The organism is Paenochrobactrum sp. BZR 201-1, from assembly GCF_044987585.2.
In the GTDB taxonomy this organism is placed as follows: domain Bacteria; phylum Pseudomonadota; class Alphaproteobacteria; order Rhizobiales; family Rhizobiaceae; genus Paenochrobactrum; species Paenochrobactrum pullorum.
The window spans coordinates 1-196979 of record NZ_JBJDRZ020000006.1 but is presented as its reverse complement, the minus strand read 5'-3'; the positions used below and the strand labels follow the sequence as shown (position 1 = coordinate 196979).

Sequence of the window (196979 nt, the reverse complement as noted above, 5' to 3'; positions counted from 1 at the left end):
ATCTGCACCTCGTCAGCGCTCAGATCATCAAAGGGTTTTATGGATGCGCGGCTCATATGCCAAAGACCGTCATCACCTTTTTTAACCGCCACATAAACATCGCCGCTATAATCATCCGTTGCATCCTTAACAGCGCTTTGAGCAAATTCTGAAAAATCGTAGCCTAAGATAACATAATCACCACGCATCAAATCGCGCGGATCAACCCGGCTCGTCTGCACGACAATATCCTGCCCGTAGCGCAAGATCTGTGCACGCTTTTCAATGCCCGCAAACAAAACACCGGTTTGCAACAGGGCTGTCACAACGGCTGCACCATAAAGATATTTAGCGCTCATTTTCATGGTCGCACCTCTGTTTCCATCTCGCTATGACCTGAAAGACGGCGCTCCATACGGCGTACAAATACAGCCAATAACAGCACCAAAACACCTGAACTCAAGAAGAAACCGGATGTACCGATCATTGTGCCGATTGTTTCAAAGGCCAGATAGAGAACTTGCCCTGAAAATGCGAGATAAACCAGCCAGCGCAAGCCGCCATTGTTACGACCACACATGACAAGCGCACCAATGCAAAGAGCAAAAATAATGATACTATAAAAGAGGATATGCGGCTGCTCGTAATTATTAAGGGCCATACTGTGCGCCTGAAATGCCAAAATGGCACCAAGTACGCCCAAAAAACCATAACCAGCCAAAGGACGGGAAAATCGTGTCAGACGCTCCAAAGTCACATGTGAAAAACCATCGGCAAACATTAAAGCCGCACCGATTGCCAGCAATATCCACAATACAAGCTGATGTTCGTTTTCGGCATAGAGAAGCCCAAACCACACCAATGTGAAGATACCGACCAGATGACCGGTAATGCGCGAATGGGTAAAATATGCAGCCAATGCACCTGTTAAAGCTAAAGCCGGAACGATATAAAAGCCCGATTGATTAAGCAGGGCATCATAATCATACTGGGCAGAGGCAAAGACATAAAAGGCGGCAATAAACATCGCTAACGCACTCAATACCGACTCACGCAGCAAAAATGCCGAAACAAAAACACCGCATGTCCATAACAGTGTGGCAGAGGCTTCGTCCCCGGACATATGATACATCTGTCCGACCATAGCGATGCCCGCACCAAATGTTGCGGCACCAATAATAAAAAGCGCTTTGGAAAAGACTACATCATCTTTAAGGCGCCGCCAAACGCCGCCGATATAGCAAACCCAAATGATCGCAAAGACAGAAATAACCCGCACGATACGCGGAATTTCCTGCCAGTTGGCTGCAATTAAAAGGATAACGGCTGCACCAAGCAAAAGACCGCCGATGGTTGCCAGTACCGTTCCCAAACCAATACCTGAACGGCGCGCATGTAAATCGCTGAGTAATTTTCCAGCCGTGTCATTATCGATTAGCCCCTGCTCTTTCCAACTGGAAATGAGCTTTTCAACCGACATAGAAAAAGACAAAGGCAGACCCTTTCGCTGATGTATTTATTACTTAGCTATAATTAGCGACCACAGCGGAGTCGATGTTAAAGTGAGAAAACCTTATAAAAAGCAGTTATTCAAAATATGGCCGAAACTTCTATCTAACTTATCCTTGTGACCAAATGATGTTTTCTGAAATGCATGGCTTGCAGGGCTGCTATGCAAACCTGTCTCTCCCAATTTTAAATATATGGCCTATATATAACTCATCGATCAAACACTGATCTACAGTAATTCAATCGGAGACAGAAGAAATGAACATTATGCGCTCATTCAATAACTGGCGCCGTTACCGTTCGACAGTTGCAGAACTCAGCATCTTGAGCAACCGCGAACTCAATGACCTTGGAATTTCTCGTTCAGATATTCCATATGTAGCCCGCCAGGCTAACAAACGCTAATAATACTCAAGTAAATACTTGTCTATTTACAATAATTCACTGCTATATATCCTCCTCCCTATTATAGCAGTTTCGGGTTAGCGACCCTCCTCCCACGCTAGCCTGACAGAAATAATGCCCGCCATACACAGTATGGCGGGCATTATTCGTTTGGTGCTTCTTTAAGCCTTATAACAAGTGATTAGTCTTCGAAAACTTCGTTTCAAAAAACTGCCTGCACATTGCGCAAAGCAGATTTGTGGTGATTGCTGTATATAACGAAAGGGAGTAAGAACACTCCCATGTCAAACACAGTTTCTCACTCCCCAATTCATATTATCGGCGGCGGACTTGCGGGTTCCGAAGCGGCATGGCAACTGGCTGAAGCCGGCGTTGCGGTTATCATTCATGAAATGCGCCCGCTGCGAGGCACAGATGCCCATAAAACCGATCATCTGGCCGAGTTGGTTTGTTCCAACTCTTTCCGTTCGGATGATGCAGAAACCAATGCTGTCGGCGTCCTGCACGCCGAAATGCGCATGGCTAATTCTCTTATCATGGCTTGCGCTGATGCCAATCAGGTGCCGGCAGGCGGTGCGCTTGCGGTTGACCGCGATGGTTTTTCACTAGCGGTGACTCAAAAGCTTGAAAAGCATCCGCTCATTACCATTGAGCGTGGCGAAGTTTCCGGCTTGCCACCGCAAGAATGGGGCACAACCATTATCGCTACCGGCCCGCTGACAGCCGCATCGTTGGCGGATGCCATTGCAGCTGAAACGGACACCAATGCACTGGCATTTTTTGATGCCATTGCTCCCATCATTCATTTTGACAGCATCAATATGGATGTCTGCTGGTTCCAGTCCCGCTATGACAAAGTAGGTCCGGGCGGAACAGGCAAAGACTATATCAACTGCCCAATGGATAAAGAGCAGTATGAAGCCTTTATCGCAGCTCTTATTGGCGGTGAAAAGACCGACTTTAAAGAGTGGGAAGGCACACCTTATTTTGACGGTTGCCTGCCGATTGAAGTGATGGCCGAGCGTGGGCCGGAAACGTTGCGCCACGGCCCGATGAAGCCGATGGGGCTGACCAATGCCCATAACCCGACGGTTAAGCCTTATGCTGTTGTGCAATTGCGTCAAGACAATGCACTGGGCACACTTTATAATATGGTCGGCTTCCAAACCAAGCTGCGCTACGGTGATCAGACCGCTATCCTGCGGATGATACCCGGCTTGGAAAATGCCGAATTTGCACGCCTTGGTGGTCTGCACCGCAATACATATTTGAACTCACCAGTGCTTCTTGATGGTAAATTGCGGATGAAATCCCGCCCCAACTTACGCTTTGCCGGTCAGATCACCGGTTGTGAAGGCTATGTCGAATCCTCTGCAATCGGCTTGCTGGCCGGGCGCTTTACTGCCGCAGAAGTATTGGGCAAGGCGTTGGATGTTCCGCCATTGACAACCGGTTTCGGCGCCCTTCTCGGCCATATTACCGGTGGACATATTATCAGCGACGAAGAACCGGGCAAACGCTCATTCCAGCCGATGAATGTCAATTTCGGCCTTTTCCCACCGGTTGAGGTGGTTAAAACCGAAGGCAAACGCTTGCGCGGTAAAGAAAAAACCATAGCCAAAAAACGTGCCATGAGTGCGCGCGCATTGGAAGATTGGAAAAACTGGTTGGAGAAATCAGCACTTTAAGCTGGTTGATCTTCAGTAAAATTAAAAGAGGCATGATTGTTACCGATCACGCCTCTTTTTTATAAGTACTGATAAAATTACCCTAATAAAGCAGCCTTCATCATCGTCCATTGGCGGCGCAAAGGCGAAATATCGCTGATTTGCGTCGGTACACTTGCAGCATTGCGCGAAAGTGCCCGTAAATAGACCGGTACCAGACAGACCGGCAGAAAAGCGGGTTTCAAAGTTGCGGGCATTGAACGGGAAGCTTTTTTATAAGCAACATAATGCTCATCCGCCAAAGCAATTATTGCACTCACCAAATTGGTGAGTTCTTGCTGCTGTTCTGATCCAAGATAAGTCTCTGCATTCAATCCGACTGCCTGCAAAATATCAGCAGGCATATAAATCTGGCTTCGTGCACGGTGAAGCGGCATCAAGCGCAACAAACCGGTAATGCTTTGCGCCACACCTGCATGCCCCGCAGCCTCGCTAAATTGTGGTGCTCTGTCCGCATCAAGAATGAGGGCGGCCATTTGAATGAGTACAGATGCTGTCTCGCCGCAATAGCCCTCCAAATCATGACGCGCAGGCATCGGATCGTTATAAAGATCGAAAATACGCGCTTCACAATAAGCGTCAAAGACATGGATCGGCAATGAATAGCGCTTGATCGCTGCCATTAAAGCCGCAGCTACAGGATGGCTTTCTGTTTCGCCATGCCCCGCCCCATTGATCAGATCACGCCACCATTGCAGCCGCACTTCGCCAGGTAGCGCGTCCTTTGCCACATCACGGATACGGGCAATTTCTACATTGAAAGCATAAAGTGCCGCTAATGCGCCCCTTTTTTCTTCCGGTGCGTAAAGCAGTGACAAATAACGGTCTTTATCGGCCTGCCGCACCAGATCCAGACAATAAAGTTCATTATCCTGCATATCAGTCAACAGCAATCAGGGCGGCTGCCACAGCACGGTCTTCGGCCAACAGCACATTATAGGTGCGCACAGCCGCACCGGTGCTCATCGGATCAGATGAAATACCGCTGGCGCGCAAAAGATCACGCACATCCGCCGGGATACGGCGCAAGTCCATGCCTGTGCCGACCAGCAAAATTTCGATATCAGTTGCCTGTTCAAGAATGAGCTTCAAATCATCTTTTGTCAGCAAAGGCGGCGCGTTAGGTTCCCAGCAATGCACACCGCTTGGCAAACACATGATTGAACCGCGATGTGACATCTCGGCAAAGCGGAAGCCGCCATTGCCATAAGCGTCAATGGGCGCACGTCCGGGGAAATGCGCCTCTCGCATCTGAATGCCGGAAGACATATCAGCTCTCCAAGTTTAATGACTGCGCCAGCTCGTCACTCATATCATCATCACCATCCTGACGTTCGCTGCGCGGCTTCAAACCAAACTGCACCAGCAACGGACCGGCAATGAAAATGGAAGAATAGCTGGCCACAATAATACCAACACTGAGCGCCAGCGCAAAGTTGCGGATATCTTCACCGCCGAAGACATATAGCGGCACATGCGCAAGGAATGTCACGAAGGACGTTAAAATAGTGCGTGACAATGTCTGATTGATCGATGCATCGATAATTGCCGGCAATGGCGCACTTTGATAACGGCGCAAATTTTCACGGATACGGTCATAAATTACAATCGTATCATTGAGTGAGTAGCCGATAATGGTCAAAATAGCCGCGACACTCCAGAGATTGAACTCCATGCCGAAGATGATGAACATACCGGCCAAAATGATCACATCATGCACTGTTGCAATCACCGCACCAAATGCAAGCTGCCAGCGGAAGCGCAACCAAACATAGATAAAGATGCCAAGCAGTGAAAGAATAACTGCCAAAATGCCGGCATTGCTCAACTGTTCAGAAACCGTTGGCCCCACCACTTCGACACGCTGGAATGTGTATTCTTTGGCAAATTCATCACGCAGCTTCACTGCAATCGTCTGATCAGCCTCATCGCCAACTTCCTGACTGCCGATCAGCACAAGAGCAGAATTGGCATCTTCGGTCGGTATCACCCGGGCACTTTCAATGTTGAGATCGGCCAGACGTTCGCTAATGTCAACGAGATCGGCGTCACCTTGGCGTGCCTGCAATTCAACCATGGCACCACCACGGAAATCGACACCGTAATTGAAACCGACATTGACAAAAAGTGCCAGCACGATTGCACAAGCCAAGACCGATACACCAAGCGTCAGAAACTGCAAACGCATGAAAGGAATGCGGGTAACGGTCGGCACCAGTTTGAGGCGACGTTTTGGCACCTCTTTCGGCTTCATGATGCGTACCCATTGCGAAATCAGCAAGCGGGTAAAAGTCAAAGTCGTGAAAAGTGTGGTTGCAATACCAATGGTAACCGTCAAAGCAAAACCATAAACAGCACCACTGCCTAAAATAAACAGTACAACAGCTGCAATCAGCGTCGTGAGATTTGCATCAATGATCGTTGAAAGCGCACGGTAAAAGCCTGATTCCATGGCTTGTACCACGGAATAACCATGACGGCGGTCTTCACGCACACGCTCGTAAATCAACACATTGGCATCAACAGCCATACCAATAGTCAGCACCAGACCGGCAACACTCGCCATACTGACCGAAGCACCGATAATCGACAAAATCGCAGTCAGCAAAATAATGTTGACCGCCAAAGCGATCATCGCCAAAACGCCCAATGTGCCATAAGAAAGCACCATGAAAAGCCCGACCAGAATGGCTGCCATCACTGCTGCAACGATAGCAGCACTGGCATAATCCGCGCCAAGTGCCGATGTAATGGTACGCTCCTCAAGCACGCTCACGCTTGCCGGTAATGAACCTGACCGCAATACGACCGCAAGGTTTCCCGCGACCTGATAATCAAATGAGCCGGTCAGCTGCAATTCATCTGCATCAATTTTTGCCTGAATAACCGGCGCAGATATAACCTGATGATCAACAACGACAGCAAATGCACGACCAATGCTTTTTTCAGTCAGTGTTGCCATCGCCGCACGGCCTTCAGGGCTGAGCTTGATATTAATCACTGCCGTTTTGCCGTCAGTGGCATAATCAGCCTGTGCATCCAGAATATCGGCATCCGTCAATGCCGGTTTCTTTACCAACAAATAGCCAACCGGCGGATCGTCAAAAGAATAGACAACGATATCACCTTCCGGAGGTGTGCCGCGGATTGCATCATTGGGTGACATATTCGCATCCACCTCGTGGAAGGTGACTGCCCCATCAACGCTCAAGATATCTTTAAGTAGCTGAATGTCGTAAATGCCACGCACTTCAACCAGAATCTGGCCTTTGCGCTCTTTTTCCACCAAAGCATCTTCATAGCCCATTTCTTTTAAACGGCTGGTCAAAACTTCAACCGTTTGGTCAACGACACGGTCTGATGTTTTCGAAGATTGAATGATGAGACGCGAGCCACCCGACAAATCAAGATCGAGCGACACCTGCTTTTTCGGCAGGAAATTCGGCAGCCCGTCTAAGGTATCACGCGAGAAAAGATTGGGTAAGGCAAGAATAACGCCGATAAAGACGACCAACCAGATCAGAGCGACTTTCCAGCGCGAAAAATAGAGCATGAAACTGCGAATCCATATTTGTCAGATGCACATGATGCAGGGCGAAACAGCACTATGCAATCCCGCCCCGCAGCACAAAAACCAGTTCAATAACCTTCAGTGGTTAGTCGATATCTTCAACCACCACGTCACTGCCGCTGATGCGATGGGCGAGTGCTGCTTCCATGAAAGGTGTAACAGCGCCGTCCAGCACCTCCTGCGGATTGGTGCTTTCAACACCGGTACGCAGATCTTTAACCAGCTGATAAGGCTGCAATACATAAGAGCGGATCTGGTGTCCCCAGCCGATATCGGTTTTGGAAGCCGTCATCGCATTGGTGGCTTCCTCACGTTTTTTCAGCTCTTCTTCATAAAGACGAGCACGCAACATCGACCATGCAGTTGCACGGTTTTTATGCTGTGATCGTTCCGACTGACACTGAACCACAATACCGGTTTTGATATGGGTAATACGAACAGCCGAGTCGGTTGTGTTGACGTGCTGACCACCGGCACCTGATGCACGATATGTATCAATACGGACGTCGGCTTCGGTCACATCCACTTCGATATTGTCGTCGATAGCCGGATAAACCCAGATACTGGCAAATGACGTGTGGCGACGCGCATTGGAATCGTAAGGCGAAATACGCACCAGACGATGAACACCGGATTCGGTTTTCATCATACCGTAAGAATTGTGCCCTTTAACCAGCAGTGTCGCTGATTTGATCCCTGCTTCTTCACCATCGTGAATTTCAAGCAGCTCAACCTTACGACCGCTTTTTTCAGACCAGCGCGTATACATACGCAGCAGCATCGACGCCCAGTCCTGACTTTCCGTACCGCCGGCACCGGCATGAACTTCCACATAAGTGTCGTTCGCATCGGCTTCACCAGACAGCAGCATGTCAATCTGACGCTTCGCAATGTCGGTTTTCAACGCACGGATTGCATCTTCGGCATCGGTGATAATCGACTTATCACCCTCTTCTTCACCCATCTCGATCAGCTCAATGCTGTCATTCAAAGTCTGGCTCAGATATTTGATACCATTGATGCTGTCTTCAAGCTGCTGGCGCTCACGCATCAGCTTTTGCGCTTCCTGAGCATCATTCCAAAGGGTTGGATCTTCTGCGCGCTGGTTTAAATAACCCAGCCGTTTAATAGACTGATCCCAGTCAAAGATGCCTCCTCAGCAGGCTTATGGCCTGCTTGATTTCGTCGACTAAGCTTTCAATTTCAGCGCGCATTCGCTTTATAATCCTTATCTATTCTCAAAACCCGGAGCGAAATTTCGCTCCCATACTTAACTCACCAAACAAATGATGAGGCAACATAGTCGCCCCATCAAAGCCTGTAAAGAATTTGCAACTTTAATACAATCCACCGGAACCGGAAGACAGCGCCCGTGTCGCCTGCGGTGAAGACGGAGCAATTGGTGAACCTTCCTGGAAATCATCCATGCCGATTACGGAATAAGAATCAGCTGGGCCTGTTCCCGGTTTGAAGGCTTCCATAAATGCATCACCGGAACCGGCAGCAATACGCATACCTGTGCGACGGTTGATCGGAATCATCATCATGCCTTCCGGCACTCGGAATTCCGATTTTGGCTTACCGACGAGCGCTTGCTCCATAAAGTTTTTGAAAACCGGAACCGCCAGCACACCACCAGTACTGCCACGACCAAGCGGGGTCGGATTGTCATAACCGATATAAACGCCAACAACGAGATCAGGTGTAAAGCCCACAAACCAGGCATCTTTTTCATCGTTAGTGGTACCGGTTTTACCAGCAACCGGACGCTTCAAGTCCTGCAAGACACGTGCGGTACCACGTTGCACAACACCTTCCATCATGGAAGTGATCTGATAGGCGGTCATCGGATCAAGCACCTGATCACGATCATCAATCAATTCCGGCTCATCCTGATTTGACCATGTCTCGGCATTACAGTTTTCACATTTCCTGCTGTCATGCTTGAAAATTGTTTTACCATAACGATCCTGAATACGGTCAATCATCGAAGGTGTAATGCTGCGTCCGCCATTGGCCATCACCGAATAACCGGTAACCATACGCAAAACAGTTGTTTCACCTGCACCAAGCGACATCGACAAAACCGGCATCATCTTGTCATAAATGCCAAAACGCTCGGCATATTCGGCAACGACATTCATGCCCATATCTTGCGCGAGGCGTACAGTCATCACGTTACGAGATTGTTCGATACCATAACGCAATGTCGACGGGCCCGAAAATTTACCTGAATAGTTTTTAGGAGCCCAAACACCCAATGAGCCGCCTTGATTAACTTCCAACGGCCCATCAAGCACAACTGAAGCAGGCGTATAGCCATAATCAAGTGCTGCCGCATAAACGAAGGGTTTGAAGGAGGAACCTGGCTGACGGTAAGCCTGTGTCGCGCGGTTGAATTCAGATTCGGAGAAAGAGAATCCGCCACTCATTGCCAGTACACGTCCGGTATGCGGATCCATCGCGACGAGAGCGCCTTCGACTTTCGGCGGCTGTTGCAGACGGAAAGCTGTGTCGCTGTCTTTTTTGCGCGAAACATAGACGACATCGCCCGCTTTAAGCACACCTTCAGGTGACTTGGCGCTGGTGCGTTTGCCGCCGATATTTATAACGCGCATAGCCCATTTCATATCATCAGCGGCAATAAAGCCTTGCTTGCGTTCTTTTGAACGTGCACCTGAAGCCTCACGCGCCGGCTGCAACCCAATATCTGCGCCAGCCGCTGAAACATTAAGCACAACCGATAACTGCCACTCCGGCACATCGGAGAATGCCGATATCTCGCCAAGCGGAACACCCCAATCTGAACCAAGCTCAATTTGCTTATATGGTCCGCGATATCCGCGCGCTTCATCATAACGCAAAAGTGCTGCCTGCAACGAATTGCGCGCCATCACCTGCAATTTCGGATCAAGGGTCGTTCGAACCGACAAGCCACTTTCATAAAGGGCTTTGTCACCGTATTTGGCGATGATCTGGCGGCGTACTTCCTCGGTAAAATATTCTGACGAAGCAAGATATTTCGAGGTCTGACGAATATTGACGTGCAGCGGCTCAGCCTTAGCCGCTTCTGCCTCTTCCATGGTGATATATTCGTTTTCAGCCATGCGATCGATCACATAATTGCGTCGCTCAATAGCACGTTCAGGTCGGCGGAAGGGATGATAATTGGCCGGGCCTTTCGGCAGTGCTGCCAGATAGGCCATCTCAGATATAGATAATTCACCAACCGCTTTATCATAATAAGTAAGTGCTGCGCCCGCGATACCATAAGCGCCCATACCAAAGAAAATTTCGTTCAAATAAAGTTCAAGAATGCGATCTTTGGAATAGGCCTGCTCAATACGCATGGCCAAAATTGCTTCCTTGATTTTGCGATCATAGGTCTGTTCGGTGCTCAGGAGGAAGTTTTTTGCCACCTGCTGCGTAATTGTCGAGGCGCCTTCAGGGCGGCGACCACTGCCAAGACCTTTGACATTATTGACCATTGCGCGGGCAACGCCGCCAACATCCACACCATTATGCTGGTAGAAGTTCTTATCTTCAGCAGAAATGAAAGCAGCTTTCACACGATCCGGTACAGCCTGAATCGGCAGGTACAAGCGACGTTCTCTGGAAAATTCGGCCATCAAACTACCGTCAGACGCATGAACACGCGTCATTACAGGAGGCTCATAATTCTCCAGAACTTCGTAATCGGGCAGTTCCTTGTTTATTTTACTGATAAAAACCGCAACGGCACCAGCAACCATAAGCATGAAAACGGCACCAATGCCGAAGAAATAACCGATAAGTCGTACCATAAACCCGGAATCCTACCTTCCGTATCACCAAACAGCCAGTCAGTTTCATTTCCGTCACATGCATTTTTATCATGTGTTATCGTTTACATCCAAAAACACAATTGCGGCATGTTCACGACACTAAAAGTTGGTAGTGAAGGGCAATTACGTCAAAGGCAAGATCATTTATAAAGATTTAACCTAAAATTACGAACTTCAAATCACTTTATCTGCCGGATATGCAAAATTGCAGCATTTTACAAAATCGCCTGCGATAAATTATCATACATGAACAATAGTTTATTTCAGGTGAAGCTTAAATCACACATAAAAAAAGAAATCAAAACGGCACCTGTTTTTCTGACCAATATTACAATGGCCTGTCAGCTTTCAGGGAATCGGTGACAGGTTCTTTTTCATGATAGAAAAATGCTTGATAGCAACAACCAAACGTTCGGCAAAAAGTTTGCGCCATTCCGGATCGGTAATCAGCTTTTCATCTTCTTTGTTCGACAAATAACCGATTTCCATCAATACAGACGGTACATCGGGCGCACGTAACACCTGAAAACCGGCAAAACGATGCGGATTATTGATAAGGCTGACCTCCCCCTCCAATGACTGCAAAACTTTATCGGCAAACTTCAGTGAGAAGCCGTGCGTTTCACGGCGCGTCAAATCCAGCAAAATATCAGTGACCTCAGGTAAATCGTCAGGCACAATACCGGCAAATTCATCCGATCTGTTTTCACGCTCCGCCATTGCACGCGCGACTGAGTCAGATGCTTTATCAGAGATTGTATAGACAGTTGCGCCACGAATGTAATGTTGCGGCACGCTATCGGCATGGATGGAGATGAAAAGATCAGCCTCATGTTGACGAGCCAGACGAACACGCTCACCAAGACGTAAAAAAACGTCTTCATCGCGTGTCATAAACACCTGAAAATCTTTTTCTTTTTCTAAACGATCACGCAAATCCCTTGCAAACGCCAGTGTAACATCTTTTTCTTTCAAACCGCTGATACCCTCGGCACCACTATCAATACCGCCATGTCCGGCATCCAGCATGATGGTGAATTTTTTAGCAGCCTGTTGCTTTTCACGGCTCATTTTGTCTTGCGCAGCCTGTGCGGGCGTTAATGCACTTTGACGGTTCTGTTCAGCCAGATCATCCGCAAACTCCCGATCTGATGTTGCAATAATATCGACAACCATACGATAGCCGGGCGCGTTTTCATTTTTGATCACATCAATATTTTCAAGCTTGAATGGACCAATAAGCGATAAAATCAAACGCGAACGCCCCTCACCTGCCAAACCATAACGCACTGATGAGACAAGCCCACGAGGGGTTAAGGATTTTTCATCAAAACCGAAGCGCGTTTCATTCAGTTCCAATACCAAACGATGCGGCTTGGCAAACAAGATCGGCATGACATCCGGTTTTTCATCAAACATCACGACAATGCGTGTGCGTAGCTCATCTCCGGCCATACGAAATGTTAAAGCAGAAACAGGTGCAGCCAATACTGATTGAACGCCCAGAACAAAAATGATTCCAAGGCTAAAGAACAATCCTAAAAAAGAACGCATTATCATACCATAATCGATAGAGGCTCAGCCAACCGCCGCCCAATATTTGAAAATAAGCAATTGCCCATTTTTAACTCTGTTAAAGAAAGCTTATGTCCAGATTTCGGCAAAAATCACACGCCAAATGAATTATTAAAGACTAAACGCAATGTAGTTAATCTTTTATGTAATTAAGTTTTTTAAAGGTAATCTGCAGCTCTCAACCTGTCACTTGAAGGGTTATGTAAAATATTCCTTCTTGTCATGAGTGAAAACAGGTCATAAAAGCATAGTTAGGTTTCGGTTTTGCCCGCAGAATCAAAGTCCTGAAATAACTGGTGAAAGCAGTTATAACTCGGACTTTCCGCGCAATGGGCGATCATCATCGCCAGCCGTACCCGTACAGGATTTTGCGGTTCACACCGCTTTTTAATTGGACGACAGCGTCATTATTCAACGTGGTCGCCAGCTCTTAACAGGGCAAACAAGGTCGGCCTGGCATTTCCAGGTCATTTTTTAGGTCGTTTCGTTCGGAACAGATATGGGTCAAAAAAGACCGATCAATAACAGGCAGGAAACCGCGATCGCCGCAAGGCAGTTACGCGTAGAAGCCTTATTGACTGTTTCGAAGAACCTCGAACCATCCGACAGACGCACTCTTGAGCGAGCAACCAAAGATTTGGTTCTCTTGCGCCCCTTTGATGTGCGCCGCGTTGTCGGCAGGAAAAACAAACATGTTAAACAAGATGCTTATCGATGCCTCTCACCCGGAGGAAACGCGCGTTATCGTTACGCGGGGTAATAAAATTGAAGAATTTGATTTTGAATCCGAGCATAAAAAACAACTTAAAGGCAATATTTATCTCGCCCGCGTAACACGCGTCGAGCCATCCTTACAGGCAGCATTCGTTGAATATGGCGGCAATCGCCACGGCTTTTTGGCATTTTCAGAAATTCATCCTGATTATTACCAAATCCCTGCTGCTGACCGTCAGGCTTTGATGGAAGCAGAAGCTGCGGCAGCAGCCGCCAATGCCGACAATGATGATGACGATCATGATGAGCAGCCGCAAAGTAATGCGCAAGGTTCACGCTCAGATCGTCATGATCGCCGCCGTGGCAATCGCCGTCGCAACCGCCGCCATGACAATGGCGCGGCGAAAAATGCTGTTCCGGCAGCAGAACCAGTCGGCCCTGCTTTTGTTGACTATGTGCCCGGCACACCGGCTGTTCCGCATGCGATCCATTTGGAAAGCGTGTCAGAACCTGCTGATGATTTCATTTCAGACAATCATGATGATGACGATCATGACAGTGACGATGAAAATGACACCGTCGAATCTGTAGGTTCTGAAGATGCGATGGAAGAACTGCCAACGCATAACCGTGTGCATCGCCGTCAATACAATATTCAGGAAGTGATCAAACGCCGCCAGATTTTGCTGGTTCAGGTAGTTAAAGAAGAGCGCGGCAACAAAGGCGCGGCTCTTACCACTTATCTGTCACTTGCCGGACGTTATTCCGTTTTGATGCCTAACACGGCACGTGGTGGCGGTATTTCGCGCAAAATCACCAATATTCAGGATCGCAAGCGCTTAAAAGATATCGTCAAAGAGCTGGAAGTGCCGCAGGGCATGGGCGTCATCTTGCGTACTGCCGGTGCCAACCGCACCAAAGCAGAAGTGCGCCGTGACTATGAATATCTGATGCGTATGTGGGAAAATGTACGCAATCTGACATTGCAATCAGTGGCACCTGCTCTCGTTTATGAAGAAGGTAGCCTGATTAAACGTTCGATTCGTGATCTTTATAATAAAGATATCAGCGAAATTCTTGTTGCCGGCGAAGAAGGTTATCGTGAGGCAAAAGAATTCATGCGGATGTTGATGCCAAGCCATGCCCGTGTGGTGCAGCCTTATCGTGAACAATTGCCAATCTTTGCCCGTAACGGCATTGAAGCGCAATTGGATCGTATGTTGCTGCCGCAAGTGACGCTGAAATCAGGCGGTTATATTATTATCAACCAAACCGAAGCGCTGGTGGCGATTGACGTAAATTCAGGCCGCTCGACGCGCGAAAATTCCATTGAAGAAACAGCGCTCCAGACCAATCTGGAAGCAGCAGAAGAAGTTGCGCGTCAATTACGTCTGCGCGATCTCGCCGGCCTTATTGTCGTTGACTTCATCGATATGGAAGAAAAACGCAATAACCGCGCTGTTGAAAAGAAAATGAAAGACTGCCTGAAAGATGATCGGGCACGTATTCAGGTCGGACGTATTTCGCATTTCGGTTTGCTGGAAATGTCGCGTCAGCGCATTCGTGCATCTGTTCTTGAAAGCACGATGCAGATTTGCCCGCATTGCGGTGGCACAGGTCATATCCGCTCCGATTCTTCGATGGCGCTGCATGTTATCCGTGCCGTTGAAGATTATCTGATGCGTAATAGCGGCTATGATATTTCCGTTCGCACACCTGCGGCGACCGCCCTTTATGTCTTGAATCACAAGCGCCAGCTTTTATCCGATCTGGAAGCCCGTTTCGGCCTCAACATCCATATCAATGCCGATGAATCTGTTGGTGTGCAAAATCTGGTTATTGATAAAGGTACACCTTCAACCCGTCCAATCACTATGCCTGCCCTGCAACCGGCAGACTATTATGATGATGGCATTGAAGATCCTGAATTGCCGGCTGAAGCTGACGAGATCGAAGCTGAAACAGAATTGGCTTCCTCCGACAAGGAAGAAACCATTGGCAATGACAATGATCGCCGCCGCCGCCGTCGTCGCCGTCGCCGTGGCGAGCGTGATAATCACGCCGACAGCCATGATACAGACGCACAATCCGATGATGAAAATGAGCGTGATGGCCACGCAGATCATGCCGCTTCCAGTGGTCATTCAGACGATGATCAGCGTAAAAAACGCCGCCGTGGCCGTCGTGGCGGACGTAAAAACCGTCGTGATGACGGACATTACAACAACCTTCCGGCAGCGGAACTGATCGGTGACTGGACAGAATTGTTGGCCGCCGCTGAAGCTAAACGCCAAGCTGCAAAAGAAGCTGCGGAAAAGGCAAGAAATGTTCCGCCAGCGGAACCTGTTCCGGGCCCTGCACCTGTAGCCGCAGTGACTGTTGAAGCGAGTGTCAGTGCAAAGGTTGAGGCAGGCAAGCCAGAAGCAACCAAGACTGTTGAAGCTGCTCCCATTGCTGAAAAGAGCGAAGAAAAGACGAAAAAGCCTGCTCGTCGCCGCACTACAAAAGTTAAAACCGCTGTGACTTTAGAAACAGCCCCTGTTGCGGATGAGAAAGCTGAAGCTGTTGAGGTTGTAAAAACCGCTGAAGTTTCGACAGAATCCGTTGCAGAAGACGTCGTTGCAGAAGAAAAGCCTGTTCGTAAACCGCGTGCACGCAAAACGGCGGCCAAAGATAAAGCTGCTGAAAAAGCTCCGGTTGAAGCAGCTGAAAAATCAACCCGTAAACCACGCACACGCAAGACTAAAGCTGAGGATGCAATTGAAGCTCCTGAGAATGTTCCAGTTGTTGGTGCTGATGAACCTCAACAACAGCCAATTGTAGAAACAGTTGAGCCGATTACTGTGCCGGTAAATCAGCCGCAGGAAACGTCGCAGCCGGTGATTACATCCAGCGACAATGAAGCAGCACCGGCAGCCAAGCGGTCGGGATGGTGGCAGAAGAAGAGCTTCTTCTAAGAGATGTTCTCTTCTATCTAATAAATTAAAAAGCCCCCTGTGTTTCACACGGGGGCTTTTTTTACACCCATCCCAACACTAATAAAAAAAAGCGCCTTTTGAAATGGCGCTTTTTCTAATTTGATATGACAGACAATTAATGCAAAATCTGGCTCAAGAACAATTTGGTGCGTTCATGCTGAGGATTATCAAAGAATTCTGCCGGTGCATTTTCTTCAACAATCTGCCCCTGATCCATGAATATAACCCGATTTGCAACCTGACGGGCAAAGCCCATTTCATGGGTCACGCAAATCATGGTCATGCCTTCTTCAGCCAGGCCAACCATTGTATCCAGCACTTCCTTGATCATTTCCGGATCAAGTGCAGAGGTTGGTTCATCAAACAACATCACACGCGGGTTCATACATAAAGCGCGGGCAATCGCCACACGTTGCTGCTGCCCACCGGATAATTGCCCCGGATATTTATGGGCCTGCTCCGGAATTTTGACGCGTTCCAGATAGTGCATTGCCACTTCTTCGGCCTGTTTTTTCGGCATTTTACGCACCCAGATCGGTGCCAGTGTGCAATTTTCCAAAATTGTCAGATGCGGAAACAGATTGAAGTGCTGGAAAACCATGCCGACCTCACGGCGCACCTCATCAATTTTCTTCAAATCATTAGTAAGCTCTGTGCCGTCTACAATAATCCTGCCTTTTTGATGCTCTTCCAAGCGATTGATACAGCGGATCATGGTGGACTTACCCGAGCCGGAGGGGCCAGCCACCACAATACGTTCTCCCCGCATCACTTTTAAATTGATGTCGCGCAGCACATGAAACTCACCATACCATTTATGCATATGCTCAATTTCAATTGCCACTTCGGTTTTAGAGACCTGCATCTTGGGTGTCTCACCGATAGCCATTTCAGCCACTTTATTATTTGGTTGTGCATTCATAACCGTTATTCCCTCAATTATCGTTTGTGGCCGGTATCAAGGCGGCGTTCCATAAAAATAGAATAGCGCGACATACCAAAACAGAAAATCCAAAAGACAAAAGCGGCGAAGACCAACCCCGTCAACGGTGTTTGCGGTGTCGCCCAATTCGCATCCGAGAAATTCTGTCTCACGATCCCAAGCAAGTCGAACATACCAATAATGTAAACAAGACTTGTATCTTTGAATAGTCCGATGAAGGTATTCACAATGCCCGGAATGACCATTTTCAAAGCTTGCGGCAATATAATCAGGCCGGTTTTATGCCAATAACTCAAGCCCAGTGCCTCAGCGCCTTCATATTGGCCTTTTGGTATAGCCTGCAAACCACCGCGCACAACTTCAGCCATATAAGCAGATGCAAATAAAGCCACACCGATAAGCGCACGCATCAACTTGTCGAAACTTACCCCTGGCGGCAAAAATAATGGCAGCATAACACTTGCCATGAAGAGCACTGTCACCAGTGGCACACCACGTACGGTTTCGATAAAAATAATAGAAATCGCTTTGATGACCGGCAGATTGGAGCGTCGCGCCAAAGCCAGCAAAATTCCAAGTGGCAGCGAAACCGCAATTCCGACAAAGGAAAGCACAAGTGTTACCAGCAGCCCTCCCCATAATGGTGTTTCCACATAGGAAAGACCAAAAGCACCGCCAACCAGCAAAATGAATGCCACAACCGGAAAGATTATGAAAAACAAAATGGCATTGGCAACTTTGTGTTTGATTGCCGGAATCATCAAAGGCGCCAACAACACGACAAAGAGTGCCGCTGTCAGATTAACACGCCAACGCTGATCAATTGGATAACGACCATAAAGAAACTGCTGATATTTGGCCTGGACAAAGGCCCAACACGCACCGCTCCAGCCCTCTGCCAGTTCACCGCCTTGTGCAGTGGTAAGACAGGCAAAGCGATCAGACCCCGTCCACACAGCATCGATAAACAGCCAGCGGATTAATGGTGGCCCCGACCACCATAATACCAATATGGCAAGAATTGTCAGCACAGTATTCACCGGCGTGGATAAGAGATTGACACGCGCCCAAGCCCATAGACCTGCATTATTTTCTGGCGGATATTCCTGCGGTGCCAGATTTTCACGCACATAAAGTAAGTTTTCTCTGGTCATATTCAGCGCTCCACCAAGGCCATTTTGGCGTTAAACCAGTTCATAAAGCCGGAAGTCAGCAAACTGATACCGAGATAGATCACCATCCAAATCGCCACAACCTCAATCGACTGACCAGTCTGGTTAAGGATTGTTCCTCCCACGGCGACAAGATCCGGATATCCGATTGCGATCGCCAATGACGAGTTTTTCGTCAGGTTCAGATATTGGCTGGAAAGCGGCGGAATAATAATGCGCATGGCTTGCGGTATAATGATCAGCCGCATTGTTTGGCGTGGGCGCAGGCCTAAAGCTTCGGCTGCTTCCGATTGTCCGCGGCTGACACCTAAGACACCGGCACGCACGGTTTCTGCGATGAATGACGCCGTATAGAAAGACAAAGCCAGAAAAAGCGACATGAATTCCGGCTTGATTTGTGCGCCGCCACTTAAACTAAAAGTGCCAAGTTTGGGATAATCAAAGCTTAAGGGCATGCCAAGAGCCAGAAATGCCAATAAAGGCAGACCAATCACGAAAGCGAGATTGAACCATAATGTGGGGAATGATTGACCGGTTTGAATACGACGCTTACGCGCCCAGCGGCTTAATAAAAATGCTGCGACTATGCCGATAAGACATAAACTGCCGACAATACCAGCACCTTCACCCCATACCAATGACGGAAAGAAGAAACCGCGATTGTTCAGATAAGTATTGAACGGCAGCTCCAGGCTTTCACGTGCCTGAGGCAGCACCGACAAAACGCCGAAATACCAGAAAAAAATCACCAATAAGGGCGGTATATTACGAAAAACCTCCACATAGACGGTGCAGAGTTTTCTAATCAGCCAATTGGGTGACAAGCGTCCCACACCGACCAAAAAACCAACGACTGAAGCAACGATAATGCCTAAAAAAGCGACATAAAGAGTATTTAGAAGACCGACCAACAGCGCCCGGCCATAGGTAGAATCATTATTATACGCAATCAGCGACTGGCTAATATCAAAGCCTGCCCGCCCTCTCAAAAAAGCAAAGCCGGATGCAATATTGGCTTTCTGCAAATTGGCAACCGTATTGCCAACAATCCAGTAAATAAAGCTGACAACCGCAATAAAGACCAAAGCCTGATAAAAAATACCACGTATGCGTGGATCATAAAGCAATGATCCACGCCCGGGCTGTATCGTATTTTGCACTATTGAACCTGAGGTCATTTATTTCCCCACAGATGTTGTGCGGAGGAGCCAGATGATAGGCAGCAGAACCTGCCCCGGTCAAAGCTCTGACCAAGTCAAACCAGCAATCCCCGCCAGCTGTCGACTTAAAAAAATAAGTACACAGCTTGAAATATGATAATGATCTGCAATTACCAGAAGAAGACGGCCTGTTTTATTTCAAGCCTCTAGCCTCATATCGAGTTTGTATTTGTTATGCTTATGCATGATCAATAGCATCTGCATATTACAAAGATGAGGCATTACTCGACCTCGCCGGCAAAACCCGTGTTTCAATACAAATTTCACTCTATCAATAAGCCACAATAAAAAACGCGGGCGTTCAGATCATTCCTTTAGCGCGGACTATGACCGTATCACTCACATTAAAGCGATACGGTCAGCCCTTCGCATGCACTCAAATCCGCGACTTAACGGATAGGCATACCATATTGCAAACCACCTTTGGTCCATTGCGCATTGACGCCACGGGCAATCTTCAACGGGCTTCCTGAACCGATGTTACGGTCGAATACCTCACCATAATTGCCAACGCTCTTGATGATTTTCACAACCCAATCATTTTCGAGCCCCAGATCGGTACCAATTTTAGTATCAGCTTCAGTGCCGAGCATACGCTTGATTTCCGGGTTGTCCGAGTTTTTCATCTCGTCAACATTCCCCTGATTAATGCCCATTTCTTCAGTATCGAGCATGGCATAGTGCACCCAACGAACTACATCCGCCCATTGAGAGTCACCTTGGCGAACTGTCGGCCCCAAAGGTTCTTTGGAAATGATTTCCGGCAGAACAATATGATCGTCCGGATTGGAAAGTCGCAAACGAATGGAATATAAGCCGGATTGGTCTGTGGTGTAAGCATCACAGCGGCCTGCATCATAGGCCGAATTCACCTCATCCACTTTTTCAAATACAACCGGATTATATTCCATTTTGTTGGCACGGAAATAATCAGCCAGATTGAGTTCTGTCGTGGTTCCGGCCTGAACACAAACAGATGCGCCTGAAAGCTGGAGAGCCGAGTTGATGCCTGCCAATTTCTTGGCATTGATCATAAAGCCCTGACCGTCATAATAATTAACGCCGGTAAAATCGAGACCCAAAGATGTATCACGCCCAATAGTCCAGGTCGTGTTACGGATAAGTACATCCACCTCACCCGATTGCAAAGCAGTAAAGCGTTCTTTTGCATTAAGCGGTGTAAATTTAACCTTTGTCGGATCACCAAAAATAGCAGCCGCTACGGCACGGCAATAATCCACGTCAAAGCCTGTCCACTCCCCTTTGTCATCCGGAGAAGCAAAACCAGTAAGACCTGTATTTACGCCACATTGCAGAAAGCCTTTTGCTTTAACATCATCCAATGTGCCAGCAAATGCAGTACCACCGATCAGTACCGCTGAAAAAGCGGCACCCGCTACAATTTTTCCCAATACGCTCTGATGAATATTTTTTTTCATTTGGTATTTAACCTTTTTATTATTTTCCCCACGAACAACCCTTTGAGCGTACCGTTTTTAAAAATTACCGGTAATTGCCCTTAACCGTTACGGGTCGATCCTTTCACCATCTCATGGAAGGCGATAAATCGCCAGTGGTCAAGAGATTTCGTGTTAAACTTTCTTATAATAAATCAAACAAAACCCTACCAATTCAAGGGGAATAAGTATTTTTTCAATTTCAATCCGCCCAATTTCATAAAATTGTTGCTTTAAATTATGACCGTCAAAATCATCACAAATTCATATAGATACATAACATAAACAGATTGAAACATGCATTTCCATCCCTAAAAATTGGAGGGAAACGCATGTTATTTTTTATTTATTTCTGGTGGCGCAATAATATTTCTCAATTTCAAAAAATTATACAACCACAGGCTGACAACGACTCCAATTGTAAATCCGGCCAGAATATCGGTCGGATAATGGGCGGCAACAATCACACGGCTAAATGTCAGCAGAAAACAAAGCGGTACAGTTACCCAACTCAGCAGCGGAAGAAATTTAAGTGAAAACACAATTAAAATACCGGCCATCATCGCATGACCGGAGGGGAAACTGAGATAAAGATAGCTTCCAGTCAGTGGTGCAAAATATTCCGGCCCCACTTGTTCAATCAAATGCGGACGCGCCCGACCAACAAGATATTTGATCAAAGTCACCGGCATGCTTGAACAAATAATTGCAAAGAAAAGATAAATTCCAGCCTCACGTCCTCGCACAATGAATGTCGAGGCAACTTGTCCAGATTTTTTGTTCAGATAAAAAGTGCTGCCCCCCCACATAAGCACACCCAGAAGCAACCAGTAAACCGACTTTATCATATTGGTTGATGCGGCCATCACATGTTGAAATTTTGTCGTATGTTCCGACCATGCTATGCTGATTTGCGCGTCGAACGGGTGCACAAGCAGTAAAGCCACGGGCAAAATACACAAAGTCCAGGTCATGGGTGCCGTCCAGCCAGAAGGGCGAGGCTTTTTCAAAATAGCAAAAAAATTCTTGTATACCTGATTTATTGAAAATTGAGATACCTTAACATTCATAAATAATGCCTTATAAAAAATTATATTTCACTTCGCAGCGGCGCGTATCAACCGTTCCACATCGTCATAATGATGGCGGTTATAAAAAATAAAGCAAATCGCTGTCCTTTTTTACTTAGCTATGCACAATCGCTATCAGATTCATGCAAACTTCAATAGCCGAGGCATAACTTCCATGACCAGCAAAGACAAATCACAACATCTTGGTATTCACACCCGCCTTGCACATGATGGCTATAATCCGCGTGATTATCATGGGTTTGTGAATCCTCCGGTTGTGCGCGCTTCTACCGTTTTGTTTCCCAATGCTGAGAGCATGATTGATGGCAGCCAGGAATACACTTACGGCACCAGAGGCACACCGACCACAAAAGCCCTTTGCGAAGCCATCAATGCCCTTGAAGGTTCAGAAGGCACTATTTGTGTGCCATCCGGCCTTGCCGCTGTCACCGTCCCTCTGCTTGCCTTTTTAAGTCCGGGCGATCATGTGCTGTTTGTTGATTCCATCTATAATCCTACCCGTCATTTTGCTGATACAATCCTTAAAAGGCTCGGTATCGAAGTGGAATATTATTCGCCTGATCTGGGAGCAGATATCGAGAAACATTTCAAAGACAACACCAAGGTTGTTTTCACGGAATCACCTGCCTCCAATACATTTGAAATCCAGGACATTCCGGCCATCGTGGAAGCCGCGCACGCTCGTGATATTATTGTGATGATGGATAATACCTGGGCAACACCGGTCTATTTCCGTGCGCTTGATTTTGGCGTGGATATTTCCATTCATGCCGCGACCAAATATCCGTCCGGCCATTCAGATTTATTATTCGGTACAGTCTCTGCCAATAAACGCTGCTGGCCGCAATTATTAGAAACACACGGAACGATGGGGCTGTGCGTTTCCGGCGATGATGCATATCAAGTTCTGCGCGGTTTACGCACGATGGGAATCAGACTTGAGCATCATCATAAGAGTGCGCTCACTGTCGCCAATTGGCTGGACAAGCATCCGCTTACCGGCGAGATTTTGCACCCTGCTTTGGAAAACCATCCGGATTATGCGTTGTGGAAACGTGATTTTAAAGGCGCATCGGGTGTTTTCTCTATGGTTCTTGCCAATAAAACAGACGAAGACGCCCGTAGATTCGTCAATGCCCTGCAAATCTTCGGTCTAGGCTATTCATGGGGTGGCTATGAAAGCCTTGCCGTGGTCGTCAATATTCAAGATCGTAAAGTTGCGCGCAACAATTACGGAGGTGCAATCATCCGTCTGCAAATCGGATTGGAAAATCCGGAAGATTTAATTGCCGATCTGGAGCGTGGATTTGCGGCACTCGAATCATAAAAGCCTTTATAATCTGATATTTGTCATGAATTTCTCTTCCGCTGAGGTTATTTCCATAGCGGAAGAGACACAAAAAGAGACGCCAAAGCAATCGCTGTGAAAAAATTGGCATTTTTTCTTTTAAAATCCTGCTTTAGGGCTTGCCAACAGAGAAACGAGCGCTTATTAAGCCGTCATTCGCAAGATAGCGGAGCGTAGCGCAGTCTGGTAGCGCACCTGATTTGGGATCAGGGGGTCGCAGGTTCGAATCCTGCCGCTCCGACCATCATTTAAAAATTAAGCGAAAACCTCCCCAACTTCTTTTAAATTTGATGTTCATCTAAGCGGCATGATAAAATATATTGATGCAATATTCTTTTGTTAATTCAGCAGCTTAAAAAGATAACTTTTCTTTTAAAAGATAGATTTAGGGCTTGCAAAGTGTAACGCTTACCCTTATTAACACAGTCATTCGCAAGATAGCGGAGCGTAGCGCAGTCTGGTAGCGCACCTGATTTGGGATCAGGGGGTCGCAGGTTCGAATCCTGCCGCTCCGACCATTACAAAGAAAAGCGGATAGCAAGGTTCTCCACATGGTCGCACGTATTTATCGCCCTGCAAAAACAGCCATGCAATCTGGCAAAGCCAAATCGGAAACATGGTTTCTGGAATATGAACCGCAGGCCCCACGCATTGTTGAACCGTTGATGGGCTACACGTCCGGCCGAGATATGCTGAGCCAAGTACGCCTTAAATTCGAAACAAAAGAAGAAGCAATAGCCTATGCGACTCGTAATGGCATTGCCTATCGCCTTTTCGAACCCAATGAAGCGAAACGACGTGCAGTTTCTTATTCGGATAATTTCCGTTCGGACCGCCTGCAACCTTGGACCCATTAATTTTAACAGGATCATAAAATCCTTTTGAAATCGTAGGATGCCCGCAAGACTTATCTTGCAATTGTGTTTGTTTGCGCACATAAGTTCCGGACAGACCAGCCAATTTTGGTCCCGTAGCTCAGCTGGATAGAGCACCGGCCTTCTAAGCCGACGGTCACAGGTTCGAATCCTGTCGGGATCGCCATAAATTTCAATGACTTACACAAGATAGCCCAAACGGCAGTTTACAGCTTTTTTCTAACGGTTTACATTTTTTGTTCAATAGGTGTTCTTTTCATAGAGCATCAAACGGCAATAGCGTCCGATTAAACATCGCTAAGACAATTCCAGTTTAAACATCTACGATTGATATAAATATCATCGCACCGCTTCGCATCAGACGGCCTACCGCAATGTTTTTGATACATAGATGACAATGAAAGCATTGGTTTATTTCGTGTTTCCCACACCTACTCGTAAGGAACATATGCCTACATATTGACAAATATTCCTATTCCGTTCACTTTAGAACAAAAGGGGTATGGGTCATAGGCAGCAATGCCCAAACGGCTGAAAAATACATTGTAATCCCTTATCGAAAGAACCGCCGCACCGTACTATTTCTACATATATAGGTTGTGATTTTATATCAATTATCAGTCTGTACATAAAAAAACAGGAGCAGTTTGTTTTAACTGCCCCTGCCCATTTTATAATCTGCGAATGATGTTTTTATGCAAATGAACGATAGGTAAAACTTTCCGGCACTGGTGCAGACGAGTTTTCCTCTGCCATTGCTGTCACCAGATTACGCAGTGGTGAACGCACACAGACAGGGTCGGTTGCACTGGCATCACCGGCAATTGCCATTGCCTGACAACGACAACCGCCAAAATCAATTTCTTTGCGCTCACATGTACGGCACAAATCCGGCATCCAATCATCACCGCGATAAGCGTTAAACGCATCGCCATGATACCAGATATCAGCAAGCGCCTTATCTTTGATATTGTCAAAGCGCAATGAAGGGATCGTCTCAGCCGCGTGACATGGCAGTACCCGACCATCCGGCGTGACATTCAGGCCGATACGTCCCCAGCCGCCCATACAGGCCTTTGGATAAGACGAGTAATAGTCGGCAGGTACATAATCAATCACCAGACGGCCTTCTAAACGCTTGCGCGCTTCTGCTACCGTTTTATTGGCGAATGTGACCTGCTCGCGCGTGGGCAGCAAGGCAGCCTTGTTCTTTTCAGCCCAGCCATGAAACTGCACCGTCGCAATTTCAATGCGGCGTGCACCAAGCTCAATGGCGAGTTCCAGCATATCATTGAGCTGATCCATGTTTTGCTTGTGGCAAACAGCATTAACAGTGAGCGGAACGCCAGCCTCCCCCACCCATTTGGCAACAGCCATTTTGCGATCAAAACCGCCCTTATACCCGCCAACACGATCAGCAGAAACGGCGTCCGTGCCCTGCAATGACAGCTGTACATGATCCAACCCTGCATCAGCCAAAGCGTTGACGCGCTGTTCATTCAAACCAATGCCTGAGGTAATCAAGTTGGTGTAAAGGCCAATATCAACCGCCGCTTTGGTCAGCTCCAGCAAATCGCGGCGTGCGGCCGGTTCCCCACCAGATAGATGCAAATGCAAAACGCCCATTTGAGCCGCTTGACGAAAGGTTTCAATCCACTCTTCAGTGGTGAGTTCTTTCTTCACGCCAATCAGTTCCAATGGATTGGAGCAATAAGGGCATGCAAGCGGACAACGGTGGGTCAATTCGGCAAGTAGTGCCATTGGCGGCGGCGCATAGTTTTTTAAAGTTTCAGCCGCTGCCAAACCGGTGGCAGTCATTCCACAACCTCAATCATACGGCGATTGGCCAATTCCTGTACAAATTTCAGTACATCACCACCAATCAGGTCGCGTGGTGCGTTGAAATCTTTAGCAAACTGATCACAAATAACATCGATGGAGCGCTCACCATCCAGAGCATTGACGATGGTGACGGCAATTTCGTCAACAGCCATCGCGCGTTCAGGCGCCAGCAGGACGGTTTGACCGCGCACGTCATCGACACGCAAACGCACACCGCGGGCAAGTTTGATGATATTGGCAGGCAAAATAGTTACTGTTTCGCTCATGCTAAAACTTTCTTTGCAGCCAGTGCCTTGTCCCATTCAGCATTAACGCCTTCTTTGCCATCCCATGCACCGGGTGGAATCATACCGGGTGCGACATAGGCCAGATAAAGGGCATCGAGTTGCGACCACAATACATCGGTTTTAAAGGTGAGAGCAGCGGCAACTGCATCCTGTTTTTCCAATGTATCCGCGTGCTCCATGACATAAGCAAGGCCGTATTCGACATCGACCGGTGCTTCATTCAAACGCTGACGGAAATAAGACAATGCATTGTCATCAGCAAAAGCATAATGCTTTAAAAGACCAGCAATACGGTCTTTGTGAATTTTCGGCGCAAATAACTCGGTCAAAGATGATGCGACCGCATCCAGCAATGGCTTATCACGTACATAATGCACATAAGCACCTACAGCAAAACGAGTGCCTGCCAGAATACCTTTACCCGATGCCACATAATCCGGATCAAGGCCCACAGCTTCGGCGAGCTTCAACCAACGGCGGATACCGCCACCTTCATGCATACCGCCATCATGATCTTCGATACGCGAGCGCCATGCGCGGCGCATATTCACATCTTCACAACGCGACAGAAAAGCCGCATCTTTCATCGGAATGCTGCTTTGATAGCAGTAACGGTTGATCACCCAAGCACGCACTTCGGTAATAGTGCTTTCACCGCCATGCAAACGCACATGAAACGGATGCTTGTCGTGATAGCGTTCCTGTCCGATTGCCAACAATCTTGCGTGAAACTCTTCTTTGCTTGCAGCCGGTTTCATAAACTGATCTCCTTGCCATCAAAGGCAATTTCAAACCCGCTGTCTTCGACAAGTTTGCGCTCAGCGCCATCGCGCCAGACAGGGTTGGTATTATTAATATGGACGTAAATCTTGCGGGAGACCGCACATTTTTCCAGCGCTTTCAGGCTGCCGTCATCACCAGACATGGAAATATGCCCCATCCGCTTTCCGGTCTTGATACCGGTGCCGGATTTCAGCATTTCATCATCGCTGAACAACGTGCCATCGAAATATAAAATATCGGCACCATCAATGCGCTGTAAAAGATCATTACGCACGACCGCGCAACCGGGAACATAATAAATCCGGTGATCGTCCGTTACCATTTCCACGCCGACTGTTTGCTCGCCTTCCAGTTCCGTATCGACATGATCCCCCTCCATAAAGAGCGGCACCTTACCCGGAACTGCAAAAAGCTTGGCTTTAATGCCAGGAACAAGCGTGAAAGTTTCATTAAGCGCGATGATTTCTTGGCTGACAAACGCCGGATCAAGCGCGCGAAAAATTGGATTCTCGGCGAGGACATCACGGATGGCTGCCGTCATCACCAAACGGAAAGCCTGTTTCTCACGCAAGGTCAAAAGACCCGCAATGTGATCCAGATCACCATTGGTGAGAAGCACTGTGTTAACCGGATTATCACGCAAACTTCGAGGATGGAGTGCCGGCGTATCAATCAATTGCTGCCTGATATCAGGGGAAGCATTGAGAAGTGCCCAGTTTTCACCGTCAGAAGTTACCGCGAGTGAAGATTGTGTCTGTGGAGGAATTCCCTGCGGAGAGGGTAAGCGTGCTAACTGGCAGTTTTGACAACCACAATTCCATTGAGGGAGGCCGCCGCCAGCAGCGGCCCCAATCACGATCGAACGAAATGTCGTCATGATCAAATTTCAATGCTTAACATTGAGAATTCCGTTCCTGTTACTTAGAACAGAACCGGTTCATCACCGTCACCGGCTGCATAACGACAGATTTCCATAGCGCAGCTGACTTCAATGAACAAAGGTGCATGCCAAGACATGTTTTTCATCCCATCTAAATTAACAAATGTGGTTAGTACGCCTTTATATTAAAGGACTTAACGTTTTTTAGATAGTGCTGATCTTTATCTTTTTTAACGATCCACACACATAAGCGTGAAACTTATCATTGTTCATGAAGCTTTTGCATGGCAGTATGCGTTTTATCACTACCCGACCCAGCGCGGCTATGAAGAGTGACAATTTTAAAACAAAGCCTTATCAATCAATTTAATTGATTAAAATATTTAAACTATAAATTAATTAAGAAATAAAACCGCAACTCCCAAGCGAGGTAAAAAATGAACATCAAAGATATGACTGGTTTTGACAAATTTTTAACGCCGACACTGATTGCTGTCGTTTATTGGATCGGTAATGTTGGCATTGCATTTGCAGCCATCAGAACCATTCTGTCAGCTTATAGCTACATGGGAGGTGGTTTTTTTAAAATTATCGGCAGTTTAATTTTCTTTATTATCGGTCTGATTTTCTGGCGCGTTATATGCGAAGGCATCATACTTTCCTTCCGCATCTATGACCGTTTAACAGAAATCAGAGATCGTTTGCCGCGCAATTAATTTTTACCGATCAATGGTGGCAATCATTACTTTGTGATCATTGCCATCATTTATAATCTTTTTAATAATCTCTATTTCTTATTACATTCCTTTTTCTTGAAGCTACTCAGCCCCATTTAAGTCAAAACATGCTTGAATATGCGCCGGACAGACGCAATAAGCATTCAACGCAATGATTGTTGCGCTCATGCGCAAAAGAGACAAAGAATGAAAAGAACGGGCTGATATGAAAGTTAAAGACGTCGATATTCTCATCATTCCCGGTTATACCAATTCCGGCCCTGACCACTGGCAGTCACGCTGGGAGCAAAGACTTTCCACCGCGCGCCGTGTTGAGCAAAAAGAATGGTCAAAGCCGGTTCGTAAAGACTGGGTTGAGGAAATTGTCAAAGCGGTAGAAACCGCCGAGAAACCCGTTGTGCTGGTTGCACATTCGCTTGGTGTTGCTGCGGCCATCCATGCTATTCCACAGATTAAAGACAAGGTCGTCGGTGCATTTTTTGTAGCACCTCCGGATGTGGCCAATGAAAAGATACGCCCGCGCCATCTGATGACATTCGGCCCTTATCCACGCGAACGTCTGCCCTTCCCGACATTGGTGGTTGTCAGCCGCAATGATCCGTTTTCAGATTTTGAAACGGCAGAGGCCATTGTCAATGATTGGGGCGCAATGCTCTTGGACGCCGGTGAAGCAGGACACCTGAACAGTGAGAGCGGCCACGGCCCATGGCCGGAGGGCTCAATGGTTTTTGCCCAGTTCCTGAACCAGATTTAAAGCAAACCCAGCTCTGCCAATTCTCGTCTGAGTTCCGCTGGCAGGGCTGCTCGGCCGTTCTTACCTGCGGCCTCATCAAGAGGCGCATCTTCTGCGCTCAAATAACGCCAGCCCTGAAATGCACGACGCGGTTGCCATTCAGTCGGAATGATTTTCGGCTCCAGCACCAGATGGCAGCGATTAATACCTTCATCATCGGTAAAGGTGCGGATTTCCAGCAAACGCTGACGGCACTGGATATTGCCTTTAATCACCCAGTAAAGCGAACCACCATCGAGCAATTCTTCCACGCGCTTAGGCACCATGCGCGTGGTGTGAAACTGCTCCGGCAGCAGGCCAGCCGCGCGCTTTTCCTCCAGCCGGAAATCAATCCAGGCTGCAAGCGTTTCAATACTGTCGCAGCCGACACATAATTTAACCAGATTTAATGCCATGGCTCAGATGTAACTACTCATTTCAATAATCACAAATGTGATGCTTAACATTCCACCACATTAACGGCCAAACCGCCGAGACTGGTTTCCTTATAGCGTTCATTCATATCATTACCGGTCTGACGCATGGTTTCGATACAAGCATCCAGCGGCACAAAATGCTTGCCGTCGCCCTTCATCGCCAAGGAAGCAGCCGTTACTGCCTTGACCGCACCGAGCGCGTTACGCTCGATACATGGCACCTGCACGAGACCAGCAACCGGATCGCAAGTCATGCCTAAATGATGCTCAAGCGCGATTTCAGCGGCATTTTCGATCTGCGCAGGTGTACCGCCCATCACCGCCGCCATACCGGCAGCCGCCATTGCAGAAGCCGACCCCACCTCACCTTGACAGCCAACTTCTGCACCGGAAATCGACGCATTATGCTTGATAATGCCGCCAATTGCTGCGGAGGTAAGCAAAAAGTCTCGAATGTCTTTTTCCGTTGCATCCTCGTGGAAATGCAGGAAATAGCGCAGTACAGCCGGCACTACACCGGCCGCGCCATTGGTTGGTGCGGTAACGACACGACTGCCAGAGGCATTTTCTTCATTCACCGCCATCGCGTAAACCGAAAGCCAATCATTGGCCAAAAGTGGATTGTGGCGATTATTGCGCCATTCGTCCTGTAACTTATCGTTGAGATGACGGGCACGGCGCGGCACATTCAGTCCGCCCGGCATAATGCCGTCATTGCTAAGCCCGCGATCAATACAAGAGCGCATCGCTCCCCAGATTTTATCAAGGCCCGCATCAAGCTCCTCAGCCGACATACGGGTTTCTTCGTTCTTGCGCTTCATCTCGGCAATCGACAAGCCGCTCTTATCGGCCATTTTGAGCATTTCAGCCGCATTATTGAACGGATAAGGCACATTGCCTGAAGCAGCTTTTTTGCCTTTAGTGCTTTTCATTTGCTCAAGCTCTTCAGCTGTCACAACAAAACCACCACCCACTGAATAGTAAATCCGGCGCAGCAAAACACGGTCGTTTTTATCCAGCGCTTCAAAAGCCATACCATTGGCATGTCCCGGCAGCGGAATTTTACGCTCAAGCACCAAATCAACCGCCGGATCGAACGCATAGACCGGATGGCCCGGAGCATTTAGTTTTTTCTCTTGTTTGACGCGCTGAAGCTGCGCTTCCATCTCGTCGGGATCAATCTGATCGGGCACATTGCCGCAAAGCCCCAAAACCACGGCACGGTCAGTTGCGTGCCCTACCCCTGTGAAAGCGAGCGATCCATGCATATAGGCTTTCAAGCGATGCACTTTGGTTTGAGTCGGGCGTGGCCATTGTCCGTCACGGACTTCAAGCAGAAACATATTGGCAGCCGTCATCGGCCCCATCGTGTGGGAGCTGGATGGACCAATGCCGATTTTATAAAGATCAAAGACGGATAAAAACATTAAAATGCCCAAAAAATTCGTGCGTAAGCTACAGATGAGAAGCATCAGGTCGCACTTCAAGCGCGACACTTACATTATCATGACCATAAAGTCTCTTTAATGGCATGCCAGCTTTCTTTATCCGGTGCGGCAATCAGGCCACCATCGACATGCTCGGGCAAATAGCGGCTACCATCAAAACGTGCACTATAACCGCCAGCTTCTGTATGAATGAGCGAACCGGCCAGATGATCCCACGGCATCAATTTGTTGTAGACAGCAAAATGGGCATGTCCATCAGCAAGCAGACGATATTCATGGGCTGCGCAGCGATAGCCGATCTGCGACATGAATTTGGCCTGATTGCCAGCAATTTTCGAGCGCAACGGCTCCTGCATATATTGCCATGAAACAGACCCCAACATTTGCGAAACGTCTTTAGGCGCGGCTACTTTAAGCGCGCGATGATGGGCAGCTTGTACATGATAAGCACCGCCGCCGCGAACCGCCATGATATAATCCTGCCCCATCGGGTCATAGATAATACCGGCAACAGTTTCCCCTTTAGCAATTACCGACATCATAACACCAAAAAGCGGAACGCCAGAGGCGAAATTATAAGTGCCATCAACCGGATCAATCACAAAAGCCAGATCCGCATCGTGCAAGTTATCTAGGCTTGCAGTACCTGCCGACACTGCCTCTTCACCCAGCATAATAGCGTCAGGATATTTTTGGCTCAAAATGCGGGTGATATATTTTTCCGCATTGATATCGGCTTCGGTCACAAGGTCATAGGCTGTGGTCTTTTGTTTGATATCACCGGCATCAAGTTTACGGAAACGCGGCATAATTTCAGCCTTTGCGGCATCCGCCAAAACACCGGCCAACCAATCAATTTCATTCTCGTTAAATGTCACAGCCCTCACCCTTTTTATTTATCCGAAGATATCATTAATCCTGCAAAATCGAACAATTTACGATCCAGCATATGGCTTGGGCGAATATTGCCCAATGCCTTGATCATCGTCTCTTTACGTCCCGGCATCCGCTTTTCAATGTCCGTCAACATAGCCTTCATCGCATTGCGCTGTAAGCCATCCTGCGAGCCGCACAAATCACACGGAATGATTGGAAATTGCATCAGATCGGCAAATTTGACCAGATCTTCTTCTGCGACATATGAGAACGGACGCAATACCTTCAAATCACCTTCATCATTGACAAGTTTCGGTGGCATAGAAGCCAATCGACCGCCGTGAAAAAAATTCATGAAGAAAGTTTCAAGAATATCTTCGCGGTGATGTCCCAGCACCAATGCGCTGCACCCCTCTTCACGTGCCACGCGGTAAAGATTACCGCGGCGCAAGCGCGAGCAAAGCGCACAATAGGTCTGATTTTCAGGCACTTTGTCGGTGACGATCGAATAAGTGTCCTGATATTCAATCCGGTGCGCGATGCCGTATTTATTCAAGAAATCAGGCAGGATATGTTTCGGAAAATTTGGCTGCCCCTGATCAAGGTTGCAAGCCAGAATATCGACCGGCAATAACCCGCGCCATTTCAGCTCCAGCAACACCGTCAAAAGACCGTATGAATCCTTGCCACCCGAAAGACCGACCAGCCAGCGTTCACCCGGTTTGACCATAGAAAAATCATCCAGCGCCTGCCGTGTCAAACGTAACAATCTTTTACGCAACTTGTTGAATTCAACAGTTGAAGGAATATCACGAAACAGCGGATGGCATCCCTCTGTCGAGCTTTCCTCATCACGCAAATCTGTGTCACTTGATATCGTTTCTACGGCGCTCATTTCCGGCCTCTTGTCTTTCGTCACTCTCATATAAAAAAGCCGCCCGATGGTAAACCTTCGGGCGGCTTTTTTAAGTTCTTAAATTCTAATTCAGATTAACGTGAATAGAATTCGACAACCAGATTTGGTTCCATCTGAACTGCGTACGGTACGTCAGCAAGAGTTGGAACGCGTGAGAAAGTTGCAACCATTTTGTTGTGGTCAACTTCTACGTAATCAGGAACATCACGTTCAGCCAATTGAACAGCTTCGAGAACAATCACGAGCTGCTTTGACTTTTCACGAACTTCAATCACATCACCGGCTTTAGCGCGGTATGACTGAATGTTTACACGACGACCGTTTACGTTAACGTGACCGTGGTTGATGAACTGACGTGCAGCAAAAATTGTCGGAACAAATTTTGCACGATAAACGATTGCATCCAGACGGGATTCCAGCAAGCCAATGAGGTTTTCACCGGTATCGCCTTTACGACGAGCGGCTTCTTCATAGGTTTTGCGGAACTGCTTTTCGGAGATATCACCGTAGAAGCCTTTGAGCTTCTGCTTGGCGCGCAGCTGTACGCCGTAGTCAGACAGCTTGCCCTTACGGCGCTGACCGTGCTGACCTGGGCCGTATTCACGACGGTTTACAGGGGATTTAGGACGACCCCAGATGTTTTCGCCGAGACGACGGTCAATTTTATACTTGGAAGCTTCGCGCTTACTCATCGCATTTCCTTCAAAATAAACAAAGTGGCATCCGCTTTGACACGAGATACCAATTCAGGAAACGCGCCCTCCTCTGTTTTTGAAATTCAAAAACTGACAGAACAAAGCGCGCAAGCAATGCGTCTTTATCCACGGGACACGTTGTGAAACACAAGAATCTGAGATACTCATGTTGAGCGGGCTTTTAATCTTGATAGGTCTGGTTTGTCAAGGTGAAGCTTCAATAACTTCAATCCGAATGCACGACAAAATTGATAAACGATTTTGCCTCACTTGGCACCGACTTAAAAAAATCACAATTCAAGCACTCACTATATTGGTTTATTAATAGATATTAGCTTGACGATAAAGGATATAAGCCATGAATAAAAGAAAGATTATTCTAGCATGTGGTTTTTCTGTTTTTATTTGCAGCGCTGCACTTGCAGCCTCTCCTCCCAAAAAATCCGCCGACTTCAACGGCAATTATAAAACACTCACACAAGATCAAAAAGTCGACCCGCAACTCGCCACCTGTATTGCAACCGGCTATGATCTTGTGAAAAAGGATAAGAAATTCGACCGCCTTGGTTTTACACAAGACGGGATTGGTAAAACAAAAGTCAAGCAAGCCAAAACATCACAATCAGAACTGACAATCCGCGGTCAGGCGCGCGACCGCAAATCCAGCCAGTGGCAGGATATTGCCCTGCATTGCAGCATGAAAAACGGTGCTGTCAAAAACATCACAATCGGCAAATAATGATACATAATGAAAAGGCCGGAGATATCGTTCCGGCCTTATTTTTGATCCCTCAGGCGTTCACATCATTGCGACTGACGCTTGTTTTATTGAAAGCTTTTTCCAAGCCTTCATCGCGACCATAAATATCATCATAATAACGGATTTGACCGCTGGCTTCATCCAACCATGCGGTAAAGTAAGCCACGTAAACCGGCATTGGCTCCGGCACTTTGATGCCCCGCTCGTTTTTACCAAAATACGGTTTCAAATCCTCGACATTTTTGCCCAGTACCGCTGCCGCCATATCACGTGGACGTTCAAGACGGATACACCCATGACTGAGCGCGCGCATGTCACGTTTAAAGTAAGATTTAGCAGGTGTGTCATGCATATAAATGTCATGATTATTCGGGAACAAAATTTTCAATTCACCCAGCGAATTATCAAGGCTTGGCTTTTGACGGATGCCAACATGGCTTTTACCCGCAGCAACACTCGCCCAATTAACACTTGAGGCCGGGATAACTTTACCATCAGCATAAACCTCATAGCCATTGCGCGAAAGATAGCTGCTATCACGCATAATTTTCGGCAACATCTCGTTGAGGATGATAGAACGCGGCACCCCCCATGAAGGATTAAACACCACAGTCTGAATTTTATTATAGAAAAAATAGGTCTGATTGGTGCGCGAACCTATAACGATATTCATCGCCTGCGTTTCTTCGCCTTTATCGTAGAAATATGCGCGATAAGCCGGCTGATTGATGAATGCATAACGACCACCAAATTCATGCGGCAACCAACGCAAACGCTCCATCGAATAAATCAAACGATCACGCTTGACGGAAGTCAACTCGCCTTGCAGGGCTGCCACAGTGCTGCGGCCAATCACACCATCCGGCGTATTACCGGTGAGGCTTTGATAATCTTTGATTGCTGCAACCAATTCAGGTTCATATTTATCGCTATTAGCATTTTGCTGCAAAACAGTTTGATAGCTATTGAGAAAGCCTGCCGGTGCTTTTTTCAGCAAAACAGCAATGACATTACGCATTTCGCTGTTTTCTTGTCCCGGCTTGATAAGCACATCGCTGGAGATGCGAATTTCATGACTTTCCGGCTTGAGCTTCGCAAGCTCTGTTTTGAGTGACTGATACCATTTGTTTTGCGGCTGGAAACTGTAAAGAAAATCAGCCGCATCTTGCTGATCGGCCAAAGCTTTCAACACTTGAGCAGGCTGCACACGGCCACGCGGCAAATCATGATAACCATCCAAGCGATTGGCGATAACACGCCCTTCACCGGCATCAATTGCATAACGCAATGCACGTGCAGACATGGTCACTTCAAAATTTGCCAATTTCTGCAAACGTCCCGCATCACTGTCATCAGCAGTAAGCCCAATTTCTTCGACCGCATAATCTTTGGGATTCAGGCCATCTTCAGCGGCATTATCGAAAAATGCCAATAGTTTTTCAGCGCGCGCTGTCGCACCATTCTCATCAATCCAGAGCAGTTGCTGCTGATTGATATAAAAATCTGCAAGCGCCTCAACGACAGGTTTTTCGGCCATAATTTGGCTTGCAACCAAATGCGGTTTCAGGCTTTCAAAAAGATGAGTAGCAGACAGCGGTGTTTCGTCAGAAACTGCTGATGGGGAAGTTTCTGACGAAGCCACATCAATTGCCGCAGTTGTCACCTCATCGTTGAATTTTGAAAAATCAACGCGCACCAGTTTTTCTGGTTTATAAACATAAATTTTAGGTCCGGAAACTTTAACGCTCGCAACCGGAGGCTTTGGCACCGCAGATGTCTTCACAGAATTATTCTTCAAAACTGGCAGCATTGGAGCGGGTTGCACCTTATCGGCAACGGGTGCTTGCTTTTTTTGAAAAAGCTCAAGCAATGTATTGGCGGCATAGGCTGGTGATACAGGCGCATGCAGCATGATGACAAAACCTGCCAGCAAAGCGGCGCGCGCCACAGAATGCTTTAAACAAAGTTTCTGTCTGGCATGATTGCTCATCATAAAATACCTGCCTGCTTCATACGTCTAAACCTGCATAAACCATATGCGTTGATAGCGTATTTTAACTTTAATCCAGTGTAGAAACGCTTAACGAGCAATCGGGCTTAAAAAATAAATCCCCACATTGATGCCAGTCATTTTCCATCAGGAACAATCTGCCGCAGTGGATTATTCGTCTTCACCGGATAAAAGCGGAGCAAATTTATAAAGCGCAGGGACATAATCCTTAGTGCGCGACTGGTGAGGTATAAAATGGCTGATTTAAGCGCCGCCGATCTTTTTCCGCTCGGCAAAGATAAAACTGAATATCGCAAACTGACATCCGATTATGTTTCAGTGGAAACATTTAAAGGACAAGAAATTCTGACCGTTGCGGAAGAAGGCTTGCGTCTTTTGTCAGAGGCTGCTTTTTCAGACATCAACCATCTGTTGCGCCCAAGCCATCTCAAACAACTCGCCAATATTTTACAAGATCCGGAAGCAACCGATAATGACCGTTTCGTCGCTTACGATCTTTTGAAAAACGCCAATATTGCAGCGGGCGGTATTTTGCCGATGTGTCAGGATACCGGCACGGCTATCATCATGGGTAAAAAAGGCTGTCGCGTCTGGACAGAAGGCGGTGACGCCGATGCGCTTGGTGCTGGTGTCCTGGATGCTTACAACAAGAAAAATCTGCGTTACTCACAGCTCGCGCCGCTTTCAATGTTTGAAGAAAAAAACACCAAGAACAATCTGCCGGCGCAGATCGACATTTATCAGGAAGGTGAAGACGCTTATAAATTCCTGTTTGTCGCCAAAGGTGGCGGTTCGGCCAATAAAACATTCCTGTTTCAAGGTACACCTTCACTTCTCACCCACGATCGCATGATCGAGTTTTTGAAAGAAAAAATCCTCACCCTCGGAACCGCTGCCTGCCCGCCTTACCATCTGGCGATTGTGATCGGCGGCACCTCTGCTGAAATGAACCTCAAAACCGTAAAGCTTGCTTCCACCCGCTATTTGGACGAGCTACCGACTGAAGGCTCAGAAACCGGCCACGCTTTCCGTGATCTGGAAATGGAAAAAGAAATCCATAAACTGACCCAGTCGCTTGGTGTCGGCGCCCAGTTTGGCGGCAAATATTTCTGCCATGATGTGCGTGTTATCCGCTTGCCGCGTCATGGCGCTTCATTGCCAATCGGCCTTGGCGTTTCCTGTTCGGCTGACCGTCAAGCCAAGGCAAAAATCACTAAAGAGGGCATCTTCCTTGAGCAGTTGGAAACCAATCCGGCGCAGTATATGCCTGAAATTGACGAGGAAAAGCTTTCATCCCATGTGGTGAAGATTGATCTTAACCAACCGATGGATCAGATTTTAAAAGAATTATCACAACATCCTGTAAAGACACAGCTTTCTCTCTCCGGCTCTATCATTGTAGCGCGCGATCTGGCGCATGCGAAAATTCGTGAACGGTTGGAAAATGGCGAATCCATGCCGGACTATTTCAAAAACCACCCGATCTATTATGCAGGGCCTGCCAAAACACCAACCGGCTATGCGTCCGGTTCTTTTGGCCCAACTACGGCAGGACGTATGGATTCTTACGTGGACCAGTTCCAGTCTTATGGCGGCTCGATGGTGATGCTTGCCAAGGGCAATCGTTCACGTCAGGTGCGTGATGCTTGCGGTAAGCATGGTGGTTTTTATCTCGGCTCCATTGGCGGCCCTGCCGCACGTCTGGCACAAGACTGCATCAAAAAGGTCGAAGTGGTTGAATATCCGGAACTCGGCATGGAAGCCATCTGGCGCATTGAAGTTGTTGACTTCCCTGCCTTCATCGTCATCGACGACAAGGGCAACGACTTTTTTAAAGAGTTGAACCTCAGCTAATTGCTTGCCAAGTGACAATAAAAAGCCGGAAATTTCTTTCCGGTTTTTTATTTTTAAAATCGTGAAGCCCGCGACAAACCTTTTTCGGCCAATTCGTCCAGATAAGCTTGCCAGAGTGTATCGTGTTCAGCACCAAGCTTGTGCAGATATTTCCATGTGAACAAGCCGCTGTCATGCCTGTCATCAAAAACAATACGCACCGCATAATTGCCGATAGGCTCAATCCGGCTGATTGTCACATTGCGTTTGCCGCCAATGGTTTTTCGCTGTTCCGGCGAATGTCCCTGCACTTCCGCGGACGGTGATAAAACCCGCAGCATTTCAGCTCTCAATGCATAAGAATTGCCATTATCAAAACTGATATTGAGCACATGGCGGTCTTGTGAGACCCGCAATTCCACCGGCCAGATATCACTCACAAAACTGCTCCTATCAATATTTTGTTTGCGCGTAAGATTTACGCGCAATTGCCCTCAATCACAAGGCATGATCCAACAGCTATGATAAGTGGTGCTCAAATGATTTTGATTGCTGGACAGATGATGCTCCAAGCCTTATCTCTTAATATGAGGGCAATGCATAATAATAACGAGCTTTTTCGATGCCAATATGGAAAAAAACACCTGAACCGGAGACTTACGCTCCAATGATTGATCCGTTTGATCGGGTTATCAATTATTTGCGCGTTTCAGTAACCGACAGATGTGACTTCCGCTGCACATATTGCATGGCCGAACATATGACTTTCCTGCCGCGCAAAGATTTGCTTAGTCTTGAAGAACTTGACCGCCTTTGCAGTACATTCATTGCCAAGGGTGTCAAAAAATTAAGGCTTACCGGCGGCGAACCTTTGATGCGCAAAAACATCATGCATCTCATCGGTGAGCTTTCGCGCCACTTGAAGAGCGGCGCATTGGAAGAGCTGACACTTACCACCAATGGCTCACAATTATCGCGCTTTGCCGGTGAGTTGAAGGAATGCGGCGTAAAACGCATCAATGTTTCCATCGATACTTTAGATAGTGAGAAGTTTCGGGCAATCACGCGCTGGGGCAATCTGGATCAGGTATTGGCCGGAATTGATGCCGCTTTGGAAGCTGGATTGCATGTCAAACTCAACACGGTAGCGCTCAAAAATTTCAACGAATATGAAATTCCCTCCATGCTGCGCTGGGCACATTCACGCGGCATGGATATGACCCTCATCGAGACCATGCCTTTGGGCGAAATTGATATTGACCGCACCGATCAATATCTGCCGCTTTCCAAAGTCAGGCAAAATCTGCAACAAGAATTTACATTAGAGACAATTGATTACCGCACCGGTGGCCCTGCCCGCTATTACAAGATTGCCGAGACAGGCGGAAAGCTTGGCTTTATCACGCCGCTCACCCATAATTTTTGCGAGAGCTGCAACCGTGTGCGGATAACTTGTACCGGCACGCTTTTCATGTGTTTGGGGCAAGAAGATGCAGCAGATTTGCGCGAAACACTGCGTATGTCGGAGGGCAATGAACTTCTCAGCCGTGCAATTGATGAAGCCATTTCGCGCAAACCCAAAGGCCATGATTTTATCATTGATCGCCGTGACCAACGCCCTGCACTGTCACGCCATATGAGCATGACCGGCGGATAGCCCGCGCCTTTTCTTGATACTGTTTTTGAATTCCGGATACCAATAACAACGATAAAAATGAAAGCCTTGCCGTGGTAAACTCTGCCAATCTGCGCGCCGGTATCTACATGATGATTGCGATGGGTTTGTTTACCATCGGTGACAGTATCACCAAACTTTTGGCACAAGAGATGAATGGCGGACAATATATGCTCGTGCGCGGGCTCTTTGCCACCGCTATCATCACCGCGTTGGCTTGGTATCAAGGCAATCTGCGCAAAATTGATTATCATCCAATGGTTATCTTGCGCGTAGCTGCCGAAGTGGTTGCTGCAATTACTTATATTTATGTATTGAAGTTTGTTTCGCAGGCTTTTGCCTCATCCATCTTTCAAGCCGTTCCGCTTTTCGTCACTATTGGTGCCGCCGTTTTCTTGCGGGAAACCGTTGGTTGGCGGCGCTGGACATGCATTCTTGTCGGCCTTGTTGGTGTTTTGATCATCATTCGCCCCGGCGGTAATGAAGTTGCCGGTGTGGCAAGTATTGCTTTATTACTTCTAAGCGTATTGGCCGCCGCCGTACGTGATCTTGCGACACGCCGCGTACCAGATACAGTTCCAACGCTTTATCTCTCGACACTCACCACCGTTGCCACAACCATGGTCGGTGCAGCCATCATCGTTCCAATGGGCGGCTGGGCACCTTTAACTGTCAACAGTGTATTTCTTTGTATCGTGGCTGCTGTCTTACTGCTGATCGGCTATAGTTTTATTATTATGGCAATGCGACAGGGCGAAATATCATTTGTTTCCCCTTTCCGCTACACCAGTCTGTTATGGGCCATCATTCTCAGCACGATTGTTTTTCATGAACCACCAGATTTATGGACAATTGCCGGTGCGCTCATTGTTGTCAGCAGCGGTGTTTATATGATCTATCGTGAAAGCGTCCTCAATAAACGCGAAAAACAACGCAGCACCCTCGCCTCCATTCCAACGGGGATCGATCCGTCATGAGCAAAATTCAAGCGCATCAAATTCCGGTTGTCATACTGGCAGGCGGACGCTCCAGCCGCATGCAGGCGGAAGGTTTAAGCGGCGATAAATACATGCATTTACTGGATGGTAAACCGGTGATTGCTCATCTGATCGATCGATTGCAACCACAAACTGACGATATTGCACTTAATGTCAATTCTGATCAAAACGATCTGTCGCAATTCAACCTGCCGGTCATTGCCGATCAGTTTGCCTATAATTCAGGGCCTTTAGCCGGAATTCTGACCGCCATGAATTACGCAAAAAAACATCCGCTGGTTTTAACAGCTGCTGCAGATACGCCATTTATTCCTGCAAATCTTATCGAAAAAATGTGGGCAGCACAAAATACACAACAAGCAGATGTGGTTTTTGCATCCTCCCATCATAAGACCCACCCGACTTTTGGCTTATGGCGCACAGAAAATGCTGCTAAATTACAGCAGTGGCTGCAACAAGGACACAAACCAAGCATTATGCATTTTGCATCATATTTGCAAAGCACCACGTTTGATTTTCCTTTTGAACCCTTAAAAAATGGCGGGTTATTAGACCCTTTTTTCAATATCAATGAGCCCGCAGACCTTGCTAAAGCGCGAGAATTACAAAAGCAATTAGAACTATGACTAAACAATCCTTTGCAACACCTGTCTTTGGTATCACCGGCTGGAAAAATGCTGGTAAAACCACAATGACGGAACGCTTGGTGATCGAATTGACACGAAGGGGATGGCGTGTATCGACCATCAAGCATGCCCACCATGATTTTGACATTGATATAGAAGGCACAGATTCATGGCGGCACAGAAAAGCTGGCGCAGGCGAAGTGGCTGTTGTTTCTGCAAAGCGATTTGCGATTATTCATGAAAATAATAATGGGCCAGAGCCTTCATTAGATGATATTTTGGCCAGATTATCACCAACTGATCTGGTATTGGTGGAGGGCTACAAACAAGGCTCTCACCCCAAACTTGAAGTGATCCGGCATGAAAGCCAAAACCGCATGCCGATCTATCACGACAATAAAACGGTTATTGCTTTGGCCTCGGATATCGACGCATCCAAATTTGAAAACAAAGCAACACGCTCATTTTTTTCAATCGATGATATCACAGCCATTGCCGATTTCATTGAAGCTTTTTGTGGCTTGAAAAGCCACTGATTCCAATCAACGCTATTTTCTCGGCTATTAAAAATTAGCGTCTAAGTCTTTGGTATTAGAGGCTCATCATTATGTCTTTTTACTCGTCAAAAAAGCAGCTTACAGTCCATAATTTACGGCATTTTGCTCAAGTTATTACGATATCCTATTTTTAAATTTTATTTAAAGCAAGAAAACTGAATACGGCTTGCCTTTTGCCTGAAAATAATGGGAATATCTGAGTATAAAGAAGCATCTGCTTTCAGACATGTCTTTTCATGAAAACGGGAACCATTCATGAAAAGAAGTGTTTAAAAACAATGATAAACGACGGCCTTCATACGCATCATCGTAGACAAAGGCCGCATACGAAAAGAGGGAAAAATGCGTCTATCAAAAGGTATGACTTGTGCCGTTTCGGCTTTTGCTTTCGCACTCAGCCTCAGTGCTGCTGGTGTTACCACTGCGTCTGCTGAAGAACCTTTGAAGCTAAAAATCGCGTCTGAGGGCGCTTATCCGCCATTCAACTTCATCAAACCTGATGGTACATTATCCGGCTTTGATGTCGATATCGCCCATGCTCTTTGTGAAGAGATGAAGGCAGAGTGTGAATTTATCACACAAGAATGGGACGGTGCTATTCCGGGTCTGCAAGCCGGCAAATTTGACGCTTATTTCGCATCAATGTCGATTACAGATGAACGTAAAAAACAGGTCGATTTCAGCGGAAAATATTATAATACCCCTCCGGGTATTGCAGTTCCAAAAGACAGCACCATTACCGGTATGACCAAAGAGGATCTGGCGGGTAAAACCATTGGTGTGCAGGTTTCAACCACGCATGCCAATTATTCTGAAAAAACCTTCACCGATAGCGACATTAAAGCTTATCCGACAGCCGAAGAATATCGTCTCGATATGGCGAATGGTCGTCTGGATGCTGTCAATGATGATAGCGTTACCTTGATGGAGTGGCTCGACACACCGGATGGCGCTTGCTGTAAATTATTAGGCACTTTCCCGCCTGTTGTGGAAATTCATGGCCCTGGCGTTGGTGCAGCCATCAAAAAAGGCCGCCCTGATTTGCAAGAGAAGCTTTCTGCGGCGATCAAAGCCATTCGCGCCAACGGAAAATATAAAGAAATCAACGACAAATATTTTTCGTTTGATGCCTATGGCACAGAAGACTGATCAATGAATAAACGGCCTTTCTTTCATACAGGAAAGGCCGTTTTTGCTTAAGATACCAAATAAGCAGGCCATAGAACCAGCGCGCGGGTTCGCTTTATTAAATTTAAGCCCCCGCGAAATATGAGAAAGAAAAGGCGCATGAGCGCATGGATTATTATTTAAGTTTAATTAGTTTTGGGCCGGACGGCTGGGCCAGCAATATTTTATCCGGTCTCGTGATTACTGTTTCACTGGCAGTTGCCACTTTGCCCATTGGCCTCGCACTCGGTTTTATCGTGGCCTTGGGCAAACAATCACCCGAACCGTCTCTGCGTCTTGCTTCCAATATTTATACAACCATTTTTCGTGGACTGCCTGAACTTCTCACACTGTTTCTGGTTTATTTTGGCGCGTCTTTGCTCGTGCAAAAATTGGTTGATGCGTTAAGTCTTAATATTCAAATCGAAATCAATTCCTTCATGGCAGGCATGATGGCTTTGGGCTTTGTTTTCTCGTCTTACTCAAGTGAAGTGTTTCTGTCAGCTTTCAGAGCTATTCCCGCCGGTCAATATGAGGCAGGTTACGCCATCGGCTTGTCCAAATGGCAGACCATGCACAAGATCATATTTCCGCAATTGATCCGTATCGCCCTGCCCGGCCTTGCCAATCTTTGGCTGGTTTTGCTCAAAGACACATCGCTTGTCTCTGTCATTTCACTTGCGGATATTATTCGCCAAACATCCATAGCGGCGCGCGTAACCAAAGAACCGTTTCTATTTTATGGCCTTGCCTGTCTGCTCTATCTCATATTAGCGATTATTTCCTCTTATTTCATCAACAAGATTGGTGATTGGGCAAGCAATAATAAAAAGGAAGGCAAAGCATGAGCAAGCACATGTCTTCCACCGCTATGAAACGCACCGATGCGGAATGTCTGGCACCACCTGCAATAAAACGTGGCTGGTCAAAGGCGCGTATTAGCGGTTATGTGCTCATGGGCATTTGGCTGATCATGTTTATCGGACTTGCCATTTATCTATTTAATTCTTGGCAGATAGATCTGGTTCAAACCTATGCTCCGCGCTATTGGTCAGGCCTGCTCACCACATTAAAACTTGTTTTCATATCCATTTTTCTCGGCGCTATCGTTTCACTGCCGGTCGCCGCAGCGCGCATGTCCAATTCGAAGATTTTGCAATGCATTTCTTATGCTTATGTCTATTTCTTCCGCGGCACGCCGCTACTCGCACAAACATTTCTGATCTATTACGGCTTCGGCACTTTCCGACCTTTTCTGGAAAGTGTCGGCTTGTGGGTATTTTTCCGCGATGCCTGGAACTGTGCCATTCTGGCTTTCACACTCAACACATCTGCTTATCAAGCGGAAATTTTGCGCGGCGCCATTCAAAGTGTCGCAGTCGGACAGTGGGAAGGTGCTGCTGCCCTTGGCCTCAATAAGCGAATTACATTCTGGAAGATTATTCTGCCGCAGGCCCTCATTGTGGCTCTGCGCCCTTATGGCAATGAAATCATCCTGATGATCAAAGGTTCAGCAATTGTCGCCATTATCACAGTTTATGATTTAATGGGGGAAACCAGACGTGCCTATTCACGCACTTTTGACTTCCAGACATATCTGTGGGCAGCCGTTTTATATCTTACCATCGTCGAAATATTGCGTCATATTTGGGAATGGATTGAACGCAGGATTACCAGACATCTAAAGCGCTAATATGCGTATTTAGTGACCTGATATGACAAAACGCAAAGGGAAAAACATGAAAATCTGGGGACGCGATAATTCAGGCAATGTCAAAAAGACGCTTTGGACAGCCGCTGAACTCGGACAGGATGTGGAATATATCCATGCCGGTGGCAAATATGGTGGCCTGGAAAATCCTGAATTTCTAAAGCGCAATCCCAACGGCAAGGTGCCGCTTTTGGAAGACGGTATGTTTTACCTTTGGGAATCCAATGTCATTGTGCGCTATCTGGCGGCAAAATATGGCAAAGACAGCCTTTGGATAGAAGACCCTGCCGAACGTGCAGCCGCTGAAAAATGGATGGACTGGTCATCAAATTCCGTTGCACCGCATATCCGCAATATCATCCAGCATGCAGTGCGTCTGCCACAAGATGAACGCGACCCGAAAATACTGGAACAATCCGTGGCCGACCTTGCCAAAGTGCTTGAGATTGCCAATACGCATCTGGCTGATAATGAATGGATGTCCGGCAAAACTTTCGGCATCGGCGACATTCCTTTGGGGGCCAATCTCTATTTATGGTTTGCTTTGCCACTCGACCGTCCATCATTCCCTCATATTGAGCGCTGGTATCAGCAATTGGTGGTACGTCCTCATTATCGTGACCGCGTTATGACCACTATTGAATAATCGGTCAGCAGCAGAGCGGCTCCAATAAAACGAAATCGTTGAACCGCTCTTATTTTTTGTTTTACGTATTATCCGGTGAAAAACTGCTCCGAACGTCTGCCGGAAATGCTCAAAAAGGAATTTATACTATGGCAAAAGTTGCTTATCTCGGTCTTGGGGTTATGGGGTATCCAATGGCCGGTCACCTTAAAAACAAGGGTGGCCATGAAGTAACCGTTTACAACCGGACCACTGCGAAGGCTGAAAAATGGGCCAAAGAATTTGGCGGAAGCTTCGCCCCCACGCCTGCGGAAGCCGCCAAAGATGCCGATTTTGTTTTTGCCTGCGTTGGCAATGATGATGATTTGCGCTCTGTTACTTTAGGTGAAAATGGTGTTTTTTCATCCATGAAAAAGAGCGCTTTTTTCATTGATAACACCACCGCTTCCGCAGCCATTGCCAGAGAACTTGGTGAAGCGGCACAAAAAGCCGGTTTCAAATTCATGGATGCCCCTGTTTCTGGTGGTCAGGCAGGAGCCGAAAACGGCGCACTCACCGTTATGGTCGGTGCAGATGAAAATGATTTCAACACGGCAAAACCGGTGATTGAGGCCTTTGCCCGTTCAGTCGGTTTGATGGGGCCAGTCGGCGCCGGACAATTGGCCAAAATGGTCAACCAGATTTGCATTGCCGGCGTTGTACAAGGTCTGGCAGAAGGTATTCATTTTGGCAAAAAAGCCGGACTTGATATCAGCAAACTGATCGAAGTGCTCTCAAAGGGGGCAGCTGGCTCATGGCAGATGGAAAACCGTCACAAGACCATGGATCAAGGCGAATATAATCACGGTTTTGCTGTGGACTGGATGCGCAAGGATTTAAGCATCTGCCTTGATGAAGCCAACCGCAATGGTGCAATGCTGCCTGTGACAGCGTTGGTCGATCAGTTTTATAAAGAAGTACAAAAACTGGGTGGTGGCCGTTGGGACACGTCTTCTTTGCTTGCCCGACTGGAACAATAATTTTCATCCGGCTCTTTACGTTGCATTGTCGATGATTATCTTTTAATAACTTTCAAAAGAGCCGTTTCGCGGCTCTTTTATTCTTTCCCAACCGACAGCAAATGCTTAATAAGCATCCCTGAATGGCAAACTATTTTGCCCGTAAGCATGCCCGCCGGTTTGTTTTTTTGTATTGGCGAAATAATGTTTGCGAGCTCTAAAAAAACTCCCGTAAATCTGGCTATGATTGCGCTCTTTTTGGGTGGGGTGGCTATCGGAACCTCTCCTATTTTTGTTCGCCTTTCCGAAACCGGTCCACTGGCAACAGCTTTCTGGCGTCTGGCATTAGCATTGCTGCCTTTATTGGCTATCGATAAAATATTTATCACACCGGTGCAAAGAGCGGAAACAACCACTTGGAGTGACTATTTTGAACTTGGTATTCCGGGTTTATTTTTAGCAGGTGATCTGGCGCTCTGGCATGCAGCTCTCAACATCACCACTGTTGCCAATGCGACATTGCTTGCCAATATGGCGCCTATTTTCGTGGCAGCCGGTGCGTGGATATTCTTGGGCATCCGCCCGACCCGCCCTTTTGTCATCGGCCTCATACTTGCTTGTATTGGTTTGGTGGTTTTAAAGGGCGGCGTGGCAGGACTGACTGATGGTCAGGTCAAAGGTGACGGCCTCGCTCTGATAGCGGCAATGTTTTATGCCGGTTATATTTTATTTCTTGGCAAGCTGCGGGCAAAGTTTACCGCCATGCAAATCATGATTGCCAGTACAATCTCCGCCAGCCTTGCCATGCTGATCGTATCTGTGGCGTTTGAAACCAATCTGTTTCCACTGACCCTTTATGGCTGGGGAATTCTCATCGGGCTTGCTCTCATTGCCCATGCAGGCGGTCAGGGGCTAATCACCTATGCTCTGGCCTATCTGCCTGCCTCATTCTCATCGCTGACTTTGCTGATCCAACCGGTTGTGGCTGCCATTCTGGCATGGCTCATCCTTAATGAGCCAATCGGTATGATGCAGATTATCGGCGGTATCATCATTATTTGCGGCATTTTATTTGCTCGCCGCAGCTAATTAAAAAAGCGGCGGCTTCATATTAGAAACCGCCGCTTTGAGTTTACTTATTTGTCTTCAACCCATTCCTTGATGCGGTCAGGGTTTTCTTCAATATATTTATCGACCGCTTTTTCATAAGAAGTTTCCTGCGCATTGAACATCGCAGCTTCCAGCTCATCAATCGGCAGTTTCATCCGTTTCAAGAAACCGGCAGCTTCAGGATTTTCTTCTGAAAAGCCCTGACGCGCCAATACATCGACATGTTCGGCATCGCCTAAAGCTTTTTCCGGATCGTCAATATAACGCAGCTTATATTTACCGAACATCCAATGCGGGCTCCAAGCGGTAGCGACAAACCAACCGTCTTTACGCATTTCACGATCAACAGTTGTGAGCATCGCTGCTTCACTGGAAATCTGTAATTTGTAATTCAAACCATAAGATTTAACCGCTTCTTCCGACAAGCGGGTGAGACCGGCACCCGGATCAATGCCCTGAATCTGGCCTTTCAGTTTTTCCTGAACTTCAGCCTTTTTCAGATCTTCAATCGAGTTAATCTCGCTTTCCGGAATATATGCCGGCACTACCCAGCCAAGCTTTGCGCCCTCATAGACGGGCCCTAAGTTTTCAACCTTGCTTTCCACACGCTTATAATAATCTTCGTGCGTTGCAGGCAGCCATGCCATCATCATCGCGTCCAGATCACCACGGCTTACGCCCTGATAAAGCGGTGCTACATCGGTCTGAACCAGCTCGACCTTCTGGCCATATTTATCTTCGAGAAGCTTGGCTGCGAGCTTGGTAACAAACTCCGCATCAGACCACGGTGCCCAACCCAGTTTTACGGTCTTAGCATCCTGTGCCAATGCTGAAGTTGCCATAGTTCCCGCCAGCAATGCCGCCAGGCTTAGACGTGTCAGTTTCCCAAACATATCTTCTCCTTTTCGGTTTTTATTTTTTAAATGCATCGCTTCATGTGTTCAATTTTTGAAAGAACAATTCAAAAAGTGATGCATAAATTCACTATCAAACAGCTTTTATGCTTCCTGTTTATTCAGCACAGGCTGTTTTTCGTCGCTTCCATTTTTCTTGAAAAAAGCAAGGCGCTTGAGGAAGCCCGAACGCTCCTTGCCAAAACTCTGGGTAATCCGGTCAAGCACGACCGCCAGAATAACCACGGCCAGACCACCTTCAAAACCAGTGCCCACATCAAGGCGCTGAATGCCGGTGAGAACCGTATTACCAAGACCACCCGCACCAATCATGGATGCGATCACTACCATCGACAGCGACAGCATGATGGTCTGATTTACACCCGCCATAATGGACGGCATGGCATTGGGTAATTGTACCTTGAACAGAAGCTGTTTGCCGGTACAACCAAAGGCAAGACCAGCTTCAATAAATTCGCCATCAACCTGACGAATACCAAGATTGGTAAGACGCACCACTGGCGGCATCGAGAAAATAACCGTTGCAATGGTGCCTGGCACAGCGCCAAGACCAAAGAACATCGCAGCCGGAATGAGATAAACAAAGGCCGGCATGGTTTGCATCAGATCGAGCACTGGGCGCGTGATGGTCGCCACTGTTTCACTGCGCGCCATCCAAATGCCGAGCGGTATACCAATCAGCATGGCAATAATTGTTGCCGCCAGCACGAGTGACAGGCTTTGCATCATGCCTGACCAAAGCCCCATATGCAGCACTAGTGCCATCGCGATCAGTGTAAAAATAGCAAATTTTCCACCAACGCGCCACAGGCTGAGCGCTGCCAAAATAATGATGCCAGCCAATGGTGGCAATGACAGCAAAACCTGTTGGATGCTGCCGGTTACCAGCCCGATGGCCGCAGAAATTGCGTCCAGCAGCGGAGTGAAGTGATCTAGAATATAATTGACGAGAATATCGGCACCTTTACCGATACTAAATTCGAAATTCATTTTATCCGTCCGTTCCGGATGCTTTTATGCATCCTTATCTTTGTTTCCACGCACACAATTCCAATGCTTCACAAGAAGCAGAATGGTTGCGCTCAACCGGCACGGTCGAGAGTTTCAAGCAGTGCAGTCTTGCTGATCGCACCAATATAGCGGTTATTTTCATCCACCACCGGTACAGGCCAGCGGCTTTCAGCCACACGCCCCAGCACATCAGACAAGGATTCTTCCGCCTGTATCGGCTCTAAATCCGGAATGAAAGCTTCACGGTAAGGCTGCTCAACTTTAGATTTCAAGCGCTCAATCAGCGCATCCTTACTGATCATACCATGATAACCACGATCACGACCAACAATGATTGCCACTTCACGACCGGCACTTTCCATTTGTTTTAGTGCTGCCGCAGCAGAAACACCATGACGCTCAATAATGGTCAATTGTGTGCTGCGGGCAATGTCGCCTGCCTTGAAGACCTGTGAAACATCCACATTTCGGAAGAAGGAACGCACATAGTCATTGGCTGGTTGCGAGACGATTTCATCCGGTGTTCCCACCTGCACAACCTTGCCATGCTGCATAATGCAAATACGGTCACCAATACGCATTGCTTCATCCAGATCGTGACTGACGAAAATAATGGTGCGGCTGTTTTCTGATTGCAAGCGGATGAGTTCATCCTGCATTTCAGTACGGATAAGTGGGTCAAGAGCCGAGAAAGCTTCATCCATCAGCAAAATAGTCGGCTCGCTTGCCAGAGCACGCGCCAAACCAACGCGCTGCTTCATACCACCTGATAATTCATCAGGCTTGCTATGCGCATAGGCCTCAAGGCCAACAGCTGCAAGCGTTTTCATCGCTTTTTCATGACGTTCGGCTTCACCAACACCGGCAATTTCCAAACCAAAAGCTGCATTATTCAACACAGTTCGGTTCGGCAACAACGCAAACGACTGGAAAACCATACTCATATCACGGCGGCGCAGATCAATCAGTTCGGCTTTCGACATTTTGGTTATGTCGCGGCCATCAACTTCAATGACACCGGAAGTTGGTTCAATGAGGCGGTTCAGCAATCGTAACAGTGTTGATTTTCCGGAGCCTGAAAGCCCCATAATAACGAAAATCTCACCTTCCATAATATCAAATCCGGCATCATCCACACCAATGGTACAGCCAGTTTCTCGATGAATATCAGTCTTGGATTTTCCGGACTTTAATTCTTTTAGAGCGCGCTCCGGCCGGTCGCCAAAAACTTTGAAAACATTTTTCAAAGAGATTTTTATTTTTTCGGAAGTTTCTTTACTATCGTTATCCGTAATAAATACCATACATTAAAATTAACCCTGCCTTGTCGGGCAGACCTAACCTCCTTAAACAAGTAAACATGAATTATTATACTAAAACCATAAGTATAAACTTAAAAATTTTAGTATAAAAAAATCACCAAATTCAGATTTCACGATTATTATATAGATATTTCATTTCGTGTCCACCCGAACACGAGATTCTATTCATATGAGACACTTCTAAATCTTGCTCGATCCCGTATTCCACAAGGGACAGAGCAGCATGAAATTAATTAACTCAAACAGGTTTTATCCCCTCCCAAATGCTCCAAACAAGAGAATAAGGGTTTGATAAAAGTTTGCCGAAACCATCAAAAATACGGATCAATGAATCAGTTTTTTACTTCAAAGCCACCTGAAAGCGCTTCAAATCCAGCTGCAAAATGCCAAAATCGCTACTTATATTATCTGATTTTTCAATAAAAGCGGAACCATTTTCCGCGTCAGCAGTTTGCTTTTTTATAGAAGCTTTTTTCACCAATGAGCTTTGTAAACAAACCAATAAAGAATTTGAAAAAGGAGACACTCATGTTACGTGCAGGAATTTTATGGATGATGGGCGTGCCGTTTTTTGCAGTGTTGGTTATCTGGTATTTCTTCTTTTAACCTAAAATGTAACACCTGTGAGAAAGGTATAATTTTGCCAGCACAAAACAAAGTTTCCCCTTACAATAAAGTCAAGTCCTGAATATGTTTTGTGAATGAAAAGTGCATTTTTAAAAGGATAAATCATGCCTGCCAAACCAATAACCATCGATGTTATATCGGATGTGGTATGCCCGTGGTGCTTTGTAGGCCGCAAACGCTTACAGCAGGCTTTAGAACTGCTGCCAGATGTGGAAGCCACAGTTCGCTGGCGTCCTTATCAACTTGACCCGACCATTCCGTCTGGTGGCAAAGACCGCCAAGCCTATATAAAAGAAAAACTGGGTTCTGCGTCGCGGATTAATGAAATTCACGATCAGCTGATTAAACTTGGCGAAGATAATGATATCGAATTTGATTTCGATGCAATTGAAATAGCACCCAACACATTGGATGCGCATCGCGTCATTCACTGGGCAGCACAGGCCGGTATACCGGATGCACAAGACAAACTGGTTGGCGAATTGTTCTCACGCTATTTCGAGCAAGGCCAAAATATCGGTGACCATAAAGTGCTGGTGGAAGCAGCGGATAAAGCTGGCCTTGAAGCACCGGTGATTGAAAAACTACTTGAAACAGAAGCTGACAAACAAAATATTGTCCAAGAGATCGAAACAGCCACCCGCATTGGTGTGCGCGGCGTACCTTGCTTCATTATCGATCAGAAATATGCCGTTATGGGCGCACAAAGTGCAGAAGTCTTGGCTGATGCAATCAGCCAAGCCGCCAGCGGATTTGAACCCGGCATCATTGAAGACCGTTAATTAAGGACTTCATTTCAACTGAAATTTAAGCAGCTGCGTGAGAGATCACGCAGCTGCAATTTTTGCGAGCTGCGTCATCACAACAGCCGCGCCTGTGAGGCGTTTTTCCGGTGTCGGCCAATCGCGGATCAGCACAATGCTTTGATCCGGACGAATTTTAGCCAGCGAACCCTGCTCACCAATCATTTTCACCAGACCGACCGGATTAGGGAATATCTTGTCACGGAACTGGATAACAATGCCCTTTGGCCCTGCATCCAGTTTCTCGACATTAGCCTTGCGGCATAGCGCCTTGATGAAGACGATTTTGAGCAAATGCTGCACTTCTTCGGGCAGCGGACCAAAACGGTCAATCAGCTCGGCGGCAAAGGCATCTATATCCTGCGTTTCTTCCAGATCGGCGAGACGACGATAAAGACCAAGGCGCAATTGCAGATCCGGTACATAAGTTTCCGGTATCATCACAGCCGTGCCGATAGAAATCTGCGGCGACCACTGACTATTTTCCACCACTTCCGTGCCCTGCAATTCGGCAACCGCCTCTTCCAGCATTTGCTGATAAAGCTCGAAACCAACCTCTTTAATATGGCCTGATTGTTCTTCACCCAGCAAATTGCCCGCCCCGCGAATATCCATATCATGGCTGGCAAGCTGGAAGCCGGCACCAAGCGTATCCAAGGATTGCAGCACTTTTAGGCGTCGTTCTGCCGTTGCAGTTAATGTGCGCCCGACCGGCAATGTAAAGAGCGCGAATGCACGCTGCTTGGAACGCCCCACCCGCCCGCGGATCTGATAAAGCTGCGCCAGACCAAACATATCAGAACGGTGAACGATCAGCGTGTTAGCGGTCGGCACATCAAGACCGGACTCGACGATTGTGGTTGAAAGCAGCACATCATATTGGCCTTCATAGAATGCATTCATGATGTCATCAAGCATACCCGGTGCCATCTGACCGTGCGCTACAGCCACTTTCAGTTCCGGCACATGTTCATCCAAAAATTCTTTGATCTCAGCCAGATCAGACACACGCGGACAAACATAGAAACTATGACCGCCGCGATAGTGCTCGCGCATCAATGTTTCACGGATCACCAAAGGATCAAACGGTGAAATGAATGTACGCACCGCCATACGGTCAACCGGTGGCGTGGTAATCAGTGACAATTCACGCACACCTGTCAGCGCCAATTGTAATGTGCGCGGAATTGGTGTGGCAGAAAGGGTCAACACATGAACGTCTGATTTCAAATCTTTCAGACGCTCTTTGTGCTTCACGCCGAAATGCTGCTCTTCATCGATGATGAGAAGGCCTAGATTTTTAAACTTGATGCCGTTGCCAAGCAGTGCATGGGTACCGACGACAATATCGACCTTGCCGTCTGCCACATCTTTTTTGACCTGCGACAACTCCTTGGCACCAACCAAACGTGAGGCTTGCGCCACATTGATCGGCAGCCCGTGGAAACGCGCTGAAAATGTCTTGAAATGCTGGCGCGACAGCAGCGTTGTCGGCACAACTACAGCTACCTGAAAACCATTGAGCGCAGCAATAAAGGCCGCGCGCAATGCCACTTCGGTTTTACCAAAGCCCACATCGCCGCAAATCAGGCGATCCATCGGACGACCAAGCGACAGATCATCAGTGATTGCCTCAATGGCGCTCAACTGGTCTTCGGTCTCATCATATGGGAAGCGCGCTGCAAATTCAGCATAAAGCCCTTCTGGCGGCGGCATTACCGGCGCACCGCGCATCTGACGCTCGGCTGCGATCTGAATGAGATGTCCGGCAATTTCCAGCAATCGCTTTTTAAGCTTGGCTTTACGTGCCTGCCATGCGCCGCCACCAAGCTTATCCAAAAGTGCCGTCGAACCCTCACCGCCAAAGCGTGACAAAAGCTCGATATTTTCCACCGGCAAGAACAGACGGTCATCGCCGGCATAGTGAATTTCCAAGCAATCATGTGGCGCACCGGCAGCCGTGATGGTTTTCAGCCCAATAAATTTACCAATACCGTGATCGACATGGACGACAATATCGCCAGCCGTCAGCGCTCCTGCATCCGATATGAAATCCTGATCACGCTTGCGCTTCTTGGTGCGGCGCACCAAACGGTCGCCTAAAATATCCTGCTCGGCCACCACCACAAGATCGCTGGCAGTGAAACCACTTTCAATCGCCAACACGGCCGCGGTTATTTTATCACGCGACAAGGCTTTAACGGTGCGCAGCTCATCAACCGTTTCGATCTTTTCAAGACCATGCTCGCCGAGCACTTGCATTAACCGGTCAAGCGAGCCGTCGCTCCATGCGGCAAGCATAACTTTTTTACCTGACGCTCTAAGATCAGCGAGGTATTTAACCACCACTTCAAAGAGGTTCACATCAGTGGCGGCACGTTCTTCAGCAAAGTTTCTGGCTGCCTGCACATTGGCATGAATGACGATGCGGCCTGCCACTTCCGGCGCGCCAAACGGCGTTAAATCAATGCGCATACCGGCAGCTTGCGCGTGCTCCTGCACTTGTTTTGGCGACATATAAAGTGCGGACGGACGCACTGGTTTATAAGGCACACTATCGCCCGGCTCTTTGCCCGTGGCCTGACGTTCACGCGCTTCATAATGATCAAGCACCAATGTGTGACGCTCAGCCAAAGCCTCAACAACAAGATGATCGAACACCACCGGCATAGAACCGGCGTGATCAAACACAGTTTCCAGCTCGTCATAAAAGAGCGGCAACCAATGTTCCATACCGGCAAAACGGCGCCCCTCGCTGATAGCCTGATAAAGCGCATCATCACGGGATGGCGCTCCAAACATCTGCACATATTGCGTGCGAAAACGGCTGATCATTTCCGGCGAGAGCGTAATTTCGCTCATCGGCTGAAGAACAAACTCTTTTTGATTGCCACTGGTGCGCTGGCTGCCCGGATCAAAAGTGCGAATTGATTCTAACGTATCGCCAAAGAAATCAAGCCGCACAGGTTCTCCTGTTCCAGGTACAAAGAGATCTAGAATCCCACCACGCACAGCAAATTCGCCCACATCGCGCACGGTGGGCACACGTTCAAAGCCATTGCGCTCCAGTTTTCCAGCCAGTTCGTTCATGTTAAGACGATTGCCCGGACGCGCCGAAATCACCTGATCGGAGAGTGCTGCGCGCGGCGGCAGTTTTTGCAATACTGCATTGGCGGTGGTTAAAATAACCGCCGGATGACGTTGCTGTTGCAAATTGGATAAATGTGCCAATGCTGCCAATCTGCGCGCACTGGTATCGGCACCCGGTGAGACGCGATCATAAGGCAAACAGTCCCATGCAGGCAGGTGCAGCACCGGAAGATCAGGACGCACAAAGTTTAAAACCTGCTCCAGATCCGCCACACGCTGGCCGTCACGCATTACAAATAATAAAGGGCCGCCCTCGCCGACTTCTTCAACTAATCTGGCAAGGCAAAAGCCTTCAAAACCATCCGCCACACCATCAATAGTGACATGCGCGTTTTTTGAAGGCTTCAAACCAAATTTGGAAAATACGGACATCAGACAAAACTCTATGATTTACATTGCAGCAGGTGATTTCAAGACGGATATTACTAAAATGCAATACGTTTGCGGAAATCTATAATATCGCGGAACAATGGCGTATCAAATTCTGCGGGGATGGCACTTTCACCGGTTACCCATTTAAACAAGTCACGATCCAGCACTTCCAGCAAATGCTCATATTCATCAAGTTGAGCATCGGTGAAACCGGCAATATATTCATCTGCATATTGGCCGAAGATGATATCCATCTCTTTCATGCCGCGATGCCATGAACGAAACAACAATTTTCTGCGTCTGACATCAAGATCAGCTCTTGCCGCTGCTCTATCAACCGCTGCAGTTGTGGCTTCAGTACTGTCAGTCATAAAAATGCACTCCGCTTCAACTCTATTCACTTCGCTATACAGTATTTATTTGCAATGTGGGAACCTGTTTTGCTCTTTTAAGCAATCCAGAACAAAAAGTGCACAAATTTTTACCACAGTGACTTGCATGCAACGAAAATCCGTTTAAAGCTTGGGGTCATGCGCCCTTCACTGCTTGATCCGTTTTTTGCCTCCGCCAGAACACTTCCCGGTATCGGGCCAAAAGTGTCGCTTTTGCTTGCAAAATTACTCGGCACAGAACCAGGGCATGAGCCACGTGTCGGACAACTGATTTATTATCCGCCAAGCTCGGTGATTGACCGACGCTTCCGCCCGACTGTCAATTTGGCCGAACATGGCGCTATTGTCACTTTGGAAGTGGTGGTGGATTTTCACCAACCGGCTTTTTCTGCGTCCGGCAAAACCCGCTCAAATGCGCCGCATCGTGTTATTGCCCATGACGACACAAGCGAAATTACGCTTGTATTTTTCCATGCACAGATACCGTGGCTGCATAAAGTGCTGCCTGAAGGCGAAACGGTTGTTATTTCCGGTAAAGTGGAGTGGTTTAATGGACGCGCCCAGATGGTGCACCCGGATTATATTGCCAGTATTCATGACACCGACGCCCTGCCATTATTAGAAACGGTCTATCCGACCACGGCTGGCCTGTCGCCCAAGACGCTCAACCGCGCCATTGATGAAGCCTTAACCCGCATTCCGCAATTGCCGGAATGGATTGATGAAACCCTGATCAAACGGGAAGCTTTTCCCGATCATAACCAAGCTTTACGTCATATGCATCAGCCGGAAGAGCCACAGGATATTGAGCTGGAAAGCCCATACCGCCGGCGCTTGGCTTATGATGAATTACTGGCTGGACAATTGGCTTTGGCATTGGTGCGCGCAAAAACACGCAAACTCTCTGGGCGCCCATTACAGGGAACCGGCAAAATTATTCAGAAGGTTTTGCAAAAACTGCCTTATCAATTAACCGGCAGCCAACAGACAGCCATTCAAGAGATTATTGCTGACTTGAAAGAGCCGCAGCGGATGCTGCGCTTACTGCAAGGCGATGTCGGTTCCGGCAAAACCATTGTCGGTTTGCTTGCCATGGCACATGCGGTGGAAGCTGGCGGTCAATCAGCCCTAATGGCACCAACAGAGGTGCTTGCACGCCAGCATTATGCAACGATCGCACCTTTGGCGGAAGCTGTCGGCTTGAAAACCGCGCTTTTGACAGGTCGTGAAAAAGGGCGCGAACGTCAACGTATCTTGGACGAGTTACGCATAGGCGAAATCCACATTATCATCGGAACCCATGCGCTGTTTCAAGAAAAGGTCGAGTATCATGATCTGGTGCTCGCCATCATTGATGAGCAGCATCGTTTTGGTGTGCATCAGCGCCTGATGCTGACGGCCAAGGGCACAGCACCTGACATGCTGGTGATGACTGCGACCCCTATTCCACGCACGCTCGTGCTCACCGCCTTTGGCGATATGGATGTATCCAAGCTTACCGAAAAACCTGCAGGACGACGCCCGATCACCACAGTGACATTACCGCTGGAACGTCTGGACGAGTTGATTGAGCGCATGCAAAGCGCCGTACAAAACGGGCAGAAGATTTACTGGATCTGCCCGTTGGTGGAAGAATCGGAACATGTCGAACTTACTTCCGCAGAAGAGCGCTTCCACACCCTGCAAACAGTGTTCGGCGATCAGGTCGGCCTTATTCATGGCCGTATGACCGGCGCCGAAAAAGACGAAGCCATGCGTGCCTTCAAACAAGGTGAAACAAGACTGCTGATTGCCACCACCGTTATTGAAGTGGGCGTCGATGTCCCGGATGCGACCATCATTGTCATTGAACATGCCGAGCGCTTCGGCCTTGCGCAATTGCATCAGTTGCGCGGTCGTGTCGGGCGCGGTGAGAAAGCCTCATCGTGCCTACTACTTTACAAAGGCCCGCTTGGTGAAATATCCAAAGCGCGTCTTAAAGTGATGCGCGAAACCGAAGATGGCTTCCGTATCGCTGAGGAAGATTTAAAACTGCGTGGCGAAGGTGAATTGCTTGGCACCAAGCAATCCGGCACCCCCGGCTTTAAACTGGCTTCGCTTGAAGTGCATTCTGATTTGTTAGAAATTGCACGTAAAGATGCACGGCTGGTACTGGAGAAAGATCCAGAGCTAACTACACCACGCGGCGAAGCACTACGCACCTTGCTCTATTTGTTCAGCCGTGACGAAGCGATCCGGCTTTTACGCGCAGGATGATTCATTTTTAGCAGAATCAAAGGATGTTTCCGATTGTTGGAAGCATATAAATTTCACTCTAGCTGTCTGATAAATCGGCACTTTTTAGCTTTTCCGCTTAAAAAGAACGCCCAAATACACCGACTTTCAAAGTTTTTTGCATTCTTATCAACATTCAGCATATTTCTTCAGTTTGTTCGCTTGACAGTCGCAAGCGAACACCTTAAACGAGCCACACACCAGACGGAAACGTCGGTTACCAAGTCCGGTTCAACCGGAATGAGATGCGCGGGTGTAGCTCAGTTGGTTAGAGTGCCGGCCTGTCACGCCGGAGGTCGCGGGTTCGAGCCCCGTCACTCGCGCCACTTTCTTCAAATCATATGATTATCGTTGAAAGTGGCGCAACCCCGCTAATTTCTATTATTTTCCAATCAATACAATCTTCATAAATACTGCCTGTTTTTCTACTGGATTCTTTTGACTACCTATAAATTCATGACAATAAAAAAGCGCGCTCATCTGAATGAGACACGCCCTCAACTGTTCTAGAGCGTGTCGCGCTTAATCGTATCCACTGCGCTCGCTCTAGCGTTTTGTTTTTACGCATGTCTTTATCCCAAAACCGGTGCCCACTTTTGGGAGACATGCTCTAATGTTTGCGACGGTTTATAAGACGCCGCCATATCCACATTATTTCAAAACGATACGTACAGCCTGACGACCGCAACTGACAATAGTTTTCATGTGAATTGTTGCTTTCGGCATCGCTGCCCGCTGTCTGCGCGCTGCATGGCACTTCAATAAGGCTACCAGATCACGCGCCTGAAAAGAATGCGATACACGACGTAATTCAACCAGGCTCAAGGCTGCTTCGCGCAACAATTGAACCGAGAAAAGCGACGGCTTTGGCGCAACTTCTGCTTCATAGTGATTCCAATCAGATGGCTCTCTTAATGAACCAACAGACTGCACATGGTACATCTTCGACATTGTGAAACCCCTTCACTCAAAACATTGCGGGTTTTTTCAACGGTCGTCACAAAGACTGTGGCAACAAAACACGAGGTTGTTTCTTTAGTTAGCGATCGCGTAGCAACCGTATTTCTGCTTTTTCAAAGCGGCACATGCATTCCACGCTGCCTGCTTACTGCTAAATCCTACAAACCGCGCACGATAAAATTTAGTGCCATTCATCTGGAATGTTTCAGTATATGGCGAGGCAGATTTCAGACCGCCAACCGATGCATTGGCCTTCGCGAGCATCGAACGTGCCTGATCTTCACTTGGCAAAGAACCTATCTGCACTGCCCAGCCACCTGTTGGCGCAGCTGATGATGCAGTAGTGACAGGGTCAACATTGTTATTGACGGCATTATTGGCAACATTCGGTACTTCTGCACGCGGTGTTGGCACAATCACATTCTCGATGGCTTTAGCGGCTGGGCGAGCCATTGGGGCAGCAAGCGCCAAGACCTGAGGCTGTTCCTGCTCACGATCACCTTCGCCAAACTCACCGTTGATAACCTGCTCAATACCGCCATCCTGACGCATAACCGGCAGCGGTGCCTCTTTAGCCGTTGGCAAGGAGACAGAGGCAACATTGATCGTTCCATCAGCACGCGCGGCGATCAATGCATTATTACCCCGTCCACGGCTAGCCTGCGGAAGATATTTGGCAATCAGTTCCTGCATGTGTTTATCACGGCTGGCAGCGGAGCGACCACCCATCACAACAGCAACCATTTGCTTGCCGCCAACATTGACCGATGAAACCAGATTGAAGCCGGAAGCGTTGGTGTAACCGGTTTTAATGCCATCAACACCTTCTACACGTCCAAGCAAACGGTTATGACCATTGATGGTCTGACCGCGATAGGTAAAGCTGCGCTTGGAGAAATAAGCATATTCGTTAGGAAAATGCTGGCGCAAAGCCATGCCCAAAATTGCCATGTCACGCGCAGTCGAATGCTGCTGCATATTCGGCAAACCCGACGCATTGCGGAAAACAGTGCTGCGCATACCAAGACGCTTAGCTTTTGCGGTCATCATCTGCGCAAAACGCTCTTCCGAACCACCAAGATATTCACCAACAGCAGCAGCAACGTCATTAGCAGATTTGGTAATCAATGCCAGAATTGCAGCTTCAGCCGGAATGGACTGACCAGGTTTGAAACCAATTTTTGTCGGCGGGCGTGATGCAGCATAAGCAGAAACAGGAATCGGCGTATTGCGATTGACACGTCCAGATTTCATCGCTTCAAACAGCATATAGAGCGTCATCATTTTGGTCAGCGATGCCGGATAACGCTTTGCATCGGCACTGGAACCGAACAGCGTTTTGCCCGTATTGGCATCAACAACAATGGCTGCATATTTATCATTAGCAGGCGCAGCCGCTGCGGGCACGACCTGAGATGTTGCACAACCTGTCATGACAGCCATTAACAAGGCAGCATGAGCTGTTTTTTTGATGGCAGAAGCAGCTTGAAAAAACGCAATACGCACTACGATACCCACCTGAACACTGGTATTTTTTTCACTGCGGCGCAAGCGACACACCACAACCTAATTCGTTCATCCTAATGGAAGCAGGGTTACTAATCCGTTTATAGATCGCGAATTCTTCTAAAACGCAGGCAATTTGTTGCTGAGAACATAAAACCCAATTAGCCAAATCTAATAGAGAGAAAATTTAATGTCTCAAAATCAATGACTTATTTTCATCAATTCAACTGAAATTATAAAATAAAAAATTTAAAACTTATCCACAGGCTTGCAGGATAAGGCTTATCATCCAAGGAATTCACCTTGTCCTGCACTGTTTTTGATCTGTAATTATTTAAGATCGGGATAGAAATGCGGGATGTCATCAAGACTAAAACCGCTCATCTGAGTGATATAATAATAAAGGCCGAAAAGTATGGTCGCCACAATGGTTGTGCGGAAAAAGGCAAGCCAAATCCGTGGGCGCGCCGGAGCACTGGAAACCGTACCCAGAATCACTTCATTTTCATCATCCTGCGTTCTTAAACCAACCGGCAAAAGTGCGAACAAAGCTGTCCACCAGATGATAAAATAAACAGCAACTCCAGACATCAGCGACATGATTAAACCTCTTCCAACTCAATCAATGTACCGTTAAAATCTTTGGGATGCAAAAATAAAACCGGTTTGCCATGCGCACCGATTTTAGGTTCGCCGTCTCCCAAAATACGCGCACCTTCTGCCTTCAGCTGGTCACGCGCCTGCAAAATATCAGCCACTTCATAGCAAACATGATGCATGCCGCCGGATGGATTGCGATCAATAAAGCTTTGAATGGAAGATTTTTCGCCCAGCGGCTCCAGCAATTCAATTTTTGTGTTGCCGACATCAATGAAAGCGACAGTCACGCCATGCTCAGGCAATGCCTGAGGAGCAGTAACCGTGGCACCAAGCGTATCTTGGTAAAGTTTGATTGCTGTCCCCAGATCCGGCACAGCAATCGCCACATGATTTAATCGTCCCAGCATGTTCCCCTCCCGCTGATTCAATTATGATTTAACGGGTGCGGTTTACAAAAACCGTCACGACCGGCTTTTTACCCCAAACCTCGTTAGCGCTAGCGCGCACTGCACGGCGCACTGATTCCTGCACCAGACCCAAATCCTTACGGCGTGCTCTTGGAATGCTTTCAACCGCACTCGTCGCGGCATCATAAAGAATGTCTTCAATCAGATCACCCTGCCCGTCCTCTTCCGGCAAGCCAAAGGCTACCACATCCGGTTCACCTTCAATCTTCAGGTTGCTATCGAGCAGAACAGAAACGGCAACATGACCGACATAAGCCAGCTTGCGACGTTCGGTGATACCGACTTCATCTTCGTCGCCAATCAGCTTTCCGTCTTTAAACAAACGGCCAATCGGTGCTTCGTCAATGACTTTTGCTTCACCTGGTGCCAATTTCAAAATACCGCCGTCGCGCACTTGTGCAATCTGGCCGATACCTTCCATCGCTCCAAGTGACGCCTGACCAACAAGATGAGCCGCCTCACCATGCACCGGCACCAAAATTTGCGGACGTACCCACTTATACATCTGACGCAATTCATTACGACGCGGGTGGCCGGAAACATGCACCAAACCATCTTCATCGGTGATGATTTTGATGCCCTGCTCGATCAAGCGATTCTTGGTCTCGATAATAGCTTTTTCATTGCCCGGAATGGCACGCGACGAATAAATCACCGTGTCTCCGGCGGTCAGCGCAAGGCTACGCATTTCATCGCGGGATAATTTGGCTAATGCCGCGCGCGATTCCCCCTGACTACCGGTCAAAATCATCACCACATTTTCACGCGGAATATAGCCATAATCTTCTTCGCTCAAAAATTCCGGCAAGCCTTCCATATAGCCAAGTTCGGTCGCAACCGAAATGGCACGTTTCATCGAGCGGCCAACGATCAGCACCTGACGGCCGGCATCACGTGCAGCCTCGGCGATAGAGCGAATACGGCCGACATTGGATGAGAAAGTGGTGATCGCAACACGGCCACGCGCTTTTTCAATCAATTCCCGCAGACTGTTCGACACTTCACGTTCGGACGGTGATTCACCTTCACGCAATGCATTGGTACTGTCACAGATCAGCGCGAGCACACCGGCATCACCAAGTGCGCGGAAGCGTGCTTCATCAATCAACGGTCCCAAAGTTGGTTCCGGATCGATTTTCCAGTCACCCGTATGAATAACGGTGCCAAGTTCAGTGGTAATTGCCAATGATACTGGTTCAGGGATCGAATGCGTGACCGCCAAAGCTTCGATCTTGAAAGGCCCTGCTTCGAAAGTTTCACCGGCTTTATAGATGGTTACCGGAATTTCAGGGGCATTATATTCGCCCTGACGTTTAGCTTCCAGCAAACCAGCCGTAAAAGGCGTGGCATAAACCGGCGCTTTAATGCGCGGCCACAAATCCAGCAAGGCGCCATAATGATCTTCATGCGCGTGCGTGATGATAATGGCGCGCACATTGTGCTTTTCAGCTTCCAGAAAACGGATATCCGGCAGGATCAAATCAGCGCCCGGATGTTCGGGTCCGGCGAAGCTCACCCCCATATCAACCACAATCCACTCACGGTTCTCCTCGGGTCCATAGCCATACATGGCTAAGTTCATACCGATTTCACCGACACCGCCTAGCGGCAAAAAGACGAGTTGAGTATTGTGTGTGCGGGGCATAGAGCCTCCTTAATTCATAATCACTATTGTTGATGAACAGGTGGACTGAATAACTAAGCATTGCAAGCCCGCAGCTGATCACAACTTAATAATTAACTGTTTAAGTGTTGTTACGCACCGATGCCACTGTACCAAAATAGACATCACCAGCCGTAATTGTTGTGCGTATTCCATCATCCGCGCGAATAACCAGTCGGCAAGAACTATCGATTGTTTCAAAAACACCTTCGACAAGTTTATCATCTACCATCACAGAAACAGGATTGCCCAGTTGGTGCGCGTGTTCAAGCCATTTCAGGCGAATAGCATCCAAGCCTAAGCCATTGTTCCAGATCTGATAATTCACCGCCCATGCATCGGAGAGCGCCATAAAAAGCGTTTCCGCATCACAATCACTGCCAAGCTTTTGCAAACATGTGGCTTCATAGGGCAAATCAGTCGGATGGCTAACAATATTGGTGCCGATACCAATCGCTAGGCCAAAGCGATTTTGAGAAAGCAATGTTGTTTCCAGCAAAATGCCGGATAATTTAGCGCCATTGACGAAAACATCATTCGGCCATTTGAGCGTGACCTTAGGGGTATTTTTGGTAGCACTGTTTGAAAAAACAGCTTCAAGCGCTTCCGCAAGGCTCAAACCTGCAACGAACCCTAATGTAGCAGCAATTTTGATATCAAAATGCTCAACAAGCAGCAAAGTGGAAGCTAGATTACCTTCCGGTGTCGACCATGCTCGGCCTCGACGGCCACGGCCACTTTCCTGTCGCTTGGAGACAAACCAGATTTTACCCTGATCGCCGCTGGCAGCCCGTTCAAGAGCTACCGCGTTGGTCGAACCTATCGTCTCGAATGTTTCGAGACGATAGGATTGACTTTGTGCAATTGGAGAAAGCGAGAAGTGCATCGCTCACTCCTTATTTTGTAATTCAGACATCAAAAGAATGTCATTATTTATATCCGACATCAAAAGAATGTCTGGGAAGCAGTCGCAGCCCATTCCACCACATAACCTGCATAGAGGCCATAGAGCAGAGTAAGCAATGCTGATACACCCAGTACCAAACGAAGTTCACCGGCCATCGGCAGGAACTTCTCTGGTGCAGGTTCATCAAACCACATGATCTTGATCATGCGTAAGTAATAGAAAGCACCAACAACAGAAGCCACGATACCGATGATCGCCAGCGGATAGAGACCCGCCTGAACAGCTGCCACAAATGTGTACCACTTACCAAAGAAACCAGCCAAAGGCGGGATACCGGCAAGCGAGAACAATAAAATGGTCATCGCAGTTGCCATCATTGGATTTGAACGCGACAAACCGGCCAGATCATAAATGCCTTCAACACTGCCCTGTTTGGTGCGCATTGCCAGAATGAAAGCAAAGGTGCCAAGGGTCATGATGAGGTAAATCAGCATGTAGATCAGCACGCCGCGCACACCGATTTCGGTGCCAGCTGCCAGACCGACAAGCGCATAACCCATATGGCTGATGGATGAATAAGCCATCAGGCGTTTGATGTTGCGCTGACCGATTGCTGCAAAGGCCCCCAAGATCATGGAAGCAAGTGCTACGAAAATGATCACCTGCTGCCAGTCATGCGTAATCGGTGCGAAAGCTTCACCAACCACACGCATGATCAGCGCCATTGCAGCCATTTTAGGAGCAGCCGCAAAGAAAGCTGTTACTGGTGTCGGCGAGCCTTCATACACATCCGGTGTCCACATATGGAACGGAACAGCCGAAATTTTGAAGCAAAGACCGGCCAGAATGAAGACCAGACCAAAGACCAGTCCGAGTTCACGTTCGCCGCCCGATACTGCCTGTGCAATTTCTGCAAAGCCGATATGGCCGGTATAGCCGTAAACCAGTGAGATACCATAAAGCATCATACCGGAAGACAGAGCACCGAGAACGAAATATTTCAAACCAGCTTCTGTCGAGCGAACGCTGTCGCGGTTAAAAGCAGCCAGCACATAAAGTGCCAGCGACTGCAATTCGAGGCCCATATAAAGTGTCAGCATATTGGATGCCGAAACCATCAGGAGCATACCCAGTGTGGCAAGTACCACCAGAACCGGGAATTCAAACTTGTCGAACTTTTCTTCACGCGCATAGCCGACCGACATGATCAGCGTCACGATGGAGCCGATCAAGGTCAGGATTTTCATGTAGCGTCCGAAACCGTCGGCGATATAAGCATCGCCGAAAGCTTTTCCGTCATGCGGGAACAGAATGACCAGAGCCAATGCTGCAATCAGCACGGCAACGGTCAATCCGTTGACGATTGTTGAGGCTCGCGAGCCGGAAAAAACCCCAATCATGAGCAACGCAAGCGCGCTCAGGGCAAGGAGAACCTCCGGAGCTGCGAGTGTGAGATTAGCTATCAGGTCGGTCTGCATCGGCCTTCGCCTTATTCCTTACTGCGCCAGCGCTGCGCTTGCGGCATTTGCCAGCGCTGCGTCGTATTGATTAATCAAGGCATGTACTGCACCGGCAGTCACGTCGAAGACCGGCATAGGATACACACCAAAGAAGATCGTGAGAGCCACGAGCGGATAGAGGATCAGCTTTTCACGCGGGCTGAGATCCAGAATGCCTTTGAGACTTTCCTTGGTCAGCGCACCGAAGATGACCTGACGGTAGAGCCAAAGGGCATAGACCGCCGAGAAGATCACGCCTGAGGTTGCAAGAACCGCAATCCAGGTATTCACACGGAAAACACCGAACAATGTCAGGAATTCGCCGATGAAACCAGAAGTACCCGGCAAGCCCACATTCGCCATGGTGAGGATCAGGAATGCAACAGCATATTTCGGCATGTTGTTGACCAGACCACCAAAGGCGGCAATCTCTCTTGTATGCATGCGGTCATAAATAACACCGACACCAAGGAAAAGTGCGCCCGACACGATACCGTGTGAAAGCATCTGGAAAATCGCGCCCTGAAGTCCCTGCTCGTTGGCCGCAAAAATACCCATCGTCACATACCCCATATGCGCGACAGACGAATAAGCAATGAGCTTTTTAATGTCTGTCTGCACAAAGGCGACAAGTGATGTGTAGATAATTGCGATAACCGAGAGCGTGAACACCAATGGTGCGAAATCGGCAGATGCGAGCGGGAACATCGGCAACGAGAAACGGATGAAACCGTAACCACCGAGCTTCAGCAAAATACCCGCCAGAATAACCGAACCGGCAGTCGGTGCTTCTACGTGGGCATCCGGCAACCATGTATGCACCGGCCACATCGGCATCTTGACGGCAAAGGATGCGAAGAATGCCAGCCACAGCCATGTTTGCATTGAGGCCGGGAAATTGAACTTATGCAGTTCAACAATATCCATCGTGCCTGCCTGCCAGTACATTGCCATGATAGCAATCAGCATCAGAACCGAACCAAGCAGCGTGTAGAGGAAGAATTTGAACGATGCATAAACGCGGCGTTCACCACCCCAGACACCGATGATGATGAACATCGGGATCAAACTTGCTTCAAAGTAAACGTAGAAGAGGAACAGATCGAGTGCACAGAACACACCGATCATCAGCGTTTCAAGAATAAGAAACGCGATCATATATTCCTTCAAGCGTTTTTGTACTGACAGCCAACTGGCAAGAATACAGAAAGGCATCAGGAAAGCCGAGAGCACAACGAACAGTACCGAAATACCGTCGACGCCCATGTGGTAGCTGATGCCACCACCCAGCCATTCAATCTTTTCCACCATCTGGAAACCGGCATTCTCATTATCGAAGCCGGCCCAAACGACCAGTGAAAGGATGAATACAAAAACTGTTGTCAGTAATGCGACATTACGAATGTTGCGGCGCGCGGCCTCTCCCTCATCTTTAATCAAAAAGATGAGCAGAGCACCGATGAGCGGCAGAAACGTAACCGTTGATAAAATGGGCCAGTCAGTCATCAGAAAGTGCTCCCGAGCATCATCCAAGTGACGAGCGCGGCGACGCCGATCAGCATCGCGAATGCGTAGTGATAAAGGAAACCGGTCTGCATTTTAACAACACGGTTGGTGATATTGAGCACACGAGCGGAAATTCCGTTCGGGCCAAAGCCGTCGATCAGCCAGCCGTCACCGACTTTCCAGAAGAAACGGCCGAGACCACGTGCAGTACGGACAAAAAGGAAGTCATAGAGCTCGTCAAAATACCACTTGTTGAGCAGGAACCGGTAAAGACCCGGATGACGTCCGGCCAGTTCCGAAGGGATTTTTGGCGACCGGATGTAGAAAATCCATGCCAGCACAAAGCCGATTGCCATGACAATGAAAGGTGACCACTTGACCAAAGTTGGTACGTGATGGGCTTCTTCCATAATGTGATTGTCAGCTGCGGTGAAAAGCGCACCCTTCCAGAAAGCGTCATAATGATCGCCGAAGAAATAGCTGACAAAGAACACACCGGCAAATAATGCACCGAAGGCCAGAATGAACAATGGAACGAGCATTACAGGCGGTGAATCATGCACATGATGCATCACTTCTGCAGAAGCGCGTGGCTTGCCGTGGAAGGTCATGAAAATCAGACGCCATGAATAGAAGCTGGTGAAAAGTGCAGCCACAACCAAAAGAGTGAAGGCATAACCTGCAGCCGGGCTTGTCGACGCAAAGGCCGATTCAATGATCGCATCTTTGGAGAAGAATCCGGCAGTACCGATGATGGTGCCCGGAATACCAAGACCTGTCAGCGCGACTGTCCCGATAATCATCATCCAATAGGTGGTCGGGATGAGTTTGCGCAAACCGCCCATGCGACGCATATCCTGCTCGTCGGAAACCGCATGGATCACAGAACCTGCGCCCAAGAACAGAAGTGCTTTAAAGAAAGCATGCGTGAACAGGTGGAACACCGCCGCACCATAAGCGCCAACACCAAGCGCCACGAACATGTAACCGAGCTGCGAACAGGTGGAGTAAGCAATGACGCGCTTGATATCGTTTTGCACCAGACCAACGGTTGCGGCAAAAAAAGCAGTTGTGGCACCAATGATGGTCACGACAATGAGTGCATCCGGTGACAATTCAAAGATTGGCGACATACGCGCAACCATGAAGACACCGGCGGTTACCATGGTGGCCGCGTGAATGAGAGCCGACACAGGTGTCGGGCCTTCCATCGCATCCGGCAACCAAGTGTGCAGCAGGAACTGCGCCGATTTACCCATCGCACCCATGAACAACAGCAGGCAAACCACTGTTAAAGCCGAGCCTTTGGTCAAGGAAAGCCCCAAGAAGTTCAGAACAACTTCGTCTGCACCTTCGCCAGCACTCATATAAGTGCCGGCCGCTTTAAAGATGGTGTCGTAATCCACTGCGGTAAACAGAGCAAACACACCGAAGATACCAAGCAGGAAGCCGAAGTCACCAACGCGGTTGACCACGAAAGCCTTCATCGCCGCAGCATTGGCAGATGGTTTTTTGAACCAGAAGCCAATCAGCAAATAGGATGCAAGACCAACACCTTCCCAACCAAAGAACATCTGGATCAGGTTATCCGATGTCACCAATGTGAGCATGGCGAAAGTAAACAGCGACAGGTAAGCAAAGAAACGCGGACGATGCGGATCATGATGCATATAGCCGATCGAGTAAATATGTACCAAAGCGGACACGCTGTTGACCACCACCAGCATCACTGCTGTCAGCGTATCAATGCGCAAAGCCCAATCGAATGACAATTCACCCGATGTTACCCAATGCAAGACGGAGATGCGAATTGGTTCGCTGTCGCCCATAGCAACAGTGAAAAATGCAACCCAAGACAATGCGGCAACAACGACCATAAAGCCGGAAGTGATAAATTCACACGCCTTGGCACCCAACTGATTGCCGAAAAGACCGGCAATCAGAAAGCCCAGGAGTGGAAGGAAGACGATCGCGTAATAGAGCATCTGCCCGTCAACCTTTCATAACATTGACGTCTTCCACCGCAATGGAGCCGCGGTTACGGAAGAAAACAACGAGAATTGCAAGACCGATAGCTGCTTCAGCAGCCGCAACAGTCAAAACGAAGAGTGCGAAGACCTGCCCGACCAGATCGCCGAGCGTTGCAGAAAACGCCACAAAATTAAGATTAACCGAGAGCAAAATAAGCTCGACCGACATCAAAATAACGATGACGTTTTTACGGTTTAAGAAAATACCGAAGACACCCAGCGTAAACAGGATTGCCGAAACGGTAAGATAATGTTCGATACCCACTACCATATCAGATGCCCTTACCTGTTTCGACTTTAACGATTTCGATGGCGGTTTCCGGTGTACGTGCAACTTGATCCGGGATCGACTGGCGTTTGACATTCGGTTTATGACGCAATGTCAGCACAATGGCACCGATCATCGCAACCAAAAGAACGAGGCCGGCGATCTGGAAGAAGAAAACATAATTGGTATAAAGCACATCACCCAAAGCTTGCGTATTGGTGCGTGTTGCCGGATCCGGAATTGGCAGCACGCCTGCTTCACCGAGCTTCGGCGCAAACTTGGTGCTGACAAAAACAACAACCAGTTCAGCCAGCAGGATCAGACCCACCAAAGCACCAATAGGCGCATATTGCAAAGCGCCCTGCTTCAGTTCAGCAAAATCCACATCCAGCATCATCACAACAAAGAGGAACAATACCGCAACCGCACCCACATAAACGAGAAGCAGGATCATGGCCAAAAATTCAGCGCCCGTTAACAAAAACAGCGCCGCAGCATTAAAGAATGCAAGGATCAGGAACAGCACCGAATGTACTGGATTGCGCGCTGAGATGACCATGACCGCACTCGCAATCATGATAAAGGCGAACAGATAGAAAAACGCTGCCGCTAGACCTGTCAGCATGGGTTTACCCCAACACCTTTCCGGGGCGAAGCCCTATTGCTCCGCCTGCTCTTTTCATCACGCCAAGCGTGAAGTTAAACTCCGGTGACAAGATTTTCACCCGCCACCCATTCGATTATCGCTTAGCGCGATAAGTATTCATTTACCGCTGATTAGCGATAAGGCGCATCAAGTGCGATATTGCGCGCCAGTTCCCGTTCCCAACGGTCACCATTAGCGAGCAGTTTTTCTTTGTCATAGTAAAGTTCTTCGCGTGTTTCAGTGGCGAATTCGAAATTCGGCCCTTCAACAATCGCATCCACCGGACAGGCTTCCTGACAGAAACCGCAATAAATGCACTTTACCATATCAATATCATAGCGGACGGTACGGCGTGTACCATCATTACGGCGCGGACCTGCTTCAATGGTAATCGCCTGTGCCGGGCAAATGGCTTCACACAATTTACAGGCAATACAGCGCTCTTCGCCATTCGGGTAGCGACGCAGCGCATGCTCACCACGAAAACGTGGGCTTACAGGGCCTTTTTCATGCGGATAGTTCAAAGTTGCCTTAGGGCCGACAAAGTGGCGCATCGACAAAAAGAACGCTCCGACAAATTCCTTCAGCAAAAGCGATTTGGCAGCTTGAGCAAATGAAGACATGTTTTTCTCCTTAACCCACGAGGCCGGTAACTTTGAGGAAGGTCGCGGTTGCAACAACCATGAACAGTGAGATCGGCAGGAATACTTTCCAACCCAGACGCATCAGTTGATCATAGCGGTAACGCGGTACAAATGCTTTCACCATCGCGAAGAGGAAGAAGCAGAAGCACAGTTTCAACATGAACCAGATAATACCTGGTACCCAGTTGAGGAACCACACATCAACAATCGGCAACCAACCACCAAGGAACAAAATGGTCATCAACGCACACATCAGTGTGATGGCCACATATTCACCAAGGAAGAACAGCAGGAACGGTGTCGAGGAATATTCGATCATGTGACCGGCGACGAGTTCGGATTCTGCTTCCACCAAGTCAAATGGCGGACGGTTGGTTTCTGCCAAGGCCGAGATGAAGAAAATCACGAACATCGGGAACAGAGCCAGCCAATGCCAGTCAAGGAATGAAGCAGGCAGCCCCATCATGGTTCCAAGACCGGTATTTTGCGCCAGTACAATGTCGGTGAGGTTCAACGAACCTACGCACAACAACACGGTGACAATCACAAAACCGATGGAGACTTCATAAGAAACCATCTGCGCTGCCGAACGCAAAGCACCCAAGAACGGATATTTCGAGTTGGAAGCCCAGCCACCCATAATCACGCCGTAAACTTCAAGTGAAGAAATCGACAGAATATAGAGAATACCGACATTAATATTGGCAATTGCCCAGCCTTCGCTGACCGGAATGACCGCCCATGTCGCCAATGCCAACACTGCCGAAATGAATGGTGCCAACAAAAACACGCCCTTATTTGCACCTGAAGGAATGATTGGTTCCTTGAAGACAAATTTCAGCAAGTCGGCAAAGGCCTGCAATGTTCCCCACGGGCCAACAACGTTTGGACCACGGCGCATTTGCACCGCTGCCCAGATTTTACGGTCAGCGTAAAGCAGATAAGCCACTACAATCAACAATACGACGAGCAGAACGACCGACTTCAGCGCTATAATCAGCGCGGGCAAGACGTAAGCTGCAAAAATTTCGTCCATTTTTCCGTCTCTCTCGCTTTACTCTGCCGCCTGCACAAACTGACCTTGAGCCAGTGCGGAACATTCAGCCATCACGGCTGATGCACGAGCAATCGGGTTTGTCAGATAGAAATCTTTAATTGTCGAAGCGAAGCTTTGCGAACCAAGCTTGGCAGATTGTTTGCCAAGTGTAGCAACATCGGCAATTTTACCTGCTTCAATTGCATCAATTGCTGCCATATGCGGATAATCTGCATAAAGCTTGGCGCGCAATTGTGCCAATGAATCAAATGGCAAACGCTGACCCAATGTGTCGGACAGAGCACGCAAGATTGCCCAATCTTCCTTGGCTTCACCTGGTGCAAAACCTGCACGCATCGACATTTGTACGCGGCCTTCTGTATTCACATAAGTACCGGATTTTTCGGTGTAAGCAGCACCCGGCAGAATAACATCTGCAGAATGTGCGCCCGCATCACCATGCGTGCCCATATAGACAACAAATGTGTTGCCCTTGGCTGACATGTCGAGTTCATCAGCACCGCTCAAGAAAACAACATCCAATTTGCCCAGCATATCGGTTGCTTTCACGCCGCCCTCACCCGGCACAAAGCCGAGATCCAAGGCGCCAACGCGTGATGCAGCGGTGTGGAGAACCGAAAAACCATTCCAGTCTTCGCTCAATGCACCAACCTGCTCGGCCAATTTGGCGCTGGCAGCCAGAACATCGGCACCGTTTTCACCGGTCAATGCACCCTGACCAATAATGATCAAAGGCTTGGATGCATTTTTCAGAACCTGTGCAAACTCGTTCTTGCCGTTAAGAACATCATTGAGTGTTTCTGCACCGGCACCCAGATAATTATAAGCATAACGCAGTTCTGCACGTTCACCGATCACACCAACAGCCAGCTTACCCTGTCGGTATCTTTTGAGGATACGCGCATTAAGTACAGCGGCTTCAATGCGAGGATTGGCACCAATGATCAGCAGGGCATCTGCCTGTTCGATACCTTCAATCGTGCTGTTGAAGAGATATGATGCACGGCCAAATGCAGGATTAAGCGCCACACCATCCTGACGGCTATCTGTATTCACAGAACCGAGAGAATTCATCAGGCTCTTTAATGCGTAGATTTCTTCAACGCTTGCCAGATCACCGGCAACGGCACCGATACGCTCACCCGAAGTTGCATTGACAGCTTGAGCAATCGCAGCAAAGGCTTCCGGCCAGCTAACCGCTACCAAGCGGCCATCTTTACGCACATATGGGCGATCAAGACGCTGTGTGCGCAGACCATCCCAAATGAAACGTGTCTTGTCGGAAATCCACTCTTCGTTCACCTGCTCGTTCAAACGCGGCATAATACGCATCACTTCACGGCCGCGGGTATCAACACGAATTGACGAGCCGACAGCATCCATCACGTCAATGGATTCAGTTTTATTCAGCTCCCAAGGACGCGCCTGAAACTCATATGGCTTGGATGTCAGCGCACCAACCGGACACAAATCAATCACGTTGCCCTGCAATTCAGAAGTCATCGCGCTTTCGAGATAGGTGGTGATTTCTGCATCTTCACCGCGGCCAATAAGACCGAGTTCAGAAATACCGGCAACTTCAGTGGTAAAACGAACGCAACGTGTGCAGTGAATGCAACGTGTCATCACAGTTTTGACCAACGGGCCAATATATTTGTCTTCAACCGCACGCTTATTTTCGCGGTAGCGGGAACCATCAGTACCAAAGGCCATCGCCTGATCCTGAAGGTCGCACTCACCTGCCTGATCACAAATCGGGCAATCAAGCGGATGGTTGATGAGCAAGAACTCCATCACACCTTCGCGTGCCTTTTTGACCATAGGCGTATTGGTGAAAATCTCCGGTGTTTCGCCATTTGGTCCAGGGCGCAAATCGCGCACGCCCATCGCGCAGGATGCAGCAGGCTTTGGTGGCCCACCTTTTACCTCAACCAAACACATACGGCAGTTTCCGGCGATGGAAAGCCGCTCATGGAAGCAAAAACGCGGCACTTCAGCGCCTGCCTCTTCGGCTGCCTGAAGGAGCGTATAGTGATCGGGAACCTCGATCTCTGTGCCGTCAACCTTGATCTTTGCCATCACTTGTCCAAACCTGCGGCTTAGGCCGCATATCCTTAAATCCAGACTGCAGACCGGATAAATCCGGCCCATGCCATTTTACTCAGCTGCTTCCAAAGCGATGTTACGACTTTGAACAGCATTGCGTGTATAATCATCAATGCGCTTTTCAATTTCAGGGCGGAAATTACGGATCAGCCCTTGAACCGGCCATGCAGCGGCATCGCCCAACGCACAGATGGTGTGACCTTCAATTTGCTTGGTCACATCGAACAACATGTCGATTTCGCGCTTCTGCGCATTACCGGTCACCATGCGTTCCATCACACGCCACATCCAGCCTGTACCTTCACGGCACGGCGTGCACTGGCCGCAGCTTTCATGCTTGAAGAAAGCCGAAAGACGCGCAATCGCTTTGATAACGTCGGTTGATTTGTCCATAACAATCAAACCACCGGTACCGAATGAGGATTTAACGTCACGCATGCCGTCGAAATCCATCACTGCATCCATCATGTCTTCTGCTTTCACAAGCGGACAGGATGCGCCACCCGGGATCACTGCAAGCAGATTATCCCAACCGCCGCGGATACCGCCGGCGTGTTTTTCAATCAGTTCACGGAACGGAACACCCATGACTTCTTCAACAGTGCAAGGTGTGTTGACGTGACCGGAAATCTGGAAAAGCTTGGTGCCGACATTGTTCGGGCGACCAAGCGACGAGAACCATGCACCGCCGCGACGCAAAATGGTCGGCGCAACAGAAATGGATTCAACATTGTTCACAGTGGTCGGGCAGCCATAAAGACCGACATTGGCCGGAAACGGTGGCTTCAAGCGTGGCTGGCCTTTTTTGCCTTCCAGACTTTCCAGCAAAGCTGTTTCTTCACCGCAAATATAAGCGCCTGCCCCGTGGGAGACGTAAACGTCCATATCCCAGCCGCATTTGTTATTTTTGCCAAGCAAACCAGCTTCGTAGCACTCGTCAATCGCAGCTTGCAGTGCTTCACGCTCACGCATGAATTCACCACGGATATAGATGTAAGCAGTATGGGCGCCCATGGCACAACCGGCAATCACGCAGCCTTCGATCAGCGTATGCGGATCATGGCGCATGATGTCACGGTCTTTGCAGGTACCAGGCTCCGACTCATCCGCATTGACCACGAGATAATGCGGACGGCCATCGCTTTCTTTCGGCATGAAAGACCATTTCATACCAGTCGGGAATCCCGCACCACCACGACCGCGAAGACCGGACGCCTTCATTTCGTTGATGATCCAATCCCGACCCTGATCAATCAGACCTTTGGTATTATCCCAATGGCCGCGTGCCATCGCACCTTTAAGCGACTTGTCTTTCAGGCCATAAATATTGGTAAAGATACGATCTTTATCAGCCAGCATCAAATCAGCCCTCCGCTTTCGGATTGCTTGTCGTCAAAGATGTCAGGCCACTGGCAGGCGCAGAAAAATCTCGCTCAATCTGTGGACCCGGTTTAATCGTGTCACCTTTGCCAGCCGCGAAAGCATCAATGATTTCTTCCAGGCGCTCCGGTGTCAGGTCTTCATAAGCGTCTTTGAAGATCATGACCATCGGCGCATTGACGCAAGCACCCTGACATTCGACTTCTTCCCAAGATAATGTGCCGTCAGCATTGAGTGTCTGCGGGTCATGATGAATTTTGTGCTTGCACACTTTCATCAAATCTTCCGCACCGCGCAGCATGCAAGGTGTTGTACCGCAAACCTGAATATGGGCGCGTGTACCAACAGGCTTCAGCTGGAACTGGGTATAGAAAGTGGCAACTTCAAGCACACGGATCAAAGGCATACCGAGCATAGCTGCGATATGTTCGATTGAGGCTTTGGTGACCCAGCCCTCCTGTTCCTGTGCACGCATCAGCAGCGGGATAACTGCGGATGCCTGACGGCCTTCAGGGAATTTCTTGATAGTCTGTTCAGCCCAAGCCTGATTTTCCGCATTAAAAGCAAATGCGGCTGGCTGGACGGAATCTTCTGCGAGACGACGGACGGACATCAGCGGTCTACCTCACCAAACACGATATCGAGTGAACCAAGGATCGCCGAAACGTCAGCCAGCATATGGCCGCGACATAGGAAATCCATAGCCTGAAGATGAGCAAAACCCGGTGCACGCAATTTGCAGCGATAAGGCTTATTGGTGCCGTCTGACACCAAATAAACACCGAATTCACCCTTAGGGGCTTCTACAGCTGCATAGACCTCGCCTGCCGGCACATGATAGCCTTCAGTGTAAAGCTTGAAATGATGAATGAGCGCTTCCATCGAGCGTTTCATCTCACCGCGTTTCGGCGGTACGATCTTGTTGTCTGTATGCGATACAGGGCCAACACGCTCTTTGCCGAGCAGCAATTCACAGCACTGACGCATAATCTTGGCAGACTGGCGCATTTCTTCCATACGGATCAGATAACGGTCATAACAGTCACCGTTTTTGCCGATCGGAATGTCGAATTCCATTTCCGAATAGCACTCATATGGCTGGCTCTTGCGCAAGTCCCACGCAGCACCCGAGCCACGCACCATCACACCAGAGAAACCCCAAGACCAAGCATCTTCCAATGTCACAACGCCGATATCGACGTTACGCTGCTTGAAAATACGGTTGCCTGTAATCAGATTGTCGAGGTTGGTCAGTGTCGTTTTAAGAAACGGATCAATCCAGTCAGCGATATCCTGCACCAATTGCTCAGGCAAATCCTGATGCACACCACCCGGACGGAAATAAGCTGCGTGCATACGGGCGCCACAGGCGCGTTCATAAAACACCATCAGCTTTTCGCGCTCCTCAAAGCCCCAGAGCGGCGGTGTCAAAGCACCAACGTCCATAGCCTGCGTGGTAACGTTCAACAGGTGATTGAGAATACGGCCGATTTCGGAATAAAGCACACGGATCAGCTGGCCGCGACGTGGCACAGTGATGCCGAGCAGACGCTCGACAGCCAGCGCATAAGCGTGTTCCTGATTCATCGGTGCAACATAATCGAGGCGATCCAGATATGGCAAAGCCTGCAAATATGTTTTGGTTTCCATCAGCTTTTCAGTACCGCGATGCAGCAAGCCAATATGCGGATCAACGCGCTCAACCACTTCGCCGTCCAACTCCAGCACCAGACGCAACACGCCGTGCGCCGCCGGATGCTGCGGGCCGAAGTTGATGTTAAAATTTCTTACTTGTGTCTCAGCCATTGTCGGCATCCTGTGTAGAGGCATAAGCTGCCAGAAACTCTGCTTCCGTCATTTTGCGCGTATCATTGGCAAAAGCGTAATTATCAGGTTTCTTGTCGATGTAGATTTCCGTCGTAAACCTGAATTGCGAAGGATCATCAAATGCCTGAATGGAAACGACACTATGGGAGCCATCCTGCATGCGCCACATCAAGCTAGAGCCGCAAGCCTTGCAAAATCCGCGCTCCCCCCATTCGGACGAGCGATAAAATGCAAGATCATCACCATTGGTGATTTCAAGGCTGTCGCCGCATTCCACACTCAAAAACACACCACCAGTCCAGCGGCGGCACATTGAGCAATGGCATGCACCCATTTCGTCATTGATAGGCTTCGCCGAAAAGCGCACAGAGCCACACAGGCAACGACCTTCCAACTTAGCACTTACAGACATTTTTCAATCCTCACACTTGGGCATCAAAGCCAATTAATTGACTTTGGCTTTTTCATCGCCAGGCAACACGTAATCAGTTCCTTCCCACGGGGAAAGGAAGTCAAAATTACGGAATTCCTGACGCAGGACAACCGGCTCATAAACAACGCGCTTGTGCTCGTCGCTGTAGCGGACTTCAACAAAACCGGTAGTCGGGAAATCTTTACGCAGCGGATGACCTTCAAAACCGTAATCGGTAAGAATGCGGCGCAGATCCGGATGACCGGAGAACAAAACGCCGTACATGTCGTAAATTTCGCGCTCAAACCAATCAGCGCCGAGAAAGACAGCCGTTGCAGACGGCACCAGCACATCTTCATCTGCCGTCACTTTAACGCGCATACGCAGGTTCTGGCGTGGTGACATCAGCTGATAAACCACATCGAAACGCTCAGGGCGTTCAGGATAATCAACACCGCTGATATCGGTCAGATTAACAAACTGGCACTGTACGTCATCACGCAGAAAGGTCAGAACATTGATCAGGCTACCTTTGGAGACACTGACCGTCAATTCGCCATAAGCAAATTTGATATCTTCAATTGCATCAGCAAAACGTTCTTTCAGATAGGCCGAAAGATCACGGAGGGCTTCCTCACTCATCACTTTCACTCCTTCTTAACGCTCAATCGTGCCGGTGCGGCGGATTTTCTTTTGCAACATCAAAATGCCGTAAAGAAGCGCCTCAGCGGTTGGCGGGCAGCCCGGAACATAGATATCAACCGGAACCACACGGTCACAACCACGCACGACCGAATAAGAATAATGATAATAACCACCGCCATTGGCACATGATCCCATTGAGATCACATAACGCGGCTCCGGCATCTGATCATAAACCTTGCGCAGTGCCGGTGCCATTTTGTTGGTCAATGTACCGGCCACAATCATCACGTCGGACTGACGCGGTGACGCACGCGGCGCAATACCAAAACGTTCGGCATCGTAGCGCGGCATGGAGATGTGCATCATCTCAACAGCGCAGCAAGCAAGACCGAAGGTCATCCACATCAGTGAGCCGGTACGCGCCCAAGTAATCAGCGCGTCGGCAGAGGTGACGATAAAACCCTTATCGGACAACTCATTATTCAGCTCACTGAAAAATGCATCATCTGCGCCGATCGGCTTGCCGGTATTAGGATCAATAATGCCTTTCGGCTGCGGCGCGATAAGCGTGGCGTTGCTGTTGGTCAATCCCATTCCAGCGCCCCCTTCTTCCATTCATAAATGAAACCGATAGTCAGCACGAACAAAAACGCCATCATGGAGCCGTAGCCCAGCCAACCGATGGAGCCGAACGAAACAGCCCACGGGAACAGGAACACAACTTCCAGATCGAAAATAATAAAAAGAATCGATACGAGATAGAACCGCACATCGAATTTCATGCGCGCATCATCGAAAGCGTTGAATCCGCACTCATAAGCTGACAGCTTTTCCGGATCCGGCTGCCGGTAAGCAACAAGAAACGGTGCAATCAGAAGTGCAATGCCAATAATCATGGCGATGCCAATGAAAATGACGATCGGTAGATAGGAACTTAAAAGCTCGTTCATGATCCCTTTTCCGGCTTAACACGAGGCGTTACGCCCAGTCATAAGCCCTCCATGGTTACGACTCTGCGACACATTGCATCTACGGCAACCCCTCGCCCGTGCAGCTTCAAAAGGCATGCCGTGCGAACTACAGCTAATTCGATGCGACGGTTACCCCAGAGTGCTTCCAAGTGCAACCCCTGAGACTGTGACACATTGGAACAGTCAGGCATTTACTCGACGAAATAGCTCGCTCTGCCAAATATCTCGTTTTTTTAAAGCTTTACCCGCCTGATACCCAAGGCTTCCGGCCTTCAGCCTGTGTATAATATTAAGAAGAATCTTAATTTAACACCAGCTAATGTTGCAAAATTCACGTAAAAAGAGAATCAATCCAAAGATCACAGATTTGTGAAACCACATGCGGAAAATTTAACATTCAACTTGAGGCTGTATACAACCTCATGCGTATACATGCACAAAATAACAGCTTCCGATCGCCCGCATCACCTTAATACTTATCTTTTTTCCATAAAAGAAAAATAGTGATTGGTACGATTGCAAAAATGATAACTTCAATAATCCATAAATACTTAAGGATCATAGCACCGCTTCCATATCTGCCACCAAGTTTCACGTCGTTTAGAATGAATCTTAACAGCTCATATCAGCAAAAGACATAATACCATCGTTGCTACGACCTTCGTCTATAGCACGGCTTGCGATGTTTTTTGTGTAGCGCTTAAAGCTTCATCATTCACCGTAATCAGGCGACGGGTTGGCTGGGCAAATTGCAAACCATGCGCTTCAACCCATTTGGCTGCGGCCACAAGCACTGCTTGTTGTGCATTCATGAAATCCGCATATTCAGCACTCAGCACATAATAGACCACTTCGAAACGCACGCCCAGTTCGTTAAATTCGGCCAGATGCGAGCGGTCAAACCGCGTATTAGGCAAAGTCTCGATGGTCGTTTGCAGGTAAGCCGGAAATGTCTGTAATAAGTCAATCGAGCCGCCATATTGCACATGCAAGCTGAAAAGCATGCGCCGCTCAGACATACGCTGGAAGTTCGACAGGCGTGTATTCAATAACGCGTCATTGGAAACGCTGATCTGCTCACCGGTAAGCGAACGGAAGCGTGTCGTGCGCAAACCAATCCGTTCCACCACACCGCGATTTTCATTAAAGAAAACAAAATCACCGACGACAAACGGTTTGTCGAGCAAAATGGAAAGCGAGGCAAACAGGTCTTTCAGGATGGATTGGAGTGCAAACGCAATTGCGATACCACCAACCCCAAGTCCTGCAACGAGCGCAGTAATATCGATACCGAAATTCGACAGGACCAGCAGCAGTACTGCCGTCCAGATAAGCGCAAGACCGGTAAAGCGGATAATTTGCGCTGCACTGGTTCGTTCCGGATCAGGATTGTTTTTATCCAGCAAGCCATGGTCGATCCAAAGACCGACCATAATACTGCTCCACATTCCGATTTGTGCCATGGTGGCAACCAGCACAATACCGGTAATCATACGCGAGATTTGCACCGGAAGCACCAAAACCAGCGAAGCAAAATAAAGCGCCAAAGCCGCAAAGAAAAAACGGTAAGTATTATTTGCCAGCGATTGTGCGCCCGTCATGATGACATCAAACCGGCTGACAGCAAAACGGGACAATAATTGCACAAGCTGGCCCCGCACTCGCGGCAACAAAATCAGACAGGCAACAAAAATGAAAAGTGCCGTTATCCAGAGCGCCAGATGGTTGCCAAGCACGATCCAGTTACGGGTGAAATCTTCTATTTCCTGCACATTCATTCCAATATTTCAGTTCGTTTGCCACTATCAAGCATGAATTTGCTCGAGCATCCTCCGGTAACAACATAGGGCTGCACCTTAACAGGTCAATAATCTCATTTGATTTATTTTTGTTTTTTTGGTGGCAGCAGAGTTAAAAAACACTTTAAAAAAAGTGATATTAAACAGATGATTTAAAAATAAGATTCAGTTAAACTCACTTTAAAGTTATAAATAATAATACGGGAATAAGAAACTGATAAAACACGCTAAATTTCAAATCGGTCAAGTTGTGAAACATAAGTTATTTCCATTTCGCGGAATCATTTATGATGTTGATCCGGAATTTTCGAATAGTGAAGAATGGTATCAGTCCATTCCGGAAGACCGACGGCCACGGCGCGACCAGCCGTTTTATCATCTGTTCGCTGAAAACAGTGAAACAGAATATTCGGCCTATGTTTCAGAACAAAACTTAATGGTCGATGATAGTGGAGAACCCCTGCGCCACCCGCAAATCAACAATCTATTCAGCCGGCAAAATGACGGGCAATATCAGATCAAACACAATCTGATGCATTAAAAAAAACGGAAGATCCCCTCTTCCGTTTTTTATCAATCATATATGGACGCGACCAAACCAGTCAGCCATACGGCGCACGGCTTCCCGCATCTCTTCTTCACTGCCAGCATATGAAAAACGCATAGTGCGATGCCCGTCAACCGGATCGAAATCACGGCCCGGCGTTGCAGCAATATTGATTTCACTCAGCATCTTATAGGCTAATGCCATACTGTCATTGGTAAAGTTCGATACGTCACAATAAGCGTAAAATGCGCCGTCCATTGGGGCAGCAAATTTCAAACCAATATTGGGCAATTGTACATTCAGCAAAGTACGATTGCGCCGGTAGCGATCTTTCACCAGTTCAAGCTCTGAAGTGCCGTCAAAAGCTGCAATCGCTGCATGTTGTGACAATTCCGGAGCCGAAATATAAAGGCTTTGCGCAATGCGCTCGACAGCGCGAATATCGCTTTCAGGCAAGACCATCCAGCCGATGCGCCAACCGGTCATGCAATAATATTTGGAAAATGAGTTGATAATTGTCACATCATCAGCCAGCTGCAATGCAGTCATATCATCGCTATCATATGACAGACGATGATAGATTTCGTCCGACAGCACACGGATATTGCGCTCTTTTGCAGTCTCGATAATAGCGCGCAGTTCTTTGGTCGACAAAACCGCACCGGTCGGATTGGCAGGACTGGCAAAAAGCACGCCTTTCAGCGGTTTTTCTGCATGGGCAGCAGCTAAAGCTTCGGCAGTTAAATTGCTATCTTTGCCATCACCGGCACCAATTTCCACCACTTCAATTCCCAGCGTTTTGAGAATATTGCGATAGGCCGGATAACCAGGACGCGTAATTGCTACTCTGTCACCGGGGTTAAAATAAACCAGAAAAGCCAGATTGAAAGCAGCAGACGAACCCGTTGTTACCGCAATGCGTGACGGATCAACATTCACGCCATAATAATCTGTATAATGCCTGGCAATTGCTTCACGTAAGCTTCGCAAACCCAACGCATCCGTATAGCCGATACGACCATCTTTCAGAGCTTTTTCAGCTGCTTGCAATACCACTTTGGGTGCCGGATCAGCCGGCTGCCCCACTGCCATTGAAATAACCGGAGCCCCTAATGAACGCTGATGATTGGCTTTCGCCAGCAAGTCCATTGCATAAAAAGGTTCAATTTCGCTACGGGCTGAAAAAATGCTCACGGCCATCTCCGGTATAAATTAAACAATAAAAAGCGCCAGATTTGCTGTCTGATGCCCACCATGCCGTATATTTGCCCGATTAATAAAGCAATCGATTCACGCATATGTAGCAAAGCTGATTATAATCAATTGCAACAAATTATTTTTATATCAATAGATTATCGGCTATGGATATGTAGTGTTAAATGGAAGGCTGACATGATGACCCCCGCCAAGCAACAAACGGTATCGTTGTTCAACACCTCCTGCCGCATGCTTACGAAAGGCACGACTGCCAGATTTCTTGCCAGCACACTGACATTGGCGATCGCAGTAACAAGCACCCTGCCCGCATTGGCACAATCACGCAGCGTATCAATCATTCGTGATGCTGAAATCGAAGCATTGATTACGGATTACACCAATCCGATTTTAAACGCCGCCGGTTTAAAAAAGCGCAATGTTCAAACGATTCTCGTCAATTCGAGCAGTTTTAACGCTTTTGTCGACGGTCGACGTATTTTTATCAATACCGGTGCATTGGCACAATCCGAAACCCCGAATGAGCTGATTGGCGTCATCGCGCATGAAGCAGGCCATCTGGCTGGCGGCCATCAGGATCGTTTGCGTGAACAATTAAGCCGCGCCAAAACCATGGCTGTCATTGGTGCACTTATCGGAGCGGGCGCCGGTGTTGCAGGGGCTGCAGCTGGCAATAGTTCGGCTGTTGGAGCAGCAGGCGGCATTGCACTTGGCAGCGGCGAAGCGGCCATGCGCAGTCTTTTATCTTATCAACGTACAGAAGAAATCACCGCAGACCGCTTGGCTATCAATTATCTCAATGCAACCGGTCAATCCGCCAAAGGAATGCTGACCACTTTCTCGCGCTTTGCCAATGCTTTGTCTTTGAACGGCACCCAGATTGATCAATATCGGGTGAGCCACCCATTACCGCGTGAACGCATTGCCAATCTGGAAAATTTGGCAAAAGCCAGTCCGCATTTTAACAAGACAGACAGCGCGGCTCTTCAATTGCGCCATGATATGGCGCGTGCAAAGATTGCGGCCTATTCCGGCATGGGCTCGGTGCAACGTATTTTCCGCAATAATCCACGCGGCCTTGCTGCCCGATACGGCGATGCAATCACCACCTATTTAAATGGTTCTGCCCGCAATGCCTTGCCCAAAATTGATGCGCTCATCAAAGAGCAACCGAAGAATCCTTATTTTCACGAGATTCGCGGTGAAATCTTAATGAAAGCCAATGACCCTGTGGGGGCCGCAAAAGCGATGCAGCAGGCCACCGCACTTGATCCGAAGAAATCCAGTTTGTTGCGCATGAGCTATGGCCGCGCACTGATGCTGACCGGCACAAAAGCCAATATGCCTGCCGCGATCCGCGAATTAAAAGCAGGCATTGCCCGCGATCCGGAATTCCCGAGCGGCTACGGTTATTTGGCTCAAGCCTATGGTCAATCAGGTGAAATTGCTTTGGCAGATCTTGCGACTGCCGATATGCATTATTATTCCGGCAATCGCCAGCAAGCGAAAATATTCGCAACCCGTGCACAGCAAAAAATGAAAAAAGGTTCGCCTGACTGGTTGCGCGCGCAAGATATTATCAACACCAAAAAATAACAGCACTTGACCACATTGCCTCATCAAGGCGATAGGATATGGTATAAAATTAAAGAGATTGGAATTCGTATGACCCGTGCATTCACGACTCTGTTTGCCAGCGCCCTTATCGGCAGCACAGCTCTATTCGGCGGTGGCTTTGCACAATTGCAAGCGCAGGCACAATCAGCTTCAGCTCCGCTTGACCAGACAGCTGTTGAGAAAATCGTACGGGACTATCTGATCAAAAACCCTGAAATTCTGACAGAGATGCAAACGGCACTGGAAACAAAACAAGCCGCAGAACAAGAAATTCGTATCAAGCAGGTCATTGCCAGCAATCAGGAAGAATTGCTCAATTCCAGCCATGATGCTGTTCTCGGTAATCCTGATGGGGATGTGACTGTCGTTGAATTTTTTGATTACAATTGCGGCTATTGCAAACGCGCCATGCCGGATATGGAAGCCATTATCAAAAGCGATCCGAATGTCCGCTTTGTGATGAAAGAGTTTCCGATTTTGGGCCCTGATTCAATCAAAGCGCATATGGCGGCACAGGCATTCAAGCTGATGATGCCGGAAAAATATCGTGATCTTCATATGGCTTTGATGACAACGCCTGATCGCTCCACCGATGAAACTGTCATTGCTGAAGCCGTCAAGCTTGGCGCTGATGAAGCAGCTTTGCGTGAAAAAATTAATTCACCGGAAGTGACATCTTCATTTCAAAATGCTTATAAACTTGCAAACGAACTCGATATCAACGGAACGCCTTCCTATGTTATTGGCAATGAACTGGTGCCGGGGGCGATCGGCGCTGACGGTTTGAAGGAACGAATTGCGCAAGCACGCGCTCAGAAAAAATAAAATGTCATATTTTGGTGGAGAAATCCACCAAACTTATATATTACGACTATTTTAATGGGTTTTAACTTGCCGCGCGCAAGTCTATATGAAATGGAATTTCGGCTCGGGATTATTTGAGGCGATATACGCCGATAAGACAGGCTGGTAAGACAGGTCAGAAAAACAGGCCAGAAAAACAGGTATGACCAAAAAAGTTTTTGTGCTCAACGGCCCTAATTTAAATTTACTCGGCACGCGTGAGCCGGGTATTTATGGTGTGACAACACTTGAAGGGATTTCAGAAGCCTGTAAACAGGAAGCTGAAAAGCTTGGGCTTGAGATTGACTTTCGTCAATCCAATTATGAAGGTGATCTTGTCAGCTGGATTCAGGAGGCAGGCGCTGAAAATGCGTTTGTGCTGATTAATCCGGCGGCTTACACGCATACATCTGTTGCATTGCAAGATGCGATCAGAGCTGCACAAGTAACAGTGATTGAGGTTCATCTTTCCAATATCCACGCGCGTGAACCGTTCCGCCAGCATTCTTATGTTTCTCCGGTCGCCAAAGGCGTCATCTTCGGATTAGGAGCACAAGGATATCTGCTAGGATTACGCGCTCTCGCGGCATTTGCCACAGAACAATAAAACACGGGCACAAGCGTTAAAGGGGCCTTATAATGTCATCTAAAAGCTCTGGTATCGATAAAGAGATCATTCGCGATCTCGCCAATATCCTCAACGACACAGATCTGACAGATATTGAAGTCGAACATGGTGAATTGCGCATCCGCGTTTCACGTAAAATAACAGTACAGCAGGCTCCTGCCTATCAAGTTCCTGCAATGGCTCCGGCCGCTGCCGCAGCACCAGCTACGACGCCTGCCGAAGCTACTCCGGCTGATGTTTCTAAAAATGCTGTCCCTTCACCAATGGTTGGTACCGCATATATGGCTCCGGCACCTGGTGCACGCAACTTCATCGAGGTTGGCACTCAGGTTAAAGAAGGCCAGACGCTGCTGATCATTGAAGCAATGAAGACCATGAACCAGATTCCGTCACCACGTGCAGGAACGGTTAAAGCTATTCTCGTTGCTGACGCTCAACCGGTCGAATTTGGTGAGCCTCTGGTCGTAATCGAATAATTTTCGGCGAGGATCATCATGTTTCAAAAAATTCTCATAGCCAATCGTGGCGAGATTGCTCTTCGAATACTCAGGGCCTGTAAGGAACTGGGCATTAAAACCGTTGCTGTTCATTCGACAGCAGATGCGGATGCTATGCATGTCCGTCTGGCTGATGAGAGTGTTTGCATCGGCCCTCCTCCTTCCCGCGACAGCTACCTGAACATCCATCAGATTGTAGCTGCCTGCGAAATTACCGGCGCGGATGCTATTCATCCAGGTTACGGCTTCTTGTCTGAAAACGCCAAGTTTGCAGAAATTCTGGAAGCACATTCCATCACCTTTATTGGCCCGACCGCTGCACATATCCGCATCATGGGCGATAAGATTGAAGCAAAACGCACTGCAAAACGTCTTGGTATTCCGGTTGTTCCGGGTTCAGAAGGCGGCGTAACCGATGATGCGGAAGCGGCCCGAATTTCTGCGGAAATCGGCTATCCGGTCATCATCAAAGCCACTGCCGGCGGTGGTGGTCGCGGCATGAAAGTGGCGCATTCGGAAGAAGAGCTTTCAATTGCTCTTTCGACTGCGCGAACCGAAGCTGGTGCAGCTTTTGGCAATGATGCTGTGTATATTGAAAAATACTTAAGCAAACCACGCCATATTGAAGTGCAAATCGTTGGCGACGGTGCCGGCAATGCCATCCATTTGGGCGAACGCGACTGCTCCTTGCAGCGTCGTCACCAGAAGGTCTGGGAAGAAGCCAACTCACCTGCCCTCAACGAAGAAGCCCGTCACAAGATCGGTATGATCTGCGCCAATGCGGTGGCAGAACTTGGCTATCGTGGTGCCGGTACGATTGAATTCCTTTATGAAGATGGCGAGTTTTATTTCATTGAAATGAACACCCGCCTTCAGGTGGAACACACAATCACCGAAGCCATTACCGGTATTGATCTGGTGCATGAGCAAATCCGTGTTGCAGCAGGGCTTGGTCTTTCTGTCAAACAGCAGGATGTGCGCTTCTCCGGTCACGCAATCGAATGCCGTATTAACGCCGAACATCCGGAAACATTTGTGCCATCACCTGGCCAGATTACCCATTACCACACACCAGGTGGTCTTGGTATCCGCATCGATTCCGGTGTTTATTCCGGCTATCGCATTCCGCCATATTACGACAGCATGATCGGTAAGCTGATTGTGCATGGCCGTAACCGCGTGGAATGCATGATGCGTCTGCGCCGTGCATTGGATGAGTTTGTTGTTGATGGTGTCAACACAACCATTCCGCTGTTTCAGGATCTGGTTTCCAATCAGGACATTGCTAATGGCGACTATGACATCCATTGGTTGGAAAAATATCTCGCCAACAAAGCGGCAGCTGCCAAGCGCTAAGCGGTTTTAACAGCATATTCCGCTTTACAAGCGAAAGCTAAAATCAAACCGGCAACAACATCATTGTTATTGCCGGTTTATTTTTGTGTCTATTTTTTGAAAACCATAGCCAGCCATTGCAAATATTAAAGATTCATGGCGAACTCTCATTATGACCCAAAATATCGACGCTCTCGACAAAGACGAATTATATATTGACCCGGATCTGCTTCTACGCGCCTATGCGTCGGGTGTTTTCCCAATGGCCGAAGAAGAGGACGATCCGGAAATTTATTGGGTACGTCCCGAAAAGCGCGGCATTATTCCGCTTGAAGATTTTCACGTCTCCCGCAGCCTTGCCAAAACCATCCGTAAGCAAAAATATCAAATTAAAATGAACACGGATTTTGCAGGTGTTTTGCGCGGTTGTGCCAATGGCGAAGGTGAGCGTGAACGCACATGGATCAATGATCCCATCAAAGCATCCTGCATGCGTCTCCATGCTTTGGGACATGCCCATAGTGTAGAGGCATGGGATGGAGACGAACTTGTCGGTGGCCTTTACGGCATTAGTGTGAGGCGTGCTTTCTTTGGTGAAAGCATGTTCAGCCGTAAGCGCGACACTTCAAAAATCTGCCTCGCCTTTTTGGTTGAACATCTCAAAAGTCGTGGCTTTATTCTGCTGGACACACAATTCATAACCGAACATTTAAAAAGTCTCGGAGCGATTGAAATTACCCGCAAACAATATGAACGTCGTCTTGAAGAAGCTCTCACAGGCGACGCCATGTTTTAACATGGTGCGCTTAGGCACAATATAAATAGTTAGGATCTGTGCTGATCAATTGCCTTTGGCAGGTGCCGGCACATCAGACTTCTGTTTGCAGTCTTTCAGCCAGACATCGTAAACGGCGTGCTCGACCGCGTTGAGACCAGGACTATCGGCAAACATCCAGCCATTAAAAATACGGCGAATTTTGCGGTCAAGGGTAATTTCATCCACTTCGACGAAACTATCCGTGCGCGGCGCCTCATTATCCGTGCGGGAATAGCAAACTTTTGGCGTTACCTGTAAAGCACCAAACTGCACCGTTTCGTTGATATAAACATCGAATGTGGTGATGCGACCGGTGATCTTGTCGAGGCCGGAAAATTCAGCCACAGGATTTTCAATGCGATCTGCATGTGCGACGCCACCTGCCATCAACAAGCAGGTTGCAAAAACACAGCTTAATTTTCCGGCGCTATGGCAGCGACTGACCAGAGTGGTTGCTGTTCCTGATAGTAACCGGCAAATGATCATGACCAAGTAAATATCCGTCCAAATGTTTCCGATGAATAACTTAAATATAAATTGTGGCGATTCGGAGCAACCGAACAACCTGAAATAAAAAAGCGCCGCGATATTTATCCGGCGCTTTTGTTCTCACAAACCTGAATTATGAACCGGGTGTCCAAGCATCATATTCACCGGTTACACGAGGACGTTCTCCCTGCGTAGTTCCCGGCAACGCAATCGCACCTTTAGGGCGATAGGCAAGCGGTGAACCGGTGAGATTGGCAAGGTGTGGCTTTTCCCATTCACGCGGTTTGTAATCTTCCTGTGAAGGCGGTGTATCAACGCGATGATGCATCCAGCCGTGCCAACCAGCCGGAATGGCACTTGCTTCAGAATAGCCGTTATAGATCACCCAGCGGCGGGTGCGACCTTCAGAATCCTTGCCGCCCTGATAGTAAATATTGCCGAATTCATCCTCGCCCACACGTTCACCTTTACGCCATGTGTGCAGGCGGGTTCCGAGCGTCTGCCCATTCCACCAAGTGAAGAACTGTGTCAAAAATTTCATCATGGCTTTATTCCGGATCCAAAATATTTAAGCGGTTCTGTCGGCGTTAAACGTCACGTAAATCGTTCATTGGCTTATGGACTTTTCAACGCAAGATGGCAAGTTCCGATAGCGGGTCATCTTGACGCTGAAATAAAAAAAGACGGAAGTTTGAAGGCCGCCATCTTCACATCACCCAAGCATTCAGGCTCTTTTGCAAAATCAGTACAGGTTCTTTAAAATTCAAAGAACCCCACTCTGCATTGCGGCCAATTTGGATGTAGCCCTTTTGCTCATAAAATCGACGGGCACGGACATTCACTTCCAACACTTCAAGCTTCATTGCAGTAACACCCGGAAAAGCCGTTTCGATCTCATCCAGCAGTGTCGTACCAACGCCTTTGATCTGCTCTTCAGGCAACACATAAAGTTGATTGAGGCTTGCTGTTTCACGGGTCTCTTGATGGGTATAGGCCATACCGATAATACGCCCGTTGCCATCATCTGCGACCAAAAACTCCGAATAAGGGCGCTTCAAATTGGCTTTCAAAGCCGACAATGAATGCCACTCATTGGTGATTGTTTTGACGATCTCCTTACCCAGAACATCGTCAAAACTTGCGCTCCACGTGGTCAACAGCAGCTCGTGAACGGCTTTTAAATCCGCTTCAGCGGCTGTACGAACCCACATATTATTCCTCGATACCAAGTTTGGCTTTGACCAGATCATTGACAGCCTGCGGGTTTGCTTTACCGCCGGTTGCTTTCATCACCTGACCAACAAACCAACCAGCCAAAGATGGTTTGGCTTTTGCCTGTTCCACTTTGTCGGGATTGGCAGCAATCACCTCATCAACGGCTTTTTCAATCGCACCGGTATCGGTTACCTGCTTCATGCCGCGGGTTTCAACGATAGCTTTCGGGTCGCCACCTTCATTCCAGACAATTTCAAACAAATCTTTGGCGATCTTGCCCGAAATGGTGCCTTCTTTGATCAGATCAATGATCGCACCCAGTTGATCGGCTGAAACCGGTGTTTCTTCGATATCTTTACCAGCCTTGTTCAAAGCACCGAGCAGATCATTGATAACCCAGTTGGCAGCAATCTTGCCATCACGACCCTTAACGATCGCTTCATAATAATCAGCAATCGCTTTTTCAGTAACCAGAATAGATGCATCATAAACCGAAATGCCCTGCTCTTCGATCAGGCGATGCTTCTTGTCATCCGGCAATTCGGTCAAGTCTGCGGCAAGCGCATCAACGAAAGCTTGATCAAATTCAAGCGGCAGCAGATCAGGATCAGGGAAATAACGATAATCATGCGCTTCTTCTTTAGAGCGCATGGAACGGGTTTCGCCCTTAGCCGGATCAAACAGGCGGGTTTCCTGATCAATCTTGCCGCCATCTTCCAAAATTGCAATCTGGCGACGCGCTTCATATTCAATCGCCTGACCGACAAAACGGATCGAATTAACGTTTTTGATTTCGCAACGTGTGCCAAATTCGCCGCCCGGACGACGCACAGAAACGTTAACGTCGGCGCGCATCGAGCCTTCGTCCATGTTGCCATCGCAGGTGCCCAAATAACGCACAATGGTGCGCAGCTTGGTCAGATAAGCTTTGGCTTCATCGGACGAGCGCAAATCTGGCTTGGAGACGATTTCCATCAACGGCATGCCGGAGCGGTTCAAATCCACATAAGACATGGTTGGATGCTGGTCATGCATGGATTTACCGGCATCCTGCTCGAGATGGATGCGCTCAATGCCGATTTCCACATCTTCAAACTGGCCTTTGGAATCAGGGCCAACCGAAATCATGATCTTGCCTTCACCGACAATCGGCTGCTGGAACTGTGAAATCTGGTAGCCCTGCGGCAGATCAGGATAGAAATAATTTTTGCGGTCAAAAACCGATTTCAAATTGATCTGTGCCTTCAAGCCAAGGCCGGTACGAACGGCCTGACGGACACATTCCATATTAATGACCGGCAACATGCCCGGCATCGCTGCATCAATCAGCGACACATTGGCATTCGGCTCGGCACCGAAAGATGTGGAAGCGCCGGAAAACAGCTTTGATTCTGAAGTGACCTGCGCATGGACTTCCATGCCAATCACAACTTCCCAATCGCCGGTGGCGCCGGAGATAAAACGTTTTGGTTCAGGCGTACGTGTATCAATAAGGGACATACTGGCTCGTCACTGCTAAGTTTTAAGTTTTCTATTGGCTAGAACAAAGCCAGCGCTGAGGCAAGCTTTTCAGCTACTTTCATTCAACTGTTACCGATTTTGCAAGATTTCGTGGCTGATCCACATCGGTTCCCATGAAAACCGCAGTGTAATAGGCCAGCATTTGCACAGGCAAGGCATAAAGCAGCGGAGTGATAAATTCAGCCATTTCGGGCAGAATAATTGTCGCCATTGTATCAACACTGGCGTTGTTGGCGCCCTCTGCATCGGTAATCAAAATAATGCGTCCGCCGCGTGCTGCCACTTCCTGCATATTGGAAACGGTCTTTTCATAAAGACGATCAGACGGTGCAATCACTATCACCGGAATTGAATCATCAATCAAGGCAATCGGCCCATGCTTCAATTCACCGGCTGCATAGCCTTCGGCGTGAATGTAAGAGATTTCCTTCAATTTCAGAGCGCCTTCCATCGCCAGCGGGAAAGAGGTACCGCGGCCTAAATAGAGCACATGTTTAACTTGCGCCAATTCACGGCAAATTTTCTCAATCTCGCCTTCAAGTTTGAGTACCTGATTGGCAATGCGCGGCACTTCCGACAATTGCTTGACCAGTACACGCTCTTGTGCGTCATCAATCACACCACGCTGTTTGGCCGCCATAATCGCCAATGATGCCATCACGGTGAGCTGACTGGTAAAAGCCTTGGTCGAAGCCACGCCGATTTCCGGTCCTGCAAGAATCGGGAAAACAGCAGCAGATTCGCGCGCAATAGTGGAGGTCGTCACATTGACGATTGAAGCAATTTTCAAGCCTTGCGCTTTGCAATAGCGCAGTGAAGCCAGCGTGTCGGCTGTTTCACCCGACTGCGACACAAACAGTGCCAAAGTGTCTTTGGAAAGCGGCATTTCGCGGTAACGGAACTCAGACGCAATATCAATATCCACCGGCAAACGCGCAATCTGCTCGAACCAATATTTGCCGATTGCAGCCGCATAATAAGCAGTACCGCAGGCAGACATCGACAAACGGTCGATCTTGCTGAAATCCAGTTCCGCCACATCCTGACGCACAGTGCCGGTGGAGAGATCGAGATAATGCGCCAATGTATGGCCGATCACTTCCGGCTGCTCATGGATTTCTTTTTCCATGAAATGGCGGTGATTGCCTTTGGAAACCAGAAACTCCTGTGACTGTACTTTTTGGACAGCGCGTTTCACTTCCATGTTTTGTGCATCATAAATAGTGGCACCGTCTTTGCGCACCACAACCCAATCACCATCTTCCAGATAGCAGATCATATCGGTGAGCGGCGCCAGAGCAATCGCATCTGAACCCAGATACATTTCATTGTCACCATAGCCGATTGCCAGTGGCGGCCCTTGACGCGCACCAATCAGCAGGCCTTCAACACCTTCAAAAATAATCGCCAGCGCAAAAGCACCCTGCAATTGCGGCAAGGCAGCTTTGACCGCTTCAATCGGCGGCAGGCCGCGATCCATCTCGCGGGTAACCAAATGAGCTACGGCTTCGGTGTCTGTCTCAGTTTCAAACACATAGCCATCAGCCTGAAGGCTGGCACGCAGTTCTGCAAAATTTTCAATAATACCATTATGGACGACAGCCAATCGCTTGGTCATATGCGGGTGCGCATTGCGCTCAACCGGTTTGCCATGCGTTGCCCAACGGGTGTGCCCGATGCCAATGACACCCGGCAAAGGCTGGTCTTTCAAATGGTTTTCAAGATTGACCAGCTTGCCCTCGGCACGACGACGCGCCAAAGCACCTCCATCAAGGGTTGCGATACCAGCAGAATCATAACCGCGATATTCAAGCCGCTTCAAACTGTCGACCAAAAGAGACGCCACATCTCTGCCGGCAACGATACCAATAATTCCGCACATAATTAAAATTCCCGAGTTTAGTCGAATAGATATTTACTGATAATAAATCTGTCAGGGCTTTTTAAAAATGAGCTGCCCTGACAGAGCATTCTGCATAAAGATAAACTGTGTTCAGATATAATCACTCATGCTTTTCAGCCTTTTTTTAAAACTGAAAAGCATGAGTGTCAGCCTTCTCTTCTGGCTTTAATCTGCGCTTTGAGAGCAGCATATTTTTCACGCAAAATCGACGCGCGGCCTTCTTTGACCGCCTGACGGGCACGCCCTAAAGCCAGCGCATTATCCGGCACATTTTCAACAATCACACTGCCGGAAGCCACATAAGCATTATCGCCAATGCGCACTGGTGCAACCAGTGATGAATTGGAGCCGATAAAGCTGTTTTCGCCGATCTCGGTTTTAAACTTGTTATAGCCATCATAGTTGCAGGTAATGGTACCGGCACCAATATTGGCGCTCGCACCCACCGTTGCGTCACCAATATAAGAAAGGTGATTAACCTTGGCGCCCTCGCCGATTTTCGCGTTTTTCACTTCGCAGAAATTGCCGACTTTGGCTTTTGCCGACAAATCAGCACCCGGACGAAGACGCGCATAAGGGCCAACCTGTGCATCATTGCCGATAACAGCGCCTTCCAGATGGGAAAAAGCATGAATGATAGCACCGGTTTTAATGCTGACTTTCTCGCCGAAAAATACATTCGGCTCGATAATGACGTCCGGCTCAATTACAGTATCATGCGCGAAATAGACGGTTTCCGGTGCCAGCAATGTCACCCCGTCAATCATCATCGCCTGACGTTTACGGTTTTGCCAGATGCCTTCGGCTTGCGCCAATTCCAACCGATTGTTGATGCCAATCACATTATCGACAGGCACTTCAACGCCAACAACATGCAAGCCTTTGTCATGCGCAAGTTTCACAATATCGGTTAGATAATATTCGCCCTTGGCATTGTTATTATCCACCGCATCCAGCAGTGCCAGCAAATGCTGGCCACGCACCGCCATCAAACCGCCATTGCAAAAGCCAATGGCTTTTTGGGCGTCATTAGCTTCTTTTTCTTCGACAATAGCTACAAGCTTGCCGTTTTCTTCAATCAAGCGGCCATAGCCATGCGGATTTTCCGGACGGAAGCCCATCACAACCACATCGGCACCGTCGCCCAGACGCGTACGCGCCTGCTCCAAGGCCTGCGCTTCAATCAGCGGGGTATCGCCAAAAACGATCAGCACATCGTCGTAGCCGTGTGCAATGGCATCACGTGCTGCAAGAACGGCATGAGCCGTGCCTAAACGCTCGACCTGTTCATATGATGAAACATTTGCAGTTATTTTCTCAACCGCACCGCGCACCGCATCTGCACCACGACCAACCACCAGCGCCACATCGCTTTCACCCGTTGCTTGCACCGCTTTGACCACATGGCAAACCAATGGCAGACCGGCAATTTTATGTAAAACTTTCGGCAAGGCTGATTTCATACGTGTGCCTTCACCCGCGGCAAGCACAACAGAAAGACAGGAACGGCTGGTCATCATGTTTTATCCGTTATTGAAGAGCAATTTTGTGGATTATATTCACGAAGAATATCACCATTATTTCGTTAATATTTTAACCCAAACGACCTAAAATCGGGAAGGTTTCCAAAAGCCAAAACGCAAATGCCTGCATACCGCCCGTCAGGAATAGAACACCGGCAATAATCAGCAATATACCCATGACCTTTTCGACCTTACCCAAATGCACTTTAAATTTGGCCAAAAAGCGCATGAAGGCACCGGAAAAACTAGCTGCCAAAACAAATGGTATACCCAAACCCAGTGAATAAACGGCAAGAAGAGCCGCACCTTCACCAACGGTGCTGCTGCCGCCAGCCAAAGTCAGGATCGGCCCTAAAACCGGCCCGATGCAAGGTGTCCAGCCAAAAGCAAAGGCAAGCCCCATAATATAAGCGCCAAGCGGTGTGGCCGGGGCTCGATTGGCCTGAAAACGTGCCTCGCGCGACAATAGCGACAAGCGGAACACGCCTAAGAAATTAAGCCCCATAATGATGATGACCACACCTGCGGCCATTGCAATTTCCTGCTGCCACTGGCGCAAGAAATGTCCGATTGACGATGCACCGGCACCAAGAGCGACAAAAACGGTAGTAAAGCCCAGCACGAAAGAAAGTGAGGCAATCAGCAAAGCACGGCGTTTGCTGATTGCGACAGCTTTATCGGCCTTCACACTCACATCATTTTGGCGGAAATCATCAACACTGACACCAGCCATATAGCACAGATAAGGCGGCACCAACGGCAACACACATGGGGATAAAAATGATAATGCCCCGGCGCCCGCAGCGGTCAGGTAAGAAATATCCAGTGCCAATGAAATGTCTCCGGTGATCAATCACAGATATAAATCCGCTGATATATATTCAAGGTAAAGCCTGAGCTTGCAGACCTTATAAAGCATTTTTTCTTATATGAGCAACATCTGCACCATGCAGTGCCGCCGTGTTTTTTATTTCGTGATAAAAAGTCTTGATTTTAAAACTATCAAACTGCGCCGCTTTCACGATAATAGTCAAACCAGTTGATAAAAAAGGACCCCTTTCGTGAAAACAGCCCATAATGAGCAAGCTGAAGCACTCGCCATTGAAGCCCTGATCTGGCTGACACAAGAGCCGGAACTCATGTCACGCTTCCTCACCCTTACCGGAATAGATGCATCCGCTATCCGCAATGCGGCGCGTGAGCCAGGTTTTTTGAGCGGCGTTTTGCAATTTCTGCTGGCGCATGAGCCAACTTTGATGCGTTTTTGTGAGGCGACCGAAACAGAGCCTAACTCTGTCGTCACTGCCGCCAGACAATTGCCGGGTGGGCAAATGAGCGAATTTTAATCAAACATATTTAAATACAAAAAAGAGCGCCACTACAGCGCTCTTTTTTATGAACTTCTTAAGGCCAACTTGCCTTCAAGCTCCGCTTGAACATTATATATCAGGTCAAGCTGTGCTCGGGCTTAAAGCACGAGGTCATGCTACGCTTGGACGCTATGCGTTAAGTCAAGCTGCGCTTGGATATTATGCGTTAGGTCAAGCTGCGCTTGGACCGGGACCATCATCATCTGAAGAAGCATCTGCCGCCTGTTTGCGTGCAGCAAAATCAACAACTTCCACATTACCGTCAGCCGCAACAGGCGGTAAAGTCTCACCCGGTTTGCTGACCTGCACGACACTCAATTCCTGCATTTTGCCATCGCGCGCCGCAAAAGCAATGCTCTGACCCGATGCAAGACCAATCAAAGCCGCACCAATTGGCGTCAAAATAGAAATTTTGCCTTCCGCAATATCTGCTTCACCCGGATAAACCAGCGTTACACGGCGCTGTTGTCCATCCTGCGTTTTAAACTCAATCGCAGATCCCATCTGAATAACATGAGCCGGAACCTTGCCGACGGCCACGATTTTTGCACGTTCCAATTCGGCAATCAGCTCATCAGCCACCGCAGCAACGCGCTCCGGCGCATCTTCCGCAAGCCCCATCAGCCGATCATGATCCAACTGGCTGATAACAATATTCGGCTTTTTACGATTCTTTCCGCTCATGGCGATCCCACTATCGTTTGAATGATATCCGCCCTCAGGGTTTTGACGACCTGAGACCAGTTATTTTAATTTTTAATTGAAAGCGCTTTGGTTAATTTGCAAACATAAATACCATGTCTCCCCCTGAGTGCCAGCTGCGCTAAGCCGGTCTCCGAGGGCTAATATCCTGCGATCGGGTTAACCCGATGGAAAATGGATGTGACATGTTTCTTCATAACAACAGGGTTGGCGATAATAGCAATTTTGTCAAGCCCGACTCGCCGTCCCTGTTACTAATGTCGTATAGGTGCACATAAAAATATGTCGAAACATGTTCACAATATGTTCACCTTACGCTATAATCAACCCATGAAAGAGATGTCTGCTTTAAACGCCCCGGAAACAGGTTTTTGCCGTGATTGCCTTCGTATGCAACGAAGCGCAGAATCACATCGCTGTCATGCTTGTGGCAGTCCGCGTTTATTGCGCCATAAAGAGCTTTATAAGCTCTCGCTTGCCCATATTGATTGCGATGCTTTTTATGCAGCAGTTGAAAAACGCGACAATCCTGAATTGCTCGACAAGCCGCTGATTATCGGTGGGGGTACACGCGGCGTTGTTTCCACCGCCTGTTACCTCGCGCGCATCCATGGCGTTCGCTCTGCCATGCCGATGTTCAAGGCATTGGAAGCCTGCCCGCATGCAGTGGTTATTCCGCCCAATATGGAAAAATACAGCAAAGTTGGCCGTGAGGTGCGTCAATTGATGCGCGAGCTCACACCGGCTGTCGAACCGCTTTCCATTGATGAAGCTTTTCTGGACTTAAGCGGCACAGAGAACTTGCACAAAGCGCCTGCCTCTTTTGTACTGGCCAAATTTGTTCATCGTATTGAAAAAGAAATCGGCATCACAATTTCAGTAGGGCTTTCCTACTGTAAATTTTTGGCAAAAATCGCCTCCGACCTCGACAAACCGCGCGGCTTTGCAGTGATTGGTGAAGAGGAAGCGCTTTCCTTTTTACGCAATAAGCCGGTGTCGATCATTTGGGGTGTGGGCAAAGCCTTAACTGCCAAGCTCAACAGCGATGGTATCCGTACCATTGAGCAATTGCAGCACATCGAAGAAAGTGTACTGATGAAAGCCTACGGCGTGATGGGGCAGCGTCTTTATCGCCTCTCACGCGGGCAAGACACCAGACGTGTCGAGCCGGAACATGAAATGAAAAGTGTTTCAGCCGAAACAACTTTTAATCATGATCTGTTTGCGGCAAGCGATCTGATACCGGTATTGCGCGCATTATCGGAAAAAGTATCGCATCGTTTGAAAAATGGTGGCATAGCAGGCCATACGATTGTGCTGAAATTAAAAACCCAAGATTTCAAAAGCCGTACCCGTAATCGTCAATTGAGCAGCCCGACACAATTGGCCGACCGTATTTTTCATACCGGCCTGACCTTGCTTGAAAAAGAGCTGGACGGTACAAAATTTCGTCTGCTTGGCATCGGTGTCAGTGATCTGAGTGGCAATGAACGCGCCGACCCGCCCGATCTGGTTGACATCGAAGCAACACGGCGCGCAAAAGCTGAATCCGCAATGGATATCTTGCGCAATAAGTTTGGCCACAAAGCCGTTGAAACCGGCTATACATTTGGCAAATCCGGCCTTGGCCGCCCGCAAACCCCATCCGAACACATCAAACGGGAAGAGAAGGATTAACCTCTCTCGTCCTTGTCCATATGATCAAAATGCAGGCCGAAGCCCTGCAACAAGCGGCGAATAGCGAAATCCGGTTTGCCGGAAGTAAACTCTGCCACATCATGTGGGTGGTCGCTATTTACCGGTGACTTGGTGCCTTCCCCTAGCCCCTCATTCTCCTGCAACAGCGAAATCGTGCGCCGTGCAATCGCCTCTGCCGGATCAAGCCAATCAACCGGCCACGGAGCAAGTTTGCGGAAAACATTGGCTAAAAACGGATAATGCGTGCAAGCCAGCACAACAATGTCGGTTCTGCGTCCGTCTTCTTGGACAAAACATGGAGCGATCTGCTCGCTCACTTGCGCTTCATCAATTTTCTCACCACGAATATGAGCCTCTGCAAGGGTTGCCAATAAATTGGCGCCCACCAGCTTCACATGACATTTTGAAGCAAAAGACTGAATGAGATCATGGGTATAGGCACGACGCACAGTGCCAGGTGTTGCGAGCACCGAAACAAGGCCGGAACGGGTGCGTTCTGCCGCCGGTTTGATCGCCGGAACGGTACCGACAAATTTCATAAACGGAAAAGCGCGGCGCAAATCATCGAGTACCAATGTAGAGGCGGTATTACACGCAATCACCACGATTGCTGGCTTATGTTCAGCCAGCAATCGGTCAAAGAGTTTAATAATGCGATCACAAAGCGCTTCTTCTTCCCAATCGCCATAAGGAAAACCGGCATCATCCGCCACATAGACAAAGCGGCGATCCGGCAACCAGACCCGCAGTTCGCGTAAAACCGTCAAGCCGCCAATGCCACTATCAAAGACAAGTACCGGCGCTTTATCCGGCAGATTTTCATGATCCGGCTTTTCTTTCATCATAACTCGTCTGATCCTTCCGCTTTAACACGGGCACGCCCTTCCGGCGCACCGGAACCACGTGGCTGTTTTGGCGAAAATACATCCAGTGACGTCACAACGCCACGTAATAATTTAAGTTCGGCAGAAGCAAAACCGGCACGAGTCAGCACCGCACGCAAACCATCAACCATAACTGCCTTACGGGCTTCAGGGCGGAAATATCCGCGCGTATCAAGTGCATTCTCCAACTGGTCAAACAAGCCTTGCAATTCTTGTTTAGGTGCCGGTTCCATTTCGGGGCCACGGAAAACCGTGTCGGTTTCATTTTCCATGCCGGTTTTCATCCATTCATAGGACATCAGCAGCACGGCCTGTGCGATGTTGAGCGATGCGAAAGCAGGATTGACCGGAAAGGTCACCAATTCATCGGCAAGACCGACTTCATCATTTTTTAGGCCGACGCGCTCGCGCCCAAACAAAATGCCAACTTTTTCTTGTTGCTTAAAACGCTGACGTAGTATGCGGCTTGCCTCAACAGGGCTGCGCACAGCCTTAAAGCCATCCCGCTCACGCGCCGTGGTGGCATAAACAAAGTTCAAATCTGCAATGGCTGAGGGCAGATCATCATAGACAACAGCATTATCAATGACATGATCAGCCTTGGATGCAGCCGCTCGTGCTTTGGCGCTCGGGAACTCTTCACGCGGATTGACCAGTCTTAATTCCGCAAGACCAAAATTTGCCATTGCGCGCGCCACCATACCGATATTTTCCGGTAATTGCGGCTCGACCAAAATAATTGCGGGCCCCTCAGTAATCAGCGCGCGATGTTTATCCGTTCCGGCCATTTCTTCTTCCAGACTATAATTCAATTATACGTTTACTTGATTTGTCACTGACACAAATGACGGGAAATCGCAAAGATTTCTAAATGCCAAGATATCTGATCCTCATTTTCATATATGCTCATATACTAAAATAAATCAGGTAATCCAAAACAGGCTTTATTTTGTCTTTAAGACTAAAGAAACGCGGTTGTGACCAATAAAACCACGGTTAAAGCTTTGCCTTAGGCTTAAGCAATGCTATACGAGCGCACGTATTCAAAGCGTATTCAACAAGAGGCATCATCCATGGCAAAAATTAAGGTTGCTAATCCGGTTGTCGAACTCGATGGCGACGAGATGACCCGCATTATCTGGCAGTTCATCAAAGAGAAACTGATCCATCCTTATCTGGATATTGATCTTAAATATTACGATCTTTCTGTCGAACACCGCGATGCGACCGATGATCAGGTCACCATTGATGCAGCAAATGCCATCAAGGAACACGGTGTTGGCGTTAAATGCGCAACCATCACTCCTGATGAAGCCCGCGTTGAAGAATTTAGCCTCAAGAAAATGTGGAAGTCGCCTAACGGCACCATTCGCAATATTCTCGGCGGCGTTATTTTCCGCGAACCAATCATCTGCGAAAACGTGCCACGTCTGGTTCCGGGCTGGACTCAGCCAATCATCGTTGGCCGTCATGCTTTTGGTGACCAGTACCGCGCGACTGATTTCAAATTCCCTGGCAAGGGTAAACTGTCGATCAAATTCGTTGGCGAAGACGGCGAAGTGATTGAACATGAAGTTTATGACGCACCATCATCCGGTGTTGCCATGGCAATGTACAATATCGATGAGTCGATCCGTGAATTTGCCCGTGCATCGCTGAACTACGGCTTGCTGCGCAACTATCCGGTTTACCTCTCCACTAAAAACACCATTCTCAAAGCCTATGACGGCCGCTTTAAAGATATCTTTGAAGAAGTTTATCAGGCTGAATTTGCCGAGAAATTCAAAGAAGCTAATATCTGGTACGAACACCGCCTGATCGACGACATGGTTGCCTCCGCTCTCAAGTGGTCCGGCGGTTATGTCTGGGCATGTAAGAACTACGACGGTGACGTTCAATCCGATATCGTGGCACAGGGCTTTGGCTCACTCGGCCTGATGACCTCTGTTCTGATGACACCGGATGGCAAGACCGTGGAAGCAGAAGCTGCACACGGTACTGTTACCCGTCACTATCGTCAGCATCAGAAGGGTGAGGAAACCTCAACCAACTCGATCGCTTCGATCTTCGCATGGACCCGTGGTCTGGCGCACCGTGCCAAGCTTGATGACAATGCTGAATTAAAGCGCTTTGCTGAAACTTTGGAAAAGGTTTGCATCGACACGGTTGAAAGCGGCTACATGACCAAGGATCTGGCACTGCTGATCGGTCCGGATCAGCCTTGGCTGTCGACAACAGGCTTCCTCGACAAGATCGACGAAAACCTGAAAAAAGCAATGGCTGCTTGAATAAAGCTAAAAGCTTTTATGCTTTTAAAAAAACCCCGCTTTATGTGGGGTTTTTTTTATGAGCGCATCGGTATAGTCATGTCGCCTGCCCCGATGTGGAACAGAATTTAAAAGCAGAAAAGCCCGGCTTGAAGCCGGGCTTTATCAACAGCAGTAAACCACTGTCTGCAAATCAAAAAGATTAGCTATTAACAGCTTCTTTCAGGCCTTTACCGGCAGAAAATTTTGGTACGTTGCGCGCTGCAATCGCAACTTCTGCACCAGTTGACGGATTGCGCCCAGTGGTCGCTGCACGGTGTGAAACAGAAAATACACCGAAGCCTGGCAGACGTACTTCATCGCCAGCCTGAAGAGCGCTGGTTACGGCTGCGAGAACTGCATCAACAGCGGTAGCTGCGTCTGCCTTGGTGAGACCGCCCTTTTCAGCAACTGAGGCAACCAGTTCGTTCTTATTCATGGACACTTCCTTTCTTTCTTTTTCCGGGGCTTTGTGACTCAACCGGATCGACATGAGTTTATTCTAAACAATCAACAAACCAAGTCACAAATAACGAAAAAAGCCCAGAATTATGGGGTTAAACACAGAAATGCCGGGCTTTTTACCCGGCATTTCATGATCAAGGTCAAATTTTCGACTCAGTGAGCAATAGAAATGCCCGCTTCATCATCAATAGACAGCGCTGCGACTGGCGGTGTTGCAGGCTCTGTCCACTCGATTGCAACAGGCTGGCGTACTAAAGCGTGCTTAAGCACTTCACCTGCGCGCGAGACCGGAATGATCTCCATACCGTTCTTCACATTGTCCGGAATTTCCGCCAAGTCTTTGACGTTTTCTTCCGGAATAAGCACAGTCTTGATACCACCGCGCAGTGCTGCCAACAGCTTTTCTTTCAAGCCACCGATTGGCAATACACGGCCACGCAATGTAATCTCACCGGTCATGGCAATGTCTTTACGAACCGGAATGCCGGTCAGTACAGAAACAATCGCTGTCATCATGCCAATACCGGCAGAAGGGCCATCTTTTGGTGTTGCACCTTCCGGCACGTGAACGTGGATGTCGCGCTTGTCAAACAATGGTGGTTCGATGCCAAAATCAACCGCACGCGAACGAACATAAGATGCCGCCGCAGAGATCGATTCTTTCATTACGTCACGCAAGTTACCGGTAACGGTCATGCGACCTTTACCCGGCATCATGACACCTTCAATGGTCAGCAATTCACCGCCCACTTCTGTCCAGGCCAGACCGGTAACAACACCAACCTGATCTTCACCTTCGATCTGACCGAAACGGTACTTCTCGACGCCCAAGAATTCAGACAGGTTTTCTTCCGTAATATGTACGGCTTTGACCTTGTCTTTCATGATGCGGGTGACAGCCTTACGCGCAAGCTTCATCATCTCACGTTCAAGACTACGCACACCAGCTTCACGGGTGTAAAGACGCACAACCGAGCGCAATGCTTCCTCGGAAACCGAGAATTCCTTGGGCTGCAAAGCATGGTCACGGATGGCTTTCGGCAGGAGGTGACGCTTGGCGATCTCCAGCTTTTCATCTTCTGTGTATCCGGCGATACGGATGATTTCCATACGGTCGAGCAGCGGGCCCGGAATATTGAGCGAGTTGGCAGTGGTGACGAACATCACATTCGACAGATCATATTCCACTTCCAGATAATGATCCATAAATGTTGCGTTCTGTTCCGGATCCAACACTTCCAGCATTGCAGATGACGGATCGCCACGGAAATCCTGACCCATTTTGTCAATCTCATCGAGAAGGAACAACGGGTTGGACTTCTTCGCCTTCTTCATCGACTGGATAACCTTACCAGGCATCGAACCGATATAGGTGCGACGGTGACCACGGATTTCCGCTTCATCACGCACACCACCCAAGGACATGCGGACATATTCACGTCCGGTTGCCTTGGCGATAGAGCGCGCCAGCGATGTCTTACCAACGCCTGGAGGGCCAACGAGGCAGATGATCGGACCTTTGATCTTGGCAGAGCGTGACTGCACGGCCAGATATTCAACGATCCGTTCTTTTACCTTTTCAAGGCCAAAATGTTCGGCATCCAACACTTCATCAGCGAAGTTCAGATCCTGCTTAACCTTGGACTTCTTGCCCCAAGGAATAGAAAGCAGCCAATCCAGATAGTTCCGTACAACTGTGGCTTCTGCCGACATCGGGCTCATGGTACGAAGCTTTTTCAGCTCGGCCTGCGCCTTTTCAGCAGCTTCCTTGGAAAGCTTGGTTTTGTTGATGCGCTCTTCCAGTTCGGCCATCTCGTCACGACCGTCTTCACTGTCGCCGAGTTCCTTCTGGATCGCCTTCATCTGCTCATTGAGATAATATTCGCGCTGGGTCTTTTCCATCTGGCGCTTGACGCGGCTGCGGATACGCTTTTCCACCTGAAGCACCGAAATTTCGGACTCCATATAGCCAAGCGCTTTTTCCAAGCGTTCGCGCACGGAAAGCACGGAGAGCATTTCCTGCTTTTCAGTGATTTTGATCGCCAGATGTGAGGCAACTGTGTCGGCCAGTTTCGAGTAATCCTCGATCTGGCTGGCGGCACCTACAACTTCAGGAGAAATCTTCTTGTTGAGCTTTACGTAATTTTCAAAGTCAGCCACGACAGAACGTGCCAAAGCTTCCACTTCGACAGGGTCTTCTTCAGGTTCCTCGAGCTTAAAGGCATAAGCTTCGTGATAATCTTCACGGTCTGTAAAATTAGTGATTTCGGCGCGTGCTGCACCTTCCACCAGTACTTTCACAGTACCGTCAGGCAGTTTGAGCAATTGCAGAACATTAGCAATTGTCCCGACCTTGTTAATGCCATCAGCAGACGGATCATCGTCAGCCGCATTGATCTGTGTTGCAAGCATGATCTGCTTGTCATTACCCATCACATCTTCAAGTGCGCGGATCGACTTTTCACGTCCCACAAACAGCGGAACAATCATATGTGGGAAAACAACAATGTCGCGCAACGGCAAGACCGCATAAAGCCCGTCATTACCACCCGCAGTCGTCTTCTGTTCAATACCCGTCATCGTACAGTCCTTTCTTCAGGCAATTTGCCTGATAGCCACGTCCGCGCTCCCTTTCGCTTCATCGGCAAGTCACACACGTGCATTCGTACCTTAATTGGAGATGCGAGGGCTCCAATTCAAGCAGCACCATAGAATCGTTTCACATACTGCGCATTTCGTTGTTCCGGTACAATCCGAAACTAACCCTTTGCACTCAATAATACCGTTATTTGGCTGAATTTCACATATAGGTAAAGCGTCAGCTCTGACAGTCAGCAAATAATTTTATAGCTAACAAGCGCAATCACTATGTTTTTTATAAAAACCAAGCTCTTTTGCCCGAAAAACAGCAAATTTAGTTTAAAACACTTATAAAATACAAATTTTTGCAAAAAAGAATAAAGAAACTCATCATAAAAAAAGGGCTGCCAAGCAGCCCTTTTAATCTTTGAAACAAGAAGCACACGTCAAGCTGTGGCGTTGCCCTTTTCATCCTGACGTTCGGCATAAATGTAAAGTGGACGTGCGGTGCCATCAACGACTTCACCGGAAATGACCACTTCCTGTACGCCTTCCAAAGTCGGCAGTTCAAACATGGTATCCAGCAGGATTTTTTCCATGATCGAACGCAAACCACGTGCACCAGTTTTACGTTCAACGGCCTTATTGGCAATGGCACGCAGCGCATCGTCGTGGAAGGTCAGTTCGACATTTTCCATATCGAACAGACGCTGATACTGTTTGACCAATGCGTTTTTCGGTTCAGACAAAATCTGCACCAGCGCATCAACATCCAAATCTTCCAACGTTGCGATAACCGGCAAACGGCCAACAAATTCAGGAATCAAACCGAATTTCAGCAGATCTTCCGGTTCTAAATCCTTGAAGATCGCGCCCAAACGACGATCATCTTCAGTTTTAACGGTTGCGCCAAAACCGATCGAGGTTTTTTCACCGCGTGCCGAAATGATCTTGTCGAGACCGGCAAAAGCACCACCGCAGATAAAGAGGATGTTTGTTGTATCCACTTGCAGAAATTCCTGCTGCGGATGCTTGCGACCACCTTGCGGCGGCACGGAAGCAACAGTGCCTTCCATGATCTTCAACAGTGCCTGCTGCACGCCCTCACCCGATACATCACGGGTGATGGACGGGTTGTCGGATTTGCGGCTGATTTTGTCGACTTCGTCGATATAGACGATACCGCGCTGGGCACGTTCGACATTGTAATCGGCGGCCTGCAGCAATTTCAGAATGATGTTTTCAACATCTTCACCCACATAACCGGCTTCGGTCAGTGTGGTGGCATCTGCCATTGTGAACGGAACATCAATGATACGTGCAAGGGTCTGCGCCAGATAGGTTTTACCGCAACCGGTCGGCCCTACCAGCATGATGTTCGACTTTGCCAGTTCGATATCATTATTTTTCGATTGATGCGCCAGACGCTTATAATGATTATGAACGGCGACAGCCAGAACGCGTTTTGCATCCCGCTGACCGATCACATAATCATCCAGCACGCCCATAATTTCTAACGGGGTCGGCACACCTTCACGTGATTTTACCATCGAGGATTTATTTTCCTCGCGGATAATGTCCATGCAAAGCTCGACACACTCGTCACAAATAAAAACGGTCGGGCCTGCAATCAGCTTGCGCACTTCATGCTGGCTTTTACCGCAGAACGAGCAATAAAGCGTATTCTTAGAATCGCCACCGCTGTTGCTGACTTTGCTCATCGCAGTTTCCTTTCAATAGCGGCTGTCGCGTGCATATCGTTACAGCCGTTAACTCTAAATACCAGACACACATCCCGACCGAAATATGGCTGAAAAATTGGCCTCTAACGAATCTCACAACAGGTAAATCCATGCTAACCCGTTGAGGATTCTATGATTGGGGCATTAATTTAGCCTGTTGAAACCAAACAATAGCTTAACGTAGCAATTGTTTTGCCACGTACAAGTAGGAATTAGACAGTTTTGTGGCATGAAAATGGTTTTTAGCAACCAAAATGCCACAGCGCCTAGCCAATTTCCGCTTCCAATCATGATTGTCACAAGCGCCCTCAGCTTACCATTTGGCCAAGGGCGCATGATTTTTAAGATGAAGGTGTTACTGATGACACTTCATCATGTGATTCAATCACACGGTCAATCAAACCAAATTCAAGCGCTTCCTGTGCGGTCATGAAATGATCGCGGTCAAGAGTACGTTCAATGGTTTCATAGTCGCGGCCGGTATGCTTGACGTAGATTTCATTCAGGCGGCGCTTCATCTTGATGATATCTTGCGCATGGCGCTCGATATCGGATGCTTGGCCCTGAAAACCACCCGATGGCTGATGCACCATCACACGGGCATTTGGCAAAGCGTAACGCTTGCCGGTTGCGCCTGCGGTCAAAAGCAGCGAGCCCATCGAGCAAGCCTGCCCCATGCAAAGGGTGGAAACAGGTGAGTGAATATACTGCATAGTATCATAAATCGCCATGCCGGAGGTAACCACACCACCTGGCGAGTTAATGTACATGTTGATTTCTTTCTTCGGGTTTTCCGCTTCCAGAAACAACAGCTGCGCACAGATCAGCATCGACATGCCGTCTTCAACCGGGCCATTTACAAAAATAATACGCTCTTTGAGCAAGCGCGAGAAAATGTCATAAGCCCGTTCACCACGGTTTGTCTGTTCGACAACCATAGGTACGAGGTTCATGACGGTTTCTATCGGATCTCTCATAGTGGACCTCTGGGTCTGTTTGGGAAGAGCAGCGCGTGCTCGGACAGGATTCGTAATTATTCCATACATAGGGCGATGCAGCACTGTTTCGCAAGATGGTGCGACCAATGACTGTCAGCAATAACACTGAAAAGCCAATTTTTACTCATCATGCGGCTTACTGCCAAAGCGTTTTTCTTCCAGCATTTTAGCGGCAGAAGCAGTCATTTGCGCTCTGATGCGCACAGATCCATCTTCCAGATTCTCGCGTTTGATGTTGCTGGCGGACTGATAAATTCCGTCAAGCATCGACAATTCATCAACGCCGAATGTCATATCAACGCTCTTCAAATCACCATAAATACGCTTTTCTATGATCTTGAGCAGTTCCGGCACACCCTCGCCCGTATAGGCTGAAATCGCCACCGGTTTAGCTTCATCATTGCTTTCTGACGCAGCGCCGCTTGCCGCCAGCACCAGCGCTGCCTCATGCGCGGATGAATCCAGCAAATCGATCTTGTTCCAAACCTCAAACACACGCTTGCGATCATTGCGCTCCACACCAAGGCTGGCCAGAATGCTTTCCACATCCTCGGCCTGTGCGGCATTGTCAGGATCAGAAATATCGCGGATATGCAAAATCAAATCCGCTTCCAGCACTTCTTCCAGTGTGGCGCGGAAAGCGGCCACCAAATGGTGCGGAAGATTGGAAATAAATCCTACCGTATCGGACAAGATCACCATGCCGCCATGCGGCAACCGGATGCGGCGAAGCGTCGGGTCAAGGGTCGCAAACAGCATATCCTCGGCCAGTACACCAGCCCCGGTCATGCGGTTAAACAAGGTGGACTTGCCCGCATTGGTATAACCAACCAATGCGACAATCGGATGCGGAACTTTGCGGCGCTTTTGACGGTGCAAGGTGCGGGTACGCACCACTGTTTCCAACTCGCGCTTGATACGCAGAATTTTCTCTTGCAACTGGCGTCTGTCGGCCTCAATCTGCGTTTCACCCGGACCACCCAGAAAGCCGCTACCACCACGCTGACGCTCAAGGTGGGTCCAGCTACGAACAAGCCGGCCTTTTTGGTAGTTGAGATGCGCAAGTTCGACCTGCAACACACCTTCTTTGGTTTGGGCGCGGCGACCGAAAATTTCCAAAATAAGACCGGTACGGTCAATCACCTTGACCTTCCACTCGCGCTCCAGATTGCGTTGCTGCACAGGTGTTAAAGCGTGATCGACAATCACCAGCTCAATTTCCTGCTCTTCAATCGCTTCAGCAATGGTTTCTACGCGCCCGGTGCCCAGCAAAGTAGCCGGGCGCGGCTGCGAAACATTGACCACTTCAGCCAAAATAATTTCCAGATCAATGGCGCGAGCCAAGCCGCAAGCCTCTTCCAGCCGCGCTTCACTGGATCGCTGAAAGCGAACAGGCTCCGCGTCATCACTATCATTTCGTGTATATTTTTCAGGCAAGACTGGAACAAGGACTGCCGCACGGGTGGGCGCTTTGTCCTCGTGGTCATATCCGTTCTGATTGTCAGATGCCTGTTGTTTGCGGTCTTTTATCTTACCCAAACTGGTTTCCTTATAAAGCTATTCAAAGCGCTAAAAACACAAAAAGCCGGATGCGATAACAGCACCGATCTTTCGGCTGCTCGCTCCGGCTTCCTTGAATTTGCTAAAACCACCTGCATTCATGCTTCAGCAGGCTGGATTAAACAAAAAATCAGGCTTCTTCACCTTCAAACATTTGCACAGGTGCACTTGGCATAATGGTCGAAATAGCATGTTTATAGACAAGCTGCGAATGACCGTCACGGCGCAAGAGTACGCAAAAATTATCAAATGAGGTAACAATACCGGTGAGCTTTACGCCATTGATCAAAAATATTGTCAGGGAAATCTTCTGCTTACGAACTGAGTTCAGAAAGAGATCCTGAAGATTTTGCGATCGTTCTACCATTTTTCTTATTCCTTTTTCTCGATCAACAACCAAATCACGGTCAGCTTGCCTGCTACATCCAAAATGCAACAGTGAATAATTTTATCTGTTGCTTATTAAAAGCAACAGTGGAGCTTTTTATGGGAAGCTCCGCACCAAACTTGCACTGCCTGAGTTAACAGGATGGCAGATTTTCCGCAATCTCAAAAACGAGATTTTTAATAAAGCTGTTACTTCATGGGTCGCTATCACAGCAATTTTATCAACAACTTCAACTTTGGCCTGATCAATCTGGATCAGAAGAACTCCAGACTGACACGGAACATCTGCTCCACTTGTTTTACAACATCCTGTGTCGCAAATAAGACGACGCGGTCACGCGGGCGAATGCGCACATCTCCAGTCGGCTGAATCACTTGACCGCCACGATAAATCGCCCCGATACGCAAACCTTCCGGTAGATCAAGATCACGCAACATCGGCCCTACCAGCGACGATGTCTCCATTGCTTCCGCTTCAATCACCTCAGCCATACCGTGATGGACACTATAAACCGCGCGGATACGGCCACGGCGCACATGCTGCAACACTTTGGAAATGGTCACATTTTTCGGGTTGATATGCGCGTCAATCCCAACCGTATGGGTAAATTCCTGATAGGCAGGATCATTAATCAGCACAAGATTATGCTTGCACCCTAGCCGCTTCGCCATAATGCTCGACAAAATATTGACCTGATCCTGATTGGTGAGAGCCACAATCAGATCCGCATCTTGCACTTCTGCTTCCAGCAGCACTTCCTGATCCAGCGCACTACCGTGAAAAACGGTTGTACGCTTCAACTGGTCAGAAATTTCCAGCGCACGCTCATGGTTACTTTCAATGATTTTAATGCGCGTATGCGCGTGATGCGCCTCCATCGCACGCGCCACATAAAGTCCGATATTACCGCCACCGGCGATAATAATACGATTGGCATCCGGCTTGTCATGGCCAAAAATTGAAAGCGTGCGACGTACCTGCTCGCGTGGTGTAATGACATAAGCCAGATCACCGGCCTGCAATTCATCAGACGAATGCGGCGTAAAGAGACTTTCTTTACGCACCACACCAACAACCGTTGCCGACAAATCCGGAAACAGATCGCTCAACTGATTGAGCGGCGTATTGATAACCGGACATTCTTCCTGACATTCAATCGCCAATCCGATAATTTTTTCGTCGGCAAAGCGCAAAACATCGGTAGCTCCGGGCAAAGCAATACGGCGCAGCAGCACCTCGCTTACTTCCATTTCCGGTGAAATCGTCACATCAATAGGCAAATTTTCACGCAGAAACAAATCTGAATATTCTGCATTCAGATAGGTTTGCGCACGAATACGGGCAATTTTGGTCGGCACATTGAAAACCGAATGCGCCACCTGACAGGCCACCATATTGACCTCGTCAGATAGCGTCACTGCGATGATCATATCCGCTTCATTGGCACCTGCTGCCGCCAAAACATCTGGATGGGAGCCATGTCCGACAAAGCTTCGCACATCCAGTGTGTCGCGCACGATCTGAATGTGCTTTACCGATGTATCAATCACCGAGACATCGTTTTTCTCAGCCGCCAGCCGCTCAGCGATCCCGTATCCGACTTGCCCTGCACCACAGATGATCACGCGCATGAAAGCACCATTGCTGTTTTAATTCGCCATGCAGATGTCAATTACACACCAAGCGACTTCAATTTGCGGTGAAGAGCCGAACGCTCCATCCCTACAAACTCAGCTGTGCGTGAAATATTGCCGCCGAAACGGTTAATCTGCGCAATCAGATATTCTTTTTCAAACCTTTCACGTGCTTCACGCAATGGCAGTGCCATAATGTGCTGGTCGGATTCGGTCGGTGCGCGCGGCAATGTATCACCGATATCTGCCGGCAACAGGTCTGCGGTAATCGGTTCGTCCGGATCATCGCCACGCGCCAAAATCATCAAACGTTCGATATTATTGCGCAATTGGCGCACATTGCCCGGCCAGCTATGCGCCTGCAAAACAGCCATCGCATCGCTGCCGATCGGACGCGGTTTGATACCGGCCTGTTCACCGATCTGCTTCATGAAAAATTCAACCATCATCGGAATATCTTCACGGCGCGCCGACAAAGGCGGCACCTGCACCGGCACCACCGACAGGCGATGATAAAGATCTTCGCGGAAACGCCCTTCAGCAATCATTGCTTCCAGATTCTGTGCTGTCGATGAAATGATGCGTACATCCACTTTCACACGCTTGGTACCACCAACGCGCTCAAACTGCTGATCAACCAGTACGCGCAGAATTTTATTCTGTGTTTCGCGCGGCATATCAGCGATTTCATCCAAATAGAGAATGCCGCCATGCGCCTCTTCAAGCGCCCCGACCTTACGCTCGCCACCATCCATTTCAGTACCGAAAAGCTCGATTTCCATGCGTTCAGGTGTGATCATTGCAGCGTTCAGTGTTACAAAAGGTCCATTCGCGCGGCTCGAACTGGCGTGAATGGCACGTGCTGTCAGTTCTTTACCAGCACCCGACGCTCCGGTAATCATGATACGGCTATTGGTTGGCGCCACGCGTTCGATGGTTTGGCGCAAATGGCTCATGGCCAGTGAATTGCCGAGCAGCTCCAGATTATCACCGCTACGCTTGCGCAAATCCGACACTTCGCGCTTGAGCTTGGAAGTTTCCAGCGCACGCTCTGCAATCAAAATCAAACGATCCGCTTTGAACGGTTTTTCGATAAAATCATAAGCGCCACGGCGGATAGCCGATACAGCTGTTTCAATATTACCGTGACCGGAGATCATCACCACAGGCAAATCCGGATGCAGTTTCTTGATCTCATCGAGCAGAGCCAGACCATCGAGGCGACTGCCCTGCAACCAGATATCCAGAAATATCAAACGCGGCACACGATCATTGATTGCAGCCAATGCACTGTCAGCATCATAAGCTGTACGCGTTTCATGACCTTCGTCGCTTAAAATACCGGCAACCAGCTCACGAATATCCGCTTCATCATCAACTACCAGAATTTCATCTGCCATATTAGTTCACCTGTTCAGCTTCTGACTGTTCTGTTACGGCCACAGCTTCACGCAAGCTTTCGCTTACGGGAAAAACCATTCTGATCAACGCACCGCGGCCCTGATAAAAATCTTCCGGTGCATCATGCAATTCCATATGCCCGCCATGATCTTCCACGATTTTGCGCACAATGGCCAAGCCAAGACCTGTGCCTTTTTCACGGGTTGTCATGTAAGGTTCGAGCAGTTTTTGGCGATCATCGCCCGGCAGGCCTTTGCCGTTATCGGTCACTTCAACGATCAGTTGAGCGTCATCCTTATAAGAGCGCACAAGAATGTGCCCCTGATAATTTTCATCACGCGCCACCGCATCAATCGCTTCACTGGCATTCTTGATAATATTACCAAATGCTTGTGCTAATAAGCGGTTATCAAAAGACCCGACCAGTTTTTCGGCGCCGAAATCATTGGTAAATTTGATGTCGTGACGGCTGACTTCAATAAGGAATGATGCTTCACGCAGAGGATCGCGCAAATCAAGTTCACGCATTTCCGGCTTCGGCATACGAGCAAAATCGGAGAATTCATTGACCATGCGGCCAATATCTCCCACCTGACGCACAATGGTTTCGATGCACTGATCGAACACTTCGCGGTCTTCGGTAATTACTTTGCCATAGCGACGGCGAATACGCTCAGCTGAAAGCTGGATCGGGGTTAGCGGATTTTTGATCTCATGCGCGATACGGCGTGCCACATCTGCCCATGCGCTTGAGCGCTGCGCCTGCACCAAATCAGTAATATCATCCACCGTCACCACATAAGAGTGATCGTCGAAACTCGCATCTTCCACTGTGATCTGCACATTATAACTGCGGGCTGAACCGGATCGGGTAATTGTCACCTGCTCACGATGCACTGCCCGGCCGGTAGAACGGGCGATTTCAAAAGCCTGGCCGATTTCCGGCGCCAGACCGGTGAGGCTTTTGCCGATTGAATCTTGAGCGCATACTTTAAACATATGTTCGGCGGATGGATTGATAATGGTAATCACTCCCTCCGGATCAATACCGATAACCCCTGCCGTCACACCGGACAGCACGGCTTCCGAGAAGCGACGCCGTTCATCAATCTGATCTTTAGCAGATAAAAGCTGATTGCGCTGACTTTTAAGTTCAGCAACCATATTATTAAAAGTACCAGCCAGTGCGCCAACATCGCCATCGGTTGCGCGTACCGGAACAGAGGCCTCCAAATTACCAGCGGCCACATCTTCAGCTGCACCAATCAGCAAACGGATCGGACGGACCAGACGGTCAGCCACGGCAATCCCTGTCCAGATTGCCGAGAGCAACACAATCAGCGTCAAGCCAAAATAAAGCAACGCGAAAGCAATTTGGGTGGCAAGACGGTTGGAATCCATTGCGCTATAACGCTCGGCATTGGCTTCCATCAGACGCATCGCATCAATGATTTCGCCGTCGACCGCGCGGATTGTATAAAGATAAGCATCCGGAATGGCGCTCATCTTAATAATAGCACCGACGAAATGACTGCTGCCAGGTGGAATAATCACGGGCTTTCCGTCAGTCGCAGTCTGTAAAGCATCCTGAGGTGCTGGTGGCAATGAGTGTTCACCACCCAGATCCGTTTGCAAAATAACACTGCCGTCTTCACGCACCAAATATGCGCCCAAAAGACCACGTCCGCGTGCCTGCAATGACATCAAGCGAATAAAACCGGAGCGGTCGAGGCTATAAAGTGTGCGCTGTGCATCCAGATCCTGCAACATCGAGTAGGACGTGCCCTGCAAATTGCGCGCAGTTTCGGTAATATAGGACTTTGCCAGACTGTTGGATGAATTCACAATCTCACGGGTATTGGTGTCGAACCAGCGATCAAGCCCCAGATTGAGCGTGACTGCCGCCACAATTGCCACCGCAATTGCCGGAACGGCCGCAATCAAAGAAAACAGCGCCACAATGCGCACATGCAAACGTGAAGCAGCCCGTCCATGACGGCGCGCCTGAATAATGCGATAAATCTCGCGCCAAATCAGACCAATCAGACATGAAATCAATGCAACATTAATAATTGTCAGCGTTAATGTAACGACGCGGTCAGGATTGATCGGCGTGATGCCAATTAAAATTGCAAAGGAAATGGTAGCTGCTACCAAAGCTGCAACAACAGTAACAAGCCCCGGCAGCGCCAGCAAACGGCGAGGCTCGACATGATCATTGCCTTTGAGGGCAGAATCTTGAGCTGGGGGCGAAATTTCGTTCATCTCGAAAATTGTTCCGATCAGATTCGTTACTGTCATTGTGCTTATGTTAGACGAATGAGTTGCATTCATGCAACGCATTGTGGCGAAAATGCAACTGCATATTTAGACTAATAAAAAATATCACCAAATTTGCCGGCAAAAGCAGAAGAAGATTTCCGCACTTCTTTCGTCACTAAGCCTTAAAGAGAAAGTAACCAAATCCCAATGAAAGACATTTAGTCTGGGTGCCATGATTCGACTGTTTTCAGTCTTTGAAAGAGATTATCGGTAAAGAGAAAGCAGGTTTTCTCATGGCAACGGCAAAACGCAAACCGCGCACAGCGTCACGTTCGACAAAACGCGCCCCGGCAAGAAAGAGCGGCAGCTCTCCTGTCACATCTGTTCTGACGCTTGGTGCGATTGTTGCAGTCGGCGCCGTCAGCCTATGGGCGGCTTCACAACATAAAAGTCCGCAAGCGGCTATTTCCAGCTTGTTTAACAGTAGCTCAACGCCAAGCCGTACAAGCGCACCGACGACAAAATCGGCAAGCCTTCCAGACAAAAAAACATCTCCCTCCCAGCCTGCACACACAATCAATCCGAATAAAGAGCCAGCCACCCGTGCAACGGCAACGGCACCTGTGCCGCGACCGGAAATTGGCCTCTCGCCAACGAAGCCCGCCGCTGTGGCACAAGCGCCGAAGCCACCGGCTCGTCCGCAAAATACAGCCAATGCCGTGCCGGTTGCAAAACCCAACCAAATGGTCGCAGTCGTGACACCGCCTTCTGCGGCGACAAAAAACCTGCCGCCACGTGGAGTTAACAAACCTGATTCCACCCCGACAATGGTTTATGCCAGGCAAAAGCTGACTGTGCATAAAACGGCCTGGGATAAGTCACCTTCCATGGGCGAGGTTGAAAAAGGGCGTGAACTACGCTCTTACGGCCAAACCGGCAAATGGCACCGTGTTGTTGTGCCAGCCACTGACATGATCGGCTGGGTACATCAGGACATGTTGGTGATTGTTAAAAAGAGTGGCCACCAGAGCGCACAAGCATCTGCCCCGATCACAACGGGATCAATCAAGGCAGAAGCATCTGCCAAGCCCCTGCCCTTTGCTGACAAAACAACAAACGCACATCCGGTGCCACAGCGCAGTGTCGGCTCCAGATAATCATGATAAACATCAGGCACTCGATGGAGTGCCTGATGTTTATGCTTTATTTGGTCGTGATGTGCTGTCTTCTTCTTTGTCACCACTATAGACAATATCGGCCAATGCTGGACTATTGAGAAGCTGTGCCGCCAAAGTGCGGGTAATACGGCTTTTTTGCTCTAATGCAACGCGATCCAATTGATCAACAACTGTGATCGCAGCATTCAGCGAGCGCTCAATCCGGCTGACCAGATAGCTTACCACATGCGGCTCGACCTCGACCTGTCGGTCGGCAAAGAGTTTGTGAATCACATAGGTTAACAGCATATCATCGGGTGCAGCGATCTCGACAACCGTTGCCGCCTTCAACCGCGATGCCAGATCAGGCAATTTCACGCCCCATGAGGCAGGCCACAGGCGCGATGTCATCAACAAGGAAGGCCCCGGTCCCTGCGCTGCATGTTGGCGTACCGAATTAATCAGATGAAACAAACCGGTTTCATCCAATGTTACATCGCCGATATCTTCGATCAGCATTGGCTGGATACTGGCTCGCTCGTGAATATCGGCTGTAATATTGGAAGGATCAACCAATAAAGCGCCGGTTTTTGCCTGCCAAACCTGCGCCATATGTGTTTTGCCGGAGCCGGTGGGGCCTGCCAAAATAACCACAGGCGCCACCCAATCCGGCCAGCGATCAACCAAATCCACGGCAGCACGGTTCGAGCCCGCGACAATCAGATTGTCGCGCTCATAACCAGGCTGATGTTTCAATTCGAACGGCAATTGCCGTGGTCGCGCCTCACTCATGTTAAATGCCGGTTGTCCTTAATTCTTAGCAGTCGTTACATCCGATTCTGTACCTGCCTGCTGTTCGATAAGCGAAGCATCATACATTGGCGAATGGAGATAGCTGTTCAAAGCAAATCGCACAAGCACACCTACCGCAGCAGCAGCAGGCACTGCAACCAGCATTCCGGTAAAGCCAAATAATGAACCAAAAGCAAATAATGCAAACATCAGCCAAACCGGGTGCAAGCCCACGGAGGAACCAACCAATTTAGGCTGCAAAATATTACCTTCGATAAACTGACCGACAATGAACACACTAGCCACAACCGTGACCATGACCCAATCCGGCCAGAATTGTACCAGCGCCACACCGATAGCAAGAGCCAGACCTACAAATGAGCCAATATAAGGAATAAAGCTGATAAAACCGGCAAAAAGACCAATAAGCAGGCCAAAATTGAGACCGGTGAGCGTCAAACCGACAGCATAATATGTGCCAAGGATCAAGCATAAGGTACCCTGGCCACGGATAAATCCGGCCACCGCATCATTCATTTCACGCGCAATTCCGCGCACAGTTTCCAGATGTGCACGCGGTATCCATGAATCAATACTGTCGATCATACGATCCCAATCAAGCAACATGTAAAAAGCAACCACCGGAGTGACCACAAAAAGCCCGGCAATATCGATCAGAGATTTCCCCGAATTCCACAGGGATTGAAGCAATGTGGATAAGAATCCGGCGCCCTGACGCAGCAAAGTGCTCAGGTTTTCCTTGATAACGGAGCTGTCGATGCCAAGGTAATTTTGCAGCCAAGCCGAATCTTCATTGGCAACCAATGATTGCAGCTGCGTGACATAAAGCGGAAAGCGCGAAATAAACTCCGTCAACTGCGTCGCCAAAATTGGCACCATGATCATCAGTGCAAGCACCAACACAACTAAAAACAGCAACAAGATTACAATCGTCGCCATCAGGCGCGACATGCCGAAGCTTTCCAGCCTGTCTGCAACAGGATCCAGAAAGTAAGCGAGCGCCATTCCTGCCACAAATGGCAGCAAGATTGAGCTGAACATCAACAGGAACAGCACAAACACAACAACTGTGCCGATCCAGAAGGTCAGCTGCTTGCGCATCATGCCTGCCATTTCTGCTGGTGGCAGATCTTTCAATGGCTCAGCACTTCTTCTGGTTGCTCTTGCTGTTTTGCGAACCGGCTTCTTTGTGGTGGTCTCTACTGCTTTGCTCATTGAAATCCGTTCATCGTGCTGGGCAAGCCGTGTTAATACTAAAAAATGCGATCAAACTTCTTTTTAAAAGGCGCATCAATTATTGAGCCATACTATATATTCTTTTTGAAAGTTGCATGTGTAATCATGCAGCCAGATGTGCATATATGTATCATAATTTATTTTAATTGCCTTCCGTATAGATTTAAATACGCTTTTCTGGCTTTGCGACCATCATGGCACTTGCAGGAAAACTCATCTCGTGGCATTTGCCCCAACAGAAATCCTTAATTTCGTATCAGACACCGTCCACGCGCCATTGGTTAATAACCAGCCAGACGGCCCAGTGTGCGGCAACGAACCTGTTTCAGGAGCACCCCATGACAGCGACAAACAAGCCAACAGCTCAAAATGGACTGACATATGCTCAGGCGGGCGTTGATATTGATGCCGGCAATCTGATGGTTGAAAAAATCAAGCCATTGGTTCGTTCCACCCGTCGCCCAGGTGCTGACGGTGAAATCGGTGGCTTTGGCGGTTTGTTTGATCTCAAAGCTGCCGGTTTTAAAGATCCGGTTCTGATTGCTGCCAATGATGGCGTGGGCACCAAATTGAAAATCGCTATTGATGCAGATCAGCACGATACAGTCGGCATTGATCTGGTGGCTATGTGCGTCAATGATCTTGTGGTTCAGGGCGGCGAGCCGCTTTTCTTCCTCGACTATTTTGCCACCGGCAAACTAGAGCCTGAACAGGGTGTTGCCATAGTTGCCGGTATTGCTGAAGGCTGCCGTCAGGCAGGTGCAGCCCTTATCGGTGGTGAAACCGCCGAAATGCCGGGCATGTATAAAGACGGCGATTATGATCTGGCCGGTTTTGCGGTTGGCGCGGCTGAACGCAACAATCTGTTGCCGCGCGGTGACATTGCCGAAGGCGATGTTATTTTAGGTCTGGCGTCATCAGGCGTTCATTCCAATGGTTTCTCGCTGGTGCGCCGCATTGTTGAGCTCTCCGGTCTTGGCTGGAAAGATGAAGCACCGTTTAAAGCCGGTGAAACTTTGGGTCAGGCACTGCTTACTCCTACCCGCATTTATGTGAAATCCTTGCTGGAAGCCATTCACTCTTCCGACGGTATCAAAGCATTGGCACATATCACTGGTGGTGGTTTCCCTGATAATATTCCGCGCGTTCTGCCGGAAGGTCTGGCTGCCGAAGTTGATCTCACCAGCATTGATGTCCCTGCAGTCTTCTCGTGGCTTGCCAAGGTTGGCGGCGTTGAAATGCATGAAATGTTGCGCACCTTCAACTGCGGCATCGGCATGATTGTTGTTGTCACACCAGAAAAAGCAGACGAAGTGACAAAGATTCTGGAACAGCAAGGCGAAAAAGTCGCCACGCTTGGCCGCATGGTCAAACGTGAAGCTGAAGGCGTCGTTTACAAAGGTAAACTGGCATTATGATCAAGAAGCGCGTTGCCATTTTTATTTCCGGTGGCGGCTCCAATATGGAAACGCTGATTAAAGCTGCCAGCGCGCCTGATTATCCTGCCGAAATTGTCGCAGTTTTCAGCGACAAGCCACATGCTGGCGGCATTGCCAAAGCGCAAGCCGCCGGTATTGCAACTTATGTGTTTGCCCGCAAAGACTTTGCCAGCAAACAAGAACATGAACAGGCAATTTTAGAGCAATTGGCTGCTCTTGAGCCTGATATCATCTGCCTTGCCGGTTATATGCGTTTGCTTTCGGCTGATTTTATCAAACCCTATACTGGCCGTATTCTCAACATCCATCCGTCAATCCTGCCGCTTTTTGCAGGCCTTGATACACATCAGCGCGCGATCAATGCCGGCATGAAACTGGCTGGCTGCACAGTGCATCTGGTGACCGAAGGCATGGATGAAGGACCAATTCTGGCGCAAGCTGCCGTGCCTGTTTATCATGATGATGATAAAGACTCACTTGGGAGCCGCGTTTTGACGGTTGAGCATCAGATCTACCCGCTCGCGTTGAAGAGCTTTATCAATGGTACATTTACTTCCGTTACTGATGCAAAAAAGCAACAAATACTCTGTATTTGAGCAATTTAAATGTTAATAAAGTCTTAATCTGCAAATTGTTGCCTTAAAGATATGTGACTTAAAGATATTGCCTCCAAAGCGAGTTTTGGCTGTTGTTGATAATAGACAGAGCCACAAAGCCTAAGAGCAGTTTTTATGTAACATGATTTTAAGGATCGCTTTATGTCCTCCCAAAACAAAACTTCACTTATTGCCGCTGCTGTCGCTGTTTCTGGCCTGACCTTTGCAATGGGTGCAGTTGCTCAGGCGGCTGACTATGTACAGCCTGCACGCAGTGCAACCACACAACCTTACTCACAGGTCGGCATGCTGACTTGCGATATTGCACCTGGTATTGGTGTTATCATTGGCAGCCGTCAGGAACTGGAATGCACATTCAAGCCAGCAGCTCGCGGTGCGGCAGTTGAGCAATATTCCGGCCAGATCACCAAAATCGGTCTCGACATCGGCTTTACCAATGGCGGTCAGTTGGCTTGGGCTGTTTGGGCTCCGACCGTTCGCCCTGAAGGCGCATTGAAGGGTTCATATGTTGGTGCATCCGCTAATGCAGCTATCGGCATTGGTGCAGGCACGAACATCCTGACCGGTGGTTCATGGAAGACCATTTCCCTGCAGCCAATTTCCCTTCAGGGGCAAAAAGGCTTGAACCTTGCAGTTGGCGTAACCAACTTCCGTCTGAAATATAACGGTTAATAAGCTATTACTCCGACAAGCAGTATTTAAAAAACCTCCGGTGATAGCTCACCGGAGGTTTTTTTATGCAACTGCTTCTTTAAGTAATCAGGCGCATTTTCTGATCCAAACTTTGGTGTCATGAAAAGCAGCACCGCCATAAGGTGCGGCAGCATCAGCTCCGGTCAGTGTGTTGATGCCCTCGCCGCGTTCAAATGCCGAGTTTGGAAACAAACCTTCAGAAATAACAACACCGCGCTTTTGTCCTGAACGCAAAGTCGCATGCAGCACGACCTCACCACGCATATTACCAATTTCTACCCGCTCACCATTTTCAATGCCAAGATCTGCGGCATCATCCGGATGGATCAGCAATTGCGGGCGAACTTCTTTGGCCAAAGATGATGGTGTTTCAGTAAATGTCGAATTGAGGAAATTATGCGATGGCGATGTGGCCAGCCGATAAGGATGCGCTTTATCTGCCACCTCAATCACCTCCCAATGATCCGGCCACTCCGGTAAATCCTGATATGGCCCCTGAATCCCCATGTTTTCAGGCGGTCGATTGGGCGCTGCATTGTGCAGCCAAGTTGGCTTGAAGCGGAATTTACCATCCGGCCATTTGAAGCCATTGATATAATGGGCATCCTCAAAAGGCGGCTGCAAATCTACAAAACGCTTTTCCTTTAAACCATCAAAATCAGGAAATGCGCTTTTGGCATTCATATTATTGATCAATGTTTGCTCATCGAGATTGAAACCCGGCAAGTGCCCCACGCCCAAACGATCGGCCAATTGATTGATAACATAGAGATTTGGCTTTGCCTCATCCAGTGGATCGATCAGTTTTGGCCCCAGCAATAAATACTGATTACCGCCACCGCGATAAATATCATCATGCTCCAAAAATGTGGTTGCGGGTAAAACAACATCGGCCATTTTTGCAGTATCGGTCATGAACTGTTCATGTACCACCGTGAATAAGTCTTCACGCGCAAAGCCTTGACGTACCAAACGCTGTTCCGGCGTTACATTCATCGGATTTGTGTTTTGAATAAGCATGGCTGTTACAGGCACACCGCCATAAAGTGCCTCTTTGTCGCCGGTTAAAATCCGCCCGATTTTTGACTGATCCATTGATCGGATAGAGGTATCTTTAAAGATTTTGCCTTCAATTTCAGCCTTATCCAGTTTGAAAATGCCCGAGTTTGAATGAAAAGCGCCGCCGCCTTCATGTGCCCAGGCACCCGTAACCGCAGCAATTGACAGTGCCGCATGCATGGCAACAGAGCCATTACGCTGGCGGGTAAAGCCATAGCCTAACCGGAAGAAGGTCTTTTTTGTTTTACCGACAAGATGGGCAAAAGCCTCAATTTCTTCAACCGGTAGGCCAGTGATTTGCGCTGCCCATTCCGGCGTTTTAGATGCCAAATGCTGCTGTAAACCTTTCGGGTCATCGGTGTATTTTACCAGATAGTTCCAATCGGCAAGATTATCGCGAAATAAAACATGCATCACCGCACAGGCAAAAGCACCGTCAGTGCCGGGCTTCAGCACAATGCCCATATCGGCTTGGCGCACAGTGGCATTGGCATAAATATCAATAACCACAATTTTAGCACCACGCTCTTTACGCGCGCGTGTCGCATGGGTCATCACATTAACCTGCGTGGCGGCGGCATTGGTGCCCCAGATCACCACGCAATCAGATTTGGCCATTTCACGCGGGTCTGGCCCTGTCAGACTACCGGTTCCGGCAAAATAGCCCGTCCACGCCAGATTGGTGCAGAAACTATCAAATTGATTTGAATATTTTTTGGCATGGCGCAAACGATTGATCGAATCGCGCTGCACCTGCCCCATGGTGCCTGCATAATAATATGGCCAGACAGTTTCGCTGCCATATTGCTCTTCCGCTTTGATGAACCGCTCGGCGATCAAGTCAAGCGCTGCATCCCATGATGCTTCTTTCCATGCGCCTTCGCCTTTGGCACCGGCTCGAATCAATGGCTTTTTCAAACGATCCGGATGATGCACACGCTCGGCATAACGCGCCACCTTGGCGCAGATAACACCAGCCGTATAAGTATTTTCTTTCGATCCCCGAATGCGGCCAATCGTTTTATTGTCCAAGAGCTCCACATCAAGCGCACATGTTGACGGACAATCATGCGGGCATGCGGAATGAGCAATTTGCGTAACTAACGGACGTGCCATGAGCGGTATCAGTCTCTAAAACCGGAAAAGATCAAGACCTATCACAAAAAACGAAGGAACAAGACATTTATTTGCACTGAAGTGTGTCATTGAGCAACTCGCCTCTTGCCGAAAATCTTATCCCGTGGAACAAGCACTTTCATGAATTATCGTCACGCTTATCACGCTGGAAATTTTGCCGATGTAGTCAAACACATCATCCTGACGCGCATCCTTGAATATATGAAATTAAAGGACGCCGCTTTTCGGGTGATAGACACCCATGCAGGTATCGGCCTCTATGATCTAATGGGGCCGGAAGCCGCCAAGACGATTGAGTGGAAATCCGGCATTTTCAACCTGATGGAAGCTGTCGACAATAATGAGATTGATGCGGAAACAAGTGCGCTGATTGCGCCGTTTATCAATGCAGTCAAAGCAGAAAATACCACATCGGACATACGTTATTATCCAGGCTCGCCATTGCTGACCCGTCATTTGCTGCGCAAACAAGACCGTTTATCAGCGCTGGAACTGCACCCGAATGATGTAAAAACATTGGCCAAACTTTTTGACGGCGATTATCAGGTTCGCGTCACCCATCTGGATGGCTGGCTTGCGATGGGCGCCCATCTGCCGCCAAAGGAAAAACGCGGCGTGGTATTGGTTGATCCGCCGTTTGAGATTGGTGGTGAGTTTGATCGCCTTGTCATCAATCTGGCCAAAGCACACAAGAAGTTTTCAAGTGGCACATATGCGCTTTGGTATCCGGTTAAAGATCACCGTGAAGTGAAGAAATTCCATCAAGCGCTTTATGACACAGGCATCCAAAAAATCATGGCGGTTGAATTATCGATTCGCTCGCCATCGCCTGAACCGCGTCTTGACGGCACTGGAATGATCATCGTTAATCCGCCTTATGTGCTGGAAATGGAACTAAAACTCATTTTACCGATGCTGGTAAAACTTTTGTGTGAGGATAAAGGTGCCGGTTACCGGTTAAACTGGATACGCAAAGAAGGTGACGGCGCTTGATCATTTTGATAAGCTGCCGCAAAATGAACTGATAACGGGTTTTCAGGCCCGCTCCTTATAAAGTCAGACAGGTTAAGTGAATGCTTACCTGCAACATTTGAAAACAGGATTGCACATGTCAGGCATGCAACTTAGTGTTACGAAATTCACACGCACCGCTTCGGCTGCTGTTGCGACGCTTTTCCTCGGGCTTTCCGCCGTGCCAGTGCAGGCAGCTGACTACTTTGCCACCTCTCCGGCCGTAAATACAGACGCATCTGTCTGTTCACAGCAAAGCGTGCTGAAGCGCGTTGTTTCCGGCTTCGCTTATCAGGTCAAACATGTACCTGATATGCCAATGACAGCAATTTCCTCAATGGGCGACATTCGCCTCAAACGGTTTGAAGCAAAAATCAATCCATCGCAGGTCGCACGCACTTATTGCGATGCAACAGCGGTGATGACTGATGGTCAGCAGCGTAAAGTTTGGTATCTGATTGAAGAGCGACAAGGCTTTGTCACCCTCGGTTCCAATGTCGAGTTCTGCGTTGATGGCTATGACAAATGGTATGTCTATAATGCCTCATGCAGCGTCCTGAAAGCACGCGGACTTTAATCCTCATGTTTAGCCGCTTCAAGCAGGTCAAATCCTGCCCATGGCATCTCAAGACCGCTCTTCAAAGCGGTCTTTTGCTTATCGGTACAGCAGTGTTCAGCAGCACGGTTGCACAGGCACAAGAGCCCGTATTAAAGCCGGACTGGTCACTGGTGCGCCCGAAGGCGCAAAATGACAACCACCGTTTGCCCGCGCCATCAAGCCAACAAGGCTTTGATTTCTATGTGCTTTCCCTGTCATGGTCGCCAAGCTTTTGCACGCTTGACGGCAGAGGCAATGATAGCGACCAATGCAACATCAATCGGCGTGATGGTTTTTTGGTACATGGTCTATGGCCACAAAATGAAACAGGCTATCCGCAAAATTGCGCAATTGGCGGTAATGCCAAACAGCGTAATTATGTGCCGCGTCAGATTGCCAATGAGCTGAAAGACATTATGCCTTCTGCCGGCCTGATCCGCCATCAATGGCGCAAGCACGGTACTTGCTCCGGCTTGAACCAGCAGGATTATTTTTCAACTTTGCGTCAGGCATTTGATAAAATTGTCATTCCGCCCAGTTTAAAAAATCTGAGCTCAACGCGCCGTGTCGATCCGTCATTGATCGAGAAAGCTTTTATCGCGGCAAACCCTGCGATGAAGGAAAATGGTATCTCCGTCACCTGTAAGAAAAATTACTTACAGGAAGTGCGTATCTGCATGACGAAAGATCTGCAATTACGCTCCTGTGCAGCGGTGGATCGTGCTGCATGCCGAAGCCGGTCTGTCACGTTACCGGCCACACGCTAAACGAAAAAGAAAAGGTATATGGCCTTGATTCAAATCCTTTATTCCCCCACCTCGCCCTATAGTGCAAAAGTGCGCATGGCGGCGAAGCATGCCGGTTTGGAATTTGAAAGCGTCATCGTTAATACATCCGTTGCACCGGAAAATCTGATCTCAGCCAATCCTTTAGGAAAAATTCCGGTTCTAATTACGCAAGAAGGCCAATCGGTTTTTGATAGCCGCTGCATCACCCAATATATCAACCGCGTCACCGGTTCAAAACTGTTTCCGCGGCAAAGCGACAAACGTCTGGATGCTGAAAAACTGGAAGCTTTGGCAGACGGTCTTTGCGATGTGCTGATTACACAAATCTATGAGCGCCGCTTCAGGCCTGAAGAAAAAGTTCATCTTCCCTGGCTTGAAAAGCAGTGGGAAAAAACCGAGCGCGTCCTCGCAATGCTTAATGAAGCGCCGCCACTCATCGGCAAGCGCATTCATGGCGGACATATCGCGCTTGCGGCTGCTTTAAGCTATCTGGCATTACGCTTTGAAGGTCGCTGGGAGAAAAAATACCCGAAACTCAAACGTTGGCAAAAACGTTTTAACGATTTGCATCCGACATTGGCCGAGTTTTTACCCCGCGCTGTGTAATTTTTAAAGCTAGAGCGTGTCGCACTTAATCGTATCCACTGTGCTCGCTCTAGCGTTTTGCTTTTACGCGTGTCTTTATCCCAAAACCGGTGCCCACTTTTGGGAGACATGCTCTAGCTTATAATAAACGGGCTTTTTAGTATCTGGCCTCAATAAAAAAACCGGACAGTTGCCTGCCCGGTTTTTCTCTAATCCTGATTTTTCAAGAATTAGAACTTGTAAGCAATACCAAGACGGACATCATGTGTCTGCAGCTTGGATTTAACATTGCCTGAATCCAGAGCGTAAGTCTTGTTGCCGAAGTCGCTGTAGCGGTATTCTACACGACCCAGAACATTTTCAGTCAGCTTGGCTTCAAGACCACCACCGGCAGTCCAACCAGCACGGAATTTGCTCTTGCTGCTATCACCATCGCTTAGTTTGATCTGCGCACCGGCAACACCAGCGGTTACATATGGCATAACAACACCCATATCTACACCAAGACGCGCACGGAGCGAGCCGTCAAAGCCCTGCTTGGCTTCAATGCCATTTTTGGTCTTCTTAGCCCATGAATAGCCTGCATCACCTTCAACACCGTATACGATGTTGTCCTGCTGGAAGTTCCAGCCTGCGAATGCACCCATTTTGAACTTGTCGGACTTGATGTTGCCTACAGTCGAATCATTGGTTTTGAACTTGTTCCAGCCATAACCGAGGTGCAAACCGGTGTAACCGCCAGCCCAACCATATTGAGGAGCAACTTCAACTGGTGCAGGAACAGGTGGCTGTTCCATGATAGCATCAGCAGCAAGTGCCGGAGCAGCGATTGGGAGTGCAATAACAGAAGCAATAAGAATTGATTTAAGAGTGCGCATGGCATTCTCCTTGGTAATAAATAAACTCGTTGACGAGCCCGATATCGAAAGATCTTCTCTTGGGAAAATGTCCGACCAAACCGACATGTGCTCGCTGTCACAAACGTAACATTGTTTTTAAATAAGGCGCCTTGCGCCCCGTTTGGTGACGGAAAACTGACAAAAACATGGCTAAAATGTGATGTGTTATTTTAGCAACAAAGAAATTACGGACACCTTTGTAAGTCATCGAAAACAAAACTATATAGAGTCTAGCAAAACTTTGCTGAAAACAACTGAATTCATTGAATATTTTTAACCACAATAGCGCTATAGACCCAATTTGTGCTAGGTAAATATTTGATTAATATCGCCGAATTGACCGCCAAGAAAATGTAAGGGTTTATTTACCGTGTTATCCAGATTTTTTGACCATGATAACAATAAACCACCAGTTTTGGTGACCGGAGCCGCACGCCGCATCGGAAAAGCCATTATTGAAGACATGGCAGCGCACAATTTTCCGGTCATTATTCACTGTAATGATTCTGTCGATGACGCTGAACTGCTTAAAAATGAAATATTGGCACGAGGCGGTCGAGCCGCCATTGTTCAGGCTGATCTCACCAAGATGTCAGATGTTCAGGGCTTGATGGAAAAAGCTGCGAAGCCTTTCGGTGCTGTCGGTATTCTTGTCAATAATGCGTCTCATTTTGAAAATGATCAGATTGGCCATCTTGATGAAGAGCTATGGGATCGTCATTTTATGGTGCATGTGAAGGCACCGGTATTTTTGGCTGAAACCATGGCTGCGATTTTACCTGCCGATCAGTGTGGCATGATTGTCAATATAATCGACCAACGTGTATTGAAACTTAATCCGCAATTTTACTCTTACACATTGTCCAAATCCGCTTTATGGACAGCAACGCGCACGCTTGCACAAAGCCTGAACCCACGCATTCGTGTCAACGCCGTTTCACCGGGGCCTACTCTACCAAGCGAACGACAAGACCCGCAGGATTTTGAACAACAAGTGGAGCATATTTTATTAAAACGCGCACCGGATTTGTGTGAATTCGGAAAAGCGATCAGAACTTTATGGGATTTGAAATCCGTGACGGGTCAGATGATTTGCCTTGATGGCGGCCAGCACCTCGCATGGGAAACGCCCGATATTGCAGGCATTAATGAATGAAAAATTCTTTCCAAGATCTGCCCCCACAGGATTTGGATGAACGCGACGACAACTCGCCGGCAATTGCGGCTGATCCTGTCACAACCGCTGCCATTGATGCGATCGTTTGGGCTTCTGCTTTACAAGAAAATGACGGCATTGCCGCCGGTTTGACCGGTGCGGATATCATCAGCGAATTTGTCAAAAGACTACCCAATGATCCGGGTGTCTATCGCATGTTCAATAAAGACGGCGATGTACTTTATGTTGGCAAAGCACGAAATTTAAAAAAACGCGTTGTTAATTATACCCGCCCGACCGGTCATACCAACCGCATTGCACGGATGATTCATGAAACCGTGACGATGGAATTTGTGGTCACCCGCACTGAAACAGAGGCGCTTCTTTTAGAAGCCAATCTGATCAAACGTTTGCGCCCGCGCTATAATGTGCTGATGCGGGATGATAAATCATTCCCTTACATCATGATTTCCAACAATCATCGCGCACCCGGCATTTTCAAACACCGTGGCGCACGTTCCAAAGACGGCAATTACTTTGGCCCCTTTGCCTCGGCTACCGCGGTGACACGCACAATCAATGCCATGCAACGTGCTTTTTTGCTGCGCACTTGCACTGATTCATTTTTGGAGAATCGCAGCCGTCCTTGCCTGCTTCATCAAATCAAGCGTTGTGCAGGCCCTTGCACTCATGAAATTTCCGATGATGATTATCAGGAGCTGGTGCGCGAAGCCAAGTCATTCTTATCGGGCAAAAGTCAGGCTGTAAAAAAACATCTCTCCGAAGCTATGCAAAAAGCCTCCGAAGAGCTCGACTTCGAACATGCCGCTGTTTATCGTGACCGTCTGGCAGCGCTTTCACATGTGCAATCCCATCAAGGCATCAATCCGCAAACGGTAGAAGAAGCCGATGTCTTTGCCATTCATCAGGCTGGCGGCATGACCTGTATTCAGGTGTTTTTCTTCCGTACCGGCCAGAATTGGGGCAACCGGAGCTATTTTCCCAAAGCTGATATATCTTTATCTTCAGCAGAAGTGCTTGGGGCTTTTCTCTCGCAGTTTTATGCCGACAAGCCTTGCCCAAAACTCATTTTGCTTTCGGAAGAAGTGGAAGAACAAGCATTGATCGAAGAGGCTCTCTCGGCCAGTTCCGGCCACAGGGTCTATATCAATGTGCCCCAGCGTGGCGAAAAGAAAGATATGGTTGACCATGCCTTCACCAATGCGCGTGATGCTTTAGGGCGCCGTTTAGCAGAAACCTCTTCACAAGCACGCTTGCTGAAAGCACTTGCCGAAACATTCGAGCTACCCAATGTGCCGCGCCGTATCGAAGTTTATGACAATTCCCACATCATGGGTACCAATGCAGTGGGCGGCATGATTGTTGCGGGGCCTGAAGGTTTTGTAAAAAACCAATATCGCAAATTTAATATCCGCTCGACCGACATCACACCGGGCGATGACTTCGGCATGATGCGCGAGGTGGTCGAGCGTCGTTTCAGCAGGCTGGTGAAAGAACATGGGTTGCGCGATGCAAAAGAAGATGTTGCGACCAATTCCTCCGAAGAAGAATTACTTGAAAGTGTAACGGACAGTTTTCCGGCATGGCCTGATTTAATCCTGATTGATGGTGGTCAGGGCCAAGTCGGCGCTGTGCGGCAAATATTGCAACAAATAGGCATTGCCGATCAGGTCACTGCCATTGGTATTGCCAAGGGTGTTGACCGCGATGCCGGGCGTGAAAGATTCTTTGTTGAGGGCAAACCCGATTTCACTCTGCCGCCTCGCGATCCTGTGCTTTACTTCATTCAACGCATGCGCGATGAAGCGCACCGTTTCGCGATCGGTACCCATCGTACCAAACGCAAGAATGCTTTTGTAAAAAATCCGCTCGATGAAATCGCCGGAATTGGCCCCGCACGAAAACGTGCCTTGCTTCATCACTTCGGAACTGCCAAAGCTGTAGCGGGCGCTGCTCTTTCTGATCTGATGCAGATTGACGGCATCTCCGAATCGATGGCGAAACAGATTTATGATCACTTTAGAAATGAATAAGGTGCGGCATTTTAGAATGTAGATCTATCGGTTCTTTAACAAATCATGCTAATGTCATGAAATAATGAGACAAGACTGAAGCGGTTGTTGATTTCTATCATATCCCTGCGGATGTAATTTGAATGGGTGTGGCGGTATCTATGAGTAAGAATGCATTTTCCCTTCCCAACATACTGACATACGGGCGGATCGTAGCGGTTCCCCTTGTGGCTTTATGTTTTTTCATTGAAGGACGTTTGCATTCAAGCGATTTTGCCCGCTGGAGCGCTCTTGCCATTTTTATCGCTGCGAGTATCACCGACTTTTTTGACGGCTATCTGGCACGTGCATGGAAGCAAACTTCGACAATCGGCCGCATGCTCGACCCGATTGCTGATAAATTGCTGGTTTCCACCTGTTTGTTGCTGCTTGCGGCCGACCCTGCCCGCACCATTGCAGGGTGGAGCCTGTGGGCGGCAATCATCATTCTCTGTCGTGAAATTCTGGTGTCGGGTTTGCGTGAATATCTGGCTGAACTCAAAGTCAGCGTTCCGGTTTCGCAATTGGCAAAGTGGAAAACCACGACACAGATGATTGCGCTTGCCTTTTTGCTGGCAGGTCCGGCAGGTGACAAAATTCTACCCTATACCACCGAAATCGGCATCACTTTGCTCTGGATTTCAGCTGTTTTGACCCTTTATACCGGTTGGGATTATTTCAAAGCCGGCCTCAAACATATGATTGACTAGCATTATGGAAGTCAGCCTCGTCTATTTCGCATGGGTGCGTGAACGGATCGGCAGGGAAGCAGAAACAATTACCCTGCCTGATAGCGTGACAACGATTGGTGGACTGCTCAACCACTTGCAACAGCTTGGCGAAAATTACGCTTATGCTTTGGAAGCAGAAGATGTTGTGCGCACCGCGATTAACCATGAACATGCAGAGGCGGATAGTATCATCAAGGATGGAGATGCGATCGCGATCTTCCCACCGATGACTGGTGGATGATATGGTTGACCCTATCCATATTTCTATTCAACATGATAATTTCGACATTGCTGAAGAACAGCAGAAATTGTTGGGACAGAATAAAAATATCGGCGCTGTCGTGGCGTTTACCGGTCTGTGCCGCGACGAAAGCGGACGCCTTGAAGCTTTAGAGCTTGAACATTATGCCTCTATGGCTGATGCTCAAATTAAAAAAATAGCATCCAATGCCTTTGAGCGCTTTGAGCTTAATGCAGTACGAATTATCCATCGCTTCGGACTGATTAAACCGGGTGAAAATATTGTGCTGGTTTTAACCGCTTCGCGTCATCGTAAAGCTGCATTTGAAGCTGCAAGCTTTTTAATGGATTATATGAAGACAAATGCGCCATTTTGGAAAAAAGAACATTTAAAAAATGGTATTGATGGCGAATGGGTTACGTCCAAAGCCTGCGACGAACAAGCGCAGAAGCGCTGGGAAAAATAATATTGCAAGACTATTTTAAATAAAATGCGATTATGATTAATTTTATGGCGGTAAAACTTGCTCTGCCATAATTTATACATGAACTTTAACCATCTGTAACAAGATGGAATCATAATTCAACGCGGGGAAATTTCAGCTTGAGTGATAATATGCAAAGCAGTTTCAAGAAAAACTTTGCTGTTACAGCTGCCATTATTATGGGCTTGGTTGTGACGGGCGCCGCCACGATGGTGTTTACCACCTCAATGCCGTCCGTCAGTATCGCCGCAGAAAAAACTATCAAAGGTAATGTGATCTATCTTGAACGCATTGCTCTGCCGCCGGAAGCCAAGCTGATTGTCGAACTTGCCGATGTCTCTCTGGCCGATGCGCCGGCCAAAATCATTGGTGATGTTACGATTGATTCAATCAGCGGACCGCCGATCCCTTATTCTATCGATTATGACAGCAGCAAGTTAGAAGCCAACCATACATATGCGCTGCAGGCGAGAATTTCTGCCGGTGACACATTGTGGTTTGTCAATGACACCCGCCACAGCTTTGATCCTGAAAAACTGCAATCCCAATATGACATTCAGGTTGTGATGGTTGGCCGCAGTGAAGCGTCTGACGAAGCAACAGGTTTGTTTGGCAAAGAATGGCTGGCAGAGGATCTACAAAATGCAGGCGTCATCGACAATGCACAAACCACACTAACGGTTCAGGAAGATGGCAGCGTCAATGGCTCCGGCAGCTGCAACCGTTATTTTGGCTCGGTTGAAATCAGTGAAGATAAGCTGAGCTTTGGTCAAATGGGCAGTACGTTTATGATGTGCCCGCCTGCCCTGATGGATCAGGAACGCAAGTTCTTTGATGTACTGGCCAATACCAGACGTTATAAAATCGAAATGGGCAAACTCGTACTGCTCAATGAACAGGACGAGAAAATCGCGATCCTTGCACCCAACATGTAAATTCAATTGAAATATAATCAAAAGGCCGGATCAATGATCCGGCCTTTTGATATAAATGTAAGCTAAGATTGGCCTCAATCAATCGAGGCCAACTTCAATTAGAGCGTGTCGCACTTTATCTTATCCACTGCGCTTACTCTAACAGCTTGTTTTTACCCATGTCTTTATCCCAAAACCGGTGCCCACTTTTGGGAGACATGCTTTAGCCAACGATTTCTGTACCGGAGAACCAGTAAGCGATTTCGATTGCTGCTGTTTCAGGAGCATCTGAACCGTGAACTGAGTTTTCGCCGATTGAGAGTGCGAAAGTTTTACGGATTGTGCCTTCAGCTGCATCGGCCGGATTGGTTGCGCCCATGACTTCACGGTTTTTCAGGATGGCGCCTTCGCCTTCCAAAACCTGAACGATGGTCGGGCCGGAAGTCATTGAATCAACCAGTTCACCAAAGAAAGGACGTTCTTTGTGCACAGCGTAGAAGCCTTCAGCTTCGCGGCGGCTCATCCAAACGCGTTTGGATGCAACAACACGCAGACCAGCTTCTTCAAGCTTGGCGGTGATAGCACCGGTCAGATTGCGTTTGGTTGCATCTGGTTTGATCATAGAGAATGTACGTTCAATTGCCATTTCAAAAACCTTGTATAAAGAGAAATGATGAGTGATGTTCTCATAAACGGCTGCGACCCAAATGCCAAGAGCTGACGGCACAAGCTATGAGAAGTTTCATTTAAAAGTCACAGAATCCACCTGCCTCACTATCATTTTACGCTACCAACACTTAATCCCACTTGCTAACAGGCCTCCTGTCATGCGAAAGCGCTTATTATTATGCTTATTCTAAACGACATATCCATCCGCATTGCAGGCCGCCTGCTGATTGACCACGCCAGCGTGACATTGCCTGCCGGTTCCAAAACCGGATTTGTCGGCCGTAACGGTACTGGCAAGTCAACCCTTTTTCGTGCAATCACCAATGATCTGGCGGTAGAAACCGGCAGTATCTCGATGCCCAAACAAACACGCATTGGTCAGGTGGCGCAGGAAGCTCCGGGCACAGAAGAGCCGTTGATCGACATTGTGCTGAAAGCCGATATAGAGCGCACGCAATTATTAGCAGAAGCGGAAACGGCCACCGATCCGGAACGTATCGCTGAAATTCATATTCGCCTTGCCGATATTGATGCCCACTCTGCCGAAGCCCGTGCAGGTGCTATTCTTGCCGGTCTTGGCTTTGATGCAGAAGCACAGCGTCGCCCTGCCTCATCCTTCTCCGGTGGTTGGCGTATGCGTGTGGCTCTTGCCGCAGTTCTCTTCTCAGAGCCTGATCTATTACTGCTTGACGAACCGACCAACTATCTCGATCTGGAAGGTGTGTTGTGGTTGATTGATTATGTGCGCCGTTATCCGCACACTGTCATCATCATCAGTCACGATCGCGACCTTCTGAATTCCGCAGTCAACTCGATTATGCATCTCGACCAGAAGAAGCTCACTTTCTGGCGCGGTAACTATGACCAGTTTGAACGTCAGCGCTTGGAAATGCTGGAATTGCAGCAAAAAGCCCATGTGAAGCAGGAACATCACCGCAAGCATATGGAAGCTTTTGTTGATCGTTTCCGCGCCAAGGCTTCGAAAGCACGCCAAGCTCAATCACGCCTGAAAGCATTGGAAAAGCTCAAGCCCATTGAGCTTTATGTGGAAACCAACGTGCAGCCATTTACTTTTCCCGATGCAGAAAAGAAAGCAGCTTCGCCGATCATTGCGCTTGAACAAGCCAATGTCGGCTATCAGCCGGGCCAGCCGATTTTGCAAAATCTCACCTTGCGCATCGATAATGATGACCGCATTGCACTGCTTGGTTCCAATGGTAATGGTAAATCGACTCTTGCCAAGCTGATCGGTGGACGGTTGGACGCAGAAACAGGTACGCTGACTTTATCGCCAAACCTGAAAGTAGCATTCTTCGCCCAACATCAGTTGGACGATCTGGTGCCGGAAGATAATGCCATCGAACATGTGCGCAGACTAATGTCTGGTGAACCGGAAGCCAAAGTACGTTCACGTGTTGCGCGTATGGGGCTTTCAACCGAGAAAATGCTCACCCCCGCTAAAGATCTCTCCGGTGGTGAAAAAGCACGCCTGTTGATGGGGCTTGCCACCTTTGACGGCCCTAACCTGCTCATCCTTGACGAACCGACCAACCATCTTGACATCGACAGTCGTGAGGAGCTGGTGCATGCACTCAACAGCTTTAAAGGTGCTGTTATCCTGATTGCGCATGATCGCCACCTCATTGAAGCAACGATGGAACGTCTGTGGCTGGTGCGTAACGGCACCGTCAAACCCTTTGAAGGCGACTTGGACGAATATCGTGCACTGGTTCTGGCTGATGCTAAAAATTCTGGTCAAACTTCGTCAGAGATTACACAAGAGGAAGGCCCGAAAATCAGCAAAGCAGACCAGCGCAAACTGGCAGCACAAAAGCGCGATGCGCTGAAGCCTTTGTTGAAAAAAGTCAAAGATTCCGAAGCCTTGATGCAAAAACTGCAGAAAGAGATTCAATCTCTGACAGAGAAACTGGAAGATCCGGCACTTTACGAAAAAGAACCACAAAAATCGGTTGAGCTGACCAAACAGATCAATGAACACCGTGTGAAACTGGCGGGCGCTGAAGATATTTGGCTTGAACTTTCAGCCAAATATGAAGAAGCATTGGCTGATTGAACGGTTCATATCAGACAAAAAAACGCAGGCACTTAAAAGCCTGCGTTTTTAAAATCAGATTTTAAATCTTGCGACGATAGAGCCGGCCACGCACCAAACCATAGACACCAAGCACAACGGCAATCAGTCCGGCAGAGATAAGATTATCATTGACCGGTTTGGCAGCACGGCGCAAAACCAGTTCAATTTTGCCAATATGCAACTCCTCCACATCGGCAGGTGCCACGCTGAATGTATATTCACCTGTAATCACCGGATTGATGTCACCCGCGCTCGCGCGCATGGGCTTGTTAGCTTCATGATTAGATGGCTTTTCACCTGCAATGCGCTGATAAGAAAGAACTTCCGACATTAACGGGTGTCCGTCACGGCTGACCGCCAGACGAACAGTTGAGCGCTGCTGGTCTGCTGCCTCACTTTCAAGCGGTGTCATATCTACAAAGATCCGCACCGGCGCGTCATCTTGCGACAAATGCACCTTTGGTGTTTGGAGAGGTTGGCCTACACCTTCCAACATCACCCAGCGATTAATATCACTGCCAGTAAAATGACTGACATACCACGGATAGGCAAAACCAATACCTAATCCGCCAACAATAAGTGCAATAAAAAAAGCGCGCATCATGCTTTGCGTTCCCAGCGTTTATCGGCATTTTGTTGCCAATAAGTCAGTTGGTGATCACCCGTTTTAAAAGTTTTCCACTGTTGTCGTGCTTTTTCAAGCTGTTCCTGATTGTGGCCATCGAACATAACGACCAGACGCTCATAAGCCGAAACATCGTTGAGTTCCGCGCCTTCAACTAAAAAACGTACCGTTGAATTATTTTGATTATTGTCGCTCAGTGTCAATAAAATCGGCTGCTCTGCTGCAAGCTCATCATCTTCAAAACCATGCGCCAAAAACGAAACATCGGAACATGTCCACAAAAGATTATCGATGACCTCCAACCGCTCACGGCTGATGCCTTGAATGGTAACCCGCCAGCCACGGCCAAGCGAACGTTCCACTAAACCGGGCAATGCTTCATCAAGAGTTGATTCAGTTAAGTGGTAAAACAGGATTTCAGCCATAAATTCCGGATACTTGTTTTTCGAAAATCACGAATACCAGCTTTGCCATGCGAGCCTTGCAGTTGCAAGGCAGTTGATGAATGCTGACTGATAGATGGCAATTTTCACGCTTAAACTTAAAGGCAGCGCTGTAAAAAACAGCGCTGCCTTTAAAATTACTAATTTTAATAATGCTATATATTTCAATAATTTATTGAAATTATTTTATAATGTGATTCAGTTATTGTGTTGCGCTTTTGCACTCAAGATACTGCACACGCCCAGAACAAGCAAAATCACATAACCAAGACATTCGCTCAATTCTTCAAAAAACTGGTTATAATACCACTGTGTCTGACGTTCAAAAACTTCGCCCATCACCAGCAAAAATGCAGCAAAATAATAAGGCCAGCATTTTGGGCTCAGCACATATTGCATCACCGGCTTGACATAAGAAGGACAGCGCCAAACGTAAATCGCTGCAAAAATGACTGTGACGATAGCTTCATGCCAACGGAACTGGTGTGAATGAATATAAGAGCTAATTGGACCATGAGGCTCAACCACCATTTCGCGGAAGAAAAACAACACCATCAACCATGACATCGCAATATAAAACATGCGTTTTTCGGCATGATGTCTCAGGCCACCAATTAAAAAAGCAACGGCTGCCAAAGCCAGATAGACATTTTGTACCTGCTCCAGCAAACCTTCTTCACTCATCTGAAAATCAATATTTTCAGGATCCAGAATGGAATAAAAAAAGATTGCATTCACAAGCATCAAGACAAATGTAATCAAGATAAATTGACGCGACGGATAAGAAGCCTGCACGAGTGTTCCTGCCTTATTAAAAAGATTTAGCAATATTCTATAAAGCAATCCCCCTTAAAAACACCCCCTATTTTTTGCACTTTACTGTGAATTAGAACAAGGAACATAAAAAAGCGGGCCGAAAAAATCCGACCCGCTTGCAATCTGGTTCTTTCAATAAAAAAGCTTATGCTTCGTAATGGTCACGCACCAAACGATCCAGCAAACGAACGCCGAAGCCAGAAGCCCAGCTTTGGCTGTATTCAGTGGCTGGTGAACCCATAGCTGTACCGGCAATATCCAGATGTGCCCAAGGCGTATCGCCAACAAAGCGCTTCAGGAACTGAGCCGCAGTAATAGAGCCAGCCAAACGACCGCAAGAGTTCTTCATATCGGCAAAAGTCGAATCGATCATCTTGTCGTATTCTTTACCCAGCGGCAGACGCCACACCTTTTCACCTGATGCCACACCTGCATCATAAAGCTGATCTGCCAGTTCATCATCATTGGAGAACAGGCCAGCATTATAGACACCGAGCGCCACCATAACCGCACCCGTCAATGTCGCCAGATTGATCATGATTTGCGGCTTGAAGCGATCTGCGGTGTAATGAAGCGCATCGGCCAAGACCAGACGACCTTCAGCATCGGTGTTGATCACTTCAATCGTCTGACCAGACATGGTGGTGACGATATCGCCCGGACGCTGTGCATTGCCATCCGGCATATTTTCGACAAGGCCGATCACGCCAACCACATTGACATTGGCCTTACGGCCAGCAAGTGCCCGCATCAAGCCGGTCACAGCAGCAGCACCGCCCATGTCACCTTTCATTTCTTCCATATTAAGGGCAGGCTTGATGGAAATACCACCGGTATCGAAAACAACACCTTTACCGACGAAGGCCACTGGTTTGTCTTTGGCTTTACCGCCATTCCACTGCATCACAACAACGCGTGGCGGGCGAACGGAACCCTGAGCGACACCGAGCAATGCACCCATACCTAGTTTTTTCAGTTCTTTTTCGCCGAGAACTTCAATTTTCACGCCGAGTTTTTCAAGCTTGGCTGCTTCATCTGCAAATTCGACAGGGCCCAGAATATTGGCTGGTTCATTAACCAGATCACGCGCCTGAATCACACCAGCGGCAATAGCTTCAGCGGTTTTATAGGCAGCTTTTGCAGTGTCAGGTGATGCAACACTGATTTTAACAGTGGCAGCAGCCTGTTTCTTGGCACCGTCTTTGTCGTCTTTTTTGGTTTTATATTTATCAAACTCATAAGAGCGCAGCAGCATACCAAGTGCAAAATCGGCCGCTTCATCATCTGCAATAGTCTGTTCAGGCAATGCCAGAGCAACCGCAACCTGCGTTGATTTGCCGATTTTTGAGAATGCAGCACCACCAATGCGCACCCAATCATCATTGCCGAGCTTCTCGATCTTGCCAACACCAACCAGAATCAGGCGTTCGATGCCGCCATCTTCAGTGCTGATAGCCTCTGCGGTAGTCCCGAGTTTACCGTTAAAACCGGAAATTTCGATCAGCTTGCGGATTTTCTCCGCACCACCGGCAAATGATGCCGCCTCTTCAGCAAAGCCCCCGCCTTTAGCTACCAGTACGACAGATGCACCACTTGCGGGCGCTGTAAAATCGGAAAATTGAATAGAAGGACGCTTAGACATTATTAACTCCGGTAAGCATGAAAACTTTCATCAGCATATTCTATATCTATGACAGCAAAGCGATGAACAACAGGCCTAAACATTTAATTGATAGCATTAATTGTCAATTACTGAATTAACGCTTGGTTAACCAGTTTTATTCGGTTAATTTTAGCCAAAATGATTTACGACTAAATTGGTAACAATCTAGGTTCCCCTATATTGAGAGTTTGAGTCTACCTCATCTCTTCGTTTTTAAGATCAGGATGTAAACGCAAAACATGCGATTGATAGAATGGTATATCCTTCGCCGTGTTGCGATTATGTTTCTGGCGGTGCTTGGCTCGACAGTCGGCATTACTTGGATTGTACAAATTCTGAAACGCATTGATTTTTTGACGACCAGCGGACAATCGCTTTCAGCTATTCTCAAATTCAGTTCGCTTTTATTGCCCGCAGCTATTCCGATCGTGCTGCCTTTTGCGCTGATTATTGCGATCACACAGACGCTTTCAACCATGAATCAGGATTCGGAGCTCGTTGTTATCAACGCATCCGGCGCATCCCGTGCAGCCATTGTCCGTCCGATCTTATTGCTGGCGTTACTTGTTTCCATGTCTTCCTTCGTGATCTCAAATTTCGTTGATCCGTATTCGCGCATGAATATGCGCGCCATGCTGGCCGAAGCCGGTTCCGACATGCTGAATGTGATCATTCAGGAAGGCACCTTCCGCAAAGTCAGTGATAATCTTTATGTGCAAATTGCCGAGCGCAAACCGGATGGCGGTATTGGCGGATTATTCATCGCTGACAGCCGCGACCCTCAGATTGACCTGATCTATTATGCGGCTGACGGTGTGATAGCCAATAATGGCACACAAGACATCATCTTGATGAAACAAGGCGAAGTACAGCGCCGCGATATCAGCACCGGTAATGTTTCTATTATCAAGTTCGATTCTTATTCTTTCGATATGAGCCAATTTACCGATGGCGGTGATGATGTCAGCTATTATGCCAAAGATCGTCCATTAGCTTATTTGCTTAATCCGGACGCCAATGATCCGTCGGTGCAAACACGCCCGCTTTCCTATAAATCCGAATTGCACAGCCGCTTCACAAAATGGCTTTATCCTTTGGTTTTTGCCTTTATCGCTCTGGTTTTTGCCGGTGATTCACGCTCACACCGTGAAGCACGGATTTCAGCGTCCTTTTCCGCAATCACGCTGGCATTGATCGTTTACTGGGTTGGCTATTATTTCACCGAAGGCTCTTCAAAAGAAGCATCGTATATTAAAATCACGTATATAGTACCAATTGGTACTATGCTTATCTGCGCCTATCTGCTCATCAGTGGCCGCAGATTGGGATTACCTGATGCAATTGCCAAACCGTTGAATACAATTTTCAGCACAATCTTCTCGCTTTTCCAAAATCTGCGCTCAAGATTTGATGGCACTGCAAAATATAAAAATGGAGGCGCGCAATGATCGGCTGGACGCTCGCCCGTTATTTCTTCATGCGTTATGTGCGCATCACCTTCTATTTTTTGCTGGGTATCTTTTCGCTCGCCCTCTTGTTGGATTTCACCGAAAATGCCAACCGCATGTCAAGCCTGCCGAATTATTCAGTCACGCAGGCTTTTGTGGTTTCAGCATTGCGCATTCCGTTTTTAATGCAGCAAATGATCCCATTTGTCGCTCTGTTTTCCGCAATGGCAACACTTATCTCGCTTAATCGCCGCTACGAATTGGTGGTTGCGCGTTCTGTTGGTGTCTCTGCATGGCAATTTCTGTTGCCGGCCTGTTTTGGTGCTTTCCTGTTCGGTCTGGGCACGATTTTCATCGTCAATCCGCTCTCAGCTTACGGCTTCAACAAAGCCGAAGAAATTGCAGCATCATGGAAAACCGGTAAAGTTACAGCAGTCTCCGCTTTACGTGATCCGTGGCTGCGCCAAAAGACTGATGAAGGTGAAACCATTGTCGGAGCCAAATCCATCCTTAATCAGGGTGCGACTTTGGCCGATGCTACCTTCATTACATTTAATGACGACAAGAGCATCAAAGAACGCTTTGATGCCAGACAAGCTGATTTGAAACCCGGCGTCTGGCAGCTCACTGATGTTACACGTTTTGCACTGGCAGAAGAGCCGGTTCAGTATAAATCAATCGAGATACCCACGCAGTTGCGGCCTGAATTCGTTCAGGAAAAGCTGGCATCCCCTGAAACGATTCCCTTTCTCCAACTTCCCCACACAATTAAAGTGGCCCGTTCATTCGGCTATTCAGCCAATGCTTTTGACATGCAATTCCAGTCTTTGCTGGCTTTACCTGCTCTTTTAATGGCAATGACTTTGATTGCAGCAACGGTTTCCCTCAAATTTGTGCGTTTTGGTCAGTCGGGAACGATGATTCTGGGTGGCGTCATGGCCGGCTTCGTGCTTTATGTGGTTACGGTTTTAGTAAAGGCGTTCGGTAATGCCGGATTCGTGCCGCCTTTTGTGGCAGCATGGGTACCGGTTGTTATCGCTACATTTTTCGGGGTCTCCTTTTTGCTACATAAGGAGGATGGTTAGTGAGTTTGAGTAAAGCACGCTTAATTTTGCCAAATATATTCTCACAGCTCGTTCGCGGGACTGCTATTGCGTGCTTGTTAAGCATTGTGCCCTTTGCTGCGACCACTTCCCCCGTTTTGGCACAAAGCAGCTTGGAAGACGGCTTCAAAACCAATCCGGATGCCCGTATGTTATTACAGGCAGACGAACTGGTTTATGATCGCGATGTGCAAACTGTCGTGGCTCAAGGTGCCGTGCAAATCGAATATGACGGCAACCGCCTCGTCGCTGACAAAGTCACTTATAATCGTCAAACCAATCGTATGACCGCATCCGGCAATGTGCAAATTGTCGAAAAAGACGGTAATACGATTTACACTGATGAAATTGATGTCACTGATGATTTCCGCGACGGCTTTGTGAACGGCTTGCGCGTCGAGACGACAGATGACACACGCTTTGTTGCCGAAAGTGCCGAGCGCAGTGGTGGTGAAATTACCACATTCAATAATGGTATTTACACAGCTTGTCAGGCCTGCACTAAAAATCCTGACAAACCTGTGCTGTGGCAAATCAAAGCCCGCAAAATCATCTGGAATGGTGCACGTAAGACAGTTCGTTTCGAACGCGGACAATTCGAACTTTTCGGTATGCCGATTGCATTTTTGCCAGCCTTTGAGATAGCTGATCCGAGTGTAAAACGTAAAAGCGGTTTCTTATTTCCAGGCTTTGCCTATAGAGATAAACTCGGCTTTGGTGTGAAAGCATCCTATTTCTGGAATCTGGCACCAAACTATGATCTGACGGTCTCCACCACCGGCTACACAAAGCAAGGTTTTTTAACTGAGGCTGAATGGCGCCATCGTCTTGAGAGTGGCAGCTATAACTTGCGTATCGCAGGTATTCATCAGCTCAGTTCAGATAAATTTAATTCGAACACAACCGATGCCAACAATACCGATCGCGGTATGATCGCATCCAAAGGTGATTTCGAAATTAACTCCCGCTGGAAATACGGCTGGGATGTAATGGCTCAGAGCGATAAAAACTTCAGTCGCACCTATAGTATCGAAGGCTATTCTGCAAAAACGCAAACTTCGAAAATTTACCTTACTGGCCTTGGTGAACGTAGCTACTTCGACTTAAATTTTTATCGCTTCGACGTGCAGGAAGATCTTCTTTCTTCGAACCCGAGGGAAGTCTCATCCAAACAGCCTTGGGTTTTCCCTAGTCTGGATCACTTATATATAGCGCCAGATGCAGTTTATGGCGGCGAATTCAGTATCACCAATAATTTGCAGATTCTCTACCGTAAAAACCAATACGACAATCAATCTAATAAAATCTCATTTGGTGCCGACAATTACCGCGTACCTGGTGCAAGCGGTACAAATGCACGCTTTACATCAGAAGCGGAATGGAAGCGCAGTTTCATCACGCCACAAGGTTTGGTCATTACACCAATTCTAGCGTTGCGCGGCGATGCAATCGGCATCAACAGCAACTCAATTGATGTAACCCGCTCGCAAGCTTTCCGTGCCATGGCTACCGCTGGGATGGAAGTGCGTTGGCCGATTCTTTTCTCGTCCACCAGCAGCACTCATATCATTGAGCCTACCGCTCAGATTTTTGTACGCAATAACGAAGCTTACGCCGGTGAAATGCCAAATGAAGATGCGCAAAGCTTTGTTTTTGACGCAACCAACCTGTTTGAACGGGACAAATTTTCCGGCTATGACCGCGTTGAAGGCGGTACCCGTGCCAACCTTGGCTTACGTTATTCCGGCAATCTGAATAATGGATGGGGCGTTTATGGTCTTGCAGGTCAGTCCTTTCAGTTGGGCGGCCTGAACTCATTCGCAACGCATGACTTTGTCAATGTCGGTGCTGAATCCGGCTTGGAGCACCGAAGCTCTGATTATGTGGCCATGCTCGGACTTTCAAATAGTGAAGGCTTCAATCTTGCCGCGCGCGGCAGATTTAATCGCAAAGATTTCTCGCTGGAGCGCGGCGAAATTGAAGCACAGCAGAGCTGGTCACGCCTGACAATTGGTGCGCGCTATGCTTTTATCGCTGCCCAACCGAATTATGGTTATATTGATGATCGTCAAGAGCTGACAATGTCAGCATCAACAAAACTGAACGAAAACTGGCGTATGTTTGGACGTGGCACATATGAGTTGGTATCGAGCACATTAGTGCGTGCTTCTGCCGGTCTTGCTTATGATGATGAATGCTTTAGCTATGCGATGACTTATAGCCAGTCGCGTACTCCTCCAAGCACGAATGGTCTGTCACAGGCAAGCAAGCCATCCCATAGTATCGGTTTTAATATTACCTTCCGTACATTGGGCGATTTCGGCGGAACCAGCAAAATGGCAAATGGCCTGTTGTAAAACCATGACAGGCCATTGCATTATGGCGCTCATTAAACTTTTTATTCATCTTCACGGTGACGTCATTGTTTCGCCGCATCGGTTTCGCTATAAAGTAACCAAAATTTGATCCAGTGAATGGTGAACTCTATCTAGTCGCTGAAAAATCAGCGAAAGACCTGGGAAATATGTTATGATTTTTAAGAAGCCAATAATTGCATCTTTCTTCAGCGCAGCGATCTGCCTGACTGCTGTTGGCGCCTTAACTGCCATCCAACCGGCGAGTGCAGCTTCAGGCACCGAGGTAAAAGTCATTGTCAACAGTAATGCCATTACCTCCGGAGACATCCAAAAACGTGCGGCTTTCTTAAAAGTACAAGGCAAAAAAGGTAATCTCACCAGTCAGGCACGACAAGAACTGACCGATGAAATGCTAAAGCGTGTTGAAATGAAAACACGCGGCATTGTTATTTCACCGCAAGAAGTTAATGCTGCTTACGCTAATTTTGCGTCTAACAACCGGATGAGCGTCGCTCAGATGAACCAGATGATGAATCAAGCTGGTATCACGCCTGAGCACTTTAAAACATATATTATGGTGCAGATGGGTTGGGGGCGCCTGATCAGCTCCCGTTTCCGTGAAGAAGGTATTATCTCCGAAGAGGATGCTGTTCAACGTATGTTGAAAGACGGAGGACGCAAACCTGTTGCAACGGAATATCATCTGCAGCAGGTTATTTTTGTGGTCCCGTCATCCAAGCGTTCACCTGCATTAATCGCCAAGCGTCGTCAGGATGCTAATACATTACGTTCCCGTTTTAAAAGCTGCGAGACAACCCGTAGCCAAGCCAAAGGTATGCTGGACGTGACAGTGCGTGATCTTGGCCGCATTCTGGAACCACAATTGCCGGGCGAGTGGGAAAAAGACGTCAAAGCAGCATCGGTTGGCAGCACGACAAAACCGCATGATACTGAAAAAGGCGTTGAGTTTTTGGCTGTCTGTTCGACACGAAAAGTGTCAGATGACCGTGTGGCTCAGTTGGTTTTCTCGCTTGAAGGCACCCAATCAGCCAAAGGCCAAGAACAAAAGGCCGATCAGCTCAGCAAGCAATATCTGGATGAGCTTCGTAAAAAAGGTCGTATCGTCAACCGTTAAAGTGCAAAACATATAGGTACTTTTCTGTTTCGACATTTTTAATGTTTTGCATTTGCTGCCATTTCAGCTTTTCATTAAGCTGAAATGGCAGTTGCATTTAACAACGGACTTAAAATGAAACCATTAGCGCTTAGTATCGGCGATCCATCCGGCATCGGGCCTGATTTAGCGTTGGCGCTTTGGCTCAATCGGCGTAAATTAAATGTACCAGCATTTTTAGCGCTCGCAGATCCTGAACAGTTGCGTTTACGTGCCGCTCATTTAAAGCTTGATATACCCGTTAAAATTTCCACAGCGGAAACTGCACAGACTGATTTTGAACAGTTTTTACCGGTTATGGCGCTCGAAAATACATTGACTGAAAGAATCGGCATTCCATTAGCCGAAAATGCTGCGGGTATTATTGAAGCAATTGAAAAAGCCGTTGCATTGACAATGGCAAACAGAACTGCTGCAGTTGTCACCTGCCCTATTTCCAAGAAACCGCTTTATGATGCCGGTTTTGAGCATCCGGGTCATACGGAGTTTTTGGCGCAGCTTGCCTCCAAACATCTTGGCAGATCGGTCATGCCGGTTATGCTGCTGGCGGGGCCAGATTTACGAGCCGTACCCGTTACCATCCATATTCCGTTGCATGATGTGCCAAAACAGCTAACCACTGCATTGATAGAAGAAACCATCATCATTACTGAACGCGATTTGCGTATATGTTTTGGTATCCAGCAGCCACGCATTGCCGTTGCAGGTTTGAATCCGCATGCAGGTGAAGGCGGTGCTTTAGGGCATGAGGATGAAACCATCATCACCCCTGCCATTGAAACTCTACGCGCAAAAGGCATGGATATCAAAGGCCCGCTGCCAGCTGATACGATGTTTCATGTACGTGCGCGCCAATCCTATGATGTGGCAATCTGCATGTATCATGATCAGGCTCTCATTCCGGCCAAAGCGCTGGCTTTTGATGAAAGCGTGAATGTCACGCTCGGTCTGCCGTTTATTCGTACCTCTCCAGATCACGGCACAGCATTTGAAATTGCAGGAAAGAATATTGCGCGTCCTGACAGTCTACTGGCTGCCCTCAAATTGGCACGTCGACTGGCAGATACAGCAATGGAAGATACAAGTATATGAGCATTGATAATTTACCTCCCTTGCGTCAGGTGCTCGAACAATATGATTTGATGCCTAAAAAATCTTTAGGCCAGAATTTTTTGTTCGACCTCAATCTGACATCCAAAATTGCCCGTCAAGCAGGGCAATTGCAGGATCAGCCGGTAATTGAAGTGGGGCCCGGGCCTGGTGGCCTGACACGCGCATTATTGGCGCAAGGTGCAATTGTGACCGCGATTGAGCGCGATGAGCGCTGCCTGCCAGCACTAGCCGAAATTGAAAGCCATTATCCGGGTCGGTTGAAAGTGATTTCCGGCGATGCGCTGCAACAAGATTTTCAAGCGCTCTTTCCAGATGAAAACAAGCCACGCATTGTCGCCAATCTGCCTTATAATGTCGGCACGCAATTGCTGATCAACTGGCTGTTAAGCGAACCTTGGCCACCTTACTATCAATCGATGACATTGATGTTTCAGCGCGAAGTGGCCGAGCGCATAGTTGCAGCACCCAACACCGACCATTACGGCCGTTTGGCCGTGTTGGCGGGCTGGCGCACCCAGTCACGCATTGCATTTGATGTACCACCACAGGCTTTTACACCGCCACCGAAAGTCATGTCGTCGGTGGTACATATCACTCCGCTCGACAATCCATTGCCATGCGACGCGCAGAAGCTTGGACGGATAACGCAAGCGGCATTTGGTCAACGTCGTAAAATGCTGCGCCAAAGCCTTAAACCCGTCAATGGTTCCAAGCTATTGGAAGTGACCGGTATTGACGGTACCAGACGCGCCGAAACATTGAGCATTGAAGAGTTTGTTGCTCTTGCCAATGCACTGGATTAATGAACAAAAAACGCCGGAAGTACCTCCGGCGTTTTTTATTTTATCTTACTTGTCTGCCGGCTCACCCAACAACTGATCGACAAAATCGAACAATCCCGGACGACGGTCACGGCGCAAACGCTCGGCGGTTACAATGGCTTTCACCGCAGCATAAGAGCGATTCAAATCTTCATTGATGACGATATAATCGTATTTTGACCATTTCTGAATTTCAACGCGCGCATTATGAAGGCGCGTTTCTATCACGTCCACACTGTCTTCCGCACGGCGATGCAAACGCGACTGCAGTTCTTTCATCGATGGCGGCAAAACAAAAATGGAAATAACGTCGGCCGGCATTTTCGCCTGCAACTGGTCTGCACCCTGCCAGTCAATGTCGAACAACATGTCCTGACCATCAGCCAGTGCATCTTCAGCAGTCGCACGTAACGTACCGTAGAAATTGCCATGCACTTCTGCATATTCAATCAGTGCATCGCTATCACGCAGACGTTCAAATTCAGCCACACTGATGAAATGATAGTGGATACCTTCCACCTCGCTCGGGCGACGTGTGCGGGTGGTGACGCTGACAGAAAGGGACAAATCCATCTCTCTGTCTTCCAGCAACAATCTTGCAATGCTTGATTTTCCTGCGCCCGACGGCGAAGAAATCACCAGCATCAGGCCACGACGGGCAACGCCATGTTCAGTTGATGAGATGGCCATATGAATTACTCCAGATTCTGTATCTGTTCACGAAACTGATCAACGGCCGCTTTGAGTTCCAGTCCGATGGCTGTAATCGTTGCTGCATTGGATTTCGCGCAAAGTGTGTTGGCTTCACGGTTAAATTCTTGCGACAGAAAATCAAGCTTGCGCCCGATTGCACCGCCGTCTTTTAATAATTTTCTGGCAGATGCCACATGTGTGTCCAGTCTGTCCAGCTCTTCTTGTATGTCAGCTTTGGTGGCCAGATAGGCAGCTTCTGCATAAAGCCTGTCTTTATCCAACGCTTGTGACGCATCCAGCAGCAGAGAAACCTGCGATGCCAAGCGGGTTTTAATCGCTTCGACAGTACGCGCCGGATCATGGCGCGCTTTTTCAGTGAGCAACGCAATCTCGTCCACATGCTTTTCAAAGATGCGTTGCAGAGCCTGACCTTCAAGCTCACGTGTCTCTTTCAATTGCAACAATAATGCGCTTAAGCCATCAAGCACCGCTACTTTTAACGCAGCCTCTTCTTCTTCGGAAGCCGCTTCTTGCGGTTGATCCAATACGCCACGAAGGGCAAATAAACCATCAAGCGTTAAGGGAGCAACGCCAAAACGCGCCTGTAATTCTTGCGAGGCATTCAGCAGCTTTTCGACCTGCGTATAATTGATTGAAACTTCATGGCGCTCCGCACCATTATCAATATTCAAAGACACCTGCATATTACCGCGTGTAAAGCTTTTGGCGACAAGGCCGCGAATATTGTGCTCCAGTGCTTCAAAGCCCTGCGGCAGCCGCAAACGCACATCAAGCCCCTTGCCATTCACCGAGCGTATTTCCCAAGTGAAATTCGTCACCAGTCCGCCATTTTGGTGTGTTCCGCTGTAACGGGCAAACCCGGTCATGCTTTGCAGTGTCATAAGACGCAACCCCTGCGCTGATTTTTAGTATTCATCTTATGGATAAAAATACTGAAATAAATATGCGTGAAACGGACAAATTGCCCGTTTCACGCGACGATTTAAGCTGTTTTACCAGTTTTATTGCGCTGCCGGCGCAGTGGCGGCATCGCGCTTTTGCTGCTCGATGCCACGCCATTTACGCACATTTTCATTATGCTCTTTCAACGTCTCGGCAAAGACATGACCACCGGTACCATCTGCAACAAAATAAACGTCCTTGGTTGCCAGCGGCTTTGCGACCGCTTCCAACGCAGCACGACCCGGATTGGCAATTGGAGTCGGAGGTAAGCCGTTGATTACATAAGTATTATATGGCGTCGGCTTCTCGATATCAGACTTATAAATCGGCCGGTCAGAGGGTTTGCCCAAACCGCCAAACAAACCATAAATGATCGTTGGATCAGACTGCAAACGCATACCCTGATTGAGACGATTGACAAAAACCGATGCAACATGCGGGCGCTCTGCTGCGATGCCGGTTTCTTTTTCAACGATAGATGCCAAAGTTACAAATTCATTGATATCTTTAACCGGAAGATCGTTTTGACGCGTTGCCCAAATATCTTCAACCAGCTTCTTCTGCGAAGCCAGCATACGCTCAACCATTTCAGCACGTGTTGTACCACGGGTAAAATATAGTGTATCGGTAAACAGCGAGCCTTCGGCAGGCATTTCTTTCGGCAACGCCCCGGTCAAAATTTCATTTTTGTCCAGGCGCTCGAAAATCTGGTTCACCGTTAAGCCTTCCGGAATGGTCAGCGGATACATGATCGACTTGCCACTCACCAGAACGGTCATGATATCACGCATTGATGCACCGGCCGGGATCATATATTCACCGGCCTTCATATCATTTTCCAAGCCGTATGCGCGCACACCATAACGGAAAATACGGGCATCCGTGATAAATTCACGCCGTTCCAAACTATCGGAAATTTCGATAATACCGGAGCCACGCTTCACCAAAAAAGCGGTTTCTTCCTGCAAGGGCCCCTGACCATCAAACTGCAATTTTCCAAAGTAGAAAAGAGCCGATGCAGCGATAACGGTTAAAACCAACAGCGAAAGCATGAAGTTTGCAAAGATCACAATCTGGCTGCGAGCAGCGCGTGAGCGCTTTTTAGGCGGCTTTGGGCCCGGTTGCGGGCGCAAGGCTTCTGAAGCCGATTTTGGCACGAAAGGCTTAGCCGATTCACTTGCAACATCGCCTGCCACTTGTGTAACGGCTTCCGAGGCTTCTGCTGGTTCTGGCTGCTGATAGGTTTCTTGCTCTATACGTGGCGATGCTTCGCCATCGGATAAATCCGTTGTTGTATGAGTGCCCTGATCTGCAAGCTCAGCTGCTCTATCCGCAACCTTAGCTGCATCTTCAGATGCATCAACAGGCTTAACTTCCTGAGATTTCGGATTTTTATCGTCTGAGCTCACTCGATCACCTCGATCCAATTTTTCATGCTGTGTCGCTGATGGTTTTAACAAACTTCAGCAATCCATTCTTATTAATTTGAAACAGACAGAGATCAATCATCAAATCTGCTTGCAACAAGATAGGCTTGATAAAACAAATAATGGATATCTTTAGGGCGAGCATGCAAAAATATTGTTACAAATATTAAACAATAATCCGGCCAAACAGAATATCTGTATGATGCCTGATCGTGCAACGCCACCATCTTGTCGGCACTATCATCGTCAGATATGCAAAGGACGCCAGTGTTTTTTGCACTGGCGTCCTGCTTATCCCCGACTCTCGATTAAAAGAGCAAGCTTACTGATAGCGACGCATCACCAGCGATGCATTTGTCCCGCCAAAACCGAACGAGTTTGAAAGAACCGTGTCGATTTTGCGTTCACGCGGCTTGTGCGGTACCAAATCGATTTTGGTCTCAACCGACGGCGTGTCCAGATTGATTGTGGCCGGTGCAATATTATCGCAGATTGCCAGAACCGAGAAGATTGCTTCCGCAGCACCGGCAGCACCGAGCAAGTGGCCGATCGATGATTTGGTTGAAGACATTGAAATCTTCGACGCTGCATCACCAACAACGCGCTCAACCGCTGCCAATTCAAGCGTGTCTGCCATCGTAGAGGTGCCGTGTGCGTTGATATAATCGATCTGATCAGGCGTAATGCCGGAACGCTTCAAAGCTGCCTCCATGCAACGCTGTGCACCTTCACCGTTTTCGCTTGGAGCAGTGATGTGATAAGCATCGCCCGACATACCGTAACCGGTGACTTCTGCGTAGATTTTCGCGCCACGTGCCAGTGCATGTTCCAGTTCTTCCAGAACGAGAACACCAGCACCCTCACCCATAACAAAACCGTCACGGTCATCGTCATAAGGGCGCGATGCAGCGGTTGGATCATCATTGCGCTTGGTGGACAGTGCCTTACAAGCGGCAAAACCTGCGAGCGAGATACGACTGACCGGTGATTCTGTACCACCAGCAACCATCACATCCGCATCGCCCAAAGCAATCATGCGTGCTGCATCACCAATGGCATGGGTACCGGTTGCACAAGCTGTAACCACAGAGTGGTTAGGCCCGCGCAATTTATGTTTGATGGATACATGGCCGGAAGCCAGATTGATCAGTCGTCCTGGAATAAAGAACGGGGAGACGCGGCGCGGACCTTTATCGCGCAACGTATAACCGGCTTCCACGATACCTTCGATACCGCCAATACCAGAACCAATCATCACACCGGTTGCAATCTGATCTTCGTCGTTTTCGGGATGCCAATTGGCATCATCCAGCGCCTGATCGGCCGCAGCCACAGCGTAAACGATGAAAGGATCAACTTTTCGCTGTTCCTTCGGCTCCATGTATAAATCAGGATTGAATGTTCCGTTGCTGCCATCACCTACAGGGATGCGGCAGGCAATCTGACACGCCAGATCATCAACTTCAAATTCTGTAATACGGCGAGCGCCGCTTTGACCGGAAAGAAGACGCTTCCATGTCTCTTCAACGCCATTTGCCAGCGGTGACACCAGACCTAAACCGGTGATAACGACACGCCTCATATTCACTCCTTCGAGTATGACAATCTCAAACTATGTTCCGCTCTTCAGCGGAGAAGATGATTTGTCGCCTTGAACGCGCGCCGGGCTAAACCTTTAAAGGTTTCAAGGCGCCGGTACGCCTAAAAGTTACATTTGAATTTAGTCTATAAAAAATAAACCGATTAAATAACCGGTTCATCAAGAGCACTTACAGCTTAAATTTAAAAATTGAAAATGCTCTCTCGACTTACTTAAATACACGCTGCCCCAAAGCTGCTTTGCGCTTTTTTGAAGCTGTGCATAAAAAATACGGGACCGGAACATTCCGATCCCGTATTTTCAAATATTAAGCAGAAGCTTTGTCGATGAACTTAACAGCGTCACCAACGGTAAGGATGGTTTCTGCTGCATCATCAGGGATCTCGACGCTGAATTCTTCTTCAAACGCCATGACCAGTTCTACTGTATCAAGGCTGTCTGCACCGAGATCATCGATAAAGCTCGCGCCTTCCGTGACCTTGTCGGCATCCACGCCCAGATGTTCAACAACGATTTTCTTGACGCGTTCTGCGGTATCGCTCATGTCGTGACCTCGACCTGTGTTTAATTGCAACGCTTTGGTTAGCGTTATGCATGATTGTAATCAAGTTATAAGATGTCTGCCAACTGTAGTCTTTACATCCTTTAGCATACATCCTGTGGATATTCCTTGCGGAACGAGATTAAGACGCTTCAAGCGAGGCATCTTGTTTCTTGGGCGCGGCATTTACCATGCTTCTTGAGCAAGGCAAAGCAGATTTTGCCCAATCATCTGCTTCTTGAGCTTCCTTTATGGCTTTTTAGGCACATAAAAAGCTTAAATCATTGCCATTCCGCCATTCACATGGACAGTTTGACCAGTCACATAGGCTGCTTCATCACTTGCCAAATAAACGACAGCAGCAGCAATTTCGGCGCCTGTTCCCATACGCTTCATCGGAATTGAGCCCATGATTGCGTCTTTTTGCTTCTCATTGAGCTTTTCGGTCATAGCCGATTCGATGAATCCCGGAGCAATGCAATTGACCGTTACATTACGGCTGGCAATTTCTTGTGCAAGCGATTTCGAAAAACCGATTAATCCAGCTTTTGATGCACAATAGTTTGCCTGACCCGGATTACCCGTGACGCCAACAATCGAAGAAATGTTGATAATACGGCCATGACGGCGACGCATCATCGGATGGGTCACTTCGCGTGTCAGATTGAAAACGGATGTCAGATTGACGTTCAATACTGCATCCCAGTCTTCATCGCTCATACGAACGAAGAGACCGTCTTTTGTGATACCGGCATTATTGACCAAAATGTCGATGCCGCCCATTTCCTCTTCAGCCTTCTGGCCGAGTGCTTTGACTTCTTCACGGTCGGACAGGTTGGCAGGGAACACAAAAACGCGCTCACCCAGCTCTGCCGCCAGAGAATCAAGCTTTTCCTTGCGCGTACCGTGCAAGCCGACAATCGCACCTTGTGCGTGCAATGCGCGGGCAATTGCCTCACCCAAACCACCGGTTGCACCGGTTACCAGAGCCTTGCGGCCAGACAGATCAAACATAATAGATCCTTTTGTTCTTCATCGCACATCTTAATCCAAAAAACGCTTCTCACTCTTTGGGAGGTGCTTTTATTATTATACGTTTAGCGTAGCCAATGCCGCTTCAATTTCTTCAGCGGATCCAACGGTCGCACCATTTATTTCCTTGGCAATACGACGCGCTAGACCGGTCAGCACTTTGCCTGAGCCTACCTCATAAAGTGTCGAAACATTATGAGCTGCAAACCACTCAACGGTCTCGCGCCAGCGCACCTGTCCGGTAACCTGTTCAACCAGCAAATCAGTAATTTCGGCAGCAGAGGTGATCGGAGCTGCACGCACATTGGCGATCAAAGGCACAACCGGATCGTTTTTCTGCACATTGGCCAGTGCTTCACGCATGGCATCAGCCGCAGGCGACATCAGACTAGAATGGAAAGGTGCAGAAACCGGCAGCATGATGGCGCGCTTGGCACCTTTTTCCGAAGCCTTGGCTGCTGCTGCCTCAACTGCTGCTTTCGAGCCGGAGATAACCAACTGACCGCCACCATTATCATTGGCAATCTGGACAGCGCCCAAAGATGCGGCTTCAGCACAGACCGATTCGACATCCGCCTGCTCCAGACCGATGATCGCCGCCATAGCGCCTTGGCCTACAGGCACAGCCTGTTGCATGGCATTGCCGCGGATACGCAGCAAACATGCTGTATCAGCCAATGAGAATGTACCGGCAGCGCAAAGGGCCGAATATTCACCCAATGAGTGACCGGCAACATAAGAGACTTTTTCTTTCAACGAAAAGCCTTGCGCTTCCATCACACGCACCACAGCCATCGATACTGCCATCAAGGCCGGCTGCGCATTGGCCGTGAGTGTCAGCACATCTTCAGGACCTTCAAACATGGTCACTGATAGCTTTTCCCCGAGTGCATCATCAACTTCGGCAAAAACTGCACGTGCTTCTGCAAATTGTTCAGCAAGCGCCTTGCCCATGCCAACAACCTGACTGCCCTGGCCGGGGAAAGTAAATGCTACGGTCATAAATACCTCACTCTATATAATGCGGCGGTACAAACTCATTTATGAAGACCATATAAGCCCACACAAGCCCACATAAGATTGTGCAGTTTATATGAGTTTTATCTGTATTCAATGACGGATTATCACCGCAGCCGAACACTGAAAGCCGCATAATCTTTGTTTTTTCTCTCCCGCGATGTGCCTTTGCTCTGCGCACAAGTCAAGCTTTTGTCGCATATCAGCCGCATTGCAGCTTGCAAAGGCGGGGAAAAACGCTTATGAGCCACACATTCATTGCTCGGCGTCAGCTGGGGGCTGAACGGAGGATCATGTTGGTTGTTCTTATAACAACGACTTGAGAAGCAACAAAGCGCTTCATCTCCCGTGTCTCCGCTCTCGATCGTCTCGACCAGCGTCCTTTCTTCCCGCAATAGCGGTTAAGGAGAAGTCGCAGAGGCTTAGCCGTTGATTTCGAGCCAATGAGAAACAGAAGAAAGGCAAAGCCAATGGCTCTTTATGAACATGTGCTCCTTGCCCGACAGGATATTACGCAGCAGCAAGTTGATGCCCTCGTTGAACAGTTCAAGGGTGTCCTCGAAGCTAATGGCGGTAAAGTCGGGCGCATTGAGAACTGGGGTCTTCGTCCCCTGACTTATCGCGTTAAAAAGAATCGTAAAGCTTACTACACACTTCTCAACATCGATGCCCCTGCGGCAGCTGTTGCTGAAATGGAACGCCAGATGCGCATCAATGAAGATGTTCTGCGCTTCCTCACAGTACGTGTAGAAGAACACGAAGAAGGCCAGTCGGCAATGCTGACACGCCGTGATGACCGTCGCGAACGCGACGACCGTTTCGGCCGTGATGACGATCGTCCACGTCGCCCTCGCGATGGTGACCGCGGTCCACGTCGTCCACGTGACAACGAAGCTGGCGAAGGAGCATAAATTATGGTTGATATCAATCAGATCCCAACACGCCGCCCGTTCCATCGTCGTCGTAAAACTTGCCCGTTCTCTGGTCCTAATGCACCAAAGATCGATTACAAGGACATCAAGCTTTTGCAGCGTTACATTTCAGAACGCGGTAAAATCGTTCCTTCACGCATCACAGCTGTGAGCCAGAAGAAGCAGCGCGAACTCGCTAAAGCGATCAAGCGCGCACGTTTCCTCGGCCTGCTGCCATATGTTGTGAAATAAGTTTTGCTTTGCGGGCGGTGCTTTTGCATTGCCCGCAAGTCTCTTCTACTCTATACGCACTAAAACCTTCTGCGATGAGCGCAGGTCAGGTTCACTTTTAAAACTCGAGTTGGGGTTTGAGCGGTTTAAACCGAAACCTCTAACTGCAATGGCCAAGAACGCTCAAATTCTTGCGCGCAGGACAGCGGAACTTATGAAATTCGATAAAACCATCATTGGCGTCGGCATACTTGCAGGATTGGCTTCTGCATTAATGTCCTCTGGCGTCATTGCCCAATCGGGCATTGCGATGGTTTTGTATTTCCTGACACCATTACCAATTTTTATGGCAGCACTCGGCTGGGGTTCAACTGCTGGAATCATCGCAGCTGTTGCTGCAACGGCAACAGTCAGCGTCGTCAGCGTGCCGATGGCAGCAGTGCTTATTGCGCTGACCAGCTTTATTCCGGCAGCAATCGGCGCTTATCTTTCAGGTCTAGCGCGTCCTGCCAGTGATCTGGGCGGCTCTGCCAATATTCTGGTCTGGTATCCCCTCTCCGATATCATCTTCCGCTTAGCGCTGATGGTTGCCATCAGCTTCATCATCATCGGCTATATCATTGGCTTTGGTGAAGATATGGTGCGTGAATTGACCGCACAAGTGATGGAACGCCTTAAAGAAGCTGAACCAGCCTATCATTCCGATGCCGATATGCAGGCGACATTGACCTCCATTTTGATGGTGGTCTTGCCAGCCATGCAGCCAGCCATCGCGCTTGCAGCTCTCGTCGGCAATCTTTATCTGGCGCTACGCCTGACCGGTGCATCCGGTCGCCTGAGACGTCCGCGTGATGACTGGCCGACCACTTTGCGCATGCCGGTTGCAGCACTCGGCGTTTTTGCCGTTGCACTGGCATTGTCTTTCTTTGGTGCAAGTCTTGCTCAGGCAGCTCTTGTCTTTGTCGGTACACTTGGCACCGGATTTTTGTTCTCCGGTTTTGCCATCATGCATCAGCGCACCCGAGGCATGAGCCTGCGCCCGCTGATTCTGTGGCTCGCTTATGTCGGCATTATGCTGCTGGCACCACTGCTTCTCATCTTCTTTGTTATCGGCCTGTTCGACACAACCCGCACAGCACCGGTTTCAAAGAGACAAAAAACTGATCAATCGTAATTTTACACACACTCGAAAGGAATATCCCATGGACGTTATTCTCCTGGAACGTATTGCCCGCCTCGGCCAGATGGGCGAAACTGTAAAAGTTAAAGACGGCTTTGCCCGCAACTTCCTTCTCCCACAGGGCAAAGCTCTGCGTGCGAACGAAGCTAACCTGAAGAAGTTCGAAGGTCAGCGCGCTCAGCTCGAAGCACAGAACCTGGAACGTAAAAACGAAGCTCAGGCTGTTGCAGACAAGCTCGAAGGAAAAAGCTTTGTTGTTGTTCGTTCAGCTGGTGAAACCGGTCAGCTTTATGGTTCAGTTTCAACACGTGATATCGCTGATATCATCACTGAAGCCGGCTTCTCGCTGCACCGCAACCAGGTTGAACTCAACCACCCAATCAAAACGATTGGTCTTCACAATGTTTTGATCGTGCTGCATCCTGAAGTAGAAGTAACCGTTGCTGTTAACGTTGCCCGTTCGGCTGAAGAAGCTGAACGTCAGGAAAAAGGTGAAGACCTGACTTCAATCGAAGCTATCTATGGCATTGAAGAACAGACTTTATCTGAAGAAATCGACGAAGAAGAATTCGAAGTTTCAGAAGAAGAAGAACAGGCTTAATTGCCAAGATATTCGGGGCAAGCCCGCATCTTTTTAAATAAAAAGATGATGTAAAAGTAATGCCCGGCAGAAATGTCGGGTATTTTCTCTTTTCAGAACCAAAAAAGTGCTTATTCTGTACAGCAGTAGCAGACTGTTTAAGGTGTAAGTGGGGCAATCCGCGCCAGCCCTTAACGATTAAAAGCGCGGATCGGCATCACTTCATCATCCAGTCCTTCAGTTGGGGAGATTGGCGATGAATGGACTTTTACATACGGTTTTGAAGCGCATCATCAAGACCGGCAATCTGTCCGTGACAGATTTCAAACAAAATACCACCCGTTATGGTGACGGCAGTGGCCCTCACCTGCATATCCGTTTTAATACGCCTCATGCCGAACGAGCGATTGCATTTGATCCTGAGCTTCAGCTTGGCCAGTGCTATATGGACGGCGAGCTGGATGTGATTGAGGGAGATATTTACCTCCTCTTGCAAGTCGTCTTTGAAAATACGGGGCCCTATGCGGCTACCCAGCCATGGATGCGGGCAATTGCCTTTGCGCGCCGCAGTCTTCGTCGCCTACAGCAGATGAATAACATCATGCGCTCGTCAAAAAACGTCAAAAGCCATTATGATCTGTCGGGTGCGCTTTATGATTTATTTCTCGATCCCGACAAGCAATATTCCTGCGCTTATTTTGAAACTCAGACAAGCACTTTGGCTGAAGCGCAGTTGGCCAAAAAACGCCATATCGCTGCCAAGCTTTTGATTAATGAAGGCGATAAACTGCTGGATATCGGCTGTGGCTGGGGTGGCTTGGGCCTTTATATGGCGCGCTATCTCAAGGCTGATGTGACCGGAGTGACTTTATCGGAGGAACAACATGCAATTGCCAACCAGCGTGCTGCACAAGAAAATTTAAGTCACAGCGCTAAATTTGAACTCAAAGACTATCGCCATCTCACCGACCAATATGACCGCATCAGTTCTGTGGGGATGTTTGAACATGTGGGCGTCGGTCATTTTGCTGAATATTTCCAGCATGTGGCACGACTGCTTAAAAAAGACGGTGTCTTTTTATTGCACTCGATTGGCCGCAGTGATGGCCCCGGCGCGACTAATCCTTTTATTCGTCACCATATATTTCCCGGAGGTTATATTCCTGCACTCTCGGAAGTTTTACCCCACATTGAAAAGGCAGGATTGATCGTCACCGACATTGAAATCCTGCGCCTTCATTATGCCGAAACACTCAAAGCTTGGCGTGAAGCTTTTATGGCGCGGCGCGATGAAGCTAAAGCGCTCTATGATGAACGCTTTTGCAGAATGTGGGAATTTTATCTGGCCGGTTCCGAGAGCGCCTTCCGCTGGCAGGATATGATGGTGTTCCATATTCAAATTGCGCATCGGCAAGAATCGGTACCCCTTACCCGTAACTATATTGAAGTTGAGGAAAAGCGCTTACGCAGGCTTGATAGTATGCGGGCAAGTGCCAATACTGAAAGCCGCAATCATACATTCACACAGAATGAACGGAAGATGTCACATAGTCCCTGTGAATCAGTGTGAATCATGCTATCGCCTGTACCCTCATCGCTTCAGATGAGGTACATATATTGGTAATCCGGTTGGTTTAGACGTTTTCAGCCGGATTTTTCAAAATATAGGGCATGAGATTATGGCGGAAGCAACGGTACACAAACTAACCGAACCACGGGGCGAAGGCCGCGATGGTCAAGGCGGGCTTTACCGTGAAACTCCGAACAATATTGAGGCTGAACAGGCTCTGCTCGGCGCAATTTTGATCAATAATGATGCATTTTATCGCGTTTCAGATTTTCTGAAGCCAACGCATTTTCATGAACCGCTGCATAAACGCATTTATGAAATTACCAGTGATTTGATCCGTGTAGGCAAAATGGCCAATCCGGTAACGATGAAAACTTTTCTTCCGGCGGAAGAAAAAGTCGGTGATCTGACAGTTTTCCAATACGTGCTGCGCCTTGCTGCCGAAGCGGTTACCGTTATTAACGCTGAAGACTATGGCCGCGCGATTTATGATCTCGCCACGCGTCGCTCCCTTATCAATATTGGTGAGGAAATGGTCAATGTCGCCTATGATGCGCCCGTGGATATGGCACCACAAAGCCAGATTGAAGATGCCGAGCGCCGCTTGTTTGAACTGGCTGAAACCGGCCGTTATGACGGTGGTTTCCAAGCATTTAAAGATGCAGTGACAACAGCCGTTGATATGGCCAATGCCGCCTTCATGCGTGACGGCCATCTCTCCGGTGTTTCAACCGGCATTCAGTCGCTGGATGTCAAGATGGGCGGTTTGCAGCCTTCCGACTTGATCATTCTCGCGGGGCGTCCGGGGATGGGTAAAACTTCGCTTGCGACCAATATCGCCTTCAACATTGCCAATGCCTATGAAGGCGAGCAACAAGCGGATGGCAGCATTAAAGCAATCAACGGCGGCGTTGTCGGGTTCTTCTCGCTCGAAATGTCGGCTGAACAGCTCGCCACACGTATTATCTCCGAGCAGACAGAAGTTTCGTCTTCGAAAATCCGCCGCGGTGATATTACCGAAACCGATTTTGAAAAACTGGTCGCCTGCTCACAGGTGATGCAGAAAATTCCGCTCTATATTGACCAGACGGGTGGTATCTCCATTGCGCAGCTCGCCGCACGTGCGCGCCGCTTGAAGCGTCAGCGCGGCCTTGATGTTCTGGTGATCGACTATGTCCAGCTGATGACTGGTTCTTCCAAAGCCTCCTCGCAAAACCGCGTACAGGAAATTACCGAAATCACCACTGGTTTGAAAGCCTTGGGCAAGGAGCTGAATGTGCCGATCATCGCGCTCTCACAGCTCTCCCGACAAGTGGAAAGCCGTGACGACAAACGTCCGCAGCTCTCGGATTTACGTGAATCGGGTTCGATCGAGCAGGATGCGGACGTGGTACTTTTCGTGTTCCGTGAAGAATATTATGTCAAAAACCTTGAACCGCGTGACGAATTCGATCCGAAATATGACGAATGGAAAATGCAGTTTGAAAAGGTCAAAGGCACGGCGGACGTTATTATTGCCAAGCAGCGTCACGGGCCAACCGGTACTGTTAAACTCGCCTTCCAGTCAGAATTCACCCGCTTTGCGGATCTGGCTGAAGGATCTTATGTACCGGAACAATATGAATAGGTTTTCACTGCCGATGGCTTTACAAAAGGTATAACGAATGGCCAAAGCCAGAGTGCAGTTTATCTGCCAAAACTGCGGCACCGTGCATACGCGCTGGGCTGGGAAATGCGATAGCTGTGGCGAATGGAACACACTTGTCGAAGAAGGCACCAATAGCGGTATCGGCAGCGGCCCCTCATCTTTGCGCAGCGCCCGAAAAGGGCGCGCCGTCACCCTTACCTCGCTTGACGGTGAGATTGAAGATGCACCACGCATTTCTTCGGGTATTGCCGAGTTAGACCGTGCCACAGGCGGCGGCTTTGTGCGCGGCTCAGCGCTTCTGATCGGTGGTGATCCAGGTATTGGTAAATCCACCCTTTTGACACAAGCCGCAGCAGCACTTGCCAATCAGGGGCATCGCATTGTCTATGTTTCAGGCGAAGAAGCGGTTGCGCAAATTCGGCTCCGTGCGCAGCGTTTAGGCGTTGCGTCTTCTCCGGTTGAACTTGCTGCCGAAACCAATGTTGAAGATATTCTAGCAACGATTGCCGGCAATAAGCGCCCCGATCTGGTGATTATCGATTCTATCCAGACCCTTTGGACAGATTTGGCCGATAGTGCACCCGGAACCGTGACGCAGGTGCGATCTTCAGCGCAAGCAATGATCCGCTACGCCAAGCAGACCGGTGCTGCCGTGGTGCTCGTTGGTCACGTTACCAAAGAAGGTCAGATAGCTGGCCCTCGCGTGGTCGAGCATATGGTAGACGGGGTGCTTTATTTTGAAGGCGAAGGTGGTCATCATTACCGTATCCTTCGCACCGTCAAAAACCGCTTTGGCCCCACCGACGAAATAGGCGTTTTTGAAATGTCCGATAAAGGTTTGCGTGAGGTTGCCAATCCGTCCGAATTATTCTTAGGCGAGCGCAATGAAAAAGCCCCAGGGGCTGCGGTTTTTGCGGGCATGGAAGGCACACGACCTGTTCTGGTAGAAATTCAGGCACTGGTTGCCCCTTCAAGCCTTGGAACGCCCCGGCGTGCCGTGGTGGGATGGGATAGCAGCCGTCTTTCAATGATTCTGGCCGTGCTTGAATCCCATTGCGGTGTGCGCTTCGGCCAGCATGATGTTTACCTCAATGTGGCCGGTGGTTATCGTATTTCCGAGCCGGCGGCCGATTTAGCTGTGGCGGCAGCGCTTGTTTCCTCCATTGCAGCTATTGCCCTTCCGGCCGATAGCGTTTATTTCGGCGAGATCAGTCTTTCTGGTGCTATTCGTCCGGTGTCCCACCCCGTGCAGCGTTTGAAGGAAGCTGAGAAGCTTGGTTTCAGGCATGCGATAGTCCCAGGTGGCAGCAGCGAGTTATGGAAAAATGCTAAATTCCGTTTAACCGAAAAAGTTGCGCTGGCCGATATGGTTGTAGATATTGCCACTTCGGGACAAGGCAAAAAGAACGATTAAAACTGGGTGTATAAATCGCCCGATGAATGAAAGCTGACTTGCAAAATGCCACAGGCATGCAAGGATAGAGTTTAAGTAGATTAAGGACAGGCCGAATGCCAATCACCCTTCTTGATGGAATTCTTCTTGGAATCACACTCGTATCCGCCGTTCTGGCGATGGTACGGGGTTTTTCACGGGAAGTGCTTTCGGTCGCTTCCTGGGCAGCAGCAGCCGCTGCCGCTTATCTGTTTTATCCAAAAGTCCTGCCGTTCATTCAGCCTTATGTCACCAGTGACACATTGGCGAAAATTGCAGCCTTAGCAGCGGTTTTCCTCGTCGCGCTGATTATTGTTTCCATTATCACCATGAAAATTGCCGATTTCATCATCGACAGCCGCATTGGTGCGCTTGACCGCACATTGGGCTTTTTGTTTGGTGCAGCACGCGGCATCTTGTTAATGGTTGTCGCCATGCTGTTCTTCAACTGGTTGGTCAGCACCGATCAGCCTGCTTGGGTAGCCAATGCCAAATCCAAGGCGTTTCTTGATAATCTGGGAGAAAAACTGGTCGAACTCCTGCCAGCAGATCCGGACACCAGCTTTATTGACAAGTTGAAGCCAAACCACAACGACCCTGCAAATGCAGATCAAAATAGCGCACCTGCTCCGGAAGCAGAACCGGCACAATAAAATTGATAATTTCAAATAAAGCCATGGGAATTCTTTTCTGTGGCTTTTTTGCTTTTTAGCATTTTGTTAGATCACACCAGATCAAAATTTGACCAGAAAACACGCCTGATATCGGTGATTAAAAGCTTTTTGCGGCAACAACTCTTTGCTTCCAATGAAAAGTGCTTCTGTGTTAGAGAGTGTTTTTAATTGCTCTGCAATCGAAAGGCCTTGCGGCAATGATACATAGTAATGCTGATAAAACCCCATATATGCTGGACGAAGATTCTTTACATGAAGAATGCGGTGTCTTTGGTATTTTAGGCCATAAAGATGCGGCGGCGCTGACAGCGCTTGGCCTGCACGCCCTTCAGCATCGCGGACAAGAAGCGGCAGGTATTGTTACTTTCAATAATAATCGCTTTCATTCCGAGCGTCATATGGGGCTGGTCGGTGATCATTTTACTGATCCTGCAACATTGGCACAGCTTCCGGGCGATCTGGCAATCGGTCATGTGCGCTACTCCACCACCGGCGAAACTATCTTGCGCAATGTGCAGCCATTGTTTGCCGAATTGGAAGTGGGCGGTATTGCGATTGCCCATAATGGTAATTTCACCAATGGTTTGACACTGCGCCGTCAACTGATTGCAGCAGGTGCCATCTGCCAGTCCACATCCGACAGCGAAGTAGTCTTACATCTTTTTGCCCGCTCCCGTCATACATCCTCCATTGATCGTTTTGTTGATGCCATCCGCCAGGTTGAAGGCGGTTATGCCGTTCTCGCCATGACCCGCACCAAACTGATCGCAGCGCGTGATCCTGTCGGCATCCGTCCGCTTGTAATGGGCGAACTCGACGGAAAACCGATTTTCTGCTCCGAAACCTGTGCACTTGATATTATCGGTGCGACTTTCATTCGTGATGTGGAAAACGGCGAAGTCATCGTGTGTGAATTACAGCCGGACGGCTCCATCACCACCCAATCCATCAAGCCGGAAAAACCACAGTCTGAACGTCTTTGCATGTTCGAATATGTTTACTTTGCCCGTCCTGATTCCGTTGTTGGCGGCCGCAATGTTTACAATGCGCGCAAAAACATGGGTTTCAATCTGGCCAAAGAATCACACGTTAATGCTGACGTGGTGGTGCCTGTTCCTGATGGCGGCACACCGGCAGCTATCGGCTATGCACAGGCAAGCGGCATTCCGTTCGAGCTTGGCATTATCCGCAACCATTATGTTGGCCGAACATTCATTGAGCCGACCCAGCAAATCCGAGCGCTTGGCGTGAAGCTGAAACATTCAGCCAACCGTGAAATCATCGAAGGCAAACGCGTTATCCTCGTTGATGACTCGATTGTGCGCGGAACGACTTCTGTCAAAATCGTGCAAATGATCCGCGATGCGGGCGCGGCCGAAGTGCATATCCGCGTTGCCAGCCCGATGATTTTCTATCCCGACTTCTACGGCATCGACACACCCGACGCAGAAAAGCTGCTCGCAAATCAGTATAAAGATATGGATGCGATGTGCCGCTATATCGGTGCAGATTCACTTGCATTCCTGTCGATTGATGGACTTTACCTTGCCGTTGGCGGCGAGCCACGCAATAATGATCATCCGCAGTTTACAGACCACTATTTCACCGGAGATTACCCGACACGCCTGCTCGATCAGGACAATGAAAACAATATCCATAATTTATCATTATTGGCCAGCAATGGGTAACAAATAATGGCTAACGCTGACCAGTAATCTTCTAACATATGACAGGATTGGTATGAGCATCGACCTTAACGGCCGTCTGGCTCTGGTGACCGGCGCATCGCGCGGCATCGGATATTTCCTTGCACTGGAGCTTGCAAAAGCTGGTGCACATGTGATTGCAGTTGCCCGCACGGTAGGCGGACTGGAAGAACTGGATGATGAAATCCGCAAGCAAGGCGGCTCGGCGACGCTCGTACCACTTGATTTAACCGACTTCCCTGCTCTCGACCGATTGGGCGGCTCTATTCACGAGCGCTGGGGCAAGCTCGATATTATGGTTGCCAATGCCGGTGTGCTTGGCACCATTTCACCAATCGGTCATGTAGAAGCCAAGACCTTTGAAAAGGTGATGAATATCAACGTAACTAGCACATGGCGTCTCATCCGCTCGGTTGACCCGCTTTTGCGCGCCTCTGATGCGGGGCGTGCTATCGTGTTGTCATCCGGCGTTGCGCACACAGCCCGCGCATTCTGGGGCCCTTATGCGGCATCCAAGGCTGCTGTTGAAGTTTTGGCGCGAAGCTGGGCAGAGGAAACTAAAAACAGCTCTCTGCGGGTCAACTCTGTCAATCCCGGCCCTACCCGTACTGCCATGCGCGCACAAGCTATGCCGGGTGAAGATCCGGATAGCCTGCCGCATCCGCAAGATGTCGCTAAAAAGATTGTGGCGCTTGCCGATCCTACTCTGACGCTTACCGGCAAATTATTTGATGTGCCGAAAGATCGTTTTCTTGATTACCATCTGCCGGATTAATTTTCTGCAGATTGATATGCCCATAAAAAAAGGCTCTGTTTTCACAGAGCCTTTTTTGTAACTATCAATTGTTAGATAATGCTTTCGTGATCATCGGTTGCGGGCATGCTGCTGTTACATTTTTCAGAAGCCTCACAACGGTTCCAAGCAACCCAGCTCAATGGAATGATAAAGGTGTAAGCAATAGCCGTGACAGTCAGCGTATACCATGTATAGCTTGTCAGCAGACCGACATAGATCACCACACAGAGAATAAGCGGTGCGACCAGATCGCGGCGAATATAGCTGCCTGCAGTTTTGCCATTATAAACAGGCAGGCGGCTCACCAGCAAAAAAGCAACCAGAACCGTGAAACCGGCAGCAACAAAGGCCAGCGTCTTAGTTGGCACCAGACCTAAAAAGCCCAAATAAACCGGTAGCAATACCAACATGGCGCCAGCTGGGGCCGGAACGCCGATGAAGTAATTGTTTTGCCAAGCAGGACGGTTCGGGTCTTCTGTCATAACATTGAAACGTGCCAGACGAAGACAACAGGCGATTGCGTATAAAAGTGCCGCTGTCCAACCAAATGAACGTGCCTGATCCAGCATAAATGAATAGAGCACCAAGGCCGGAGCCACGCCGAAATTTACAATATCGGCAAGTGAATCCATCTGCGCGCCAAATTTGGAAGAGCCCTTCATCATCCGCGCGACACGTCCGTCGAGGCCATCCAGGAAAGCCGCAATCAGCACCATCATGACCGCAAGTTCGAAGCGGTTTTCAAATGCCAACCGAATACCGGTCAGTCCGGCGCAAATTGCCAGCACTGTAATGATATTGGGAATAATGATACGCAGCGGAATTTGCGAAAGCCGGGGCCCCCGACTTTCCATAATAACTGTATCGCCTTCAGCATTTGCCTTGTCAGCGCTGGTATCTTTTTCCGGAAACCCAGTTTCCATTTGTATCAACCAATCCGTACTGTTGGTTCTGAGTGGTCTGTGTCAAATTCGGCCAGCACAGTTTCACCCGCAACAGCCGTTTGACCAACAGCAACACGCGCAACTGCACCTTCCGGCAGATAAACATCGAGACGGGATCCGAAGCGGATAAGACCGAAACGCTCCCCCACCGACAATGTGTCATCTTCATTCGACCAGCAAATGATCCGGCGTGCGACAAGACCTGCGACCTGCACAACAGCCACTTTACCCTTAGGACTATCGATCAAAACGCTGTTGCGCTCGTTTTCAGCACTCGATTTATCAAGCTCTGCGTTTAAAAATTTACCCGGACGATGAATGATTTTTTCAATCTGACCGCGAACCGGTGCACGGTTGATATGCACCGAAAACACATTCATGAAAACGGAAATACGTGTGCGTGGCTGATCACCCAAACCAAGTTCTGCCGGCGGCACATAAGCACCGACAAAGGACACTTTACCATCGGCCGGACTAATGACCAGCCGGTCATCCATCGGCGTCACACGTTCGGGATCACGATAGAAATAAATGCACCAGATGGTGAGAACCATACCCACCCAGAAAAGCGGGTTCCACAGCCATCCCAAAATTAATGAGACAACAAAAAAACCGGCAATGAATGGATATCCCTCACGGTGGATAGGGACAAATGTATTACGAATTGAATCGGCAAGGCTCATCAGTTCATCCTCGAGTTTTGCAGATACTTACTGCATTCTGGCCAAAAACAAAACCATTTCGGCAGCTATTCACGTTTCATGACATTGTTTCACATAATTGCAGCGATAATCGCACATTTTAAATCGGTTTTGATTGCCAATATCCCCATTTTTTCAACGTAAACTATTTTATCCGCCTTAATAACAAGGTGAATATGGATAAAAATAAAGGCGGCTTTCGTAGGAGATTCCACGAAAGCCGCCTTTTATCAAATATTTAAGAGAATGTTTTGAGAAAGAGATTCTGCTTATAAAATACCCAGATCATCGCTTTCACGAACTTGCCGCAAACGTTCTTCTGCCTCCGTTGCTTCACGCTGACGATCCCACATCGAAGCATAAAGTCCTTTTTGTGCGAGCAGTTGGCGATGGGTTCCTTTTTCAGCAATAGCGCCTTCTTTCAACACGATAATTTCATCGGCATTAATCACGGTCGACAAACGGTGCGCGATTACCAAGGTAGTACGGTCACGGCTGACGAGATCAAGAGCCTGCTGAATTTCCTGCTCGGTTGCTGTATCCAGAGCCGATGTCGCTTCATCCAAAATCAGGATTGGCGGGGCTTTCAAAATGGTACGGGCAATCGCTACACGTTGCTTTTCACCACCTGATAATTTCAAGCCACGCTCGCCCACCATCGCCTGATAGCCCTCTGGCAAATGCTTGATGAAGCCGGAAATTTGCGCCAGTTCTGCTGCACGCTCCACTTCTTCTTCACTTGCAGACATACGGCCATAACGGATATTATACGCAATCGTGTCGTTGAAAAGAACAGTGTCCTGCGGCACCATGCCGATTGCGTGGCGCAAGCTTTCCTGCTGCACATCACGTACATCCTGCCCGTCGATGGTAATGGTCCCGGACTGAATATCGTAAAAGCGGAAGAGTAAACGTGACAATGTTGATTTACCCGCGCCCGACGGCCCGACAATTGCCACCGTTTTACCGGCCGGCACTTCAAAACTGATCCCCTTCAAAATCGGGCGCAACGGATCATAGGCAAAATACACATCATCAAAGCGGATAGCGCCCTCATGAACGATCAGTGGTGTAGCTTGCGGTTTATCTTGCACTTCCTGATCGACATCAAGAAGATCAAACATCTGTTCAATATCGGTCAAACCCTGACGGATTTCACGATAGATAAAGCCGATGAAATTAAGTGGAATAGACAACTGCATCAACAGCGCATTGATGAAAACAAAATCACCTAAGGACTGTGTACCGGCTTTGACCTCCATTGCCGACATCACCATTACGATGGCCATGCCAACACCGAAAATAACTGCCTGCCCGAAGTTGAGCCAGCCAAGCGATGTCCATGTCTGGGTGGCGGCTTTTTCATAGCGCGCCATTGCCCCGTCAAAACGTTTGGCTTCCATGGCTTCATTGCCGAAATATTTAACGGTTTCGAAATTCAGCAAGGAATCGATGGCTTTAGTGTTGGCTTCCGTATCGGAATCGTTCATTTCGCGACGGATATTAATGCGCCAATCGCTGGCTTTGATGGTAAACCATGTATAAGCCCAAACGGTAATCGCCACCACTGCCAGATATGAAAAGCCATATGAATAAGCAAAAATGAAGGCTGTCAGTGCAAATTCCAGCACCGTGGGAGCGGTATTCAGAATGGTAAAGCGGACAATGGTTTCTATGCCCTTGGTACCACGCTCAATGACACGAGACAGGCCACCGGTGCGGCGCTCAAGATGAAACCGCAGCGATAATTGGTGCATATGGACAAAGGTTTTATAAGCCAATTGGCGCACGGCATATTGGCCGACACTGGCAAATAGCGCATCACGCAATTGGTTCAAACCAGCCTGAATGATACGTGCGGCATTATAAGCCACCACAAGCATCACAGCGCCAATCAAAATGGCCGGAATGAAATCCGGTGCATTCAACTGGCCGTTCAGCGCATTAGTAACCCATTTGAAAAAGTAAGGCACCGAGATCAGCACCAGCTTGGCGATGACCAAATAAAAGCTGGCCCAGATCACCCGCATACGCAAATCAGGACGCTCTGCAGGCCACATATAGGGCCACAAATTACGCAATGTCCGGAAAGTTTGTCCGGATTCGGCAGAAACAGTCTTGCCATTATTCATAAGATTATCTTTCAGGGAATTCGTATCAGCGATTAATCATCAGAGATCAATCGCAGGTCGGCGGCCTTACGCATGAGAGAGTGAGTTGGGCAAAGTGATCTTTGATATAGTCAAGCCTTGCGTGATTAACCCTGTAGCGCGAGTTCTGCCGTTCGGCACGGAAATCAATCAGCCCCGCCTGTACCAAAACTTTTAAATGTTGGGAAACGGTTGACTGGGCAAGATCATGCCCGCCGACAATGTCTTTGCAGCATGCTTCATGCATGCTTAATTGCCGTAAAATAGTTAATCGTACAGGATGAGCCAGCGCCGCATAAATGCGAGCCGCCTCTTCATCCTCAATTTTATAGGTAGCCAGTGAACAGGCTTGTGTGTTTTGATCTTTCATCGTAAATCGTCGATATACGATGAAAGATCAAATTACAAGCTTTAGTTATGACGCATTTATTGGCTCGGTTGCGTTTCACGCAAAGCATTGGCCGCATCGTTTTCGGACAATGGCTCACTGGGCATAGTGAAAACCTGTCCGGGCCAGATCAAATCCGGATTACGGATTTGATCACGATTGGCCAGATAAATCGTTGTATAACGTGTGCCCTTGCCATAAGTACGCTTGGAGATTGTCCAGAGATTGTCACCTTTTCGAATGATGACGGAGCCTCTGACATTTTCCAAAGCCTGTGCAGATGCTTTATCATTATGTGGTACTTGTTGCGGCTGCGGTTGGCTTTTACCATCCTGAGCACTTAAGCGTTGCTCTTTCACAGATGGTGCAACGGCGGAAATATTGTCGCCAGCCTCCCGACGGAACGGCACACGTGCGCTGGCAATGACCTTCTGGTTTTTGTTCAGCAAATCTGCACGAATGATATAATCACCAACGGCCAGAGGTTGTTGACTTTCAACTAAAAAACGTCCTTCCGGCGACACATTGCTGCGGCCAAGCATTTTCTCATTGGCATAAACAATCACGCTGTGATCAGTCTTGGCCTGTCCGGCAATGTAGATTGTATTGCCTTCAATTTCGACAGCTTCAACAGCAATTGGCGCATCAATTACAGAAGCTGAACCATCATTGGATGCGCTTGCCTCAGTACCATTCGTTTGTGCTGACTGATCACCATCATTATTCTGCGCATTCGCATCATCTGTTTGCGGCTTGGTGATCATGCGGCTTGCCTGTCCCGGTTCTTCCACCAGTGCCAGCACCTGTCCGTTTACATTATCAGGGATGGAAACAATCGCGGTTTGCGCCGATGTTGCCGCTTTATTATCTGTGCTTGTGCTGCGCAGAACCAAACTGTGATCACCTGGCTTCAACACCTCATCAAAGGCAATCACAAAATCACCATTCTCGCTCGCTTTGACAGAACCCAAAACGCGTGAACCCAACAGAACATCAACCTCGGCGCCCGGCAAAGATTTACCGGCAATCACCACGCCGCCATTCGGCTCGACACGAACCAGATCAAAAACCGGCACATCCACGCCCGCTGTTGAGGCAGTATTCGCATCAGACTCTTTATTCTCTGTTGTTGTTTGAGGTTCAACAGCAGCAGGTTCGACAGTTTTTGCCTCAGCGTCTGTTTTTTGTACAGGCTCTGTCGCTTGTGGTGGGGTTGCTTTGGGTGCTGTTTTTGTTTCAACAGGTGCTTGCGCTACCGGCTGCGATACATCCGTGCCTTTAATGGGCGTATTTTTAACGGGAAAACCACAAAACGCCAGCACTCCTCCTAGAATGACAACAACAGCAAAACCTACCAAAGCATATCGGCTCTTTTGCATTTTTCTTTATCCTTCACACGGCCGCTTTTACAGTGGTTTACAGCCTTTTTCTCAACACTACAAGAAAGCTGCACATCGACAAGATAAACTATCCGCTTTATGTTTGAGCCTCGCCATTCAAACAGTTATAAAACCTTCAAATTTTCATATTCATAGCAGTTCAGGTATAATATGTCCGAGATCAAATCCATTTGCGTATATTGCGGTTCTTCAACCGGCAACAATCCCGCCTATCGTGAAGCGGGGCTTACATTAGGCCGCTCTCTCGCTGAACATAAAATCCGCCTTGTTTATGGTGGCGGCACCAAAGGCATTATGGGCGCTGTAGCCGAAGGCGTTATGCAAAATGGCGGCCAAGTGCTCGGCATCATTCCGGAATTTTTGATTGCCAAAGAAGCCAGTGATACGAGTCTCAATCATTTGAGCGAAGTGATGATCACCAAAGATATGCATGAACGCAAACATTTGATGTTCCAGCATTCCGATGCTTTCATCACACTGCCCGGCGGCATTGGTACCGTTGAAGAAATCGTTGAAATGATGACATGGGCACAGCTTGGTCGCCATAAAAAACCAATGGTTTTTGCCAATATCAACCAATTCTGGCAGCCTATGCTTACTCTCATAGATCATATGCGCCGTGAGGGCTTTATTCATACCAATCACCAGTTACAGCCTTTAGTGATTGATGAAGCCGAAGACATTGTTCCGACAATTTTAGCGCAAAACGGCAGTGATAAATCCGGCGATGCCGATATTATCAGCCGTATGTAAGAGGCATAATAAACAGGCTGAATTATTCAGCCTGTTTATTGGCGCGATATTGCGTGAAACTTGACCAGCTATAAATGACCAGCCCAATCCAGATCAGCATAAAAGCACCCAAATCAATGATCTCAAATGGTTCTTTGAAGACAAAAACCGCAATCAAGAACATCAGGGTAGGCGCTGTATATTGCATCAACCCTAAGGTCATATAACGCAATAGTTTGGCACCTTTGGCAAAGAGAATAAGCGGAATGGCCGTAAACGGCCCCGCCAGCACCAGCCAGCCAATATCTGTCCAGGTGCCATGCACAAAGTGATCCTGCCCCTTGCCGACCAACATGACGAAATAGATAAATGCCGGCAAAAAGACGATCATGATTTCCAGCGTGAAGCCCGGCAAAGCGGCAATCGGCATTGACTTACGGAAGAAACCATAAAGGCTGAATGTCAAAGGCAATGCCAGTGAAATCCACGGCAAGCCGCCATGGCTGATAGCCAGCAAAACAACGGCAGCAGCGGCAAAACCAATGGAAACCCACTGCGCTTTGCTCAAACGCTCGTTGAGAAAAAGGCTCGCCAACAGCACGTTCAACAATGGGTTGATGTAATAGCCAAGAGCTGATGCAACCGTTTGACCATGTTCAATCGCCCAGACATAAATCAGCCAGTTTGAGGTCACCAAAAAACCTGTTACCAAGCCCATACCGACCAATTTTGGTTGGCGCAATATGGCTATCATCTCTTTCAGCTGCCCCGACAGAGCGAGCAAAATGACAGCCACCGGCAATGACCAGATGACACGGTTTACAACTACTTCAAGGCTGGGAATATAGCTTACCACCTTGAGGTAAAGTGGCAATGCGCCCCATAAAGCATAAGCGCTTAATGCATAGAAAAATCCACGCGCACTATCATTGCTCGTTACTGGTGATGATGACTTAGTCATGAATGTCCAAACAATCCGAGCAGTTTCAAAAGGTTACTGCTCATAACCACCGGCTTGAAAAATACCGGTGGTTCTCTCATAAATCGGAAATGACTAATTAGCCAGTCCGGTACCAGCCAGTGAGCGGTTTTTCATCAATTTATAAATAATCGAATCCATCAAAGCCTGAAAGGAAGCATCGATAATATTATCGGACACCCCAACAGTGCGCCAACGTGCGCCCGTAGCATCGCCTGATTCAATCAAAACACGGGTGATCGCAGCCGTACCGCCGTTGAGGATACGCACCTTAAAATCAACCAGTTCCAGATCGGAAATCTCTTCCTGATAACGGCCTAAATCTTTACGCAGCGCAATATCGAGCGCGTTGACGGGACCATGGCCTTCGGCAACAGACATTTTCTGCTCGCCATCTACCTGCAGCTTAACAACGGCCTCCGACACCGTGATCAAATTACCATTGGCATCAAAGCGGCGCTCCACCATACAACGGAAAGAGTCGACTTTAAAAAACTCCGGAATCGACATCAAACTATTGCGCGCTAATAGCTCGAAACTGGCATCGGCGCCTTCATAGGCATAGCCTTCGGCTTCACGAGTCTTCACCAGCGTAATCAGCATATCAAGGCGCGAATCATCTCGCGCGACTTTGATGCCATGGCGCTGCAATTCAGCCAGAAAGTTGGATTTTCCGCCCTGATCGGACACCATCACACGTCGATGATTGCCAACCGTTTCCGGCGGCACATGTTCATAGGTTTTAGGTTCTTTTAAAAGAGCCGAGGCATGAATACCGGCTTTGGTGGCAAAAGCTGAACTGCCGATAAATGGCGCCTGTTCTGCTGGTGCGCGGTTCAAAATATCGTCAAAAGCGCGTGACAAACGGGTCAAATCTTTGAGTTTTTCATCATTAATCCCGAGCGAAAAGCGATCCGACCAATAGAGTTTGAGCATCAAAGTCGGGATCAGTGTCACCAGATTGGCATTGCCGCAACGCTCGCCAATACCATTTAAAGTGCCTTGCACCTGACGCACACCGGCATCAATAGCAGCGAGTGATACTGCAACTGCTTGCTCGGTATCATTATGAGCGTGAATACCAAGATGATCACCTGGCACCACCTCCATAACAGCCTGAATAATATCATGAATTTCAGCAGGTTGGGTGCCGCCATTGGTATCGCACAACACAATCCAGCGCGCACCCGCATCATAGGCTGCCTTGGCGCAAGCCAATGCATAATCACGATTGGCTTTAAAACCATCAAAGAAATGCTCGCAATCCACCAGCGCTTCGCGTCCGGCGCTACAAGCAGCAGTCACGGAAGCGGTAATGGATTCCAGATTTTCTTCCAAGGTACAGCCAAGCGCCAGATGCACATGGTAATCCCATGCTTTGGCAACAAAACAAACACTATCACTTTTGGCCTGCAATAAAACCGCAAGCCCCGGATCATTGGATGCAGAAAGCCCTGCCCGCTTGGTCATGCCGAAAGCTGCAAATTTTGCCTTTTCCGTCTGCTTGGCTTGAAAGAAGGCGGTGTCGGTCGGGTTGGCACCCGGATAACCGCCCTCGATATAATCCATGCCAAAATCATCTAACAAAGCGGCAATAGCTTTTTTGTCTTCTACTGAAAAATCGACACCCGGTGTCTGCTGGCCGTCACGCAATGTCGTATCGTAGATATAGATGCGTTCTTTGCGCACTTGTTCTCCCCCACTCTTATTCCCGCCCGTCATCGTACCACTTCCCATGTGGTGACACGCTCACCGCTGATCGGATCTTTACCGTCTTGCAACTGGATACCATTGCTAAGCAAATCATCACGAATGCGATCTGCTTCTGCCCAGTTTTTGGCAGCAATCAAGGCCAAACGCTCATTGATTTTGGCTTCAATGGCATTTGCCTGATCAGCTTTGAGCTCAGCAAAAAGTGCGGCATCTTTTGCCATGAACAAAGGATCAAAAAGGCCAAGCAGAACCAATCCCTGTCCAAGCAGAGCAATGTTTTTATCCTTATAAGCCTTACGCAAAACGGTAATGCCTGCCCAGCTGTTAATGTCATCGCTAAGCGCTTCGACAAGTTCAGACACCTGATCCAGTTTTTCGCTTAAAACAAAGCCTTCTTCACGCAGCAAACGATACCAGCGCAGCAATTCTTCGCTTGATTCTTCCAGACGCTGCGATGTCCAATTGATCGGCTCGCGGTAAAGCGTTTGCAACATGGAGAAACGTGCAGCCAACCCCACCCATTGTTCGCGTTCACGCGCTGTTGCATCTGTTTTTTCCAGATGGGAGAAAGCCGCCAGATCACTGTTCAAAACATCACGAATGGTGATGAAATTACCGAGCGACTTGGACATTTTCTGCCCTTCGACCTGCAAAAATCCATTATGCATCCAGATATTGGCCATGCGCTGCGTATCAAATGCGCAGCATGTCTGGGCGATCTCGTTTTCATGATGCGGGAACACCAGATCGATACCACCGGCATGAATATCAAAAATATTCTTTTCCGGATCATCGCATTGCAAACCGCCACCAAAAGGCTCCAGCAGTTTGGCCATCGACATGGCAGAACACTCAATATGCCAGCCCGGACGACCATTAACCGCAATGCCAGCCGGTGAAGGCCAGCCCGGTTCACCCTGCTTGGACGGTTTCCACAGCACGAAATCCATTTCGTCACGCTTATAGGAAGCCACATCAACACGAGCACCAGCCAGCATTTCATCCAGAGAGCGACGTGCCAATGTGCCGTAACGGGCACCATAACCGGAGTCGGCTTTTTCATTCATGGCTGATGGTGAGAAAAGCACATGATCATCAGCCACATAGGCGATACCGCGTGTCACCAAACGTTCAATCATTGCCCGCATTTCATCCATATGGTCGGTTGCACGCGGCTGATGGGTTGGTGCCAAATTGCCAAGCGCGGTCACATCCGCCTGAAACTGCGCATTGGTGCTTGTCGTTACTTTGCGGATTGCCTCATTAAACGGCAAATCAGGATAATCGCGCACGGCACGCGCATTAATCTTATCGTCCACGTCGGTGATGTTACGCGCATAAGTGACATGATTTTCCCCATAAATATGGCGCAGCAAACGAAATAAAACGTCAAAAACGATAACAGGACGTGCATTACCGATATGGGCAAAATCATAAACTGTCGGCCCGCAGACATACATACGCACATTTTTCGCATCAATCGGAGCAAAGATTTCCTTGGTGCGGGTCAGCGTATTGTACAGTCTTAATTCAATATTTTGGGCAGTCATTGATCAGTCCCCTAAAAGCATCACGCAAGATGCAAGCAACACAAAAACGTACTTGTTACAGCCCGCTGGCCGGAACGTTGTCATCTTGGATGTAAAAAGGAGACGAAAACGGCCGAGCCAGCAGAATGCTAGCTAATAATAATCGCACAAATACAAGTGGTGATGGCGTTTATCGTTTTCATAAAATCACTTATCTCTGCCGCACCGGCTTTCGTCAAGTAATTTCTGATGCTTGGTTGCGATCTAAGATGACGCAGCCATCTGTGATTGGGAGCCGTTTTAAATTATCACGTATTTCATAGAAACACCTTAAAGCAGGCTCCAAGAAACCTTTTTTCAGACCAATTCTTTGGTGACATTAACACCCGCCAAAGCACCTTACTATTGGCCTTCAAAAAAGGAAACACAAAATGACCAGTAACCTGCATCATCGCTCAAACAAGCAAGCCGATCATCTGTTGGCTCATTATAGCAAAATTGGTTCTCCTGCAATTCTGGCGGCAGTCCGCCATATATCAGCGCGCAAAGCATCTCATATCGAGAACAATCATTATAATAAAAAGGCATTGGCTTTTGTGCTCAGCCGTAATGGCTGAGCACTGTTATGAAAAGAAATGGCTCAACAGGCTCAGTGCAATCAAGCTCATAATCACGCCGATGATAACATCAAGCACCCGCCATGCCGCCGGTTTGGCGAAAACAGGCTCCAGCAATCTGGCGCCATAGCCCAGTGCGAAGAACCAGACAAAAGAGGCAATTGCTGCACCTGCACCATAGGCTATACGGCTTTGCCCTTCAAAACGGGCAGAAAGACTGCCCAACAGAACAACTGTATCCAAATAAACGTGTGGATTTAAAAATGTGAGTGCCAGTGCCGTTAAAACAGCGGTTTTCAAACGACCGCCGCTTTGCTTTTTCGCGTGCATTGCTTCAGGATGAAGAGCACGTTTAAATGCGCCATAAGCATACCAAAACAGAAAAGCTGCGCCACCAAAAGTAACCGCTGTAATCAAACGTGGCGACTGGCTGATAAGTGAGCCAAGACCTGCAACACCAACAGTAATCAGCACGGCATCGGATAATGCGCAAATCAAGCAAATGATGAAAACATGCTGACGTAAAAGCCCTTGCCGCAAAACAAAGGCATTTTGTGCACCAATAGCAATAATCAGCGAAGCGCCGAGCAAAAAGCCTGAAAAAGTCGAAGAAAACAGCATAATCACCCTAATTGATTAACTTTATAAAATCAGCTCTGAAAATCGTTTTTAAAACATCGACAACTGGCCGCCGGAATCATCACCGCTATCGGTTTTCTTTTTCCGTTTCAATGCCGACTTTTGCGGTGCCAAATCTTCCTCCACCCTCTCCTGAACATCCGGTGTGATATTGGCCACATGATTGACCTTATCGGACACCGGAATTGCCTCGAAGAAATCATCCTCCACCGGTTGCATCAGATCTTCAACTTCATGCGGCAAATAATGTTTGCAATTGAGCCAGCGATTAAAATCTTCCGGCTTGATCACCACCGGCATACGGTCATGAATGGGGGCAAGGGTTTTATTGGCTCTGGTGGTTAAAAGCCCGCCCGTATCCACTTGTGAGCCATCTGTACCGTTCCATGTTTCCATCAAAGCGCCAAAAGCGACAATGCCACCTTCCCGCGGCCTGATCCAATAGGCTTGTCGTTTGTTTTTATCGACTTTACGCCATTCATAAAAACCGGAAGCCGGAACAAGCGCGCGAAAATGATTCATTGCAATACGGAATGAGTTTTTCTGCACAGCCGTTTCCGAGCGCATATTGATCATCAAAGGCCAGCTATTGGGATCTTTGACCCATGAAGGGATAAAGCCCCAACGCACCAAAATGCTTTTTCGATCCGGCAGATTGCTACCTTCCGGCCGGGCCTCTCCCGCCACCACCATCATGATTGGCTGAGTTGGTGCAATATTATAACGGGGCGGAAATTCCGCGTCGATAATGGCTGCAATAAATGCCTCCACCTCTTCCCGTGTTGCTATCAATGAAAATCTTCCGCACATAGAAAGTGATGTTCCGTTTTTTGCAGTGCCGGTCAAGCAAATATATGATTTAACGGGAGAGTACTTTACAAAAAGGGTCAATGTGCTTTGTCGATGATCAGCGAAATATTCTCCAAGCCGTTATATGATGTCGCCCCGATTGAAGGTGTTTCAGTGATCTGCCGACGTGAGGAGCGCTTTTTGCTAGTTAAGCGTGGCAAGGAACCTAAAAAAGACTGGCTGGCGTTTCCCGGTGGCAGTGTTGAAAAAGGTGAAACGCCAGAACAGGCAGCACAGCGCGAGCTACATGAAGAGACAGCACTTCATGCCAAAGCACTCAAACATTTTATCACTGTTGATTTAGCACTTGATGCCGGTGCATATGACCGCAGCTATTATCTGGCAATTTTCCGCGCTTATGATATTTCCGGCTGCGAACTGGCAGGTGATGATGCGGTATCGCTGCATTGGCTGACAGTTGAAGAAATGACAAATTTGCAAGTCACACCCAGTACATTGGAGGTCGCCCGCAAGGTTGTGGAAACGGAAAATTCAACCAATGCGCTATAAATTTAACTCTTTGCCTTGAACTCGCCGTGTTTCAACATCAAATAAAGCACTGAAAAGGACAGCTCATGTTCAACCGTTTCAAGAAATGGGCCGATCCGCGATCTGGTAAAAAAAACGGTCGGTTATGCAAGTGTGTTAATCGGAGCGTGGTTTTTGTTATCACCGTCTGCCTTGTGAGCAGCTCATTCATTCCCGCATATGCCAATGATGATGCTGCGCAGGAAAAAATGCTGCGTATTGCCGAAGTGTTAGGCTCTTTGCATTTTTTACGTAATTTATGTGGCGAGAACTCTCTTGTCTGGCGCGAGCAGATGGATGAGCTGATTGCCAAAGAAAATCCCGCCGAAGCAGAACGTCTTCGCCTGATTTCAAATTTCAACCGTGGTTATCGTAGCTATAGCGATACCTACAAACGCTGTACGCCTTCAGCTTTGGCTGCCATCGACAGTTACTTAAAAGAAGGCGCGCAACTTACGAAGGAATTGGTATCCCGATACGGGAATTAACTATCAATTAATTCATTCGTGAATTGACGGTTTTTTTTGATTCATATCGCGGGCAATGTGTTAGAAGAGCTAAAAAATAATGGGCGCCACATTTGCTTAACAATGAAGGCAGCACCATTTTTTCAAAGAAGGGCGTAAGCCGAGGTGATTTCAATGCAGCATACTCCTACTGATCTCGATGAACTGATTGCAGAAGAAAAAAAGCTGGCTGCGATTGAGTACCAGAATGAAGCTTGGGCTGATGGTATTTCGGAAGGCATCGAATCAGAAATTTTGGCTGAAGCTGCATTTGCGACAGCATTAACTGAATTGATCCGTGATGCTGGTGAAGATGCCGCAATCATTCTTATCGACAAGATGAAAGAACAGATCATTGCAGGCGGCTTTTTATCCACACGCCCGCTGCACTGATTTTTTTAAGTTTCAAATAAAAAAGCCGGACAAATTGTCCGGCTTTTTTTATATCTTGCATCAGCGCTTTGGCAGCGCTTCCAAAAACTCGACCGCCTCCCCCAGTGACGGATTGACGATTTCACCTTCCCACATCACTTTATGACCACGCACAAATGTGCCAACCGGCCAGCCGGTCACTTTCTTACCGTCATAAGGTGTCCAACCAGCTTTCGAGCCAGCCTGTGCATGGGTGATAGTTTCAACGCGCTTCATGTCAACGATAGTCAGGTCGGCATCATAACCAACGGCGATACGTCCCTTATTGGCCATGCCGAAAATACGGTTCGGACCAGCACTCGACAGATCAACAAAGCGTTCCAATGACAATTTACCGGCATTTACGTGATCGAGCATGATCGGCACCAAGGTCTGCACACCCGTCATACCGGATGGGGACGCCGGATAAGGTTTGGCCTTTTCTTCTAATGTATGCGGCGCATGGTCTGAGCCCAGCACATCAACAATGCCCTGCTCAATACCATGCCAAACACCATCACGGTGGCGGCTGTCACGCACCGGCGGGTTCATCTGGATGAGATTGCCAAGCGTTGCATAATCATCAGAAGACAAGGTCAAATGATGCGGCGTTGCTTCACAGGTAGCCACATCTTTGTGGTTCTGCAGGAATAAAATTTCTTCGGCAGTCGAGATGTGAAGTACATGGATGCGCGCGCCCGTTTCTTTGGCGATACGCACAAGACGTTGGGTGCAGGTTAAAGCTGCAATCTCGTCGCGCCAGACCGGATGACTGGAAGGATCACCGGCAACACGTAAATTTTCACGCTCTTTCAAGCGGAATTCATCTTCCGAATGAAAGGCAGCGCGGCGGCGGGTATTTTTAAGAATGGAGCGCACACCCTCATCATCATCGACCAGCAAATCACCGGTTGAAGAACCCATGAACACTTTAATACCTGCCGCACCTGGCAAACGCTCCAGCTCTGCCACATCTTTGGCGTTTTCTCGCGTGCCACCAACCCAGAAAGCAAAATCGCAATGCATGCGATGATGGCCGCGGCGCACTTTATCCGCCAAAGTTTCAGGGGTTGTGGTCAAAGGATTGGTGTTCGGCATTTCGAAAACAGTGGTCACACCACCAAGAACCGCTGCTTTTGAACCGGTTTCCAGATCTTCTTTGTGATCCAGACCCGGCTCGCGAAAATGCACCTGACTGTCGGTGACACCCGGCAAAATATGCAGACCTGTGCAATCAATCACTTCACCGGCGGAGTGGTTCTGCAAAGAACCGATGGCCGCGATGCGCCCGTTGCGAATACCAATATCACGCTGGCCGGTGCCATCGTGATTAACCAGCGTTGCATTTTTGAGGATGGTATCAAAGGTCTGTGCCATGTTTACACTCCGGTCTTGCGGCTGTCGTCAATGCGGCTTACGTAACACTTATGGCAAAGACAAGGAAGAAGACATGAATCTTTCCGGAAAAACCGCAAATTTAGATAATCGTGCTTTGGTGCTCGTGACAGGTGAAGAAGCCGAAAAGTTTCTGCAAGCTCTGATCACCACGGATCTGGGCTCTCTTGGTGCGGATGATCTTAAACCCGGTGCCTTACTGACACCGCAAGGCAAGATCATGTTCGATTTTCTGGTGTCGCGCGTTGAAAACGGGCTACGTTTGGATATGCCGGAAGAGATTGCCGCAAGTCTGATCAAGCGTTTGATGCTTTATCGTTTGCGCTCAAAAGCGGAAATTACACAAAGTTCTGAATCACTTATCACTGTTTCTTGGCAAAATGATTCTACTTCTTCACAAGGTGATTCAGGTAAACGCGATTTACGTTTTCCTGAAGATTTGAACGTGCGTCGTTTCTATGGTCAGCAATTTGATGAAAACAATATTGCAGGCTGGACTCAATTACGCATTGCCAATGGCATTACTGAGGGCAGTAATGACTTTGCCTATAATGATCTATTCCCGCATGACGTGAATTTTGACCAGATCGGTGGTGTATCGTTCACCAAAGGTTGTTTCATCGGGCAGGAAGTTGTCTCGCGCATGCAGCATCGCGGCACAGCTCGCAGACGCGCAATGGTGGCAACAGCGACAACGCCATTGCCTGAAAAAGGCACTGGTTTAACAGTCGGAGAGCGCGAAATCGGCAATCTTGGCGAAGTGAGCGGCACACAGGCCATTGCGTTTGTGCGTATTGATCGCGTGCAGGATGCGCTCGACAGCCAGACACCAATTATGGCGGGCGATGCGGAAGTTACGCTCACCATTCCGTCAACAGCAAAATATACCATGCCGGTTAAAGGTCAGGAATAATCCATCATGGCGGCAGCAGATCAAAGCACTGGTCAGGCACGTGCATGGCAGCGGATGCTGTCGGGGCGCAGGCTTGACCTGCTCGACCCCTCACCTTTTGATGTCGAGATTGAAGATATTGCCCACGGTCTTGCCCGTGTTGCCCGCTGGAACGGCCAGACAGTGGGAGAACATGCCTATTCAGTAGCGCAGCATTCACTATTGGTTGAGCAGATTTTCAACCATATCAAACCGGATGCCCATATTGATTGGCAATTGCTGGCCCTTTTGCATGATGCGCCTGAATATGTCATCGGCGATATGATTTCGCCGTTTAAAGCCGTGATGGGTGGCGACTATCAGCAGATTGAAAACCGTCTCGAAGCCGCCATTCACTTGCGTTTTTCACTGCCTGCCAAAATACCGGTTACGCTTAAAAAACTGATCAAACAGGCGGACCGTATTGCCGCTTATTATGAAGCGGTGCAGCTTGCGGGCTTTACAGACAAAGAAGCAGTGCGTTATTTTGGTCGTCCGCGCGGCGTCAATCCGGAAATGATCAAGCTAGAGCCGCAACCGACAGGTCAGGTGCAGCGGGCATTTCTGGCGCGTTTTGCCGAGCTTGATCAAAAGCGGAATGCATAAATGGCTAAGATCGTTGTCGCTCCCCAATCCAAGCTTGCTGAAGTGATTGCAGAACACAAGCCGCAAAAAATCATCACTCTGGTGAGCCCCGATGCAGAAGTCTCCCTGCCGTTACAGCTTCACAGCGATGATTATTTGCGTTTAAATTTCAATGATATTACCGAATTACGTGATGGATATATGGCACCAGAGCCGGAACATATTCACGCGCTATTGGATTTCAGCCGTACATGGAGCGGTGAAAAACCACTGTTTATTCATTGTTATGCCGGTATTTCGCGCTCCACTGCTGCGGCTTACATTCTGGCTTGTGCCTTGCAGCCAAAACGTGATGCACAGGAATTGGCAGACGTTTTGCGTCGACTATCCCCTTCTGCCACGCCTAATATCCGGCTTGTGTCGCTAGCCGATGAGATTTTGGGGTGCAATGGTGCGATGCGACAAGCCATTCAAAATATTGGTCGCGGGGCTGATGCCTTTGAAGGCTCTGTTTTTACGCTTATTCTGTAGCGTTTAAAAACCGGTTTAAAGCATTCAGGAAACCAGTGCGTGATTCAGGTGGCACCTGCGCACGAGGCTCCCATACATGACGCATCAGGAAAAATCCGGTCAATTTATAAGCATCCTGAATATCATTAAGACATGACGGGCGTGTCTGGCTGCTGATGACAAATTTCGGCAGGCTCAGTAATTTATCCGCCCAAGGCGCCCCGCCCACACGCGACACGGCACGGCCGGATTTAGGCGAAACATAGATCAGATCATCCACTGCACCGGTCGCCGCACATTGACGTAAATCAAGCCCGAAGCCCAATTCTTCCAGCAGCATCAGCTCAAAGCGCAACAGCAATTCGCCCGACACAAATGCATCGTCAAAATGATTGATGATGAGAGTGAGCGTTTCATAAAGGCCGGGATGAGCATCACGCTCCGGCAACAAGCGCAAGTGGCAAGCGGCCAACTGAATGCCATAAAGCGCAATCGGGCTTTCAATCAGCCGCGCTGCAGCAAAGCCCAAAGGCTCGATCTGAAACGCGCCCATATGTTCATCAAGGCGCGCCCACCAGTGGATCGAAACATGATTGCCCGGTTGCAACAAAGGCTGCTGACGGCGCGAACGACCACCACGGACAAGCCCCAAATGGCGTCCGTGATGACGGGTCATGACCTCCAGAATAACACTGGTTTCGCCGTGTTTCCTAGTGCCTAGAATAATACCTTCATCACGCCATTCCATCTGACTTGCCGCCCTTTATGAGTTCGGGCTTAAGAGTTCGGAAAGGTCAGTCCCATTTCACGGTAACGTTCCGGATCATTGCCCCAGTTCTCACGCACCTTCACAAACAAGAAGAGATGCACCGGCTGTTCCAGAATCTCTGCAATTTCTTTACGTGCCGACTGGCCGATCACCTTGATGGTTTCGCCTTTATGGCCAAGCACAATCTTCTTCTGGCTGTCGCGCTCGACATAGATAACCTGTTCGATACGAACAGAACCGTCTTTGCGTTCTTCCCAGCGTTCGGTTTCGATGGTTGAAGAATATGGCAGTTCTTCATGCAAGCGCAAATAAAGCTTTTCACGGGTGATTTCGGCGGCAAGCTGACGCATCGGCATATCGGAAATCTGGTCTTCCGGATAATACCAAGGGCCATTTGGCACAGCATCAGCCAGATATTTGGTCAGATCTTTACAACCTGAACCATTCAGCGCCGAGATCATGAAGGTGCGATCAAAACTGGCTTTTTCATTAGCGGCAGCAGTGAGTTTCAACAATGCTGGCGGATCAACGCGGTCGACTTTGTTCAGCACCAAAATCTTCTTCTGGCGAACCTTTTCAAAGCTTTCCAATAGTGCCACTGCGCTTTCATTCATGCCGCCCTGCGCATCAATGATCACCAGAATAATATCGGCATCCTTGGCACCGCCCCAAGCAGTTGTTACCATTGCGCGGTCAAGACGGCGCTTTGGACGGAATATACCCGGTGTATCGATCAACACGACCTGACTGTCGCCCTCGATGAAAATACCGCGCACCAGCGCCCGCGTCGTCTGCACCTTATGGGTGACGATTGAAACTTTGGTACCAACAAGCTGGTTGACCAGTGTCGACTTGCCTGCATTCGGTGCACCAATCAATGCGACAAAGCCCGAACGGGTTGTCATATTTTCAAATGCCGGATTTTGATTTCCAGTATTCGCTGGTCCCGCATTTTCATTTCCAGCATTTTTAGGCGCTGAATTTTCTTGTCCATCCGGCGCAGTTTTATTGTTATTTTCCATTTTCTGCCCTTCCGGCACGACCTGATTTTAAATTCCGGTCTTTTAGTCTTCCAATATAAAAGCAGTTGTGACGCTTCAAACGCATCCCAACTGCTTCATTATAACCTGATTATCTGCATATTTCATCATTCATGCAGATTTCAATCTTCTTTCCACACGCCTTCGCGTAAAAGCACTTTTTCTGCGGCCACTTGCTGCGCCAAGCGCTTGGAACGGCCATCACCACGCTCTGACGGAAAGCCTGCAATGGTAACTTCCACAGTAAATTGCGGATCATGATCTGGACCGCTGCGGCCGATCACTTCATAAACCGGATGGAGATTGCCCTGCTGATGCGCCCATTCCTGCAATTCGGTTTTGGCATCACGGCGTGCCGCTCCCGTTTGCTGTGAGCGGGTTTTCCAATAGCGGTCAATAAACTGACGTGCTGCATCCAATCCACCATCAAGATAGATCGTCGCGATCAAAGCTTCAATCACATCGGCGCGCACATTGGCAAGACGTTTGTCTTTTACCGTTTTAATGTCAGCACCTGTGCGGATGATATTGCCCAAAGACAATTCATCAGCGATGGCCGCACAGGTTTCTGCATTGACCAACGCATTCAAGCGCACCGATAACTCCCCCTCGGCAGCATCCGGGAATGCCATATAAAGCATTTCTGAAATACAAAGACCCAGGACGCGGTCGCCCAAGAACTCCAGCCGCTCATAACTTTCACCCGCTTCCACCTGTACGCTGGAATGGGTTAAAGCCCTTTCCAATCGTTCAAGATTAGCGAATTTGTGGCCTGTGCGCTCTTCGAGGAGTGCAAGGTTTTGTGCATCTAACGGCATGATATGCTCAACAATTATGGCGCTGTTACTTCTGTATGCGGCTTACCATTGACCGAGGTCAGCAAACGGCTGCCACGCAATTCGGATGGCCACTTCCAGATTTCCAACGGGCTTGCCTTACCGGCAATCGAGAAGAAAATAATATTAGCACGGCCAACAAGGTTTTCGTAAGGCACATAGCCCACACCAAAACGGCTATCGAGAGAATTATCACGATTATCGCCCATCATGAAATAATGGCCTTCCGGCACTTCAAACACACGGGTGTCATCACCCATTGTGCCCTGCGCCAGATCCAATGTGTCATAGCTTACACCATTGGGCAGGGTTTCACGATAGACATCAACAGGGCGGTTCTGTTCGGTCACATCCGGATTGCTGATTGTGCCGATTTTCTCGCGCTGCACCGGTTCGTCATTGATATAAAGCGCGCCGCCGCGCATCTGCACACGGTCACCCGGTAAACCAATCACGCGTTTGATATAGTCGATATTGGTGTCGCTCGGCAGTTTGAAAACCACCACATCACCACGCTTAGGTTCTGAACCCCAAATGCGACCGGAAAACAAATCCGGTGACAACGGCAAAGAGTATTTCGAAAAGCCATAGGAGAACTTTGAAACGAAGAGATAATCACCTTCCAGTAAAGTCGGGCGCATCGAACCTGATGGAATGCTGAACGGCTGGAACAAAACTGTCCGGATAACCAGAGCCAACAAAAGTGCCTGAATGATAACTAGTATGGTCTCGCCAATACCGCCGGATTTTTTAACTTTGTTCTTGCTCGACACGCTTTACAATCTCCGCATTGGACATGGCATTTTGGCATTATGGGTATCAAAATTCACGAAACACACAATCCCAATCATTATGCTGCACAATTCACCGACACAAGACCGGAGATGCAGCCAAAAACCGAAGAAATTGGCGACGGTCAAATCAACTTATCCCGTCACCAACCCAGCCTTAAAAAAGAAATCACCGAAATGCAATTAAACTGGCCGCTTTATTGCTTCAATAATTACAAAAGCCTGTGCGAGAGGAAAATCATCGGTAATTGTCAGATGTATGGCAGAGTCACAATCATCCGGCATTATTTTATGAAGAGCATCCAATGCACCGCCTGTCAGTTTCATCGTCGGCTTGCCTGACGGCAAATTGACAACGCCCATATCGCGCCAGAAAACCCCTTGCGCAAGGCCGGTGCCCAACGCTTTGGAGCAGGCCTCTTTCGCAGCAAAACGCTTGGCGTAGGATGCAGCTTTTTCTTTGCGGTTTTCAGATTTCTTCTGTTCGAGATCGGTAAAAACGCGCTTTTTAAAACGATCGCCATGCCGCTCAATCGCTTTTTCAATTCTGCGGATGTCGATCAGATCACTGCCGATACCAATAATCATTTATTCAAGATATCCTGCTCTCACGCCGCGTCAGCTGACGATTTAACCGGCTTTCCGTCTGTTTTTTGCGAAACTCCGTGACCGCCACCCGTGTCACGCCATAAACGAGTACGGCAAACAAAGCGCCCAGAATAGTGGAGCCAAGCAGCATCGGCTTGATCAATGGTGTCCAGATTTCAGTAAAACGCATGGTTTCAATAGCACGCACCAGATTAAGTGACCCTGCCCCATCAGCATTTCCGCCACTGATAACAAAACGGCCCAGCTCATAGGTACCGCCCCAAATGAACGGTAAAGTCAACGGATTGGCAACGGCTGTTCCTAACACTGCGGCACCAATATTACCGGCGAGCAGATAAGCCAATATCACCGCAATGATAAAATGAAAGCCGAAAAACGGGGTAAAGGCTGCAAATACACCAATCGCCAACCCGGCCGCAATTGCATGCGGGGAAGCCGTAATCCGCATAACCCGCTTGCCATAATAGCGAAACGAGCGGGAAAAAGATTTGCGAGGCCACAATAGAAGACGGAGCTTCTGACGGTAACTCGGCTTATGACGAGAGCGAAACAACATGTGGCTGTCATACCCGGGCTTGCGCCCTGAAACAATTACTAAATGCTTAACAAGCTTAGCTCAAAATGTCTCATTACACAAATACCAACCGAAACTTCAGTGAAAATTCAGCAATCGGTCAATAAGGCGTACCGAAAAGACCGACAAATATGAATGAGATGATCAATCCTTTTAATTTGACTAGCCATTGCTTGCTCAATAACTAAAGTAAGATCAGTAATTATATTACAATAAATGCGGCTGCGGAGCAGAATTATGACGATGAATACGGCTGATGAAACCAGCCTGGGCTCTAACCGGCCATCCGAAACTACTGCGATCAATATCATTCTGGCAGTGAGTTTTGGTCACTTTCTCAACGATATGATGCAATCGCTATTACCGGCGATTTATCCGATTCTGAAAGATAATTACAGCCTGACATTTTGGCAGATCGGCTTATTGACTTTTATTTTCCAGCTCACCGCCTCCATTTTGCAGCCTGTCGTCGGCATTTATACCGACAAACATCCGATGCCCTATTCCCTGACAGCCGCGATGGCTTGCACTTTTGTCGGGCTTATTGTGCTGGCAAATGCCCATAATTATCCGGTGCTTCTGTTAGGTGCTGCCTTGGTCGGCCTTGGTTCTTCTATTTTCCATCCGGAATCATCACGTGTCGCACGTCTTGCTTCCGGCGGGCGCCATGGTTTTGCCCAATCACTGTTTCAAGTGGGTGGCAATATCGGCTCATCCCTCGGGCCGTTGCTTGCAGCCTTCATCGTGCTGCCATTTGGTCAGGGCAGTGTCAGCTGGTTCTCGATTGCAGCGCTCATCGGCATGTATGTATTGTGGCGCGTCGGCCAATGGTACACGGCTTATCGCTTGGCTAATGCAAAACGTCCGCAGCTAGATAAATCCCTGCCATTACCGGGTAAAAAGGTTGCATTTGCCGTCGGTGTCTTGGCAGTATTGATTTTCACCAAATATATTTATCTGGCAAGCTTCACCAGCTATTACACCTTCTACACCATCAGCCATTTTAATGTGAGTGTGCAAACATCTCAAATTCTGCTGTTCTTGTTCTTAGGCTCAGTGGCAGCAGGCACAATCGTTGGCGGCCCCATCGGTGATAAAATCGGCACCCGCACCGTTATCTGGGTGTCAATTTTGGGAATTTTGCCTTTTACGCTCATTCTGCCATATGCCAATCTGCCTTTAACAGCGGTACTGACGATGGTGATCGGCTTTGTGCTGGCTTCAGCCTTCCCTGCCATTATTGTTTTTGCGCAAGAACTCTTACCAGGCCGCGTTGGTATGGTTTCCGGCCTTTTCTTTGGCTTTGCTTTTGGGATTGCCGGTATTGCTGCAGCACTTTTGGGCATTGTCGCGGATGCGAAGAGCATTGAATATGTTTATCACGTCTGTTCGTTCTTGCCGGCATTAGGGCTCGCTGCAATCTTCCTGCCGAAATTGCATAAACATAAAGCTTGAAATACGCGCTTAAAATGAAAGCATCGCACTCAGCCCCCACTGAGTGCGATGCCCATTGCCGCTCCCCCCGCATAAATGCACGGGCCGGCTACCCCACAAGTGCGCTCAAACGGCGAAGCTAAAGCCGTGAACATTTCCCCTGCGGAATTCGTCAAATATTGCTGCCACTGGTCGAATTAATTGTCGTTTTTGACGACTCATCGCGATGACGCCATCTCTGACAGTCACGATGCCATCAGCAATCAGTGGCCTCAATAGTGCCATTTCATCAGAAAAATCAACACCTAAGGCCAGCTTATTGAGATCTGCCTGAAAATTACACATCAATGCCAATATAACGTCAGCACGAGTGCGATCTCTATCACGCATAATATGGCCACGCATTGTCGCCAATCGACCCGCTCGGACAAATTGGCCATATTGTTTAATATCGGATATATTTTGCGCAAAACCGCCCCAAAACTGTGAAATAGATGAAGGACCGAAGCCAATCAATGTTGGGCAGTTGTCATCTGTATAACCTTGGAAATTGCGGTTCAACCGCCCTTCCCGTGCTGAAATGGCCAGAGGATCATCGGGCAAAGCAAAGTGATCAATGCCAATCTCCTCATAGCCGAAATCTTTAAAACACTGGCGAACCACGGCCGCTTGTGCATAACGCGCATCAGAATCCGGCAATGCTGCATCGTCAATCAAACGCTGATTGGCACGGCGTTGTGGCAAATGTGCGTAACCGTAAAATGCAACCCTATCAGGTGCAAACGCACGCACATTCCGGCATGTTTCACGCAGTGTTTCTTCTGTCTGCAGCGGCAGACCATAAATCAAATCAAAATTGATACGTTCGATGCCGGCTTTTCGCAAATTATCAACGGCGCCTTTCACGATTGATAAAGGCTGCACGCGGCCAATCGCTTTTTGCACTTCTGGATCCACATCCTGCACCCCCAATGAAGCACGATTGACGCCCTGCTCCGCCAGAACCTTAGTCAGTTCAGCTGTGACTGTACGCGGATCAAGTTCAATCGCATGTTCCATCTGCGGATCAAAATCGAAATGCTCACGTAATGCAGTAATGATCTTTTCAAATTGCCGCGCATGTAAGATTGATGGAGTTCCACCGCCCCAATGTAGATGCTTCACCATCGGACGGGATGATAAATGCTGGCCAGCCAAGCGAATCTCAGTCAATAAATCCTGCACAAAATTATCGATTACATCGTCACGACGCGCAACTTTGGCATGGCATCCGCAATAATGGCAAAGCTGTCGGCAATAAGGAATATGCAGATAAAGCGAGACCGCTTCCTGCGGAGCTAGCTGGCGCAACCAACTACTCATCTGTGTGTGTGTTACCTGCGAGGTAAAGTCTGCTGCGGTCGGGTAAGATGTATATCTGGGCACTGCTAGAGAAGCATAATGGCGGACAATTTCTTCTTGCATCTTAATGCTCCGCGCTTCCGATTTTTGCCAATACAGAAAGCTGATGTGCAGCACAAGACATCGAGATCATTAGAATATTAATGATAATCATAGCAGCACAGAACGTCATCATCAGCCTCTTGAAGACTATAAAAATATTTCCGGCAGTCACAATGTATCAAGTGCCGGATTCAATTTCCTACAATCATGGAAACTATGGGATGATAGTAAGCAGCGATGAAATATTCAGCATTGATCATAATCAATCCATGCGGCGCAATAATATTAAATATAATTAATCTGTGAAGAAGCGAACAGAAGCACAGCAGATCAGGCGTTCGCGTTACCCATCAAATGGTCAATATCAAGACCGGCAACTGCTGCCAGCGAACGATAAGACATAATTTCCACCGTATTGGCATCAATCAGATGGATCAGTCCTTGTGTCTTTAACTTGGTAAAGCTGCGACTAACCGTTTCAATGGTTAAGCCCAGATAATCGGCAATATCAGTGCGGTTCATTGCCAGATGTACCGGATTGGTGGTGCCATTGGCCTGCGGGCGATTGGCCAGCAACAACAGAAAGCTCGCCAATTTTTCAACCGGCGCCAAACGACCAAGGATCATTTGATTATCATGCGCCTGACGCAGCGCAAATTTGGTCATTTCGTAAAGACGTTCTTTCAGTTGCGGATAACGCTCCATCAAAGCATTCATCTCGCGGTCTGAAAACGAACAAAGGACAGATGGCACCACCGCTTCCACGGTTTGCGAATGCACATCATCATCGGCAAGACCCAAATAACCACCCGGAAACAAAAAACCGGAAATCTGACGGCGGCCGTCAGGCAGTGATGTATAAAGACGCAGCATACCCGAGGTTAAACTATAGACGCGGTTTTTTTCCTGCCCCTCTTCCACCAACATTTCATTGGCGCCAAGCTGTTTAGAGCTCATTATTGCTTCGAGCGCATCCAGCTCATCCCCGTCAAGCGCTGCACAAACCGCAAGGTGACGCACACAGCAATCGGCACAGACGCTGCATGTTTCACGTTTCGATTTTTCTGCTGGATGGCATGGCAACGCTGAAGACACTATTTAATCACCCTTGTATAACTATTACAAAATCAGGTTATTTTTATTAAATACAAGTAGCATAATTCTAACAATTTGTCAGAAAACACAATGAATTGCGAGATAATTCTTATCCCACAATTCCAATTATCAATATTTACGCAAAAAAGTATGCGTTTTAAATATTACGGCTACCCGGTTTGACCGCCGGAATGGCCGCCAATTCAGGTGGCAAGGCATCGGCCGAATAAGCAGGTACCGCATATTCGGCGAGCGCGATCAGCTTCGTGCCAACATCGACCTTACCAGCTGAGCGGTCAACGATACAAGCAGCAGCTACGACTTCAATGCCGAGATCTTCCATGCAGGTAATTGTTTCCCGAATAGACAAGCCAGTTGTCACGATATCTTCAACGATAACAACGCGCGAGCCTTTCGGCACATCAAAACGGCGCAAACGGAAAACGCCATTCTCGCGCTCGACCCAAACTGAAGGCACGCCTAAATGGCGCGATGTTTCATAGGACGGGATCAGCCCGCCGATTGCAGGGCCGACCACATAGTCAATCCGACCCAGACCAGCTGCTTTAATTTTTTCAGCCAATGCTTTGCACAGTTTTTCTGTTTTATCAGCGTGCATGAAAACACGAGCTTTTTGTAAGAAAACGGGACTACGCAAACCTGAGGTGAGGATAAAATGGCCTTCAAGGATGCCGCCCGCCTCACGAAAGACGGCCAAAACGTCATCGGTGTTCATATTTTTTCCTATCCGTTCACGCGGCTGGCGCTGGAAACGCAAGCGCTTTCTTTAAGTTGTGAAATAATCCGGTTGAGATGTTTTAAATCCCAGACTTCTACATCGATCAATAATTCAGTAAAGTCCGGCGCTTTGCGGATCATCGACAAATTGTGGATATTGGTGTCATTGGCAGCAATAATCTGCGCAATTTCCGCCAAAGAGCCAGGTGAGTTGATTGCCGAAATGCTGATACGCGCCGGAAATCTTTCGTGCATTTCACCATCAATATCCCAACGGATATCAATCCAACGTTCCGGCTGATCGTCATAGGCAGTCAGAGCCGGTGACTGGATCGGATAAATGGTGATGCCCGACCCGGGCTGCAAAATACCGACAATACGGTCGCCCGGCACCGCCCCTTCAGGCGCAAAACGCACCGGCAAATCAGAATTGGCGCCACGAATCGGCAATGCATTTTTGCCGGGTTTTGCTGTTGCGCCCTCACCGTCCACCTCGGTTCCGCCTTCCGGAACTTTAAAAATCATTCCGGCCGCATTTTGAATATTGAACCAGCCTTTTTCACCGGTTTGAGGCGGGGTCTGTGTTGTCACACGCGTATCCTGATAATCAGGATAAACAGCTTTTACCACATCCGCAGAAGGAAGCTCACCGCGCCCGACTGCTGCCATCACATCTTCAACATCCTTACGTGCCAGACGCGGCAGCCCCGGTTTTAAAATATCCTTGCTGAACGGTTTGCCGGCACGCTCAAAAGCCCGCTCCAATATACGCATGCCAAGGCCGGAATATTGCTTGCGCACAGCCGAACGGGTGGCGCGGCGAATGGCCGAACGCGCCTTACCGGTTGCAACCAGCGATTCCCATGCAGCAGGTGGCACCTGCGCCTTGGAGCGGATGATTTCCACTTCATCACCATTTTTCAGCTTGGTCATCAGGGGCATGATGCGACCATTAACCTTGGCACCCACGCAACTGTCACCGACATCGGTATGAACCGCATAAGCAAAATCAATCGGCGTTGCACCACGCGGCAAGGCAATCAAGCGACCTTTTGGTGTAAAGCAGAAAACCTGATCCTGAAACAATTCCAGCTTGGTGTGTTCGAGAAACTCTTCCGGATTATCGCCTTCCGACAAGGTCTCGATAGTCTGGCGCAACCATGCATAAGCATTGGTTTCTTTCGAAATTGAAGTGCCGCCATTGGTCGGCGTTCCGCTGCCGCGATCTTTATAGATCGAGTGTGCCGCAACACCATATTCAGCCACATCGTCCATGGCACGGGTGCGGATTTGCAGTTCTACGCGTTGGCGGGATGGCCCGACAATGGTTGTATGGATCGAGCGATAATCGTTTTGTTTCGGTGTCGAGATATAATCTTTAAAACGACCCGGCACCATCGACCAAGTACTATGAATGATACCCAAGGCGCGATAACAATCCTCAACAGTATCGACAACGACGCGGAAACCGAAAATATCGGAAAGCTGCTCAAAAGAGAGCGCTTTCGTTTCCATTTTGCGGAAAACCGACCACGCTTTTTTCTGCCGGCTTTTCACTTCCGCCTTGATACCATTGGCCGCAAAAAGCTCGGATAAATCGCTTTCGATCTTCTTCAGAATACCTCGGTTTTTTTCCAAAAGCTCTGCCAAGCGGTCGGTCACCGCCCGCCATGCTTCCGGATTGATATAGCGGAAAGCCAGCTCCTCCAGCTCTTCACGCATATCCTGCATACCCATGCGTCCGGCTAGCGGCGCATAAATATCCATGGTTTCCTCAGCAATACGCAGACGTTTGTCTTCACGCATCACGCCAAGTGTGCGCATATTGTGCAAACGGTCAGCAAGCTTGACCAAAAGCACCCGCACATCATCCGAAATTGCCAGCAATAATTTGCGCAAATTTTCGGCTTGAACGGCTTTTTTAGAAACCAGATCCAGCTTTTTAAGCTTGGTCAGCCCTTCAACCAGCTTACCGATTTCGGGGCCGAAAAGCTGATCGATTTCAGCGCGTGTTGCATCGGTATCCTCAATAGTATCGTGCAGCAAGGCAATGGCAATCGTTGCCTCGTCAAGGCGCATATCGGTGAGGATTGCAGCTACTTCCAGCGGGTGCGAGAAATAAGGATCACCGGAAGCGCGCTTCTGACTTCCGTGTTTTTGCATGGCATAAACATAGGCCTTGTTGAGGAGCGCCTCGTTTACATCTGGCTTGTATCGCTGCACGCGTTCCACAAGCTCATATTGGCGCATCATCGACAGAAACTCCTATACAAAAACAAACACATCCGTGCTTTTAAAGTAAACCATGCATTTCTACTGACAAGTGTATTTTTCCAACACCATCAGTTATTATTATGTAAGTTCTTATATGCGATCTGCACAGCAGCCAGCATAAGTCAAAAAAATGCGCCACAAGCAAAAGCTGCGGCGCATATCAAAAAACTCAACGACCGGCCGTGACCGGCAGTATAAATTTATTAGAAGTCGTCGCTTTTTTCCGGAGCAACCAGACCTTCAATGCCGGCCAGCAATTCTTCTTCAGACATTTGATCGAAGACGACTGCTTCTTCTTCACCGGCTTCTACAATACCTTCAGCTGTGGCATCAATGCTACCGGTCAACAATGCAGTTGGTGCGGCTTCAGGTTCGTCCACTTCCACATGCTTCTGCAGTGAATGGATCAGATCTTCCTTCAGATCATCAGGTGAAAGTGTTTCATCGGCGATTTCGCGCAATGCAACAACAGGGTTTTTGTCGTTATCGCGATCGACGGTAATCTGTCCGCCTTGCGAAATCTGGCGTGCACGATGACTGGCAAGCAGAACCAGCTCAAAGCGGTTGTCTACCTTGTCTACGCAATCCTCAACGGTGACGCGGGCCATCAGTGGTCCCTTTCATAATACGATCTTTAACGAAATTTGTCTGCACATAACGCGAAATCCGAAAAAAAACAAGTAAAAGCCGCGCGAAACAAGCCGCACGCCCTCATTTTTGCAAGCCGCGATATATTGCACAACCAATTTTTTTATTTCGTCTGGAGTTTAACAGTCACCATCAATGTTAGCAAGCTGGGCAGAGCTCAAGCAAAGTCTTATAAAAAATAGTTCAATTATCAACATTTAAGCCCTTACAATTAGGGCAAATCAACCTAAGGTTGCTTGTATTTCTGTATATTCCCCTTAGAAAATAAGGCCAAGACGTAAGTTGCACCAAAAAGTTCTTTTGACGTCGCCATTTATATGTTTCACGAAGGCCATCCAGTTGAACTGGTTTTTAGGCCCATGCCTGTAGAGTGGATTTTTACATATGTTCGATTCCCGTGAAAAGATCGCCCTTTTCATTGACGGCGCTAATCTTTATGCAGCCTCCAAAACACTTGGTTTCGACATTGACTATCGCAAATTATTAAAAGCATTTCAAAACCGTGGCTACTTGCTGCGTGCTTATTATTACACAGCATTGGTAGAAGATCAGGAATACTCGTCAATTAGACCTTTGATTGATTGGCTGGATTATAACGGCTACAAGGTCATCACCAAGGCTGCCAAAGAATTTACCGACGCAACCGGACGTCGCAAAGTCAAAGGCAATATGGATATCGAGCTAACCGTCGATGCAATGCAATTGACCGATGCCATCGATTATTTTGTTATCTTCTCCGGTGACGGCGATTTCCGTTCACTGGTTGAAGCATTGCAGCGTAAAGGCCGCAAAGTCTCCATCGTTTCTACACTGACGACACAACCTGCAATGATTTCTGATGAATTGCGCCGTCAGGCTGACCATTTCATCGATCTCGTTTCACTGAAATCTGAAATCGGCCGTGAAATGTCCGAACGTCCGCAACAGCAGCAGGCACCTCGTTTAGTGGCTGACGAAATGGAAGACGACGATTATTGATCGCGTACCGATCAATTGAAGGGTTCCAATGATACATCCTTCACATGATTGTGCTATTTGTCCGCGCTTGCATGATTTTTTACAAGAATGGCGCATTAAAGAACCGGAGTGGCACAATGCTCCGGTTTCGCCTTTTATGCCTGTTGGCGGCGATGACAGTGTCAGCCTGATGATTATCGGACTTGATGTGGTGGACGGCCTCCTGATCCGCTTTTGTGCGATAGTGTGGTTGTTTTTAAAAGCCACCAAGGAGAA

185 protein-coding genes, 4 tRNA genes and 2 pseudogenes are annotated in these 196979 nt (G+C 48.4%); 78 read left to right on the top strand and 113 right to left on the bottom strand.

All coding sequences use genetic code 11. The features are described 5' to 3' along the window. Together ACI0FR_RS06075 and ACI0FR_RS06070 are read right to left on the bottom strand one after the other, a co-directional pair. A partial coding sequence (locus ACI0FR_RS06075) for a GDYXXLXY domain-containing protein (protein WP_461667883.1) occupies positions 1-344 on the bottom strand: 344 nt, incomplete at its 3' end. Further along, on the bottom strand, positions 341-1471 hold the full coding sequence (locus tag ACI0FR_RS06070) for a DUF2157 domain-containing protein (protein ID WP_404906245.1): 1131 nt from the start codon (positions 1469-1471) through the stop codon (positions 341-343). The genes ACI0FR_RS06075 and ACI0FR_RS06070, both read right to left, overlap by 4 nt. A gap of 275 nt (positions 1472-1746) precedes the next feature. Here ACI0FR_RS06070 and ACI0FR_RS06065 point away from each other — a divergent pair, with 275 nt between their 5' ends. Both ACI0FR_RS06065 and trmFO read left to right on the top strand, forming a co-directional pair. Further along, positions 1747-1893 carry a DUF1127 domain-containing protein gene (locus ACI0FR_RS06065; protein WP_343800003.1) on the top strand — a complete coding sequence of 49 codons (147 nt, stop codon included), beginning with the start codon at positions 1747-1749 and terminating at the stop codon, positions 1891-1893. Positions 1894-2174: 281 nt separating this feature from the next. Then, positions 2175-3581, top strand: a complete 1407-nt coding sequence (trmFO, locus tag ACI0FR_RS06060; protein WP_404906246.1) for a methylenetetrahydrofolate--tRNA-(uracil(54)-C(5))-methyltransferase (FADH(2)-oxidizing) TrmFO — start codon at positions 2175-2177, stop codon at positions 3579-3581. A 77-nt stretch (positions 3582-3658) separates the two neighbouring features. Here the strand turns inward: trmFO and ACI0FR_RS06055 are convergent, their stop codons facing one another. The 6 genes from ACI0FR_RS06055 to ACI0FR_RS06030 all read right to left on the bottom strand — a co-directional run bounded on the left by ACI0FR_RS06055 (position 3659) and on the right by ACI0FR_RS06030 (position 12569). Beyond that, on the bottom strand, positions 3659-4498 hold the full coding sequence (locus ACI0FR_RS06055; protein ID WP_404906247.1) for a phytoene/squalene synthase family protein: 840 nt from the start codon (positions 4496-4498) through the stop codon (positions 3659-3661). 1 nt (position 4499) lies between these two features. Continuing rightward, positions 4500-4889, bottom strand: coding sequence for an Mth938-like domain-containing protein (locus ACI0FR_RS06050; protein ID WP_404906248.1), 390 nt, complete (start codon positions 4887-4889; stop codon positions 4500-4502). A 1-nt stretch (position 4890) separates the two neighbouring features. Next, positions 4891-7173: a protein translocase subunit SecDF gene (gene secDF / locus ACI0FR_RS06045; RefSeq protein WP_404906249.1), complete on the bottom strand. Its 2283-nt coding sequence runs from the start codon at positions 7171-7173 to the stop codon at positions 4891-4893. 103 nt (positions 7174-7276) lie between these two features. Further along, positions 7277-8405, bottom strand: a protein-coding gene (prfB, locus tag ACI0FR_RS06040; RefSeq protein WP_374830365.1) for a peptide chain release factor 2 whose coding sequence is annotated in 2 segments (ribosomal slippage) — positions 7277-8335 and positions 8337-8405 — 1128 coding nt in all. Because the reading frame shifts where the segments join, the coding sequence is not laid out codon by codon here. A gap of 123 nt (positions 8406-8528) precedes the next feature. After that, the gene (locus ACI0FR_RS06035; RefSeq protein ID WP_404906250.1) at positions 8529-10994 is read right to left on the bottom strand and encodes a penicillin-binding protein 1A; all 2466 of its coding nucleotides are present in this window, start codon (positions 10992-10994) and stop codon (positions 8529-8531) included. A gap of 369 nt (positions 10995-11363) precedes the next feature. Then, positions 11364-12569, bottom strand: coding sequence for an N-acetylmuramoyl-L-alanine amidase family protein (locus tag ACI0FR_RS06030; RefSeq protein WP_461667882.1), 1206 nt, complete (start codon positions 12567-12569; stop codon positions 11364-11366). A 520-nt stretch (positions 12570-13089) separates the two neighbouring features. Here ACI0FR_RS06030 and ACI0FR_RS06025 point away from each other — a divergent pair. Both ACI0FR_RS06025 and ACI0FR_RS06020 read left to right on the top strand, forming a co-directional pair. Next, positions 13090-13350, top strand: coding sequence for a hypothetical protein (locus ACI0FR_RS06025; protein ID WP_374830361.1), 261 nt, complete (start codon positions 13090-13092; stop codon positions 13348-13350). Next, positions 13283-16261 (top strand): Rne/Rng family ribonuclease, encoded by a 2979-nt coding sequence (locus tag ACI0FR_RS06020; RefSeq protein WP_404906251.1) that lies wholly within the window; start codon positions 13283-13285, stop codon positions 16259-16261. Before ACI0FR_RS06025 ends, ACI0FR_RS06020 begins: the two co-directional genes overlap by 68 nt. Positions 16262-16397: 136 nt before the next feature. Here ACI0FR_RS06020 and ACI0FR_RS06015 read toward each other — a convergent pair whose 3' ends face one another. The 5 genes from ACI0FR_RS06015 to ACI0FR_RS05995 all read right to left on the bottom strand — a co-directional run bounded on the left by ACI0FR_RS06015 (position 16398) and on the right by ACI0FR_RS05995 (position 22144). Beyond that, on the bottom strand, positions 16398-17171 hold the full coding sequence (locus ACI0FR_RS06015; RefSeq protein ID WP_374830553.1) for an amino acid ABC transporter ATP-binding protein: 774 nt from the start codon (positions 17169-17171) through the stop codon (positions 16398-16400). Between the two features lie 50 nt (positions 17172-17221). Then, entirely contained in the window at positions 17222-18379 is a 1158-nt protein-coding gene (locus ACI0FR_RS06010; protein WP_374830357.1) for an amino acid ABC transporter permease, read from the bottom strand. A gap of 2 nt (positions 18380-18381) precedes the next feature. Beyond that, a complete protein-coding gene (locus tag ACI0FR_RS06005; protein WP_374830355.1) occupies positions 18382-19575 on the bottom strand; it encodes an amino acid ABC transporter permease in 1194 nt (397 codons plus the stop codon). A gap of 431 nt (positions 19576-20006) precedes the next feature. After that, positions 20007-21056 carry an amino acid ABC transporter substrate-binding protein gene (locus ACI0FR_RS06000; protein WP_374830353.1) on the bottom strand — a complete coding sequence of 350 codons (1050 nt, stop codon included), beginning with the start codon at positions 21054-21056 and terminating at the stop codon, positions 20007-20009. A 353-nt stretch (positions 21057-21409) separates the two neighbouring features. After that, on the bottom strand, positions 21410-22144 hold the full coding sequence (locus ACI0FR_RS05995; protein WP_404906252.1) for a phosphatase PAP2 family protein: 735 nt from the start codon (positions 22142-22144) through the stop codon (positions 21410-21412). A 175-nt stretch (positions 22145-22319) separates the two neighbouring features. Here ACI0FR_RS05995 and ACI0FR_RS05990 point away from each other — a divergent pair, with 175 nt between their 5' ends. From ACI0FR_RS05990 to ACI0FR_RS05970, 5 genes are all read left to right on the top strand, one after another. Then, the gene (locus tag ACI0FR_RS05990; RefSeq protein WP_404906253.1) at positions 22320-23492 is read left to right on the top strand and encodes a cystathionine beta-lyase; all 1173 of its coding nucleotides are present in this window, start codon (positions 22320-22322) and stop codon (positions 23490-23492) included. Positions 23493-23680: 188 nt separating this feature from the next. Further along, positions 23681-23757: transfer RNA gene (locus ACI0FR_RS05985), tRNA-Pro, on the top strand. A gap of 197 nt (positions 23758-23954) precedes the next feature. Next, positions 23955-24031: transfer RNA gene (locus tag ACI0FR_RS05980), tRNA-Pro, on the top strand. A 33-nt stretch (positions 24032-24064) separates the two neighbouring features. Continuing rightward, complete coding sequence (locus ACI0FR_RS05975) at positions 24065-24370, top strand: ETC complex I subunit (RefSeq protein WP_404906254.1); 306 nt, start codon at positions 24065-24067, stop codon at positions 24368-24370. Between the two features lie 107 nt (positions 24371-24477). After that, positions 24478-24554, top strand: a tRNA-Arg gene (locus tag ACI0FR_RS05970). A gap of 527 nt (positions 24555-25081) precedes the next feature. Here ACI0FR_RS05970 and pqqE read toward each other — a convergent pair. The 5 genes from pqqE to pqqA are packed head-to-tail and all read right to left on the bottom strand — an operon-like array spanning position 25082 to position 28317. Further along, positions 25082-26206 (bottom strand): pyrroloquinoline quinone biosynthesis protein PqqE, encoded by a 1125-nt coding sequence (gene pqqE, locus ACI0FR_RS05965; protein WP_404906255.1) that lies wholly within the window; start codon positions 26204-26206, stop codon positions 25082-25084. Beyond that, positions 26203-26496 carry a pyrroloquinoline quinone biosynthesis peptide chaperone PqqD gene (gene pqqD, locus ACI0FR_RS05960; protein ID WP_374830342.1) on the bottom strand — a complete coding sequence of 98 codons (294 nt, stop codon included), beginning with the start codon at positions 26494-26496 and terminating at the stop codon, positions 26203-26205. The genes pqqE and pqqD overlap by 4 nt, the downstream gene beginning before the upstream one ends. Beyond that, on the bottom strand, positions 26493-27275 hold the full coding sequence (gene pqqC, locus ACI0FR_RS05955; protein ID WP_374830340.1) for a pyrroloquinoline-quinone synthase PqqC: 783 nt from the start codon (positions 27273-27275) through the stop codon (positions 26493-26495). The genes pqqD and pqqC overlap by 4 nt, the downstream gene beginning before the upstream one ends. Beyond that, complete coding sequence (gene pqqB / locus ACI0FR_RS05950) at positions 27272-28177, bottom strand: pyrroloquinoline quinone biosynthesis protein PqqB (protein WP_374830338.1); 906 nt, start codon at positions 28175-28177, stop codon at positions 27272-27274. Before pqqB ends, pqqC begins: the two co-directional genes overlap by 4 nt. 44 nt (positions 28178-28221) lie before the next feature. Continuing rightward, positions 28222-28317: a pyrroloquinoline quinone precursor peptide PqqA gene (pqqA, locus tag ACI0FR_RS05945; protein WP_374830336.1), complete on the bottom strand. Its 96-nt coding sequence runs from the start codon at positions 28315-28317 to the stop codon at positions 28222-28224. A gap of 300 nt (positions 28318-28617) precedes the next feature. Here pqqA and ACI0FR_RS05940 point away from each other — a divergent pair, with 300 nt between their 5' ends. Further along, positions 28618-28896: a DUF4282 domain-containing protein gene (locus tag ACI0FR_RS05940; RefSeq protein WP_374830334.1), complete on the top strand. Its 279-nt coding sequence runs from the start codon at positions 28618-28620 to the stop codon at positions 28894-28896. Positions 28897-29122: 226 nt separating this feature from the next. After that, complete coding sequence (locus tag ACI0FR_RS05935; protein WP_404906257.1) at positions 29123-29671, top strand: RBBP9/YdeN family alpha/beta hydrolase; 549 nt, start codon at positions 29123-29125, stop codon at positions 29669-29671. On the opposite strand, the gene ACI0FR_RS05930 is transcribed toward ACI0FR_RS05935, so the two are convergent. The 5 genes from ACI0FR_RS05930 to rpsD form a co-directional block, all read right to left on the bottom strand. Next, positions 29668-30105: a DUF1489 family protein gene (locus ACI0FR_RS05930; RefSeq protein ID WP_374830330.1), complete on the bottom strand. Its 438-nt coding sequence runs from the start codon at positions 30103-30105 to the stop codon at positions 29668-29670. The genes ACI0FR_RS05935 and ACI0FR_RS05930 overlap by 4 nt on opposite strands. A 44-nt stretch (positions 30106-30149) precedes the next feature. After that, entirely contained in the window at positions 30150-31553 is a 1404-nt protein-coding gene (locus tag ACI0FR_RS05925; RefSeq protein WP_374830328.1) for an L-serine ammonia-lyase, read from the bottom strand. Positions 31554-31630: 77 nt separating this feature from the next. Further along, on the bottom strand, positions 31631-32452 hold the full coding sequence (locus tag ACI0FR_RS05920) for an inositol monophosphatase family protein (protein ID WP_374830326.1): 822 nt from the start codon (positions 32450-32452) through the stop codon (positions 31631-31633). A gap of 14 nt (positions 32453-32466) precedes the next feature. Then, complete coding sequence (ttcA, locus tag ACI0FR_RS05915; RefSeq protein WP_374830324.1) at positions 32467-33345, bottom strand: tRNA 2-thiocytidine(32) synthetase TtcA; 879 nt, start codon at positions 33343-33345, stop codon at positions 32467-32469. 95 nt (positions 33346-33440) lie between these two features. Continuing rightward, entirely contained in the window at positions 33441-34058 is a 618-nt protein-coding gene (gene rpsD / locus ACI0FR_RS05910; RefSeq protein WP_374830322.1) for a 30S ribosomal protein S4, read from the bottom strand. A 361-nt stretch (positions 34059-34419) separates the two neighbouring features. Between rpsD and ACI0FR_RS05905 the strand changes: the two genes are divergently transcribed. After that, positions 34420-34800, top strand: coding sequence for a BspC domain-containing protein (locus ACI0FR_RS05905; protein ID WP_374830320.1), 381 nt, complete (start codon positions 34420-34422; stop codon positions 34798-34800). Between the two features lie 52 nt (positions 34801-34852). Here the strand turns inward: ACI0FR_RS05905 and ACI0FR_RS05900 are convergent, their stop codons facing one another. Then, on the bottom strand, positions 34853-36814 hold the full coding sequence (locus ACI0FR_RS05900) for a L,D-transpeptidase family protein (protein ID WP_404906258.1): 1962 nt from the start codon (positions 36812-36814) through the stop codon (positions 34853-34855). 252 nt (positions 36815-37066) lie between these two features. On the opposite strand from ACI0FR_RS05900, the gene ACI0FR_RS05895 reads away from it, so the two are divergent. Continuing rightward, positions 37067-38686 (top strand): fumarate hydratase, encoded by a 1620-nt coding sequence (locus tag ACI0FR_RS05895; RefSeq protein ID WP_404906259.1) that lies wholly within the window; start codon positions 37067-37069, stop codon positions 38684-38686. A 53-nt stretch (positions 38687-38739) separates the two neighbouring features. On the opposite strand, the gene ACI0FR_RS05890 is transcribed toward ACI0FR_RS05895, so the two are convergent. Then, positions 38740-39105 carry a gamma-butyrobetaine hydroxylase family protein gene (locus tag ACI0FR_RS05890; RefSeq protein WP_374830314.1) on the bottom strand — a complete coding sequence of 122 codons (366 nt, stop codon included), beginning with the start codon at positions 39103-39105 and terminating at the stop codon, positions 38740-38742. A gap of 182 nt (positions 39106-39287) precedes the next feature. On the opposite strand from ACI0FR_RS05890, the gene moaA reads away from it, so the two are divergent. From moaA to ACI0FR_RS05840, 10 genes are all read left to right on the top strand, one after another. Beyond that, on the top strand, positions 39288-40322 hold the full coding sequence (moaA, locus tag ACI0FR_RS05885; RefSeq protein ID WP_404906260.1) for a GTP 3',8-cyclase MoaA: 1035 nt from the start codon (positions 39288-39290) through the stop codon (positions 40320-40322). A gap of 71 nt (positions 40323-40393) precedes the next feature. Further along, positions 40394-41317, top strand: a complete 924-nt coding sequence (locus tag ACI0FR_RS05880; RefSeq protein WP_404906261.1) for a DMT family transporter — start codon at positions 40394-40396, stop codon at positions 41315-41317. After that, positions 41314-41964 (top strand): molybdenum cofactor guanylyltransferase MobA, encoded by a 651-nt coding sequence (gene mobA / locus ACI0FR_RS05875; RefSeq protein ID WP_404906262.1) that lies wholly within the window; start codon positions 41314-41316, stop codon positions 41962-41964. The genes ACI0FR_RS05880 and mobA overlap by 4 nt, the downstream gene beginning before the upstream one ends. Further along, a complete protein-coding gene (gene mobB, locus ACI0FR_RS05870) occupies positions 41961-42500 on the top strand; it encodes a molybdopterin-guanine dinucleotide biosynthesis protein B (RefSeq protein WP_404906263.1) in 540 nt (179 codons plus the stop codon). Before mobA ends, mobB begins: the two co-directional genes overlap by 4 nt. A gap of 363 nt (positions 42501-42863) precedes the next feature. Next, a complete protein-coding gene (locus ACI0FR_RS05865) occupies positions 42864-43670 on the top strand; it encodes an ABC transporter substrate-binding protein (RefSeq protein ID WP_404906264.1) in 807 nt (268 codons plus the stop codon). A 146-nt stretch (positions 43671-43816) separates the two neighbouring features. Continuing rightward, complete coding sequence (locus ACI0FR_RS05860; protein ID WP_374830302.1) at positions 43817-44536, top strand: ABC transporter permease; 720 nt, start codon at positions 43817-43819, stop codon at positions 44534-44536. After that, on the top strand, positions 44533-45381 hold the full coding sequence (locus ACI0FR_RS05855; RefSeq protein WP_404906265.1) for an ABC transporter permease: 849 nt from the start codon (positions 44533-44535) through the stop codon (positions 45379-45381). Before ACI0FR_RS05860 ends, ACI0FR_RS05855 begins: the two co-directional genes overlap by 4 nt. Positions 45382-45403: 22 nt before the next feature. Next, on the top strand, positions 45404-46045 hold the full coding sequence (locus ACI0FR_RS05850) for a glutathione S-transferase family protein (RefSeq protein WP_404906266.1): 642 nt from the start codon (positions 45404-45406) through the stop codon (positions 46043-46045). Between the two features lie 128 nt (positions 46046-46173). After that, on the top strand, positions 46174-47043 hold the full coding sequence (locus ACI0FR_RS05845) for an NAD(P)-dependent oxidoreductase (protein WP_404906267.1): 870 nt from the start codon (positions 46174-46176) through the stop codon (positions 47041-47043). Positions 47044-47226: 183 nt separating this feature from the next. Next, positions 47227-48111 (top strand): DMT family transporter, encoded by an 885-nt coding sequence (locus tag ACI0FR_RS05840; RefSeq protein WP_374830294.1) that lies wholly within the window; start codon positions 47227-47229, stop codon positions 48109-48111. A 47-nt stretch (positions 48112-48158) separates the two neighbouring features. Here the strand turns inward: ACI0FR_RS05840 and ACI0FR_RS05835 are convergent, their stop codons facing one another. The 4 genes from ACI0FR_RS05835 to ACI0FR_RS05820 form a co-directional block, all read right to left on the bottom strand. Then, positions 48159-49025, bottom strand: coding sequence for a glycine betaine ABC transporter substrate-binding protein (locus tag ACI0FR_RS05835; RefSeq protein ID WP_374830292.1), 867 nt, complete (start codon positions 49023-49025; stop codon positions 48159-48161). Positions 49026-49130: 105 nt separating this feature from the next. Then, a complete protein-coding gene (locus ACI0FR_RS05830; RefSeq protein WP_374830290.1) occupies positions 49131-50036 on the bottom strand; it encodes an ABC transporter permease in 906 nt (301 codons plus the stop codon). 92 nt (positions 50037-50128) lie between these two features. Continuing rightward, positions 50129-51361, bottom strand: a complete 1233-nt coding sequence (gene proV / locus ACI0FR_RS05825) for a glycine betaine/L-proline ABC transporter ATP-binding protein ProV (RefSeq protein ID WP_374830288.1) — start codon at positions 51359-51361, stop codon at positions 50129-50131. Between the two features lie 358 nt (positions 51362-51719). Further along, positions 51720-51857: a hypothetical protein gene (locus ACI0FR_RS05820; RefSeq protein ID WP_374830286.1), complete on the bottom strand. Its 138-nt coding sequence runs from the start codon at positions 51855-51857 to the stop codon at positions 51720-51722. A 253-nt stretch (positions 51858-52110) separates the two neighbouring features. On the opposite strand from ACI0FR_RS05820, the gene ACI0FR_RS05815 reads away from it, so the two are divergent. Continuing rightward, complete coding sequence (locus tag ACI0FR_RS05815) at positions 52111-52788, top strand: DsbA family oxidoreductase (RefSeq protein WP_374830284.1); 678 nt, start codon at positions 52111-52113, stop codon at positions 52786-52788. A gap of 45 nt (positions 52789-52833) precedes the next feature. On the opposite strand, the gene mfd is transcribed toward ACI0FR_RS05815, so the two are convergent. Then, complete coding sequence (mfd, locus tag ACI0FR_RS05810) at positions 52834-56331, bottom strand: transcription-repair coupling factor (RefSeq protein WP_404906269.1); 3498 nt, start codon at positions 56329-56331, stop codon at positions 52834-52836. 53 nt (positions 56332-56384) lie between these two features. Continuing rightward, complete coding sequence (locus tag ACI0FR_RS05805; protein ID WP_404906270.1) at positions 56385-56702, bottom strand: FAD assembly factor SdhE; 318 nt, start codon at positions 56700-56702, stop codon at positions 56385-56387. Between the two features lie 159 nt (positions 56703-56861). Between ACI0FR_RS05805 and recG the strand changes: the two genes are divergently transcribed. Further along, positions 56862-58979, top strand: a complete 2118-nt coding sequence (gene recG / locus ACI0FR_RS05800) for an ATP-dependent DNA helicase RecG (RefSeq protein WP_404906271.1) — start codon at positions 56862-56864, stop codon at positions 58977-58979. Positions 58980-59246: 267 nt separating this feature from the next. Beyond that, a tRNA-Asp gene (locus ACI0FR_RS05795) sits at positions 59247-59323 on the top strand. A 325-nt stretch (positions 59324-59648) separates the two neighbouring features. Here the strand turns inward: ACI0FR_RS05795 and ACI0FR_RS05790 are convergent. The 22 genes and pseudogenes from ACI0FR_RS05790 to ACI0FR_RS05685 form a co-directional block, all read right to left on the bottom strand. Beyond that, positions 59649-59948: a hypothetical protein gene (locus tag ACI0FR_RS05790; protein WP_404906272.1), complete on the bottom strand. Its 300-nt coding sequence runs from the start codon at positions 59946-59948 to the stop codon at positions 59649-59651. An 84-nt stretch (positions 59949-60032) separates the two neighbouring features. After that, on the bottom strand, positions 60033-61463 hold the full coding sequence (locus ACI0FR_RS05785) for an SPOR domain-containing protein (RefSeq protein ID WP_404906338.1): 1431 nt from the start codon (positions 61461-61463) through the stop codon (positions 60033-60035). A 330-nt stretch (positions 61464-61793) separates the two neighbouring features. Next, positions 61794-62063, bottom strand: coding sequence for a DUF1467 family protein (locus tag ACI0FR_RS05780; RefSeq protein WP_374830275.1), 270 nt, complete (start codon positions 62061-62063; stop codon positions 61794-61796). A gap of 2 nt (positions 62064-62065) precedes the next feature. Beyond that, positions 62066-62470, bottom strand: a complete 405-nt coding sequence (gene mce, locus ACI0FR_RS05775) for a methylmalonyl-CoA epimerase (RefSeq protein WP_374830273.1) — start codon at positions 62468-62470, stop codon at positions 62066-62068. A 28-nt stretch (positions 62471-62498) separates the two neighbouring features. Further along, positions 62499-64175 carry a ribonuclease J gene (locus ACI0FR_RS05770; protein ID WP_404906273.1) on the bottom strand — a complete coding sequence of 559 codons (1677 nt, stop codon included), beginning with the start codon at positions 64173-64175 and terminating at the stop codon, positions 62499-62501. 100 nt (positions 64176-64275) lie between these two features. After that, positions 64276-65079 (bottom strand): biotin--[acetyl-CoA-carboxylase] ligase, encoded by an 804-nt coding sequence (locus ACI0FR_RS05765; protein WP_404906274.1) that lies wholly within the window; start codon positions 65077-65079, stop codon positions 64276-64278. Between the two features lie 59 nt (positions 65080-65138). Continuing rightward, positions 65139-66578, bottom strand: coding sequence for an NADH-quinone oxidoreductase subunit NuoN (nuoN, locus tag ACI0FR_RS05760; RefSeq protein ID WP_374830267.1), 1440 nt, complete (start codon positions 66576-66578; stop codon positions 65139-65141). A gap of 18 nt (positions 66579-66596) precedes the next feature. Then, a complete protein-coding gene (locus tag ACI0FR_RS05755; protein ID WP_374830265.1) occupies positions 66597-68105 on the bottom strand; it encodes an NADH-quinone oxidoreductase subunit M in 1509 nt (502 codons plus the stop codon). Further along, entirely contained in the window at positions 68105-70090 is a 1986-nt protein-coding gene (nuoL, locus tag ACI0FR_RS05750; protein WP_404906275.1) for an NADH-quinone oxidoreductase subunit L, read from the bottom strand. The genes ACI0FR_RS05755 and nuoL overlap by 1 nt, the downstream gene beginning before the upstream one ends. Before the next feature lie 7 nt (positions 70091-70097). Continuing rightward, a complete protein-coding gene (gene nuoK / locus ACI0FR_RS05745; RefSeq protein ID WP_184219974.1) occupies positions 70098-70406 on the bottom strand; it encodes an NADH-quinone oxidoreductase subunit NuoK in 309 nt (102 codons plus the stop codon). 1 nt (position 70407) lies between these two features. Next, a complete protein-coding gene (locus tag ACI0FR_RS05740; RefSeq protein ID WP_374830260.1) occupies positions 70408-71028 on the bottom strand; it encodes an NADH-quinone oxidoreductase subunit J in 621 nt (206 codons plus the stop codon). A 152-nt stretch (positions 71029-71180) separates the two neighbouring features. Then, complete coding sequence (gene nuoI / locus ACI0FR_RS05735) at positions 71181-71672, bottom strand: NADH-quinone oxidoreductase subunit NuoI (RefSeq protein WP_343800111.1); 492 nt, start codon at positions 71670-71672, stop codon at positions 71181-71183. Between the two features lie 10 nt (positions 71673-71682). Further along, positions 71683-72729 (bottom strand): NADH-quinone oxidoreductase subunit NuoH, encoded by a 1047-nt coding sequence (gene nuoH, locus ACI0FR_RS05730; protein ID WP_374830258.1) that lies wholly within the window; start codon positions 72727-72729, stop codon positions 71683-71685. A gap of 18 nt (positions 72730-72747) precedes the next feature. Further along, on the bottom strand, positions 72748-74829 hold the full coding sequence (nuoG, locus tag ACI0FR_RS05725) for an NADH-quinone oxidoreductase subunit NuoG (RefSeq protein ID WP_404906276.1): 2082 nt from the start codon (positions 74827-74829) through the stop codon (positions 72748-72750). Positions 74830-74907: 78 nt separating this feature from the next. Then, the gene (gene nuoF / locus ACI0FR_RS05720; RefSeq protein WP_404906277.1) at positions 74908-76215 is read right to left on the bottom strand and encodes an NADH-quinone oxidoreductase subunit NuoF; all 1308 of its coding nucleotides are present in this window, start codon (positions 76213-76215) and stop codon (positions 74908-74910) included. 31 nt (positions 76216-76246) lie between these two features. After that, a pseudogene (gene nuoE, locus ACI0FR_RS05715) lies at positions 76247-76849 on the bottom strand (NADH-quinone oxidoreductase subunit NuoE); the annotation flags it as partial. Continuing rightward, a complete protein-coding gene (locus ACI0FR_RS05710; RefSeq protein WP_374830252.1) occupies positions 76849-78042 on the bottom strand; it encodes an NADH-quinone oxidoreductase subunit D in 1194 nt (397 codons plus the stop codon). The pseudogene nuoE and the gene ACI0FR_RS05710, both read right to left, overlap by 1 nt. Then, positions 78035-78475, bottom strand: a complete 441-nt coding sequence (locus ACI0FR_RS05705) for a GFA family protein (protein WP_404906278.1) — start codon at positions 78473-78475, stop codon at positions 78035-78037. The genes ACI0FR_RS05710 and ACI0FR_RS05705 overlap by 8 nt, the downstream gene beginning before the upstream one ends. Before the next feature lie 33 nt (positions 78476-78508). Then, positions 78509-79117 (bottom strand): NADH-quinone oxidoreductase subunit C, encoded by a 609-nt coding sequence (locus ACI0FR_RS05700; RefSeq protein WP_404906279.1) that lies wholly within the window; start codon positions 79115-79117, stop codon positions 78509-78511. 15 nt (positions 79118-79132) lie between these two features. After that, entirely contained in the window at positions 79133-79714 is a 582-nt protein-coding gene (locus ACI0FR_RS05695) for a NuoB/complex I 20 kDa subunit family protein (RefSeq protein WP_184220003.1), read from the bottom strand. Continuing rightward, positions 79705-80070 (bottom strand): NADH-quinone oxidoreductase subunit A, encoded by a 366-nt coding sequence (locus ACI0FR_RS05690; RefSeq protein WP_184220006.1) that lies wholly within the window; start codon positions 80068-80070, stop codon positions 79705-79707. Before ACI0FR_RS05690 ends, ACI0FR_RS05695 begins: the two co-directional genes overlap by 10 nt. Positions 80071-80756: 686 nt before the next feature. After that, on the bottom strand, positions 80757-81863 hold the full coding sequence (locus ACI0FR_RS05685) for a mechanosensitive ion channel family protein (protein WP_404909708.1): 1107 nt from the start codon (positions 81861-81863) through the stop codon (positions 80757-80759). Positions 81864-82107: 244 nt separating this feature from the next. Between ACI0FR_RS05685 and hspQ the strand changes: the two genes are divergently transcribed. Further along, a complete protein-coding gene (gene hspQ / locus ACI0FR_RS05680) occupies positions 82108-82431 on the top strand; it encodes a heat shock protein HspQ (protein ID WP_404906340.1) in 324 nt (107 codons plus the stop codon). A 36-nt stretch (positions 82432-82467) separates the two neighbouring features. On the opposite strand, the gene ACI0FR_RS05675 is transcribed toward hspQ, so the two are convergent. Continuing rightward, the gene (locus ACI0FR_RS05675; protein WP_404906281.1) at positions 82468-83637 is read right to left on the bottom strand and encodes a pyridoxal phosphate-dependent aminotransferase; all 1170 of its coding nucleotides are present in this window, start codon (positions 83635-83637) and stop codon (positions 82468-82470) included. A 246-nt stretch (positions 83638-83883) separates the two neighbouring features. Between ACI0FR_RS05675 and ACI0FR_RS05670 the strand changes: the two genes are divergently transcribed. The 6 genes from ACI0FR_RS05670 to aat all read left to right on the top strand — a co-directional run bounded on the left by ACI0FR_RS05670 (position 83884) and on the right by aat (position 89368). Next, a complete protein-coding gene (locus ACI0FR_RS05670; protein ID WP_404906341.1) occupies positions 83884-85248 on the top strand; it encodes a M48 family metalloprotease in 1365 nt (454 codons plus the stop codon). 69 nt (positions 85249-85317) lie between these two features. Next, positions 85318-86094 carry a DsbA family protein gene (locus ACI0FR_RS05665; RefSeq protein WP_374830242.1) on the top strand — a complete coding sequence of 259 codons (777 nt, stop codon included), beginning with the start codon at positions 85318-85320 and terminating at the stop codon, positions 86092-86094. Between the two features lie 181 nt (positions 86095-86275). Continuing rightward, a complete protein-coding gene (aroQ, locus tag ACI0FR_RS05660) occupies positions 86276-86719 on the top strand; it encodes a type II 3-dehydroquinate dehydratase (protein WP_374830240.1) in 444 nt (147 codons plus the stop codon). A gap of 32 nt (positions 86720-86751) precedes the next feature. Further along, positions 86752-87216: an acetyl-CoA carboxylase biotin carboxyl carrier protein gene (gene accB, locus ACI0FR_RS05655; RefSeq protein WP_374830238.1), complete on the top strand. Its 465-nt coding sequence runs from the start codon at positions 86752-86754 to the stop codon at positions 87214-87216. A gap of 18 nt (positions 87217-87234) precedes the next feature. Further along, positions 87235-88593 carry an acetyl-CoA carboxylase biotin carboxylase subunit gene (accC, locus tag ACI0FR_RS05650; protein ID WP_374830236.1) on the top strand — a complete coding sequence of 453 codons (1359 nt, stop codon included), beginning with the start codon at positions 87235-87237 and terminating at the stop codon, positions 88591-88593. Positions 88594-88798: 205 nt separating this feature from the next. Then, complete coding sequence (aat, locus tag ACI0FR_RS05645) at positions 88799-89368, top strand: leucyl/phenylalanyl-tRNA--protein transferase (protein ID WP_404906342.1); 570 nt, start codon at positions 88799-88801, stop codon at positions 89366-89368. 45 nt (positions 89369-89413) lie between these two features. On the opposite strand, the gene ACI0FR_RS05640 is transcribed toward aat, so the two are convergent. The 7 genes from ACI0FR_RS05640 to ACI0FR_RS05610 all read right to left on the bottom strand — a co-directional run bounded on the left by ACI0FR_RS05640 (position 89414) and on the right by ACI0FR_RS05610 (position 96872). Then, entirely contained in the window at positions 89414-89776 is a 363-nt protein-coding gene (locus ACI0FR_RS05640) for a DUF2155 domain-containing protein (RefSeq protein WP_374830543.1), read from the bottom strand. 235 nt (positions 89777-90011) lie between these two features. Next, positions 90012-90422, bottom strand: a complete 411-nt coding sequence (locus ACI0FR_RS05635) for an NADH:ubiquinone oxidoreductase subunit NDUFA12 (protein WP_374830234.1) — start codon at positions 90420-90422, stop codon at positions 90012-90014. 163 nt (positions 90423-90585) lie between these two features. Further along, positions 90586-91089 (bottom strand): GNAT family N-acetyltransferase, encoded by a 504-nt coding sequence (locus ACI0FR_RS05630; protein WP_404906282.1) that lies wholly within the window; start codon positions 91087-91089, stop codon positions 90586-90588. 1 nt (position 91090) lies between these two features. Next, positions 91091-92593: an Asp-tRNA(Asn)/Glu-tRNA(Gln) amidotransferase subunit GatB gene (gatB, locus tag ACI0FR_RS05625; RefSeq protein WP_404906283.1), complete on the bottom strand. Its 1503-nt coding sequence runs from the start codon at positions 92591-92593 to the stop codon at positions 91091-91093. Positions 92594-92672: 79 nt separating this feature from the next. Next, positions 92673-94496, bottom strand: coding sequence for a glutamine--fructose-6-phosphate transaminase (isomerizing) (gene glmS, locus ACI0FR_RS05620; protein ID WP_404906284.1), 1824 nt, complete (start codon positions 94494-94496; stop codon positions 92673-92675). Positions 94497-94663: 167 nt separating this feature from the next. Further along, positions 94664-96034 (bottom strand): bifunctional UDP-N-acetylglucosamine diphosphorylase/glucosamine-1-phosphate N-acetyltransferase GlmU, encoded by a 1371-nt coding sequence (glmU, locus tag ACI0FR_RS05615; protein ID WP_374830226.1) that lies wholly within the window; start codon positions 96032-96034, stop codon positions 94664-94666. Positions 96035-96110: 76 nt separating this feature from the next. Next, on the bottom strand, positions 96111-96872 hold the full coding sequence (locus tag ACI0FR_RS05610; protein ID WP_404906285.1) for a cytochrome c biogenesis CcdA family protein: 762 nt from the start codon (positions 96870-96872) through the stop codon (positions 96111-96113). Between the two features lie 229 nt (positions 96873-97101). Here ACI0FR_RS05610 and ACI0FR_RS05605 point away from each other — a divergent pair, with 229 nt between their 5' ends. Beyond that, positions 97102-97386: a DUF3572 domain-containing protein gene (locus tag ACI0FR_RS05605; RefSeq protein ID WP_374830220.1), complete on the top strand. Its 285-nt coding sequence runs from the start codon at positions 97102-97104 to the stop codon at positions 97384-97386. A 195-nt stretch (positions 97387-97581) separates the two neighbouring features. On the opposite strand, the gene rnk is transcribed toward ACI0FR_RS05605, so the two are convergent. Continuing rightward, complete coding sequence (gene rnk, locus ACI0FR_RS05600) at positions 97582-98094, bottom strand: nucleoside diphosphate kinase regulator (protein ID WP_374830218.1); 513 nt, start codon at positions 98092-98094, stop codon at positions 97582-97584. Positions 98095-98442: 348 nt separating this feature from the next. Here rnk and ACI0FR_RS05595 point away from each other — a divergent pair, with 348 nt between their 5' ends. Next, positions 98443-99789 carry a DNA polymerase IV gene (locus tag ACI0FR_RS05595; protein WP_404906286.1) on the top strand — a complete coding sequence of 449 codons (1347 nt, stop codon included), beginning with the start codon at positions 98443-98445 and terminating at the stop codon, positions 99787-99789. Here ACI0FR_RS05595 and murI read toward each other — a convergent pair. Together murI and ACI0FR_RS05585 are read right to left on the bottom strand one after the other, a co-directional pair. Beyond that, positions 99786-100652, bottom strand: a complete 867-nt coding sequence (murI, locus tag ACI0FR_RS05590) for a glutamate racemase (RefSeq protein WP_404906344.1) — start codon at positions 100650-100652, stop codon at positions 99786-99788. The genes ACI0FR_RS05595 and murI overlap by 4 nt on opposite strands. Next, complete coding sequence (locus ACI0FR_RS05585) at positions 100652-101482, bottom strand: RNA methyltransferase (RefSeq protein ID WP_374830216.1); 831 nt, start codon at positions 101480-101482, stop codon at positions 100652-100654. Before ACI0FR_RS05585 ends, murI begins: the two co-directional genes overlap by 1 nt. Before the next feature lie 285 nt (positions 101483-101767). Here ACI0FR_RS05585 and ACI0FR_RS05580 point away from each other — a divergent pair, with 285 nt between their 5' ends. Then, on the top strand, positions 101768-102982 hold the full coding sequence (locus ACI0FR_RS05580) for an NADP-dependent isocitrate dehydrogenase (protein WP_374830214.1): 1215 nt from the start codon (positions 101768-101770) through the stop codon (positions 102980-102982). Between the two features lie 181 nt (positions 102983-103163). On the opposite strand, the gene ACI0FR_RS05575 is transcribed toward ACI0FR_RS05580, so the two are convergent. From ACI0FR_RS05575 to ACI0FR_RS05530, 10 genes are all read right to left on the bottom strand, one after another. Continuing rightward, positions 103164-103439, bottom strand: coding sequence for an HU family DNA-binding protein (locus ACI0FR_RS05575; RefSeq protein WP_374830212.1), 276 nt, complete (start codon positions 103437-103439; stop codon positions 103164-103166). Between the two features lie 179 nt (positions 103440-103618). Beyond that, positions 103619-106045, bottom strand: coding sequence for an endopeptidase La (gene lon / locus ACI0FR_RS05570; protein WP_404906287.1), 2427 nt, complete (start codon positions 106043-106045; stop codon positions 103619-103621). A gap of 446 nt (positions 106046-106491) precedes the next feature. Then, positions 106492-107766 (bottom strand): ATP-dependent Clp protease ATP-binding subunit ClpX, encoded by a 1275-nt coding sequence (gene clpX, locus ACI0FR_RS05565; protein ID WP_404906288.1) that lies wholly within the window; start codon positions 107764-107766, stop codon positions 106492-106494. Between the two features lie 362 nt (positions 107767-108128). Further along, on the bottom strand, positions 108129-108764 hold the full coding sequence (locus ACI0FR_RS05560; RefSeq protein ID WP_374830206.1) for an ATP-dependent Clp protease proteolytic subunit: 636 nt from the start codon (positions 108762-108764) through the stop codon (positions 108129-108131). Positions 108765-108905: 141 nt separating this feature from the next. Next, positions 108906-110324, bottom strand: a complete 1419-nt coding sequence (hflX, locus tag ACI0FR_RS05555; protein ID WP_404906289.1) for a GTPase HflX — start codon at positions 110322-110324, stop codon at positions 108906-108908. Between the two features lie 151 nt (positions 110325-110475). Beyond that, on the bottom strand, positions 110476-110712 hold the full coding sequence (hfq, locus tag ACI0FR_RS05550) for an RNA chaperone Hfq (RefSeq protein WP_374830202.1): 237 nt from the start codon (positions 110710-110712) through the stop codon (positions 110476-110478). 275 nt (positions 110713-110987) lie between these two features. Further along, positions 110988-112364 (bottom strand): Trk system potassium transporter TrkA, encoded by a 1377-nt coding sequence (trkA, locus tag ACI0FR_RS05545; RefSeq protein ID WP_374830200.1) that lies wholly within the window; start codon positions 112362-112364, stop codon positions 110988-110990. A 41-nt stretch (positions 112365-112405) separates the two neighbouring features. Next, the gene (gene ntrX, locus ACI0FR_RS05540; protein WP_374830198.1) at positions 112406-113767 is read right to left on the bottom strand and encodes a nitrogen assimilation response regulator NtrX; all 1362 of its coding nucleotides are present in this window, start codon (positions 113765-113767) and stop codon (positions 112406-112408) included. 1 nt (position 113768) lies between these two features. After that, positions 113769-116111 carry a sensor histidine kinase NtrY-like gene (locus ACI0FR_RS05535; protein ID WP_374830196.1) on the bottom strand — a complete coding sequence of 781 codons (2343 nt, stop codon included), beginning with the start codon at positions 116109-116111 and terminating at the stop codon, positions 113769-113771. A 166-nt stretch (positions 116112-116277) separates the two neighbouring features. Continuing rightward, positions 116278-116838 carry a hypothetical protein gene (locus ACI0FR_RS05530; RefSeq protein WP_374830194.1) on the bottom strand — a complete coding sequence of 187 codons (561 nt, stop codon included), beginning with the start codon at positions 116836-116838 and terminating at the stop codon, positions 116278-116280. A 46-nt stretch (positions 116839-116884) separates the two neighbouring features. Here ACI0FR_RS05530 and ACI0FR_RS05525 point away from each other — a divergent pair, with 46 nt between their 5' ends. Then, on the top strand, positions 116885-117187 hold the full coding sequence (locus ACI0FR_RS05525; RefSeq protein ID WP_374830192.1) for a hypothetical protein: 303 nt from the start codon (positions 116885-116887) through the stop codon (positions 117185-117187). A 39-nt stretch (positions 117188-117226) separates the two neighbouring features. Here ACI0FR_RS05525 and hdaA read toward each other — a convergent pair whose 3' ends face one another. Both hdaA and ACI0FR_RS05515 read right to left on the bottom strand, forming a co-directional pair. Then, positions 117227-117979, bottom strand: coding sequence for a DnaA regulatory inactivator HdaA (hdaA, locus tag ACI0FR_RS05520; protein WP_374830190.1), 753 nt, complete (start codon positions 117977-117979; stop codon positions 117227-117229). A gap of 18 nt (positions 117980-117997) precedes the next feature. Beyond that, entirely contained in the window at positions 117998-119113 is a 1116-nt protein-coding gene (locus tag ACI0FR_RS05515; protein ID WP_374830537.1) for an AI-2E family transporter, read from the bottom strand. 461 nt (positions 119114-119574) lie between these two features. Between ACI0FR_RS05515 and purM the strand changes: the two genes are divergently transcribed. From purM to ACI0FR_RS05500, 3 genes are all read left to right on the top strand, one after another. Beyond that, complete coding sequence (gene purM / locus ACI0FR_RS05510; RefSeq protein WP_374830188.1) at positions 119575-120654, top strand: phosphoribosylformylglycinamidine cyclo-ligase; 1080 nt, start codon at positions 119575-119577, stop codon at positions 120652-120654. Beyond that, positions 120651-121271, top strand: coding sequence for a phosphoribosylglycinamide formyltransferase (gene purN / locus ACI0FR_RS05505; RefSeq protein ID WP_374830186.1), 621 nt, complete (start codon positions 120651-120653; stop codon positions 121269-121271). Before purM ends, purN begins: the two co-directional genes overlap by 4 nt. A 162-nt stretch (positions 121272-121433) precedes the next feature. Beyond that, positions 121434-121964, top strand: a complete 531-nt coding sequence (locus tag ACI0FR_RS05500) for a DUF992 domain-containing protein (protein WP_374830184.1) — start codon at positions 121434-121436, stop codon at positions 121962-121964. A gap of 87 nt (positions 121965-122051) precedes the next feature. Here ACI0FR_RS05500 and ACI0FR_RS05495 read toward each other — a convergent pair whose 3' ends face one another. Next, positions 122052-124160, bottom strand: coding sequence for a molybdopterin-containing oxidoreductase family protein (locus ACI0FR_RS05495; protein WP_404906290.1), 2109 nt, complete (start codon positions 124158-124160; stop codon positions 122052-122054). 141 nt (positions 124161-124301) lie between these two features. Here ACI0FR_RS05495 and ACI0FR_RS05490 point away from each other — a divergent pair, with 141 nt between their 5' ends. The 4 genes from ACI0FR_RS05490 (at position 124302) to ACI0FR_RS05475 (ending at position 127184) form a co-directional block, all read left to right on the top strand. After that, positions 124302-125174: a 23S rRNA (adenine(2030)-N(6))-methyltransferase RlmJ gene (locus tag ACI0FR_RS05490; RefSeq protein WP_404906291.1), complete on the top strand. Its 873-nt coding sequence runs from the start codon at positions 124302-124304 to the stop codon at positions 125172-125174. Positions 125175-125289: 115 nt separating this feature from the next. Next, positions 125290-125769: a phage portal protein gene (locus tag ACI0FR_RS05485; protein ID WP_404906292.1), complete on the top strand. Its 480-nt coding sequence runs from the start codon at positions 125290-125292 to the stop codon at positions 125767-125769. A 5-nt stretch (positions 125770-125774) separates the two neighbouring features. Further along, the gene (locus tag ACI0FR_RS05480) at positions 125775-126557 is read left to right on the top strand and encodes a ribonuclease T2 family protein (RefSeq protein ID WP_404906293.1); all 783 of its coding nucleotides are present in this window, start codon (positions 125775-125777) and stop codon (positions 126555-126557) included. Between the two features lie 24 nt (positions 126558-126581). Beyond that, positions 126582-127184 (top strand): glutathione S-transferase N-terminal domain-containing protein, encoded by a 603-nt coding sequence (locus ACI0FR_RS05475; RefSeq protein WP_374830536.1) that lies wholly within the window; start codon positions 126582-126584, stop codon positions 127182-127184. 209 nt (positions 127185-127393) lie between these two features. On the opposite strand, the gene ACI0FR_RS05470 is transcribed toward ACI0FR_RS05475, so the two are convergent. Further along, the gene (locus tag ACI0FR_RS05470; RefSeq protein WP_374830174.1) at positions 127394-128041 is read right to left on the bottom strand and encodes an outer membrane protein; all 648 of its coding nucleotides are present in this window, start codon (positions 128039-128041) and stop codon (positions 127394-127396) included. Between the two features lie 391 nt (positions 128042-128432). Between ACI0FR_RS05470 and ACI0FR_RS05465 the strand changes: the two genes are divergently transcribed. From ACI0FR_RS05465 to ACI0FR_RS05440, 6 genes are all read left to right on the top strand, one after another. Then, positions 128433-129218 (top strand): SDR family oxidoreductase, encoded by a 786-nt coding sequence (locus tag ACI0FR_RS05465; RefSeq protein WP_404906294.1) that lies wholly within the window; start codon positions 128433-128435, stop codon positions 129216-129218. Continuing rightward, positions 129215-131272 (top strand): excinuclease ABC subunit UvrC, encoded by a 2058-nt coding sequence (gene uvrC / locus ACI0FR_RS05460; protein ID WP_404906295.1) that lies wholly within the window; start codon positions 129215-129217, stop codon positions 131270-131272. Before ACI0FR_RS05465 ends, uvrC begins: the two co-directional genes overlap by 4 nt. A 140-nt stretch (positions 131273-131412) precedes the next feature. Continuing rightward, entirely contained in the window at positions 131413-132000 is a 588-nt protein-coding gene (gene pgsA / locus ACI0FR_RS05455; RefSeq protein WP_374830168.1) for a CDP-diacylglycerol--glycerol-3-phosphate 3-phosphatidyltransferase, read from the top strand. Positions 132001-132004: 4 nt separating this feature from the next. Continuing rightward, a complete protein-coding gene (moaD, locus tag ACI0FR_RS05450; protein WP_374830166.1) occupies positions 132005-132262 on the top strand; it encodes a molybdopterin converting factor subunit 1 in 258 nt (85 codons plus the stop codon). 1 nt (position 132263) lies between these two features. After that, a complete protein-coding gene (locus ACI0FR_RS05445; protein WP_404906296.1) occupies positions 132264-132728 on the top strand; it encodes a molybdenum cofactor biosynthesis protein MoaE in 465 nt (154 codons plus the stop codon). Positions 132729-132877: 149 nt separating this feature from the next. Then, on the top strand, positions 132878-133681 hold the full coding sequence (locus ACI0FR_RS05440; protein WP_404906347.1) for an META domain-containing protein: 804 nt from the start codon (positions 132878-132880) through the stop codon (positions 133679-133681). Positions 133682-133883: 202 nt separating this feature from the next. Here the strand turns inward: ACI0FR_RS05440 and ndk are convergent, their stop codons facing one another. Next, entirely contained in the window at positions 133884-134306 is a 423-nt protein-coding gene (ndk, locus tag ACI0FR_RS05435; protein ID WP_184220133.1) for a nucleoside-diphosphate kinase, read from the bottom strand. Between the two features lie 201 nt (positions 134307-134507). Between ndk and ACI0FR_RS05430 the strand changes: the two genes are divergently transcribed. Then, positions 134508-136403: an ATP-binding cassette domain-containing protein gene (locus tag ACI0FR_RS05430; RefSeq protein WP_404906297.1), complete on the top strand. Its 1896-nt coding sequence runs from the start codon at positions 134508-134510 to the stop codon at positions 136401-136403. Between the two features lie 61 nt (positions 136404-136464). On the opposite strand, the gene ACI0FR_RS05425 is transcribed toward ACI0FR_RS05430, so the two are convergent. From ACI0FR_RS05425 to ACI0FR_RS05410, 4 genes are all read right to left on the bottom strand, one after another. After that, positions 136465-137028 (bottom strand): hypothetical protein, encoded by a 564-nt coding sequence (locus ACI0FR_RS05425; RefSeq protein WP_404906298.1) that lies wholly within the window; start codon positions 137026-137028, stop codon positions 136465-136467. Continuing rightward, positions 137025-137474: a DNA polymerase III subunit chi gene (locus ACI0FR_RS05420; protein WP_374830159.1), complete on the bottom strand. Its 450-nt coding sequence runs from the start codon at positions 137472-137474 to the stop codon at positions 137025-137027. The genes ACI0FR_RS05425 and ACI0FR_RS05420 overlap by 4 nt, the downstream gene beginning before the upstream one ends. Before the next feature lie 216 nt (positions 137475-137690). Continuing rightward, a complete protein-coding gene (locus tag ACI0FR_RS05415) occupies positions 137691-138287 on the bottom strand; it encodes a hypothetical protein (RefSeq protein ID WP_374830157.1) in 597 nt (198 codons plus the stop codon). 166 nt (positions 138288-138453) lie between these two features. Next, the gene (locus ACI0FR_RS05410; RefSeq protein ID WP_404906299.1) at positions 138454-139950 is read right to left on the bottom strand and encodes a leucyl aminopeptidase; all 1497 of its coding nucleotides are present in this window, start codon (positions 139948-139950) and stop codon (positions 138454-138456) included. 260 nt (positions 139951-140210) lie between these two features. Between ACI0FR_RS05410 and lptF the strand changes: the two genes are divergently transcribed. From lptF to rsmA, 6 genes are all read left to right on the top strand, one after another. Next, positions 140211-141419, top strand: coding sequence for an LPS export ABC transporter permease LptF (gene lptF / locus ACI0FR_RS05405; protein ID WP_374830153.1), 1209 nt, complete (start codon positions 140211-140213; stop codon positions 141417-141419). After that, positions 141416-142504: an LPS export ABC transporter permease LptG gene (gene lptG / locus ACI0FR_RS05400; protein WP_374830151.1), complete on the top strand. Its 1089-nt coding sequence runs from the start codon at positions 141416-141418 to the stop codon at positions 142502-142504. The genes lptF and lptG overlap by 4 nt, the downstream gene beginning before the upstream one ends. Then, entirely contained in the window at positions 142504-144879 is a 2376-nt protein-coding gene (locus ACI0FR_RS05395; protein WP_404906300.1) for an LPS-assembly protein LptD, read from the top strand. The genes lptG and ACI0FR_RS05395 overlap by 1 nt, the downstream gene beginning before the upstream one ends. 172 nt (positions 144880-145051) lie before the next feature. After that, a complete protein-coding gene (locus ACI0FR_RS05390; RefSeq protein WP_374830147.1) occupies positions 145052-146014 on the top strand; it encodes a SurA N-terminal domain-containing protein in 963 nt (320 codons plus the stop codon). Positions 146015-146128: 114 nt separating this feature from the next. After that, the gene (gene pdxA / locus ACI0FR_RS05385; RefSeq protein ID WP_404906301.1) at positions 146129-147145 is read left to right on the top strand and encodes a 4-hydroxythreonine-4-phosphate dehydrogenase PdxA; all 1017 of its coding nucleotides are present in this window, start codon (positions 146129-146131) and stop codon (positions 147143-147145) included. Further along, complete coding sequence (gene rsmA, locus ACI0FR_RS05380; RefSeq protein ID WP_404906302.1) at positions 147142-147969, top strand: 16S rRNA (adenine(1518)-N(6)/adenine(1519)-N(6))-dimethyltransferase RsmA; 828 nt, start codon at positions 147142-147144, stop codon at positions 147967-147969. Before pdxA ends, rsmA begins: the two co-directional genes overlap by 4 nt. Before the next feature lie 45 nt (positions 147970-148014). Here the strand turns inward: rsmA and gmk are convergent, their stop codons facing one another. The 7 genes from gmk to fabD form a co-directional block, all read right to left on the bottom strand. Further along, positions 148015-148677, bottom strand: coding sequence for a guanylate kinase (gmk, locus tag ACI0FR_RS05375; protein WP_404906303.1), 663 nt, complete (start codon positions 148675-148677; stop codon positions 148015-148017). A 5-nt stretch (positions 148678-148682) separates the two neighbouring features. Continuing rightward, a complete protein-coding gene (locus ACI0FR_RS05370; protein ID WP_404906304.1) occupies positions 148683-149582 on the bottom strand; it encodes a YicC/YloC family endoribonuclease in 900 nt (299 codons plus the stop codon). Between the two features lie 120 nt (positions 149583-149702). Then, a complete protein-coding gene (mltG, locus tag ACI0FR_RS05365; RefSeq protein WP_404906349.1) occupies positions 149703-150899 on the bottom strand; it encodes an endolytic transglycosylase MltG in 1197 nt (398 codons plus the stop codon). Between the two features lie 493 nt (positions 150900-151392). Continuing rightward, the gene (fabF, locus tag ACI0FR_RS05360; RefSeq protein ID WP_404906305.1) at positions 151393-152652 is read right to left on the bottom strand and encodes a beta-ketoacyl-ACP synthase II; all 1260 of its coding nucleotides are present in this window, start codon (positions 152650-152652) and stop codon (positions 151393-151395) included. Positions 152653-152977: 325 nt separating this feature from the next. Then, positions 152978-153214 carry an acyl carrier protein gene (locus tag ACI0FR_RS05355; RefSeq protein WP_184220179.1) on the bottom strand — a complete coding sequence of 79 codons (237 nt, stop codon included), beginning with the start codon at positions 153212-153214 and terminating at the stop codon, positions 152978-152980. A 273-nt stretch (positions 153215-153487) separates the two neighbouring features. Continuing rightward, positions 153488-154225 carry a 3-oxoacyl-[acyl-carrier-protein] reductase gene (gene fabG / locus ACI0FR_RS05350; protein ID WP_374830135.1) on the bottom strand — a complete coding sequence of 246 codons (738 nt, stop codon included), beginning with the start codon at positions 154223-154225 and terminating at the stop codon, positions 153488-153490. Between the two features lie 75 nt (positions 154226-154300). Continuing rightward, a complete protein-coding gene (gene fabD, locus ACI0FR_RS05345) occupies positions 154301-155245 on the bottom strand; it encodes an ACP S-malonyltransferase (RefSeq protein ID WP_404906306.1) in 945 nt (314 codons plus the stop codon). Between the two features lie 485 nt (positions 155246-155730). Between fabD and rpsF the strand changes: the two genes are divergently transcribed. The 10 genes from rpsF (at position 155731) to ACI0FR_RS05295 (ending at position 165967) form a co-directional block, all read left to right on the top strand. Then, on the top strand, positions 155731-156171 hold the full coding sequence (gene rpsF, locus ACI0FR_RS05340; RefSeq protein ID WP_374830131.1) for a 30S ribosomal protein S6: 441 nt from the start codon (positions 155731-155733) through the stop codon (positions 156169-156171). A gap of 3 nt (positions 156172-156174) precedes the next feature. Beyond that, positions 156175-156423 (top strand): 30S ribosomal protein S18, encoded by a 249-nt coding sequence (rpsR, locus tag ACI0FR_RS05335; protein WP_094506475.1) that lies wholly within the window; start codon positions 156175-156177, stop codon positions 156421-156423. A 193-nt stretch (positions 156424-156616) separates the two neighbouring features. Then, positions 156617-157576, top strand: a complete 960-nt coding sequence (locus tag ACI0FR_RS05330; protein WP_404906307.1) for a DUF2232 domain-containing protein — start codon at positions 156617-156619, stop codon at positions 157574-157576. A 28-nt stretch (positions 157577-157604) separates the two neighbouring features. Then, positions 157605-158183: a 50S ribosomal protein L9 gene (gene rplI, locus ACI0FR_RS05325; RefSeq protein ID WP_374830127.1), complete on the top strand. Its 579-nt coding sequence runs from the start codon at positions 157605-157607 to the stop codon at positions 158181-158183. 235 nt (positions 158184-158418) lie between these two features. Continuing rightward, positions 158419-159732, top strand: coding sequence for a class I SAM-dependent methyltransferase (locus ACI0FR_RS05320; RefSeq protein WP_404906309.1), 1314 nt, complete (start codon positions 158419-158421; stop codon positions 159730-159732). Between the two features lie 109 nt (positions 159733-159841). Beyond that, positions 159842-161359 (top strand): replicative DNA helicase, encoded by a 1518-nt coding sequence (locus ACI0FR_RS05315; RefSeq protein WP_374830123.1) that lies wholly within the window; start codon positions 159842-159844, stop codon positions 161357-161359. 37 nt (positions 161360-161396) lie between these two features. Continuing rightward, entirely contained in the window at positions 161397-162794 is a 1398-nt protein-coding gene (gene radA, locus ACI0FR_RS05310; RefSeq protein WP_404906310.1) for a DNA repair protein RadA, read from the top strand. A 95-nt stretch (positions 162795-162889) separates the two neighbouring features. Then, positions 162890-163465 carry a CvpA family protein gene (locus ACI0FR_RS05305; RefSeq protein WP_374830119.1) on the top strand — a complete coding sequence of 192 codons (576 nt, stop codon included), beginning with the start codon at positions 162890-162892 and terminating at the stop codon, positions 163463-163465. Between the two features lie 218 nt (positions 163466-163683). After that, on the top strand, positions 163684-165174 hold the full coding sequence (gene purF, locus ACI0FR_RS05300) for an amidophosphoribosyltransferase (protein ID WP_374830117.1): 1491 nt from the start codon (positions 163684-163686) through the stop codon (positions 165172-165174). 52 nt (positions 165175-165226) lie between these two features. After that, a complete protein-coding gene (locus tag ACI0FR_RS05295; RefSeq protein WP_374830115.1) occupies positions 165227-165967 on the top strand; it encodes an SDR family NAD(P)-dependent oxidoreductase in 741 nt (246 codons plus the stop codon). Positions 165968-166038: 71 nt separating this feature from the next. Here ACI0FR_RS05295 and pssA read toward each other — a convergent pair whose 3' ends face one another. The 6 genes from pssA to ACI0FR_RS05265 all read right to left on the bottom strand — a co-directional run bounded on the left by pssA (position 166039) and on the right by ACI0FR_RS05265 (position 171550). After that, entirely contained in the window at positions 166039-166842 is an 804-nt protein-coding gene (gene pssA, locus ACI0FR_RS05290; RefSeq protein ID WP_374830531.1) for a CDP-diacylglycerol--serine O-phosphatidyltransferase, read from the bottom strand. Positions 166843-166916: 74 nt separating this feature from the next. Then, on the bottom strand, positions 166917-167615 hold the full coding sequence (locus tag ACI0FR_RS05285; RefSeq protein ID WP_374830113.1) for a phosphatidylserine decarboxylase: 699 nt from the start codon (positions 167613-167615) through the stop codon (positions 166917-166919). 89 nt (positions 167616-167704) lie between these two features. Beyond that, positions 167705-167848, bottom strand: a complete 144-nt coding sequence (locus tag ACI0FR_RS05280; protein ID WP_404906311.1) for a hypothetical protein — start codon at positions 167846-167848, stop codon at positions 167705-167707. Positions 167849-167902: 54 nt separating this feature from the next. Continuing rightward, on the bottom strand, positions 167903-169765 hold the full coding sequence (locus ACI0FR_RS05275; protein ID WP_404906312.1) for an ABCB family ABC transporter ATP-binding protein/permease: 1863 nt from the start codon (positions 169763-169765) through the stop codon (positions 167903-167905). Positions 169766-169811: 46 nt separating this feature from the next. Further along, positions 169812-170153 (bottom strand): ArsR/SmtB family transcription factor, encoded by a 342-nt coding sequence (locus ACI0FR_RS05270; RefSeq protein WP_374830107.1) that lies wholly within the window; start codon positions 170151-170153, stop codon positions 169812-169814. A 56-nt stretch (positions 170154-170209) separates the two neighbouring features. Continuing rightward, positions 170210-171550, bottom strand: a complete 1341-nt coding sequence (locus tag ACI0FR_RS05265; RefSeq protein ID WP_404906314.1) for a LysM peptidoglycan-binding domain-containing protein — start codon at positions 171548-171550, stop codon at positions 170210-170212. A 171-nt stretch (positions 171551-171721) separates the two neighbouring features. On the opposite strand from ACI0FR_RS05265, the gene ACI0FR_RS05260 reads away from it, so the two are divergent. Beyond that, positions 171722-172324 carry an LOG family protein gene (locus ACI0FR_RS05260; RefSeq protein WP_374830103.1) on the top strand — a complete coding sequence of 201 codons (603 nt, stop codon included), beginning with the start codon at positions 171722-171724 and terminating at the stop codon, positions 172322-172324. Between the two features lie 22 nt (positions 172325-172346). On the opposite strand, the gene rarD is transcribed toward ACI0FR_RS05260, so the two are convergent. The 3 genes from rarD to cysS all read right to left on the bottom strand — a co-directional run bounded on the left by rarD (position 172347) and on the right by cysS (position 176545). Beyond that, positions 172347-173264, bottom strand: a complete 918-nt coding sequence (gene rarD / locus ACI0FR_RS05255) for an EamA family transporter RarD (RefSeq protein ID WP_404906315.1) — start codon at positions 173262-173264, stop codon at positions 172347-172349. A 93-nt stretch (positions 173265-173357) separates the two neighbouring features. Continuing rightward, a complete protein-coding gene (gene cimA / locus ACI0FR_RS05250) occupies positions 173358-174971 on the bottom strand; it encodes a citramalate synthase (protein WP_374830099.1) in 1614 nt (537 codons plus the stop codon). Between the two features lie 29 nt (positions 174972-175000). Next, a complete protein-coding gene (gene cysS, locus ACI0FR_RS05245) occupies positions 175001-176545 on the bottom strand; it encodes a cysteine--tRNA ligase (protein ID WP_404906317.1) in 1545 nt (514 codons plus the stop codon). Between the two features lie 410 nt (positions 176546-176955). Here cysS and ACI0FR_RS05240 point away from each other — a divergent pair, with 410 nt between their 5' ends. After that, entirely contained in the window at positions 176956-177141 is a 186-nt protein-coding gene (locus ACI0FR_RS05240) for a hypothetical protein (protein WP_374830095.1), read from the top strand. 6 nt (positions 177142-177147) lie between these two features. Here the strand turns inward: ACI0FR_RS05240 and ACI0FR_RS05235 are convergent, their stop codons facing one another. Then, complete coding sequence (locus tag ACI0FR_RS05235) at positions 177148-177762, bottom strand: LysE/ArgO family amino acid transporter (protein WP_404906318.1); 615 nt, start codon at positions 177760-177762, stop codon at positions 177148-177150. Positions 177763-177810: 48 nt separating this feature from the next. After that, positions 177811-178590, bottom strand: a complete 780-nt coding sequence (locus tag ACI0FR_RS05230) for an SOS response-associated peptidase (RefSeq protein ID WP_404906319.1) — start codon at positions 178588-178590, stop codon at positions 177811-177813. A gap of 93 nt (positions 178591-178683) precedes the next feature. Between ACI0FR_RS05230 and ACI0FR_RS05225 the strand changes: the two genes are divergently transcribed. From ACI0FR_RS05225 to ACI0FR_RS05215, 3 genes are all read left to right on the top strand, one after another. Then, positions 178684-179139 carry an NUDIX hydrolase gene (locus ACI0FR_RS05225; RefSeq protein WP_404906320.1) on the top strand — a complete coding sequence of 152 codons (456 nt, stop codon included), beginning with the start codon at positions 178684-178686 and terminating at the stop codon, positions 179137-179139. 65 nt (positions 179140-179204) lie between these two features. Continuing rightward, positions 179205-179645, top strand: coding sequence for a TIGR02301 family protein (locus ACI0FR_RS05220; protein ID WP_404906321.1), 441 nt, complete (start codon positions 179205-179207; stop codon positions 179643-179645). A 153-nt stretch (positions 179646-179798) separates the two neighbouring features. Then, positions 179799-180056 carry a hypothetical protein gene (locus ACI0FR_RS05215; RefSeq protein WP_374830087.1) on the top strand — a complete coding sequence of 86 codons (258 nt, stop codon included), beginning with the start codon at positions 179799-179801 and terminating at the stop codon, positions 180054-180056. A gap of 60 nt (positions 180057-180116) precedes the next feature. Here ACI0FR_RS05215 and ACI0FR_RS05210 read toward each other — a convergent pair whose 3' ends face one another. After that, positions 180117-181451: a dihydroorotase gene (locus ACI0FR_RS05210; protein ID WP_374830085.1), complete on the bottom strand. Its 1335-nt coding sequence runs from the start codon at positions 181449-181451 to the stop codon at positions 180117-180119. 73 nt (positions 181452-181524) lie between these two features. Between ACI0FR_RS05210 and ygfZ the strand changes: the two genes are divergently transcribed. From ygfZ to ACI0FR_RS05195, 3 genes are read left to right on the top strand one after another with little or no spacing between them, the layout of a single operon-like run. After that, positions 181525-182382 carry a CAF17-like 4Fe-4S cluster assembly/insertion protein YgfZ gene (gene ygfZ / locus ACI0FR_RS05205; protein ID WP_374830527.1) on the top strand — a complete coding sequence of 286 codons (858 nt, stop codon included), beginning with the start codon at positions 181525-181527 and terminating at the stop codon, positions 182380-182382. A 6-nt stretch (positions 182383-182388) separates the two neighbouring features. Beyond that, positions 182389-183006 carry a YfbR-like 5'-deoxynucleotidase gene (locus tag ACI0FR_RS05200; protein ID WP_404906322.1) on the top strand — a complete coding sequence of 206 codons (618 nt, stop codon included), beginning with the start codon at positions 182389-182391 and terminating at the stop codon, positions 183004-183006. After that, positions 183007-183516, top strand: coding sequence for a tyrosine phosphatase family protein (locus ACI0FR_RS05195; protein WP_404906324.1), 510 nt, complete (start codon positions 183007-183009; stop codon positions 183514-183516). Here ACI0FR_RS05195 and recO read toward each other — a convergent pair. From recO to bspA, 6 genes are all read right to left on the bottom strand, one after another. Next, positions 183506-184243 (bottom strand): DNA repair protein RecO, encoded by a 738-nt coding sequence (gene recO / locus ACI0FR_RS05190; protein WP_374830078.1) that lies wholly within the window; start codon positions 184241-184243, stop codon positions 183506-183508. The genes ACI0FR_RS05195 and recO overlap by 11 nt on opposite strands. A 29-nt stretch (positions 184244-184272) precedes the next feature. Then, on the bottom strand, positions 184273-185169 hold the full coding sequence (gene era / locus ACI0FR_RS05185; RefSeq protein ID WP_374830525.1) for a GTPase Era: 897 nt from the start codon (positions 185167-185169) through the stop codon (positions 184273-184275). Positions 185170-185426: 257 nt separating this feature from the next. Further along, positions 185427-186122 carry a ribonuclease III gene (gene rnc / locus ACI0FR_RS05180; RefSeq protein WP_374830076.1) on the bottom strand — a complete coding sequence of 232 codons (696 nt, stop codon included), beginning with the start codon at positions 186120-186122 and terminating at the stop codon, positions 185427-185429. Between the two features lie 14 nt (positions 186123-186136). Then, on the bottom strand, positions 186137-186913 hold the full coding sequence (lepB, locus tag ACI0FR_RS05175; RefSeq protein WP_404906326.1) for a signal peptidase I: 777 nt from the start codon (positions 186911-186913) through the stop codon (positions 186137-186139). 201 nt (positions 186914-187114) lie between these two features. Continuing rightward, positions 187115-187519 (bottom strand): holo-ACP synthase, encoded by a 405-nt coding sequence (gene acpS / locus ACI0FR_RS05170; RefSeq protein ID WP_404906327.1) that lies wholly within the window; start codon positions 187517-187519, stop codon positions 187115-187117. Between the two features lie 4 nt (positions 187520-187523). Further along, a complete protein-coding gene (gene bspA, locus ACI0FR_RS05165) occupies positions 187524-188096 on the bottom strand; it encodes a type IV secretion system effector BspA (protein WP_374830070.1) in 573 nt (190 codons plus the stop codon). A 261-nt stretch (positions 188097-188357) separates the two neighbouring features. On the opposite strand from bspA, the gene ACI0FR_RS05160 reads away from it, so the two are divergent. Next, positions 188358-189569, top strand: a complete 1212-nt coding sequence (locus tag ACI0FR_RS05160; protein WP_374830523.1) for an MFS transporter — start codon at positions 188358-188360, stop codon at positions 189567-189569. A 105-nt stretch (positions 189570-189674) separates the two neighbouring features. Here ACI0FR_RS05160 and hemN read toward each other — a convergent pair whose 3' ends face one another. The 5 genes from hemN to rpoZ form a co-directional block, all read right to left on the bottom strand. Continuing rightward, the gene (gene hemN / locus ACI0FR_RS05155) at positions 189675-191012 is read right to left on the bottom strand and encodes an oxygen-independent coproporphyrinogen III oxidase (RefSeq protein ID WP_374830069.1); all 1338 of its coding nucleotides are present in this window, start codon (positions 191010-191012) and stop codon (positions 189675-189677) included. Between the two features lie 309 nt (positions 191013-191321). Beyond that, on the bottom strand, positions 191322-192086 hold the full coding sequence (locus ACI0FR_RS05150; protein ID WP_374830067.1) for a Crp/Fnr family transcriptional regulator: 765 nt from the start codon (positions 192084-192086) through the stop codon (positions 191322-191324). Positions 192087-192243: 157 nt separating this feature from the next. Continuing rightward, a complete protein-coding gene (pyrE, locus tag ACI0FR_RS05145) occupies positions 192244-192822 on the bottom strand; it encodes an orotate phosphoribosyltransferase (protein WP_374830065.1) in 579 nt (192 codons plus the stop codon). Between the two features lie 8 nt (positions 192823-192830). Then, complete coding sequence (locus tag ACI0FR_RS05140; RefSeq protein ID WP_374830063.1) at positions 192831-195077, bottom strand: RelA/SpoT family protein; 2247 nt, start codon at positions 195075-195077, stop codon at positions 192831-192833. A 224-nt stretch (positions 195078-195301) separates the two neighbouring features. Beyond that, entirely contained in the window at positions 195302-195706 is a 405-nt protein-coding gene (gene rpoZ, locus ACI0FR_RS05135; protein WP_374830061.1) for a DNA-directed RNA polymerase subunit omega, read from the bottom strand. 424 nt (positions 195707-196130) lie between these two features. On the opposite strand from rpoZ, the gene ACI0FR_RS05130 reads away from it, so the two are divergent. Continuing rightward, a complete protein-coding gene (locus ACI0FR_RS05130; RefSeq protein WP_404909711.1) occupies positions 196131-196724 on the top strand; it encodes a LabA-like NYN domain-containing protein in 594 nt (197 codons plus the stop codon). A 28-nt stretch (positions 196725-196752) separates the two neighbouring features. Further along, a pseudogene (locus ACI0FR_RS05125) lies at positions 196753-196979 on the top strand (hypothetical protein); the annotation flags it as partial.

What these genes read in the sequence shown, in the direction of transcription:
- ACI0FR_RS06065 (WP_343800003.1), top strand. Translation starts at nt 1,747, where the DNA reads ATGAACATTATGCGCTCATTCAATAACTGGCGCCGTTACCGTTCGACA.
- trmFO (WP_404906246.1), top strand. Translation starts at nt 2,175, where the DNA reads ATGTCAAACACAGTTTCTCACTCCCCAATTCATATTATCGGCGGCGGA.
- ACI0FR_RS06055 (WP_404906247.1), bottom strand. Translation starts at nt 4,498, where the DNA reads ATGCAGGATAATGAACTTTATTGTCTGGATCTGGTGCGGCAGGCCGAT.
- ACI0FR_RS06050 (WP_404906248.1), bottom strand. Translation starts at nt 4,889, where the DNA reads ATGTCTTCCGGCATTCAGATGCGAGAGGCGCATTTCCCCGGACGTGCG.
- secDF (WP_404906249.1), bottom strand. Translation starts at nt 7,173, where the DNA reads ATGCTCTATTTTTCGCGCTGGAAAGTCGCTCTGATCTGGTTGGTCGTC.
- ACI0FR_RS06035 (WP_404906250.1), bottom strand. Translation starts at nt 10,994, where the DNA reads ATGGTACGACTTATCGGTTATTTCTTCGGCATTGGTGCCGTTTTCATG.
- ACI0FR_RS06030 (WP_461667882.1), bottom strand. Translation starts at nt 12,569, where the DNA reads ATGCGTTCTTTTTTAGGATTGTTCTTTAGCCTTGGAATCATTTTTGTT.
- ACI0FR_RS06025 (WP_374830361.1), top strand. Translation starts at nt 13,090, where the DNA reads ATGGGTCAAAAAAGACCGATCAATAACAGGCAGGAAACCGCGATCGCC.
- ACI0FR_RS06020 (WP_404906251.1), top strand. Translation starts at nt 13,283, where the DNA reads ATGTTAAACAAGATGCTTATCGATGCCTCTCACCCGGAGGAAACGCGC.
- ACI0FR_RS06015 (WP_374830553.1), bottom strand. Translation starts at nt 17,171, where the DNA reads ATGGCTATCGGTGAGACACCCAAGATGCAGGTCTCTAAAACCGAAGTG.
- ACI0FR_RS06010 (WP_374830357.1), bottom strand. Translation starts at nt 18,379, where the DNA reads ATGACCAGAGAAAACTTACTTTATGTGCGTGAAAATCTGGCACCGCAG.
- ACI0FR_RS06005 (WP_374830355.1), bottom strand. Translation starts at nt 19,575, where the DNA reads ATGACCTCAGGTTCAATAGTGCAAAATACGATACAGCCCGGGCGTGGA.
- ACI0FR_RS06000 (WP_374830353.1), bottom strand. Translation starts at nt 21,056, where the DNA reads ATGAAAAAAAATATTCATCAGAGCGTATTGGGAAAAATTGTAGCGGGT.
- ACI0FR_RS05995 (WP_404906252.1), bottom strand. Translation starts at nt 22,144, where the DNA reads ATGAATGTTAAGGTATCTCAATTTTCAATAAATCAGGTATACAAGAAT.
- ACI0FR_RS05990 (WP_404906253.1), top strand. Translation starts at nt 22,320, where the DNA reads ATGACCAGCAAAGACAAATCACAACATCTTGGTATTCACACCCGCCTT.
- ACI0FR_RS05975 (WP_404906254.1), top strand. Translation starts at nt 24,065, where the DNA reads ATGGTCGCACGTATTTATCGCCCTGCAAAAACAGCCATGCAATCTGGC.
- pqqE (WP_404906255.1), bottom strand. Translation starts at nt 26,206, where the DNA reads ATGACTGCCACCGGTTTGGCAGCGGCTGAAACTTTAAAAAACTATGCG.
- pqqD (WP_374830342.1), bottom strand. Translation starts at nt 26,496, where the DNA reads ATGAGCGAAACAGTAACTATTTTGCCTGCCAATATCATCAAACTTGCC.
- pqqC (WP_374830340.1), bottom strand. Translation starts at nt 27,275, where the DNA reads ATGAAACCGGCTGCAAGCAAAGAAGAGTTTCACGCAAGATTGTTGGCA.
- pqqB (WP_374830338.1), bottom strand. Translation starts at nt 28,177, where the DNA reads ATGACGACATTTCGTTCGATCGTGATTGGGGCCGCTGCTGGCGGCGGC.
- pqqA (WP_374830336.1), bottom strand. Translation starts at nt 28,317, where the DNA reads ATGTCTTGGCATGCACCTTTGTTCATTGAAGTCAGCTGCGCTATGGAA.
- ACI0FR_RS05940 (WP_374830334.1), top strand. Translation starts at nt 28,618, where the DNA reads ATGAACATCAAAGATATGACTGGTTTTGACAAATTTTTAACGCCGACA.
- ACI0FR_RS05935 (WP_404906257.1), top strand. Translation starts at nt 29,123, where the DNA reads ATGAAAGTTAAAGACGTCGATATTCTCATCATTCCCGGTTATACCAAT.
- ACI0FR_RS05930 (WP_374830330.1), bottom strand. Translation starts at nt 30,105, where the DNA reads ATGGCATTAAATCTGGTTAAATTATGTGTCGGCTGCGACAGTATTGAA.
- ACI0FR_RS05925 (WP_374830328.1), bottom strand. Translation starts at nt 31,553, where the DNA reads ATGTTTTTATCCGTCTTTGATCTTTATAAAATCGGCATTGGTCCATCC.
- ttcA (WP_374830324.1), bottom strand. Translation starts at nt 33,345, where the DNA reads ATGAGCGCCGTAGAAACGATATCAAGTGACACAGATTTGCGTGATGAG.
- rpsD (WP_374830322.1), bottom strand. Translation starts at nt 34,058, where the DNA reads ATGAGTAAGCGCGAAGCTTCCAAGTATAAAATTGACCGTCGTCTCGGC.
- ACI0FR_RS05905 (WP_374830320.1), top strand. Translation starts at nt 34,420, where the DNA reads ATGAATAAAAGAAAGATTATTCTAGCATGTGGTTTTTCTGTTTTTATT.
- ACI0FR_RS05900 (WP_404906258.1), bottom strand. Translation starts at nt 36,814, where the DNA reads ATGATGAGCAATCATGCCAGACAGAAACTTTGTTTAAAGCATTCTGTG.
- ACI0FR_RS05895 (WP_404906259.1), top strand. Translation starts at nt 37,067, where the DNA reads ATGGCTGATTTAAGCGCCGCCGATCTTTTTCCGCTCGGCAAAGATAAA.
- moaA (WP_404906260.1), top strand. Translation starts at nt 39,288, where the DNA reads ATGCCAATATGGAAAAAAACACCTGAACCGGAGACTTACGCTCCAATG.
- mobA (WP_404906262.1), top strand. Translation starts at nt 41,314, where the DNA reads ATGAGCAAAATTCAAGCGCATCAAATTCCGGTTGTCATACTGGCAGGC.
- mobB (WP_404906263.1), top strand. Translation starts at nt 41,961, where the DNA reads ATGACTAAACAATCCTTTGCAACACCTGTCTTTGGTATCACCGGCTGG.
- ACI0FR_RS05865 (WP_404906264.1), top strand. Translation starts at nt 42,864, where the DNA reads ATGCGTCTATCAAAAGGTATGACTTGTGCCGTTTCGGCTTTTGCTTTC.
- ACI0FR_RS05860 (WP_374830302.1), top strand. Translation starts at nt 43,817, where the DNA reads ATGGATTATTATTTAAGTTTAATTAGTTTTGGGCCGGACGGCTGGGCC.
- ACI0FR_RS05855 (WP_404906265.1), top strand. Translation starts at nt 44,533, where the DNA reads ATGAGCAAGCACATGTCTTCCACCGCTATGAAACGCACCGATGCGGAA.
- ACI0FR_RS05850 (WP_404906266.1), top strand. Translation starts at nt 45,404, where the DNA reads ATGACAAAACGCAAAGGGAAAAACATGAAAATCTGGGGACGCGATAAT.
- ACI0FR_RS05845 (WP_404906267.1), top strand. Translation starts at nt 46,174, where the DNA reads ATGGCAAAAGTTGCTTATCTCGGTCTTGGGGTTATGGGGTATCCAATG.
- ACI0FR_RS05840 (WP_374830294.1), top strand. Translation starts at nt 47,227, where the DNA reads ATGTTTGCGAGCTCTAAAAAAACTCCCGTAAATCTGGCTATGATTGCG.
- ACI0FR_RS05835 (WP_374830292.1), bottom strand. Translation starts at nt 49,025, where the DNA reads ATGTTTGGGAAACTGACACGTCTAAGCCTGGCGGCATTGCTGGCGGGA.
- ACI0FR_RS05830 (WP_374830290.1), bottom strand. Translation starts at nt 50,036, where the DNA reads ATGAATTTCGAATTTAGTATCGGTAAAGGTGCCGATATTCTCGTCAAT.
- proV (WP_374830288.1), bottom strand. Translation starts at nt 51,361, where the DNA reads ATGGTATTTATTACGGATAACGATAGTAAAGAAACTTCCGAAAAAATA.
- ACI0FR_RS05815 (WP_374830284.1), top strand. Translation starts at nt 52,111, where the DNA reads ATGCCTGCCAAACCAATAACCATCGATGTTATATCGGATGTGGTATGC.
- mfd (WP_404906269.1), bottom strand. Translation starts at nt 56,331, where the DNA reads ATGTCCGTATTTTCCAAATTTGGTTTGAAGCCTTCAAAAAACGCGCAT.
- ACI0FR_RS05805 (WP_404906270.1), bottom strand. Translation starts at nt 56,702, where the DNA reads ATGACTGACAGTACTGAAGCCACAACTGCAGCGGTTGATAGAGCAGCG.
- recG (WP_404906271.1), top strand. Translation starts at nt 56,862, where the DNA reads ATGCGCCCTTCACTGCTTGATCCGTTTTTTGCCTCCGCCAGAACACTT.
- ACI0FR_RS05790 (WP_404906272.1), bottom strand. Translation starts at nt 59,948, where the DNA reads ATGTCGAAGATGTACCATGTGCAGTCTGTTGGTTCATTAAGAGAGCCA.
- ACI0FR_RS05780 (WP_374830275.1), bottom strand. Translation starts at nt 62,063, where the DNA reads ATGTCGCTGATGTCTGGAGTTGCTGTTTATTTTATCATCTGGTGGACA.
- mce (WP_374830273.1), bottom strand. Translation starts at nt 62,470, where the DNA reads ATGCTGGGACGATTAAATCATGTGGCGATTGCTGTGCCGGATCTGGGG.
- ACI0FR_RS05770 (WP_404906273.1), bottom strand. Translation starts at nt 64,175, where the DNA reads ATGCCCCGCACACACAATACTCAACTCGTCTTTTTGCCGCTAGGCGGT.
- ACI0FR_RS05765 (WP_404906274.1), bottom strand. Translation starts at nt 65,079, where the DNA reads ATGCACTTCTCGCTTTCTCCAATTGCACAAAGTCAATCCTATCGTCTC.
- nuoN (WP_374830267.1), bottom strand. Translation starts at nt 66,578, where the DNA reads ATGCAGACCGACCTGATAGCTAATCTCACACTCGCAGCTCCGGAGGTT.
- ACI0FR_RS05755 (WP_374830265.1), bottom strand. Translation starts at nt 68,105, where the DNA reads ATGACTGACTGGCCCATTTTATCAACGGTTACGTTTCTGCCGCTCATC.
- nuoL (WP_404906275.1), bottom strand. Translation starts at nt 70,090, where the DNA reads ATGCTCTATTACGCGATCGTCTTCCTTCCACTCCTGGGCTTTCTGATT.
- nuoK (WP_184219974.1), bottom strand. Translation starts at nt 70,406, where the DNA reads ATGGTAGTGGGTATCGAACATTATCTTACCGTTTCGGCAATCCTGTTT.
- ACI0FR_RS05740 (WP_374830260.1), bottom strand. Translation starts at nt 71,028, where the DNA reads ATGCTGACAGGTCTAGCGGCAGCGTTTTTCTATCTGTTCGCCTTTATC.
- nuoI (WP_343800111.1), bottom strand. Translation starts at nt 71,672, where the DNA reads ATGTCTTCATTTGCTCAAGCTGCCAAATCGCTTTTGCTGAAGGAATTT.
- nuoH (WP_374830258.1), bottom strand. Translation starts at nt 72,729, where the DNA reads ATGGACGAAATTTTTGCAGCTTACGTCTTGCCCGCGCTGATTATAGCG.
- nuoG (WP_404906276.1), bottom strand. Translation starts at nt 74,829, where the DNA reads ATGGCAAAGATCAAGGTTGACGGCACAGAGATCGAGGTTCCCGATCAC.
- nuoF (WP_404906277.1), bottom strand. Translation starts at nt 76,215, where the DNA reads ATGCTGGCTGATAAAGATCGTATCTTTACCAATATTTATGGCCTGAAA.
- ACI0FR_RS05710 (WP_374830252.1), bottom strand. Translation starts at nt 78,042, where the DNA reads ATGGCTGAGACACAAGTAAGAAATTTTAACATCAACTTCGGCCCGCAG.
- ACI0FR_RS05705 (WP_404906278.1), bottom strand. Translation starts at nt 78,475, where the DNA reads ATGTCTGTAAGTGCTAAGTTGGAAGGTCGTTGCCTGTGTGGCTCTGTG.
- ACI0FR_RS05700 (WP_404906279.1), bottom strand. Translation starts at nt 79,117, where the DNA reads ATGAGTGAGGAAGCCCTCCGTGATCTTTCGGCCTATCTGAAAGAACGT.
- ACI0FR_RS05695 (WP_184220003.1), bottom strand. Translation starts at nt 79,714, where the DNA reads ATGGGATTGACCAACAGCAACGCCACGCTTATCGCGCCGCAGCCGAAA.
- ACI0FR_RS05690 (WP_184220006.1), bottom strand. Translation starts at nt 80,070, where the DNA reads ATGAACGAGCTTTTAAGTTCCTATCTACCGATCGTCATTTTCATTGGC.
- ACI0FR_RS05675 (WP_404906281.1), bottom strand. Translation starts at nt 83,637, where the DNA reads ATGGCCGTGAGCATTTTTTCAGCCCGTAGCGAAATTGAACCTTTTTAT.
- ACI0FR_RS05670 (WP_404906341.1), top strand. Translation starts at nt 83,884, where the DNA reads ATGCTTACGAAAGGCACGACTGCCAGATTTCTTGCCAGCACACTGACA.
- ACI0FR_RS05665 (WP_374830242.1), top strand. Translation starts at nt 85,318, where the DNA reads ATGACCCGTGCATTCACGACTCTGTTTGCCAGCGCCCTTATCGGCAGC.
- aroQ (WP_374830240.1), top strand. Translation starts at nt 86,276, where the DNA reads ATGACCAAAAAAGTTTTTGTGCTCAACGGCCCTAATTTAAATTTACTC.
- accB (WP_374830238.1), top strand. Translation starts at nt 86,752, where the DNA reads ATGTCATCTAAAAGCTCTGGTATCGATAAAGAGATCATTCGCGATCTC.
- accC (WP_374830236.1), top strand. Translation starts at nt 87,235, where the DNA reads ATGTTTCAAAAAATTCTCATAGCCAATCGTGGCGAGATTGCTCTTCGA.
- ACI0FR_RS05640 (WP_374830543.1), bottom strand. Translation starts at nt 89,776, where the DNA reads ATGGCAGGTGGCGTCGCACATGCAGATCGCATTGAAAATCCTGTGGCT.
- ACI0FR_RS05635 (WP_374830234.1), bottom strand. Translation starts at nt 90,422, where the DNA reads ATGATGAAATTTTTGACACAGTTCTTCACTTGGTGGAATGGGCAGACG.
- ACI0FR_RS05630 (WP_404906282.1), bottom strand. Translation starts at nt 91,089, where the DNA reads ATGTGGGTTCGTACAGCCGCTGAAGCGGATTTAAAAGCCGTTCACGAG.
- gatB (WP_404906283.1), bottom strand. Translation starts at nt 92,593, where the DNA reads ATGTCCCTTATTGATACACGTACGCCTGAACCAAAACGTTTTATCTCC.
- glmS (WP_404906284.1), bottom strand. Translation starts at nt 94,496, where the DNA reads ATGTGCGGAATTATTGGTATCGTTGCCGGCAGAGATGTGGCGTCTCTT.
- glmU (WP_374830226.1), bottom strand. Translation starts at nt 96,034, where the DNA reads ATGACCAGCCGTTCCTGTCTTTCTGTTGTGCTTGCCGCGGGTGAAGGC.
- rnk (WP_374830218.1), bottom strand. Translation starts at nt 98,094, where the DNA reads ATGAGCGGAAAGAATCGTAAAAAGCCGAATATTGTTATCAGCCAGTTG.
- ACI0FR_RS05595 (WP_404906286.1), top strand. Translation starts at nt 98,443, where the DNA reads ATGAAAGAGATGTCTGCTTTAAACGCCCCGGAAACAGGTTTTTGCCGT.
- murI (WP_404906344.1), bottom strand. Translation starts at nt 100,652, where the DNA reads ATGAAAGAAAAGCCGGATCATGAAAATCTGCCGGATAAAGCGCCGGTA.
- ACI0FR_RS05585 (WP_374830216.1), bottom strand. Translation starts at nt 101,482, where the DNA reads ATGGCCGGAACGGATAAACATCGCGCGCTGATTACTGAGGGGCCCGCA.
- ACI0FR_RS05580 (WP_374830214.1), top strand. Translation starts at nt 101,768, where the DNA reads ATGGCAAAAATTAAGGTTGCTAATCCGGTTGTCGAACTCGATGGCGAC.
- ACI0FR_RS05575 (WP_374830212.1), bottom strand. Translation starts at nt 103,439, where the DNA reads ATGAATAAGAACGAACTGGTTGCCTCAGTTGCTGAAAAGGGCGGTCTC.
- lon (WP_404906287.1), bottom strand. Translation starts at nt 106,045, where the DNA reads ATGACGGGTATTGAACAGAAGACGACTGCGGGTGGTAATGACGGGCTT.
- clpX (WP_404906288.1), bottom strand. Translation starts at nt 107,766, where the DNA reads ATGAGCAAAGTCAGCAACAGCGGTGGCGATTCTAAGAATACGCTTTAT.
- ACI0FR_RS05560 (WP_374830206.1), bottom strand. Translation starts at nt 108,764, where the DNA reads ATGAGAGATCCGATAGAAACCGTCATGAACCTCGTACCTATGGTTGTC.
- hfq (WP_374830202.1), bottom strand. Translation starts at nt 110,712, where the DNA reads ATGGTAGAACGATCGCAAAATCTTCAGGATCTCTTTCTGAACTCAGTT.
- trkA (WP_374830200.1), bottom strand. Translation starts at nt 112,364, where the DNA reads ATGCGCGTGATCATCTGTGGTGCAGGGCAAGTCGGATACGGGATCGCT.
- ntrX (WP_374830198.1), bottom strand. Translation starts at nt 113,767, where the DNA reads ATGGCAGATGAAATTCTGGTAGTTGATGATGAAGCGGATATTCGTGAG.
- ACI0FR_RS05535 (WP_374830196.1), bottom strand. Translation starts at nt 116,111, where the DNA reads ATGCGTTGCATGAATGCAACTCATTCGTCTAACATAAGCACAATGACA.
- hdaA (WP_374830190.1), bottom strand. Translation starts at nt 117,979, where the DNA reads ATGAGTGAGGCGCGACCACGGCAATTGCCGTTCGAATTGAAACATCAG.
- ACI0FR_RS05515 (WP_374830537.1), bottom strand. Translation starts at nt 119,113, where the DNA reads ATGGCAGGCATGATGCGCAAGCAGCTGACCTTCTGGATCGGCACAGTT.
- purM (WP_374830188.1), top strand. Translation starts at nt 119,575, where the DNA reads ATGACAGCGACAAACAAGCCAACAGCTCAAAATGGACTGACATATGCT.
- purN (WP_374830186.1), top strand. Translation starts at nt 120,651, where the DNA reads ATGATCAAGAAGCGCGTTGCCATTTTTATTTCCGGTGGCGGCTCCAAT.
- ACI0FR_RS05500 (WP_374830184.1), top strand. Translation starts at nt 121,434, where the DNA reads ATGTCCTCCCAAAACAAAACTTCACTTATTGCCGCTGCTGTCGCTGTT.
- ACI0FR_RS05495 (WP_404906290.1), bottom strand. Translation starts at nt 124,160, where the DNA reads ATGGCACGTCCGTTAGTTACGCAAATTGCTCATTCCGCATGCCCGCAT.
- ACI0FR_RS05490 (WP_404906291.1), top strand. Translation starts at nt 124,302, where the DNA reads ATGAATTATCGTCACGCTTATCACGCTGGAAATTTTGCCGATGTAGTC.
- ACI0FR_RS05485 (WP_404906292.1), top strand. Translation starts at nt 125,290, where the DNA reads ATGTCAGGCATGCAACTTAGTGTTACGAAATTCACACGCACCGCTTCG.
- ACI0FR_RS05480 (WP_404906293.1), top strand. Translation starts at nt 125,775, where the DNA reads ATGTTTAGCCGCTTCAAGCAGGTCAAATCCTGCCCATGGCATCTCAAG.
- ACI0FR_RS05470 (WP_374830174.1), bottom strand. Translation starts at nt 128,041, where the DNA reads ATGCGCACTCTTAAATCAATTCTTATTGCTTCTGTTATTGCACTCCCA.
- uvrC (WP_404906295.1), top strand. Translation starts at nt 129,215, where the DNA reads ATGAAAAATTCTTTCCAAGATCTGCCCCCACAGGATTTGGATGAACGC.
- pgsA (WP_374830168.1), top strand. Translation starts at nt 131,413, where the DNA reads ATGAGTAAGAATGCATTTTCCCTTCCCAACATACTGACATACGGGCGG.
- moaD (WP_374830166.1), top strand. Translation starts at nt 132,005, where the DNA reads ATGGAAGTCAGCCTCGTCTATTTCGCATGGGTGCGTGAACGGATCGGC.
- ACI0FR_RS05445 (WP_404906296.1), top strand. Translation starts at nt 132,264, where the DNA reads ATGGTTGACCCTATCCATATTTCTATTCAACATGATAATTTCGACATT.
- ACI0FR_RS05440 (WP_404906347.1), top strand. Translation starts at nt 132,878, where the DNA reads ATGCAAAGCAGTTTCAAGAAAAACTTTGCTGTTACAGCTGCCATTATT.
- ndk (WP_184220133.1), bottom strand. Translation starts at nt 134,306, where the DNA reads ATGGCAATTGAACGTACATTCTCTATGATCAAACCAGATGCAACCAAA.
- ACI0FR_RS05430 (WP_404906297.1), top strand. Translation starts at nt 134,508, where the DNA reads ATGCTTATTCTAAACGACATATCCATCCGCATTGCAGGCCGCCTGCTG.
- ACI0FR_RS05425 (WP_404906298.1), bottom strand. Translation starts at nt 137,028, where the DNA reads ATGATGCGCGCTTTTTTTATTGCACTTATTGTTGGCGGATTAGGTATT.
- ACI0FR_RS05420 (WP_374830159.1), bottom strand. Translation starts at nt 137,474, where the DNA reads ATGGCTGAAATCCTGTTTTACCACTTAACTGAATCAACTCTTGATGAA.
- ACI0FR_RS05410 (WP_404906299.1), bottom strand. Translation starts at nt 139,950, where the DNA reads ATGTCTAAGCGTCCTTCTATTCAATTTTCCGATTTTACAGCGCCCGCA.
- lptF (WP_374830153.1), top strand. Translation starts at nt 140,211, where the DNA reads ATGCGATTGATAGAATGGTATATCCTTCGCCGTGTTGCGATTATGTTT.
- lptG (WP_374830151.1), top strand. Translation starts at nt 141,416, where the DNA reads ATGATCGGCTGGACGCTCGCCCGTTATTTCTTCATGCGTTATGTGCGC.
- ACI0FR_RS05390 (WP_374830147.1), top strand. Translation starts at nt 145,052, where the DNA reads ATGATTTTTAAGAAGCCAATAATTGCATCTTTCTTCAGCGCAGCGATC.
- pdxA (WP_404906301.1), top strand. Translation starts at nt 146,129, where the DNA reads ATGAAACCATTAGCGCTTAGTATCGGCGATCCATCCGGCATCGGGCCT.
- rsmA (WP_404906302.1), top strand. Translation starts at nt 147,142, where the DNA reads ATGAGCATTGATAATTTACCTCCCTTGCGTCAGGTGCTCGAACAATAT.
- gmk (WP_404906303.1), bottom strand. Translation starts at nt 148,677, where the DNA reads ATGGCCATCTCATCAACTGAACATGGCGTTGCCCGTCGTGGCCTGATG.
- ACI0FR_RS05370 (WP_404906304.1), bottom strand. Translation starts at nt 149,582, where the DNA reads ATGACACTGCAAAGCATGACCGGGTTTGCCCGTTACAGCGGAACACAC.
- fabF (WP_404906305.1), bottom strand. Translation starts at nt 152,652, where the DNA reads ATGAGGCGTGTCGTTATCACCGGTTTAGGTCTGGTGTCACCGCTGGCA.
- ACI0FR_RS05355 (WP_184220179.1), bottom strand. Translation starts at nt 153,214, where the DNA reads ATGAGCGATACCGCAGAACGCGTCAAGAAAATCGTTGTTGAACATCTG.
- fabG (WP_374830135.1), bottom strand. Translation starts at nt 154,225, where the DNA reads ATGTTTGATCTGTCTGGCCGCAAGGCTCTGGTAACCGGTGCAACCGGT.
- fabD (WP_404906306.1), bottom strand. Translation starts at nt 155,245, where the DNA reads ATGACCGTAGCATTTACTTTCCCCGGCCAGGGCAGTCAGGTTGTTGGC.
- rpsF (WP_374830131.1), top strand. Translation starts at nt 155,731, where the DNA reads ATGGCTCTTTATGAACATGTGCTCCTTGCCCGACAGGATATTACGCAG.
- rpsR (WP_094506475.1), top strand. Translation starts at nt 156,175, where the DNA reads ATGGTTGATATCAATCAGATCCCAACACGCCGCCCGTTCCATCGTCGT.
- ACI0FR_RS05330 (WP_404906307.1), top strand. Translation starts at nt 156,617, where the DNA reads ATGAAATTCGATAAAACCATCATTGGCGTCGGCATACTTGCAGGATTG.
- rplI (WP_374830127.1), top strand. Translation starts at nt 157,605, where the DNA reads ATGGACGTTATTCTCCTGGAACGTATTGCCCGCCTCGGCCAGATGGGC.
- ACI0FR_RS05320 (WP_404906309.1), top strand. Translation starts at nt 158,419, where the DNA reads ATGAATGGACTTTTACATACGGTTTTGAAGCGCATCATCAAGACCGGC.
- ACI0FR_RS05315 (WP_374830123.1), top strand. Translation starts at nt 159,842, where the DNA reads ATGGCGGAAGCAACGGTACACAAACTAACCGAACCACGGGGCGAAGGC.
- radA (WP_404906310.1), top strand. Translation starts at nt 161,397, where the DNA reads ATGGCCAAAGCCAGAGTGCAGTTTATCTGCCAAAACTGCGGCACCGTG.
- ACI0FR_RS05305 (WP_374830119.1), top strand. Translation starts at nt 162,890, where the DNA reads ATGCCAATCACCCTTCTTGATGGAATTCTTCTTGGAATCACACTCGTA.
- purF (WP_374830117.1), top strand. Translation starts at nt 163,684, where the DNA reads ATGATACATAGTAATGCTGATAAAACCCCATATATGCTGGACGAAGAT.
- ACI0FR_RS05295 (WP_374830115.1), top strand. Translation starts at nt 165,227, where the DNA reads ATGAGCATCGACCTTAACGGCCGTCTGGCTCTGGTGACCGGCGCATCG.
- pssA (WP_374830531.1), bottom strand. Translation starts at nt 166,842, where the DNA reads ATGGAAAGTCGGGGGCCCCGGCTTTCGCAAATTCCGCTGCGTATCATT.
- ACI0FR_RS05285 (WP_374830113.1), bottom strand. Translation starts at nt 167,615, where the DNA reads ATGAGCCTTGCCGATTCAATTCGTAATACATTTGTCCCTATCCACCGT.
- ACI0FR_RS05275 (WP_404906312.1), bottom strand. Translation starts at nt 169,765, where the DNA reads ATGAATAATGGCAAGACTGTTTCTGCCGAATCCGGACAAACTTTCCGG.
- ACI0FR_RS05270 (WP_374830107.1), bottom strand. Translation starts at nt 170,153, where the DNA reads ATGAAAGATCAAAACACACAAGCCTGTTCACTGGCTACCTATAAAATT.
- ACI0FR_RS05265 (WP_404906314.1), bottom strand. Translation starts at nt 171,550, where the DNA reads ATGCAAAAGAGCCGATATGCTTTGGTAGGTTTTGCTGTTGTTGTCATT.
- ACI0FR_RS05260 (WP_374830103.1), top strand. Translation starts at nt 171,722, where the DNA reads ATGTCCGAGATCAAATCCATTTGCGTATATTGCGGTTCTTCAACCGGC.
- rarD (WP_404906315.1), bottom strand. Translation starts at nt 173,264, where the DNA reads ATGACTAAGTCATCATCACCAGTAACGAGCAATGATAGTGCGCGTGGA.
- cysS (WP_404906317.1), bottom strand. Translation starts at nt 176,545, where the DNA reads ATGACTGCCCAAAATATTGAATTAAGACTGTACAATACGCTGACCCGC.
- ACI0FR_RS05240 (WP_374830095.1), top strand. Translation starts at nt 176,956, where the DNA reads ATGACCAGTAACCTGCATCATCGCTCAAACAAGCAAGCCGATCATCTG.
- ACI0FR_RS05235 (WP_404906318.1), bottom strand. Translation starts at nt 177,762, where the DNA reads ATGCTGTTTTCTTCGACTTTTTCAGGCTTTTTGCTCGGCGCTTCGCTG.
- ACI0FR_RS05230 (WP_404906319.1), bottom strand. Translation starts at nt 178,590, where the DNA reads ATGTGCGGAAGATTTTCATTGATAGCAACACGGGAAGAGGTGGAGGCA.
- ACI0FR_RS05225 (WP_404906320.1), top strand. Translation starts at nt 178,684, where the DNA reads ATGATCAGCGAAATATTCTCCAAGCCGTTATATGATGTCGCCCCGATT.
- ACI0FR_RS05220 (WP_404906321.1), top strand. Translation starts at nt 179,205, where the DNA reads ATGTTCAACCGTTTCAAGAAATGGGCCGATCCGCGATCTGGTAAAAAA.
- ACI0FR_RS05215 (WP_374830087.1), top strand. Translation starts at nt 179,799, where the DNA reads ATGCAGCATACTCCTACTGATCTCGATGAACTGATTGCAGAAGAAAAA.
- ACI0FR_RS05210 (WP_374830085.1), bottom strand. Translation starts at nt 181,451, where the DNA reads ATGGCACAGACCTTTGATACCATCCTCAAAAATGCAACGCTGGTTAAT.
- ygfZ (WP_374830527.1), top strand. Translation starts at nt 181,525, where the DNA reads ATGAATCTTTCCGGAAAAACCGCAAATTTAGATAATCGTGCTTTGGTG.
- ACI0FR_RS05200 (WP_404906322.1), top strand. Translation starts at nt 182,389, where the DNA reads ATGGCGGCAGCAGATCAAAGCACTGGTCAGGCACGTGCATGGCAGCGG.
- ACI0FR_RS05195 (WP_404906324.1), top strand. Translation starts at nt 183,007, where the DNA reads ATGGCTAAGATCGTTGTCGCTCCCCAATCCAAGCTTGCTGAAGTGATT.
- recO (WP_374830078.1), bottom strand. Translation starts at nt 184,243, where the DNA reads ATGGAATGGCGTGATGAAGGTATTATTCTAGGCACTAGGAAACACGGC.
- era (WP_374830525.1), bottom strand. Translation starts at nt 185,169, where the DNA reads ATGACAACCCGTTCGGGCTTTGTCGCATTGATTGGTGCACCGAATGCA.
- rnc (WP_374830076.1), bottom strand. Translation starts at nt 186,122, where the DNA reads ATGCCGTTAGATGCACAAAACCTTGCACTCCTCGAAGAGCGCACAGGC.
- acpS (WP_404906327.1), bottom strand. Translation starts at nt 187,519, where the DNA reads ATGATTATTGGTATCGGCAGTGATCTGATCGACATCCGCAGAATTGAA.
- bspA (WP_374830070.1), bottom strand. Translation starts at nt 188,096, where the DNA reads ATGTTGTTTCGCTCTCGTCATAAGCCGAGTTACCGTCAGAAGCTCCGT.
- ACI0FR_RS05160 (WP_374830523.1), top strand. Translation starts at nt 188,358, where the DNA reads ATGAATACGGCTGATGAAACCAGCCTGGGCTCTAACCGGCCATCCGAA.
- hemN (WP_374830069.1), bottom strand. Translation starts at nt 191,012, where the DNA reads ATGCAAGAAGAAATTGTCCGCCATTATGCTTCTCTAGCAGTGCCCAGA.
- pyrE (WP_374830065.1), bottom strand. Translation starts at nt 192,822, where the DNA reads ATGAACACCGATGACGTTTTGGCCGTCTTTCGTGAGGCGGGCGGCATC.
- ACI0FR_RS05140 (WP_374830063.1), bottom strand. Translation starts at nt 195,077, where the DNA reads ATGATGCGCCAATATGAGCTTGTGGAACGCGTGCAGCGATACAAGCCA.
- rpoZ (WP_374830061.1), bottom strand. Translation starts at nt 195,706, where the DNA reads ATGGCCCGCGTCACCGTTGAGGATTGCGTAGACAAGGTAGACAACCGC.
- ACI0FR_RS05130 (WP_404909711.1), top strand. Translation starts at nt 196,131, where the DNA reads ATGTTCGATTCCCGTGAAAAGATCGCCCTTTTCATTGACGGCGCTAAT.